The organism is Flavobacterium sp. B183 (assembly GCF_023539155.1).
Classification (GTDB): Bacteria; Bacteroidota; Bacteroidia; order Flavobacteriales; family Flavobacteriaceae; genus Flavobacterium; species Flavobacterium tructae.
The window spans coordinates 4612202-4842887 of the sequence record NZ_CP097434.1 but is presented as its reverse complement, the minus strand read 5'-3'; the positions used below and the strand labels follow the sequence as shown (position 1 = coordinate 4842887).

The 230686-nt window shown below is 36.0% G+C and carries 137 protein-coding genes, 2 tRNA genes, 3 rRNA genes and 1 other RNA gene (2 of these 143 cut by a window edge); 103 read left to right on the top strand and 40 right to left on the bottom strand.

Features of this window, described 5'->3' with window-relative positions:
* The 4 genes from M4I44_RS19710 to M4I44_RS19695 form a co-directional block, all read left to right on the top strand.
* Positions 1-894 carry the 3' end of a beta-N-acetylhexosaminidase gene (locus M4I44_RS19710; RefSeq protein ID WP_026110110.1) on the top strand. Its footprint begins 1173 nt before the window's first position, so 894 of the gene's 2067 nt are visible here — the last part of the coding sequence; its start codon lies beyond the left edge, outside the window; its stop codon occupies positions 892-894.
* A gap of 499 nt (positions 895-1393) precedes the next feature.
* Positions 1394-6370 (top strand): glycosyl hydrolase family 18 protein, encoded by a 4977-nt coding sequence (locus tag M4I44_RS19705; RefSeq protein ID WP_249965850.1) that lies wholly within the window; start codon positions 1394-1396, stop codon positions 6368-6370.
* Between the two features lie 407 nt (positions 6371-6777).
* Positions 6778-7578, top strand: a complete 801-nt coding sequence (locus M4I44_RS19700; RefSeq protein ID WP_249965849.1) for a TlpA disulfide reductase family protein — start codon at positions 6778-6780, stop codon at positions 7576-7578.
* 168 nt (positions 7579-7746) lie between these two features.
* Positions 7747-9366 (top strand): ABC-F family ATP-binding cassette domain-containing protein, encoded by a 1620-nt coding sequence (locus M4I44_RS19695; protein ID WP_249965848.1) that lies wholly within the window; start codon positions 7747-7749, stop codon positions 9364-9366.
* Positions 9367-9425: 59 nt separating this feature from the next.
* Here M4I44_RS19695 and M4I44_RS19690 read toward each other — a convergent pair whose 3' ends face one another.
* Positions 9426-9599, bottom strand: a complete 174-nt coding sequence (locus M4I44_RS19690; protein ID WP_017497625.1) for a hypothetical protein — start codon at positions 9597-9599, stop codon at positions 9426-9428.
* Between the two features lie 240 nt (positions 9600-9839).
* Here M4I44_RS19690 and M4I44_RS19685 point away from each other — a divergent pair, with 240 nt between their 5' ends.
* Positions 9840-12584, top strand: coding sequence for a fibronectin type III domain-containing protein (locus tag M4I44_RS19685; protein WP_249965847.1), 2745 nt, complete (start codon positions 9840-9842; stop codon positions 12582-12584).
* Between the two features lie 59 nt (positions 12585-12643).
* Here the strand turns inward: M4I44_RS19685 and M4I44_RS19680 are convergent, their stop codons facing one another.
* From M4I44_RS19680 to M4I44_RS19660, 5 genes are all read right to left on the bottom strand, one after another.
* Positions 12644-13216, bottom strand: coding sequence for a DinB family protein (locus M4I44_RS19680; protein WP_249965846.1), 573 nt, complete (start codon positions 13214-13216; stop codon positions 12644-12646).
* Positions 13217-13273: 57 nt separating this feature from the next.
* Entirely contained in the window at positions 13274-13783 is a 510-nt protein-coding gene (locus M4I44_RS19675; RefSeq protein ID WP_249965845.1) for a Crp/Fnr family transcriptional regulator, read from the bottom strand.
* Positions 13758-14408, bottom strand: coding sequence for a class I SAM-dependent methyltransferase (locus M4I44_RS19670; protein ID WP_249965844.1), 651 nt, complete (start codon positions 14406-14408; stop codon positions 13758-13760). The genes M4I44_RS19675 and M4I44_RS19670 overlap by 26 nt, the downstream gene beginning before the upstream one ends.
* A gap of 192 nt (positions 14409-14600) precedes the next feature.
* Positions 14601-15677, bottom strand: a complete 1077-nt coding sequence (locus M4I44_RS19665) for a DUF418 domain-containing protein (protein WP_249965843.1) — start codon at positions 15675-15677, stop codon at positions 14601-14603.
* Positions 15678-15749: 72 nt separating this feature from the next.
* Positions 15750-16352, bottom strand: a complete 603-nt coding sequence (locus M4I44_RS19660) for a Crp/Fnr family transcriptional regulator (RefSeq protein WP_249965842.1) — start codon at positions 16350-16352, stop codon at positions 15750-15752.
* Positions 16353-16660: 308 nt separating this feature from the next.
* Between M4I44_RS19660 and pyrR the strand changes: the two genes are divergently transcribed.
* The 7 genes from pyrR to M4I44_RS19625 all read left to right on the top strand — a co-directional run bounded on the left by pyrR (position 16661) and on the right by M4I44_RS19625 (position 21813).
* Positions 16661-17200 carry a bifunctional pyr operon transcriptional regulator/uracil phosphoribosyltransferase PyrR gene (gene pyrR, locus M4I44_RS19655; RefSeq protein ID WP_017497618.1) on the top strand — a complete coding sequence of 180 codons (540 nt, stop codon included), beginning with the start codon at positions 16661-16663 and terminating at the stop codon, positions 17198-17200.
* A gap of 18 nt (positions 17201-17218) precedes the next feature.
* A complete protein-coding gene (locus M4I44_RS19650) occupies positions 17219-17860 on the top strand; it encodes a hypothetical protein (protein ID WP_249965841.1) in 642 nt (213 codons plus the stop codon).
* 82 nt (positions 17861-17942) lie between these two features.
* Positions 17943-18872, top strand: coding sequence for an aspartate carbamoyltransferase catalytic subunit (locus M4I44_RS19645; protein WP_017497616.1), 930 nt, complete (start codon positions 17943-17945; stop codon positions 18870-18872).
* A 148-nt stretch (positions 18873-19020) separates the two neighbouring features.
* Complete coding sequence (locus tag M4I44_RS19640) at positions 19021-19353, top strand: hypothetical protein (protein WP_017497615.1); 333 nt, start codon at positions 19021-19023, stop codon at positions 19351-19353.
* Between the two features lie 96 nt (positions 19354-19449).
* The gene (locus tag M4I44_RS19635) at positions 19450-20355 is read left to right on the top strand and encodes a ribonuclease Z (protein WP_249965840.1); all 906 of its coding nucleotides are present in this window, start codon (positions 19450-19452) and stop codon (positions 20353-20355) included.
* Between the two features lie 129 nt (positions 20356-20484).
* Positions 20485-21129 (top strand): pyridoxamine 5'-phosphate oxidase, encoded by a 645-nt coding sequence (pdxH, locus tag M4I44_RS19630; protein ID WP_249965839.1) that lies wholly within the window; start codon positions 20485-20487, stop codon positions 21127-21129.
* A gap of 171 nt (positions 21130-21300) precedes the next feature.
* Positions 21301-21813, top strand: coding sequence for a CAP domain-containing protein (locus M4I44_RS19625; RefSeq protein ID WP_017497612.1), 513 nt, complete (start codon positions 21301-21303; stop codon positions 21811-21813).
* Between the two features lie 377 nt (positions 21814-22190).
* Here the strand turns inward: M4I44_RS19625 and M4I44_RS19620 are convergent, their stop codons facing one another.
* From M4I44_RS19620 to M4I44_RS19610, 3 genes are all read right to left on the bottom strand, one after another.
* The gene (locus M4I44_RS19620; RefSeq protein ID WP_249965838.1) at positions 22191-24131 is read right to left on the bottom strand and encodes an OmpA family protein; all 1941 of its coding nucleotides are present in this window, start codon (positions 24129-24131) and stop codon (positions 22191-22193) included.
* A gap of 11 nt (positions 24132-24142) precedes the next feature.
* Positions 24143-25060, bottom strand: coding sequence for a type IX secretion system membrane protein PorP/SprF (locus M4I44_RS19615; RefSeq protein WP_249967430.1), 918 nt, complete (start codon positions 25058-25060; stop codon positions 24143-24145).
* A gap of 154 nt (positions 25061-25214) precedes the next feature.
* Positions 25215-33383: a choice-of-anchor L domain-containing protein gene (locus tag M4I44_RS19610; RefSeq protein WP_249965837.1), complete on the bottom strand. Its 8169-nt coding sequence runs from the start codon at positions 33381-33383 to the stop codon at positions 25215-25217.
* Positions 33384-33884: 501 nt separating this feature from the next.
* On the opposite strand from M4I44_RS19610, the gene M4I44_RS19605 reads away from it, so the two are divergent.
* The 6 genes from M4I44_RS19605 (at position 33885) to M4I44_RS19580 (ending at position 39370) form a co-directional block, all read left to right on the top strand.
* A complete protein-coding gene (locus M4I44_RS19605; protein WP_017496680.1) occupies positions 33885-34370 on the top strand; it encodes a histidine phosphatase family protein in 486 nt (161 codons plus the stop codon).
* A 5-nt stretch (positions 34371-34375) separates the two neighbouring features.
* Positions 34376-36445, top strand: coding sequence for a polyphosphate kinase 1 (gene ppk1 / locus M4I44_RS19600; RefSeq protein ID WP_017496679.1), 2070 nt, complete (start codon positions 34376-34378; stop codon positions 36443-36445).
* Between the two features lie 49 nt (positions 36446-36494).
* Complete coding sequence (locus M4I44_RS19595) at positions 36495-37385, top strand: Ppx/GppA phosphatase family protein (protein ID WP_026110010.1); 891 nt, start codon at positions 36495-36497, stop codon at positions 37383-37385.
* 182 nt (positions 37386-37567) lie between these two features.
* Positions 37568-38149, top strand: coding sequence for a TMEM175 family protein (locus M4I44_RS19590; RefSeq protein WP_249965836.1), 582 nt, complete (start codon positions 37568-37570; stop codon positions 38147-38149).
* Positions 38150-38166: 17 nt separating this feature from the next.
* On the top strand, positions 38167-38727 hold the full coding sequence (locus tag M4I44_RS19585) for a Crp/Fnr family transcriptional regulator (protein ID WP_249965835.1): 561 nt from the start codon (positions 38167-38169) through the stop codon (positions 38725-38727).
* Positions 38728-38788: 61 nt separating this feature from the next.
* Positions 38789-39370 carry an NAD(P)H-dependent oxidoreductase gene (locus tag M4I44_RS19580; RefSeq protein ID WP_249965834.1) on the top strand — a complete coding sequence of 194 codons (582 nt, stop codon included), beginning with the start codon at positions 38789-38791 and terminating at the stop codon, positions 39368-39370.
* A gap of 4 nt (positions 39371-39374) precedes the next feature.
* Here the strand turns inward: M4I44_RS19580 and M4I44_RS19575 are convergent, their stop codons facing one another.
* Complete coding sequence (locus M4I44_RS19575) at positions 39375-39719, bottom strand: DNA polymerase III (RefSeq protein ID WP_081603534.1); 345 nt, start codon at positions 39717-39719, stop codon at positions 39375-39377.
* A gap of 287 nt (positions 39720-40006) precedes the next feature.
* Positions 40007-41092 carry a DNA polymerase III subunit gamma/tau gene (dnaX, locus tag M4I44_RS19570; protein ID WP_070908854.1) on the bottom strand — a complete coding sequence of 362 codons (1086 nt, stop codon included), beginning with the start codon at positions 41090-41092 and terminating at the stop codon, positions 40007-40009.
* Between the two features lie 257 nt (positions 41093-41349).
* Between dnaX and M4I44_RS19565 the strand changes: the two genes are divergently transcribed.
* Both M4I44_RS19565 and M4I44_RS19560 read left to right on the top strand, forming a co-directional pair.
* Positions 41350-41745 carry an NIPSNAP family protein gene (locus tag M4I44_RS19565; RefSeq protein ID WP_249965833.1) on the top strand — a complete coding sequence of 132 codons (396 nt, stop codon included), beginning with the start codon at positions 41350-41352 and terminating at the stop codon, positions 41743-41745.
* A gap of 100 nt (positions 41746-41845) precedes the next feature.
* Positions 41846-42295 carry a nuclear transport factor 2 family protein gene (locus M4I44_RS19560; protein WP_249965832.1) on the top strand — a complete coding sequence of 150 codons (450 nt, stop codon included), beginning with the start codon at positions 41846-41848 and terminating at the stop codon, positions 42293-42295.
* 119 nt (positions 42296-42414) lie between these two features.
* Here the strand turns inward: M4I44_RS19560 and M4I44_RS19555 are convergent, their stop codons facing one another.
* Complete coding sequence (locus tag M4I44_RS19555; protein WP_026110008.1) at positions 42415-42708, bottom strand: hypothetical protein; 294 nt, start codon at positions 42706-42708, stop codon at positions 42415-42417.
* 124 nt (positions 42709-42832) lie between these two features.
* Between M4I44_RS19555 and rnpB the strand changes: the two genes are divergently transcribed.
* The 4 genes from rnpB to M4I44_RS19535 all read left to right on the top strand — a co-directional run bounded on the left by rnpB (position 42833) and on the right by M4I44_RS19535 (position 46138).
* Positions 42833-43150, top strand: an RNA gene (gene rnpB, locus M4I44_RS19550) — RNase P RNA component class A.
* A 31-nt stretch (positions 43151-43181) separates the two neighbouring features.
* Positions 43182-44432 carry a cation:dicarboxylate symporter family transporter gene (locus M4I44_RS19545; RefSeq protein ID WP_249965831.1) on the top strand — a complete coding sequence of 417 codons (1251 nt, stop codon included), beginning with the start codon at positions 43182-43184 and terminating at the stop codon, positions 44430-44432.
* Between the two features lie 106 nt (positions 44433-44538).
* Positions 44539-45456, top strand: a complete 918-nt coding sequence (locus M4I44_RS19540; RefSeq protein ID WP_249965830.1) for a ketopantoate reductase family protein — start codon at positions 44539-44541, stop codon at positions 45454-45456.
* Between the two features lie 136 nt (positions 45457-45592).
* Complete coding sequence (locus M4I44_RS19535; RefSeq protein ID WP_249965829.1) at positions 45593-46138, top strand: DUF3575 domain-containing protein; 546 nt, start codon at positions 45593-45595, stop codon at positions 46136-46138.
* 30 nt (positions 46139-46168) lie between these two features.
* Here M4I44_RS19535 and M4I44_RS19530 read toward each other — a convergent pair whose 3' ends face one another.
* Together M4I44_RS19530 and M4I44_RS19525 are read right to left on the bottom strand one after the other, a co-directional pair.
* Positions 46169-46858 carry a response regulator transcription factor gene (locus M4I44_RS19530; RefSeq protein WP_089076999.1) on the bottom strand — a complete coding sequence of 230 codons (690 nt, stop codon included), beginning with the start codon at positions 46856-46858 and terminating at the stop codon, positions 46169-46171.
* Positions 46859-46868: 10 nt separating this feature from the next.
* The gene (locus tag M4I44_RS19525) at positions 46869-48227 is read right to left on the bottom strand and encodes a sensor histidine kinase KdpD (protein WP_249965828.1); all 1359 of its coding nucleotides are present in this window, start codon (positions 48225-48227) and stop codon (positions 46869-46871) included.
* 388 nt (positions 48228-48615) lie between these two features.
* On the opposite strand from M4I44_RS19525, the gene M4I44_RS19520 reads away from it, so the two are divergent.
* Complete coding sequence (locus M4I44_RS19520; RefSeq protein ID WP_017496662.1) at positions 48616-50730, top strand: TonB-dependent receptor domain-containing protein; 2115 nt, start codon at positions 48616-48618, stop codon at positions 50728-50730.
* Between the two features lie 90 nt (positions 50731-50820).
* Here the strand turns inward: M4I44_RS19520 and M4I44_RS19515 are convergent, their stop codons facing one another.
* Together M4I44_RS19515 and M4I44_RS19510 are read right to left on the bottom strand one after the other, a co-directional pair.
* Positions 50821-51426: an RsmD family RNA methyltransferase gene (locus M4I44_RS19515; protein WP_017496661.1), complete on the bottom strand. Its 606-nt coding sequence runs from the start codon at positions 51424-51426 to the stop codon at positions 50821-50823.
* Positions 51423-52244, bottom strand: coding sequence for a DUF3822 family protein (locus M4I44_RS19510; protein ID WP_017496660.1), 822 nt, complete (start codon positions 52242-52244; stop codon positions 51423-51425). Before M4I44_RS19510 ends, M4I44_RS19515 begins: the two co-directional genes overlap by 4 nt.
* Positions 52245-52489: 245 nt before the next feature.
* Here M4I44_RS19510 and M4I44_RS19505 point away from each other — a divergent pair, with 245 nt between their 5' ends.
* Together M4I44_RS19505 and ygiD are read left to right on the top strand one after the other, a co-directional pair.
* Positions 52490-53914 (top strand): ATP-dependent RecD-like DNA helicase, encoded by a 1425-nt coding sequence (locus M4I44_RS19505; protein WP_249965827.1) that lies wholly within the window; start codon positions 52490-52492, stop codon positions 53912-53914.
* An 82-nt stretch (positions 53915-53996) separates the two neighbouring features.
* On the top strand, positions 53997-54827 hold the full coding sequence (ygiD, locus tag M4I44_RS19500) for a 4,5-DOPA dioxygenase extradiol (protein WP_249965826.1): 831 nt from the start codon (positions 53997-53999) through the stop codon (positions 54825-54827).
* Between the two features lie 257 nt (positions 54828-55084).
* Here ygiD and M4I44_RS19495 read toward each other — a convergent pair whose 3' ends face one another.
* Entirely contained in the window at positions 55085-56422 is a 1338-nt protein-coding gene (locus M4I44_RS19495; protein ID WP_249965825.1) for a PQQ-binding-like beta-propeller repeat protein, read from the bottom strand.
* Between the two features lie 140 nt (positions 56423-56562).
* Here M4I44_RS19495 and kdsB point away from each other — a divergent pair, with 140 nt between their 5' ends.
* A complete protein-coding gene (kdsB, locus tag M4I44_RS19490) occupies positions 56563-57297 on the top strand; it encodes a 3-deoxy-manno-octulosonate cytidylyltransferase (RefSeq protein ID WP_249965824.1) in 735 nt (244 codons plus the stop codon).
* Positions 57298-57462: 165 nt separating this feature from the next.
* On the opposite strand, the gene M4I44_RS19485 is transcribed toward kdsB, so the two are convergent.
* From M4I44_RS19485 to M4I44_RS19450, 8 genes are all read right to left on the bottom strand, one after another.
* Complete coding sequence (locus tag M4I44_RS19485) at positions 57463-59874, bottom strand: thiamine pyrophosphate-dependent enzyme (RefSeq protein WP_017496655.1); 2412 nt, start codon at positions 59872-59874, stop codon at positions 57463-57465.
* A 188-nt stretch (positions 59875-60062) separates the two neighbouring features.
* A complete protein-coding gene (locus tag M4I44_RS19480; protein ID WP_249965823.1) occupies positions 60063-62813 on the bottom strand; it encodes an aminopeptidase in 2751 nt (916 codons plus the stop codon).
* Between the two features lie 300 nt (positions 62814-63113).
* Positions 63114-63842, bottom strand: coding sequence for a TIGR00730 family Rossman fold protein (locus tag M4I44_RS19475; protein WP_017496653.1), 729 nt, complete (start codon positions 63840-63842; stop codon positions 63114-63116).
* A gap of 739 nt (positions 63843-64581) precedes the next feature.
* Positions 64582-67413, bottom strand: coding sequence for an excinuclease ABC subunit UvrA (gene uvrA / locus M4I44_RS19470; protein WP_249965822.1), 2832 nt, complete (start codon positions 67411-67413; stop codon positions 64582-64584).
* A gap of 100 nt (positions 67414-67513) precedes the next feature.
* Positions 67514-68467: a Fic family protein gene (locus M4I44_RS19465; RefSeq protein WP_249965821.1), complete on the bottom strand. Its 954-nt coding sequence runs from the start codon at positions 68465-68467 to the stop codon at positions 67514-67516.
* A 63-nt stretch (positions 68468-68530) separates the two neighbouring features.
* The gene (locus tag M4I44_RS19460; protein WP_249965820.1) at positions 68531-70315 is read right to left on the bottom strand and encodes a chloride channel protein; all 1785 of its coding nucleotides are present in this window, start codon (positions 70313-70315) and stop codon (positions 68531-68533) included.
* A gap of 73 nt (positions 70316-70388) precedes the next feature.
* Positions 70389-72074: a gamma-glutamyltransferase gene (ggt, locus tag M4I44_RS19455; RefSeq protein WP_017496648.1), complete on the bottom strand. Its 1686-nt coding sequence runs from the start codon at positions 72072-72074 to the stop codon at positions 70389-70391.
* Between the two features lie 55 nt (positions 72075-72129).
* Complete coding sequence (locus tag M4I44_RS19450) at positions 72130-72717, bottom strand: ACP phosphodiesterase (protein WP_017496647.1); 588 nt, start codon at positions 72715-72717, stop codon at positions 72130-72132.
* Between the two features lie 198 nt (positions 72718-72915).
* Between M4I44_RS19450 and glmM the strand changes: the two genes are divergently transcribed.
* Positions 72916-74304, top strand: coding sequence for a phosphoglucosamine mutase (gene glmM, locus M4I44_RS19445; RefSeq protein WP_230001372.1), 1389 nt, complete (start codon positions 72916-72918; stop codon positions 74302-74304).
* 153 nt (positions 74305-74457) lie between these two features.
* Here the strand turns inward: glmM and M4I44_RS19440 are convergent, their stop codons facing one another.
* Complete coding sequence (locus M4I44_RS19440; RefSeq protein ID WP_017496645.1) at positions 74458-75330, bottom strand: lysophospholipid acyltransferase family protein; 873 nt, start codon at positions 75328-75330, stop codon at positions 74458-74460.
* Between the two features lie 113 nt (positions 75331-75443).
* Here M4I44_RS19440 and M4I44_RS19435 point away from each other — a divergent pair, with 113 nt between their 5' ends.
* Both M4I44_RS19435 and M4I44_RS19430 read left to right on the top strand, forming a co-directional pair.
* Positions 75444-76082: a rhomboid family intramembrane serine protease gene (locus tag M4I44_RS19435; protein ID WP_017496644.1), complete on the top strand. Its 639-nt coding sequence runs from the start codon at positions 75444-75446 to the stop codon at positions 76080-76082.
* 53 nt (positions 76083-76135) lie between these two features.
* Positions 76136-76828 carry an SIMPL domain-containing protein gene (locus M4I44_RS19430; protein ID WP_249965819.1) on the top strand — a complete coding sequence of 231 codons (693 nt, stop codon included), beginning with the start codon at positions 76136-76138 and terminating at the stop codon, positions 76826-76828.
* Between the two features lie 329 nt (positions 76829-77157).
* On the opposite strand, the gene M4I44_RS19425 is transcribed toward M4I44_RS19430, so the two are convergent.
* Positions 77158-77574 carry a thioesterase family protein gene (locus M4I44_RS19425; protein WP_249965818.1) on the bottom strand — a complete coding sequence of 139 codons (417 nt, stop codon included), beginning with the start codon at positions 77572-77574 and terminating at the stop codon, positions 77158-77160.
* Positions 77575-78003: 429 nt separating this feature from the next.
* Between M4I44_RS19425 and M4I44_RS19420 the strand changes: the two genes are divergently transcribed.
* A complete protein-coding gene (locus M4I44_RS19420) occupies positions 78004-82512 on the top strand; it encodes a zinc-dependent metalloprotease (protein ID WP_249965817.1) in 4509 nt (1502 codons plus the stop codon).
* 98 nt (positions 82513-82610) lie between these two features.
* On the opposite strand, the gene M4I44_RS19415 is transcribed toward M4I44_RS19420, so the two are convergent.
* Positions 82611-83279 carry a response regulator gene (locus tag M4I44_RS19415; protein WP_017496639.1) on the bottom strand — a complete coding sequence of 223 codons (669 nt, stop codon included), beginning with the start codon at positions 83277-83279 and terminating at the stop codon, positions 82611-82613.
* Between the two features lie 218 nt (positions 83280-83497).
* Here M4I44_RS19415 and M4I44_RS19410 point away from each other — a divergent pair, with 218 nt between their 5' ends.
* The 30 genes from M4I44_RS19410 (at position 83498) to rrf (ending at position 164811) form a co-directional block, all read left to right on the top strand.
* Positions 83498-83731, top strand: a complete 234-nt coding sequence (locus tag M4I44_RS19410) for a hypothetical protein (RefSeq protein ID WP_017496638.1) — start codon at positions 83498-83500, stop codon at positions 83729-83731.
* Between the two features lie 104 nt (positions 83732-83835).
* A complete protein-coding gene (locus tag M4I44_RS19405) occupies positions 83836-85860 on the top strand; it encodes a tetratricopeptide repeat-containing sensor histidine kinase (RefSeq protein WP_233431410.1) in 2025 nt (674 codons plus the stop codon).
* 405 nt (positions 85861-86265) lie between these two features.
* Positions 86266-86775, top strand: coding sequence for a UpxY family transcription antiterminator (locus tag M4I44_RS19400; RefSeq protein ID WP_070908830.1), 510 nt, complete (start codon positions 86266-86268; stop codon positions 86773-86775).
* 248 nt (positions 86776-87023) lie between these two features.
* Positions 87024-93908: a non-ribosomal peptide synthetase gene (locus tag M4I44_RS19395; RefSeq protein WP_249965816.1), complete on the top strand. Its 6885-nt coding sequence runs from the start codon at positions 87024-87026 to the stop codon at positions 93906-93908.
* 70 nt (positions 93909-93978) lie between these two features.
* Positions 93979-99702, top strand: coding sequence for a non-ribosomal peptide synthetase (locus tag M4I44_RS19390; protein ID WP_249965815.1), 5724 nt, complete (start codon positions 93979-93981; stop codon positions 99700-99702).
* A 54-nt stretch (positions 99703-99756) separates the two neighbouring features.
* Positions 99757-106269 carry a non-ribosomal peptide synthetase gene (locus M4I44_RS19385; RefSeq protein ID WP_249965814.1) on the top strand — a complete coding sequence of 2171 codons (6513 nt, stop codon included), beginning with the start codon at positions 99757-99759 and terminating at the stop codon, positions 106267-106269.
* A 37-nt stretch (positions 106270-106306) separates the two neighbouring features.
* Entirely contained in the window at positions 106307-107923 is a 1617-nt protein-coding gene (locus M4I44_RS19380; protein WP_017496631.1) for an MBL fold metallo-hydrolase, read from the top strand.
* Positions 107924-107986: 63 nt separating this feature from the next.
* Positions 107987-112723, top strand: a complete 4737-nt coding sequence (locus M4I44_RS19375; protein WP_249965813.1) for a non-ribosomal peptide synthetase — start codon at positions 107987-107989, stop codon at positions 112721-112723.
* Positions 112724-112741: 18 nt separating this feature from the next.
* Positions 112742-118993 carry a non-ribosomal peptide synthetase gene (locus tag M4I44_RS19370; protein WP_249965812.1) on the top strand — a complete coding sequence of 2084 codons (6252 nt, stop codon included), beginning with the start codon at positions 112742-112744 and terminating at the stop codon, positions 118991-118993.
* Positions 118994-119054: 61 nt separating this feature from the next.
* Positions 119055-122219: an amino acid adenylation domain-containing protein gene (locus tag M4I44_RS19365; RefSeq protein ID WP_249965811.1), complete on the top strand. Its 3165-nt coding sequence runs from the start codon at positions 119055-119057 to the stop codon at positions 122217-122219.
* Positions 122220-122245: 26 nt separating this feature from the next.
* Positions 122246-124957: a type I polyketide synthase gene (locus tag M4I44_RS19360; RefSeq protein ID WP_249965810.1), complete on the top strand. Its 2712-nt coding sequence runs from the start codon at positions 122246-122248 to the stop codon at positions 124955-124957.
* A gap of 75 nt (positions 124958-125032) precedes the next feature.
* The gene (locus M4I44_RS19355) at positions 125033-129544 is read left to right on the top strand and encodes a MupA/Atu3671 family FMN-dependent luciferase-like monooxygenase (RefSeq protein ID WP_249965809.1); all 4512 of its coding nucleotides are present in this window, start codon (positions 125033-125035) and stop codon (positions 129542-129544) included.
* Between the two features lie 55 nt (positions 129545-129599).
* Positions 129600-130802, top strand: a complete 1203-nt coding sequence (locus M4I44_RS19350) for a PLP-dependent aminotransferase family protein (protein WP_249965808.1) — start codon at positions 129600-129602, stop codon at positions 130800-130802.
* A gap of 127 nt (positions 130803-130929) precedes the next feature.
* On the top strand, positions 130930-132048 hold the full coding sequence (locus M4I44_RS19345; RefSeq protein ID WP_017496625.1) for a VOC family protein: 1119 nt from the start codon (positions 130930-130932) through the stop codon (positions 132046-132048).
* Positions 132049-132053: 5 nt separating this feature from the next.
* On the top strand, positions 132054-133430 hold the full coding sequence (locus M4I44_RS19340; RefSeq protein ID WP_249965807.1) for an FAD-binding oxidoreductase: 1377 nt from the start codon (positions 132054-132056) through the stop codon (positions 133428-133430).
* 66 nt (positions 133431-133496) lie between these two features.
* A complete protein-coding gene (locus M4I44_RS19335; RefSeq protein WP_249965806.1) occupies positions 133497-142433 on the top strand; it encodes a non-ribosomal peptide synthetase in 8937 nt (2978 codons plus the stop codon).
* Between the two features lie 27 nt (positions 142434-142460).
* Positions 142461-144089, top strand: a complete 1629-nt coding sequence (locus M4I44_RS19330; RefSeq protein ID WP_070908818.1) for an MBL fold metallo-hydrolase — start codon at positions 142461-142463, stop codon at positions 144087-144089.
* Between the two features lie 91 nt (positions 144090-144180).
* Positions 144181-144897, top strand: coding sequence for a thioesterase II family protein (locus tag M4I44_RS19325; protein WP_249965805.1), 717 nt, complete (start codon positions 144181-144183; stop codon positions 144895-144897).
* A 23-nt stretch (positions 144898-144920) separates the two neighbouring features.
* Positions 144921-145286: a hypothetical protein gene (locus M4I44_RS19320; RefSeq protein WP_249965804.1), complete on the top strand. Its 366-nt coding sequence runs from the start codon at positions 144921-144923 to the stop codon at positions 145284-145286.
* A gap of 181 nt (positions 145287-145467) precedes the next feature.
* Positions 145468-147954, top strand: a complete 2487-nt coding sequence (locus tag M4I44_RS19315) for an outer membrane beta-barrel family protein (protein WP_249965803.1) — start codon at positions 145468-145470, stop codon at positions 147952-147954.
* A gap of 145 nt (positions 147955-148099) precedes the next feature.
* Positions 148100-149734: a cyclic peptide export ABC transporter gene (locus tag M4I44_RS19310; RefSeq protein ID WP_249965802.1), complete on the top strand. Its 1635-nt coding sequence runs from the start codon at positions 148100-148102 to the stop codon at positions 149732-149734.
* 492 nt (positions 149735-150226) lie between these two features.
* On the top strand, positions 150227-154657 hold the full coding sequence (locus M4I44_RS19305; protein WP_249965801.1) for an amino acid adenylation domain-containing protein: 4431 nt from the start codon (positions 150227-150229) through the stop codon (positions 154655-154657).
* A 30-nt stretch (positions 154658-154687) separates the two neighbouring features.
* Positions 154688-155326 (top strand): 4'-phosphopantetheinyl transferase superfamily protein, encoded by a 639-nt coding sequence (locus M4I44_RS19300; protein WP_249965800.1) that lies wholly within the window; start codon positions 154688-154690, stop codon positions 155324-155326.
* 24 nt (positions 155327-155350) lie between these two features.
* Positions 155351-157288, top strand: coding sequence for an alpha/beta fold hydrolase (locus tag M4I44_RS19295; RefSeq protein WP_249965799.1), 1938 nt, complete (start codon positions 155351-155353; stop codon positions 157286-157288).
* A 313-nt stretch (positions 157289-157601) separates the two neighbouring features.
* A complete protein-coding gene (locus M4I44_RS19290; RefSeq protein WP_249965798.1) occupies positions 157602-158570 on the top strand; it encodes a YheT family hydrolase in 969 nt (322 codons plus the stop codon).
* Between the two features lie 1032 nt (positions 158571-159602).
* Positions 159603-161116, top strand: a 16S ribosomal RNA gene (locus M4I44_RS19285).
* A 125-nt stretch (positions 161117-161241) separates the two neighbouring features.
* A tRNA-Ile gene (locus M4I44_RS19280) sits at positions 161242-161315 on the top strand.
* A 142-nt stretch (positions 161316-161457) separates the two neighbouring features.
* A tRNA-Ala gene (locus M4I44_RS19275) sits at positions 161458-161531 on the top strand.
* A 153-nt stretch (positions 161532-161684) separates the two neighbouring features.
* A 23S ribosomal RNA gene (locus M4I44_RS19270) occupies positions 161685-164563 on the top strand.
* Between the two features lie 138 nt (positions 164564-164701).
* A 5S ribosomal RNA gene (gene rrf, locus M4I44_RS19265) occupies positions 164702-164811 on the top strand.
* The 16S, 23S and 5S rRNA genes sit together here with 2 tRNA genes alongside, the layout of an rRNA operon.
* Positions 164812-165323: 512 nt before the next feature.
* Here rrf and lpxA read toward each other — a convergent pair.
* The 4 genes from lpxA to M4I44_RS19245 all read right to left on the bottom strand — a co-directional run bounded on the left by lpxA (position 165324) and on the right by M4I44_RS19245 (position 168767).
* A complete protein-coding gene (lpxA, locus tag M4I44_RS19260) occupies positions 165324-166097 on the bottom strand; it encodes an acyl-ACP--UDP-N-acetylglucosamine O-acyltransferase (protein ID WP_249965797.1) in 774 nt (257 codons plus the stop codon).
* A gap of 64 nt (positions 166098-166161) precedes the next feature.
* Positions 166162-166725 (bottom strand): Crp/Fnr family transcriptional regulator, encoded by a 564-nt coding sequence (locus M4I44_RS19255; protein WP_249965796.1) that lies wholly within the window; start codon positions 166723-166725, stop codon positions 166162-166164.
* 219 nt (positions 166726-166944) lie between these two features.
* The gene (locus tag M4I44_RS19250) at positions 166945-168309 is read right to left on the bottom strand and encodes a DUF5458 family protein (RefSeq protein WP_017496374.1); all 1365 of its coding nucleotides are present in this window, start codon (positions 168307-168309) and stop codon (positions 166945-166947) included.
* Positions 168310-168311: 2 nt separating this feature from the next.
* A complete protein-coding gene (locus M4I44_RS19245; RefSeq protein ID WP_026109973.1) occupies positions 168312-168767 on the bottom strand; it encodes a hypothetical protein in 456 nt (151 codons plus the stop codon).
* 157 nt (positions 168768-168924) lie between these two features.
* Here M4I44_RS19245 and M4I44_RS19240 point away from each other — a divergent pair, with 157 nt between their 5' ends.
* The 29 genes from M4I44_RS19240 (at position 168925) to M4I44_RS19105 (ending at position 204455) form a co-directional block, all read left to right on the top strand.
* The gene (locus tag M4I44_RS19240; protein WP_017496372.1) at positions 168925-169344 is read left to right on the top strand and encodes a GPW/gp25 family protein; all 420 of its coding nucleotides are present in this window, start codon (positions 168925-168927) and stop codon (positions 169342-169344) included.
* Positions 169345-169352: 8 nt separating this feature from the next.
* Positions 169353-171110: a hypothetical protein gene (locus M4I44_RS19235; protein WP_249965795.1), complete on the top strand. Its 1758-nt coding sequence runs from the start codon at positions 169353-169355 to the stop codon at positions 171108-171110.
* 4 nt (positions 171111-171114) lie between these two features.
* Positions 171115-173547, top strand: coding sequence for an AAA family ATPase (locus M4I44_RS19230; RefSeq protein WP_017496370.1), 2433 nt, complete (start codon positions 171115-171117; stop codon positions 173545-173547).
* Between the two features lie 3 nt (positions 173548-173550).
* Positions 173551-174456, top strand: a complete 906-nt coding sequence (locus M4I44_RS19225; RefSeq protein WP_249965794.1) for a hypothetical protein — start codon at positions 173551-173553, stop codon at positions 174454-174456.
* A gap of 34 nt (positions 174457-174490) precedes the next feature.
* A complete protein-coding gene (locus M4I44_RS19220; RefSeq protein WP_249965793.1) occupies positions 174491-175375 on the top strand; it encodes a TssN family type VI secretion system protein in 885 nt (294 codons plus the stop codon).
* Positions 175376-175461: 86 nt separating this feature from the next.
* Positions 175462-176598, top strand: coding sequence for a hypothetical protein (locus M4I44_RS19215; protein ID WP_017496367.1), 1137 nt, complete (start codon positions 175462-175464; stop codon positions 176596-176598).
* 10 nt (positions 176599-176608) lie between these two features.
* Complete coding sequence (locus M4I44_RS19210; protein ID WP_017496366.1) at positions 176609-177112, top strand: hypothetical protein; 504 nt, start codon at positions 176609-176611, stop codon at positions 177110-177112.
* Entirely contained in the window at positions 177109-177579 is a 471-nt protein-coding gene (gene tssO / locus M4I44_RS19205) for a type VI secretion system TssO (RefSeq protein ID WP_017496365.1), read from the top strand. The genes M4I44_RS19210 and tssO overlap by 4 nt, the downstream gene beginning before the upstream one ends.
* Complete coding sequence (locus M4I44_RS19200; protein WP_017496364.1) at positions 177569-178507, top strand: PKD domain-containing protein; 939 nt, start codon at positions 177569-177571, stop codon at positions 178505-178507. The genes tssO and M4I44_RS19200 overlap by 11 nt, the downstream gene beginning before the upstream one ends.
* Before the next feature lie 3 nt (positions 178508-178510).
* Entirely contained in the window at positions 178511-180835 is a 2325-nt protein-coding gene (tssR, locus tag M4I44_RS19195) for a type VI secretion system protein TssR domain-containing protein (RefSeq protein ID WP_249965792.1), read from the top strand.
* A gap of 10 nt (positions 180836-180845) precedes the next feature.
* The gene (locus M4I44_RS19190; RefSeq protein WP_249965791.1) at positions 180846-181622 is read left to right on the top strand and encodes a DUF5457 domain-containing protein; all 777 of its coding nucleotides are present in this window, start codon (positions 180846-180848) and stop codon (positions 181620-181622) included.
* A 479-nt stretch (positions 181623-182101) separates the two neighbouring features.
* Positions 182102-182497, top strand: coding sequence for a type VI secretion system tube protein TssD (gene tssD / locus M4I44_RS19185; protein WP_017496361.1), 396 nt, complete (start codon positions 182102-182104; stop codon positions 182495-182497).
* A 177-nt stretch (positions 182498-182674) separates the two neighbouring features.
* On the top strand, positions 182675-184552 hold the full coding sequence (locus tag M4I44_RS19180) for a type VI secretion system Vgr family protein (protein WP_249965790.1): 1878 nt from the start codon (positions 182675-182677) through the stop codon (positions 184550-184552).
* Between the two features lie 82 nt (positions 184553-184634).
* Positions 184635-185411: a hypothetical protein gene (locus M4I44_RS19175; protein ID WP_249965789.1), complete on the top strand. Its 777-nt coding sequence runs from the start codon at positions 184635-184637 to the stop codon at positions 185409-185411.
* 290 nt (positions 185412-185701) lie between these two features.
* Positions 185702-187102 (top strand): DUF2931 family protein, encoded by a 1401-nt coding sequence (locus M4I44_RS19170; protein WP_249965788.1) that lies wholly within the window; start codon positions 185702-185704, stop codon positions 187100-187102.
* Positions 187103-187172: 70 nt separating this feature from the next.
* Positions 187173-189224: a phospholipase effector Tle1 domain-containing protein gene (locus M4I44_RS19165; RefSeq protein ID WP_249965787.1), complete on the top strand. Its 2052-nt coding sequence runs from the start codon at positions 187173-187175 to the stop codon at positions 189222-189224.
* A gap of 3 nt (positions 189225-189227) precedes the next feature.
* Positions 189228-189974, top strand: coding sequence for a hypothetical protein (locus tag M4I44_RS19160; protein ID WP_249965786.1), 747 nt, complete (start codon positions 189228-189230; stop codon positions 189972-189974).
* Complete coding sequence (locus M4I44_RS19155) at positions 189974-191605, top strand: PAAR-like protein (RefSeq protein WP_249965785.1); 1632 nt, start codon at positions 189974-189976, stop codon at positions 191603-191605. Before M4I44_RS19160 ends, M4I44_RS19155 begins: the two co-directional genes overlap by 1 nt.
* 2 nt (positions 191606-191607) lie before the next feature.
* Positions 191608-192309, top strand: coding sequence for a hypothetical protein (locus tag M4I44_RS19150; RefSeq protein ID WP_249965784.1), 702 nt, complete (start codon positions 191608-191610; stop codon positions 192307-192309).
* Positions 192310-192786: 477 nt separating this feature from the next.
* Positions 192787-193182, top strand: coding sequence for a type VI secretion system tube protein TssD (gene tssD, locus M4I44_RS19145; protein ID WP_017496350.1), 396 nt, complete (start codon positions 192787-192789; stop codon positions 193180-193182).
* A gap of 381 nt (positions 193183-193563) precedes the next feature.
* On the top strand, positions 193564-194427 hold the full coding sequence (locus M4I44_RS19140; protein WP_017496349.1) for a glucosaminidase domain-containing protein: 864 nt from the start codon (positions 193564-193566) through the stop codon (positions 194425-194427).
* Positions 194414-195070 (top strand): hypothetical protein, encoded by a 657-nt coding sequence (locus tag M4I44_RS19135; RefSeq protein ID WP_249965783.1) that lies wholly within the window; start codon positions 194414-194416, stop codon positions 195068-195070. Before M4I44_RS19140 ends, M4I44_RS19135 begins: the two co-directional genes overlap by 14 nt.
* Positions 195071-195164: 94 nt before the next feature.
* Positions 195165-196934 (top strand): type VI secretion system Vgr family protein, encoded by a 1770-nt coding sequence (locus M4I44_RS19130; protein ID WP_249965782.1) that lies wholly within the window; start codon positions 195165-195167, stop codon positions 196932-196934.
* A 9-nt stretch (positions 196935-196943) separates the two neighbouring features.
* Entirely contained in the window at positions 196944-198293 is a 1350-nt protein-coding gene (locus M4I44_RS19125; protein WP_249965781.1) for a hypothetical protein, read from the top strand.
* Between the two features lie 2 nt (positions 198294-198295).
* Positions 198296-202498, top strand: a complete 4203-nt coding sequence (locus M4I44_RS19120) for a DUF6531 domain-containing protein (protein WP_249965780.1) — start codon at positions 198296-198298, stop codon at positions 202496-202498.
* A 2-nt stretch (positions 202499-202500) separates the two neighbouring features.
* Positions 202501-202680, top strand: a complete 180-nt coding sequence (locus M4I44_RS19115) for a hypothetical protein (protein ID WP_249965779.1) — start codon at positions 202501-202503, stop codon at positions 202678-202680.
* Positions 202641-203051 (top strand): imm11 family protein, encoded by a 411-nt coding sequence (locus tag M4I44_RS22650; protein WP_371923048.1) that lies wholly within the window; start codon positions 202641-202643, stop codon positions 203049-203051. Before M4I44_RS19115 ends, M4I44_RS22650 begins: the two co-directional genes overlap by 40 nt.
* Before the next feature lie 256 nt (positions 203052-203307).
* Complete coding sequence (locus M4I44_RS19110; RefSeq protein ID WP_249965778.1) at positions 203308-203613, top strand: hypothetical protein; 306 nt, start codon at positions 203308-203310, stop codon at positions 203611-203613.
* Between the two features lie 263 nt (positions 203614-203876).
* Positions 203877-204455: an SMI1/KNR4 family protein gene (locus M4I44_RS19105; protein WP_017496344.1), complete on the top strand. Its 579-nt coding sequence runs from the start codon at positions 203877-203879 to the stop codon at positions 204453-204455.
* 197 nt (positions 204456-204652) lie between these two features.
* Here the strand turns inward: M4I44_RS19105 and M4I44_RS19100 are convergent, their stop codons facing one another.
* The 3 genes from M4I44_RS19100 to M4I44_RS19090 form a co-directional block, all read right to left on the bottom strand.
* A complete protein-coding gene (locus M4I44_RS19100) occupies positions 204653-204934 on the bottom strand; it encodes a SymE family type I addiction module toxin (RefSeq protein ID WP_249965777.1) in 282 nt (93 codons plus the stop codon).
* Positions 204935-205322: 388 nt separating this feature from the next.
* The gene (locus M4I44_RS19095) at positions 205323-206081 is read right to left on the bottom strand and encodes a hypothetical protein (RefSeq protein ID WP_017496343.1); all 759 of its coding nucleotides are present in this window, start codon (positions 206079-206081) and stop codon (positions 205323-205325) included.
* Between the two features lie 2 nt (positions 206082-206083).
* Positions 206084-206581: a MarR family winged helix-turn-helix transcriptional regulator gene (locus tag M4I44_RS19090; RefSeq protein ID WP_249965776.1), complete on the bottom strand. Its 498-nt coding sequence runs from the start codon at positions 206579-206581 to the stop codon at positions 206084-206086.
* 214 nt (positions 206582-206795) lie between these two features.
* Here M4I44_RS19090 and M4I44_RS19085 point away from each other — a divergent pair, with 214 nt between their 5' ends.
* Together M4I44_RS19085 and M4I44_RS19080 are read left to right on the top strand one after the other, a co-directional pair.
* Positions 206796-208343: an alkaline phosphatase family protein gene (locus tag M4I44_RS19085; protein ID WP_249965775.1), complete on the top strand. Its 1548-nt coding sequence runs from the start codon at positions 206796-206798 to the stop codon at positions 208341-208343.
* A gap of 166 nt (positions 208344-208509) precedes the next feature.
* Positions 208510-210906: a TonB-dependent receptor gene (locus M4I44_RS19080; protein ID WP_249965774.1), complete on the top strand. Its 2397-nt coding sequence runs from the start codon at positions 208510-208512 to the stop codon at positions 210904-210906.
* A 77-nt stretch (positions 210907-210983) separates the two neighbouring features.
* Here the strand turns inward: M4I44_RS19080 and M4I44_RS19075 are convergent, their stop codons facing one another.
* The gene (locus tag M4I44_RS19075; RefSeq protein ID WP_249965773.1) at positions 210984-213131 is read right to left on the bottom strand and encodes a TonB-dependent receptor; all 2148 of its coding nucleotides are present in this window, start codon (positions 213129-213131) and stop codon (positions 210984-210986) included.
* Between the two features lie 296 nt (positions 213132-213427).
* Between M4I44_RS19075 and M4I44_RS19070 the strand changes: the two genes are divergently transcribed.
* The 6 genes from M4I44_RS19070 (at position 213428) to M4I44_RS19045 (ending at position 219112) form a co-directional block, all read left to right on the top strand.
* The gene (locus tag M4I44_RS19070) at positions 213428-214309 is read left to right on the top strand and encodes a bestrophin family protein (protein ID WP_249965772.1); all 882 of its coding nucleotides are present in this window, start codon (positions 213428-213430) and stop codon (positions 214307-214309) included.
* Between the two features lie 36 nt (positions 214310-214345).
* A complete protein-coding gene (locus M4I44_RS19065; protein ID WP_035746451.1) occupies positions 214346-214801 on the top strand; it encodes an MgtC/SapB family protein in 456 nt (151 codons plus the stop codon).
* Positions 214802-214929: 128 nt separating this feature from the next.
* On the top strand, positions 214930-215790 hold the full coding sequence (locus M4I44_RS19060; protein WP_249965771.1) for an AraC family transcriptional regulator: 861 nt from the start codon (positions 214930-214932) through the stop codon (positions 215788-215790).
* Positions 215791-215860: 70 nt separating this feature from the next.
* Entirely contained in the window at positions 215861-216916 is a 1056-nt protein-coding gene (locus M4I44_RS19055) for a hypothetical protein (protein ID WP_249965770.1), read from the top strand.
* Positions 216917-217077: 161 nt separating this feature from the next.
* Positions 217078-218052: an ornithine cyclodeaminase family protein gene (locus tag M4I44_RS19050; protein WP_249965769.1), complete on the top strand. Its 975-nt coding sequence runs from the start codon at positions 217078-217080 to the stop codon at positions 218050-218052.
* A complete protein-coding gene (locus M4I44_RS19045) occupies positions 218045-219112 on the top strand; it encodes a proline racemase family protein (RefSeq protein WP_249965768.1) in 1068 nt (355 codons plus the stop codon). Before M4I44_RS19050 ends, M4I44_RS19045 begins: the two co-directional genes overlap by 8 nt.
* A 135-nt stretch (positions 219113-219247) precedes the next feature.
* Here the strand turns inward: M4I44_RS19045 and M4I44_RS19040 are convergent, their stop codons facing one another.
* The 4 genes from M4I44_RS19040 to M4I44_RS19025 all read right to left on the bottom strand — a co-directional run bounded on the left by M4I44_RS19040 (position 219248) and on the right by M4I44_RS19025 (position 224103).
* A complete protein-coding gene (locus M4I44_RS19040; RefSeq protein WP_249965767.1) occupies positions 219248-221659 on the bottom strand; it encodes a TonB-dependent receptor domain-containing protein in 2412 nt (803 codons plus the stop codon).
* A gap of 10 nt (positions 221660-221669) precedes the next feature.
* Entirely contained in the window at positions 221670-222098 is a 429-nt protein-coding gene (locus tag M4I44_RS19035; protein ID WP_249965766.1) for a PepSY-like domain-containing protein, read from the bottom strand.
* A gap of 69 nt (positions 222099-222167) precedes the next feature.
* The gene (locus tag M4I44_RS19030; RefSeq protein WP_249965765.1) at positions 222168-223433 is read right to left on the bottom strand and encodes a HAMP domain-containing sensor histidine kinase; all 1266 of its coding nucleotides are present in this window, start codon (positions 223431-223433) and stop codon (positions 222168-222170) included.
* The gene (locus tag M4I44_RS19025; protein ID WP_249965764.1) at positions 223426-224103 is read right to left on the bottom strand and encodes a response regulator transcription factor; all 678 of its coding nucleotides are present in this window, start codon (positions 224101-224103) and stop codon (positions 223426-223428) included. Before M4I44_RS19025 ends, M4I44_RS19030 begins: the two co-directional genes overlap by 8 nt.
* Before the next feature lie 791 nt (positions 224104-224894).
* Here M4I44_RS19025 and M4I44_RS19020 point away from each other — a divergent pair.
* From M4I44_RS19020 to M4I44_RS19005, 4 genes are all read left to right on the top strand, one after another.
* A complete protein-coding gene (locus tag M4I44_RS19020; protein ID WP_026109970.1) occupies positions 224895-225722 on the top strand; it encodes a phosphatase PAP2 family protein in 828 nt (275 codons plus the stop codon).
* Positions 225703-227229 carry a phosphoethanolamine--lipid A transferase EptA gene (gene eptA / locus M4I44_RS19015; RefSeq protein ID WP_249965763.1) on the top strand — a complete coding sequence of 509 codons (1527 nt, stop codon included), beginning with the start codon at positions 225703-225705 and terminating at the stop codon, positions 227227-227229. The genes M4I44_RS19020 and eptA overlap by 20 nt, the downstream gene beginning before the upstream one ends.
* A gap of 686 nt (positions 227230-227915) precedes the next feature.
* A complete protein-coding gene (locus M4I44_RS19010) occupies positions 227916-229637 on the top strand; it encodes an FAD-dependent oxidoreductase (RefSeq protein WP_249965762.1) in 1722 nt (573 codons plus the stop codon).
* A 1-nt stretch (position 229638) separates the two neighbouring features.
* Positions 229639-230686: the 5' portion of an alpha-keto acid decarboxylase family protein gene (locus M4I44_RS19005; protein ID WP_249965761.1), read on the top strand. It continues 716 nt past the right edge of the window; the window shows 1048 of its 1764 coding nt (coding positions 1-1048); it begins with the start codon at positions 229639-229641; its stop codon lies off the right edge, out of view.

Sequence of the window (230686 nt, the reverse complement as noted above, 5' to 3'; positions counted from 1 at the left end):
AAAGATGCCATTATTCATGCCTGGAGAGGTCCTAACGAAGGAGTAGTAGCAGGTCAGTCCTTGATTGAATCAGTAAAAAAAGGATATAAAACCGTAATGTCCAATGGGTATTATATTGATTTAATGTATCCGGTGGCAAGTCATTATTTGAATGACCCTATGCCAAAAGGAGCCAATTTATCCACTGAAGAAAAAGCAAGAGTATTGGGAGGTGAAGCAACAATGTGGACAGAACTCGTATCATCAACAACAATTGATTCCAGACTTTGGCCAAGAACAGCTGCAATTGCAGAACGACTTTGGTCAGCCGAAGATATAATCGATTTGGCCAGTATGCGTAAACGTCTCGATGTAGTTTCTTTCAGATTAGAAGAACTGGGATTAACACACATTCGCAATAAGGATGTGATTTTAAGAAATATCTCAAACAATCAGAATACAGATTTCGTTGAGGAATTTACAAATGTTTGCGAGCCTTTAAAAGGGTATAAACGAAACAAAGGAGGAACCGAATATCAAATGTACTCTCCGTTAACTCTTTTTGCTGATGCCTGTACACCGGATGCTAAAGATTCTTTGGCTTTTGACGATGCAGTAGCACAATATTTAGCAAGTAAGACTCCGGAGAATAAAGCAAAAGTAACTGCATTTTTCAACAAATGGATTGCTGTAAACAAAGGACTGGTAGAATTGAGTGCAAATGCACCTTTGATACAGCACTTTTTACCTCTGTCCAAAAAATTGAATGATGCATCACAAGAACTATTACTTGTTTTAGATAACAAATCAACTTTAAAAGGAGATGATCTGAAAAATTTAATCGAGCAATGTAACAGTAAAGACCACGCTGATGTTGAGTTGTCAGTGTATGAAAGTCTTAAAAAATTAATTTAAAGATTTGTTTGAGTTAGTATTTAGTATGTTTTTTTACCATGATTATTTAGTAATTCGTTATCTCTGCCATATAGGTTTTTGGCAGAGATAATTATGGTAGACTTCACTAAATCTTTAACTCCTGACCAAAGAATAAGCATACAATTATAACCATATAAAGAAGTATTAACATTTAAAAACCAAATAGTAAGTCGCATACCACAAACATGACAAAAAGTAAAGTATTTAGATTGATGAATCCCAAATTTATCTTCTGTGTTTAAACTAATTTTTTTAAAAATTAAATAAATATCAGTCACTACTATTCACTAATGATTATGGCTAGGATCAGTAATAGTAATATTTATTTTTAGAAGTAATGAATTAAAAATCCAGTGTGTCGTGATGTTATTTATTCGCGGTGTATTGAACCCCGGTTATCGTATTTATTTGCCGCATTTTGGCAGGTAAGGTATTGTAATTGGAATATTTATTATCTATTAACCAATATTTATTAACTATGAAACATTATTACAGATTACTCTTTATGTTACTGTTTCCCTTACTTGCGTCGGCCCAACCAGCCCACGGCAAAAAAGTAGTAGGGTATTATGCGCAATGGGCTATTTATGCCCGGGATTTCAACGTTCCCAAGATAGACGGGAGCAAGATAACCCATTTGAATTATTCTTTTTACGGGACAACTTTTGACCCTGCCCGTCCGGAGAATACAAAATTAAAATGTTTGGATACCTATGCTGATTATGAGCATACGGAAGGCGGAATTCCATGGGATGCTCCTGTAAAAGGGAATTTTTATGACTTGAAAAAGTTGAAAGAAAAGTATCCGCATTTAAAAATTTTAATCTCTGTTGGAGGATGGACTAAAGGTCAGGATCTTTCTCCAATTGCCGCAAGTCCGGTGGCAAGAGCTGCTTTAGCTGCAGATATGGCAAACTTCATTGTCACTTATCCGTTTATTGACGGATTTGATATTGACTGGGAGTATCCTCTTATGGGAGGAACAGACGGTACTGAAATCGTGAACGGAATCCCGGTTCCTCCACAAAAATACCACCCCGATGACAATAAAAACCTTGTACTTTTATTAAAAGCCATGCGTCAGGCAATGCCTAATAAACTAGTGACTATTGCAGCCGGAAACAATGTTCGAAATGTGCCTAAACAATACTTAGGACCAAACAACAGAGCACAGTATGGAATGACCGAAGATATTTCAACGTACTGTGATTACATTACTTACTTTGGATATGATTTTGGCGGAAACTGGTATGATAAAACATGTTACAATGCTCCTCTTTATGGAAGCGGAAACCCGAATGATCCATTATATGGTGCAACTCAGTCAGAATCACTTGATGAGTTAACGAACATCTATTTGAATGTAGTTGGTTTTCCTGCCAATAAATTAATCATGGGATTACCTTTTTACGGCAAGAAATTTGACAACGTTGCCAATAACGGAACCAATCCAAACTTTCCTGGGTTATTTGTTGCTGCACCAAGATATAATGTTGCAGGCTGTACAAATCCGCAAAACCCAACAGGAACCTGGGACGGACCGGCAGCTTGTGAGAAATCCGGAAGTATCGAAATTTGTGGCCTGGTTGGAAATCCGGTTACCAATTCACATGCTTTTTTAGATCCAAATACCATGTTAGTTACGCCAACGGCAGCTGCTGCAGGTTGGGTAAGGTATTTTGATAACACGACTAAAGTTCCTTATTTGTACAATAGTAGTTTGAAACAGTTTATCAGTTATGAAGATAAACAATCAATGGATTTAAAAGTACAGTACATCAAATCTAAAAATCTGGCCGGTGGTATGATTTGGGAATTATCTCAGGATACCAGAGGTTCTATCCCTAATTCACTTTTAACTCAGGTAGATACTTCGTTTAAAAGTATTGTCGAAGGTACCGTAAGTATTGGAGGTTCTGTAAAAAATGGAACAGCTTTGGTTACAAACGTTACTGTAGAAATTAGAAATGCAAGTAATGTAGTTTTAGAAAGCGTAGTGTCTCCGACAGGTAATTTTACATTTTATAATTTACCAAAGAATCAAAACTATACCCTTACGGCGATAAAGACTGCCTATACTTTTACACCGGTTAGCTTAACAAATGTTGCTGCTGATCAGACAGGAGTTGTGATTCAGGGGACACAGCCATTGTACACCGTAAGTGGAACTATTGTAGTTGGCACTAGCACTACACCAGTTTCAGGAGTTACAGTTACAGCAACTTCCGGTACGACCGTTTTAACTGCTGTTTCCGGTACTAATGGAACCTACAGTGTTACAGGTTTAACTGCTGGACTTAATTTTACAGTTTCAGCTGCTAAAACAGGCTTTCCTTATACACCAGCTGTGACAACTTACAATGCAATTGATAGCAATAAAACGTTAAATTTTGTTCAAGGGGCTCCGATTGTGTATTACACGGTTAGTGGTACAATTTTAAACGGAACTACACCGGCTGTGGGAGTTACGGTTACCGCAACATCAACAGGAGCGCCTGTTTCCACAACTTCTGGCGCAAATGGTACTTATTCGCTTAGTCTTCCTTCTGGTGTAGATTATACAATATCAGCCTCAGCTACAGGAAAAACTTATACGCCAGCTTCAACAGTTTATACCAATCTAATAGCCAACAAAACGTTGAATTTAACCGAGTATAACGTTGGAACCAATAAAATTAGCGGTACAGTTAAAAACGGTACAGTTCCGGTTGCAGGAGCTAAAGTAGAAATCGTTTTACCTTGGACTGACAATACACACGGATGGAAAAGCGTTTTGGCGACTACAGATGCACAAGGAAATTATAGCTTTGCCAATTCAGTTGTAGACGGATATACTACTGTTTCAAGTTTGAAATTGAATGCGTGGCAAAATAACGACGTTAATTATTTTCCAAATAATCTGACCAGTTTTGCTGTTCCGTCAACCCCTACGGTTTATAATTTCAATACCGCTGCTACTGCAAGAACATCCTCTTATGCAATGAGCGGAAAAGTGCTAAACGGAACTACTCCGGTATCAGGAGCTGTAGTTTCGGCAGTTTCAGGTACGACAGTTTTAACTGCTACAACAGATAGAAATGGAGCTTATTCTTTTGCAGGTTTAACTTCAGGATCAGATTATAAGGTATCTGTTGCTAAAACGAACTTAACATTTGCTCCGGTTTCAGCAGTTTCAACAACAGAGTCTGGGAACAAAACTCTTGACTTTACGCAAAATTTGGTAAGTGCTAATCTAATTAGTGGTACTGTTAAAAATGGTACAGCTCCGGTTGCAAATGCAAAAGTAGAACTTATTGTGCCTTGGACCGATAACACGCATCCATGGAAAAGCGTTTTGGCTACAACAGATGCTCAGGGGAACTTTAGCTATGACAACACAGTTACAGCGGGTTATGCGCAAGTTTTAAGTTTGAAATTAAATTCTTGGCAAAATGGTGAAGTAAGTTACTTCCCAAATAATCTGGCAAATTTTGCAATGCCAACGACACCAACAGTTTATAATTTCAATAGAAATGCAGTTACACCACCTCAGGTTACCATTACAGCGCCTTCTGCAGCAACGGTAGCTATTGCTCCGGGAACTGCGATACAGCTAAAAGCAACTGCAAGTGTAGATGCCAGCTTAACTATTTCGTCAGTGGTGTTCAACATCAACGGACAAAATATTACAGCAGCGCTTTCAGGAACGGAATACGTAGCAAACTGGACACCGGTTTTAGCAGATTTCAATAAAAATTATACATTAAAAGCAACCGTAACTGCATCAAGCGGTGCGACTGCAGAAAATACAAAAACGTTTGCTTTACAATGTTCAGGGACAAATTGTCCTAATTCATTGCCTGTAATTACTTGGATTTCACCATCGAACACTACAATAAATCAACCTTCTTTGCAGGTTGTGCCAATTTCGGTTACAGCTGTTGATAGTGACGGATCGGTTTCAGGTGTTACGATTACAATCAATGGAGGAACCTTCAACATGACGGCAGGTACTAATAATACCTATACGTATAATTTTACACCAGCTGCTTATCAGGATTATCCGATTGTAATTAAAGCAACCGATGATAAAGCTGCTGTAACTACCTTAAACAATGCCATTAAAATTGTTAAGGAAGATACTACTAGATGGCGTCCGCTTCCAGGAAAAATTGTTTTAGGATATGCACATTCCTGGGAAAATGCTGGAGCTCCATTTTTATATTTCTCTCAAATGGTGGGAAGCAAATTTAACGTAGTGGATTATGCTTTCGTAGAAACGGTTAACCGTGATGGTTATACTCCGGTATTAACTACAAATGATGCAAGATATTTGACCAATGGTGTTTTCGATAAGCAATTGTTGAAAAACGATATAAAATCTTTAAGAAATAGCGGGGTTCCTGTTATTGTATCTATCGGAGGTCAAAATGGTCATGTTGTTTTAGAGAACGTAACTCAAAAGAATATTTTTGTTAATGGTCTGAAAGCAATTATTGACGAGTACCAATTTGACGGAGTTGATATCGATTTTGAAGGCGGATCGATGAATTTTAACGCAGGAGGTTTAAGAGATATTTCTTATGCGGGTATTTCTGCTTATCCAAGATTGAAAAACGTAGTAGATGCTTTTAAAGAATTAAAAGCTTTCTATGGCCCTGGATTTTTATTAACTGCCGCTCCGGAAACACAATATGTGCAAGGAGGATATTCTACCTACAATGATACTTTTGGTTCCTTCCTGCCAGTTATTCACAACTTGCGTAATGAATTAGATTTGTTAGCTGTACAATTGTATAATACAGGAGGAGAGAACGGATTAGACGGTCAGTATTATGGTTCATCTAAGAGAGGAAACATGGTAACAGCTCTAACTGATATGCTGATAAAAGGGTACAACATTGGTACAACAGGAATGCGTTTTGATGGTTTACCGCCTTCAAAAATCCTTATAGCATTACCAGCTTGTCCAAGTGCAGCGGGAAGTGGTTTTATAACACCGGCAGAAGGAGTTAGTGCGATGCATTATTTAAGAACCGGAACCACTTTTTCAGGAAGAACATACACTATGCAGCCAGGCGGGCCATATCCTGCTTTAAGAGGTTTTATGACTTGGTCTGTTAACTGGGATTTTTCTTCTTGTGGTAATTCATCTGAATTGTCTAAAGCGTATGCAGCGTATTTTGCAGGACAAACTGCCGCAAGAGCGTTACCTGAAGGAATCGAAACGAAAAGTACGACTATCGCTTACTTTAAAAACGATGCTTTATTAGTAACAACTGACTCTGGAGATATTGCTCAGGTAGAAGTTTTCAATACCATTGGACAACCATTGGTAAGTCATAGAAATGTTCATCAAAACAAAGAAGTGGTGCTTCATAACTACAGCTTTACCACTAAGCAATTATTTTTAGTTGTGGTGACGGACAAAGCAGGAAATAAAAAATCATTCAAAGTAATGAACTTTTTGAACTAAAAGGGCACTATTGAAGAATGAAAAATACAGAAATAAAAAGTTGGAATGGTTAAAATTGAGTTTGGTTATTTATTTTTTAATCTAATTTTTATTTCGAATAAATGCTGCAAATTGAGGTGATTTGTTATTTGGTTTTCACCTGAAGGAAGCGCATTATAAACCCGACAATTGTATTGTCGGGTTTTTTTTTGTTTAAAATGATTTAATCTTTATGTTGAGGTAAAGGACACGGATAAAACGGATTTGCTATCGGAAAGACGCAGATAAAAACGGATTTTAAAAATCAGTGTAAATCCGCGTTTTCGTGAAACGAATCTGTCTCATCCGCGTCACAACCTTTTAAAAAAACTTTGCGAACCTTGCGAAAACCTTGCGTCATTGCGGTTAAAAAAAAACTTTCACTACTTTTGAGATCAAATACAATTATCTTAGATTCCATGCAGAAATTTGTCAGCTTTATTATAATTTTTCTCTTTTTCGCCATAAGTACCGCACAGAATAGATTCGGAGCTCCGGAAGTTGATCCTGTTCAAATTCAAAAAACGTACACAGACTGGTCCGTTTATCAGAGCAAAAAAATCATGCTTTCCATAGATTTTATTGCTCTGGATTCTTCAAAAGAAATTTCAAAAGAGACTTTTTTAGAGCAGTTGGCAAACGGAAATTTCATCCCAATTCGATTAGAATCAGAACCCGAAATGTATGTTTATAAATTATTCGAAATTCAGCCCGGGACTGATAGCAGTATAAAGGCAACGATGAACCAGATTGGTTTTGACGCTCTTAAGAATTACAAAATGGAAGGAACCGCTTTTCCTAAATTCTCATTTAAAGATCTGGATGGAAACTTGGTTAGCAATGAATCGATGAAAGGAAAGATAGTGGTGATCAAATGCTGGTACATTCATTGCACACCCTGTATCAGAGAATTTCCGCAAGTCAACAAATTAGCTGCGGAATACAAAGACCGAAAAGACATTCTGTTTATAAGCCTTGCAGAAGATGCTGCAGCGCAGTTAAAAACATTTCTGGCAAGAAAACCATTGTCATATTCCGTTATTCCCGATATGAAAGTATACATGAATGAAGCCTTGCAGTTAAATTCATTTCCAACGCATTTTATTTTAAACAAAGAGGGTATGATTGCTAAAGTGCTTCCTAATTTTGAGAGTTTAGAAGTCGCTTTGGCGAAAGAAAGCAGACAGTAAGATGTAAGCAGTAAAATGTGAAATGTAATCTGTAAAATATAAGCTGTAAACGGTGAACTGTAGGTTAGATAACATCTTACATTTTACAGATTACATTTCACTATTGTCCCCTTTGCAACTCTGAACCTTTTTTCATACTTTTGCACCAAATTAATTAAAAAGACATTCATGTTAACAGTCAATAATTTATCAGTTCAGTTTGGCAAACGAATTTTGTTCGACGAAGTAAATACTACTTTCACTCATGGGAATATTTATGGAGTTATTGGAGCCAATGGTGCTGGAAAATCTACTTTTCTAAAAATCTTAGCAGGAGATATTGATCCTACATCAGGACATATTCATTTAGAACCGGGAAAACGTATGTCGGTTTTGAACCAAAATCACAACATGTTCGATGAGCATACGGTTTTGGAAACTGTTTTGATGGGAAATAAAGTTTTGTATGCTGTTAAGAAAGAAATGGATGAACTTTATGCAGACTACAACGATAAAAACGCAGACAGAATTGGAGAACTTCAGGTTCAGTTTGAAGAAATGAACGGTTGGAATGCCGACTCTGATGCTGCGGCCATGTTGTCTAACTTAGGAATCACAGAGGCAGATCATTATACTCTAATGGGTGATTTGGAAGGAAAAATTAAAGTACGTGTGCTTTTGGCGCAGGCACTTTTTGGAAATCCGGATGTACTTATCATGGATGAGCCTACCAACGACTTGGACTTTGAAACCATTGCGTGGTTAGAGAATTTCCTTGCGAATTATGAAAATACTGTAATTGTAGTGTCTCACGACCGTCACTTTTTAGATGCGGTTTGTACACATATTTCTGATATTGATTTTGGAAAAATAAACCACTACTCAGGAAACTATACGTTCTGGTACGAGTCCAGCCAATTAGCGGCAAAACAACGTGCACAGCAGAACAAAAAAGCAGAAGAGAAGAAACAGGAACTTGAAGAATTTATTCGTCGTTTTAGTGCAAACGTTGCGAAATCGAAACAAGCTACTTCTCGTAAAAAAATGATTTCGAAATTGAATATTTCTGAAATTAAACCTTCAAGCCGTCGTTATCCTGCGATTATTTTTGATCAGGATCGTGAAGCCGGAGATCAGATTTTGAATGTTGAAGGTCTGGCAGCTTCTATCGATGGCGATCTTTTGTTTAAAGATGTTGATTTGAATATGGCAAAAGGCGATAAAATCGTTCTTTTTTCTAAAGATTCACGTGCTACAACAGCATTCTACCAAATTTTGAACAACGAACAAAAGGCAGATGCCGGAACCTTTGATTGGGGAATTACAACCAATCAGGCTTATTTACCGGCTGAGAATCATTCTTTCTTTGAAAATGATCTGACTTTGGTAGATTGGTTACGCCAGTACGCCAAAACAGAAGAAGAGCGTGATGAGGTTTTTATTAGAGGATTCTTAGGGAAAATGATTTTCTCCGGAGAAGAGGCGTTAAAAACAAGCCGCGTATTATCAGGAGGGGAAAAAGTACGTTGTATGCTGTCCAGAATGATGATGGAGAGAGCCAATATCTTAATGCTTGATGAGCCAACCAATCACTTAGATCTGGAGTCCATTACAGCTTTTAATAACTCATTGAAAAATTTTAAAGGTTCCGTAATTTTCACCACACATGACCACGAGTTTGCACAAACTGTTGGTAACAGAGTAGTGGAGTTAACACCAAACGGAGTCATAGACCGTTACATGACATTTGACGAATACCTGGACGATGAAAAAATTCAGGAATTAAGAAAAAAAATGTACAACCTGTAATTTTATAATTTATAATAAGAGAAATCCCGTTCGCTAGCTGAACGGGATTTTTTTTTGATTTATTTTTTGCCAAACAGTTTAGCGAAAATGAAGATAATTATCGCAATAATAAAAATAACGATAAAGATACCAAAGCCCATTCCGGCTTTAAAAATGTCTCCGATAACTTCGCAGCTCGTAAATAAAAATAATAGTACAAATACCATTAACAAACGTTTGATTTTATTTTGCATGACTTTGATGTTTTAAGAACTTGCTGTTCTGATTCGTATAACTTAAAATTAGGCCAAAAAACAAGAAAGATCTTATATGATTTAATTAAAAAGTTCTATGATTTAGATTAAAATCAACTAGGTGCAAAAGGTTAAACAACTTTACAATAAAGAGAAGTAAAGATAAGGGAAAGGTAATGTTCTCTTAAAAGCTATTACGTTTTCGAACAATACTTTTGTTCGATCTAAACAAAAAAACGTATGAAAAAACTTTACTTATTATTTATGCTTCTGGGGTTAAGTTATGCTTCAAAAGCGCAAAAATTATTTCCTTATCTGCAAAACGCGACACCAACATCTATTTATGTTAACTGGAAAACGGACAGTAATCCGGAATCTATTGTAGAGTACGGAACAACAGCATCGAGTCTAAATGTTACTGTTACCGGTAATACAAATGTTTTTACAGATTCAGGTTATCCGGGTAATTATTTCTACCATAGTGCAAAGCTGACGAACCTTTCGCCTAACACGAAATATTTCTACAGAATAAAAACCGGAGCAGATGTGTCTTCGGTTTATTCTTTTAAAACATTGCCCAATCCGGGACAAGCAGCAACAGCTAATGGACACATTCGGTTTTTGATTATGGGGGATAATCAACTGAAAGCTGTTCCGCGTTATGATTCTTTAGTGTCAGCGGCCAAAAGAAAAATAAGACAAAAATGGGGAAAAGACGCATCTCCGGATGATAATATCTCTATGACTTTTATGGTGGGGGATCAGGTTGATGTGGGAACTTTAGATCATTACGAAAATGTGCATTTTAAAAAGAACAGAGGGTTATCAGGTAATGTACCTATTCAGACCACAGTAGGAAACCATGAAACCTACGGAACGCTGGGAATGAACTCCTATTATGAACATTTTTATATAAGCGAGCTTTCGTATAAAGGCATTTCGTCAGGAACAGAGAATTATTATGCACAGCAGGCTGGTAATGTTTTGTTTATCAGTTTAAGTTCAGAACATACAGGGGCAGAACAGCTAAGCTGGTTGCAAAAAGTTCTTACCGCTGCAAATGCGGATAATACTGTAGAATGGATTTTCTCTTTAAGCCACAGACCTTATCAGGCAGAGCAATATGTAGGTGATATTTCGACTTGGGTTCGTAATACAGCCGTGCCGTTATTGGTAACTTCTCCAAAATATTCGATGCATATTGGGGCGCACCATCATTTGTATCATCGTGGACAATTGAAAAATACACCTACCTATAATATTATTTCGGGAGGTACGGCCTGGGATCAATATTGGGGATCTTCTACAGAGCAGGATTTTGATGATGTGCAGAAAACCATTTGTAACTGGATTTACCAAATTGTAGATATTGACGTGACAAACGGAAAAATGGACATTGAAAGTTATTCTATTGGAAGTGTTGATAAATGGAAGAACAACCAGTTAATGGATGAATTTCATCGATATAAAAACAAAGCGGCACCTGCCAAACCTTCGATTACGAATACTTTTACTGCGACAAATACATTGCCGTTAACCGTTTCCGGATCGACTTATACGACAACTACAGATGAGAAGTTGAATACCAGTCAGTTTTTGATTTCTCAAACACCAACATTCGATATTGTAAAGAAAGAAGTATATCGAGATTTTGAAAATTTATACGGAAAGTACGGCACTAAGAAAGATTCGACCGTAAACATCAATCTGGGTGTAGATATTACTAAAATGGATTTGGCTTCTAATTCACTTCCAAATGGCAAATACTATGTGAAGTTAAGATACAGAGACCGTAATCTTGAATGGTCACCATGGAGCGATGTTCAGACTTTTACGATTACAGGAAGTAACAATGTAAATACGGCAATAGTTACAGATGCTCTGACTTATTCGTTGAACACACCTATAAAAGTTGATTTTACTGATGCTCCGGCCAGTACTTCAACGTGGATTGGTTTATACAAAGAAGGGCAGACTCCGGGAGGTTCTTCGCCATCGCAAACCTGGAAATATACGGACGGAAGTGCCAGCGGATTTATTACTTTCTCTAGCGGACTGGCTACTAAAGGACGCTACTATGCTGCAATATTTTCAAATGGAGGATACACGGAAATTGCGCCGCGAAAATACTTTTATGTAGGGCCGGTTCCGACCTTAACGACTGATAAAACCGAGTATTCTGTTGGAACTCCTATCCTTATTAATTATACTAATGGTCCGCAACTGGCAAAAGACTGGATTGGTATTTACAGAATGGGGGTTAATCCCGGATCCGGAGTTACAGCAACAAGCTGGCAATACGTTACAACGGCTGCAGATGCTAAATCTTTCACAGGACTGCCAAAAGGCTATTATTATGCCGAGTATTATTTACAGGACGGATTTAATCCGATTGGAAACAAAGTATTTTTTAAAGTAGGAGCAGTTGTTACCGAATTATGGATCAATAAACCGGTTTATGATTTGGGCGAGCAGATTACCACTTCGTGGACAGACGCTCCGGGAATTGTAAAAGACTGGTTGGGAATTTATCATGATGGAGATAATCCGAATGAAAAACCTCTGGTGAGTTATACCTATTTCGAAGGACTTTCTGAAGGAACAAAAAATATTGCTGCTACAGAATTGCCAACAGAAAAAGGGAAATACTTTTTGGTAATGTTTACTAACGATTCTTATAATGAAGTTTCAAACAGAGTTTCTTTTGAAGTAATCGATCCACATCTGAACAACGATGAATTTAAAATCGATAATGGTTTGAGAGTGTATCCAAATCCAACAAAGAATGATACGGAAACCTTTATTCAATCTGAATATCCTATTGATGAAATAGAAATTTACAGCATGGAAGGGAAACTATTATATGCTACAAAAAATGTAAACAATAATAAGTTTTCTCTAATCAATCAGGATTTACCGAAAGGAGTTTATATTCTAAAAATACATTCCCGTAAATTGTTTACGGCTAAACTAATTGTGAAGTAGTTTTTTTTTTTTTTTTTGAAACCCCATTTGCATCCGTAAGTGGGGTTTCGTTTTTTAGGTCATGACAGTTCGTGTACTGGACCTGTCTTTTTTATTGACTCTTTTATGGTATCAATTTGATTCAGATGTCGCAGGATATGATGAATAAAAAATTGAAAAGTATCTCCCAGTTTTAGTCTTAGTAAATGGGATAAAGAAGTGGGGATTTTTATACGATTTAAACTCACCTTTTTGGATTGTTCCAGTAACGCTAATAATTCAAATTGTTGATTGATGAATTTGTCAATTACACTTTTGTCAAGCTCAGAGTTTAATGGATTTTTGTCTTTAAAGGTTTTCATTTTGTTCAGCTTTTCTTTCGGAAGCATACTTTTGGCAAAATAACCTCCTAAAAATCCGCTATTAAAATGGGTTTCAGAAGAGGTTTTCGAGTTCTTTATTTTGTTTTTTATCTCAGGTAGATAATAATCACCATACAAGTTCAAATGCTCCATGCATTCCAAAATGTTCCAGGAAGCAGGATTTTCTCTCCAGGTCAAAGTTTGTATAGTAGCATTCTTAAGTTTTTCAGCCTGATTGATACTATCTCTCGTTTGATTGATTAGTAACTGTATGAGTTTTTCTGATTGCATAGGTTTAATTTTTGAAGCAAAGTTTCAAAAAGTTTTTCCGGAAATGATTGATCGAAATCAAGACTTTTTTAATCTTGATAAAGTCTCTGGTGTCATTCTTAGATAGTTGGCAATATGTTTGTTTGGGACTTCCTGAAAAAGCTGCGGACTTCTCCTTAAAACTCTTTGGTATCTTTCTTTTGGAGAATTGGTTAAAATATCAATTTCACGTTCCATTTGCTGCACTACTAAGTTTTCTAAAATAGTAATCCATAGGTTTTTATTGGTTTCAATTTTTAAAAACTGATCTATTTGCTTTTTTGTTATAATCTTTACAACTGTTTTTTTAATCGCCTGAATACACAAATCAGAAGGCCTTCCGGTTAAGAAAGAATCCAGTGACACAATTAAATTTTGTTGGTAACCAAATCGAATGATTTGTTCTTCATCGTCATCATCCAGTACAAAAAGACGCAGACTGCCGCTTTCTACAAAGTAAATAGTATCGTCCATACTGCCTTTTACTTTAAGAAATTCATTTCTGCTTATGGTTATTGTTTTTTCAGAAAGTGCAATGATTTCTTTCATTTTTTTGAGCAATTAGTATCGTATGAATTTCAATATTTTCGGATTTTGGATATTTAACTTCAAACGATTTAATGATTTTGAAATTATGTATAGAAAGCTGTTTTTCTATGTTCTTTAAATTATGATAATAGAAATATGTTCGGTCGCCGGTACTTCCCGAAATGAAACCTGATTCAGTAGAATGCCCTTCAACAAAACTAAGATAAAAAATACCATTAGGACAGAGTATTTTATCAGTGCTGTTGATAAGTTTGGAACAATCTTCTTCGGACAAGTAGGGCAGACAAAAACCACAAATAATGGCATCAAATTGTTGATTTACTTTGTTGAGGTCTCGCGTATCCATTACTTCAAACTGGGCAGAAGGATTGTTCTTTTGTGCTAATTCAATCATTTTGGGAGCAATGTCAATCCCCCTAATTTTTAAATTGGGTTTCTTTGATAATAAATATTTTGTGATGTTTCCCGGACCACAGCCAATTTCAAAGATCTGAAGCTGTTCGTTTTTCAAAGCATCACAAAAAAAGTCGTAAGTTTCATTATACAGCTTTAAATCCATGAACTTATCTTGATAAATAGTTGCAATTTTATCCCAGGTTTCGAAAGTTTCTTTGTATTGATCCATAGCTTTAATCTTGTGTTTGGTCTGTAAGCAAGAAGTATAGGTAAGTGTTGTACTGCTAAATTATAATTTTAAATTTAGAGACGGAAATAGTTTTTTGATGTAGACTTTTAGTCCGGTCTCCAGCTTTAAGGTTTCTTTTGACAGTTTATGGCCGGCTCAAAATGATTGGGCAATGGTTCCGGTAAAATTTAGTTAGCGGGTTATTTTTCGCATAAGGGCTTCAAATGGGCCATTCTGAAAGTGTCTTGCCCAAAGTTTACTAAAGTAGTAACTGAGTGCAAAGTACGCAATTGAAAACAGTAAAATATAAATTGGTTCTGTTGCTTTCTGATCTGCTGAATATTGGACCAGATCATTACCTGTTAGTGCAGAAAATAAAATGATCCCAATAGTAAGATGTGAAATGTAATGCGTAAGCGTCATTTGACCTGTTGGTGCAAAATTTTGTACATATTGGTTATTTCCGTTTTTTTCTCCTATGTACATAAAGAAGGCAATCAGCATCAGAGCAAATCCGGAGGTGCTTAGCATAAAAGGAAGGTACGGAGGGAGATAATCGGCATTGATAAATAAATGTAAATTCTCTGAAAGTACAAATTGGCCGGACAATAATTGAAGTAATGCTATCGATACATACAATAAAAGGCCAATAATAAACATCTTCTTCTGAATCTTTTTACTGTTCCAGTTTAGTCTTCCGAGATACATTCCTAAAAGAAAATAAGCAATCCAGGGGAATACAGCATTCCAGCCGTTGTAAAAAGTATTTCTGACAAACCCGTTCAGAGTATAAAAATCTTTGTATTGAAAAGTGGCAATGTTCCAGCCCGTTTCATAGGGAACAATAAAAATTAAAAAGTGAAAACTAAAGATCGCCACAGCCGCCAAAAACAGAAAAAATCTTTTGTCTAAAAAGATTAAAAAAGCAATTATGAACATATAGCAACCGTAAAAGTGCAGAATATCGGCAGGCCAGATCAGGTTAAGCAAAAGTCCAATGACAAATAAAAAACCAGCCCGTTTGAGGATGGTATTTCTCAGCTTGTTTTTCTCGGCAGGAGTATATTCAACTCTGTTGGTCATAAGCGCAATACCCATTCCTGCCAGTATCACAAAAACAGAGCTTGAGTTGCCGCTAAAGAGAGACATAAATTGTGCAACAGTACTTTGGTCGTTATGGGAGCCAAAAACCATATTGAAATTAACGATAAACATTCCGAAGATGGCATATGCTCTTGCCAGGTCAAATCCTATAATTCTTTGTTTCATTTTTTTATATTTTATGAAACAAATGTCGAAATGAAAAATCGCGGGAAATTTGACTTAAGTCAAATAATACATTTAAATTTTGGACCGGATCCTGCTTAGAGTTTCCAAAGATATTCCAAGATAAGAAGCAATATGTGTAAGCTGGATGTTTTTAATAATATGCGAATGCTCTTTAATTAATTTAAGATAGCGGGTCGTAGCGTCCAGTGTGCGAAACTGAAACAAGCGATCCTCCAGCCAAATTGCATAATATTCGGTGAGCATCAAATCTAATTCTGTCAATTTTGGGAATTGCTTTTTTGCATTCTGAAATTCTTTAAAGTCAGTTTGTGAAACGGTGATGTCTGTGACGGCCTGAATGAATTCGTTGCTTGTCGTTTGCAGGCAATAACTATTAAAAGATACCGCGATATCCTCTTTAAAGTATAATTCTGTCGTGATTTCTTTTCCATCATCGAGGTAGTACTTTCTAACAATCCCTTCTTCTATAAAATAGCTTTTACTGCAAATTTCATCTTGCCGTAATAAAAACTCCCCTTTTTTTAAACTTCTGGTAGTGGAAATGTTATTTAAAGCGGCTAAGGTTTCCTGATCAAGGCTGTTTATAAAAGTATCTATTTTTGTGAGATAGGAATTCATTTTTTCGGTATGTATTCGGTTTTTAAAAGTAATCATAGCCAGGATGATTATTTTTCTCCTAATCTTATGTGTTTTGGTTGGTCAAATATAATAAAATAGCAAAAAGGATCTGATTAAGTTAAGAGATGTTGATGACGTTGTACGAAAGTTTTTTTTAACTTGTATGGTTTCATAAGCGACAAATTGAAATTTGCTGCTGTACTATTATTCATTTCTACTGGATTTAAAAAGAATGCTTTGTGCTATTACAACGTTAAAAATTTATTCAAATATTTGTATTTAGAAAGAGACTACAAATAAATTCTGATTTTGTATATTTGCCCAACCAAACATTATACTTAATTATGAGCCAAAAAGTATTACTTAATTCAAAAGAAGTTACTATCATACTCCATCGTTTGGCTTGTCAGTTAATCGAAAAACATCTTGATTTTTCAGATACTATTTTAATCGGAATTCAGCCAAGAGGTGTTTTTTTAGCTGAACGTTTGAAACAAATATTAGAAAGCGAGTACAAAACGCCCGAAATTTCTCTGGGTTATTTAGATATCACCTTTTTTAGAGACGATTTCCGCCGCACCGAAAAACCGCTTGAAGCGAATAAAACCCAAATCAATTTTATAGTCGAAAATAAAAAAGTCATTTTTATTGATGACGTTTTGTTTACCGGACGAAGCATTCGTTCCGCGTTAACTGCTATTCAGTCTTTTGGAAGACCTTCAGAAATTGAATTGTTAGTTTTAATTGACCGACGTTTTAGTCGCAATTTACCTATTCAGCCCGATTATCGTGGTCGCCAGGTAGATGCTATTAATGACGAAAAAGTTAAGGTGAGCTGGAAAGAAAATGAAGGTGAAGATGTGGTCTATTTGATAACAAATTAACGATTAAATAAAAAAAGGATGACAGAGAATGAAGCTTTTATTTATGAATCAATTTTTAACCAAGTTAGAATGGGATTTCTGTCTCTTGATGAGATTCAGGAAAATATTCTGGAAGAAATTGAAGACAACGAATTTGAGGATGAAATCTCTGAAGAGTGGGCTTTTGATAAAATAAGAGAAGAAAACCAAAAATTACTTTCAGAAAGTAAACAATGGAAAAGTCCAACAGATGCGGAAAGATTAATAAAAGCGTTTGATGAATTAGCCGATAGAAATATTATTGCACTTCATAATGCGGGGTATACCACATCGGATGGGGAATATGAAGTTGTTGAGGTAGAAAGAACGTTACGTGAAAACGAAGTAGAATCTGACGGATATTGTTTTTATCACGAACAAGATTTAGCAAGAGGAGTAGCTGTAAAAGATTCAAGTTTGTTTATCGCTTTTCAGAAAGTAGATAATGAGGATGATGCGACAACAATAGAAGTAGGTAAAATAGTTGCCGAAGTTTTAAGAGATAACGGCTTCACTCTGAATTGGAATGAATCTGCGAGAACAAAAATAGAAATTCCAGGTTTCAAATGGCAGCATCTTTTTGATGAAGATGCCAGAGATTTGCAGGATTACAGCGAAGTTGTAGAAAGAATGATTCAATAGAGGAGTTGTTCTTTGTAGCAGTATTAAAACTGAGCATGTCAGGAATTCATGAATTTGACAAATAAATATTAAAGAAATAAAAATGAAAGAATTAAGCGTAGATCATTTATTGGGAATTAAATATATCAATGAAAATGATATTAACCTGATTTTTGAAACGGCCGATCATTTTAAAGAAGTCATTAACAGACCTATTAAAAAAGTTCCTTCATTACGAGATATTACCATTGCCAATATTTTCTTCGAGAACAGTACAAGAACTAAACTTTCCTTCGAATTGGCACAAAAAAGATTATCGGCTGATGTGATTAGTTTTTCGGCAGCCCAGTCTTCGGTTAAAAAAGGGGAGACCCTGATTGATACTGTAAATAATATCCTTTCAATGAAAGTTGATATGGTTGTAATGCGCCACTCCAATCCCGGAGCGGCTTATTTTTTATCCAAAAATGTCAAAGCCAGTATCGTGAATGCCGGAGACGGAGCACACGAACACCCAACTCAGGCTTTATTAGACAGTTATTCGATTAGAGAAAAATTAGGCGATGTGGCCGGAAAAAAAGTGGTTATTGTAGGAGATATTCTGCATTCGAGAGTAGCTTTGTCTAACATATATGCTTTAAAGATGCAGGGAGCTGAGGTAAAAGTCTGCGGGCCAAAAACACTGATTCCGAGATATATTGAATCACTTGGTGTCACAGTTGAACCCAATTTGCGTAAAGCTTTAGAGTGGTGTGATGTTGCTAATATGCTTCGTGTTCAAAACGAACGTATGGATGTGAACTTTTTTCCATCGACACGTGAGTATGCACAGCAATACGGAGTAGATAAACCGTTACTGGATTCTCTTGGGAAAGAAATCGTAATCATGCACCCGGGACCAATTAACAGAGGAGTAGAGATTACTTCCGAAGTGGCTGACTCTGATCATTCTGTTATTTTGAATCAGGTCGAAAACGGAGTAGCGATCAGAATGGCGGTGATTTATTTGCTCGCGTCCAAGATTCAACAGTAATTGAGATAGTCTTCAGTCTCAGTCTTGACTGTAAAATTTCTCGGAGACTGAAAACTGAGAACTGAGACTGAGAACTGGGAATAAGAACTGAAAACTAAAAAAACTTCGTACCTTAGCTTTTCAAATCAGAAGTGTATATAGTAAAAAAATGAAAGTAGATCAAAAAGGACATACCGTTACAATTAAAGATACCCAGGGAGATTTTAATGCTTTTTTGGAAAGGGTAACGCAACAGTTTAAAACCTTTGAAAAACAAAATATTATAATCGATTTATCAGCAGATAGTGATGTGTCGGAAAAAGAGGTAAAACTTTTTTTACCCCTTGCCAAGCAGCAGAAGAAAGCCAAAAAATCATTTGTAATAGTAGTTTCAGATCTTGACTTTAATGCCATTTCAGATAAATTAGTCGTTGTTCCGTCACTTTTGGAAGCGCATGATATTATCGAAATGGAGGAAATCGAAAGAGACCTTGGATTTTAAAATAAGTTTAATTGTTTATTCGGTTAACGGTTTAATCGATTTAAATTAGTTTTAGCCGATTAAACGATTTATCAAATAAACGAATAAACAGTAAAATTGAAATTAACTATACTTGGCTGTTATGCCGCAACTCCCAGAACAATTACGAACCCTACTTCACAGGTTTTAGAAATAAGAAATCGTTTATTTTTAATTGATTGCGGTGAGGGAACACAGGTACAGCTTAGAAAGAATAAGATTAAATTCTCAAAAATAAATCACATCTTTATCTCGCACCTTCACGGAGATCACCTTTATGGATTAATTGGAACTATTTCTACTTTTTCTCTTTTAGGAAGAACAACCGATTTACATATTTACGGACCGAAAGGGATTAAAGAACTTATTCTGCTTCAATTAAAATTGACGGAATCCTGGACGACCTATAAATTGTTTTTCCATGAATTAGAGTCTAAAGAAAGCGAAGTTATTTTTGAAGACAATAAGGTGATTGTAAAAACGATTCCGTTGAAGCATCGCGTGTATACAAACGGATTTTTGTTTCAGGAAAAACCCGGTGATCGAAAATTGAATGTAGAAGCGGTTCAGCAGTACAATATTCATACAGCCTATTTTCAAAAAATAAAAGGTGGTGGTGACGTTACACTTGACGATGGAACCGTAATAAAGAACAAAGAATTATCCTTTGATCCTATTCCGTCAATGAGTTATGCGTTTTGTTCCGATACCGTGTATCATGAAGATGTACTTCCTATAATTAAGGATGTTGATGTTTTATACCACGAATCTACCTTTTTGGAATCAGAAGCCGCTTTGGCACTGAAAACGTTACATTCAACCGCAAAAGAAGCGGCAACAATTGCGCTTAAAGCAAATGCAAAGAAGTTAATTCTGGGGCATTATTCAACACGTTATGATGGTATCGAACGTTTTAAAGAAGAAGCCGAAACTATTTTTCCAAACACATTTTTGGGAGATGACGGGAGGAGTTTTGAGTTTTAAAATGTGAAATGTGAGTTGTACGGATGAGTTATAAATGATTAAAGCCGTAAATTGTTGATAATCTAGGAATATGTAATCAAAAAAATCTACAGTCTAGAATCAGCGATCTGCAATCTAAAATATAAAATCATGAACGATTTAAGCAATTATAGAAAATCTTACGAAAAGAGTGAATTATTGGAAACCAATATTCCCGAAGACCCAATCAATTTGTTCAACCGATGGTTTCATGAGGTAGAAGATTTTGGCGGAAACGGAGAAGTTAATGCCATGACAGTTTCGACAATTGGATTGGATGGTTTCCCGAAATCCAGAGTGGTTTTATTAAAGAAATTTTCAGAGGAAGGTTTTATTTTTTATACCAATTATGATTCGGAAAAAGGGAAGGCGATAGCCGCAAATCCGCATGTGTGTTTGTCTTTTTTCTGGCAGGAGATGGAACGCCAGGTAATCATAAAAGGAATCGCTGTAAAAACATCAGAGAACATATCAGATGGTTATTTTGATTCTCGTCCTGATGGAAGTAAATTGGGTGCGATGGTTTCGAAGCAAAGCGAAGTGATTTCGTCCCGAACTTTTTTGGAAGAAAATTTGAAAAAACTGGAAAAAGAGTTCGAAGGAAAACACATTCCAAGACCTGAAAATTGGGGTGGTTTTTTAGTAACTCCTTTAGAGGTAGAATTTTGGCAGGGGAGACCCAATAGATTGCATGACAGAATTCGTTACCAAAGCCAATCTGACTTTTCATGGAAGATTGAAAGATTATCCTCTTAGCTTGTAGGATTATTACATTTGATTGTAAAATTATTGCGTATTTTATCGATATTATTTGTAGTTTAACGATAAATTGAATAAGTTTGAGAAAGAAACAAGTCAATTTATTTTAATAAATATTTAAAGGATTTGCCCCAACATCTACTTTAAAAATTAAACTACTATGTCATTATGAAAAAGATGATGCGTAACATGAGGTTCGTTGCAATAGTTGCCCTACTTGTTGCAATGAGCTCCTGTTCAGCGGACAGCGCAGAGGGTAGCGAAAGCCCTGCTACAGCCGAGGCTGTCGTTGCTAACTACAATTACAATGATTCGGAAATCGAATCGATGAAACTTATCAATGATTATCGGGTAAGTATTGGTTTGAATACTTTGAAAGGAATCAATCACGTTTCCTTTAAGTGCGAAGAACACAACAAATACATGATCGCAAACAATGTGGTTGATCATAATGATTTTACTTCGCGTTCCAATAATATCATGAGTGTTTTAGGTGCTAAAAAAGTAGGCGAAAATGTTGCTTACAATTATAAAACTTCTGAGGCTGCTTTAAGAGCCTGGCTCGATAGCCCCGGACACAAGGCAAATATTGAAGGAGACTATACTCATTTTGGTTTGTCAGTTTCGATTGACCCTAAAAGCGGAAAGAAATACTATACTAACATCTTTGTGAAGATGTAGAGAAAATATTGAACTGGTTTAGTTTTTATTGATCGTTGTAATTCAGAGAATTGCAACGATTTTTTTTTGGCTATGTATGAAATTAGTCCTTAAGGTGTACTGATGTAAACGTGGGTTAGTTGTTCTCAAAGAGTCTAAACAAAGCATAAGATTAAACGCTATGAGTGACGAAAACTAGGGTTTGTGTAAAGCCTAATCCCAAATAAATAAAGAAGACGAATCATACAGGTTCGTTTCACGAAAACGGAATTTTAAAGGAGTTATTTACAAGTTTAAAAAAAAATCCAAATTCCAATCAGTGTTTAATCTGTTTTTGGAATTTGGAATTTTAGAGTTTAAAATATTACGTTTTTTTAGAATTATTTGAATTTGGTTTTTTACAAGGCTGTGATAATAAATTCGCTTCTTCTGTTCATTTGATGTTGTTCTTCTGTACACGGTACACCATCAGAACAGCCATTTACCAGTTGGGTTTCTCCATATCCTTTTCCGGTGAGCCTGTTTTTAGCGATTCCGTTTTTAACGAGCCATGCAATAGTCGATTTTGCTCTTCTGTCAGATAAGGCTTCGTTGTATTGATGTGTAGCACGACTGTCTGTGTGGGAACGAATATCAAGTTTCATTGTTGGATGGCTGTTTAAGACATCAAGTATTTTTTCTAAATCCAGAGCAGCTTCTGTACGGATATTTGATTTATCCAGATCAAAGTAAATCATTTTGATACCAAAACATTTTCCTAAATCATCGCCAATAGTGACTTTACAGGCAGATTTATCCAAAGCAATAGGAAGACTGGTTTTTCCGGTTAGTTTTCCAATGGTAATATTGATTTCTTTGGTTGTATATTCTTCTTTTTCGGCTCTTACATTATATGTTTTTCCACATTCAACAGGGAAACTGTAAAAACCGGTTGCATCTGAAATAGTCGTGTTTTTTATATTGCCCAGATTGTCATACAAGGTTAATTTTGTGTTTGGTAAGACAGCTAAGGTTTCAGAGTCTGTAATGATTCCGTTTAGCTCTTGTATGCATTGCAGTTTTCTTGTTTCGAGAAATTTGTAGATATCATCAGAACCTTGTCCGCCATCTTTATTAGAGCTAAAATAGCCTCTTCTGGATGCGGGATCAATAATGTAGGCAAAATCATCTTTAGGCGAGTTAACATCCGCTCCAAGATTCTGAATATTGCTTATGGTTCCGTTATCTTCAATTTGGCCTACAAAAACGTCCAGACCGCCTAGTCCGGGATGTCCGTCAGAAGCAAAATAAATTTCATTATCGCTGGTAACAAACGGAAATGTTTCTTTTCCTTGTGTATTTATGACTTTACCTAAGTTCATAGGTGTGCCATAACTGCCATTGCCATTGATGCTTACTTTGTAAATATCAGATTGTCCTACTGTTCCGGGCATATCTGAGGCGAAATACAGTGTTTTCTCATCTGGACTAAGTGCAGGATGTGCCGTACTGTAATTATCACTGTCAAAAGGAAGTTCGGTTATGTTGGTCCATTTTCCGTTTTCAAGAGTGGCTCTGTATATTTTGATTAAAGTAATTTTGTTGTCATCTTTTCCTTTTTTACCGTTTATATAATTGTTTCTGGTAAAGTAAACCGTTTGTCCGTCTTTCGTAAAAGCGGGAGAAGACTCATGAAACTTTGTATTAAGAGAGGTTTTGAATTTATTGACTTTCACTGTGCTGTTGGCAGGAGGGTCAATATCGGCAAAATACAAATTCGTAAAATATTCTCCGGTCCATTTGTGTTTGCGTTGTGAAAAGTTTCCGGTATCCCGGGCAGAGGCAAAGTATATTTTACCGTTGTAAACATAGGAACTGTAATCGGAGTATTTAGAGTTGATTCCGGCATCTTCAATTTTGTATCGGCCGGAATTGGCTTTGATTTTGTCCAGATAGTTAACATCCTCGGCATATAATTTTGCTCTGTCGTCGTTTTTAGATTTAGACAAAAAATCAGCCATAATTTTACCAGCCTTATCGGTTTGTCCGGTTGATTTCAGACATTGTGCATATCGATAGTAATACTCTGGCTCGACAACGGTGTTCATCGCAAACAATTCACCGTACCATTTTGCAGCAGCTTCAAAGTTAGAGTTGAAGTAGTATGAGTTTCCGAGCTTCTTAAACAAATCTTCCGATTTGTATCCTTTATCAGCTACACGTTCATAGGTTTTAATAGCGTCGATATACGCATAATTATCGTAGTTCTTATCGGCAGTATTAATTTTCGATTGTTGCGCATAACTGCCGGCTGAAAAAGAACAGATAATTGTTAAGCAAAGGAGTATATAATTTTTCATAATCGTTATTTTTAGAAGAAACGTGGCGTTGTCATTTTACCATTGTTTTTGAAGAATTCGTAACGCAGGAATATCTCATGTGATCCTGAATTATAGTTGTTTAAACGTGTGGTTTCGCGATCGTAACCATAACCAAGATAGAGGCCGTCAGTAATCTGGAATCCTACCATAGCACTAAGTGAAGCGCTCCATCGGTAGGCAACTCCAACCACAAGTTTATCCATGAACATAAAGTTGGCAGAAACATCTACCTGAAGCGGTGCTCCTTCGACCATTTTGGTCAGTAAAGCGGGTTTGAATTTGATGTATTGAAGTCGATCAAGATCAAACACATATCCGGCTATTAAATAATAATTGATTTTATCTTTGTAAATGGCGTAATCATTATCAGAGTACCGATTGGTTTCGATAAAATTAGGTACTGATAAACCAATGTATGCTTTATCAGAATGCCAATAGACTCCGGCTCCCACATTCGGTGAAAACTTATTGTTTAAATCCTGAAACTGTGGATCTCCCTGACTCTCCGGATTTAATTTGCTGACATCCAAATTGAACAGGTTGGCTGCTCCTTTGATACCAAACGAAAGTTTAAAATCGGCTGAGGTCTGAATAGTATAGGAAAGGTCAACAGAAAAGTTGTTTTCGTTAGTTGGGCCAATTTTATCATTTACTAAAGAGGCTCCGATTCCTAAATTACTATTATTTATAGGGCTATTGATTGAGAAAGCGCTGGTTTCCGGAGCCCCGTCGAGTCCAACCCATTGGGTGCGGTATAATCCAAAAACACTTAAAGCTCCTCGCGATCCTGCATAAGCCGGATTAATGTTTATGGTATTGTACATGTATTGCGTAAATTGTGCATCTTGCTGTGCATAGCTCGCAATTGTTACAAACATAATGACGAAGAAAAATAATTTTGTTCTCATAGTGGTATTTATTATTTTCATTAGTACTACTTTTTTTCAATTTAAATTGTAAAAAAGTCTATGCATTTGTATATTCAAAAATAAGGATTTTTTTATTAATTAATTGTAAATTGTTGCTTTATGTGCTTGCTATGCAATGAGATATGGTCTTTTTTTATTTTGATAAATAAAGATATCCGTCTTTTTTATTATTCTGTAATACATTATTTCCGTCCAGTGATTTGTAGTTAATAATGTAGAAATAAGTTCCCGTTGGTAGTCCGTCAGATTGTTTCACTGTGGTTCGGCCTCTTGAAATTCCGTCGAAGGCATTGGTTTGATTGTTGTAATTGTGTGTTTCAAATACTAATACCCCCCAACGGTTATAGATTTCTACATCATTCTCAGGATAACAAGTGGTATCGCCAATACTGTCTATAGTGAAGACATCGTTGATTCCGTCACCATTTGGAGAGAAAGCATTGTGAACTACTATACTTCCACAGGCAAGTACTTTACAATCATCATTTATTGCCATATTCAGTACAATACTTCTTGGACAGCTGGCATCAGGTATTTTGTATTCGAATGTATAATTACCTATTGCCAGACCTAAAGGATTAAAATTGTTTCCTTGTATGCTGTTGGTATTACTGTTATCTACCCAGATTCCGTTAGTAGGAGTATTTTCAGGTAACAATGATAATAAGTTAATAATGGTCGAATCATCGTTACAGGCTGTACTGCTAACAGTCATTGTTTCATTAGGAGTAGCTGTGATTGTAACGGTTGCAGTTGCAGTACAGGCTTGATTTCCTTTGTTTACAGAAGATGTTGCTGTAAGAGTGTATGTACCGGCCGGTAAATTGGTATTTCCAACAGTTTCATTTTTTTCATTTTTAATGATAACGGTCGAACCAGGGCTACTAGTTACCTGGATTGAACCAGTTCTTCCGTTCGAACAGTTCACATTTGTAGCAACTCCGGATACAGAAACTTTGTTTTCTACAGTAAAGGTTTGAGTCAGTAGTGTTTTATTACCGGCACAATCTGTTAAAGTATAAGTTCTCGTTAGGATGTAAGGACTTCCATCACAACCGCTTCCTCCATTATTGGCGTCACTTACAGTAATGTTTACCGTACTGCTGCAATTATCCACAGCATTGGTTATGTCGCTCGGATTTCCAACAGGGATATCAGCAATAGTTTGCAGATTTGCCACATTTACCGGTGCTGTTCCTGTAGGTGGAGTGGTATCTCTAACGGTTATGATTTGAGTGTAAGAAATTGTATTTCCACTACAATCACTGGTGGTCCATTTACGGGTTAAAGTGTAATTTGTACTACATTGATTTTCAGTATTACTTTTCGTTTCGCTGAAAACAATTGGTAAGTTACCACTACAATTATCGGAAGCTTCCATATTTGCCGGTTGAGGTACTGCATCACAAGAAACTGTAATATCGGCAGGTAGTGTTCCGGTAAAGGTTGGTTTTGTAGTATCCTGAATGGTAATCACCTGAGTGAAAGTATCTGAGGTATTTCCACAATCGTCTTTCACGGTCCAGGTATTGGTATACGTTCCGGCATTAGCGCAACCTTGAGAGGCTACAAAAGCACCGCTTACTTTTACAATATTCGAAACATTAGTGTCGCAAGCATCTGTAGCTGTGGGGAATAAAGCTTGTGCGGCAGTTAAAGCTGCAGTATCGCTACATTCTATTGTTTTGTTTAAAGAAGCAGCTGCAGTAGACCATGTTGGTTTTGAAGTATCCTGAATAGTAATCACCTGAGTGAAAGTATCAGAAGTATTTCCACAATCGTCTTTCACGGTCCAGGTATTGGTATACGTTCCGGCATTAGCGCAACCTTGAGAGGCTACAAAAGCACCGCTTACTTTTACAATATTCGAAACATTAGTATCACATGCGTCTGTAGCTGTTGGGAATAAAGCTTGTGCGGCAGTTAAAGCTGCTGTATCGCTACATTCTATTGTTTTATTTAAAGAAGCAGCTGCAGTAGACCATGTTGGTTTTGAAGTATCCTGAATAGTAATTACCTGAGTAAAAGTATCAGAAGTATTTCCACAATCGTCTTTCACGGTCCAGGTATTGGTATACGTTCCGGCATTAGCGCAACCTTGAGAGGCTACAAAAGCACCGCTTACTTTTACAATATTCGAAACATTAGTATCACATGCGTCTGTAGCTGTTGGGAATAAAGCTTGTGCGGCAGTTAAAGCTGCAGTATCGCTACATTCTATTGTTTTGTTTAAAGAGGCAGTTTGTGTAGACCATGTTGGTTTAGAAGTATCCTGAATAGTAATCACCTGAGTGAAGGTGTCAGAAGTATTTCCACAATCGTCTTTCACGGTCCAGGTATTGGTATACGTTCCGGCATTAGCGCAACCTTGGGAGGCTACAAAAGCACCGCTTACTTTTACAATATTCGAAACATTAGTATCACATGCATCTGTAGCTGTTGGGAATAAAGCTTGTGCGGCAGTTAAAGCTGCAGTATCGCTACATTCTATTGTTTTGTTTAAAGAGGCAGTTTGTGTAGACCATGTTGGTTTTGAAGTATCCTGAATAGTAATCACCTGAGTAAAAGTATCAGAAGTATTTCCACAATCGTCTTTCACCGTCCAGGTATTGGTATACGTTCCGGCATTAGCACAACCTTGAGAGGCCACAAAAGCACCGCTTACTTTTACGATGTTTGAAACATCCGTATCACAAGCGTCTGTAGCAGTTGGGAATAAAGCCTGTGCGGCAGTTAAAGCTGCAGTATCGCTACATTCTATTGTTTTGTTTAAAGAGGCAGCTGTAGTAGACCAGGTAGGAGCAGAAATATCTTGTACAATGATCACCTGACTAACAGGAAGAGAGATATTTCCACAGGCATCAACAGCAGTCCAGGTTCTGGTTTGCGTATAGGAACCCGCACATCCACCAGGTGTAATAACATCTTTGTAAGTTAAGGATGAAATTACTCCATTATTATCTGTTGCAGTGGCAGTAGCAAATACTGGTGTCGCAGGACAGTTAATAGTAGAAGTTTGTGGCAGTGGGTCAATTATTGGTTTAATAGAATCGCCGTCGATAATAGTAACTGATTTAGATATAGTACAAGAGTTTGCATCTGTAACCGTTACAGTATAAGTTCCGGCAGTAAGAGCACTTGCTGTAGCAGCTGTTCCACCAGATGGAGACCATAGATAAGTATATCCTGGAGTTCCACCGGAAACATTTACAGTAGCTGATCCCGTATTATCACCTCCACAACCTACATTCATTTGTGAAGTGGTAGCGGTTAGAACTGTTGGTTCAGTGATGGTAAAAGTTTTAGTGATGGAACAAAGATTTGCATCTTTTATGGTCACGGTGTATGTTCCGGCGGTTAAATTAGAAGCCGTTGCTGCAGACCCTCCAGATGGAGCCCAGGAGTAAGTATAGGCTCCGGTTCCTCCGGCAGGAGTTACCGTTGCAGAACCATTTGTTCCGGCATTACAAGACACATTCGTTTGTGAAGTTGTAGCAGTCAATGCAGCTGCAGGTTCGGTGATGGTTACAGTTTTAGTAATCGTACAAAGATTAGCGTCTTTAATCGTTACAGTGTAAGTTCCGGCTGCTAAATTAGAAGCTGTTGCTGCAGATCCTCCTGATGGTGACCAGGAATAGGTATAAGCTCCGGTTCCTCCTGTAGGTGTTACTGTTGCAGAACCTGTTGTATTTGATTTACAAAGTACGTTGGTTTGTGAGGTGGTTGCAGTTATAGCGGTTGTTTCTGTGATGGTAAAAGTTTTAGTAATCGCACAAAGATTAGCATCTTTGATTGTTACCGTATACGTTCCGGCAGCTAAATTAGAAGCTGTTGCTGAAGATCCTCCAGATGGTGCCCAAGAGTAAGTGTAGGCTCCGGTTCCTCCTGAAACTGTTACCGTTGCAGAACCTGTTGTTCCTGCATTACAAGCTACATTGGTTTGTGAGGTAGTAGCAGTTAGAGCTGCAGCTGGTTCGGTAATGGTTACGGTTTTAGTGATGGAACAAAGATTAGCATCTTTAATGGTCACAGTATAAGTTCCGGCAGCTAAGTTTGAAGCCGTTGCTGCAGATCCTCCAGATGGTGACCAGGAATACGTATAGGCTCCCGTTCCTCCTGTAGGTGTAACTGTTGCAGACCCCGTTGCATCTGATTTACAAAGTACGTTGGTTTGCGTAGTAGTAGCAGTTATAGTGCTTGGCTCTGTGATGGTAAAAGTTTTAGTAATCGTACAAAGATTAGCATCTTTTATGGTTACGGTGTATGTTCCGGCTGCTAAGTTAGAAGCTGTAGCGGCAGATCCTCCAGATGGTGCCCAGGAATAAGTGTAGGCTCCTGTTCCTCCCGAAACTGTTACCGTTGCAGATCCTGTTGCTCCTGAATTACAAGACGCATTGGTTTGTGAAGTAGTGGCAGTTAAAGCAGCTGCAGGTTCGGTAATGGTTACTGTTTTAGTAATTGTACACAGATTCGCATCTTTAATCGTCACGGTATACGTTCCGGCTGCTAAGTTAGAAGCGGTTGCGGCAGACCCCCCAGATGGTGCCCAGGAATACGTATAGGCTCCGGTTCCTCCTGTAGGGGTTACCGTTGCAGATCCCGTTGCATCTGATTTACAAAGTACATTAGTTTGCGAAGTAGTTGCAGTTAATACAGCTGCAGGTTCAGTGATGGTAAAAGTTTTAGTGATGGTACAAAGATTAGCATCTTTAATGGTCACGGTATACGTTCCGGCAGCTAAGTTAGAAGCGGTTGCGGCAGACCCTCCAGATGGTGCCCAGGAATACGTATAGGCTCCGGTTCCTCCTGAAACTGTTACAGTTGCAGATCCCGTTGTATCTGATTTACAAAGTACGTTGGTTTGCGAAGTGGTAGCAGTTAATGCAGCTGCAGGTTCTGTGATGGTAAAAGTTTTAGTGATGGTACAAAGATTAGCATCTTTTATGGTCACGGTATACGTTCCGGCAGTTAAGTTTGAAGCCGTTGCTGCTGATCCTCCAGATGGTGACCAGGAATACGTATAGGCTCCGGTTCCTCCGGTAGGGGTTACCGTAGCAGATCCTGTTGCATCTGATTTACAAAGGACGTTAGTTTGTGAAGTAGTTGCAGTTATTGTGCTTGGCTCTGTGATGGTAAAAGTTTTAGTAATAGTACACAGATTTGCATCTTTTATGGTTACGGTGTATGTTCCGGCAGCTAAGTTAGAAGCCGTTGCTGCAGATCCTCCAGATGGTGACCAGGAATAAGTGTATGTTCCGGTTCCTCCCGAAACTGTTACCGTTGCAGACCCTGTTGCTCCTGAATTACAAGACGCATTGGTTTGCGAAGTGATAGCAGTTAATGCAGCTGCAGGTTCAGTGATGGTAAACGTTTTAGTGATGGTACACAGATTAGCATCTTTTATGGTCACGGTATAAGTTCCCGCAGCTAAGTTAGAAGCGGTTGCGGCAGATCCCCCAGATGGTGCCCAGGAATACGTATAGGCTCCTGTTCCTCCTGTAGGTGTCACTGTTGCAGACCCCGTTGCATCTGATTTACAAAGTACGTTGGTTTGCGAAGTAGTAGCTGTTAAAGCAGCTGCAGGTTCAGTGATGATAAAAGTTTTAGTGATGGTACACAGATTAGCATCTTTAATGGTCACAGTATACGTTCCGGCAGCTAAGTTTGAAGCCGTAGCGGCTGATCCCCCAGATGGCGCCCATGAATAAGTATAAGCTCCTGTTCCTCCCGAAACTGTTACCGTTGCAGACCCCGTTGCATCTGATTTACAAAGCACGTTGGTTTGCGAAGTAGTAGCTGTTAGAGCGGCTACAGGCTCGGTGATGGTAAAAGTTTTAGTGATGGTACAAAGATTGGCGTCTTTAATGGTCACAGTATAAGTCCCTGCTGCTAAGTTTGAGGCCGTAGCGGCTGATCCCCCTGATGGTGCCCATGAATAAGTATAAGCTCCTGTTCCTCCCGAAACTGTTACTGTAGCAGATCCCGTTGTATCTGATTTACAAAGTACGTTAGTTTGCGAAGTAGTTGCAGTTAATGCAGCTGTAGGTTCTGTGATAGTAAAAGTTTTAGTAATCGTACAAAGATTAGCATCTTTAATCGTCACGGTATACGTTCCGGCAGCTAAGTTAGAAGCCGTTGCCGCAGATCCTCCCGATGGTGACCAGGAATACGTATAGGCCCCGGTTCCTCCTGCAGGTGTAACTGTCGCAGATCCCGTTGCATCTGATTTACAAAGTACATTAGTTTGCGAAGTAGTTGCTGTTAAAGCAGCTGTAGGTTCAGTGATGGTAAAAGTTTTAGTGATGGTACAAAGATTAGCATCTTTAATTGTTACGGTGTATGTTCCGGCAGCTAAGTTAGAAGCGGTTGCGGCAGACCCCCCAGATGGTGACCAAGAGTAGGTATAGGCTCCGGTTCCTCCAGTAGGCGTTACCGTTGCAGAACCAGTTGTGTCTGATTTACAAAGTACGTTGGTTTGCGAAGTAGTAGCCGTTATAGCCGTTGGTTCCGTGATCGTGAAAGTTTTAGTAATCGTGCAAAGATTGGCGTCTTTAATGGTTACCGTATAAGTTCCGGCAGCTAAATTAGAAGCCGTTGCTGAGGTTTGTACCGGAGATGTGTTCCAGGAGTAGGTATAAGGTGCAGTTCCTCCGGCAGGAGTTACCGTCGCAGAACCTGTTGTTCCTGCATTACAAGCCGCATTAGTTTGTGATGTGGTAGCGGTTAAGACAGCAGTCGGCTCCGTAATAATGATTTGTTTGGTACCAGTACATCCTTTGGAATCAGTAGCGGTTACAGTGTAAGTTCCGGCAGCTAAGTTAGAAGCCGTTGCTGAGGTTTGTACCGGAGTTGTATTCCAGGAGTAGGTATAAGGCGCAGTTCCTCCCGAAGCAGTTACCGTTGCAGAACCTGTTGCGCCTCCTTTACATTTTACGTCAACATGAGAAGCGGCAGTTTCTGTTATCACAATGTTAGTTTGGCTTACAACAACTGGTTTTGTATCGGAACAACCGGATTGTGTGTTTTGACCTTTAATGTAATAAGTTCCTACCGGCGCTGCAGTTGGGGTATTGTATGGAATAGTGGCGGCGGCATCTTGCCAATAGGTGTAAGTTAGCCCTGAAGTACTTCCTGCGGTAACGGCTGGTAAAGTAAGGTCGGCAGTTCCATTTACGCATACAGGCGCAGGATTAGTGATAACCAAAGTGTTTGTAGCAAAACTTTTTGCTTTTAAAAATACACCGGCATCCCATTGTTGATCTGAGGCATCGGCAATGGCCATTTTTATTTTGTAAGTTTTTCCCGCTGTAACAGCATAAGTAGCAGTAAGAACTACTGTTGAACCATCGTACTCCATAGTGGTGGAACCAGGGGGATTGTTTGAATAATAGGTAGCATTTTTTGCTGGAAAAGCAACGTTATTTACATTTGTTCCGGCAGAATGTATGTTATTTATGGTTACGGCATCACCGTTTGGTAATTGTGCAAGATTGATAGCGTTATTGGTATAAGTTCCGGTAATTCCAAAACCACTTAAAAAGAAACCGAATGCATCATTAAAATCGGTATTTACGTATTCCAGATATTCTTCTGAAGCAAAAACGAATTTGAATTCTACAAGATTACCATCCGGAATAAAATTAAATTCTAATATAGAGGCATCATGCATCGTTTCTCCCGAAATTGCAGTTAAATCCTGATCACTCGCTGCACTTACCATTGCATCCGATTTGTTGGTATAGGTATTCGGACCCATGGCAGAGCTAATTTTTCCTGTAGATAAAAGAAGTCCTTCGTCGATTGGAAAGGTTGAAGTACCCTTACTGAAGTAACCCAATTGACGATCTCCCGCAGTAGCAGACCAGGTGTGATCGACCCAGGTCCAGTTGTTGTTGTTATTTCTGTAATAACCGAAACGAACATTACTGATGGTCAAACAGCCGGAGGTTAATATATTACGAACAAGCTGATCCGCATTATAAGCATTATAACCTGTTGAGGGATTGGCGACATCAATAGAGCCCGCAACAGCTGCCAGTGCACTCACGGCCTCTGTAGAAGCTGCTGTTTTTGCTGTCTTTGAGGTTGCCTTGCTATAAGGAAGAGTATTTCCATATCTAACAGGAATTTCCTGAGCAACAACTGCCGAAGAGTACATGGCTAATCCTAAAATTAAAATTAAAAATGATTTTAAACTAATTTTGGAAAAGGTATCTTGTTGAACATTTTTGTGAAACGGGAAAAAATAGGTACCACATTTAATGAAATTTCCCACTTCTTGTAGAGTAGTTTTAGTTTTCATATTTTAGGATTTTGTTTTTTGAAATGCTTGTGATATTTTAACAAAACCAAAGTTATAAGGTGTAATTAATTTTGATTTTTTTTCTCCGTAACTAACCTAAAAACTCGTTGAAGTGTATTTTTTTTGTTAAATGAAGCGTTAAAAAACACTTTTTTTAGACATTTTTGACAAATGAAAAAGGGTCTGAAATTTATATTTTTCATTAAAAACCGAATTTTGCAAACAGTTTAAATATTTAATATTCAATTATTTAGCTTGTTTTTTAAGAATAGTAGCACTATCGACTAAGTGCTTGATTTTATAGATGAAGAACACTTTTTTCTAAAAAGAGAGAATCTTCTTTTTTTGATTTTGGAGATTTTAGACTTAGGTGTTCGCTGTTAAAATTTTGTTTAAATGTTAACAGAAATAAAAAAATGAAAAGGTTTAGAATTTCTTTTGTAAATTAGAAGTTCAATAAAAAAATCATCTTCACTTAAGAAGTTTGTAAACCTTTTGCTTATGAAAAACTTAATTTTAATACGCCATGCAAAATCAAGTTGGGAAGCTCCGTTAAAAGATTTCGACAGACCTTTAATGAAAAAAGGCATTTTAGACGCACACGATGTATCGTCTACAATTTTAGAGTTTCTTCCTAAAACCTATATAATGTGGAGTAGTACTGCTGCAAGGGCCCTGGAAACAGCGCTTATTTTTGCACAAAATATTTCATATCCTCTGGAAAGTATCATTTTTAAAGACGATCTTTATACTTTTGATGACAGACAACTCGAAAAAGTTATCAAATCATGTGATAATAGTTTTGAAAGCGTTATTCTTTTCGGACATAACGAGGCTATTACAAATTTTGTTAATAAATTTGGGGATGTTTTTATCGAAAATGTACCTACGTCAGGCTTTGTATCACTACAGTTTGATGCCGAAAGCTGGGACAGCATTCATAAAGGTAAAACTCATAAAACAATTTTCCCCAAAGATTTAAAATAGATAAAGTGTACGAACAGAAATATATCGATAGAGAAAAAAGTTGGTTAGCGTTTAATGCAAGAGTACTTCAGGAAGCCGGAGATAGTTCAGTTCCACTTTTAGACAGGTTGCGTTTTGTTGGAATTTTTTCAAACAATTTAGATGAATTTTTTAGAGTTCGTTATGCTGCAATTCGAAGATTAAGCCTTTCAGGGATTTCCGGTGAAAAATATTTAGGAGGAGTTTCAGCACACCAGTTAATTAAAGATATTACCGAAATTGTTATTCAGCAGCAATCTGAAAGTTTGCGTATTTTGGGAAATATCGAAGCAGAATTGGAAGCCGAAAATATCTTTATTATCAATGAAGATCAAATTACAAGAGATCAGGAGAGCTATCTGAAAGACTTTTTTGTTCAGAAGTTAAGCCCTGAATTGGTAACCATCATCTTAAATGATCTGGCAGAATTCCCTGTTCTTAAAGATACCTTGGGATATTTGGCAGTTCGTCTGGAAATGAATACCAATGACGAAGTTCGCTATGCTGTTATCGAAATTCCTAAAACGATAAACAGGTTTGTAGTGCTGCCGTCAGAAGACGATAAACAATATGTGATACTGATTGATGATGTGATCCGTTACAATCTGAAAAATATATTCAATATTTTTGATTACAAAAGTGTTTCGGCACATATGATCAAAATTACGCGTGATGCCCAGTTGGATATCGACAGCGATTTGAGTAAAAGTATGCTCGAAAAAATTGCATCATCTGTAAAAGACAGAAGAATAGGGGAGCCCGTTCGTTTTATTTATGATAATTTGATTGAAGAAGATACGTTGCGTTTCTTTTTGGATAAAATGAAAATCGTTGAAACCGATAGTATAATTCCGGGAGGACGTTATCACAACAGACGTGATTATATGAGCTTTCCTAATTTAGGCCGATACGATTTACTGTACAAACCAAACGAACCTTTACCAATTCCGGGCTTGAGTCTGGAAGGAAGTATTTTAGAAAAGATCAGTAAAAAAGATTATCTTCTGCATGCCCCGTACCAGTCATTTTCTTATCTGACAAAGTTTTTGCGTGAAGCTGCACTGGATCCAAAAGTTACCAGTATAAAAATCACTTTATACCGTTTGGCAAAAAACTCACAGATTATCAGTTCTTTGATTAATGCTGCGAAAAATGGTAAAAAAGTAACGGTTCAGATCGAACTTCAGGCGCGATTTGATGAGGCATCAAATATTTCCTATGCCGAGCAAATGCAAACAGAAGGAATTGATTTGATTTTTGGAATAAAAGGTCTAAAAGTACACAGTAAAATTTGTGTGATCGAAAGAGTAGAAGAAGGAAAAACACGTCGTTACGGATTTATTTCAACCGGAAACTTTAACGAATCGACGGCTAAAATTTACACCGATGTGACCTTGTTTACCTGCCATCAGCAAATTCTGAAAGACATTTCTAAAATATTCGAGTTCTTTGATATCAATTACCGGGTGCACCGATACAAACATTTAATAGTATCGCCACATTATACCCGAACAAAATTCATCAAATTAATCGATCGTGAAATTCTGCATGCGCTGGCCGGCAGAAAAACACATATTAAGTTAAAAATGAACAGTTTGTCTGATTTTAAAATGATCGATAAATTGTATGAGGCCAGTAATGCGGGAGTTAAAATTCAACTTCAGGTAAGAGGGATTTGTTCGCTAATTCCGGGAATTCCGGGAATGAGTGAAAATATTGAAGCAATAAGCATCGTTGATAACTATCTCGAACATTCAAGGGTTTATATTTTTGGAAATGCCGGATTGACCGAAGTATACATTTCATCAGCCGATTTTATGACTAGAAATCTTGACGGAAGAGTCGAAGTTACCTGCCCAATTTATGATCTTCAAATAAAGAAAGAACTAATAGATAATTTTAATATTGCGTGGAAAGGGAATGTCAAAGTGAGATATCATTCCTATAAACTGGATAATAAATACAAGCCTAGAAACCACCATGCCCCATTTAGAGCACAGTTCGAAACGTATAAGTACTATCAGAATAAAATAACAGTTCAGGAAGAAGTGGTGTAGCGTAAGCGATTAATTAAAAAACAATAAAAAAATAAAATCATAAGTGAGCATGATTAATATAAGGAAATTTGCAGCGATAGATATTGGATCGAATGCCATGAGGCTTCTGATATCGAATGTTGTAGAACAAGATGGAAAAGAACCCCAATTTAACAAAAGTTCGCTTGTTCGTGTACCAATTCGTTTGGGACAAGATGCCTTTACCGTAGGAGAAATTTCAGCAGAAAATATAGACCGAATGGTGGATGCCATGAAAGCATTCAACCTTTTGATGAAAGTACATAAAGTAGAACGTTATATGGCGTTTGCAACTTCGGCAATGCGCGAGGCCTATAATGCAAAGGAAGTTGTAGCACTAATCAAGAAAAAAGCCGATATAAAAATAGAAGTTATTGATGGTAAAAAAGAAGCCGCAATTATTGCTTCGACCGATTTACACCATCTCCTAAAAACAGACGAAACTTATCTTTTTGTGGATGTAGGTGGCGGAAGTACCGAGTTTACTTTGTTTTCTGACGGGAAAATGATCAATTCCAGATCTTTCAAAGCCGGAACCGTTCGTTTGTTAAATAATATGGTACATGATGTGGTTTGGGATGAAATCGAAAAATGGATCAAAACCAATACCGCTGATTATGAAGAAGTAACACTGATTGGTTCAGGAGGAAACATCAATAAATTGTTTAAAATGTCCGGGAAACAACAGGAAAAACCACTTTCGTACATTTATATCAATTCACAATATGCTTTTCTGAATTCCTTAAGTTATGAGCAAAGAATCGCCGAATTGGGATTAAACTCAGATCGTGCCGACGTAATTATTCACGCTACCAGAATTTATCTGAATGCTATGAAATGGAGTGGTGCGCGTCAGATTTACGTTCCTAAAATCGGACTTTCTGATGGAATTGTAAAAGCGATGTATTACGGTAAGATTTAATTTTTTTGCCACTGATTTTACGGATTAGAACGAATTGTTTTTTAATTAGGAATAGAAAAGTATTTTAAATCAGTAAAATTCAGGCAAATTTTTTTCAGAGTATTACATATTAAGTAAAACGTAATAAAGAAAATCTACTAAAGAATCTGTGGCAAAAAAATATTAACCAACAAACACAATAAATGAATAAAACCAGACTTGAGGCTTTTAGTGATGGTGTTTTGGCTATCATTATAACCATTATGATTTTAGAAATTAAAGTACCGGCAGGTTCTGAATTTGCCGATTTAAAACCGCTGATTCCTAAATTTCTAAGTTATGTTCTGAGTTTTATTTATGTGGGTATTTACTGGAACAATCACCATTATTTAATTCATAGCTTGGGTAAGGTTAATGGGAAAATTCTTTGGGCCAACTTGCATTTGCTTTTTTGGCTTTCCCTAATTCCTGTTGCAACCGGATGGATGGGCGAACATAACTTTGCCAAAGCTTCTATGGCTTTGTATGGAACTGTATTGCTTTTGTGCTCCATTGCTTACTTTATTTTGCAACGCATTATAATTCTTAATGAAGGAGCAAATTCGACATTGGCAAAGGCGATAGGACGTGATTTAAAAGGACATACTTCTTCGGTTTTGTATATTTTTGGAATCGTATTTTCGTTTTATAACGAATGGATTTCAGGTGCAGCTTATTTTATTGTCGCTTTACTATGGCTTATTCCGGACAAAAGGATAGAGAAAGTTTTTGCCTCTAAAAATTAATTTATTTTGAGTTTATAATGAAATCAGTTTTTCAATCCATTAAGAATTTACCGCAGGAAATATTAGATCAGTTGGATGATTTAATTACAGTCCGAAAACTTAAAAAAGGTGATTTTTTATTGAGAGAAGATCAGGTTTGCTGTGAAATTGTATTAATCAAAAAAGGAATTTTAAGATCCTTCTTTTTCAGTCATCAAGGCAATGAGATTACCAATTGTTTTGCTTTTGAAAACGAATTTATGGGATCCTTTTCGAGTTTTATTACACAAAAAGTCGCCGAAGAAAATATTCAGGCACTCACCGATACTGAAATTGAAGTTATCAGTAAAGATGGGATAGAGAAACTATATCAATCCAGTATTTATTGGCAGGAAGTAGGTCGTAAAATTGCAGAAATGGAGTATGTGGCGTTGCAAAAAAGAATGATTTCTTTTCAAAAATTATCAGGGACTCAGCGTTATGAAGAACTTTATCAAAATCATAAAAATTACATTCAACTGATTCCGCTTCAATATCTGGCCTCTTATCTGGGGGTTACTCCAAGACATCTAAGTCGAATTCGCAAAGCAATTTTATAGGACATTTGTCCGGTTCCCAAGAGAGGTTTCTACATTATTTTTGTTTCAAACAAATAGACAAATGGAGAAAAATATTCTTATCATCAACGGCCATCCAAACTCATCCAGTTTTAATTTTGCGATTGCAGAATCTTATCTTAAAGGGGCAATCGCTTCGAAAGCCACAGTGGATACAATTACAATTGCAGAGTTGGATTTCAATCCGAATTTGCAATTTGGCTATCAAAAACGTACCGAGCTGGAACCTGATCTTCTGGCATCCTGGGAGAAGATTAAGAAGGCAGACCATTTAGTTTGGATTCATCCGGTTTGGTGGGGCGGTTTGCCGGCAATTACGAAAGGATTTATTGATCGTTTGTTTTTACCGGGTATGGCGTTTCAATATCGGGAAAATTCAGTTTGGTGGGACAAATTATTAAAAGAAAAAACCGCGCATATTATAACCACTTTGGACCAACCCGGCTGGTATTACAGGTTATTCTATGGAAGACCAAGTGTCAATCAGCTTAAAAAAGCTACGCTCGAATTCTGTGGTATCAAGCCGGTAAAAGTAAGTTATATCGGAATTATAAAAACTGCCGATGAAGTGCAAAGAAAAAAATGGCTTCAAAAAGTATACAACTGGGGATTGCTTACTAAGTAGGAAGTTAAGACGGTAGATCTAATCCAAATGTGGAACGTAAAAGTTCGATGTTTGGATTGATTTCCAGGAAGCGATTGTATCGGTCCTGATCGTTAAGACTGCGTTTAATTTGGATAGTTTCATTAACATGAGCCTCAATGGTAATATCATGATTGTGCAAATGACCTTTTAAATGCCCTAAAAGCCCATACATCTGACCTTCAAAATCCAGTTTAGAGCCTTCGTTGGGTAATTCAAAAGTGATTACTGTTCCGTTTAATTTAGGGTCATTGATCAACAATAAAGACTGCATGATTTTATGACCTTTATCCCCCAAACGCTGAGCATATTTGTTCCATTGTAGCAACATTTCCGTCTCTGTAAATTCTTCCGTAGGCAGTACAGTAGTTGTTTTTACAACAGTTTTAGTGTTGGCTTCCAGTTCTTTTTTCTTGCGAATACTGGATAAAGAAAAGGCAGAAACCTTGGGTTCTGTACTTGTTTCAGGTTGAGGAGCTGCAGGAGCTTCTGTTTTTGGTGCTGAAGTTGTTCCTTCATTTTGTGAAGTTACAGTTTCAGGTGTTTGAACAGTTTCTGTTTTTGGAGTTTTAACTTCTACTATAGAATATCCTCCATTTTTATAATAAGTAGGGGGGATTATGAATTGCTCAACTTTTTTTTTTCTCCATCAAAATTGATAGAGGCCAATTGCATCAAACACAGTTCAACCAAAAGACGTTGGTTTTGACTTAGTTTGTATTTTAAATCGCAGTCGTTAGCAATGTCAATGCCTTTTAGTAGAAAATCCTGTGAACATTTTTGCGCCTGAACACCATACATTTGCTGCGCCTGTTCGCCTACTTCAAGTAAAGCGATTGTTGCAGGAGTTTTACTTACCAGTAAATCTCTGAAATGCGATGCCAGTCCGGCAATAAAATGATGTCCATCGAAACCTTTTGCAAGGATATCGTTGTACGCCAGTAAAAGATCCGGAATTTTATTTTCTAAAAGTAAATCGGTAATGCTAATGTACGTTTCATAGTCTAAAACGTTTAGGTTTTCGGTTACCGCCTGACGTGTTAAATTAGTTCCGCAATACGAAACCACACGGTCAAAAATTGATAAAGCATCACGCATTGCGCCATCGGCCTTTTGAGCAATAATGTGCAAGGCATCGTCTTCAAAATTGATTCCCTGACTTGCAGCAACGTCAGCTAAATGTTCTTTAGCATCTTTTACTGTAATTCTTTTGAAATCAAAAATCTGACAACGAGATAAAATCGTTGGAATAATTTTGTGTTTCTCTGTCGTGGCAAGAATGAAAATAGCATGTTTTGGCGGTTCTTCCAATGTTTTAAGAAAAGCATTAAAAGCGGCCGAAGACAACATGTGGACCTCGTCAATAATATACACTTTATATTGTCCGGTTTGCGGTGGGATTCGAACCTGATCAATCAGATTACGAATATCATCCACAGAGTTGTTCGAAGCAGCATCTAACTCAAAAACGTTAAAAGCAAAATCTTCATTTGGATCATCATATCCGGGCTGATTTATTTTTCGTGCCAGGATACGTGCACAGGTTGTTTTTCCAACACCACGCGGTCCGGTGAATAAAAGAGCAGAAGCAAGGTGATTACTGTCAATAGCATTCAACAAAGTGTTGGTAATGGCTTTCTGTCCCACTACATCTTTAAATGTTTGTGGACGATATTTACGCGCCGATACTACAAATTGTTCCATATTCTATTTTATTCGTTAGCAAATATAGGGTATAATTTAGTGATTTAAAAATTTAAAAATTCAAAGATTTTTAAGTGTTTGAGTTACTGTAGGTTTTGTTGGCGGTGTTTTTTCGCGTCAATTAGAGGAGGTGTTTTTGATCTTCAGATTGGATTGTTTATTTGTAAAGAAAAAGGACTAATTTTAGGAACGATAAAATACCGTAATAATCTGTTTTGATTTGAATCTGACTTTGGAAATTAATTGGAATTTAAAATATGAAACTACATTTTTTGATTGTAATAGCATTGATAACCTTTACTGCAAAAGGACAAAATAAAACTACGGACCCTATTTATCAGCTTCGTGTTTATGAAATTTTTGAGTCCAATAAAAATCAGTTCCATGAACGTTTTCGCGATCACGCCATGCGTATCATGAAGAAGTATAATTTTAAGATCACCTCTATCTGGGAATCCAAATCGGACAAAAAAACAGAGTTTGTTTATTTTCTGGAATGGCCGGACGAAACTACTATGAAAAAAGCCTGGGAAGGTTTTAAAAGTGATCAGGAATGGATCGCGATTAAAAAAGAATTTACAGCAAAATATGGTGATGTAGTGGGGAATATTGAAGACCGGATTTTGACAAAGACGGACTATTCCCCAAAATGATTGTCCTACTTTTTTTAAGTTGCTTTTGCTTAAAGATATTCGAAACGTGCGTCTCGTTGGTAAATTTAGCCGCAATCTCATTTTAACTCCTTAATTTTTTATGAAAAACTATTTATTGGTAATTGCATTTGCATTTTTTTCGTCTGCTCTTCAGGCACAAACCGCTCAGGATACACTTGATATTAAACGTGTTGCTTTAGCTTACATCGAGGCGCAACACAATCCAAATCCGAAATTGATGGAAAGTGCTTTGCATCCCAGATTGGTAAAACGATCTGTCTTTAGAAGTAAAGCCGCTCAGAAAGATTATATTTCAGAATACTTTGCAGAGAATATGGTTATCCTTGCGGAAACGTATAATGCGAAAGGAGATAAGTTTCCAAAAAATCCAAGAAAGGAAGTGAAATTACTGGATATCTCGGCACGTACAGCGTCTGTTAAATTGATTGCTGATGCCTGGATCGATTATATGCACGTTGTAAAAACCAATGGAGAATGGAAAATCATAAATGTGCTTTGGCAGTACAATGATGTGTCGCAGCATGAATGATAGAATCTTTTAAAAATAGTAGCCCAAAAAGAGATTTCCGTAAGAAACCGTGTAAAGAAACCAGAACGTCTTTGACCAGCTGCTCACGGAAATCCTTTGGCAGGAATAGCTCTCGAAAATTACCTTCCCTTAATACTTAAATCAGATAAAAACTTTACCGTTTCCTGATCGGAATCGGCAGAGAAACCTGCGACGTAAACCCCTTTTTTACCTGAGATTGATTTAATTCCGTATACAACTGCCTCATCGCCGGGGTCTGAATTCCCTTCGTATCGATACACATGAACAATTTCAAATTTTTCAGGATTCTTTTTTATCAGGTCTGAGTTTAAGTTAAAATCAAACGTAAATCCTTTTTCATTCAATTGATCTAAAGCTTTTGAAACAGTTGCGTAGTGATACATTCTAGTCATGATAATTGAATTTTAAAATTATGGATTTTAAAGATAACTAATTTAAAATTAAATTGTTATGAAAATGGAGCGAAAATCTAAAATTTAAAATCATTATTCTTAGTAGATAAAGTGTTACTTTTGCCCCGCAGACCGCCTTATCGTCGTTCCGATTCATCGGAAGGGAGGAAAGTCCGGACACCACAGAGAAGCATAGCGGGTAACACCCGTCGGCGTTAGCAATAGCGCAAGGACAAGTGCAACAGAAAGTATGTACAGGTAATGCTGTAGTGAAACCAGGTAAACTCTATGCGGTGAAATACCAAGTATATCAGCATTTAAGGGCTTCTCGTCCGTTGTTGAAGGGTAGGTAGCTTGAGTTCCGCAGTAATGCGGAATCTAGATAAATGATAAGGCCCTGATTTATCGGGGACAGAATCCGGCTTATAGGTCTGCATTTTTTATATATTTGTGAAACTCTCTAATCTACCTTCATGAATATAACTACTCCAAAACATTCGAATCAACCCAAAAAAAGTACTTTTAGGCTTATAGTTACGAATCTTACTTTTTGGGTTCTTATTGCCATTATTGCCGGAATTTTGCTCGGTCATTTTTCGCCCGCAAATGGTGTGAAAATGGAAATACTGGGGGCTAAATTTATTGCATTGATCAAACTCTTTATAGGTCCGATTATATTTTTGACAATCGTTCTGGGAATTTCCGGAATGGGAAATCTGAAAAAAGTGGGCCGAATTGGAATTAAAGCGCTTGGTTATTTTGAAGTGGTTTCGACTGTAGCTTTGGCTATTGGCGTGGCGGTAGCCTATTTTTTTAAACCCGGTAAAATCGACAAATCCAGTTTGACTTTAGGAGATGCCAGTCAATATACAACGCATGCTGCGGAGCATTTCTCATGGCTGCAGTTTTTCTTGTCCAATTTTACACTCCAAGTTTTACTGGCGGCTATTGTTTGTGGTATTGCATTGAATTTTTATAAAAAAAGAGAACAGACGATTTTGGTTTTAGAACGTTTTTCTAATGTGGTTTTCCTGGGATTAAAATATGTGATGTATCTCGCTCCTGTTGGTGCTTTTGGTGGTATGGCTTACACAATCGGGAAATTTGGTTTGCAAACACTTATTCCGCTTGGGAAATTGATGTTGTGTGTGTATTTGACCATGGCCCTTTTTGTTTTTCTGATTTTGGGAAGCATTCTGAGATATTATAAAATCAGGATTCTCTCTGTTTTGAAATATATTAAGGAAGAGCTTTTACTGGTACTCGGGACTTCCTCTTCTGAGGCAGCTTTACCGAGTATTATGGTAAAACTGGAACAAATGGGATGCAGTAAATCGGTTGTGGGATTGGTGATTCCTACGGGTTATTCTTTTAATTTGGATGGGACTTCAATTTATTTGTCGATGTCGGTGATATTTCTAGCGCAATTGTATGATGTGCATTTGAGTTTCTTTGAGATTTTAAGTGTTATCGGAATTTTGATGATTACCTCAAAAGGCGCTGCCGGAGTAACCGGAAGCGGATTTATTGTGCTGGCTTCGACTTTAACGGCTCTACATAAAATTCCGGTTGAAGGTTTGGCTTTTTTACTGGGAGTCGATAAGTTTATGAGCGAAGCGAGAGCGATTACCAATTTGATAGGGAATACAGTGGCAACGATTATCATTTCGAAAACAGAACGTGATTTTACAGAGTTGAATTTGAACCCTATTATAGAGGAATAGTATTGTGAGGAGTGAGATGTGAGATGTGAGATGTGCAACCTGAAACCTGAAACTTGGAATTTGGGATTTGAAGTTTGAAACTTAGAATTTGTTAAATTGAATTTTTATGAAAAGAATTGGAATTTTAGGACTTGGTGGAGTAGGTGGTTATTTCGGCGGACTTTTGGCGAAAGCTTATTATAAATCTGATGAAGTCGAAGTAATTTTTATTGCTCGTGGCGCCACACAAAAAGCTATTGCTGATAGCAGATTGAAAATTGTAACCGATGAATCAGAAATGATTGTGCATCCAAAACTGGTTTCAAATAATCCGGAGGAAATAGGTGAACTGGATTATTTAATTTGTGCTACCAAAACCTATGACATTGAGGAAAGTTTGCTTTCGCTTCAAAGTTGTATTGTGGCTAGAACGGTTATTCTTCCATTGTATAATGGAGTCGATGCTCCGGAACGCATTCAGAAAATATTTCCTCAGAACGATATTCTGCAAGGCTGTGTTTATATCATTTCGATGATTATTTTACCCGGAACCATCCGAAAAATGGGTTTTTATGAAAAGCTGTTTTTTGGTTCTAAGACAGTTTCTTCTTCAAAATTAGAAGAATTACAAGGAATTTTTCAGCAGGCCAGAATTGAAAGTTATTGGGTAGAAAACATTGAAGAAACAGTATGGGAGAAGTTTATTTTTATTTCGGCATTGGCCTCGGCGACTTCCTATCTTAATTTGCATATTGGCGAAATTATTGACAGCCCGGAGGCGATGGCAGTTTATGTAGAACTTGTACAGGAAATTGATGCAGTTGCTAAAGCGAAAGGATTGCAGCTGCCGGACGATATTGTAAACCAGACTATAGGTAAGTTAGAAAAATCACCGCGTGAAGCTACATCATCGATGCACAGAGATCTGCTGGCAGGTAAGAACACCGAAGCCCTTTCACTTACTAAGTTTGTGTTGAATGAAGGGGTTAAATATGACGTAAAAACGCCGCTATACGAAAAAATATCTAACGTATTACTGCCATAGACCTTGTTGTTTATAGTACTGGCTTAGTTGTTAATGAGTTAGAATTTGATTTAATTGTAGGAAAATATTTTCTTTTTATTGGTTTGATTCTATGGTTTTTATGCTACTTTTGGCAAAATTAATTTAAAAGCCAAAAATGAAGAAAAATTATTTGCTCTTATTGTTATCCGTTTTTATTGTCAATGTGATTCAGGCACAAGATGAAGTACCGTCAGTAGAAAAAAATCAATTCAAAATAAACATGCTATTTCCGGGATTCGTTTATGAGCACGGTTTTACGGCTAAAAACACGCTTTATTCAGAAATCAGCTTAGGAGTTGGTTATAGTTATAACAGTTTCTATAACGAGTCAAACGTCTATTTTTTCCCGTTAATCAGTGAGCAATTTCGCCATTATTACAATTTAGAAAAGAGAGCTAAAAAAGGAAAGAGTACAGCTCATAACTCGGCTAATTTTTTCGCTTTAAATGCTCAGTATAATTTTCAATCGATTTCTACTAACGAAAGATATAGAGAATGTGCATCGTCAACAACCATTGCGCTGCTTTGGGGATTGCAACGAACCTACAAACGAAAATTCAATCTGGAGTTTAATGTAGGACCCGGAATAAATATTGATCAATACAATACAGAGTTTGTTCCGGTAGCTAATTTTACATTAGGTTGGGTTATTGGAAAATAAGAACAAAAAAATAGAAAAACCTTGGCTTGGTCAAGGTTTTTCTATTTTAAATTCCAATCCAATATTTCGGGTGCTTTCAATGCTGATTTTCGGATCGGAATTAAAGTATTTTCTAAGTCTGCTAATGAAAACATCCATGCTTCGGCCTGAGAAATAATCATCCTTTTTCCAGACCGACATTAAAATTTGGTCCCTCTTTAATAACTGGTTGTGATTCAGATATAAATACTCAATAAGAGAAGCTTCCATTTCTGTAAGCTGCTGGACATGATTTTTGTTATTTAGGGTTAGTCTTTCGTTATCAAAAATATAAGAACCAATTTCGATTATATTGTTTCCATCCAGACTCCTTTTTTGTTCGATTCTTTTTAGAATATTCTGCAAACGCAGAATGAGTTCGTCTACTTCAAAAGGTTTTATAATATAATCGTCCGCACCTAATTTTAATCCGATGATTTTATCTTCTTTTAACTTTCGTGCAGTTAGAAAAATAAATGGAATCTCAGGGTTGATTGTAATTATTTTTTCGGCCAGTGAAAATCCGTCTAATTTTGGCATCATGACATCCAAAATACAAATATCAAAAGTCTGATTTGAAAAATAGTCTAAAGCTATTTCTCCATTTTCTGCCCAGATGACTTCGAATTGATGCAATTCTAAGTATTGTTTTAAAATTGCGGCAAAATCAAAATCGTCCTCGGCTAAAAGTAATTTTTTCAAAATAAGGGAATTAAACTTTTAATAAAATAGTAAACTGAGTTCCTTTTCCAAGATCACTCACTACGCTAACAGAGCCCTGATGCGCTTTTATAATTTGATCAACATAATACAATCCTAAACCTAAGCCTTTTGTATTGTGAAGATTTCCTTGTTCTACGCGATAGAATTTTTCAAAAAGAAGAGATTGTTTGCTCTTTTCAATTCCAATTCCGTCATCTTCAACACTAATCGAAAATTGATTTTGATTCAGTTTTGTTTTTAATGTAATGGAGTTCGAACCATATTTTACCGCATTTTCCAGAACATTCAGAAGAGCAGTAGTCAAATAGAATTTATCCAGAAGCAAGTTTGTTTTCTGTGTCTGAAAATTGGTTTTAATGTCGATTTTAGGATAGGTGATTTTAAAATCATTAACGATCGTCAATAGAAAATTTTCGGTTTCGATATTTTCTTTTTGCAATTCGATGCCGTTTTCTGCCAGCGAATTGGCCATAACCTGATCAATCAAATTCTGTAAACGATTGTTTTGACGTGAAATTGTATTGACGATCGCATTAAAGTTCTCGTCATTATCCCGAATGTCTTTTCGCTCTAATATTTTGGTCGAAATACCTAAAGTCGTCAAAGGAGTTTTAAGTTCGTGAGTAATATTATTGATGAAATCGGTTTTAACATCGTTGGCCTTCTTTTGTTTGATTAATGCTTTTATGGCAATAAAAAAAAGAGTTATTAGAGTTGCTATAGAAAGTAAAGATAAAATGAGAACGAAAGTCATTCGTTTTAAAATGATCATTTCCCAGTCAATTACAGAAACATACATCGAATCCTCAGTCAATAATTTGTAATTCTTATTTTCAAAAGTTCCGTTGGTTGTTCCAACATAATTCCGAACTAAAAAGGCATGGTTTAATGAGATCAGATTTCCATATAGTTTGTTTTGGATAAAAGGTTTTTCAGAGAAAATGGTGTCTGCTTTTGCGGGATTTTGGTACAGAACAAATTTATTAAGGACAATCGCAAAATTTATTTTTAACTCGGGTAAATCTCTTTTAAACTTGCTCTGAATTTTTTGTGTCAAAGCGTCGCTATATTCATTTTCTAAAATATACTTTTTGATCTCAAACTTGTTGTTTTTTCCCTCAATGTAATTTTCGGATAATTGCTGGAAAAGTGCTTCTTTTTTGGCGACTATTACCGAGTCTATGTCACTATAATCATTAGAGATCCCAGCAATTTTATTTTTAATTTCAGTGTGAAACTGCGCCACTTTATAATCGTAGGTTGTTTTTACCAAATAACATTGCACTGTTGATAAAACAATCAGAGCGATAACAGAAAAAGCTATTAGTAAATTGATTCTTTGTTTCATGAGTTGTTTTTATTGCCACACTGATACGACAGATTAAACTGGTTTACACGGGTTTGTTTTGTTTAAACGTATGTAATTTTAACACATAGAAATATAGTTTTGTTTGCCTAAAAAAAATACGTTTCGCTTATTTAAATACGCATCGTTTATGTGAAAGAAAGATATTTCTTTTTTGCCTCCTTTACGTATGTATCTATGTGTTTCATAATTTTTTAATGACTGCAATGTGATTTATTAAACGGGTATAAATCTCGGGGCCATTCTCTATTCAAAAATAATCCTTTTGTCAGACAATAATCACATTAACGCCGCATTAACCTTCAATTAACTTTCGCAATTCTTTTTTAGAAGCATTTTTGCAGGACTATAAACTAAAATCAAACCCAAAATGAACATTAACTTGCTGGTTAAACTTTTTTTAATTCTCTTTTTGTTCTTATTTTCTTTAGCGGGATATGCACAAAGCGAGACCCCAAAAGACAGTCTTTCGAATACGCTAAATGAAGTTGTGATTGCTCAGAATAAAAAGACTTTTATCAATACAAACGGAAATGTAAAAGTTGATGTTGCCAATTCTATTTATAACGTTATTCCTAATACAGTCGATTTGCTGGCAAAGTTACCAACTGTTCAAATCAGTTCAGATAGAGAAAGTATCTCTGTTGTGGGCAGAGGGAATCCTTTAATTTATATCGACAATCAAAAAGTAGGAATGAGTGATTTGAATGCTTTGGCTGTAGCCGATATTAAAACGATCGAAATTATTCAGAACCCATCTTCTAAATATGAGGCCGAAGGACGTGCTGTAATTTTGATTACAAGGAAATTTAGTAAAAAAGACCGTTTTAAAACGGAGATTTCTGAGGTTGCTTCTTTTAAAAAAAAGTACAATAATTATCTCGGATTTAATACCAGTTTTAAAAAGAACAAGCTGGAATGGAAGGCTAATTTTAATTACAATCAGCTACAACCTTGGGAAAATCACAGTATTGATTACCAAATTCCCGAAGCCGAAATTGTTTCTAAATATGATGTGGAGGCTTATTCTAAAAAAAGGCAGTTTGTTTTTGGTGGCAGTTTGTTTTATAAGATAAATGAAGATGATTATTTTTCGTTTAGTGTTAACAGTAAGCTTCAGAAAGATATTTTTCCTATTCATACCATAACTTATAATAAGAATAAAGAGATAGAAAATAACGTGTTAACCTACAGTGATAATGATACCCGAAAGAATTTTGTAAACTCTTTTTTGAATTATAATAAAAAAATAAAAGCTATTGATGCACAGGTTTTTACTGGCTTGCAGTGGTCTAATTTTGATCAGGCATTGTGGAGTAATGTTAAGAATAAGTACAACGAAACTCAATTTGAATGGGCACAGCTTCGTGATCAAAAATTTAAGGTGAATGTCTTTTCGGGTAGAATTGATGCTGAAAAGAAGTTTGAAAATGAGATGAAATTTGAAATTGGAGGATTGTATTCTTCTGCTGGTTCCAAATCAGATTTTGATTTGTTACATTATGAAAATGACGAAAGGGAGTTTAGTCATTATGATTTTAAAGAGCAAAATTTAGCAGGTTACAGTCAATTTTCGGGAAAAATTAAAGAAGTAGAATTCTCCGTTGGAGTAAGGGTTGAGAATACAAAGGTAGACGGGAAATTTAAAGCAGATTTGACACCTCTAATCCGTAAAAATTACACTAATTTTTTCCCTAAAGTACAGCTTTCATTTCCGATAGACAGCTTAAAGAGTGTTAGTGTTAATTATGCCAAAAGTATCTCGAGACCTAATTATTCTTCTTTAAGTCAGGGAACAACCTATATCAATCCGTACTTTTTATATGCCAGAAATATTAATTTAGATCCCACGATTGTCAATGAGATTTCGTCTACATTTCAATATCATGATAAATCGGTGAAGCTAACGTATTATCAAAATACAAACCCTGTTTATAATAGTTTTTTCTTTAATAAGGAACTCAATATCATGACTTTTAAAGATGTGAATTTTGAGAAAGAGTCCGCCTTGATTCTTGATTTTGAATTGCCTTTCACTTATAGATTCTGGACTACTACAAACTCTTTGGTTTTTGTTTCAGAGAAAATTGAAGACTCTTCGGCCGTATTCAGGTCTTCAAAACCTTATTTTTATTATTACTCCAATAACGAATTTAGACTTCCAAAAGATTATGTATTAGTGGTTGGTTTCAGGACAATTGCAAAGCAGTACAAAGGAGTTTTTGAAAGAAATGCAAGAACGGTCGTAGATGTGGCTGTTTCTAAAACGTTCTTTAAAAATTGGAGCTGTGCTCTAAGTTTTAATAATGTGTTTAAAAGTATAACAGAAGCGGAAGTTTTTACCATTAACAATATCAGTTCAAAATCAAGATATTTGATTGATGAACATGAGATTTCAGTTTCTGTAAAGTATTCTTTTGGAAAAGTAAAGGAATCCGAATTCAAAGGAAAAAGGATGGAGGAGAACTCAGATCGTATAAGATAAAACAGAGTTGTGAAATTGTCTTTCTGAGCGAAGTTTTAAACTTAAAATGTTCTGACTTCGCTCGATATGACAGTATTGGCAGAGCGAGGTTTACCCTTCGTCTTCTTCTGTTATTTTAGTCGATGAATCGTCTGGCAATTCTTCATCATCATCAGTGGAGTTCAATTCGAAGAAACTAAAGAAAGATCCTCCATAGCTTTTTTGAAAAGAAAAATTACTCAAATGATCCATTTTGGTGTATTTAGAATGTTCGATAATCATCATACCGTCTTCGTGAAGTAATTCTCTTTCGAAAACCGTTACTACAATTTTTTCGAATGCTGCCTGGTCAAATCCATAAGGCGGATCGGCAAAAACAATATCGTAGGATGTTTTACAGTTTTCCAGAAATTTGTAAACGTCACTTTTAGTTGCCGCGATGTCAAAATCGTATTCTGACGAAACCTGCTTGATGAATTTTACGCATCCAAAATCACCGTCTACTGAGGTAATTGGAGCACTTCCACGGGAGGCGAATTCAAAACTGATGTTACCGGTCCCTGAAAACAAGTCCAAAACCTTTAAACTGTCAAAACTAAAATGATTGTTCAAAACATTAAACAATGCTTCTTTACTCATGTCGGTTGTTGGTCTTACAGGAAGGTTTTTTGGCGGAAAAATGCGGCGTCCTTTGTATTTCCCTGAAATGATTCTCATGATTGGAATAAGATATAATGTTTTTGATTTTCGGCTGTGGTGAAGCTATTTCTTTGCTGTAAGGTGCTTACATCCAGAAAGGATATATGACGAATGTATTTATATGCAATGGCATAAAACGCATCGTTTTGGTCGATTGTACCTAATAATTCAAGCGGAAAACTTTCAGGATTCAAACTTAATTGTTCGGCAGTAAAAAGCAAATAATAAATAAAATCTTCAGGTGTTTGATATTCAAATGAATTGAATAATAATAGTTTTTGATTCTGGACTACAATCACTTCAAAATGACCGGGGTTGAAATTAACGACCATTTTTTTATCGTCATTGTTTCTTGAAGCGTCCAGAATTTTTTCGACTAAAATACTGTTGGCGTGTTTGTAATCAAAAGTGCCAAACTGATCGATGAAAAAATTGTTGATGTTAACATACGGTATATAAACCGCATTCATTTGGTATTTTGAAATCTGATCGTAAGCAAAAAAATCAGTTTCGAAAACTTTTGTATTGTATTGCAGGTAACTTCCAAGGTAGTTTTCATCAAACAAAGCCGTTGGAACAAAAGTGGAAAGATTGTTATTGTGAATCACTAAAACTTCGTCGTAAGTTTCCGTTAGTTCCGGGTGATTTCTAAAAGCATCTCCAAACAATTCTTCAACTTTAGTCGTTTTGTGAAACGTATCGAAATGAATTTCTTTTAAAGAAGTAATCGTATTATTTAAAGTGTCAAAACAACAAAATGACAATCCGGTCAGAGAAACCTGAATAGAAAGCTTTTTGTAATTTTTTGAAGTGATGTTAGTGTTTTGTAATGACATATTGATTTACAATTCGTTACCTGTTTTACAAGAAGGAATTTTAGGCGACCACAAACTTACAAATTAAAAAGGAACAATAATAATTGCAATTTCAAAAAACAATTTCACATTCATTTTAAAAGAAAGTTAAGAAAAGTTTTTTTGTGAAAAATAAATTTAGAGTTCTTTATGAATTCTGCTGGGGTTAAAATTTTAAATTGGCATTGCCATTTAAAAAGACGAACTTTGTATCTTAAATTTACCCTATGAATTCAGCATTGTTTTACGGCGTTTTGCAAAAAAAGTTTCCATTTGCACCAACTTATAAGCAGGATATTTTTTTTCAAAAAATCGCTATTTTTTTAACCGAACCGGCTAACGACACCATTTTTGTTTTGAAAGGATATGCAGGAACGGGAAAAACAACTGTGATTTCGACCATAGTGAACAATTTAGGGGATATTAATAAAAAGTTTGTCTTGCTAGCACCAACGGGACGTGCAGCAAAGGTAATCGCCAGTTATTCGAATACACCTGCATTTACGATTCATAAAAAAATATATTTTCCGAAAAAATCTTCCGGTGGAGGTGTAGCTTTTACCAAACAGTTAAATAAACATAAAAACACCATTTTTATCGTCGATGAGGCCTCGATGATTTCTGATAATAATTCCGATTCAAAATTGTATGATAATGCATCACTGCTGGATGATTTGATTACCTATGTCTATTCGGGAACCAATTGTAAAATGATTCTTTTAGGAGATACTGCGCAGCTTCCTCCTGTAAATATGGATATTAGCCCAGCTTTGGATACGCATACTTTAGGGATTCACTATGGTAAAGAAGTCGAACATATCGAGCTGGACGAGGTAATGCGTCAGGAAGAAAGTTCGGGAATTTTGTTCAATGCAACAGAACTAAGAGAATTGCTGAAGGAAAGTTTTATTACTGAGTTTAGATTTAATGTTAGAGGATTCAAAGATATTGTTCGATTGACGGACGGGTATGACATTCAGGATGCTATCAATATGGCTTACAGTAATTATAGTATTGAAGATACTGCTTTTATTGTTCGCTCGAATAAAAGAGCCAATCAGTATAATGAGCAAATCCGAACCAGAATTTTATTTAAAGAAAGTGAACTGTCGGCAGGAGATTTTTTGATGGTGGTTAAGAATAATTATTTCTGGCTGAAAGAAACAGATGAGGCAGGATTTATTGCGAATGGAGATATTATCGAAGTTCTGGAGCTTTTTGGAATCAAGGAATTGTACGGATTTAATTTTGCAAAGGTGAAAATCAGAATGGTCGATTATCCGGACCAAAAGCCTTTTGAAACCGTATTAATTTTAGATACCATAAAAAGTGAATCTCCATCCTTAACCTACGAAGAATCCAATCGTTTGTATGAGGAAGTAATGAAAGATTATGAAGGTGAAAGTACAAAATACAAGAAGTTTCAGAAAGTAAAAGAAAACGAATATTTTAACGGTTTGCAGGTGAAATTCTCCTACGCGATTACCTGTCATAAATCGCAGGGTGGGCAATGGAATACGGTTTTTATCGAGCAGCCGTATTTACCAAACGGAATTGACCGCGATTACATCAGATGGCTTTACACGGCTATGACACGTGCTAAAAATAAGTTATATTTGATAGGCTTTAAAGACGAGAGTTTCGAGGAATAAAATACGAATTTCACTAATTGTCACGAATTTTTTAGATTTAGTATTGGTAAGATCTGTGAAATTCGTGTTATTACCATTTATTATGACAACACTAAACGACTTACATTCGATTTCATCTTCGTTTTCGAATACTGATAAAATGCCGGTTTTGTTTTTGGGACACGGGAGTCCGATGAATGCAATTGAAGAAAATCAGTTTGTAACTGGTTTTCGAAATCTGGCAAAGACATTACCGCAGCCCAATGCTATTTTGTGTATTTCGGCTCACTGGTTTACCAACGGAACTAAAGTGACTTCGATGCAAATGCCCAGAACGATTCACGATTTTGGAGGATTTCCACAAGCTCTTTTTGAGGTGCAGTATCCTGCAAAAGGAAGCCCGGAATTAGCCCATGAGACTAAAAAAATATTAGAACCTGTGCTGGTAGATTTAGACGAGCACTGGGGACTGGATCATGGTGCCTGGAGCGTAATCAAACATCTGTATCCGGAAGCGAATGTTCCTGTGATTCAGTTGAGTATTGATTATACGAAGTCAGGACAATATCATTTTGAGTTGGCACAAAAGCTGCAATCGTTACGCCGCAAAGGAGTTCTAATTATTGGAAGCGGAAACATTGTTCATAATTTGCGATTGGTCGATTTCAGGAACTTTGATAAAGACAATTACGGTTACGATTGGGCAATTGAGGCGAGGGAAACCATCAACAGTTACTTATTAGACGATAATTTTCAGCCTTTGATTGACTTCGAAAAAATGAATAAAGCAACCCAATTGGCAATTCCTACTCCCGAGCATTATCTGCCATTACTATATACTTTAGGATTAAAAGAAAAGTCAGAAGAACTTAGTTTGTTTAATGATAAACTATTGGCAGGTTCTTTAAGCATGACGTCGGTAAAAATAATGTAATGTGATTTTGTGAATCTCTGCGGGTTATTACGCAGAGATGCACAAAGATATCACAGAGATTCACGGAGTTTTTTTACATGTTGTGTAATTTTTGTCACGCAGATTTTGCAGATTCAGCAGATTAAACTTAGTCGAATATATTCAGAATTCTGCGAAAAAATCTGCGTGAAACTCTTCAATATTATCTTCAGAAGCAGGAGAAAAAGAATCTCAGCGAATCTCCGTGGCATCTTTGTGAATCTCTGTGGTATCCTAATTTATGATTCTTTTTCTAAGTTATACGCATACAGATAACCGTCGGCACTTCCGAAGTAGACCGTATTGTTGCTGATAAAAGGCGAAGAAACAATCGATCCCAGTTTGTACAATTCATCCATTGCTTTTTTATTGTTTTCATATATAGAAAGGTCTGTGTAGTGCGCAGCGTGACCAGAATCTAATAAATCATTTTTTAAGACAGAAGCAGCAAATTGCTTACGGTTCTCAGTACTTATGGTTTTAGATTTTTTCCCGTTAGAAAGAAGGTCCAGACTAAAGAAATTGCCTGTAAAATCACCAAAATAAATTGTACTTCCGGCTATAGCGGGAGAATCATAGATGTAGCCATTCGTTTTAAATCGATATTTTTCGGCACCATTTCTGGCATCCAGAGCCAGTAGGGCATAGGTGTCTGATGTTCCTACATAAACCGTATTATTCTGAATAACTGCAGTACTTAAAACCCAGGAATTTTCGGCATCGTATTTCCAAACCAATTTTCCGGTTTCGGCTTCAAGAGCAAAGAAGAATGGTTCTCTGGCTCCAAAAAAGACTTTTCCATCAGCAACAGCTACTGAGGATTGGATTCCTTTAAAACCTGGTTTTGTTCCTGTTGCAAAGCGCCAGATCTCCTTACCGGTTTCTATGTTTAAGGCGTATAGAACAGCATCCCAGCCGCCAACGTAAATTTTATTCTGATCGATTACCGGAGTTCCGTGTACGGGGCCATTGGTTTTAAACTTCCATTTTAAACTTCCTGTTTTGGCATCCAGCGAATAAACATTTCCGTCACTACTGCCAAATAACACAACAGCTTGTTTTTCTTTTTTGTAAACTACAGGAGACGAAAGATAAAAACTCCATAAATCTTCCATGTATTGGGTTTCCGGCTTCAGTCCAAATATGCCTTTTTCTCCAAACCAATGTTCTCCACCGGTTTTAAATTTCCAGATTAATTTCCCGTTTTGAGTGTTTACCGCGTAATAGTTTCCGTCAAAACTTCCAAAGAAAACAGTATTTTCAAAGATACCGGGAGTACTGTGGATAGCTCCGTTAGTTTTGAATTTCCACTTTGTTTTGCCTGAGTTTTCTTCAATAGCGTAAAGAAAACCATCTTCGCTGCCAATATAAACAATACCGTTTTTTGCAACTGGAGAGGAGAAAATTTTACCATCGGTTTTAAATTTCCATTTCAGACTGGAAGCAGGCTGATACCCCTGTCCGTTGAAAATGCGATCTGTAAAGGCATTGTTTATAGTAGATTTTTTTTGGCAGAAAGCCGAGGGAATAAAAGTTAAGTTTAACAAAAGCAAGGGCAAAATCAGGTGTTTTTTCATAGCGGTTTTTTCTGATAAATATAATGTATTTTTTAAGGGGCTGCTTTTCAGATTTGTAAATTGCGACAAAGAATATTTTTTTTAAACTTATTAGTTTTGAATAGTTACATTTGTTTAGAAGTTTATAAAAGAAAAATAAAATGAAGATTATAGCTGTAATTCCGGCACGATATGCATCAACACGTTTTCCTGCTAAACTAATGCAGGATTTAGGAGGGAAAACCGTGATTTTAAGAACGTATGAGGCAACCGTCGCTACAAAATTATTTGATGATGTATTTGTGGTAACGGATTCCGATTTAATTTATAATGAAATTGTAAATCAGGGCGGAAAAGCTATTATGAGTATTAAAGAACATGAATCAGGAAGTGATCGAATTGCAGAAGCGGTTGCGGGTCTTGATGTTGATATTGTGGTAAATGTACAAGGAGATGAACCTTTTACTGAAGCCGGACCTTTAGAACAGGTTTTGTCTGTGTTTAAAGACGATAGAGAACGCAAAATAGATCTGGCTTCTTTAATGCGTGAGATTACCGATGAAACCGAAATTAACAATCCGAATAATGTAAAAGTGGTGGTCGATCAGTCGCAGTTTGCTTTGTATTTTTCGAGATCGGTAATTCCGTATCCAAGAGATAAAGATGTTGGGGTACGTTATTTTCAACACATCGGAATTTATGCTTTTAGAAAACGGGCTTTACTGGATTTTTACAGTCTGCCGATGAAATCTTTAGAAGCTTCCGAGAAATTAGAACAATTACGTTATTTAGAATTCGGGAAACGAATTAAAATGGTAGAAACCACTCATGTTGGAATCGGAATTGATACTGCCGAGGATTTAGAAAAAGCAAGAGCTATTTTAAAGGATATTTGATTGAAGCAGGTTAAGCAGGAAGCTTGTAAAATGTGAGATGTGGAACCTGAAACCTGAAACTTCAAACCTGAAACTTCAAACCTGAAACTTCAAACCTGAAACTAAAAAAAACTCCCCAAACGAAATATTTTCTTTTGGGGAGTTTTTGTATAATGAGCTAAATTCTTAGTATAAAGCTGGATATTTAGAAGGGTTAACTTCGTGCATCATGCTGTAGACTTTTTCAAAAATATCTTCTGCAGAAGGTTTTGAGAAATAGTCGCCATCAGTTCCGTACGCCGGTCTGTGCTCTTTTGCAGCAAGTGTTTGCGGTTTACTGTCTAAATGGTGGTAAGCATCCTGTTCTTCCATAATTTGCTGTAAAATAAACGCTGAAGCTCCACCAGGAACATCTTCGTCAATTACAAGCAAACGGTTTGTTTTGGCAATACTTTTTACAATATCCTTATTGATGTCAAAAGGAAGAAGAGACTGAATGTCGATAACTTCACAGTCAATACCTAGATCTAACAATTCAACAGCAGCCTGCTCTACCAATCTTAAAGTCGATCCGTAAGAAACAAGCGTAATATCTGAACCTTCTTTTAGCGTTTCAACTACACCAATCGGCGTTTTGAATTCACCAAAGTTTAAAGGTGTTTTTTCTTTTAAACGGTAACCGTTCAAACATTCAATTACTAAAGCCGGTTCATCACATTCTAAAAGGGTGTTGTAGAATCCTGCGGCCTGAGTCATGTTTCTTGGAACCAAAACGTGAATACCGCGAATGGCATTAATAATCATTCCCATTGGAGAACCTGAATGCCAGATACCTTCTAAACGGTGTCCACGGGTTCTGATGATTAACGGTGCTTTTTGCTTTCCTACCGTTCTGTATTGTAATGTTGCCAAATCATCGCTCATGATTTGGATAGCATATAGTAAGTAATCTAAATATTGAATTTCAGCAATCGGACGCAGACCTCTTAAAGCCATTCCAATTCCCTGACCAATGATGGTAGCTTCACGGATTCCGATATCGGCAACACGAAGTTCTCCGTATTTTTCCTGCATACCTTCCAATCCCTGATTTACGTCACCAATGTTTCCAACATCCTCACCAAAAATCAAAGTCTCCGGATATTTGGTAAACAAGGCATCAAAGTTATCACGTAAAATCATTCTTCCGTCCAGGTCTGCTTTCGCGTCTTCGGCGTATTTTGGAAGTACTTTTTCAACTGAAAATACATTTAAATCAGAATCAGAGTATAAGTTACTGCTGAATCTTGGTTGTGTAATTTCAATATAATTTGTAATCCAGTTGGATAATAAAACCTTACTGTTTGGCACTTCAATAAAACGCAATATCTTTCTTGCTATGGCAAGCATTTCCTTTTTTAAAGGTGATTTAATAGCGCTTAATTCTGAAATATATTTTTGTATTCTTTCTTTATGATTGATGCTGGCTTCAGCAATTTGTCCTAATAAAGCCAAAAGATTTTTCTGATCTTCAATAATTGGATTGATGAAAGAATTCCAGGCCTCTTTTTTAGCTTCAAGAACCTCTTTTTTCAAGTCAAAATCAATTTCAGCTAATTCTTCCGGAGATGCAATGTTGATGGCAATCATCCACAGACGCATTTGGCGAATACAGTCAAAATCTTTTTCCCAAGCCAGTCTCTCTGCGTTTTTATAACGTTCGTGTGAACCGGAAGTAGAATGTCCTTGAGGTTGTGTTAATTCGTTTACGTGAATTAAAACCGGAATGTGCTCTTCACGTGCAATAGCACCGGCTCTTTCGTAGGTTGAAACCAATTCAGCATAATCCCAGCCTTTAACTCTGAAAATTTCATAACCTTTGGAATCCTCATCACGTTGGTATCCTTTTAAGATCTCAGAAATATTTTCTTTTGTGGTCTGATGTCTGGCGTGAACCGAAATTCCGTATTCATCATCCCAAACACTCATTACCATTGGAACTTGCAGAACTCCCGCAGCGTTTATAGTTTCAAAGAACAAGCCTTCAGATGTACTGGCATTTCCAATAGTTCCCCAGGCAACTTCATTTCCGTCTACTGTAAATTTATCTTTAATAGTAATTCCGTCAACATTTCTGTAGATTTTGGAAGCCTGAGCCAATCCTAATAACCTTGGCATTTGCCCGGCTGTAGGAGATATATCTGCGCTTGAATTTTTTTGTTTTGTTAAATCTTTCCAGGAGCCGTCTTCGTTTAAACTATGTGTTACAAAGTGTCCTCCCATTTGTCTTCCGGCAGACATTGGATCAAAATCTAAATCGGTATGACCATATAAACCTGCGAAAAACTGTTTTGGAGTCAATTCGCCAATAGCCATCATAAAAGTCTGATCGCGGTAGTATCCGGAACGAAAATCTCCATTTTTGAAGGCTTTCGCCATGGCAAGTTGCGGAACTTCTTTACCGTCTCCAAATATTCCAAATTTGGCTTTCCCAGTCAATACCTCTTTACGTCCTAAAAGACTACATTCACGGCTCGTAACCGCAATTTTATAGTCGTTCATTACTTCAGTTTTGAAATCTTCGAAAGTAAGTGTAGTATTATTTTTTTCTTTAATCATAATCTCAAATGGGTAATGTTTCGGAGCAAAAATAATTAAAAAGTATCAATAATCATAATTCATTAAAGTAAATATAATTTAATTATCTGTAATTAAATTGCTAAAACAGGGTGTGTTTTTTAAGTGATATTTAGTTTTTTTGTTTTTTTAGTGCGAATAATTTATGTTTTTATAACTAATTCATTCGATTAAAGCCATTTTCTAGTAAAAAGATTAAGTAATGTTTTTGGTGAAAATGTGACGATAAATCGTATTTTTTCACTGTATTTATTTTGCGAAATCTCCCATCCGTTATTAGAATAAACCGGAAAGTACAATTCAAAATAATCCGGAACTAAATTTAACCGGATACCACTATCATATCTGAAATTTTCACTTTGATGCTTGCTTCTCATTAAACCTACATCTCCGTAAACCTCAATCCAGTTCCAAATAGCATAGCTCGCATTTAGGGTAGCCATCCATTGATTGGCATATCTTGGTGCTATTTTAGATTTAAAACCACCTTCGGCTATTATATATTGCTGACTGAAAATTCCGGTACTTTCTGATCTGCCGAAAAAATTGTAGTCAAACATATAATCAGACGGTCGGTCTAAACCAAAACTAAAATAATCAGAGTTTGTTCGATTGTATAAAAAACTTCCGGCGTACAATCTTAAATTTAGTTTGCGATTGTTTTCAAAAAGTCTTCTGTATTCAATTTCTGCAGCTACTTTTCCAAATTTTCCTGAGAACTGAACATCCGTCATAAAATTAAAATGATTTACCAGCTCCATTTTTGTATTAACGTAACGGGCATTAAAAACAGAATAATTTGGAGTGGAATTGTCTTTGATGTAAGTACTTGCTTCACGATTTACAATAACCTGTCTGAACATGATCAGTTGTTTTCGGTTATCTCTGAAATTTTCTTCACGTATTCTAAACTGTACCATCGGATTCAGCCTCAAATAGGTGGCGTCAGGAGCGTAGTGGTAATAATTTTGGCTTAGGGAATAGCGTACATTATATAAGGTACTGTTTCGATAGTATTGATTCCAGGAAAATGAGGAAGAACCGGAAAAAGTTTTCGCATTAATGGAATAAGCCGGTTCGATATCAAACGTAAAAGGTTTGTCTAAAATTGTTTTGTTGTGAAGACGCATACCGGGAGTCAGACCGTCGTAATAGTTATAATTTAGAGTCGGTATGTATAAAATTTGATTGTAATAAGGGTCTTCGAGATCTTTGGCAAAATTAAATTTGATAGGACGATTAGTAATAACCAAACTTTTTATGGACCTCCAATTGTTTCTTTGGTTGTATTCCGGAACCTCATTGTCATAGTTGATGACAATTTTGTCTGCATTTTTTCTTTCAAAAATATAGGTTGAATCGGCAGTTTTAGGTTCGACCCATTCTTTAAAAACAACTTCATTTTTATTAATTCCATATATAGGAATAGGAGCATAGATGCCGGTTCTGTTTTTAATTCGAAAAGCGACAGTGTCTTTCGTTCTAGAAACATGGGTGAACTTATAATCGATGATGTCACGTGATCCTATAATGGTGTTAAAAAACCAGTCAATCTTTTTTGGACTTTTTTTGGTTAGTATTTTTTCTAAATCGTATCGGTTTGTTTGTTCCGTTTTGTTTAAATCGTAGAATTCCTGCACACTTTCGGGAACAATATTGTGATTTAAATAATCATCTAAATAGCTAAAACTTAAACCTGCACGATATTTACTCGCGATTTGTTCGTTGAATTTGATTAAAGTATTTTTCGGATCACCCAAAGGCTGATCCAGATTTTTACGAGCCATTAACATATAGTAATAGCTGTATTGCTCGTTGAAAGTCAAATTAGTGATGTTAAAACCAGAAAAGAGTTTCATGTCAGAGAGCCTTCCAAGCATTTTTTGATCCAGATGATTTTCTTCGATGTACTTCATCATCGCATAAATCTGAATCCCGTCATAAACCCAGTTGTCTTTTCTGGGGTCCAGACGCAGACTGTTTTTAAGGTAGTTATTCAGATAGGTTTTCAGGAATGTGATTTCAAAAACAAATTCGTCTGAAAACGGACTGATAAACGAAGGCAGCTGGTTCAGTCCGTAGAATGGATTTCGATCGTAATCTACCTGAGAAACAGTGATTCTTTGGTGTGGATACTTTCCAATAAAAGAGTTCGCAAAAGTGACTACTTTATTGATGATAATCGCACTCTGAATTTCGGTTAGTCTTTTGTTTTTAAGATTTGTAAGTACCTCAAGCGATCCGTTATCGTAACTTGTGAAACCATTTTGTTTTTCGATAAACAGACTAAAATCAGTTCTGTTTTTTCCTGAGAACTGATACGTTTTAAAGGAAGAGTTAGTAGTATCTTCCGAAACCGGATTCAAATCAGTCGTTATAGCATACTGGTTGGGTATTTTTATTTCAAGTTCATAATCTGTACTTGCATTGGCAATATCGTCCAAATTGAAATTGTCGTATTTCATAAAACGGTGATTTTCAAAACGGGCAGGAGTTATGAACCAGTCTTTTAAATTCATTCCTCCATTTTGATCAAAACCATAACGAGTAAATTTGTCACTTGGAATTTTAGTAATATAAATTAAGTGCAAGTCAATTTTTTCACCCGGACGTAATTTTTTATTTAGTTTTACTACGATATAATCGGGATTTTTTTCAGTTCTTTCCCATTCAAGTGCGGAATTGTCTGAATCAGTAAGACTCAAAACAGTTGTGCTCCCTCTTTCAGAAGTTTTTGCTAAGTGGAAACCTCTGTAAAATTCATCAGAAAATCGTCTGGCTAATGGTGTGTTTTTATCAGAAAAAGCATTGTTCCAATCGTTAAGAACTATTGAAATCAAAGAATCATTTGAAGTGTTGTGATATGTGATATCCTGTTTGATATTCAGGGTTTTGAGTTCTATGTTAACAGCGACTTCCATCTTAGACTGATGTTGCGCATATTGTTTTATCGAGCTTAATAGAACAAAAAGATAGAATATAATTTTATAAAAAGATTTCAAGGATAGAGCAAATGATTAAAATTATAAATAAACTCACAAGTAAATAATGATTCTGGTTTTTTGTAAAAATAGTATAAAAAAAGCTGTTTAAAAAACAGCTTTTAATTTTTGTAGTATTTTATTTAACTGAATCATACACAGTACTATATTTGTCTCAGTTTTTAACGGCTAAGTGCGAAATTTAAATTTTCAAATTCGTTTAAAAGACAGATGTCTCTATTAGAAATTTGGGCTCAAATCGTACTTTTTGTAGAATTTATCCAATACATCAACTACTTCGTCTTCAGTATCTACAATTTTAAATAAGTTTAAATCTTCAGGGCTAACCGTGTGCATTTTTTCTACCAGTACAGTTTTAACCCATTCGATTAATCCTGACCAGAATTCAACTCCAACTAGTATAATTGGAAATTTTCCAATTTTTTTAGTTTGAATCAAAGTGATGGCTTCGAACATTTCATCAAGAGTTCCAAAACCTCCCGGCATTACCACAAAACCTTGAGAATATTTTACGAACATTACTTTTCTCACAAAGAAATAATCGAAATTAAGGTTTTTATCGTGGTCGATATAAGGATTGAAATGTTGCTCAAAAGGCAATTCGATGTTTAGTCCAACTGAAGTTCCACCTCCTAAGTGAGCTCCTTTGTTTCCAGCTTCCATGATTCCGGGACCACCTCCTGTGATAACTCCGTAACCTGCTTTACTGATTTTATACGCAATTTTCTCGGCTAATAAATAGTATTTGTCTTCTGGTTTTGTTCTTGCCGAACCGAAAATTGATACACATGGACCAATACGCCCCATACTTTCGTAACCGTTTACAAATTCAGCCATGATTTTAAAAATCGCCCAGCTGTCATTCGTTCTGATTTCATTCCACGTTTTTTGTTTTAAACGGTCCTGAATTACTTTATCCTCGTCATTATCAAAATCTTCTAATCTCATTTTAGGTATTTTATAATTTATATTTTTTTAAAATTGTTCTCTTTTTAGCATGGACAAAAGAGCGGTGCCTGTTTTTTACATATTTTCGATCGAGTGGTTGTTTTTCTATCAAAAAAAGAACTGTCAAAATTTGAGATTTTGACAAAAAGGCTAGCTAAATTAAGCCTTTTTTTGTGAATTGGGGCAAAAAATAAAATTTATTAATTTAAATATAGCATCTAAATAAAAGGGCTTGATAAGTTGTTGTTCATTATCAGTAAATTGAGAGAATTTTGTGGCTATTCTTTATCTTGTCTGGAAAGGTTTTGATTTACGGATAAATATATATCGTTCCGATGGAACTCTCTTCTGTGATGGTTTCTTTATTTCAACGGATTGAAATTCGTTGCTATAAATATGTCGTTCCTTTGGAACTTGGTCTGATGTGTGTTTTTTGTTTCAACGAATTAAAATCTGTTGCATAAATAGGTCGTTCCTTTGGAACTTGTTTTGATGTGATTTTTTATTTCAACGAATTTAAATTCGTTGAAATAAAAATATAACTCCTGCGGAATTTCTTTTTCCACGCAAGTAGAGCCATCGGCTCGATCCATTTTGTAGAGACGGATTTTAATCCGTCATATAAATCAAACGAAATAATAGATAGAACCGTAGGTTCGGTCAATAGTATTTTCTGCAATTATATCAATTGATAAAAGAAAAATCATTGCCAAAGTTACAAACCCTGACAATGATTTTATTATTCTAATTCCTTTTTCAAAAATTTAGCGGTATAACTTTTCTTGCTTTTCGCAACTTCTTCCGGAGTTCCCTTGGCAATTAATTGTCCGCCGCCTTTTCCACCTTCAGGGCCAATATCTATAATATAATCGGCAAGTTTAATCACGTCCATATTGTGTTCGATTACCAGGATTGTATTTCCTTTGTCTACCAATTTATTAATCACGTCCATCAAAACACGAATGTCTTCAAAATGCAATCCAGTCGTAGGTTCGTCCAGAATATAAAAGGTGTTCCCAGTATCTTTTTTGGATAACTCACCAGCCAGTTTGATACGTTGTGCTTCTCCACCGGATAATGTTGTGCTTTGTTGTCCGAGTGTAATATATCCTAATCCAACATCCTGAATAGTTTTTACTTTTCGATAGATTTTCGGAATGTTTTCGAAAAATGGAACTGCCTCATCAACGGTCATGTTTAAAACATCTGAAATTGATTTTCCTTTGTATCGAATTTCCAATGTTTCTCTGTTAAAACGCTTGCCCTGACAGGTTTCGCATTCTACGTAGACATCTGGTAAAAAGTTCATTTCGATAGTTCTAACCCCGGACCCTTCGCAGGTTTCGCAGCGTCCGCCTTTTACGTTAAAACTAAAACGCCCTGCTTTATAACCACGAATCATACTTTCGGAAGTCATAGTAAACAGATTTCTAATCTCTGTAAAAACTTCGGTATAGGTCGCCGGATTCGAACGCGGAGTTCTTCCAATCGGACTCTGGTCGATATCAATTACTTTATCGATATGTTCTAATCCCTCAATTTTTTTATACGGTTGCGGTTTTTTAACACCATTAAAATAGTAAGCGTTTAAAATAGGATAGAGTGTTTCGTTAATCAAAGTTGATTTTCCACTCCCTGAAACACCTGTCACGCAAATCAATTGTCCTAAAGGCAATTCGATAGAAACATTTTTCAGGTTGTTTCCGGTTGCTCCTGTAAGTTTTAGTGATTTACCGTTTCCTTTACGACGTTCCTTCGGAATCTCAAGTTTCATTTTACCGTTCAGGTATTGAGCGGTAATAGTATTAGATTTTAAGGTTTCTTTTGGAGTTCCAATGCTGATGATTTCACCACCATATTTACCAGCTTTTGGACCAATGTCAATTACATAATCGGCAGTTTCGATCATGTCTTTATCATGTTCAACCACAATAACCGAGTTCCCGATATCACGTAATTGTTCTAGTGATTTAATCAATTTTTCATTATCTCTCTGATGCAAACCAATACTTGGTTCATCCAGAATATACAAAACACCCACCAGTTGTGATCCAATTTGAGTTGCCAGACGGATACGCTGCGCTTCGCCTCCCGAAAGTGATTTTGAACTTCGGCTTAAAGCCAGATAATTCAAACCAACATTCATCAGGAAGTTTAAGCGATCCTTGATTTCTTTAACGACTTCTGAAGCAATCAGAAGTTGTTTGTCAGTCAGATGTGTATGTAAATTAAGGAACCAGGTTGTTAAATCAGAAATATCCATATCACACAAATCGGTGATGTTTTTTTCATTAATCTTAAAAAACAGAGCTTCCTTTTTCAGACGGGATCCTTCGCAAACGGGACAATTAACTTCGTCCATGAAATCTTTTGCCCAACGTTTGATAGTGGTAGAGGCACTTTCGTCATACTGATTTTTGATGAAATGAGAAATTCCTTCAAAATCTATTTTATAATCGCGGGTTACGCCAAGGTCTTTAGAATTTACGGTGAATTTCTCTTTTCCGCCATGTAGAATTGTATTCATGGCTTCTTCAGAAATTTTCTCAATAGGATCCGTTATTTTAAAACCATACTTTTCACCAATAACTTCTAATTGTTTAAATATCCAGGAAGATTTGTATTCGCCAAGCGGAGCAAAACCTCCCGCTTTAATTGATAATTTCGGATTTGGAATAATTTTTTTGACATTGATTTCGTGTACCGTTCCTAAACCGTTACAATGTGGACACGCTCCTTTCGGAGAGTTGAAGGAGAATAAATTAGGTTCAGGATTTTGATACGAAATACCCGTAGAAGGGCACATCAGGTTTCTACTGAAATAACGTACTTCATTAGTATCCTGATCCAAAATCATCAAGACGTTTTCTCCATGGTGCATCGCCGTATTGATACTTTCAGAAAGACGTTTCTGATTGTCTTCAGTATTTTCAATCAGCATTCTGTCGACTACAATTTCAATATCGTGCGTTTTGTAACGGTCTAGTTTCATTCCGGAAACTAAATCCTGAACTTCACCATTGACACGTACTTTTAGAAAACCTTGTTTGGTAATTTGCTGGAACAGCTCCGCATAATGACCTTTTCGGGCCTTAATTACAGGAGCTAATATATTGATGCGTTTTCCATTAAAATCCTGTATGATCAAATCTTTGATTTGCTCGTCAGAATAAGAAACCATTTTTTCTCCCGTATTGTAGCTGTACGCGTCGGCACCTCTGGCGTAAAGAAGTCTTAGGAAATCGTAGATTTCTGTAATAGTTCCAACAGTCGAGCGCGGACTTTTACTAGTTGTTTTTTGTTCAATAGCAATTACGGGTGAAAGTCCGTCGATTTTATCTACATCGGGACGCTCCAGGCCTCCAAGGAACTGTCTGGCATAAGCCGAAAAAGTTTCTACATAGCGACGCTGTCCTTCGGCATAAATAGTATCAAATGCCAAAGATGATTTTCCCGAGCCCGACAGACCGGTAATAACTACCAGTTTTTCACGCGGAATTGAAATGTCTATATTTTTTAGATTATGAACTCTTGCACCAAGAACTTCAATAGTATTGTCTTTTTCTAACATAAATTTGAGCAAAAGGCAAAGTTACCACTTTGATTTGTTCTTTTTATACTGGATTGTAAAAGTTTATGTTACAAATAGTAACAAAAAACGCTAACCAAAGTTAGCGTTTTCTTTTGCGTGTAAGCATATATTCTTCGATGGCTTCTTTGGTAGTGTACCAGTTTCGGCCTTCTTTATAAGCATCTATTTTACCTGTTCTGGCAAGTAAACTTACGTATTCCTGGCCGTATGGGGTTTCAGGTTCGCTTACAATATCAGATATTTTTTGATAATCATAATCGCTGCCCGGCATTGCATTTAGATAGATATTTAAAGTTCGTTCTAAAGCCTGACACATCAAAAGGGTTAATTTCTGATAATTGCCATTGTTTGCCTGATTAAGGGCCTCGTAATATTTCTTTCGGTCATTTTTTAGGATAATAGCCGGAGGGAAACCACAACGCATTAGTAATAAATTCATACTTAAGCGCACTGTACGGCCATTTCCATCAAAAAAAGGATGAATCCAGACCAACTTATGATGATAAATCGTAGCCAATTCAATATCGTTGAGATCTAATGGATTTGTATTTATAAAATCAATTAATTCATCGAGATAATTTGAAACTTTGTTGGCATTGGGCGGCATAAAATTTGCACCGGAAATTCGAACTCCGCCATTGCGCAAACGACCGGCAAAATCATCTTCGATAGAACGCAAAACCAATCCGTGAATCGACAAAATATCAATGCTTCGGAGTTTGTAGGTATCGTCTATAATTTTATACAGATAATCAATTGCCTTATCATGATTGTGGGTTTCAAAATGTTCCCGAAGCGATTTTCCTTTGATGGTGATACCTTCCTGAATGACCATTTGGGTTTCGCGAAGGCTCATCGTATTTCCTTCAATACTGTTTGAATTGTAGGTCCATTCTAAAGATAAACTTTCTCTGATTTTATGCAAAGCAATGTTGGGCAGTGGTCTGCTGTTTTGCAGATCGAGCCTTTTTTGATACAATCGATCAAAGGTAGATTGAAATTCAGTTCTATATGTTAAGTCGATATCCCACATTACCCAACAAAAGTACTTCTTAATATCGGATAATCCAAAATTTTAATCTATCCGATATTAAGACTACTCAATTGTCATAGAACGCAGTTTGGTTCTATAGGCTTCAAGTGCTATCGATTTGGAAATGAATCCATAATATTTTTCGTTGCGGATAACGGGAAGAAAGGCTGTTTTAGACTGTTCGAATTTACTCATCACAATTTCCATACTGTCAGAAGAAGAAATAGTGACTAGCGGTGTTTTCATTACATCTTTAATGGTAGTATATTTAACACGATAAGCATTAAATATAATTTCACGGATATCATTAAAATGAACAATACCAACTAGTTCCTTCTCATTGTTTACCACGGCGAAGACCACTTGGTTGGAGTGTGAGATAAGATCGACCAATTTGCCTAAATTTTCATCCGGATGCACTGTTAGGTAATCGCATTGGATGATCGTATCAATATCTAAAGTCGATAATATATTGGAATCCTTATTACTTGTAAAAGCGTGCCCTTTTTTAGCTAATCCCTTAACATCTAAGGAATATTTTTCAAAACGTTTTGAAATGGCGAAACTGATTGAAGATACAATCATTAGGGGAATCATTAAACTGTAACCACCCGTAATTTCGGCAATTAAGAAAATGGCGGTTAGCGGAGCATGAAACAACCCACTTAAGATTCCGGCCATTCCAACCATTGTAAAATTACTAATAGGAAGTTTTGACAGACCAATTAGACTAATAAACTTAGAGAAAAAGTATCCCAAATAGGATCCCAGAAATAGAGAGGGAGCAAAGTTACCACCATTTCCGCCGCTTCCAAGGGTAAGTGCCGAGGCAAAAACTTTGACCATCATGGTGCATCCTACAAACAATAGTAAAACCCACTGATTGTTTCTGAAATCTTCAAATAAAGTATTGTTTAATATTTTCCCCGGATCCGTTTCAGATAGCGTTTTGATACTCTCGTAACCTTCACCAAACAATGTTGGAAAAATAAAAATAAGTAAAGCCAATAACGAAGAGCCTATTAAGGCTTTTTTATAGGCTCCTATTTTTAGACTGGCAAAATAATGCTCAATTTTTTGAAAATTTCGGGCATAATAAACGGCCATGAAGCCAGTTAGTATTCCTAAAAGAACATAAAATGGAATATTATGATAATTAAAAGCTTCCTGTTTTTTGAAAGACAATAAAATGGTTTCGTCTAAGACGATAGCTGAAACTAAAGCGCCTGTTGCAGCCGAAATCATGATAGGAGTAAAGGCAGAAATGCTTACGTCTACCAGTAAAACTTCAATGGCAAAAAGAACTCCTGCAATAGGAGCATTAAAAGCCGCGGCAATTCCGGCAGCAACACCACAGCCAATGAGCAAAGTCCTATCCTTATAAGGGAGTCTGTAATTTTGGGCGAAATTCGATCCAAAAGCAGCTCCTGTAATCACAATAGGACTTTCCAAACCTGCAGAACCTCCCAGACCAACCGTTAACGAACTAGTAACGATTTGTGCATACATTTGTTTTCTGGGAATTATACTTGCTTTTTTTGCAACGGCATATAGTATTTGTGAAGTCCCTTTTTCGATGCTACCGTTCAAAACCCTTTTGATCACAAATACAGTAAGTACAATACCGATAATTGGCAGGATACTATTAATAAAGCTTAGTTTTAAAATTCCGTTGATATAAGTGGCAAATGAAAAAACACTATGGGCAAAAGTTTTTAAAACAATTACCGCCAAAGAGCAGGAAATACCAATTAAAACGCTTGACAGGAAAATAAATTGCTTCGGAGTCATTAACGATTGTCCTAAAGCGATAATGTTTTCTAGTTTTCTAAAATATTTTTTTAGCATGCCGTTTGTAAATGGTTAGGGAAATACAAATTTAGTCTATAATGTTATAAATAAATAAAAATAAGGAACTAAATTAAAAACCTACTGCCGTATCGTCTCCACGAAAATCAGCCCCGCCTTCAAGAGAATTGTCCGGAAGAACCAAAATACAATCCAGTTTACCAATTACGGGAGCATTTTTTTCATTGATCAGATATCCTTTTGCTTTTAGCTTGTCAATTGTAACGTTGCTAAAGGCACCAGGTTCAAATGTAATCAGATCCGGAAGCCACTGATGGTGAAAACGTGGAGCATTGACAGCTTCCTGCATGCTTAAATTATACTCATATACATTCAAAATTGCCTGTAATACCGATGTGATAATAGTCGATCCGCCCGGAGTACCTACCACCATAAACAGTTTGCCGTTTTTTTCGATAATTGTTGGAGTCATTGAGCTCAGCATTCTTTTTTGAGGTGCAATACTGTTGGCTTCATTTCCTACTAAACCAAACATATTAGGAGATCCCGGTTTTGCACTAAAATCGTCCATTTCATTGTTTAAAAAGAAACCTAATTCATCACAGTAGTATTTTGATCCAAAGGCATCATTTATAGTTGTGGTAGCGGCAACGGCATTTCCTTGTGCATCCACGATCGAATAATGAGTCGTTTCGGTACTTTCATTGTACGTTACTTTTCCTTCTTTAATTTCAGAGGATAAACTCGCTTTTTCAGCATTGAAACTCGACATTCTGTCTTTTAAATAGGTATCCGACAATAAAGCATTCATCGGAATTTTTACAAAATCCGGATCGCCTAAAAACTGACTTCTGTCCGCATAAGCTCTTCGTTCAGCTTCAACGATCACCTGAATAGATTCCGGAGTGTTGTGCCCCATTTTGGATAAATAAAAAGGACTAATCATTTTCATAATTTGAGCCAGACAAATTCCGCCGCTGCTTGGCGGCGCCATGGATGTTATTTTCAGTTCTTTATAATCAAACTGTAATGGTTTTCTCCATTTGGCTTCGTATTTTTCTAAATCTTTAAGAGTTATGATTCCTCCTTTTTTCTGGATATAATTTACTAAAGTTTTAGCAGTCTGACCTTTGTAAAATTCATCTTTTCCGTTCTTTTGAATACGCTTTAAAGTGCTGGCCAGAGCGGGATATTTGATTGTGTCATTTTCCTTAAATTTTCCTGCCATAAGCGTATTCGGGCCATTTACTTTTACAATAGCGTCATGATAAGCCTCCAATTGCTTTTGCTGTTTTAGGGTTACGATCACACCTTTTTCGGCAAGGGCAATAACAGGTTTTAAAATTTCAGACATCGGCAGAGATCCTAGTTTCTTATGAACCGCAAAAACTCCGGCAACAGTACCCGGAACACCAATCGCTAAAGCCGTTTCGGTGCTTTTTCCTTTAATGACATTTCCGTCTTTATCAAGGAACATGTCTTTTGTTGCAGCCAGCGGTGCTTTTTCGCGATAATCTAGTGATCCAACTTCGCCATTGGCTTTTCTGTAAACCATAAAACCGCCACCGCCAATATTTCCTGCATACGGAAAAGCAACAGCCAGTGCCAGTTCGGTACCCACCATTGCGTCAAAGGCATTACCGCCTTTTTTCATGATATCTGCCCCAACTTTAGAAGCTTCTGCACGTGCCGAAACCACCATCGCTTTCGAAACTACAAGTCCGGTTGGCTTTATTGGGTTTTGCTGCGCAGTACAGCTAATGTAGATTAGTGTAAATAAGAAAGTTATTTTTTTCATGTTGATGTAAAATTAAAAGGTATTATTTGGTGCTTTTGTTTGGTGAAAAGCAGTATTATAGAGAAAGTAATTTTTGATTGGCCTGGGTTTTCATATCCTCAAAGAAGAGCGTGAACTCCCGTTCAAATTCGGGATAGAATTCCTTTAGTTCAGCACTAGCAAATTGCATGTTGGATTGGTTTTTTGATCTCCTTCGGTCCATTTGGGTTAAAATCTGATGTATTCCTTCAACAGTCTGATAACTCAAAAGCCAGTTTTGTTTGATCATATACGGCATCATATCTTGTGTTTTTTCAGTCAGGATAGGATAGTTTTCATGCAGCGATCTGTAAAATTGGTTCACAAAACGATCTAGTTTTTCATCGGAATACTTTTCCCAGTTTTTGGCTAAAAAATGGTCGTAGACAATATCGACAATTACGCCTGCATAATGATGGTATTTCTCATGTAAACGTTTGGTACTTTGTCTGAAAATATCATGAGAATCAGTATAAGTGTCTATAAAACGATGTAAAAGAATTCCTTTTTGAACATCTTCCGGAAAATGTTCAAACTGTTTACCGCGAATTCCATCGGCCATAAAGTTGCCAATTTTAATCAAATCATTTTCACCTGAAAGATAGATATGAGCTAGGAAATTCATGTGTTTTTAAAGTTTGTGAGGTTCTTAGTTGTGAAGACACTGCGTAATTTTAGTAAAAGTATAAAAACTTTTTGACATCGTTTTAATGAATGACAGATAGCTTCATGTTTAAAATCGGAAAACTTAGAATCTTAGCACCTTAGAATCTTAGTAACTTTTCTATATTTGTGATAAAAAAAATAACCATAACTCACAAAAATGACTTTAATAAAATCTATTTCAGGAATACGAGGAACAATCGGTGGAAAAGTAGGAGATAACCTGACTCCTGTTGATGCTGTAAAATTTGCATCGGCATACGGTACTTTTTTGAAAAACAACACATCAAAAGAAAAATTAACGGTGGTGATTGGTCGTGACGCAAGAATTTCAGGACCAATGATTCACAATCTTGTAGTTAATACGCTAATAGGTTTAGGAATTAATGTAATTGATTTAGGACTTTCTACAACACCAACAGTAGAAGTAGCTGTTCCGTTAGAAAAAGCAGACGGAGGAATTATTTTAACGGCTTCTCACAATCCGAAACAATGGAACGCTTTGAAATTGTTGAACGCAAAAGGGGAGTTTTTAAGCGGAGAAGAAGGTGCAAAAATTCTTGAAATCGCAGAAGCAGAGGCTTTTGATTTCTCAGATGTTGACAGCTTGGGTGAGATTACAATAAACGATGCTTATATGGATATTCATATCGACGAGGTTTTGAATTTGCCTTTGGTTGATGTTGAAGCTGTAAAAGCGGCAAAATTCAAAGTAGTTGTTGATGGTGTAAATTCATCAGGAGGAATTATTATTCCAAAATTATTGGAACAAATGGGTGTGGAGGTCGTAAAATTATACTGCGAACCAAACGGACATTTTCCTCACAATCCGGAGCCATTAAAAGAACATTTAACGGATATTTCTGAATTAGTAGTGAAAGAGAAAGCGCATTTAGGAGTTGTTGTTGATCCGGACGTTGATCGTCTGGCTTTTATCTCTGAAGATGGGGAAATGTTTGGGGAAGAATATACTTTGGTAGCCTGCGCTGATTATGTGTTGAGTAAAACTCCCGGAAATACAGTTTCGAACATGTCATCATCCCGTGCTTTGCGCGATGTAACTGTTGCTCATGGTGGGAAATATGAAGCAAGTGCTGTAGGTGAAGTAAACGTGGTAGCGTTAATGAAGAAAAACAATGCTATTATTGGAGGTGAAGGTAACGGTGGAATTATTTATCCGGAATCGCATTACGGAAGAGATAGTTTGGTGGGAGTTGCTTTATTTTTAACCCATTTGGCAAATAAAAATATGTCAGTTTCGGCATTGCGTGCTTCTTACCCGGAATATTATATGAGTAAAAATAAAATTGAATTAACACCACAAATCGATGTTGATGCAATTTTAGAAGCCATGACCGAAAAATACAAAAACGAAGATATCAGTACAATTGATGGTGTGAAAATTGATTTTGCTACTGAATGGGTTCATTTAAGAAAATCAAACACAGAGCCGATCATCAGAATTTATACAGAAGCTCCTTCTCAGGAAAAAGCTGACGTATTGGCACTTCGAATTATTGATGAAATAAAAGCGATCGCAGGAATTTAATTTGCATCCTTACAAACAAAAAACACCTTTTTCATATTGAAAAAGGTGTTTTTTTATTTTAAAGACTCAAAAGTGAAAAGTGAAAAAGTATTTTAGGTTTGAACATCAAAAACTCACAATTCACATTTTACATCTCACATTTCATAAAAAAAATTACTCTATCCTGTGTTTCCATCTTTTGTGCGTCCATAAATAGAATTCAGGAGCTTCATAAATTTGTTTTTCTACTTCTCTTAAGTATTTCTCCGTAATGTCAAAATTTTTATAATCATTCGGATTATCGGCAATCGGTACAAAGGTAGCTTCGTAATATCCTCTGGCTACTTTTTTTACTTTTACAAAAATAACACTCAGATCGTATTTTTTGGCCAGCATTTCGGCACCTGTATGCACTGGAACTTCAATTCCCATAAATTTCATCGAATGGAAAATTCGGTCCAGTTTAGGCGATTGGTCGCTGGCTAAACCGTACATACTTAAAATTCCGTTACGCTGGTTTTGAGCCATTGTTGGAATCGCTTTTCTGGTTTCGACTAGTTCCGTATCGTATTTAGAACGTATTTTTCGAACCAATTTATCAAAGTAGGGGTTGGCCACTTTTTTATAGACTGCTATACCCTGAAAAGCAATTTTAGTGTTCATGGTTAAAAGCCATTCATAACTGGCGTAGTGCGCAGCTACCAGAATGGTACTTTTACCTTTTTTCGCATACTCGTTTACAATCTCAATATTCGTAGTTTTAAATCTTCTTTCCATTTCTTCAGGTGAAATGCTCATCGTTTTGATCATTTCCAGAAACATGTCGCACATGTGGCTATAGAATTTTTTTTCAATTTCTTTTCGCTCAGCATCATTTAAATGTGGTAAAGTAAGTTTTAAGTTTTCACGTACTACTTTTTTGCGATAGCCTACGATTCTGTAAATCAGAAAACAAACAAAATCAGAAAACCAGTAAAATATTCGGAACGGGAGAATAGAGATAAGCCATAGAAAAGGATAGGCTATTATATAAACGAGAAATTGCATGTATTGTTTTTTTTACAAATATAAAGCAAAAATGAATTACGAGCGATATTTTGAATTGATGCTAACATATGTTTAAGAATGATTATATTTACAATTCACATTAAAAGTTTTTTATGAATACCATTTTGATTGGAATTATAGTTGCCAATGTTTTGATTAGTTATCAGGGTTTCAACAATCTTGCTTTTTTTAGAAAATATGAGTTTCATGTAGGAAGTATTCGTTCGGGAGAACAAATAAGAATGCTTTCATCCGGTTTTTTACATGCCGATATGATGCATTTGCTTTTTAATATGCTTACACTTTGGTTTTTTGCTCCGGTGGTATTGCAATGGCTGGGTAATTTTTCTTTTCTGTTAATTTATTTCGGGAGTTTAATTTTCGGAAGCTTATTAACGATGCTGTTTCATAAAAACGATTATAGTTACCGTGCAGTAGGGGCGTCGGGTGCGGTGACAGGAGTTTTATACTCCGCCATATTGTTACAGCCGGATATGATGTTGGGAATCTTTTTTGTCATACCAATGCCGGCCTATTTATTTGGAATTTTGTATTTATTGTATTCGATATACGGAATGAAGGCTAAAAATGATAATATTGGACATACAGCACATTTTGGAGGTGCTATTGGCGGATATTTCATAACTTTGATCAAAGAGCCTTCTTTATTTGTAGATCATAGTTTAATGGTAATATTGTTGGCAATCCCTATTTTAATCCTTTTCGTAATGGCTAAATTGGGGAAATTGTAACAATGGCACAACTTTTGAAAGGTCACTAATCAAATAATTTAAATATAATAAAAATGAAGAAAGTAGTATTATTTTTAACCATCATGTTTATGTCTATGTCTTACGCACAAGAAGTCAAACAAATTCCTCAAATCAATGTAAGTGGTGAAGGAAAAGTAAAAATAGCACCAGATCAGGTTTGTATTTCAGCTACGGTGGAAACAAAAGGGAATAATGCTAAAGATGTCAAAAAACAAAACGACGAAAAAATTGACGCTGTTTTGAAATTTATTAAAAAAATGAATGTTCCTGTTGCTGATTACAAAACGAAACAAGTTTCGCTTAATCCGCAATACGATTACGAAAAAAAGAAAACAAGTTATAATGCTACTCAGACTGTAGAAATTGTATTGAAAGATTTATCTAAGTACGATGAAGTGATGGAAGGTTTGGTACAACAAGGAATTAATCGTATCGATAATGTTTCTTTTGAATCTTCTAAATTAGCACAGCACCAATCAGAAGCTCGTAAATTAGCGATTAAAGATGCTAAAGCAAAAGCGGAAGACTACGTTTCAGTTTTAGGACAAAAAGTAGGTAAAGCGATTACAATTTCAGACAATTCTCAAGTATACAATCCTAGACCGATGTATGCAGCTATGAAATCAATGGCTATGGATACTAACGGTGGTGCTGAAAATGAAACGCTTGCAGTTGGAGAAATTGAAATTACAGCAAACGTAAATGTAAGCTTCGTTTTAGACTAGATCTGATAAAAAAATAAATTTTAAATCCCAAATTCCAATTTAAAACTGGAGTTTGGGATTTTTTGTTTTAACTACTCTCAGGTATCATACCAAGATATTTTTCTATGCCGGGAGTTTTATAATTAAAAAAAGCTTTGCGGTAAAGGAAGCATTGCACATAACCTGTTTAATACCATCTATCGCTCTGAAAGAGCCTTAGCAATAGCATACTGCGAAGGACTATGAAAGGGATATTGATAATGATTGTTTTAGCCCTGAAAGGGCACAAGCCTAATCCCAAAGAAGAGAAATTGATTTATATTCTGTTTTCGGAAGAGATTTTTCTCTACTTATAGCTGTAATGAAGGTGCATCAACAAAATTTGTTTTCAATTCTTCAGGCAAATAAGGTCGGCCTCCGGTAGCGGGAATACAGGTTCCTGTAAATACAGCCGTAGCCATTGTTTTCCCGTTTTTAATAATCGATTGTTTGAAATGCAAACGCGGTAATCCCTGAGCATCAGTATAAACAGCACAAGTAACATCAAAATTGTCGTCTTTTTTTAGCGAGCGGATAAATTTGATGCTGTATTCGGATAAAACCATAAACACGCCATTTTGAGCCTGTTGCACAAAATCAAAACCTAAAACCTCACGAACAAAGTCATGACGGCATTCTTCCATATAAAAAGGGTAGTATAAACCGTCCATAATTCCTTGTATGTCTATGTGTGCATCCGCAGCAGTGTAATTTTTTGAATATTCCATAATGTAATTAAAGTTAGAACTGTTTGAACGTATTTTCTTATTTTATATTGTTGTGTTTGAATCATTTTATCAGATTAGAATCCCGGATTTATAAAAGTGAAAATGCAAAGTATTCAAAACCAATTTGTAAACTTCATTTAAGGGCTTTTTTTAGCGTTTTTTATGAAAAAAACTTCTCAATTTTTAGACTGAACTTTGAAAAATAGAAGATAAGTTGTGTTAAAAAATCGTGTCGCCCTGAAAAACAATAATATAATATCATTTCATACTAATATAGCATAAAGATAACATTTGGGTTAAAGTTAGATTTGAAACGTTAATTCATATAATAAGTGGAGTATCTTGATTTAAATCGTAATAAATTAAGATTTAAATTATGTGTGCTGTAAATAATTAACAAAATAACAAAACTAAACCAAAACAAGTATTATGAAAAAACAACTACTTTTATTAGTATTGTGTTGCCTCTGGAGTATGCAGGGAGTTAAAGCACAGGATCTAATCGAGCCTTCACACAGCTGTCGTACAAAAGAGGTCAATGAATTACAATTAAAGAACCACCCCGGTTCATTGAAAGAAAGTAAAGCGTTTAATTTTTTTAGTAAAGAATACGCTAAAAAGCTGAAAACCAATAAAAGTTCGATAAATACTACTTATACCATACCGGTTGTTTTTCACGTGTATGGTACATCGTTTAATGGTAAAACAGTTACTCTTGAAAAAATACAAACAGCTTTAAGACATCTTAATGAGGATTTTCAGGGTTTGAATGATGACTTCAATACCGTAGAGCCCTTTTTTCAGGCAAGAAGGGGAACCTTAAATATTGAGTTTAAACTCGCACAGATAGATCCAAATGGAAAATGTACCACCGGTGTAATTTTTGAAAGAAAAAAAGACGGATATGGTAACGGAAGTGGGTACGATAGCCAAATTCAGGCAGATGCCTGGGACAATTACAAATACATGAACGTTTACATTCAGAATGATTTGTATGCTGATGGAGCTACCAATAATTCAGGAGTTTGCTGGTACCCGGATTCGTGGATGTCCGATAATAAATTGGCAAGATGCGTTTATAACGGAGCTTATCTGGGAGAAAATACCAATAAAGAATTTGCCTCGGTACTGACTCACGAGTTTGGTCATTTCCTGAATTTGATCCATACTTTTGATGGTGGCTGCACAGGGACTGATGAAGTGGATGATACTCCAAAAGAAGACGGAAAACATTCTTTAGGCTGTGTACCGGGAACGAATTGCGACGGTGACAAAGTAAATATCGAGAATTATATGGGGTACAATGCTGCACAAGGATGCAGTAAGATGTTTACACAAGGACAGGTAGCGAGAATGCTTGCCGCTTTACAACACGCTGCAAGAAAAACTTTATGGTCAGCACAAAATTTGATCGATACCGGTGTTAATTCAACCGGAAGCAGTGTAACCACAAATGTTACAAGTTTTAAAGAAGATATTGCTAATAACGGAGCGGTTACAGGCAACGCTGTAATTACTTTAAATGGAACCGTCTTTTCGAAATCGTCGGGAGCTTTAACTTCCGGGGTAGATTTTAGTTCTAATTTGCCCGCTGGTTTAAGTGCTGCGATTGTTATAAACAGTAGCAATCAGGCTACCGTTACTATAAGCGGAACGGCAACGAATCATAACGCAAGTAATACTGCCAGCGGTGGAATTACATTGTTAGCCCCTGCATTAAATGGTGGAGTGAGTGGTATGCTTTGTGATGGTTTGAGTTGGAATTTTAAGTTTAGAGATCCTTACGGTATTTTCTACGTGGATATACCCGATATGATAGTTACGCCAACGTCTACCTGGAAATATTTTGCGCTTGAAAAAGGAGATGATGTAAAATATGGTGCGTGGCGATTTGCAGCCAATCATTTAAAAGTAGAAACTTACGGGAAAAGACTGGTAACCAATACAGGAACTAATAATATTACTCCTCTCGGCTTTAATGCCGCAATTAATGCGAGCAGTAATTTTACAGCGCCGGGAGCATATCCGAACCAATTAGATCTTAGAACCTCTTCTTATAAGGCATGGGATGGAAAAACGGATTATTTAGGTTTCGAATACACCATTGATGGAGAAAAATGTTACGGTTGGTTAAAAGCAGTTGTTGCTGCAGACGGTTCAGGATATAGTATTGTAGAATATGCTTATAATACACAACCGGGCGGAACCATTTATACCGGAATCACAGATAAAGTGGCGTTAAGTGTTTCGCCGGCTTCTCTTTCGGAGAGTGCTGTTAATAATGGAAGCATTTCTCAAATTTCTTCTATTAAATTAACGACGAACAATGGAACTTTTGTCAAAAATTCAGGAATACTAACTCCCGGAGTTGATTATACGATCACAGGTGTTCCGGCTGGTTTGACGGCTAAACTAAATGTAATAAGTACTACCGAAGTTCAATTGGCTTTTACAGGAAATGCTGCGGTGCATTTGAAAGAAAATAGTACTCAGGTAGCAGTAACCTTTTTAAATCCTGCTATTACAGGTGGGGTGGCAGTATTGTCAACTTCTGTTGCAGCTGTTAAAATTAATTTTAGAGATCCTTATGCGATTGTACATGTGAAAGATCTGAATTATACCGTGGATGCTGAAAATACGTGGAAATTCTTCAGAATTACAGCGGATGCCGATCAACAGGATTATGGAGTTTTTGTGGATAAGGGTGATCTTAAATTAGAAACCTATACAAAGTCTATTGTTTGTGAGGGCAATTCTTTAAACATGAGTTTGATTGGAGCCAATCAACTTATTGATGGCAACAGTAATTTTATTGAAGGGGGCAGTTATCCTGATCTGCACAATTTAAGAAATGCGGGTTATAAATCATGGGATGGTAAGACGGGCTATATTGGTTTTAAATTTACAATAGCTGATGAACCATGTTATGGTTGGTTTAAGGTGAAAGTAAATGCTAAGGGAACTGCCTACACATTATTAGAATATGCTTACAATACAGAACCTCTGGCAGGTATACTTACGGAGGATATTCCGGCAGATCTTTCTGTTCATTTAGCCACCACACCGGATGAAATCAATGAAAATGCTGTAACTAATGATGGAAGTTTTGAAACAAAAATCACAATTCAGTTAACAACAAACGGTGGGACTTTTACAAAAAGTTCAGGAAATTTAGTTCAGGGAACAGATTTTACCGTTACAGGATTGCCAGCAGGTTTGACTCCTGTAATTACTTTATTAAACAGTACAACAGCTGAGTTGAGTTATACGGGTAAAGCGACGGCCAATGAAGCTTCAAATACAGTCACGGCGACTGTTATTTTCCTGAATCCTGCAATTACCGGAGGAGCTGCGATTCTTGATACGGATTATTTTACAACTAAGTTTATTTTTAAGAACGCTTATAAAATTATTTATGTTGATCTTCCAACTCCTTTAACAGTATCTGTTACAGGTTCTAAATGGAATCCGTTTAATATTACGGCAGATGCAGATCATACCAGCTACGGGTTATTTATTGACGGCAATGACTTAAAGTTAGAAAATTATGATAAGGATTTGGTTTGCGAATCAGGAATTAACAATATCTCGTACTTAGGCTATAACGTTACAATTGGTGCAGCAAGCAATTGGAACGGGACTAGAGTTCCTACTTTAAGAAGCAGTTCTTATACGGTTTGGGACGGTAAAACAGGTTTTATAGGTTTTAAATATACGAAGAATGGAGTGCCTTATTATGGTTATTTTGAAACGGTTGTAAGTGCCGATGGCCAGAGTTATACGATCAGCAAATATGCCTATAATACAGCTCCTACGGCTTCAATTACTACGCCTCTCCAGTTGGGGGTGGTTAAGATGAGTAACAATCCGACAACAATCGCTGAAGATAAATTAACAAATAACGGAACTTTTACAACCACAGTAACGGTACAGCTGACAACAAATGGTGGAACTTTTACAAAAAGTTCAGGCAATTTAGTTCAGGGGACGGATTTTACTATAACAGGTTTACCATCGGGTTTAACTGCCAGTGTGAGTGTAGTAAATAACACTACGGTTCAGGTAAGTTATCAGGGCAAAGCCATTGCTAATGAGGCAGCCAATGCCACTACAGCTACAATTACCTTTTTAGATCCGGCTATTACCGGGGGAACTGCAGTTTTAGAAAATAAATCGTTCACTACTGATTTTACTTTTACAAATGCTTATGTGGTGGTTAAAGTAGATTTACCGACCCCGATAGTAGTTTCGGCTGCGAGTCCTTCGGGATCCTTCAGAATTACTGCCGAGGTAGATGGAAACGATACCGAATTTAAGCTGCAGTATGGCGAAGAGGGCGTGAAATTTTTGACCAATAACGGTTTAGTAAGTGAAACAGGAACAAGTTCAATTAGTTTTATTGGAACCAATCAGACAATTGGAGGAAGCAACAACTGGAATTCGTCAGGAGATGCAATGATTAGCAGTCCTGCTTATAATAACTGGAATGGAAAAACGGGATTCATTGGATTTACATTTCTTAAAAACGGCATTCCTTATTATGGTTATTTTGAAGCAGCCGTAAGTACAGACGGAAAAAGTTTTGCAGTAATACGATATGCATACAGCACAGAACCGCAAGCTTCTATTAAAACCCCGGACACCGTTCAAAATTTCACTTTCCCTACTTTGAGTACTGTAGATTTTGAAAGCAAAGCAGCTTTTAAAGCTTATCCAAATCCGTTTAATGATGTCATAAACATTAGTTCTGATTCATTTTCGGGGAAAAAAGTAGAGGTATTAATTTATAACAGTTTAGGACAGAAGATGTTTGTTAAATCATACGATGCCAATGATGACACTATAACTGTAGATGGCAGTAATCTTACCAACGGTTTCTACTTTTTGAAGGTGAAAGTAGATGGTGTGGCACAGCCAGATAAAAAGATAATAAAATAGTCGATTTTAAATAGAAATTGATTGAATGGAAGGCTGTCTGAAAGGACAGCCTCCTTTGTTTTGTGTCTTTAAATAAAATAAGGAGAATACCGACCTTGTTATAATAATCCCAGCGTTTTAGCCTTTTCAATTAGATCTTTGTCGCTCCCTTTTCCTTTTAATAACTGATCTTTTATGTTGGCTTTCCTTTTTTCTATAGCGCTCATTGAAAGAGGGATATATTCCGGAAGATTTACTGTTTTTACGCCTTCAGAGATTAGAATTAAAATTTGATTGTCGTGATTGTCCCAATTTATATTTTTCTTAAACAGTTCTCTTTGAGATTCAACAATGGTATCACTTCTGAATATTTCGCCCTTAATAATGTTTTTACAAATTACAGGGAACTGTTCAAAATTGATGTCACTTTTGGATATAAAACCCTCAGGCCGAATTCCTTTTATTATTTTGTCGACAGTCAAAGGTTCACTACGCATAGTAAGGAGTACTATTTTGCAATTCGGAAATTTTTCCTTGATTAAATAGGCCAGATCTATACCGTCATTAATATTTGATTGTTTGTAGGGCGGCAGATTAATATCAAGTAAAGCAAAATCTATATTAATATTTTGCTTGTGATGAAGAATGATTTTATTGTAAGCATCTTCACAATTATGACTTTTAATAAAATTTGGTAAATTTTGCTGAAACTCACCATCAGATAAGAGATTGATATAGCTGTCCACCGTCATTGGATGGTCGTCGACGATCAAAATATTAAGATTCATAATTTGTTTAATTCTATTGGAAACAAATGTAAGAAAAACTACGGTTTTTCCGTAATGGAATTTTGATTGTTTTACAACTAAGAAGATTAGTTGAATGAGTGATAATTAGTGTAAGTCCCATTTTTAACATGAATTAAATGAAATATTACGGATTTACCGTACATTTTAATCCGGAGTTTAGTGTTTTTTTGTTTTAATAATCAATTAAAGTTATTTTTATGAAAACGAAGTTATTTATTCCGGGATTGCTAATTGCTGTAGCATTGTTAACTTTTTCATGTACAAATGATGATTACGAAACGCCGAAAACTCAGAGTAGTCAATCAAAAAAATTGCATGAAAAACTGGATCCAAAAGCAAATAATATGGTAAATGGAACGACTAATTCGGATATTGACTTGTTAAATACTGAGGGTGATCCCGAAATTACAAGACCAACCAGAAAAGACTAAATGTTTTTGTGTTTATAAAAAAGACTATTTGATTTATTTTTAAATCTTATAGTCTTTTTATTTCAAAACCCTATATTTGAAATTGTAAAATAATACTTAAACTTTTGACGACACCTTTTAAAATAGTTTGCTTATTACTTGTGCTGACTTTTTTTTCCTGCAGGAAAAATGAATTCGCGAATGCTAATGATAAAATCACTATTTCATTTGATGGTAAGCATTTAAATGGTAAGGAGAAAGAAAAATATTTAGATTCCATATTTAATTTATTAAAGGATCAGAATAATGATTCTGTTACCAGAAATCTTCATTTTAAGCTGTCCACAGAATATTACTACAATAAAAACCCAAAGAAATCTTTAGCAGCCAGTTTAGAGGTTTTGAGATTGTCTAAAGAGGTTGACGACAAAGAAGGAATCGCAAAAGCATTTTATTATATTGGCGACAGCTATGGAAATGTAAAAAAGGACAGCGCTTATTTTTATTATTTGCAAGCCGAAAAAGTATATTCTACATTATCGGATTACGATAATACGGGACGGATGTTATTTAACAAAGCTTATGTTTTGTTTTATGACGGAAATTATATCGAATGCGAAGTCGAAATCTCTAAAGCTTTACAGTATTTAAAAGAATCTAAAGATCAACAATTACTCTATTGCTGTAATGCCTTAATGGGGAATTGCCTGGAAAAGCTGGTCAATTATGATAAAGCATTGTGGTACCATCGTATGGCTTTGAATAATCTGGAAAAGATAAAACTGAATCATATTGACAAAGATGAAATAACCAATTACAATGTTACCGCTACGATTAATATTTGTAATCTGTATGATTTAAAAGGAGAATATTTAAAGTCTATAGCAAAGCTGCAAGGTTTACTTTCAAGTGATTTAGAGAAAAATTGGCCTCGTTTGTATGCTAATGTTCTGAGTAATCTGGCCTATTCTAAAATGAAAATAGGGGAATACGACAATGTTTATGAAATGTTCTCTAAATCATTAGAGATTTTGAAAAATAAAGGAGATGAAGCAGATATTTTATATAAAAAGATCCGCATTGGAGAGTATTTTCTAACACAAAAAGATACTGCTAAAGCAATAGAAGTTTTAAAAGAAGCCAATTTGTTGGCTACGCGAATTAAGAACAGTAATGAAATTTTAACGTCATTAAAACTACTTTCTACTCTGGACAAGAAAAACAGCCTCTATTATGCAAATGAGTACATTAATTTGAGTGATAGCATCAATATTGTTCAAAAAAATGCACATAATAAATATGCAAGAATTGAGTATGAAACTTCCCGAATTGAAGACGAAAATAAGATTCTGACCAAGAAAAATTTCTATATTTTAATCCTCTCATTTGCGTCAATTTTTGTATTGCTGATTGTTGTTATTTTAAGATATTCCAAGTATAAAAATAAAGAATTTCAGTTCCTTAAAAAGCAAAAGTCTGCAAACGAGGAAATCTATTTATTGCTGATGGAACAGCATGAAAAAATAAACAATGCAAGAGATAATGAAAAATCTAAAATTGCAAAAGAACTTCATGACGGAATTATGAATAGAATTTATGGAGTCCGAATGAATCTGGGCTTTTTTAATTCTAAGGTAGAGAAGGAGATAATTGAAAAAAGAAAGGAATATATTTTTGAACTGCAAAATATAGAAAATGAGGTTAGAATGGTATCACATGATCTGAGCCACAGTTCTTTTTTAGATGGTAATGACTTCAATGTTTTATTGTTAAGTTTAGTCGAAGGTCAAAAGGGTATTAGTGATACTGAATTTAGCTATACAACCGACGAAAATTTTGAATGGTCGGCTATTCAAAACATTTATAAGATTAATTTATACCGCATTATTCAGGAAGCGATTTTAAATATCAACAAGTATGCGAATGCCACAAAATGTGAAATTAAAATTCAGTTTGAGGCTAATAGTATTCTAAGAATGTCAATTACTGACAATGGTCAGGGATTTGATACTTCAACTAAAAAAGAGGGCATTGGTTTAAGCAATATGAAAGAAAGAACCAGTTCGCTAAAAGGTAAATTTAGTATTGAATCACAAATTGGAGAAGGAACCAAAATTGAAGTCCAGTTTAATATTCGGGAGCTGACTTGACGCCGAAAAACGACTAATTTTTGACTTATATTGTGAAATATAAACCCGACAGGTTTTCAAAACTTGTCGGGTTTGTTTTTTTTAAAACAAAATACTTCTCCGTCCTCCGATTTTTTTTAAACCAAAATGTTTAAATCGACTTTTTTCTTAGTGGTTGGTTTTTAGAGTATTATAATCGTTTTCGCCTTCCGCACATAAACAACGAGTATTTGATTTATTATCAGTGTTTGATGCTTTTTAATATGAAAGCCCGTAGTTTTTATTTAAAAAGTCCGTAATTTTTATATATAGACTACTACTATTTTAGCCGTAAATAAAATGTGTTTTAATTTTTCAAATCCGCATTAAGAAGAGTATCCTCGTAACCGAGGACAGCGAAGCTATTAAAAAAATGGAGTGTTATTTATGAAGTCAATTCACAATGGTTGGTACGTTTTATATGTTAAATGTCATCATGAAAGAAAAGTATTTGATATGCTTGGATATTTGTCTATTAAAGCTTTTTTGCCAACCATTCAGGTACAGAGTGCACGTACGGACAGAAAAAAAAGTATTCAGAAATTGCTTTTTCCTTCTTATGTTTTTGTAAAGATAAATTCTTCATTAGATTTTTATAAAACGCTTTCCGTTAATGGGGCCTGCATGTACATCCGTTTTGGAATGGAGTATGCGAAAGTCAGTGATGAAGAAATGCGAAAAATTGAACTTTTGCTTTTAAATAATGACGTTACTGAGGTCGAAACGCATGTTGAAGAATTTAGTGTTGGAGATTTTAAAACGATCTCTTACGGTTCCTTAAAAGGATTAGAATGTGAAGTACTAAATACAAACAACACCAATAAAATTGTGGTTAGAATTGATTCGCTGCAGAAAAATATCACCGCTACAATTCCATCCTATTATTTGCAAAATTAACATTATGGAGCGTAAAAAGCCCGGTTTTCGATTATGATGGAGTTAAACTCTGAATAAGAACGAGCTTTTTCCTGCTGAAGAGTAATAGTTTAAATATCTATAGTATCCATATAATTAATAGAACTATAGCCGATAATGATTTAGATCTATTTTATTAAAAGACAGTTTTTTATAACTAAACAGAATTCTTATACTTTTTTCATCACATTTTGAAAAAGTAAATGTCCATCAAATTATTAGAGTTTTAAATGACAACCATCGAACAAAAAAGTATTTCGAACTATTGGGTAACAAAAGTTAAGAATAACCCCGTGATTAATAGTATTAAGGCGGAAAATGGGAATAGTAAGAAGATACAAGTTGATACCAACAATCTTTCGTTTTTTAAAAAACTTACCGGTGAGAATGCAATAGCAGAACTAACTGTTTTAATTGCGGTTTACACTGCTTTACTGCAACGTTATTTTGAAGTGGAGAGTTTCGTTTTCACGTCGAAACCTACTGATGCTGAAACTGCGTTATTGTTTAAAAGTATTTCCGCATCTGGTCAATCATTTAAAGATTATTTGGGAGAAGTTAAAAAGGAACTACAGGAAGTTTATAAACATTCGGATTACGACGATACGTTACAGGAAAAATATCCTTTTGCTGAATATGCGCTTTTTGGCTTTTTCTACAATTCAAAATCAGCTCACACAAAAAATAACTTTCCGTTTTCATTATCAGTAAACAAAAACGATACAGAATTGGAGCTATCTCTTTCCTACGATGTTTCGTTTGTGGAGGATCATGTGGCAGCTCATTTTTTAAGTATTTATGCAAACTGGCTGTTGCAACTTGAGCATTTTATGAATGATTCGGTTGATCAAATACCGGTTGTTACTCCGTTGGAAAAAGAAGAATTGTTAGACTCTTTTAATCCTTCTGTAAAAAAATATCCGACTAAAACGCTGGTTGAGTTATTTGAGGAACAGGTAGCAAAAACACCAACTCATACAGCTGTTATTTTTAAGGACAGGGAATTAACTTATAACGAACTGAATCAGCATGCGAATCAGTTGGCCCATTATCTCAGACAAGAGTATGATATTCAGCCTAATGATTTAGTTGGAATAAAGCTCGAACGAAACGAATTTATAGCAGTAGTTGTATTAGGGATTCTTAAATCCGGTGCAGCTTATGTGCCTGTCGATGTTAATTATCCTGAGGAGCGAATCAAATATATTGAAGAGGACAGTCAGTGTAAAGTGGTTATAGATGAAAATGAATTTCGAAATTTTCTCAATCAAAAAGACAATTATAAAACAGACAATCCTGAAAGACTAAATCAGTCTACGGACTTAGCGTATATTATTTATACTTCGGGAACTACCGGAAATCCGAAAGGGGTTATGATTACGCATCATAATGCAGTTGTTTTACTTTATTGGTCTCAGGAGGAGTTTAATGCTGCCGCTTTTGATGTGGCCTATGCGGCAACTTCTTATTGCTTTGATCTTTCGGTTTACGAATTGTTTTATCCTTTATCTATTGGAAAAAAAATAAGAATTCTGGACAATGCACTCGAAATTGGAGAAGCACTTCAGTACGATAAAAAGGTATTGATCAATACCGTGCCGTCGAGCATTCGTAATACTATAGAAAGCGGATACCGTTTAGAAAATGCCACGATAATAAATCTGGCAGGCGAACCTTTTCCGGTTGATATTGCTAAGAAATTATTACAGACTAATGCCGAGATACGAAATTTATACGGCCCATCGGAAGATACAACATACAGTACAGTTTATAGATTATCACCGCAAAAAGAGTACACTGCTTCAGTTTCGATAGGGAAGCCGCTGGCGAATACTCAGGTTTACCTACTGGATAAAAATTTAGAATTAGTTCCTGTTGGTGTAGCAGGAAAATTGTACATCTCGGGTGATGGATTGTCAAAAGGATATTTGAATCGTCCTGAACTAACTGCTGAAAAATTCATACCGAATCCGTTTAAAGAGAAATCTTTAATGTACGATACCGGAGACATGGCCAAATGGCTTCCGGATGGAACTATTGATTTTCTGGGAAGAAAAGATTTTCAGGTAAAATTAAGAGGATACCGCATCGAATTGGGAGAAATTGAAAACGCAGTGCTCTCTTTTTCAGAAAATATTACACAAGCCGTTGCTCTGGTATTACAAAAAAACGGAGTGCAAAGTTTGGTGGTCTATTTCACTAAAACTAAAGTGACAGATCACGAAATTTTAAAAAATTACCTTAAGGAAAAGCTTCCGGTTTTTATGATACCGCATTATTTGATTGGCGTGGACAAAATTCCGTTGACACCAAACGGAAAAATTGATCGTAAGGTTCTTGAAAATTTGCCATTGAATCAGGTATCCAATGCAAATTATGTAGCCCCGAAAAGTGAAACAGAAAAAGCACTGACTATTATTTGGCAGGAAATTTTAGGGATCGAAAAAGTAGGGATCGAAGACAACTTTTTCGATTTGGGAGGACACAGTTTAATGATCGGTCAGGTGATCAATCTTATTTACAAACAGTTGGAGGGATCTATTTCTTATAAAGAGTTTTTCTTAACTCCTACTATTGCACAGATAAGTCAAAAAATACAAAAAGGAGGTTATAAGGTAATTCCCAAAGCGAAAGCGCAGGAATATTACCCGTTAACCTCTTCACAACATAAAATTTGGGTGCTGAGCCAGCTCGAAGGTGGTAATAGTGCCTACAACATGCACGGAGCCTTAAAATTTAGAGGAGATTTAGAAGTTTCAAAACTCGAAAAAGCTTTCTGTCTTTTAATCGCTAAATATGAAATTTTAAGAACGTATTTTAAAGCGGGCTATGATGGCGAAATAAGTCAGTACATTTTAGAAGAAGGCGAATGGAATTTTGCTCTTACTCATGAAAATTATCTGAATAAGAGCACAGAAGAGATTTCTCAATATTTAAAGGAACAACAAGCGGCTATTTTTGATTTAACGAAAGCACCATTATTAAAAGCAGCACTATTAAAAACAGAAGAGAACGAACATATTCTGTCATTGGTGGTGCAGCATACCATAAGTGATGGCTGGTCGTTAGAACTGATGTTTGCTGAGATTGTAGCTGCTTACAATAATCTGATTCAGGAAAAACCGGTTGATTTTTCACCTGCGGAAATTCAGTTTAAAGATTATGCAGCATGGATGCAGATACAGGAAAACGAAGAAGCAGTTTTAGATTCAGAAAATTATTGGCTGTCTCTATTTAAAGAAGATATTCCTGTTTTGGAATTGCCAAGTTACAGAAGTCGTCCGGTCAGACAAACTTATAATGGTAATACACTTTCGTATCAATTTTCGGAGGCTTTTTTATCAAAATTAAAACATTTTTCCAAGACGAATAATGTGACCCCGTTCATGACGTTAATGGCCGGAATCAATGCTTTGTTGTACCGCTATACAAATCAGAATACGATCGTTCTGGGGACTCCGATAGCCGGAAGGGAGCACCCGGATCTGGAAAACCAGCTGGGATTATTTTTAAATACGTTAGCGATTAAAACCGAAATAAACGGAACGAATAGTTTTTCGACCTTACTAGAGCTGCAAAGAAAGATCTTAATCGAGGCATATGAACATCAGAATTATTCCTTCAGTACTTTAGTCAACAAACTTAATTTAAAAAGAGATGCTTCAAGATCGGCCTTGTTTGATGTGTTGGTCGTACTGCAAAATCAGGCACAATTAAACACCCTATCGACCCATGTTCCAATGCTGGGAGTTGAGATAGAGCCTTATGACGTGAAACGAAATACTGCTCAGTTTGATCTTAGTTTTATTTTTACGGAGCAGGAGGAAAGGTTGTTATTAAGTCTGGAATACAATACCGATTTATACGATGCCTTTTGGATTAAGGCAATCTTCAAACATCTCGAGAATTTGTTGACAACTGTATTCAATGATGCAAATGTTACGATTGATGCTATTGAATATTTAGAGGAAACAGAAAAGGAATTGTTACTGAAAACATTCAATGCTACTGAAATATACTTTCCGAAAGAAGCTACTATTGTTGATCTACTGGAGTCTCAGGCAGCTAAAACGCCAAATAATTGCGCCCTTATCTTTAATGATGTACAGTTGACTTATAAAGAACTCCACGAGCAATCCAATCAATTGGGCGATTATCTGAGAGAAAATTATGCGATCAGACCCAACGATTTAGTTGGTGTTCGTTTAAAAAGAGACGAGCGTTTGCTCCTAACCATTTTAGGAGTGCTTAAATCAGGAGCAGCTTATGTTCCGATGGATGTTAATTATCCTGAGGATCGCATAAAATATATTGTAGAAGATAGTAATTGCAAAGTTGTAATTGACGAAAACGAATGGAGTAAGTTTCAGGTAAAGAAACACCACTATAGTACCAAAAATCTTCCAAAAATAAGCGGAGCTGAAGATTTGGCTTATGTTATTTATACTTCGGGAACAACAGGTAAACCGAAAGGCGTTCTGATTACCAATAAAAATGTGACGGCACTCTTATATTGGGCTAAAAAAGAATTCAATACAGAACGTTTTGATTTGGTCTATGCCGTAACCTCACATTGTTTTGATCTTTCGGCCTATGAAATGTTTTTTACGTTATCTGTTGGTAAGACTATAAAACTCCTTAGCAATGCTGTGGAGATAAGTAAAGAATTAAAAACCGATAAAAAAGTTTTACTGAATACCGTTCCTTCCAGTATACGAAGTCTGATGGAGGAAGATTTTTCTTCATTAGAAAATGCCAGTATCATCAATTTAGCAGGTGAACCATTTCCGGTAGATATCGCCAGAGAATTGCTGCGCACTACAGCAGAAATCAGAAACCTGTACGGACCTTCTGAGGATACAACTTATAGCACATATTACCAGTTAGAAAAAGGCAAGACCTATAAAACAATCCCGGTTGGAAAACCTATTTCCAATACACAGGCTTATGTATTAGACAAAAATCTACAGCTTACGCCACTGGGTATTGTTGGAAAACTTTATTTAGCCGGCGAAGGAGTAGCTCTGGGATATTTGAATAAAGAAGAACTTACGGCGGCTAAATTTATCAAAAACCCATTTATAGAAGGAAGTATTTTATACGATACGGGCGATATGGTTAAATGGTTTCCGGATGGGAATATTGAATTCCTCGGCAGAAAAGACCATCAGGTAAAATTAAGAGGTTATCGAATAGAGCTGGACGAAATAGAAAATGGTCTCCTGCAATTTTCAGAAGATCTAAAACAAGTTGTGGTGGCGGTAAAACCGTTTAAAGGCGCTGATACTTTAGTGGCATACTACACAACTGTTAATGCTATTTCTAAAGATGATTTAAAAGCCTATCTGCAAAGCAAACTGCCTGCTTATATGGTACCGCAATACTATGTTGAGGTTCCTTTTATTCCTTTATCTCCAAATGGAAAAACAGACAAAGAAGCACTTCCGAATATCGATGAAACTAACGAGACGAATAGTGGTTATGTGGAGCCAAAAGGAAGGATTGAAAAAATAGTAGCACTTATCTGGAAAGATATTTTAGCAGTAGAGACCATCAGTGCGGCCGATGATTTTTTTAATCTGGGAGGGCACAGTCTCAAGCTGGGACAGTTGATTAATAAAATAAACGAACAGTTACAGGTTACCGTTCCTTTTGAAAAGCTGTTTGAATATTCCGTTTTAAGAGATCAGGCCGAACTCATAAAAAGATCGTTCTCTAATAATTTTGAACCTATTACAGCAGTTCCTGCGGCGGCTTCATACGAGATGTCGTATGCACAAAAAAGCCTTTGGATGGTAAGTCAGTTTAAAGGGAATGAAGTGGCCTATAATATTCCGGCCGTATATCATTTTCATGGAACGCTTGACATTATTGCGTTTAAAGAAGCTTTCTATCGGGTTATCAAAAAGCATGAAATCCTGAGAACTGTTTTTAAAGAAGATGACGAAAAAAGTATCAGACAGTTCATTACACCATCTGAAGAGTTTAAACTTTCGATTGGATGCGAAGATTTTAGCGACTTTAATGACAAAGAGCTGTTACTACAGCAGGAAATTAAGCAAATAAGCAATTTTGAATTTGATTTGTTCAAAGGGTCTTTATTCAAGGCAAAATTAATTCGCATCGATTCCCAACACCATGTTTTGTTATTTGTAATTCATCATATCATATCCGATGCCTGGTCATTGCAGCTTCTGATAGAAGAGATCAGTAGTAATTACAATTCAATATTGAAAAAAGAGGCGGTTCTGCCTTCTTCTAAATTAGACATTCAGTACAAAGAATACAGTCAGTGGCTGAAAACTCAGATTGAAACAAACGCCATAACCAATGCTTATTGGATGAAGGAGCTGCAGGGGCATTTAAAACCGCTCCATTATAAATATGAGTATCTGCTTCCGGATGATATTGAAAATCAAGATAATAAAATTGATTTTTTCCTGAATGCCGGGGTCAATTCAGCCATAAAGAAAATCGCTAAAAAGCTTAATGTCACTGAATTTTCATTCCACTTAGCCGCATTTTTCAGTTTTCTGCATCTACAAACTGAGCAATCAGATATTGTATTAGGAGTTCCGTTTGCCGGAAGAGCTCATGCCCATCTCGAAGATCAGCTGGGGTACTATGTTAACCTGCTGCCCATACGAGTTCAACTTCATCAGAATGAAAATTTCGAAACCATAATCAGAGGGGTTCAGCACAAATTGTCAAAAGCTTTTGAGCACCAAATGTACCCAATCGATTTAATTCTGAGAGATTTAGAATTTGAAAGAGGAGACAGAGGAACCAATTTTATCAATACCGGTTTTACCTGGAATGAGCTTACTCACGATGAATTTACAATCAATGAAAATCTTAAGGCAAAAGCGCAAAATGTAGCGACAGAACAGGTTAAATATGACTTGTGGGTAATTTCAAACGGTTCCAATTTCATCCTTGAATACAGAAAAGAGGTTTTTAGCAAAGATACCATAGACCTTTTTGCCGAACGTTATCTGGTATTTCTCGAAGAATTGTCAAAAGGCATAGAACATGAAATAGGAGCCTACAGTTTTAAAACCGAACGTGAAAAACAACTGGAAGCTTCCAGAATCAATATCGAAATCAATTTTTAGTGATCCTGCAAAATCAATACAACATTCAAATAAACCTTTTGTAATCCCTACAATATAATCAGACTACAGCATGAAAGATAAAAAAATCATACAAGATTATTGGTTGAACAAAATAAAGCAATACAGTAACGACAGCAGTTATTTACTGAGCAGATATGAGCAAGTTCCTTCCGGTCAGTATAGCCTTTTATTAAAAAAGAACAGTCTGGATAAGATTGCTAAATTATCAGGAGGGAATGCCATTGCGGCAGCGACTATTTATTTGTCTGTTTTCAATACACTATTAAAAAGATATACTAATAACGAAAGTATCTGGGTAGCTTCGTCCCCTTTCAATTTGGAAGGAGTACAGCCGGAAAAAGATACCTTGCTGTTTTATAATACCGCTATATCCAATGTTTCTTCACTAAGAGATGCAATAAACGCAACCAAACAGGAGATTGAAGATACTCTGCTTTATGATACTATTGATTTTGAATTAATTGAAAAAGAATTTCTAAATATTGAACTGACTTCTGAAGATTATCTTCAATATGCTTTTGTATATCAGAAATTAAATTACAGAAATAATTTATTGGCTCAGGCCAAACTTTGTTTGGAAATAGAAGATACCACTGCGGGTAAGGAATCAATTACCATACATTTTGATACTGCGAAATACGATGCACTTTTCATTCAAAATATGGTCGAGCATTTTACGTACATACTTGAAAATAGCAGTGAGCTGATTGATACTAAGGTTGATGATATTGAATTCATTACGGCCTCTGAAAAACAGCAGTTACTGGAGTTTTCAGGTGAATCTGAAAAGAAGATCGACGCAAGTGTTATCGGGATTTTTGAACAGCAGGTAAAAGCAACGCCTGAGAACATTGCTTTAGTTTATAAAGGAAAAAAACACACCTACACAGCCGTAAACCGAAAAGTGAATCATCTGGCGAGTTTATTGCAAAAAGAATATGGAATTACATCCGGGGATATTATCGGGATCATGACAGATTATTCGGATAATACCATTTTCTCTTTTGCTGCGGCATTAAAACTGGGGGCTACTTATTTGCCTCTGGATTACAATCTTACGACAGAAAGACTTGATTATATCTTGTCGGATACACAGCCCAAAGTGATCATCACTCAAATCGAGTATCTGAACGACCTGCTTCATTACGATATTCCGTTATTTAGTATAGACGTAATGCTTAATGAAGAAAATATTTCCGATGTAAACTGGGAAAACAATAGTAAAGGAGATATCGCTTACATCATGTACACTTCAGGATCAACCGGAGTGCCTAAAGGTGTTGTGGTAAAAGACAAAAGCATTGTACGCTTGGTGAAAGAAACCAATTATATCGAAATTGATCCTCAGGACCGTATTCTGGCCATCTCAAATTCTTCTTTCGACGGTTCTACTTTTGATATTTGGGGAGCATTATTAAACGGAGCGACTTTACACATTCCGGAGAAAGATTTAGTACTCAATTTTGAACTGTTGTTTCAGGCTATTACCGCAAATGAAATTTCGGTTGTTTTTATGACAACGGCTTTGTTCAACTCCATGATGGATACTGACATTGACAGTCTTAAAAACTTGAGAAAAATTCTTTTTGGCGGAGAAATGGTTTCCGTATCTCATGTGCGAAAGTTTGTCAATCATTTCGGAAGCGGAAGACTGGTACACGTTTATGGTCCAACCGAGAATACTACTTTTTCGACCTTTTACCCTGTTGAAGAAGTTTCAGAAGAAGCGCCAAGCATCCCAATAGGAAAACCAATTTCCTATACCCAATGTTACATTCTTAACGAGAGTATGAAATTACAGCCTGTTGGTATTGCAGGAGAGTTGTATGTTTCTGGCGAAGGCGTTGCAGCGGGTTACTTAAACCAAGAAGAACTTACCTCAAAAAGTTTTGTTGAAAATCCTTATCAGGAAAACGCTTTGTTGTATAAAACCGGAGACATCTGTAAATGGCTGCCTGACGGTACAATAGAAATTTTAGGAAGAAGAGACAGTCAGGTGAAAATTCGTGGTTTCAGAATTGAATTAGGTGAAATCGAACGAAAGATAACGAGTTTCAATAGTATTACCGAAGCTGTAATTCTTGTAAACAAAGACAGCCATGATGTGAAATTTTTAGCAGCGTTTTTTGTTGCCGATACTACTATTAATACTGAAGAGCTTCGTTCTTTCCTGACACAAAAACTGCCTAATTATATGGTTCCTGCGCATATTACTCAGGTGCCACAAATTCCATTAAACAGAAACGGCAAAGTTGATCAGAAAGAATTAAACAAACTGGCAAAATCAAATACGGAAACGACCAGAGAGCTTGTTTTACCAACAACCGAAATCCAAATAGCCCTGCACAACATCTGGAAAGAACTGTTTGATAAAGAAGATATCAGTATAACCGATGACTTTTTCGACATTGGCGGGCACAGTATTAAGGCAATGAATCTGGTGTCGACCATTCATAAAAACTTAAATATAAAAATAGATATCGGAAACGTTTTTGAAGACCGAAACATTAAAGCGCTCTCAGAAACGATATTGCAGGCTCAGGAAAATGTATTTCAGGAAATAGAAGCCCTGACAGAGCAGCCAAATTATGCAGTGTCATCATCGCAACAGCGTTTTTGGGCATTGAGTCAGTTTCAGGAAGCCAACAAAGCCTACACAATTCCAAGTATCTATACCTTAACGGGAGATCTGGATCAAACGGCCTTAGCTTTTGCTTTTCAAACCATAACCAAACGACATGAAAGTTTCAGAACCACTTTTAAAGAAGATGAAAATCAGGAATTAAGACAATTCATTCTGCCTGAAGCGGAAAGTAATTTTGAAATTGATTTCGTTGATTTTTACAATCGTTCAGAAAAGGAATTAGAAGAGACCATTAACAACCTCATTCAGGTAGTATTTAATTTATCGGAAGGACCGCTTTTAAAAGTAAGTGTATTGCAGGTAGAAGAATCTAAAGCGATACTGGTAGCAGTGATGCACCATATTATTAGCGATGGACTGTCTATGGAGGTCTTTATTGAAGAGCTGCTGCATTTGTACAAAGCCCGTAAAAATAAACTTGCTGTAGATTTTAAACCGCTCAGAATACAATACAAAGATTTTGCTGCCTGGCAGAATGAACAACTGGAGAATGAATCGTTACAGGTTCATAAAGCCTACTGGATGGAGAAATTCTCAGGAGAGCTTCCGGTGCTCAACCTTCAAAAAAGTAAAATTCGTCCTAAAATTAAATCCTATAACGGCGAAACAATTACCATAAATATTGATAGCAGAACATTAAAACATTTTAAAAATATACTGGATCAGGAAAACCTGACTTTGTTCATGGGGTTGCTAACCGTGGCAAATGTCCTGATTTATAAATATACCAATCAGGAAGATATTATACTGGGAACTACAATTAGCGGTAGAAATCATATTGATTTAGAGGGGCAAATTGGCTGTTTTATTAACGTATTGCCATTGCGCAGTCAGTTTTCACACAAAGATTCAATAATTGATTTATTCCGAAAGGTAAAAAAAGGAACTCAGGAAGCTTACGAACATCAGATTTATCCTTTTGAACAATTAATTGGTGATTTGAATGGGACACATGATATCAGCAGAAATCCTTTATTTGATGCTACAGTCGTTTTACAAAATGCCGATTTAAATCAAAAATTAGAAGTTCTCAATACTGAAGGCCTTGAAATAGCCCTGTATGAAAAAATAAAAGCAACGGTAAGTCGATTTGATATTTCATTCAATTTTGTAGAAACGGTAAAGGGACTGGAATTTAGCTTAGTCTACAATACGGACATTTTTGATACCATTTTTATTCGTCAAATTCAGAAACATTTTCACAACCTGCTGAATGCCGTAATTGCAAATCCGCATAATTCTATTGCTTCCCTGCCTTATTTATCAGTAGGCGAGATACAGCTCTTTACATCAGATTTTAGTGCCGGAACCTTTAATTCTCAGGTTTGTCTGGACATTGTCGAAGCCTTTCAGTATCAGGTTAGAAAAACGCCTGCACAAATAGCCGTTGTATATAAAAACCAACAATTGACTTACGAGGAATTAGATCGTAATGCAAACAAAATTGCACATTTGTTAATCACAGAGTATGGAGTGACTAGTGGAGAAAAAGTAGGAATCATTTTAGATAAATCAGAACTTTTGATCAGTACCATACTCGGGATTTTAAAAGCCGGCGGAGTATATGTTCCAATCGATGTGGAAAGTCCTAAGATCAGAAAAGAATTTATTGTCAATGATATTGGCGCAAAAGTCATCATTACCCAGATGGATTATATGTTTGATCTTGACTTTTTTGAAGGAAGTATTATCGCCATTGATGTTCAGTTAGACGCTTTAGAAAATCATTCTCCGGCTCCGCAAATAACGAACAGTCCTGATGCTCCGGCATACATCATGTACACTTCCGGCTCTACCGGAAATCCAAAAGGCGTTTTAGTACCGCATAAAGGGGTTACCAGACTGGTTAAAAACACCAATTACATCGATTTTGATAGGGTACACGCCATCTTGTCTACAGGTTCTGTTTCTTTTGATGCCTCGACGTTTGAGTTTTGGGGAGCATTGCTTAATGGTGGAAAATTGGTTTTATGCGACAAAGAAGATTTGTTAAACACAACCAAACTTGCTTCACTAATAAAAACAGAAAAAGTAGATACCATGTGGTTTACATCGGGGCTGCTAAACCAGTTTACCGATCAGGACGTATCCCTTTTTGAAGGATTAATCAATGTACTGGCCGGAGGTGAAAAATTATCAGCTAAACACATCCGTAAATTACTGGAAGCCTACCCGGAACTGAACCTTATTAACGGTTACGGACCTACTGAAAATACTACGTTTTCGGCAACCTATAAAATTACAGCACCGGTAGAAGAGGATATTCCGATTGGTAAACCGATCAACAATTCTAAGGCTTACATCTTAGATCAAAATTTAGAGCTGTGTCCGTTGGGAGTTGTTGGAGAAATATATCTGGCAGGTGACGGACTTTCATTAGGCTACTTAAATGCAGAAGAATTAAATGCCGAAAAGTTTCTGAATCCGAGGAGTTTGAATAGAGAACGCGTTTATAAAACCGGTGATTTAGGATTGTGGCTGCCGAATGGAAATATCAAATTTTTTGGAAGAAAAGACAGTCAGATCAAACTTCGCGGTTACCGAATTGAACTCAACGATATTGAAAAAACTTTAGATGCACACCCGGATATCAATGGGGCTGTGGTGGTATTGAAACAATTATCAGAGGCAGCAGACGAAAAATTTATTGTGGCTTATGTTAAGTCCAATCAGGTTATGAATCAAAAGGAGTTAAAGGCTTATCTGGCAGAAAGACTTCCTTTTTATATGATTCCAACTTATTTTATCGAAGTGGAAGATTTCATTTTGAATAAAAATGGAAAGATTGACAAAGACCTTCTTCCTGAAATTGATTTGTCGCAATTAGAAAGAGAATACATATCCTACCGAAATGAAACAGAGAAAACCCTCTCTGAGATTTGGACTGAAATATTGTTGATCGAAAAGATCAGTGTAACCGATGATTTTTTTGAAATAGGAGGACACAGTTTGAGAGCCGTAAAATTGGCCAATATGATTCAGGAAAGCTTTGGTGTTGAAGTGAGTATCGGACATGTATTTCAATTCAGAACTATCGAAACGATGGCCGAACAGCTCAGGTTTATTCAGAAACAAGAAGAGCTGACAGCAAACAAAAAAGACCTTCAGGAAATCGATATCGACTTATAATACGACTGCTTTACTTTAATAATTGAAACATCCTCTGAAAATTAAAATAAACCAATGAAAGACTTAATTGATAAACTACAGGGAGAAGGAATTTTACTTGAACTCATAGATAATAAACTGAAGGTTTTTGCCGAAAAATCTACTATTGCTCCCGGTTTAATTGAAGAAATAAAAAAGAACAGAGAAGAGTTGACTCTTTTTTTAGCGAACAGTCAAAAGCTGCAGGCATCAAAACCTGTATGGCCTGAAATACTAAAAACAGCCGATTTAGAGTATTATCCATTATCTTCTTCACAATACAGAATGTGGGTTTTAAGTCAAATGGAAGAATCCAGTAAAGCCTATAATGTTCCGGCTTTATACACTTTTGAAGGGAATCTGAATGTTAAAACATTGGAGCATGCTTTTCAGTTGATTATCGAACGCCATGAAATTCTAAGAACCAGGTTTGTCAATAAGGAGAATACCGTTGTACAAAAAATAATCCCTGCCGGAGCAATACAATTTAAGGTAGAAGAAATAGATCTAAGAAATCAAACAACGAGCGCAGAAGAACTAATCAACAAAGAAATGTCCTATTCTTTTGATTTAGAAAAAGAGCTGTTGCTAAAAAGTACCGTTTATCAAACAGAAGATCAAAAGTGGATATTCTTCTTTATGATTCACCACATCATCAGTGACGGCTGGTCGATGGGAATACTTATAAATGAGTTATTAGAAAACTACACAGCATTAGAAAAAGGCGTAAATGTTGCTAAAGAACCCTTAACGATACAATACAAAGAATACGCAGTTTGGCAGCAAAAATTATGGAGCGATGATTATTTTGCAGCGCACAAAGAATACTGGCTGTCGCAGATTTCAGGTGAAATCCCTAAAATCCAACTTCCTTTCAGTAAAACAAGGCCGGTTTTAAAAACCTATAACGGAGATACCGTTTACAGAACGATAAATAAAGAAATAAGCACGAAGTTCAGGAGAGTTTGTCTGGACAACGAGAGTACTTTATTCATGGGATTGCTGGCCACTTTAAAAATAGTACTTTACAAATATACCAACCAGACAGATTTAATTGTGGGTTCGCCAATAGCAGGGCGTGAGTTACAGGTACTTCACAATCAGTTGGGACTGTATTTAAATACCATCGCTTTAAGAGGAGTGATTAATGTGAAAGACAGTTTCGAATCTTTTCTTAAGAACATTAAAGAAAGCACTCTTAAAGCCTATAACTACCAATCGTATCCTTTTGACAAACTGATAGAAGAAGCACAGTTGGAGACCGATTTAAGCAGAAATCCATTGTTTGATATCTTCCTGATTTTACAAAACAACGAAAGTACGAACGTAAAAAACATCGGAGATCAATTAACTGTTCAGGCTTTAGAAACAGAAAACAAAACCAGTAAGTTTGATTTACTTTTCAATTTTGTTGAGGTAGATGAAAATTTAGAATTGAGTATTGTTTATAATACCGATTTGTATGACCCATTTTTTATAGAACAAATCACGGTACATTTTGAGCATTTATTGCATCTGGTGAGCAACACTCCATCAGAAACAATAGAGAACCTTTCTCTGGTAACTGAGATTGAAAAGAAAAAACTGGTTTTAGATTTCAATGCTACACAATTCGATAATCAGGTATGTGCCCCGTTGAATGTTTTATTCGAAGAACAAGTAGAGAAATTTGCCAATCACACAGCACTTCGTTTCAAAGAGAAAGAATTTACTTTTCAGGAACTGAACGAAAAAGTGAATCAGCTGGCTCATTATTTACGCGAAGAAAAAAACATCAAACAAGGTGATTTCGTAGTCGTAAAACTCCCAAGAAGCGAGCAGATGATTATCGCCCTTATGGCTATCATAAAAGCAGGAGGCGCTTATATTCCGGTAGAACCGCAATATCCCGAAGAAAGAATCAATTTTATTATAGCCGACAGTCAGTGCAAATTTTTAATTGATGAGGAAACTTTAGAAAATATCTCAGAACAATTGGCTTCTTTGCCTAAAAGCAATCCTGAAAATCACAATACAGTTAGCGATCTGGCTTATGTACTCTATACCTCCGGATCAACCGGAAATCCGAAAGGCTGTATGATTACTCATGAAGGAGTGACCAACAGAATTGACTGGATGTGGAACGAATACAACTATTCTTCGAAGGACGTTATTCTGCAAAAAACCACTTTTACTTTTGATGTTTCGGTATGGGAAATTTTCATGCCTTTATGCTGGGGAACCAAAATGGTACTTTGCGAACAGGAAGACATTTCAGAACCGCATCGCATTCTGAATTTGATCCAAAGCAATGACGTAACCAGTCTGCATTTTGTGCCAAGTATGCTCAACACTTTTATTGCTTCAGTGACTAACACAGAACAATTAGGAAATAAATTATCTAGTTTGCGTGCCGTAATAACCAGTGGCGAAGCTTTAACACCATTGACCGTTAAGGAATGGTACAATAAAGTATCGGCTGCACCCATTTACAATCTTTATGGCCCGACAGAAGCTTCTATAGACGTTACTTTCTTTAATACGAGTGTAGGCAATGAAATAATCCCGATTGGAAAACCAATCTGGAACACACAGATTTATATCTTAAGCGAGTCAGATGCCGTTCAGCCAATTGGTGTCGCAGGAGAAATTTGTATTGCCGGAAAAGGACTGGCCCTTGGTTACCTAAACAATCCGGAGTTGACTCATCAAAAGTTTGTACCGAATCCGTTTCAACCCGGAGCGAAAATGTACCGAACCGGAGATCTGGGCATGTGGCTGCCTGATGGGAATGTAGCATATTTAGGCAGAAAAGATTTTCAGGTAAAAATCAGAGGATTCAGGATAGAGCTGGAAGAAATAGAAGCAGCATTAAACCAACATCCACAAATACAAACGGCCGTGGTTTTAGACCATACCAATGAAAACAGCGGAGATAAATATCTGACAGGCTATATTGTAGCAAATGGCGAATTGGTGAAGGAAGAACTCAACTTATGGCTGGGAACTAAACTTCCTGTTTATATGATCCCGTCAAATTTTGTATCAGTAAATGAAATTCCTTTAACCAATAGCGGTAAAGCTGACCGAAATAAACTACGCCAAAGTAACGGACTAAGCCTAAAAACAACCATTGCCTATGTTCCTGCACAGAACGAGCTGGAGCAAAAACTGGTAGTAATTTGGGAAGGAATATTAAATCAGACCAAGATTGGAATACTCGAAGATTTTTTTACACTGGGCGGCCACAGTTTAAGTGCTACACATTTAGCGAATAGCATTAACAGAGAATTTAATGTGAAAATCAATCTGAGAGATATTTTCGAAAACAGAAACATTCAAAGTCTGGCCAAAAAAATAGCCGGGACAACTACGACTGTTTATCAGGAAATTAAAAGAGCACCGGAAAGCAGCAGTTACCTGCTTTCGTCAGGGCAAAGAAGATTATGGCTGTTGTCGCATCTGGACGATGCGAGTATAGCGCTCAACATGTACAAGACTTTTACGTTTACCGGTGTATTGGACATTTCGGTATTTGCAGCAGCTTTTTTGGCTATTCTGAAAAGACATGAAAGTCTGAGAACGGTTTTCAGACTGGATGAAAATGGTATCGTGAAGCAATATATTAAAGTCTTTAATGAAAATTTACTGAATTTAACGATTGAAGATTTTAGACCAAATCAATATTCTCAGGAGGTTATTGATGCCAAAATCAACCAGGAAATCGATAAACCTTTTAATCTGGAAGAAGATTCTTTGCTGCGATTGAAATTGTATCAGATCAAAGACGATCAGTGGATGTTCTCTTTTGTAATGCATCATATCATCAGTGACGGACTTTCTATGAATATTTTGACGAAAGAATTTGTTTCGAATTATCAAAATCTATCCCAGGGAAAAGCAATTACAGCTTCTGAATTAAAAATTCAGTACAAAGATTATGCGCAATGGCAAACGGAACAGTTTCAGTCGGAGGAATATAAAAATCAGCTGCAGCATTGGTTAAAAAAGTTTGAAGGAGAAGTTCTGGTATTAGACTTTCCAACCGATAAATCAAGAGCAGCAATCAATGCATATGACGGAGATTCAGTTGATTTTACAATTGAGAAAGAGACTTTTTCAAAATTTAAAAACTTCTGTGAGAGCCACTCGATTACCGTTTTTACCGGACTTTTATCACTGGTTAAAACGTTATTATACAAATATACCCACCAACAGGATATTACCATCGGTACGCCTATCGGTGGCAGAATACATACCGATTTGGAAGACCAGATCGGACTTTACATCAACACTGTTCCTTTGCGAACAGTATTCAATGAAAATCACGATTTTATAAGTTTACTGCATCAGGTAGAACAAAGTGTCATCGATGCACAGGAAAATCAAATGGTCGCTTTTGACGAACTCGTTCTTAATTTAGATCTTCAATTGAGCCGTAACCGCCATCCGTTGTTTGACGTTTGGTTTGTACTGAGAGACAATTCAATAGAAGCCGATAAACAAGCACTCGAAATAGATCATCTGCAAATCGAAGAATACGATGATGTAACTCTGAAAAAATGCCTGTTCGACTTAGTATTCAACTTCATAGAAAGCGAGGGACAGTTAGAAGGTAAAATTGAATATAAATCAGGATTGTACATTAGAGAAACCATTGTGAGGTTAATCTCTAACCTAAAAGTGCTGTTGCATCAGGTAGTAGTAAACGCAGATCAAAGTTTGTCGGGATTGTCATTCCTGAATATGGAGGAAGAAAATTTAATACTTCATGTCTTTAATGATACGACAAGAGATTATAGCACACAACCCAACACCTTAATTGGTCTGTTTCAAAAGCAGGTATTGGAAACACCGGAGCAGACTGCATTGGTTTTCGAAGATAAAAAAATAACATATCAGGAATTGGATGAGGTATCCAACAAACTGGGGAATTATTTAAAGAAAAAATACGGCATAAAGGCAAATGAATTTGTAGGCGTTAAATTAGATCGAAGCGAGTGGAATGTTATTTCATTGCTTGGGATTCTAAAAAGCGGAGGAGTTTATGTACCCATTGACATTGCTTATCCGGAAGAGCGAATCGATTATATTATTGAAAACAGCGATTGCAAGCTGGTTATCGATTCTGATGAAATTTATGATTTCAGATCGATGGAAAAGCTTTACAGCAGTGTTATGGAGGAATCGAATAGCAGTGCCGATGATTTGGCTTATCTGATTTATACTTCAGGTTCAACCGGTCTTCCTAAGGGAGTTTCGATAAAACAGGGCGCCATTTCGAATACAATTTTATCCCAGATGGAAATTTTTGGCAATGAAAATAAAGAAAAAGCCCTTCAGTTGGCCTCGTTTTCATTTGATGCTTCGATTTCAGAAATCTTTACAGTTTTGGCTTCGGGCGGAGAGTTACACATCATAACCGATGAGGTAAAAAAAGACACCGAAGAGCTGGAAAATTATATCGAAGAACACGCAATTCATTTCGCAACCATTTCTCCGTCCTATTTAAAATTACTGCAGCTGGACAAAATTAAAAGTTTAAAAAAGCTGGTAACTGCCGGAGAAGCAGCTCCTACCGAAGAAGTTAAAAAATATTTGACTTATGGTGGTACCTGTTTTAATGCTTACGGCCCTACAGAAACCAGTATTTGTGCTACGATTTATAAGGTGAATGAAAATCAGCTAAAGGAACTTTCTAATGTTCCTATCGGATTTCCAATCGCCAACACTAAAATTTACATTCTCGGAACCAACGAAAAATTGCTTCCTCTTGGAGCCATTGGGGAAATTTATGTAAGCGGAGCCGGTTTAGCCGAGGGGTATTTGAACAAGCCGGAATTAACCAATCAGAAGTTTATCGATAATCCATTTGCTGAAGGCGAAAAACTATACAAAACCGGTGATTTAGGAAAATGGCTCCCTAACGGTACAATTGAATATGCCGGACGAAATGACGATCAGGTAAAAGTGAGAGGATTTAGAATCGAACTGGGCGAAATAGAAACCGTTATCAAAGAACACGAAGCAATCGAAGATGCTGTAGTAGTGGTGAAAGAAGACAGTTTAGGAATTAAAGAAACCGTTGCCTTTTTTGTGCTAAAAGCCGATTCGGTTTCAGACAGTGATGATATTAAAGAATTTTTAGAAGACAAACTGCCGGAATATATGATTCCGTCTCACTTTATAAGCTTGAAAGAATTTCCGCTGACTCTAAATGGAAAAACAGACAAAAAGAAATTGTTGCAGAACAAGTCTTTAACCGAAAATGTTTCCCGAAACTACCTGGCGCCCCGGGACGAAACAGAAAGTAAACTTGCCGCATTGTGGGAAGAAGTGCTAGAAATCGATAAAGTGGGAGTACTGGACGACTTTTTTAAAATAGGAGGCCACAGTTTAAAAGCCACTTATTTAATCACGAGAATAAAAGCGGAATTTAACGCAAAACTCGATCTGATTTCGATTTTCAATAATGCCACTTTAGGAGAAATGGCAGCAGAAATAAAAAAGGCACAGCTCGTGAATGCGGAAGTCGTGATTACAGATGATTTTGAAAATATCTCCCTATAACCTAATCCCATTTTTTAAAACTATAAAATAAATCTAAATGGCTACTCCAAAAATATATCTGAAAAATAACGTACAAGTTGAACCGTTAATTTCAAACTGGTATGCATGGCATCACATTATCCCGCCAATTCTAACGGGGTTTAATGTGGTAAACCGATACATTCCGATCATGGAATCGTATATCAACGACCCAAGCATACATGAGACTGCCGTGAAAGATCCTGCTTTTAGAGGAGGTCCTTTTATCGATTTAGACAAAAAGCATGTTGATGAAGTAGCAGCTTTGTTGGAAAACACAAAGAAAATGGCAGCTCCGCTTTTTGAGTTTACAGATGCCGTAAAAGAACTGGACAAATTGCTTAAGAAAAAAGCAACCGGACATTTGATGCAGCCGCTGTACAAAGAAGTTCCATCGGCAATCAGAGGGTATGTCGAATTGTATTATGACAGGCATCACAGACCGGATTTCAGATTTTATGAGCCTCTTATTTATGCCAGTCCGTATTATGTAGAAGATTTTCAGACGGTGAAGCTGTCTTTAATTAATAAGGATGCCGACCGGCCTTTTATCTTCTCCACGCCAAGATTGTCTAATCTGGAAGCTGCACTGGAATTAAAATTACCTTTTAAATCGAAACAAATCGACGAGTTGTTCAAGATGAAACGCGAGCCTCAAACTTTCGAATACATCAAAGAACTTTTGAATATTGATCAAAACGATGAGGCACTTTTTAGAGATTTATTTACTACAGAAGAGCCAAAAAAGTATGAAAAATATACCGGAGACAGTATGCGCATCCGATACTTCGGACATGCTTGTATTCTGATCGAAACCAAAGAACACTCGATCGTGCTCGATCCGGTTTTAAGCTATACTTACGAATCTGATGTGTCACGATTTACCTATGATGATTTGCCGGACGAAATAGATTATGTACTGATCACTCACGGACACCACGATCATATATTGATGGAAACGATGCTGCAAATACGACACAAAGTCAAAAATATAGTTGTCGGTAAAAGCATAGGCGGTGCCATTCAGGACCCGTCATTGAATTTACTGTTAAGAAATCTGGGATTTGAGAATATTATAGAATTAGAAGAATTGCAAACCATTTCGGCTATCGATGGTATCAAAATTACCGGAATTCCATTTATCGGCGAACATCACGACATTCACATCAACAGTAAACTTTCGTATCACGTTGAATTAGACGGTTATTCTTTATTGGCAGTAGCAGATTCCTGCAATCAGTCGCCGGAATTGTACGAACATGTTCATGAGATTATTGGTGATGTAGACGTGCTGTTCATGGGAATGGAATGCGACGGAGCACCGGCTTCATGGGTGTATGGGCCAATTTTTACCACCAAACAGGAACGCGAAAAAGACTTCAGCCGAAGAGGAAGAGGCAGCAATTACGACGAAGGAATCAAAATGGTAAACTGCTTTAATGTTAAAGAAGTTTATGTGTATGCCATGGGAGAAGAACCATGGGTGCGACACATTTTGGATGTTGAATATACAGATGAATCCAACCCAATTGTGCAATCGAACATGTTAATCGAAGACTGCAGAAACAGAGGTATCGTAGCAGAAAGACTATTTGCCGAAAAAGAACTGTTTAAACAAGCGGTACTGCTGTACTAATTCCCTTTAACCCTCCCCAAAACAAAGACTACTATCCATTTATTTTCTTAAATAATTCATCTTATGGCATCAGATTTATATTTAAAATTAAAAGAACAAAACATTCACATTGACGTAAAAGACGAGAATCTTGACATTAAGGCTCCTGCAGGTGCATTGACTCCCGATATTATTGACGAGATTAAAAGAAACAAAGCCGATTTAATTCGTTTTATTAATCAATACAAATACGACAAAGCAGTTGCCATTCCGAAAGCCGCTATAAGCCCTGATGCAAAATATGCCCTGTCTTCCTCACAGTTACGACTTTGGATTTTAAGCCAGTCCGAAAAAGGAAATGTGGCGTATAATTCGGTTGGAGGATATATTTTTGAAGGAGTACTGGATCAAAATACGTTAAATGAATCTCTGAAGGAAATCGTATCAAGACATGAGAGTCTGAGAACTGTTTTTGAAGAAGACGGTAACGGAGGAGCAAATCAGATTGTTAAAGGAATAGAATCAATCGATTTTTCAATTGAACATGCGGATTTACAAAACGTTTCAAATGCCGATGAAGTTTTAAAAGAACAGGTTGCCAAAGAAGCTTTAATTCCTTTTCACTTATCAAAAGGACCGCTTTTTAAAACGAAGCTTTACCAGTTAGCACAGAACAAATGGGCTTTCATTTATACCATACATCACATTATTGTGGATGCTTTGTCAATGAATATTTTCATTGCCGAAATACTGGAACTCTACAATTCTAAAAAGCAAAACAGAGCTAATGCATTAAATGCGTTAAGAATACAGTATAAAGATTACGCCAGTTGGGAAAATGAACAGCTTACAGGCAAAAAATACGAAGAGTTAAAAAACTACTGGCTCGATCAGTTTCAGGGAGAGTTGCCGGTTCTTACGATGCCGGTGGATAAAAAAAGACCAATTCTGCAAACATTCAATGGCGGAACAGTAGAAAAAAGAATCGACGCCAAATTATCAGAAGACCTTGAAAAACTGATAAGAGAAAACGGTGCCACCATGTTTATGGGATTAACCGCCGTAATTAATACGTTATTATACAAATTCTCTACTCAGGAAGATATCATTATCGGAACCCCGGTTTCCGGAAGAGAAGACGAAGATCTGCAAAACCAGATAGGGTATTATGGTAACACGCTGGCCATTCGAATGCAGTTTAAAAAAGAAAATACTTTTTTAGAATTATTAGAATACACCAAGAAACAGGTAGTAGGTGCCTATGAGCATCAAATGTTTCCTTTTGCAACACTTGTGAAAGAGCTAAACTTAAAAAGAGACCCAAGCAGAAATCCGCTTTTTGACGTTCAGGTGATCTACGGAGAAAATGACAATTCTAAAAAAAGCGAAAGCTTGGAAGGCTTGCAAGTTTGGGAATATGAATTTGAAGAAAAACTAAAAACCAGCCGTTTTGATATGGTTTTCAGTTTCTACAAAGACGGAAACCATTTAGTGCAGAACATTCAGTACAATACGGATGTTTTTTCAGAAAAAATAGTACATCAGATTGCCGACCATGTTTCGGTTATCATGAACTCTATTGTAAAGAATCCAAAGGAACAAATTTATAAATTGGAACACATCGGGGAACAGCAAAAAGAAGCACTTCTGCAACTTTCTAAAGGTGATGTTCTGACGTATGACCAAAGCAAAACAATACTCGATTTATTTAAAGAGCAAGTACAGGAAAAACCCGAAGCTATAGCAGTGGCTTTCAAAAATAAAAAAATCACCTATAAAGCGCTGGACGAAGAATCGAACCGGTTAGCCAATTATTTGTTAGCCAATCACACCCTCAAAAAGAACGATTTTATAGGATTAATGATTGATAATTCTGAAAATGTATTGGTTTGCATTCTGGGAATTCTAAAAACAGGAAGTGCTTATGTGCCGATCGATCCGGAATATCCAAAACAAAGAATTCAGCATATTATTGAGGACAGTGGATTAAACGTTCTGCTCACGCAATCCGATTATCTTTTTGACCTTGACTTTTATACAGGAGAGTTTTTTGCCACAGACATTCAAATGGATTCGATTACGGCCGAAAGTACTGTATTTGGGGCACAAGTGAATCCTGCTGATGCGGCTTACGTAATTTATACCTCGGGTTCTACAGGTAATGCCAAAGGAGTCGTGATCAATCACGAAAATTTAATGTTTTCTACTATCGCAAGACTGGAGACTTATCCTGATGCAGCGGCATTTTTATTACTGTCTTCGATTTCATTTGACAGTTCTGTTGCCGGAATTTTCGGGACAATTACGGGAGGAGCTAAATTGGTTTTTGCCCCTAAAATCAGAGTTTCGGATGTCGATACGATAATAGATATTCTGGTAGAGGAAGAGGTTTCTCACTTGCTTACTGTTCCCTCTTACTATCAGCTGCTGCTTAACCAGTTAGCAGAGCGTCCAAATAAGTTAAAAACAGTAATCGTAGCAGGGGAAGAATGTACCAAACAACTGGTTGATCTGCACCAGAAGGTGACTACACTAAAAAACTGTAAACTTTTTAATGAATACGGACCTACAGAATGTACCGTTTGGGCCAGTTATTATGTGTATGAACCGGTTGTAGAATTTATTCCTTCTATCGGAAAACCAATAGCCAACAGCTCGGTTTATATTCTGAATGATAACAATGAATTATCCATTGACGGTCTGATTGGAGAAATTCATATTGCCGGTAAAGGGCTTTCAGGTGGCTACTGGAATAATCCGGAGCTTTCTAAAGAAAAGTTTGTCGATAATCCGTTCGAAACCGGAACAAAAATGTACAAGACAGGAGATTTGGCCAAGAGATTTTCAGATGGTAATATTGAGTTTTTAGGTAGAAAAGACAATCAAATCAAGATAAGAGGAAATCGCCTGGAATTAGGCGAAATCGAAAATGCGCTCTTGAATTTTAAAGGTATTGACGGAGCAGTTGTTACCTACAGTGAAGGTACTTTGGTAGGGCATATACTAACCGACATTGTAATAAATATTGACAATCTGAAAAAGCACCTGAAAGAACAATTACCAATATACGCAGTACCAACAAGCTATACACAGTCCAATGAATTTCCGTTATTGCCAAATGGTAAAGTAGACAAAAAGGCCTTAGTCGTTTTAGCCAATAAACATACCTTAAAGGGAGACTCGTATGTACCGCCTTCTAATGAAACAGAAGCTGCTTTGGTACATGTATTTCAGCAAATTCTGCAAAAAGAAAGCATAGGTACAGAAGATGATTTTTTTGCATTGGGAGGAGATTCGATAAAAGCCATACAAATTATCTCCAAATTGAAACAGCTTGGTTTTGTAGTAACAGTACAGGATGTTATGCAATTTACTGCCATACAGGAATTAGCACTTCATGTAAAACTGGCAAAGCAGGAGATCGATCAAAATGCAGTAGAAGGAACCATTCCGCTTACGCCAATTCAGAAATATTTCTTTGAGGTGACTTCACAGCATAAAAATCATTTTAACCAATCGATCTTATTAAAATCATCGAAGTCTTTGTCTGAAGAAGGATTGACAAAGATCTTTCAAAAGCTTACCGTACAGCATGATGTTTTAAGAGCGGTATTTAAAGAGGAAGGCAACGAATGGATTCAGGAAATCAAAAATGATGGATTTGAATTCCAACTGCACGTTCACTTCAATGTTACTGCTTCTGAATTTGAGACCATTTGCGATGCGTATCAATCTTCTTTCGATTTAGAAAAAGGCCCCTTGTTTAAAGCAGTGTTGTTCAAAAGAGAAGATACTGATTATTTGTTGCTGCTTTCTCATCACCTGGTGATTGACGGTGTTTCCTGGAGAATTATTTTAGAAGATTTAATGAGTTTATACGGGCAGTACGAAGCAGGAGCAGCATTAGAATTACCTCTAAAAACACATTCCTTAAAATACTGGCAGGAAAAACAACTGGAATATGCCAATTCAATGACCATGATGGAAGAAGAAGTGTATTGGTCTTCTATAAACGAAGCAACACAGTTCAGTACTTCCGAACTCCCAAAAGATTTTGATTATGAGGGCAATAATTTTTATAAAGATTTTGAGACAAAAGTATTTCAACTTGATCCAAGCGTTACCGAAAAATTATTGACAGAAGCACACAAAGCTTATAAAACCAATATAAACGATGTTTTAATAGCAGGTTTATCGCTTGCAATCGGCAAAAATTTTGATATCGATAAGGTAGCGATTCAACTCGAGGGGCACGGAAGAGAAGATATCAACTCAGAGATAGATATCACCAGAACGGTGGGGTGGTTTACCACGATATATCCCGTACTCATCACTCTTAAAAAGAAACAGGATAACATTGGTCAATTAATAGAAGTAAAAGAAACGCTGCATCGAATTCCAAACAAAGGTATTGGATTCGGGATTTTGAAATACTTAAAAGATTGCGAATTAAATGTAAAAGCAGATGTTTCCTTTAACTACCTGGGTGATTTTGATTTAGGACAATCAAACCAAGAAGATCAAATCTTTCAGTTTGCAGATATTCCAAAAGGAAGAGAAATCGCAGCGAATACCGAAAGAACGGGAACACTGGATGTATCAGGAATTTTAGTCAATGGCCAGTTGCAGATTATGCTTTCATTTAATACCAACTATTTCAGAAATGAAACCATAGAAAACTTAAAAGAAGCATATAAATACGAATTGGAATCTTTGATTTCCAGTCTTTCCGAAGAAAAAGAAACCCATTTAACCCCTGTTGATTTTACCTATAAAGGTTTGGACCTGAGCAGTCTGGAAGAATTAAACAAAATGCTGTAACCGTACTACTAAAAAGCTATGAAAATTAAAGATATATACCCGTTAACACCATTGCAGGAAGGAATTTATTTCCATTGGAAACTTTCTAAATCCATGTATTTTGAGCAGTCATTTTATAAAATACAAGCTGAATTGGATCTCAATTATCTTAAAGAAAGTTACGATCAGCTGATTGCAAGACATGATGTGCTCAGAACTTGTTTTCGGGATAATGTAGGGGAAGATCTTTTGCAGATTGTTCAAAACGAAGTGCCATCCAACTTTACTTTTCTGGACATTACAGGAAATACAAGCGAGACCATAGCCTCAGTAAAAGAGCAGGATATTGCAAAAAGCTTTGATCTGACTGTAGGTTCACAGATGCGTCTTACCGTTGTAAAAACGAGTGAAAACCAGTATGAATTAATTTGGAGCCATCATCACATTATCATGGACGGGTGGTGCATCGGTATTTTGATTGGTGAATTTTTTACGCTTTATGAAGGTTTACTTCAAGGGAAAAGAAACATTTTGCCTAAAGCAACTTCCTATTCAGACTATGTGAAATGGCTGATGAAAAATGACAAAGAAAAATCATTGCAATACTGGAACCATTATCTGGAAGATTTTCAGGGCTTAAGTACGTTACCTTTTCCAAAGCAGCATACAGAAACCTTTAGTCCGGGAGAAATTTTTTACACGATTAGTGGAAGTTTAAGAGAAAAACTGGCTGTTTTGTGTCAGGAGAATAGTAGTACCGAAAATGTCTTTTTTCAGACGATTTGGGGAATTTTACTAGCCAAATACAACAATACAAATGATGTGGTTTTTGGTGGAGTAGTATCGGGCAGACCTGCAGAAATTCATGATGTTGCCAATATTATCGGACTTTTTATCAATACCATTCCGGTAAGGATCTCCTTTGACGATAAGACTACCGTAAAGCAAATCTTATTGCAGACACAAGAGCAGGCCATACAAAGTTTGCCTTATCATTATCAGGCCATTAGTGACATACAGCGTAGCGTAAACAACGGTCAGTCGTTGTTTGATCATATCATTGTTTTTGAAAATTATGGGACTGCCGAAGTGATAGCCGAAAGTGAAAAAACAAATATAAAATTGTTAGAAGCGGCATCTTATGAGGGAGAAAACTATGATTTTTCACTGGCAATTGTACCAGGAAAAGACATCAGTATCCGTTTCACCTTTAACGCCAAAAAACATGATGTAAGGGATATTACAGCGCTTAAAAATCATTTTGAACAAGTCGTAAATACTATAGTAGAAAACTTTGATATTCCGGTTTCTGAAATAGAACTTTTGCAAGAATCAGAAAAAGAAGCCGTGTTGTCTTTGTCCGGTCATGACATGCTGAAAGAAGCTGCTGCAGAATACACTTTGGTGGAGTTGTTTGAAAATGTAGTGCAGGAGAATCGGGATCAGATTGCTTTAGTTTATGGAGAAGAGCAATACAGCTTTACCGGGTTAAATGGAATTGCAGATCAGTTTGCAGACTTTCTTATTTCAGAATATAAAGTACAGCCCGGAGATTTTATTGCCATGCAGCTGGATCGAAATGACTGGCTGGTTATGGCACTGTTGGGAATCTTAAAAGCCGGTGCTGTATACGTTCCGCTGCATATTAATTTACCACAGGACAGAGTAGATTACATATTGGAAGATAGTAACAGTTCGATTATTATTGATGAGGACTTTATCAATCGTTTCAAAGTACATCCTAAAGCAAATACGACGATCTCAAAGGTCAAAATTTCACCATCCGATTTAGCCTATCTTATTTATACTTCAGGGTCGACGGGAAAACCAAAAGGAGTGCTTGTCGAGCATAGAAATATTTGTGCTTTGTTGGTCAATACAAAAAACAGTTTTGTCATTTCTCAAAAGCCCGTACTGCCTTTGCTGGCCTCCAATTCGTTTGATATTTTTCTTTTTGAATTGTTTCATCCCCTGTTGGCAGGAGGAAAAGTAGTGATGGTATCCAATGATGAAATAAAAGACATGGAGGATCTTTCAAAGATTCTCAGACAAACCAATAGTTTTCATGCCGTACCAACGCTGATGCGAGCGGTTATTGATCATATAAAAACGAACAATACCCAGCAATCCTATCCCCATATAGAATCGATTTTTATAGGAGGAGATAAAGTACCTGTCGGGATTCTCGAAGAAATAAGAGAAGTATTTACCAATGCAGTCATAAACGTACTGTACGGTCCAACCGAAGGATCTATTTTTATTACCTCTGAAAGTTATTTGCCTAACGTTAAACAATTTCCAAATGCAGTAATAGGACAAAGTAACGCCTATAATGCAACTTATGTACTGGACGATCATTTAAAATTATGTCCGATTTACAGCATAGGAGAATTGTGTATTTCCGGAAATCAGGTAACAAGAGGTTATCTGAACCAAGAAGAAATAACAGCCGAAAAGTTTGTCGTAAACCCTTTTAAGTCCGATGAAAAGATGTACAGAACAGGTGATATGGTCAAAAGACTTCCAAACGGCAAAATAGAATTTGTCGGCCGTAAAGACAATCAGGTTAAAGTAAGAGGATACAGAATTGAATTAGAGGAAATAGAAAATGCTCTATTGTCAAATGAATACGTAGATTTTACCATTGCCAAAACCATTACAGTCTCAGGCGACGAGAAAGAAATTGTAGTCTATTTAAAGGCCACAAAACAAATGGATGCACAAGAGCTGGTACATTTTCTGAAAGGAATATTGCCATCTTTTATGATTCCAGATTACTATGTACAATTAGAGGAGATTCCGTTAACGGTAAATGGAAAAGTAGATGCTAAAAAACTACCGAATCCTTTGAATACCAATGCTGTAAGGAAAGCAGATTACGTTAAGCCTGTAACGGAGACCGAAATAAAACTAACCGAAATATGGCAGCGCATTCTGGACCGAAAAGCGGTTGGAATTCAGGACAACTTCTTCCATTTAGGCGGACATAGTTTAAAAATGATCAAGCTGTCCAATCAGATTTTTGTGAATTTCGGCATGCACCTCAACATAAAAGAAATATATATACATCCTACTATAGAAGAACAGGCTGCCTATATTGATCGTTCTTTAAACAGCTACACCCTAACAATTCCACAGGCAGCAATAGCACCAAGTTATCCTTTGTCCTCTTCTCAGTATCGAATGTATAATATATGTTCTATAGACGCTCAGGTAAATAAAGCTTACAATATTAGAATAATAGATATTAAAAATGAAGCCGTAAACCTGGAATTTTTTACCAGAGCAGTATACGATTTAATAGAGCGACATGAAATCTTAAGAACCGCTTTTGTTACCAATGAAAATGGTGAACCGGGACAAATCATCATCCCGATCGAAAAAACAGAACCTTTAAAAATTCAATATTTGGATTTGCGTAACAGCGAAACCTTAGAAAAGGATTTACAAAAAGCACTTATCGAAACAGCTAATGTCTCTTTTAATTTAGAAACGCCGCCTTTGATGAAAGCTGCATTGATAAGCGTTAAAGAAGATAAATGGATCATTAGTATTCTTTTTCATCATATCATTTTTGACGGATGGTCAACCGATGTTTTTGTGAAAGAACTGTACGCTTTATACGAAAAGCACAGCAAGAACACAGAGATTACTTTACCACCTCTAGCCATACAGTTCAAGGATTATGCGGCTTGGGAGCAAAGTATCGTTAAAAGTAATGCTATTGAAGCAGATAAAAAGTACTGGCTGAAACAATTTGAAGGCAGTTTGCCAATCGTAAGTGAATTGGGAGATCAAAAAAGACCCAACATCAAAACACATAACGGCGCAGTTCGCTCAAAAGTTTTAGAAGGCAGCATTTTGAAAGACCTGAACAGCTTATGTGAGAACGAAGAAGTTTCACGTTTCATGGTCTTTTTGGCCGTAACCAATATTTTAATCTATAAGAATACCGGCGATCAGGATATCATCACAGGAAGCCCAATTGTAAACCGCGACTATCCGGAACTGTTTGATCAGATTGGTTTTTATGCCAATACCATTCCGTTGCGAACCCATTTAAATGAAAATGCTTCTTTTACAGAAACTTTAAAACAAGTAAAAGAGAATGTAATCAATGCCAAGGAACATCAAAAATTTCCGCTTGACGAGTTAATTAAACTTTTAGACATCAAATACGATGCCGGCAGAAATCCATTGTTCGATATTATCGTTACCGCCAGAGAAGAAAACAATCCAACATCAGATTTAGAGTCTTATGATGCGATTATCGACGCTGTAGGTAATGGGATCACTGCCAAATTTGATTTGACGTTCGATTTTTTAGTGACCGATTCGACACTTACCCTGGCATTAGAATACAACACCGATATATTCTCTTCAGAAAAAATTACGGCATTGCTTAATCATTTAGAGCAGATACTATTGCAGGTTACCCAAAACGGAGCTCAAAAAATAAGTGCGATCGATTGTTTGACAGCAGCAGAGAAAAAACATTTACTGGAAGAATTGAGCGGTCATCAAACCGGGTATCCGAAAGATTCATCGATTATCGAATTGTTTGAAAAGCAGGTTGCCCTGACACCCGAAAAAACAGCTCTGGTATACAAAAAACAAAAGTACACCTATCACGAACTCAATAATGTCGCCAATCAGCTGGCCAATTATTTAGAAGAGAATTACAAAGTAACAGGTGAATTGGCGGCAATTTATCTGCCAAAAAATGAATGGCAGATCATAAGCATCTTAGCCTTGTTAAAATCGGGTTGTGCTTATGTACCTATTTCGGCCGATTATCCTCAGGAACGAATCAGTTACATCATTAAAGATGCGAATGCCGAATGTTTGATTGCAGTGGATCTAATCGAAGATTTTGTACAATCACAGGCCGATTATTCGTCTAAGTTTGAAAGTACTTATGCGAAAGCAAGTGATCTGGCTTATGTCATGTATACCTCAGGTTCTACCGGAGAACCAAAAGGCGTTTTAATAGAGCAGCAAAGTGTTGTCAGACTAGTAAAGAACAACAATTTCCTTAACCTCACCGGAGAAGAAGTATTACTGGCTACAGGAGCTTTTTCGTTTGATGCCAGTACTTTCGAGTATTGGGGAATGCTTTTAAACGGAGGCACTCTGGTCATTTGCGACGAAAATACACTATTGTCCGTAAGAGGAATGAACGAAGTGGTTGCAAACGAAAAAGTCACCATGATGTGGTTTACAGCAGGCTGGCTGCATCAGTTGGTAGACGAGAACCTAATCTTGTTCAAAAACTTAAAAACAATACTTTGCGGAGGAGATGTTTTGTCTCCACACCATATTACGAAACTGAAAAGTACTTATCCTGAATTAGTAGTTGTCAATGGTTATGGGCCTACCGAAAACACAACATTTTCCATAACCCATACCATTGACTTACCGATAAAAACATCCGTTTCCATTGGTGTTCCGATAAGCAACAGTACTGTTTATATTATGGATAAAAACCATCAGCTGGTACCTAAAGGAGCCATTGGTGAAATATGCGTAGGAGGTGACGGTCTGGCAAGAGGTTATCTGAACAATCCCGAACTGACTCATTCCAAATTCATCACAAACCCTTACAAAACAGAGGAAAGACTTTATAAAACAGGTGATTTAGGCAGGTGGACTTCTAATAATACAATAGAATTTATTGGAAGAAAAGACAATCAGGTAAAATTACGAGGTTACCGAATCGAGCTTGGGGAAATTGAAAATATATTATGTACGCACCAATTAATATTTTCATCATTGGTGGTCATAACAGAAGGTACGGCAGCGGAAAAGAAATTAATTGCCTATTTGGTTACCGATGAAGATCTCGAAAGTAATACTTTGAAAAACTGGCTCAGAACTCAATTGCCAAAATACATGATCCCCAATCATTTTGTCTTTTTACGAGAGTTTCCGTTAAACATCAATGGAAAAGTGGACAGAGCTAAACTTCCTGAAATTACCGAGCTGGAAACAGATCGTGCAGCCTATACGGAACCCGTGACACCTACTGAAAAAACACTGGCTAAAATATGGGAAGCTGTTTTAGAAATAGAAAAAATAGGACTCGCAGATAACTTCTTTGATCTGGGCGGACACAGTTTAAAAGCTGTAAAAATGTTCCACCTTATCAACAATCAGTTAGAGGTGAGACTTACCATATCTGATTTGTTCAACAATCCAACCATAGAGAGTCTGGCGAACGAAATTGACAATGTCATTTGGGCTAATAACGAAGAACTGGAAGATGTCGAAAGCGAAAACATCACCATTTGATGCAATAAAAAACAAAAACAATAAAACCTAAAGCCCCCTAAAATCGAACCGTATTTAATCTATGAAAATAAAAGAAATATATGCACTGAATCCTCTACAGGAAGGAATTTTTTTTCGCTGGCAAATATCAGAAAATGAATATTTTGAACAATCCTGTTACCACATCTATGGGAAAGTTGAGGTTGAGTTATTACAGAAAACATTTGATTTTTTGGTGTCAAGACACGATACATTAAGAACCTGTTTTAACAACACTACCGTAAATGATATTTTGCAAGTGGTATTGGACAGTGTTCCTTCCGGTTTTTATTATCGGGACGAGAGCGCCAATGAAAATTTTTCTTTGGAGAATTTTAAAAAATCAGACAGAGATAAAGGATTTAATCTTTATAAAGGCTCACAAATAAGATTAACTGTGATTAAGCTTCGGGAAAATGTATTTGAGTTTATCTGGAGTTACCATCACATTATTTTAGATGGCTGGAGTATCGAACTCTTAATAAAAGATTTTTTTTACGCCTACAAATGTTTATTGGCAGGTCAGGAGATTAAGCTATCTGCACCGCCAAGTTATTCAGCCTACAGCAAGTGGCTGATGGAACTGGATAAAAAAAGTATAGCGGCTTATTGGGAGGAATATCTTTTAGGATTTGAAACTAATACCGGAATACCATTTTTTAACCCCGACAATCAAAATCGTCAGGAAACGGAAGTTAAAGTACTTCATACGCTATCCGAAAAAAATAAAGGGACTGTTACAGCACTCTGCCGGGAATTAGGAATTACCGAAAATATCTTTTTTCAAACCATTTGGGGAATACTGCTTGCCAAATATAATGATACCGATGATGTTGTTTTTGGGAGTGTAGTGTCAGGCAGACCTTCAGAAGTAGATCGAATAGAGGAAATGTTGGGGCTCTTTATTAATACGATTCCCGTAAGGATAAAATTTAATTCAGAAGAAACGATAAAGAATATCCTGATTGATACCCAAAAAGAAGCCATAAGAAGTATTCCAAATCATTATATTCAATTGGCAGAAATACAATCCAATAGTAATCTCGGACAGCAGTTGTTTGATACTTTGGTGGTTTATGAAAATTATCCTTCACAGGAATATGCAGAAGATGAGTTGATTAATTCGGCTCAGGACACTTTAGAAGTAGTGGCGGTAGAAGCCTTTGAAAAAACAAATTATAATTTTTCACTGGCCATAGTTCCGGGGATTAATACTGTGTTAAGGTTTACCTATAATGCTCAAAAATACAGTTCGGAATTTATAGAAAACTTAAAAAAATGTTTTGAGTACCTATACCTTCAGGTTCTGGAAAATCCCGACAGTTTATTTTCTGAGATTGATTTAGTTGCGGGAGAAGAAAGAAACAAATTATTTTTTGATTTCAACAGAGAGACTTTTGATATTACGGCAAACCAGACGATCATTGGTTATTTTTCTAAACAAGTCTTAAAAAATCCAAATAAAACGGCTGTAAAGTATAAGGAAGAATCTCTTAGTTATCAGGAATTAGATGAAAAAAGTAATAAACTGGCACATTTTCTCATTCAGAATTATGATATAAAAGAGCACGATTTTGTTGCAGTCGCATTAGAAAGATCAGAAATGTTAATCGTAACGATTTTGGCCATTTTTAAATTGGGTGCCGTTTATGTTCCAATTGACATTCATTTTCCGGAAGAAAGAAAAAAAAATATAACAGAAAGCAGTCAATGTGTAGTAGTAGTCAATGAAGATACGATCAAAGAATTTGAAAACTCTACTCAGAATGACACTGCGATAAACAGAGAAATAGAACTTTCTCAAATTGCTTATGCGATCTATACCTCGGGGTCTACAGGAAAGCCCAAGGGAGTGATGGTAACACATCGCAATTTCAGTGTGCTTTTGACCAATTGCAGAAAAAAATTCGGAACAGACAGTAAGACACATTTTCCGGTTTTAGCTTCAAATTCTTTTGATATTTTTTTCTTCGAAGTTTTTTATCCTTTAACGATAGGGGGTACCATCACGATATTAAATTCTGAGACCATACACGATCTTGCACTTTTGAGCAAAGAAATTGAAAAGATCAATGGCTTCCACGCCGTACCGGTTTTAATGAGACAGTTATTGGATTATAGTATTGATTTTGACATGGCAGATCGTTTCTCACAGGTTACAAAAATATTTATGGGAGGAGAAGTTTCTTCAAACGAAACCTTGGAAGATTTGTCAAAGATATTTCCTAATGCTTCTCTTCATGTACTGTACGGACCTACTGAGGGAACTATTTTTATAACGGGACAGACTTATTTGCAGAAACAGAAAAGTTACAATCCGCAACTCATAGGCGTACCTAACAAAGGTTCGAAAATATACCTGCTGGATACCGCAAATAATCTGGTGCCAATAGGAGTTCCGGGAGAAATTTGTATTGCCGGGGAGCAAGTTGCAAACGGATACGTAAACGATGAAGGCATTGGAAGAGAGGTTTTTATGACTGATTTTTTTTCCAGAAAGAAACTCTATAAAACAGGCGATTTAGCCCGCTGGCATTTTAATGGAGTAATTGAATTCATTGGCCGAAAAGACAGTCAGATTAAATTAAACGGGTATCGTATCGAACTTGGTGAAATTGAAACGGCACTTCAGGAACAGGAAACCATCAAAAAGGCCATAGTTTTAGTGGACAACCAAAAAGTAGATCAGAAAAGAATCGTTGCTTTTTATACCGGAGCTGAAGAACTGGACGAGAAGTCATTAAAAAAACAGCTGCAGCAAAAATTGCCGTCGTATATGATTCCTTCAAAGATCGTTTGGGTGGAAACCTTTCCCGTTTTGATCAATGGAAAAACAAATGTGAAAGCCTTATTGACTTTAGGACAGCAAACCACCAAAAGCGAACAATATACGTTGCCTAAGACCGAGTTGGAAGCAAAAATACTAAACATCTGGAAAGCGATCCTTTGTAATGAGAATATTGGTATACAGGACAACTTTTTCGAAATAGGAGGTAATTCCATTTCCCTTATGAAAATGGTACGGCTCATCAATAAAGAATTGGATATAAATTTAAAAGTACTCAATGCATTTAAGTTTAGCAATATTGAGGCACTTACCCATCATATTACGCAAGATGTAGAGCTAGTAGACGAAAAGAATTCCAAATCGGTTGATATAGCCAATCAGACCCTGTCAATTTTAAAAAAGAAGCAGCAAACAAATTAAGAAGTATCTCAATAAAGTAAAATCAAATGGCAGCAAACGATAATACGGGTTTAGAAATTGCGATAATAGGAATGTCCTGTCACGTGCCGGGAGCAAATGACTGGAGAACGTTTTGGAACAATATTTCAAAAGGAGAAGAGTCCGTTTATACCTTATCAGAAGAAGAACTTCTTAAAAGAGGCTTTGTTAAAAATGAAACCAGCAAAAATAGCCACATTCCGGTCATAGCAGAAGTAGGGAATAAAGGAAGTTTTGATGCTGCCTTTTTCGGATTTACACCTTATGAGGCAGCACTTATGAGTCCGGTACATCGTATGTTTTTACAATCGGCCTGGGAAGCTCTGGAAGATGCCGGATGCCTGTCAGAATCTGCAATCAGTATTTATGCGGGTAGTGGAGGTGATTTGCCTTGGAAAGCACATGTTGCTCTAAATAGCGACGGCAGTAAATTAGATCCTCTTACACTTGATTTTATAACCAACAAAGATCATTTGCCCACTTTAACGTCGTATAAATTAAATCTGACAGGTCCTTCATTTTCAATCAATACGGCTTGTTCGACTTCACTTTCAGCGGTTCATCTGGCTTGTCGCGGGCTCTTATTTGGAGAAGCGAAAGTAGCTTTGGCCGGAGGTATTTCTTTAATGTTGGAGCCCAGATTCGGTTACGAATACAAAGAAGGATCTATTTATTCAAAAGACGGACATTGCAGAGCATTTGATGAAAAAGCAACAGGAACGATTGGCAGTGAAGGCGCTGGAATTGTAATACTTAAACGACTGGAAGAAGCCCTCAAAGACAAAGATCATATTTATGCCGTAATTAAAGGAAGTGCCGCCAATAATGACGGGAACAGAAAAGTAGGATATACAGCCCCAAGTATTGAAGGAGAAATGGAATGTATAAGACTAGCGCATAAAATGGCCGGAATATCACCTGATAGCGTGAGCTATGTAGAAGCACACGGAACAGGTACAACCTTAGGAGACCCGATTGAAGTAGAAGCACTTAACATGGCTTTTGAAAATAATAAAGAACACAACTGTTTACTGGGTTCAGTAAAAAACAATATTGGGCATACCGATACGGCAGCAGGAGTTGTAGGCTTAATAAAAACAGCACTTAGTTTAAAATACCGTCAGATACCGGGAACGATAAATTACAGTGACCCAAACCCGAAAATCAATTTTAACGAAGGCCCTTTTTATGTCCAAAAAGAGCTTCACAAATGGGAATCGGTCAATAATGAGCCTCGTAGAGCCGGAGTAAGTTCTTTTGGAATAGGAGGAACAAACGTGCATCTGGTTTTAGAAGAAGCCCCGGAAAAAGATAAAAGTGCGACAAAAGAAACATCCAATCTTTTCCTTTTTTCGGCCAAATCAAAGAGTTCACTTCAAAATTACCTTTTAAAATTTAAGGAGTTTCTAAAAAATGAAAGCGACATTGCTTTGGACGAAGTTGCTTATACCCTTCAGACCGGAAAAAGACATTTTGATTACAGAGCCGCAATAAGCTGTACGAACAAAGAAGAATTATTCTTGTATACCGATATTTTAAGCAATGAAGAAAATATAGGGAAGGTTGATGAAAAGAAAAAAACGATACTCTTATTTTTTCCTCATACCAACCATACAGATATCCAATTCTACAGTAATCTCTATGAAGAAAATGCAGGCTTTAGAAATAAAATAGACCAAAGTATTGCAACAGTGGAGCTAGGCAATTATGACCTGAAAAAATGGATGAATGAAATAGCGGTTAGTGGTAAATCAAAAGACAAGGTACTCGCCAAAGTGTTTACCGTACTATCCGGTTATACTTTAGCCAATTTGCTGAAAGAATATGGAATACGGATCAATTTTACTTCAGGTGTTGGAATAGGAGAATATACCGCAGCCTGTGTTTCCGGAATACTACAGTTAAACGAAGTACTCGGGATGATGCTGTACGATGAAAAGGAATTAAGCATACAACCCGCTCAGATTCCTTTTGTACAAACAGCCAAAGACATCACTATAAATGAAGGAATTTTAACTCCTCAAAAATATTGGGTGAATGGCAGAAGTCTGAAAATTAACGCGTCGAAATCCTTCAGTGATATTGTGCAAAACAATTCAGCTGTTCTTTTGGAAATGGGCGATAGCACAGGTCTGACACAGTTTTTAACTACCACTTTGGCTGAAAATTTTGAGGAAAATAGTCATGTCACTATTTCCTTATCGCAAACGGATAAAGCAATTCATGCAGATGATATCCTAAAAAATACTTTAAGAAAATTATGGCTCGCAGGAGAAAATATCGATTGGGAAGAAACGTATGATGACAATCACCCCGCAAAAACCACCCTGCCGGTTTATGAATTCGATAAAAGCGAATATCCGCATGTGGTCAATCTTATCCCCGAAAATTTTAATTTTTTGGCTAAAAAAGAGGAAAAAATCGAGGTTGGAGAGAAGGTGAATGTTTTGCAGAAAAAAAAGGAAACTACTTCAGAAATTATTCAGTCTGTGTTTGTTGAATTTCTTGGAGAGAAAAAATTTGATTTGGATAAAGACCTTTTCGAAATAGGCTGTGATTCCCTGAAAGGAATGTTAATCCTCAATAAAATTAAAAATGAATTGCAGGTCGAGTTGTCTCTGATGGATTTTATGGAGCATAGTTCCGTAAGAGAAGTAATCGAAACCGTTGAGGAAATTAAGAACAAAGCATACCAACAAGTAAAAACAATTACCATTTAGCCCCATTATTCTGAATCATAGAATCGTAAAATATTCTTAGGACAATTTACTCTACTTACTTAAATCGAATTGATTATGGATACACTACAGTTTTTGAATTATTTAACGGAAGAAAATATTACTATCCACTTATCTGAAGATAATCTTAAAATTTCTTATACAAGTGAAGAAATTTCAGAGGCCGTTATGGAGGAGATAAAAGTGCGAAAATCTGAAATCGTAGAATTTTTAAAACAGCAGCAGGAAACCGGGATTGAAGCCAGCATACCATTGGCACCCGCAGATCTGATGTACTATCCGCTCACACCTTCTCAGACAAGATCATGGATTGTGAGCCATAATTGGGGCGATAATTTTGCTTACAACATGTCAAAAAGCTTTCAGTTTGAAGGAGAATTAGACATTACAGCGCTTGAAAAAGCCAGCCAGAAATTGATTTCCAGACACGAAAGCCTTCGAACTGTTTTTGCTGAAAATGAAGGCGGTGAAATATGCCAGTGGATCAAAAGCCCTGAAGAACTAAATTTTAAGATCAGTCACATCGATTTTAGAGGAGAGGATATCTCCGAAGAAAGATTAAGCAAGTTCATTAAAGAGGAGAGGGCAATACCTTTTGACCTGCAGACCGGTCCTTTATTGAAATTTTACTTAATTCGTTTAGAGGCAGATAAATGGTTGTTTTATAGTATCATTCATCATATCATTTGCGACAGCAGATCATTCAATATTCTGATACGCGATTTATTCTTTTTCTATAAAGCCGAAGTACTGCAAATGGATGCTTTACTACCGGAACTCAGAATACAATATAAAGATGTGGCGGTATGGAAAAGCAAACGTTTTGAGGATATAAATTTAAGTAAAGAAAAAGAGTATTGGATCAATCAGCTGGGAGGAGAACTGCCTTTGCTGCAATTACCTGAAGATTATACCAGACCGGTGATTAGAAATTCTGAAGTGGGGATGCTAAGACGCACCATTAAAGCCGAATCGGTAAAAGAGTTTAAGACGTATTGCAGAAACGAAGGCGGAACCTTGTTTACAGGATTGATGACTTTGTTTAACTTATTGTTTTATAAGTTTAGTGAACAGAAAGATATTATTTTAGGATTTCCCGTGTATGGAAGAGATTTTTCTGAATTGGAAGATCAAATAGGTTTTTACGCAGATACAATTGCTTTGCGAACCCGTTTTGAAGCGCAGAATACCTTTAAGGAACTTTTTAATATTGTAAATACAAATGCTTTCAATGCCTATGAAAACAGAGAGTATCCATTTGAAGAAATCGTAAATCAGCTTCAGGTAGAAAGAAATCCGGGCAGAAATACCCTATTTGATGTATTTGTCGTATTGCAAAATTTTGACACTGATTCTCTAGAAGATGATTTTCTTCCGGGAGGATTAAAAGTGGTTGAATTTGCAGAATTGAAGGAAGGATATTCAGCTTATGATCTTACGTTTAATTTTGCAGAATCAAAAGATGGAAGCCTTTTTTACGAAATCGAATACAACTCAGCAATCTACCGTGAGGAAACAATAAAACGTCTGACCGATCATTTAGAATATTTAATGACGGAAACCATCGCAAACGATAAAATTGCTATAAGCGCTCTGGAGAGTATCGATTCCACTGAACGCAAAAGAATTTCAGACTGGAGCAGAAATCAATCTAATATTATTCTTTCTGATAAATCAATAGCTGATAGCCATAAAACGTTAGATTTTGGTCTTTATTATTTCGGAAATACCGGAACAGAAGAAAATCAGTATGAAATACTAATGATTGGAGCGGCTTATGCGGATCTTAACGGTTATAGTGCAGTCTGGACACCGGAACGACATTTTAATGAATTTGGCGGACCTTTTCCAAATCCAAGTGTCTTGGGAGCAGCCGTAGCAGCAAGAACCAAAAATATAGGCATAAGGTCAGGAAGCGTTGTAGCAGGACTTCATCATCCCATCAGAATAGCCGAAGAATGGTCGGTAGTTGATAATATTTCGGGAGGAAGAGCAGGCATCTGCTTTGCTTCAGGATGGAATGCTAATGATTTTGTTTTTTATCCTGAGAATTTTAAAGACCGAAAGGATATCTTACTTCAGACCATAGAAGATGTTCGCTCACTTTGGATCGGAAATTCGGTAAATTTTAAAGGAATTGATTCGATAGAGAAACCTTTTAAAATATTACCAAAGCCCGTTCAGAAAGAAGTTTCTGTTTGGATTGCCTGTACCGGAAATATAGAAACCTATAAAAGAGCAGGAGAAATAGGAGCAGGAATTTTGACAGGATTGTTAAATCTTAGTTTTGATGAACTGGAAGAAAAAATTGCGGTATACAGAAAGGCTTACAAAGAAAATAATCATAAAGAAGGCGGCGACAGAGTGGTACTTATGCTGCACACTTATCTGGATGAAACGGTAGAAAAAGCACAGGAAAAAGCAAGACCATCCATGAAGAAATACTTGCTAAAGTCTCTTGAAATGAATGGAAAAGAAGCTTTGGAACAGAGTAATGATCCGTCACTTCAAAAAATAACAGAAAAGTCAGTTGACGAAATGCTGGATTTTTCGGTTAGCAAATATTTTAAAGAAGGCAGCCTTATCGGAAATTTAGAAAGCAGTTTACCGATTTTAAATAAAGTGGTAAAAGCAGGAGTAAATGAGATTGCCTGTTTAATCGATTTTGGTATTGACAAAACAAGTGTGCTGGAAGGCTTACCCTATATCACAAAATTAAAAGATTCTTTTAACGCTGTACGAAAAGAGATTGGTGCAACTAAAAAGGAGGACAGCGGTAAGAGTATTGAGACTTCGGTACTAAAACTTTTTAAAGAACAATATCTTTTACATCCCCATAAGATTGCAGTTTCGGACGGTGCTGATTCGCTAACCTATGAAGCGCTTTACCAGAAATCAGAAAATCTGGCCCGATACTTACAATCAAAAGGAGCTAAAAAAGGAATGATCATCCCGTTGTGCATAAACCGTTCTGTTGATCAATTAGTGGGGATTCTGGGCATCCTGTTAACCGGAGCTGCTTTTTTACCCATTGATTCCGGTTTTCCAATTAATAGAATTGCGCAAATTATAGACGAAGTAAATCCTGAATTACTGGTAGCTCAAAAAGAAAACACGAGTCTTTTTTCTTCCGAAATAGTAAAAGTAGATATCCATGAAGTTCCCAATGTTAGGGACGGTATTTTCGAAGCGGTAGAAATAGATTCAAGTGATTTAGCTTACGTTATTTTTACTTCGGGCTCAACAGGAAAACCAAAAGGAGTAATGATCAGTCATCATGCGCTTGAGAATGTAATCGTTTCATTGTCTGAGCAATTAGAATTGGATCAAACCATAAAATTTGTGGCAGTTACTCCTTTGATATTTGATATTTCGCTTTTAGAAATCTTCCTGCCTTTAATCACTGGAGGACAGGTTGTAATGACAAACGAAAAGGAAGGAAAAGACATTTATCATCTCAATAATTTTCTAAAAGAGAATACCGTAACTCACATGCTTACGACGCCAACAAGATGGAAAATGCTTTTGGACACAGGCTGGAAAAATACAGAAAATCTGGTGGTTATGGCTGCCGGAGAAGATTTGGATCAACAACTGAAAAATAATTTGGTCGCACTTACCGGTACCGGTATCTGGAATCTTTATGGTCCAACTGAAACCGCGATCATTTCCAGTTTGCAATTTTTGGAACAAGACGATATCGTAAACATCGGAAAACCAATTGATAAAACTGGATTATATGTTTTGTCTGAAGAAAAAATGCTAATGCCTCAAGGCGCTGTCGGAGAGCTTTACATTGCAGGAAGCGGACTTGCTTTAGGCTATTTTAAGGATAAAGCACTTTCAGACGAGGCGTTTGTTTCCAATACTGTTGATCCCGAGATGGGCGATTTGTTATACAAAACGGGTGATTTAGTCAAATGGCTGCCGGACGGGACTTTGAAATATATGGGACGAAAAAAGAATCAGATAAAAATCAGAGGTTATCGTATTGATTTAAAAGAAATCGAAAATGTTCTGGAACAATACCAATCCGTAAAAAAAGCAATATTGTCCCTGAATGAAGATGAAAATGGTGAAAAAGAATTGACAGCCTATCTGCACAGCAATGAAAAAATAGATTATGTGTCACTAAGAACATTTCTGAAAAGCTATTTACCGGATTATATGATTCCCGAAAAATTTAAGACCGTAAAGGAAATCCCGGTAACGGTAAACGGAAAAGCAGATCTCAAAAAATTGCAGCTTCTTAAAAATAATCATACCATAAGCAATCAAAACACTTTTGTATTGGCGAGAAACGAGACGGAAAAACAGTTAACGGAGATTTGGAAGGACTTATTAAAACTGGAAGAAATAAGCGTAAACGATAATTTCTTTTTCCTGGGAGGAAGCAGTTTGAAACTCGCAAAAATGAAAAATGAAATCTATAAACGATTCGGTATACCGCCCGTTTCTTTAACCTTATTGCATCAGCTTACTATAGCCTCTTTCTCGGTTGAGGTAGAAAAATTACTCAGACAGACGGAGGAAGTTGACGAAGTGGAATACGAGAAATTCAATATTTAAGATACTCTTTTACTTTTCTAAAATTAAAACCAAATAACCCTTTAAAAATTCAGAAATGATTGAAAAAATAATTTCGCAACCGTCAATCGATGTTGTAAACCCATTATTATTTTCTATGGGCGAAGATGTAATGGGATTTCTAAACGAAGTTCAGTTGCAATATCCTGAGGCAATTTCATTTGCATCAGGCAGACCAGACGCTAAATATTTCAATATGGGGCAATTTTCTGAATGTCTGGACTATTTTGTACAGCATAATGTTCGTGAAAAAGGGATTGAAGAAAATATAGTTTTGGAAAATCTGGGACAGTACAACAGAACCAAAGGAATCATAAATACAGAAGTTGCAAAATATCTGTTTATTGATGAGTTTATAAAAGTAAATCCGGAAGATATCCTTATCACAGTAGGCGCACAAGAAGCCATCGCCATTGGAATAACAACGCTTTGCGATAGGGAAAATGATGTTATTCTGGTAGAAGATCCCGCTTACATTGGGATAACACATTTTGCTAAAATCAATGACTACAAAATTGAAAGTATTCCGGTTATTGCAAATGAATCTTCCATAAAAGCAATTGAGGATAAAATTTTGGAGCATCAGGAAAAGGGTAAAAAAGTAAAAGTAGTTTACGTAATTCCCGATTTTCAAAACCCTACCGGAAACAGCATGTCTTTGTCTAACCGCCATAAACTTCTGGCGTTAGCACGTTTGTATGATTTTGTGATATTTGAAGACAACGCCTATGGTGATTTTTATTACGAAAACGAAAAAATGCCTACTCTAAAATCGTTGGATGAAAATGATACTGTAATCTACTTGAGATCCCTTTCAAAAACGATATACCCTTCTTTACGTCTTTGTTTAATGGTCGTTACACAAAAAGTAAAAGTGCAGGATAAAATTTTTGCCCTAAGCGATTTAATGGCGAAAACAAAAGGATACGTCACTGTAAATACCCCATCAATAATGCAAGCCATGTTTGGCGGTTTATTACTAAAGAACAAATTTTCGCTCGAATCCTTAAATGCTGAGAAAAGGACGGGTATGAAAGAAAAAAGAGATCAGCTTTTAGAAAGTCTGAATCACTTTTTTAATAAGGAAACACAGTACTGGGCAGAAAATACCAGTTGGAATTTACCTGCAGGAGGTTTTTTCTTAATTCTTAAAGTGCCATTTAAAGTGACCAAAGAAGATGTTATAAGATGTGCAGAAGTCAATAAAGTAATTTTTACCCCTATGTCTTTTTTTACATGAACGAAGGAGGAGAAAATGAGTTGAGGCTGGCCTTTAGTAATGTCACCAAAGAAGAAATAATAAACGGAGTGCAAAGATTGTCTGAGTTTATAAAATCGAAAGTAAAAAACCAATAAAAACTATAAAAATGGAAAACAACAATGAAATAATCGTATCTGATTTTTTTAATATGGAGTACGATTTTGTCGAGTATTATGTGGGTATGGCTAAAATGGTAGTATTCTGGCACGTTAAAGCATTAGGTTTTGAAGTGATAGCTTACGCCGGACCGGAAACAGGTGTTTTAGATCGTTGTTCTTATTATATCGTAAAAAATGATATAAAACTGGTGATCACCTCAGCATCACAGCCTAGTTCGTATAAGATAGTTTCTTTCGTAGATCTTCACGGGAATGGTATCAAGAGACTGGCCATAAACGTTGATAATGTTAAGGACTTTTTCGAAAGAGCTATGAAAAACGGGGCAATACCGGTAGAACATCCGCATTTAACCTCAGATGAAAATGGTTTTGTAGAACAGGCATCTTTAAAAATGTTTGACGATAATGAAATTGTACTCATCAATTACGATAATTATAATGGAGACTTTCTTCCGGGATATAAAAATGTACAGAGCGAATGGAACTTTGAAGGAGAAGATACCGGTCTGCAAAAAATTGATCACGTAGCTTGTGCCTTAAGACTCAATGAAATCAATTTATGGGAAAAGTATTTTAACAACATCTTCCTTTCTAAAACTGTGGTTGAATTTGATGAGAGAAAAGTAAAAGGCGAAAAGAAAATCGGGATGTTATTGAAAGTACTTCAATCCGGTAATAAAAGCATTAATAACGTTTTGGTTGAACCGGAACATGGCGTAAAAAATCAGGTACAATTGTTTATCGATCAAAACTACGGAACCGGAATACAGCATATCGCTTTTGAATCGAACAACATTATTAAATCAGTAAAAGCATTGAGAGAGTCCGGTGTGAAATTTACCAGATACCCGGATTCTTACTATGAAAAATTAGCTTCGAAATATCCTGAACTGGATGTAGAGCCTTTAAAAAAGCACGGGATCTTGTGCGATGTTTTAGAGGGAGCCCTGCTCTTTCAAATCTTTACCACACCTATAGGAGACAGAGCTACATTTTTCTATGAAATAGTACAAAGAGTAAATGATTATCAAGGCTTTGGTTTAGATAATATCTACGCTCTGTTTGAAGCAATGGAAGAAGAACTGACACTTTCGAATAAAATTTAACAAGGATGACAGGCTGCAAGACCGATATTATAAATGCTATAATTGAAATAGTGGGGCATGACTATGTAGTAACAAATCCAGAGTTATTGTACAATTATTCCAGAGACTGCACCTCTGATGAAGAGAGTATACCCTCGGCAGTAATCTTACCTAAAGATGAAAAAGAGATTTCAAAAATTCTTAAAATCTGTAATGAAACTAAGACCAGTATCACCGTGAGAGGCGGTGGTACTGGAGTCAGCAGAGGAGCATTATCTCATACAAATGGTCTGATACTTTCGCTGGAACGGTTGAATAAAATCATCGAGATTAATAAAATCGACAGGATTGTTACAGCAGAGTCGGGAGTGATCACTCAGGATTTGCGTAATGCGGTTTTAAAAGAAGGTTTAAATTTTCCGCAAAACATCAGCAGTGCCAACGCTTGTTTTATAGGTGGAAATATAGCAGTATCGAGTGGCAGTCCAAAATCATTGAAATATGGTACAACTAAAGATTATGTCATCAATTTAGAGATCGTTTTACCTGATGGAAGTATTATATGGACAGGAAAAAATGTAACTAAAAATGCAACCGGTTATAATCTTACCCAATTGTTTACCGGAAGCGAAGGAACACTGGGCATCATCACTAAAGTAGTATTAAAACTAGTTCCTCCCGTGAAAGAACTGCTTCTCATGATTCCCTTTACTAAAATAGAGAAGCTGTTTGAAGGTGTACAGCAGTTTTTTGTAGAGGGATACGACGCTTCAAGTATTGAATTTATTGATCAGAAAGGAGTAGAGCTAGCCTCAAAATTTCTGGATAAAAAACAATGGGATTCTAAACGTATTGAAGGGATTTTATGGATCGAACTTGAAGGCACAGATTCAGAAAAACTACTGCAGCAGGCTATTGAAATCAGTGAATTTATCAGTGCTTATACACCAGAAGAAATTAGCATAGCAGATACCCAAAACGAAGTGAAAGCACTATGGGAAATGCGTTCTAAAATTGGAGAAGCGGTTATTCATCATGTGTTTTTCAGAGACATCGACATTGTTGTACCCCGCTCTAAAATTGATGAAATGTATAAATCAATCGCAGGGATAGCCCAAAAATATGATTTTGAATACACGGTTTTCGGACATGTTGGGAATGGAAATTTTCATGTCAATATTTTTCAGGACAAACAAAGCAGCAAAAAGCAGTGGGAAGACCATCTGGGAATTTGGGTGAAAGCCATTTTCCTAAAAGCATTAGAACTAGGCGGAACCATTTCAGGAGAACACGGAGTAGGTAAAATTAATCTTCCCTATTTAGAAGATGCCATGACCAACCATCAGATCCATATAATGAACGGCATCAGGGAGCTATTCGATAAAAACAGAATAATAAATTAGAATTTTTCACAGGACTATTTAACTAACATACACTATACCATTTAGTGTACACGAAAAAATATTATTATGGGTTACGATTTATTTACAAAGCTGAAAAAACTTAAAGTTACTGTCAAAGTAATAAACAATAATCTGGATGTTAAAGCTCCCAAAGGTGTTTTAAATGAAGAACTATTAAAGGAAATCAAATCAAAAAAGGAAGAATTAATTGATCTGGTGAATAAATATGCCAAAGATCAGGTTAATGACGGCCATGCTATTCCCGTCGCACCAAAAAGTGAACATTACCCGTTATCTTCTTCCCAGCTTCGATTGTGGGTTCTAAGTCAGATTGATAAAGCAAACTTCTCTTATAATATTCCCGGAATTCAGGTTATTGATGAAGCATTGGATACTAATGCTTTTATGTTGGCCATTCGTGATTTGATTCATCGTCATGAAGTTTTAAGAACTGTTTTTAAAACCGTGGAAGAGGAAGAAGTAAGACAGTTTATTATAGCTCCGGAAGATTTTGAATTTCCTTTTCAGCAAATAGAAGTAAATGGTGATGAAGAAAAATTAAACGAAATCCTGACCGGTATAAGTAATACTGTTTTCGATCTTGAAAAAGGTCCTTTATTCAAGGGAGCTCTGGTAAAAGTTAACAATGACCGATTCGTTTTTGGATATAACATGCATCATATTATCAGTGATGGCTGGTCTATTGGGATCATGATTAATGAATTGCTTAAAAACTACGATGCCAGACGAAAAGGAGAAACAGTACAGAGTCATCCTTTGCAGATACATTATAAAGATTATGCTGTATGGCAGCAAAAGCAATTAGCAGACGAAGTGTTCAATAAAGAGAGAAAGTATTGGCTGACTCATCTTGAAGGTGATTTACCGATACTATCGCATTTTGGAGATTTCCCCCGTCCGGCTATCATGAGTTACAATGGAAATGTAACAAGACAGGATATACCTGCTGCTTTGTATCAAAAGTTTAAATCCTTTTGCAGAGAAAATTCAGGTACTTTGTTTACAGGCTGTCTCAGTCTTATCAATGTACTATTGCACAAATACACCGAACAGGAAGATTTTATTGTCGGGAGTCCGGTTTCAGGCAGAACACATAAAGACATGGCCGACCAGATTGGATTTTATGTAAACACCCTGGCACTTCGAACACAATTCGGAACCACTAATTCTTTTGAAGAGGTTTTTCAGAAAAATAAAAAGGTAACCTTAAATGCAATTGAAAATCAGAATTACCCTTTTGATGAATTAGTGAATCATCTCAACTTAAAAAGAGACCTCAGTCGTAGTGCTTTATTTGATGTTATGATTGATATTCAGAACGAAAATCAAGGCAACGATCAAAAATCAGGTACATCCTATAACGAATTATTAAACGGAGGGGTTAGTAAATATGATTTAACCTTTACGTTCATAGAAAAGTCTGATTCACTAACGGTTGAATTGGAATACAATACCGATATTTTTACCGGAGAAACAGCAGTCGGATTCTTAAAAGATTTAGAAAATATAGTAGAAGCAGTAGTTCAAAATCCGGTAGAGAAAATTGGCTCTCTTCCTTTGAATATAAGCAAAAGAACAGCTCATTCTAAATTAGAATCTCCTGAAGAAATTGTGACAAACGAAGAGATAACGTATACGCTGCCTTCAACTCCGCTTGAAAAAGCATTGGCCGGGTTATGGGAAGAAGTTTTAGGAATTTCGAACATCAGTATGGAAGATAACTTTTTTGATTTGGGAGGGCATAGTTTAAAAGCTTCCAGGTTAATTAGTAAAATTCATAAAGAGTTTCGTGTAAAACTACAGCTAAAAGATTTGTTCATTCACACTAGTTTAGCTTCTCAATACGACTTAATAACCAAAGAACAGGAGGTTGATTATAGTGAAATTCCTGTACTGGAGAAACAAAATGGTTACCCACTTTCAATAATGCAGCGTCGTTTGTGGATCCTGAGTCAGCATGAAGCAGCCAATATCGCCTACAATATGTCCGGGGCTTATGTATTTGAAGGCGAGCTGGATTTCGATGCGTTAGAGAATGCATTTGTACAGTTGATAGAACGTCATGAAATTTTAAGAACCAGCTTTAAAGAAAATGATCAAAAAGAAGTGTTACAGTACGTTACACCACCTGAAGACATTCTTTTTACAATAAAAAATACAGACCTGAGCCATACCAACGAAACAGTTCTCGAAAAACATTTGTTCGAAGATTTGTCTGCTCCTTTTGATTTGTCTTCAGGAACTTTGTTAAAAGCCAGTATCTACAAACAATCACAAGACCGTTGGGTATTTAGTACCGTAATCCACCATATTATTAGTGATGCCTGGTCTATAGAAATCATTGTAAAGGAGTTGTTGCAGCTTTACAACAGTCTGGTAACCGGTATTCCGTCAGCATTAACTCAGCTTCCTATTCAGTACAAAGACTATTCGTCATGGCAGCTTACAGAGCTAAGCGGTTTTAGATTGGAGTTGCATAAAAACTATTGGCTGAATCAGTTTAAAGGCGATTTGCCTACTTTAGATTTATCAGCAGGAAAGCAGCGTCCTCTTATAAAAACATACAATGGAGGGTTGTATACTAAGTTGATTCCCAGTTCTTTAAGTGACAAATTCGATGAGCTTCTTAAAACTCAGGAAACTACTTTGTTCATGGGATTACTTAGTGTAGTCAATGTACTGTTTTATCACTATACACAGCAGGAAGACATTGTGATCGGAAGCCCTGTTGCTGGAAGAGACCACGCTGATTTAGAAAATCAGATTGGTTTTTATGTAAATACATTGGCACTTAGAACTCAATTTTCGAAAAGGGACAGTTTCAATACGATCTTGTCTCATGTGAAAAAAGTGGTTTTGGGAGCACATGAACATCAGTTATATCCCTTCGACGATCTGGTTTCTTCTTTGGATATTCCAAGAGATATGAGTCGTAATCCTTTGTTTGATGTACAGGTTATTGTTCAAAACCAACAAGTATCAAACTCCAAAGGAATGGAGAATTTATCGGTTAACGAATATCAGGGAAAACTACCGGATTCAAGTGTGTTTGATTTGGTTTTTAATTTTGCTGATTCTGAAAATGGTTTAGCGACCAGTATCATTTACAATAGTGATGTTTTTGACTCAGAAAGGATAGAACAATTTGGAAATCACCTGGAGCAGCTATTAGTAGCTTTAGTACAAAATGCAGAACTGCCGGTACAGGAATTGAAATGGTTACTAAAAGAAGAAGAACAGTTTTTACTTGATTTTAATTCAGAAACATTGGACTACGATACATCTAAGAACGTCTTAGATAGGATCAGAGAGCAGGTCGAAAAAAATCCGGAAGCCATAGCGGTATCTTTTGAAGGAAATCAATTGAGTTATTCCGAATTGGAAAAACGTTCCAATCAACTGGCTCATTATTTATTGGAAGAGTATCAGATACAACCTAATGATTTTGTTGGAATGATGCTTGATCGTTCCGAATCGATCTTCATTGGTATTTTAGGAATATTAAAGACAGGAGCAGCTTATGTTCCTATAGATCCCGATTACCCGGTTTCCCGAAAAGAATATATTCTGAAAGATACCAACGTAAAGGCCCTGCTCACACAATCCGATTATATGTTTGATCTATCGTATTATGAGGGCGGAATATTCGCCATGGATGTACAGCTGGACAGTCTGGCAAATCCAACAACTGCTCCTGAAATAACAGTTTTACCGGATCATTTGGTTTATATCATTTATACTTCGGGATCTACAGGAAATCCAAAGGGAGTTATGGTAACCCATGGCAACCTCCAGCATTCTTTGGCACCACGAGGCAATACCTATTCGCCAATAAAATGCTTTTTGTTATTGTCTTCAGTTGCTTTTGACAGTTCAGTAGCAGGAATATTCAGTACATTAACTACCGGAGGAACATTGTGTATCACCAGTAGCTCAGATATTGCTAATGTTAATTTCATCGCAGCTCTTATTGTTTCTCAAAAAGTAAGTCATTTATTAACAGTGCCTTCGTACTATAAACTACTTTTGAATGCTTTATCAGATAAAGAATCTTCTATTGAACAAGTTACGGTAGCCGGAGAAACTTGTCCGATAAGTTTAATCGAAGACCATTTTAAAAGCAAAATAGGTCAATCAGGCTGTGATTTGTTTAATGAGTATGGTCCAACAGAATGTTCGGTTTGGAGCAGCGTTCACCAATACGAAGAAGGAAAGCCGGTGACAGCAACTATAGGAAAACCTATTGCCAACACCCGTATTTACATCTTAAACGAAAAAGAAGATTTAGTTCCGCTTGGTGTGATTGGTGAATTGCATATTGGAGGTAACGGCGTAACCAAAGGATATTTAAACAATCCCGATTTAACGGCCCAAAAGTTTGTAAAAGATCCTTTTAGTGAAGCAGGTTTAATGTATAAAACAGGTGATTTAGGCAGATGGAATGCAGCCGGGGAAATCGAATTTTTAGGCAGAAAAGACAATCAGGTAAAAGTGAGAGGATATCGTATCGAACTGGGCGAAATACAATATGCTGTTGAACAGTACAGCTTTGTAGAAGCTGCGGTTGTTTTAGTGAAAGAAAATAAAACGGGTGATAACGAATTGTATGCTTATTTGTTAGAAAAGGAAGCCATAAATACTTCAGATTTAAAAAACCATTTAAAAGATTTGCTGCCTTCTTATGCCGTACCCGCTCACTTTATTACTCTGGATACATTTCCGTTAACACCAAACGGAAAAATAGATACCAAGGCACTATTAGAAATTGGAGGCTCAGAAACAGGAAGAGGAGCAGCATATGCAGCTCCGCAAACAGCAGAAGAAATAGCCTTAGTAAACATATGGGAAACCGTTCTGGACAAGAAAAAAATTGGTATAAACGATCGATTTTTTGATTTAGGAGGAGACTCTATCAAAGTGTTGAAAATTGTGAATGGTATTTATAACGAAATGCAGTTGGAAATTACGATTTCAGATATCTATACCAATGATTGTATCTCGCAATTATCAGATTTTATAAGCAACAACAGAGCCTCACTGGACGTTAAAAAAACGGCTGTTACAGGAACCGGAAATCAGGGATTACAAGCTATTGATTTCATAAAGAACAGCGTTTTAGCATCTTTAAATGGAATTGATGCTGATGCCGTTGAAGACGTTTACCCAATGAGCGACATTCAAAAAGGAATGATCTATGAGTCATTGAAATATGAAGGAGCGAGTATATATCACGATCAGATGATCAATCACCGCGAATTTAAAGATTTTGATGTTTCGGTTTTCAGAAAAGCCATGGAATTAATGACTGAAAAGCATGAAATTCTAAGAACAGGATTTAATTTACAGGATTACGATCAGGAAGTTCAAATCCTATACAAACAAGTTGAAATACCTGTTGTCTATGAAGATTTGTCTCAGTTGCAGTCCTTAAAAGAACAGGAGAAAGTTATAGCGGCCTTTCTGCAGTCAGAATTGCTCCATCCGTTTGATGTGACTCAGGCACCATTATTTCGTATGGCTGCTTTTAATCTGGGCAATGATACAATTGTTTTTGTTTCGCAATGTCACCATGCCATTATAGACGGCTGGAGTGATTCATTATTACTCACGGAAATCAATAATGTATACCTTAAATTACTTGAAATTCCTTCGTTTAAACCTGCTAAATTACAATCGAGTCATAAGGATTATATGCTGCATCAGTTGCAGGACAAGCGAAAGGAAGAGACTGCAGCATTTTGGACTAATGAATTAAACGATTACAACAGACTGGATCTGTTTACCGAAAAAGAAGCAGACGATTTTAAATTGTTCAGCTTTGAAAAAGAAGAGTTAGCAAAAATTGAAAGTCTAAAAAAGGCTTACGGTATCAGATTAAAAGAACTGGCTTTAAGTGCCTTTGTGTATACTTTAAAATTATACTCGTACAGCAATGACATTACAATTGGTCTGGTTGTAAATACAAGACCTGCCTTACCGGATGCTGATGGAATGTTAGGCTGTTTTCTAAATACAATACCTTTCAGACTTGAAGTGAATCGGGATTTAAGCGGTGAAGATTTACTGTTGTTAGTAAAGCAAAAACTGATCGAAGTAAGTAATTTTTCGGATATGAGTTTGGCCAGTATCGCTTCTGTTACCAATGAGATTAAAGGAATGAACAATCCTTTCTTTGATATCATTTTCAATTATGTTGATTTTTATTCTTACGATGCATTAGAAGAACAATCTAAGGAAAAAGAAGCCTCATATCTCGAGAATCGGGAATTAACGTTAAATGGAAAAGGAGTTACCAATACGTATTTCGATTTTACCGTTAACAATACCAATAACGCAGCATTGTTTGACTTTGCACAAACCAGAGCGCTCGTTAACAAAATTGAATTGTCTGAAATAGAGTCCGTTTACAAAAAAGTTTTCAGGCACATTGTAGAGCATCCGGAATCTTCATTAAAAGAACTGGATCATTTATCCGATGAGGAAAAGGAAATTTATGAGAATAAAAAGCAGAATGATTTCGTAAACGAAAACGAAGATCAGACCGTATTGGATTTATTTAAGAGACAGGTTCTTCTAAACCCTGACTATCCGGCGCTGCACCACAATGGTATAAATATCAGTTATGCCGAATTAGATCAGAAATCGAATCAGTTAGGAAACTATCTTAAAAAACAAGGTATAGGGAAGGAAGATTTTGTGGCAATACTACTGGATCGTTCTATCGAAATGCTGGTTTCAATTTTTGGAATTATAAAAGCTGGAGCAGCCTATGTTCCTTTAGACGAGGGGTATCCACAGCAAAGAATTGATTTTATTCTAAAAGATACAGCCGCAAAAGCTATAATTTCTAAGCCGTCTCTTTTAGAAAATTTTTCAGTAGAATCCTTTCCAAAAACGATATTAATTGACACAGACTGGGATACCATCGCTCAGGAAAGTGTAGCAGAAACAGATCATAATCTTACTTCAAATACTTTAATATACAGTATATACACCTCTGGAACAACAGGAAATCCAAAAGGAGTTTTTATTGAACACAAAGGAGTAGTAAATCTGGCAAACTCGTTAATAAAAAGATATAAAATACAGAAAGAAGAGAAAATTTTAGCTTTTTCTAATTATGTATTTGATGCTTCAGTAGAACAAATTTTTATCGCACTAAGCAGTGGAGCAACTTTAGTGTTATGTGATAAAGAGGATTTACTGGATAATGAAAAATTTGCGGACCTTTTGATGGAAAAAGAGATCACACATATAGATGTAACACCAACTTACCTCGAAAATGTGATCCCAAATAAATACCATCTGAACAGAGTTGTGGTTGGAGGTGAAGAGTGCTCAATAAGTCTAGCCAGGAAATGGGCAGCTCACACTGACTTCTACAACTCTTATGGTCCTACCGAAACTACTGTATCTTCGACGATATATGCCTACGACAAAGAAAATGATAAAGATCTAAATCGTCTGCCAATCGGAAAACCAATTGATAATACGACTATTTATATTTTAGACAATGCTTTGCAAATTGCCAAAACCGGAGTCGTTGGTGAAATGTATATTGGAGGTATCGGAGTTTCCAGAGGATACATCAATCAGGAAGCACTTACCAAAGAGCGTTTTGTGACCAATCCTTTTGGCAAAGAAGAAACTTTATATCGAACGGGCGATTTGTGCTGCAGGCTATCGGATGGGAACATTCAGTTTTTTGGCAGAGCCGATGATCAGGTAAAAATCAGAGGTTACAGAATTGAATTGGGTGAAATCGAAAATGCATTTCTTCAACAAAAAATAACAACTTCTGTTGCGGTACTGGCCAAAGCAAACAAGTTAGGAGAAAAAGAAATTGTAGCTTATCTGGTGCCTGATGAACATTATGACGTAAAAAACATCCGAACCAGGTTAAAAAGCATTTTACCTTATTTCATGATTCCTTCTTATTTTGTTCCGGTAGAAGAAATTCCATTCACAAAAAGTAGAAAAGTAGACCGAAATAAATTATTAGCCATAGAAATACATAAAACAGATAGCCTCAGAGCGCTTGTTCCGCCGGAAAATGAAACCGAAAATACGATCCTTCAAATATGGCAGGACATTCTGGAAAAAAGAGACATCAGTGTCATAGACAATTTTTTTGAAATTGGCGGATATAGTCTGAAGGCGATTAAGCTAAAGGCAATGTTACGAAGAAAATTAGGCTTAGACATTTCGATAAAAGATCTTTATAATGCGCCAACGATCAGAGAATTGGCTCAGGGTAAAAAAACATCCAATGCTGCGGTGATCCATTTACATGCGGGAGACCCTCAAAATACAATTTACTTCATACCGCCAATTCTGGGTAATTCTATAATGTATCATCCTTTGGCGAAAGTATTAGGGAATGAGTTTAATTCGATTGGTTTGCAGTACAAAGGATTAGAGCCTGAGGAAGAGCTTACTCAGTCTATTGAACAAATGGCCGGTTATTTCAGCGCAGAAATTAAAAAACGTCAGAGCAATCAGCCGTTTGTGGTTTTGGGATATTCAATGGGCGCTTCAATTGCCTTTGAAGTAGTTAAAGAACTCGAAAAACAATATGATGCCATTGAATTGGTTTTGGTGGACAGACCAACGTCTCTAAATGAAAGCAACGATATGGAGCATATTGACCAACAGGCCAATTGGCTGCTTGACGAATATCAGAAGGGTATTGATTTAAGCAAAGACCAAAAAGCAAATGTTTTGTCTTTTATGAAAAACAATCTACAGCTGGACAATCAATATACACTTCAAGGTAAAATCTCCAGCACTATATATGTTCTTGAATCTTCTGAGAATGAATTAAAAAGTAATATGAAGGACTGGCAGGATTATACCAATGGAACGTTAGTGCACCATTATCTGCCAGGAACACACTGGGAGGCCTTCAATGGGAATAATTTTGACAAGTACGTTGAAATTTTTAAAAGTATCATTCAAAAAACAAGTATAGAAACCAACTAAAACTGTAAAACTAAATAATCAAACAGAATGGAAAACACAGAAAAGTATTATTTTAAACCAAATGTAATTATTGGACCATTAGTAGATAAATGGTATGCATGGACACACTTAATTTCTCCTGCCACAGCAGCAATGAACATTGTCGAAAGGCATTTAAAAATAATGAACTCCTATATTCAGGCTCCCGCAATTCATGAGGCTGCCGTAAAAAATCCTAAAATGTTAGGAGGACCTTTTATGGATTATGAAACCCGAAGAGTAGAGGAAGTCAAAGAACTAAAAGCTGAAATTCTTGAAAAGCAGGCAAACGCAATACAATTATCAGACGCTATAAAAGAATTGGATCAGTTGCTAAAAACCAAAGCAAAAGGAGCGTCTTTAGAACCTTTGTACAAAGAAGTTCCGGAAATATTAAAAGGATATGTAGAATTGGTTTACGATTTAAACAACCATCCGTCGTATCGTTTCTTTGAATCCTTATTATACAACAGCCCATTCTATTCCAAACATTCTCAATCTATTTCTTTATGGGAAACACTAAATGATGAGCGTCCATTTTGTTTGAGTACCCCACAATTAGAAGATCCTAAGGTATTACAGTTGGATATTCCGTTTGATCATAAAGGAATTGATACGTTAAGCAGAATGAAGAGAAATCCGGGATCTATTGAGGCCGTTGCCGAAGAATTGGGTGTTCGCGAAGATCAAATGGAACTGTTTAAAACTTTCTTCACCAAAAAAGAACATCCCGCTTATCAAAAATACACAGGAGACAAAGCCAGAATGCGCTATTTGGGGCATGCCTGTATTTTAATTGAAACCAAAGACGTGAGTATCCTTGTAGATCCTTTAATCAGTTATTACGGCTATGAATCTACAGTAGAACATTTTTCAGATATTGACCTGCCGGATGTTATTGATTATGTATTGATTACACACAATCATCAGGACCATATTGTGTTAGAAACTTTATTGCCGTTAAGACATAAAATCAAAAATCTAATAGTTCCCGTAACCACCAGTGGAGCACTTCAGGATCCAAGTATCAAATTAGCGTTTCAAAGTATCGGATTTAAAAATGTCATCGAAATTGATGAACTGGAAGAAATAAAATTTGAAAATTGTACCATTACCGGACTTCCGTTTACAGGAGAACACAGTGATCTTAATATCAGAGCAAAATCATGTTTCCATGTTGCGATCAATGAGCTAAGCTTCTTGTTTGTTGCCGATTCCAGAGTAATGGAACCTAGATTGTACGAACATATTCATAGAGTTAAAGGCGATGTAGATGTCTTGTTTTTAGGAATGGAATGTGCCGGAGCACCGTTAAGTTGGCTATACGGCTGTTTAATGACAGAGGCGATTAACAGAGAAGACGATCAGTCCAGACGACTGGCGGGCTGCGACAGCGAAAGAGGTTTGTCGTTAGTTGATATTTTTAATCCCAAAGAAGCCTATGTCTACGCAATGGGAATGGAGCCTTGGTTAGAATTCATCAGCAGTATCAAATACACAGAAGAATCTCTTGCTATTATTGAATCAAACCGATTGATAAACCACTGTGCAGATAAAGGAATCATCGCTGAAAGATTATTTGGAGAGAAAGAATTGTTATACGATTATGAATTAAAAAATGAATTAGTGACAAGTTAATTTCAAATTGAAGTATAACAGCATAACCCATGTGAGACCTTCTTTTGATTTTTTTAAAGAAGGCTCTCACTAACCAAATTATAAAAAGCAGATGAATAAAAAGCAACTATTCTTATTACACTTCGCCGGTGGCAGTATATACTCCTTCGAGTTTCTGAGATCATTATGCACCGATTTTGAAATGATACCGCTGGAACTTCCCGGAAGAGGAAAAAGAATCAAAGAAAAACTATTGACTTCCTATCCGGACGCTATTAAGGACCTGTTCTCACAGATCACCGATAAGCTTAACGGGAGCCCGTTTATCGTTTACGGGCACAGTTTAGGTTCGTCTCTGGGGTTGGGAGTGACCGATTTATTAGAGAAAAACAACACTCCGCCTCAATGTCTGATCGTAAGCGGTAATGCCGGACCCGGAATTGCAACCGAAAACAACAGATCTGATCTCGAGCGTGACGATTTCATCAGCATGCTTACCGAATTGGGAGGGATACCGGATGAGTTATTAAAAAGTAAAGAACTGCTCGATTTTGTATTACCCATACTTAAGGCCGATTTTAAAATAGTTGAAGAAGATTTTTTCATTGAAAATACCATTGTAAAAGCTCCGATTGTGGCCATAATGGGGAATTCAGAGAAATATGTAGATCGGATAAACAATTGGAAAAAACACACGTTTTCCGGTTTTAACTCCTATGTACTAAAAGGAAACCATTTTTTTATACTCGATCATGGTGATAAATTGAAAGAAATTTTTGATATTAGTTTTAAGGAATGTACAAGTCTTAATTATAATAATGTACAATAGCCTTGCTAAAAAACAAACCAATTATGAAAACAACCAAAACTCTTATTACCGCTGTTATGATATTATTAATTTCAATTGGCAGTATGGCACAAAACAAGAAAAAAGAACAGGCCGAAAATCAATTGACGATTACCGGAATTACCGGACAATCTATCAAAGAATCGGCTGATGTAAATAATGTTGGAAAGCTAATTGCAGCAATCAGCGATCAAATCGTAAAAGAAAAGCTGGCACCGGCTAATACAACCAGTTTATCTTATATGCTCAACAGTAAAGAGTTTATAATAAACGGAGAGAAGCAGGAGCCGGAAGTGCAATTGAGATATAAAAATAAATATATCGGAAACCATACGAAATGGAATATTTGTAAAAACTTCAAGACAAAATAAAATTTATCATTAGCTGAGTTTTCTTCTTTAGTATACATTCTGCTTTTACAATTCAGAGTGATTATTCTATTCTTGAAAAATTGCGATCCTTTAAATTTCTTAAATTTTATCAATTCAAAAGAGCTTGAGTTTACATATTGTATCCCTCACAGGCAATCTTATTAAATACATTAAAAAAATAATGAAGTATAATTATATGCATTTAAAATATATCGCTTTACTATGCATGTTTGTTTCTCTGGGTAATTCAGTATACGGACAAAGTTCAAAAGCAGCAGGTAACGAAATATACAAACAAGTGTCAGCAGCATCCATTTCAGGAACCATTATTGATGCTGAAAATAAAGAGCCTGTTATTTTTGCAACCATTCTTTTGTTGAACGAGGAGCAGGAAACATTAGTCAAAAGCGAATTGTCTGAAACCAAAGGAGAATTTAATTTTAAAAACCTGAAAAACGGAAACTATAAAATTAAAATTACCCATGACGACTATAAAACGTTTAGTACAGGAATTATAAGCATTAAAACAGACAATCAAAAAGAAGTACTGCCTATAGAATTGTTCAAAATAACAAAAAAGGAGAGCTTAAAAGAAGTCGTAATACTTAAAAAGAAAAAATTTGTTGAGACTAAAATCGATCGTACCATTTTAAATGTTGACGCTTTAGAATCTAACTCAGGAATTACCGCTTTAGAATTATTAAAGAAAGCTCCGGGAACCAGTATAAGCGATCAGGGAGTGGTAAGTCTGAATGGAAAAGCAAATGCGACCATTTTTATCGATGACCGTCCAACCTATCTGTCAGGCGCCCAACTTGAAAGTTATTTAAGCGGATTAGCTTCAGATAATATTGATAAAATTGAAATTATGACCAATCCGCCTGCGAAATATGAAGCAGCAGGAAATGGCGGAGTGATAAACATCAAACTAAAAAAGAGCAAAAAAGAAGGAGAAAACGGAAGTGTTATTTTGGGGCTAAGACAGCATAAATTTACAGAATACAATGCCACGTTTGCTTTGAACAAAAAAAAGGAGAATTACAACATCTTTCTGAATGGAAATGCGGGTTACAAAAAACGCTTTCAGGATCTTTATATCAGCAGAAACTATACCGATACAGGCAGTTACAGCAAACAGGAAAACAATAATGTAGGAGATGCTATAGCAACGAACCTAAGGTTTGGAGCAGACTATAATCTGTCAAAAAACACGGTGATCGGAGTCTCTGCAGATGCTTCAATCTGGAATGGAAATGATCTTGATAATAGTTTGAATTACCTTTATAACAGAAAACAAACTACAGATTCCATTGTAAAAACATTAGGCAGCTCAGATGCTAAATCTGTAAACAGCGGTATAAATCTGAACATTAATCACAAGCTTAACGAAAAAAGCGATGTGAGTACCAATTTAGATTACTTACTATACGATTCTTTTCCCTATCAGGAATTTAAAAATTCGATCATTTTTTCGGATGCAAATAAAAATTATTCCGATATGCTGGTAGGAGGAGCAGCTTCTAAGGTTTATATTTATTCAGGAAAAGCAGATTATTCCAATCAGCTGACCAAAAAAACAAACCTGCAGACCGGATTCAAATACAGTAATATCAAGACCAACAATAAGAGTGAGTATTTCGATATCGTAAATGATATTTCGACGCCAAATTTAAATCAGAATAATAAATTTCTATACAACGAGAAAATAACAGCTTTATACGTAAGCTCCAACACAACTTTAGACCGACTTTCGGTACAGTTAGGACTCCGCTATGAAAGTGTAAAAATTGTCGGAGATCAGTTAGGAAACGAAATAAAACCGAGAACAAAAAATACAACCAAGTACGACAATTTATTTCCAACCTTATACCTTTCCTATAAGCTCGATTCTTTGGCTAATAACACAGTAGGAATCAATTACGGAAAAAGAATCGACAGACCATTTTATCAGGATCTTAACCCTATGGTTATTCAGGTTGATAAATTGACATTTTACAAAGGAAATCCCTATCTGCAACCTTCAATTACAAATTCCGTTGAAGCTTCTTACGCACACAAAAGCTTATTGAATTTTACTCTTGCCTACAGTAAAATTGACAATCAGATCATGGAAACTATAGAAATTATAAACAATGTCTATTACAGTATGCCCGGAAACATAGGAAATACTCAGGTAACCAATCTTAGTCTTAGTTCTACATTTAATATCGCTCCATGGCTAACCTTTACCGGAAATGCACAAGTATCGTATACCGATACCAAAAGTGATTTCTTTGGAGGTAAACTCCATACGTACGGTTATAATTTTAGAATCGATCCCGTGTTGCAAGTAAAACTGAAAAAAGATTACAGCATCGAACTTTTTGGGCGCTATGTTGGGAAAGCTTATGTAGCACAATTTGCGCTGGATCCTTACTGGTTTCTTGATGTGACAATCAGCAAAAAACTTTCAAACAGAAGTTCACTTAAAGTAATAGGGATGGATATTTTCAGAACCTATATCACCAAAGGACAAATTAATAATCTGGTCAATGCAAATGCTGACTTCAGGACATTATCGAATACAAGACAGGTCAGACTATCGTTTACCTATAATTTTGGAGATAAGATGACTACTCAGGAGAGAGAAAATAACAGTATCGATACCGAAAAGAACAGAATCAAGTAAATCATAATCGTCTGTTTTTTCTAGTTGCTGATATTGACTTAGCATCTAAAAACAGAATTTAATTTTCAATTTAATTTCAGAATCCGAATTTAAAAAGGGATACAATCTCTTTAAGACTTTATCAACCACAACAAAAACTTTTAAGATGTTTAAAATATCACTAAAAAATTCAATTCTTCTGGCAGCCTATGCTTTGCCAAATACAATTCTTAGTTTCGGAATAGTGTACATTATAAACAATACTTTGTCAGGCAACAAGTCGTTTATGACGGATTATACCGGAATGGTTTTTTTTGCAATTGTTGTATATACCTATTTGCTGAACATCATTTTTCAGAAAGGACTTAATGAGTTTTCCTTTAAAATGTTATACGACAACGAAAAAACAATATTCTCAAAAATACTTCAAACCTCACTGATAAAATTAGAGAACTTAGGTTCCCAGCGTTTTTTTACCATTGTTGAAGATTTGCGGGTATTTGGGCTTTTACCTTATACCGTTACCCATACCGTAAATTCGGTTTTAATGTTAGTGCTTTGTTTGATCTATATGTTTACCATCTCGGTAAGTTCTGCTCTTATTGTGGTAGTATTAATTATAGCCGTTGCCGCTTCCTATTTTGTAGTAATCAACTCTATGTCTAAAAAAGTAACCAGTCTCAGAGAATACAATGACGATTATTATAAGTACGTGGACGATGTTATGAAAGGATTTAAAAAACTAAAACTGAGTTTTTTCAGAGCTGAAAATCTAATGAATAGATTTTTAATTCCGAATAGGGATCAGGCCGGTGAATTAGACTTTAAAATCAGTTATATCTTTTTGTCTATTAATCTGATTAGTCAATATGGTTTATATGCCATTATCGCAACTATTTTGTTTGTATTACCGTCATGGGGATTATTGAGTCAGTCTGATGTGATAGCATATGTAGTAATTGTTTTATTCATCTCAGGACCTATAAATAACCTGATCAATCTGCAGCAGACCTATACACGTTTTATCGTGGCTAATAAAAGAATCAAGGATTTCTTAAAAGACTTTGAAGTAGATGAAGATGTAAAAAAACAATTGCCAATAGACAACACTTCTTTTGAAAGTATCGAATTCAAAGACATACATTTTTCATACAATAGCGATTCCAACGACAGTGCTTTTGCATTAGGACCAATAAACTTAGAAGTTAAGGAAGGAGAGACCATTTTTATTGTTGGCGGAAACGGTTCAGGAAAAAGTACCTTCATCAATACCTTCACCGGATTGTACACACCTTCTAAAGGAGAGATTCTTTTAAATGGAAAAGAAACAGAGTCCGGTCAGGAAAATCAAAATTTAATTGCAGCCGTGTTCACAGACGATCATATATTTTCTCATAATTATGAAGAATATACCGTTGAAAACAATCCGGAATACAAACAGTTATTAGAAATGATGAAGCTGGACAAAGTCATCTTAGATGATAAAGAAAGTTCTGCCAGAAGAAAATTTTCTAAAGGACAAAGTAAAAGAATGTCCTTGATTTTTGCCCTAATGGAGAAAAAACCAATCCTTGTTTTAGACGAATGGGCCGCCGATCAGGATCCTTATTTCAGAAAATTTTTCTACGAAGAACTTATCCCAAAGTTAAAAGCAGAAGGCAAAACAATCATTGCTGTAACACATGATGATGCTTATTTCCATCTGGCAGACCGAATTATAAAATTTAATTACGGTAAAATTGATGCTGAGGTAAAAGTAGATAAATCAAAAGAATACAGTAAAGAGCTTTTCTGGGCATAATAAGGTGTACAAAGATAGCGCACGGATTAAACAGATTCGCTAAAGCGAAAACGCGGATTGACTCGGATTTTTTATTTGTTTGATAATGTGTAACATGGTATAATACAGTGTAAAATAGAGCTCCGGAGGAGCAAGATTGGTATAGCTCCGCAGGAGCAAGATATATATAGCAAAATTATCCATTACCATAAACAAGCTCCGCAGGAGCGATATATCTATAGCATCCAGATGAGCAAGGTAGGTGTAGCTCCGGAGGAGCAAAATATCTGTAGCATCCGCAGGAGCGAAATATTTGTCGCGTTATATTTCATTCAGAAACATTGATTTATAAAATTCTGAATAAAAATGTACAATGTATTTCCTTACACCAACCCTACGTTAAATAATTCCTCTTTTTTTAAGTTCCGGATTGGAAAATTCAATTTGTTTAATTCCTAAAAATTAAACGAAACAAGATATCATTTAGTTCTAATTGCGTAAAAATATTTTAAAATGAAACTCACCCTTCCTCAGCAAGATGTTTATTTCGAGCAGTTATTATATCCCAATGAACCCATCTATAACATTGGGGCTAAGATTAAAATTAAAGGCCAAATAAACCATGATGCATTTCAAAAAGCATACATTGCCTTAATTGATCAGCATGATTCGTATAGAAGTATACTTACCAGCAAGCACGAAAATGTTCGGATTAAAATTGTAGAAGATCATAATTCAGCTCTGGGATTTGTTGATTTTTCTCCCTCTGCAGAACCTTTCGAGGCAGCAAATGTGTACATGCAGGAAGAGTTTGCAAAGCCGTTTGATTTATTTGGAGAGCATCTTTTGCATGTTTTTACCCTCGTTAAAGTTCAGGAAAATTTCCATTATTTATTTTCCGTTTACCATCATATTATAACTGATGGCTGGGGTACGTCGTTAATGTTTCAGAGATTGGTGCAAAATTACAATGAGATTCTCGAACATGGGAAAATTCAAACCGTATATCCGTTTAGCTACAAAGACTTTGCAGTTGATGATGCCGCTTATCAGCAATCAGAATCGTACCATCAGGACAAAATCTACTGGACCAAAAAGTTTGAATCCTTACCTCAGAATCTGTTTGATAAATTAGAAGATAACATTCAGATCAATGAAAGTGATCGCAAGGAGCTAATTATCAAAAGAGAGGTATACAATCAGTTAAATTCGTTAGCAGTACGTTATAAATGTTCGACTTTTAATGTCATTCTGGCTATTTTGTACGCCTATTTTGGCAGAAAACATCAGAACAATGATTTTGCCATCGGACTACCGGTTTTAAACAGAAGCAAAGCCAGTTACAAAAAAACAGTTGGTCTTTTTATGGGCGTTTCTCCTTTAAGAATTTCGATCGATTTTAACGCCACTTTCGAGAATTTAATTGCAGAAATAAAAACGACCCTAAGACATGATTATCGCCATCAGCGATTTCCGTTAGGAAAGTTAATTCAGGAGCTTCAGGTTTTTAATGAAAAAGAGAGACTGTTCAATATTACACTTTCTTATGAAAAACAAAATTATTCTAATGATTTTCTTCATACCCACACACAGGTAATTCCGCTCACACATAAATCCGAGCGGGTAGCTTTAGCCATTTACATCAGAGAATTTGATGAAGATGAGGATGTGAAAATTGATTTCGACTACAACTTAAATTATTTTACAGAGACACAAATTACACAGGTCGTTCATCACTTCGAAAACTTAGTTCACGCCATTTTAGATACTCCTGATCAGGTTCTAAAAGAATTAAACTATCTGGGAGAAGACGAAAAACGTCATATTCTCGAAACATTCAACACCACAAAAGTTGACTATCAGAAAGAGAACACCATTTTGGATGTATTTCAGGATCAGGTGATAAAGTTTAGCACAAAAGAAGCCCTAAAAGACAATTACAAAAGTTATACCTATGCCGAACTGGATCAATTATCTGGTCAAATAGCCGAATACTTAATAATCAATTATGGACAAGAGGACAAATCACCAATAGCAGTTTTATTAGGACGTTCGGCAAATATTGTCATTGTATTACTGGGAATACTCAAAGCAGGCAGAGCTTATATTCCGTTAGATCCGTCGTTCCCCGGGGACCGATTGAATTACATTATAGAAAACAGCCAGATTAAACTGCTTATCAATGAAAAAGGCTATGTGTTGCATACAGACGATGAGGTACAGGTACTATCTTTAGAGACAATCTTAGAAAAGGCCGCGGGATTAGAAGGAAAACCATTCCTGAAAGTTTCCCCTCATGACACCGCTTACATCCTTTACACGTCAGGTTCAACAGGCAATCCGAAAGGTGTTGAAATAGGACATCAATCTCTGTTGAATTTCCTCAGCAGTATGCAGCAGGAGCCCGGTGTGAGGCCGAGCGATGTGTTTTTTTCGGTTACAACTTACTCTTTTGATATTTCAATTTTAGAATTCTTTGTACCACTGTTGTCGGGAGCTGCTTTATATATTGCCAATCAGGAAATTTTAGGGGATCCGGAGGTTATTATCCAAAAAATAGAAGAAATCCAACCCACAATAATCCAGGCAACGCCAAGTTTTTACCAAATGCTCTTCAATGCCGATTGGAACGGAGACAAACGCTTAAAAGTACTTTGTGGAGGTGATTTGTTAAGTGAAGCATTAGCCGAAAAGTTAATCAGTCATAGTTTAGAAGTCTGGAACATGTACGGTCCGACAGAAACCACTATTTGGTCGAGTTTAAAAAAACTGGAACATGCGAAAGAGGCGTCAAATATTGGAAAACCAATACACAACACGCAAATTTACATACTGGATTCATTCTTAAGTCCAAAACCAATCGGAACTCCCGGAGCTATTTATATTGCCGGTGATGGACTGGCAAAAGGATATTATAAAAATACCACACTGACTCAGGAAAAATTTATAAAAAATCCGTTTCAGGCGAATGGTTTATTATACGAAACCGGAGATGTGGGCCGATGGAATGATAAAGGAGAAATCGAATTTTTAGGACGAAACGATAATCAGGTTAAAATTAGAGGATATCGAATTGAACTGGGAGATATCGAATCGCATTTGAATCAGATTTCCGGAATAAAAGAATCGGTTGTAATTGCAAAAAAAGGGAATCAGCAGGAAGCTTTTTTAGTAGCTTATGTAGTAAAAATGGAAGAAATGACAGATACAGGAGAAATTGTAGCCACATTAAAAAGGAATCTTCCGTACTATATGATTCCAGGCACAATTGTTCTTCTAAAGGAGTTTCCGCTAACACCGAATCAAAAAATTGACCGTAAGAGCTTAGCGCAAAGAGCCATCGAACATCATACAATAAACGATGATTTTAAAGCACCTGAATCTGATCTGGAAAAAAAGTTAGCCGGATACTGGAAAGAAATTTTAAACAGTAAAAAAGAAATCAGTACCAATGACAATTTCTTTGCTCTTGGCGGACATTCTCTAAACGCAGTTAAACTTGCGGGATCAATAGCAAAAAATCTTGGGTACGATGTTAACCTGAAAACGGTTTTCGATTATCCCACGATCAGATTAATGGCAGATTATTTAGTGACTTTAAAAACCAATGACAAACAGGGCATACCATTTACAACTTTAAAAACTGATTTTGCAATAACACCTTCACAGCAAGAATTATGGGTAGCTTGTCAGGATCGGCAAAAATCGATTGCTTATAACATGGTAGCCGTTTTTGAAATTAATGGGACCGTATTTCCGGATAAAATCAACAATGCAATGTCTCAGTTAATTTTTGAAAATGAAATTCTCCGCACCAATTTTGTGGAAAGCAAAGGAGCCGTTTTTCAAAAAATAGGGAAACAAGAGGATATCGATTTTAAGATCACGCAGCTGCAGATTGATAACGAACAAAAAGAGCAGACTATTCAGCGATACATAGAAACACCGTTTGATTTAGAACAGGATGTATTGGTAAGAATGTTGCTCGTACAAACGGGCGAGACAACATCATCATTGGTTTTTTGCACCCATCATATTATTATGGATGGAGTTTCATTAGAGTTTTTTACCAAAGAATTTATTCAAAAATACAATCATCCTGATTCCGTAATTAAAAACTCAGGTATTCAGTTTAAAGACTATACGGCATGGTTAGCTTCTGAAAATGACGACAAAACCACTTTCGATTTTTGGCAAAAATATTTGGATGGGTACAGTATCAAAGAAACGATCAATAGAGATTTTAATCTAAACGGTCCATTGCAAAATGGAGCGTATTATGATGATGAGTTTACCATTGAGGACACTAAAGCGTTAAAAAAATTCGCTCAAGAACAAAAGAGTACACTTTATAATACGATTATTTCGCTTTTAAATGTGCTCATTCATAAAATTAACGACCACAAGGACATTGTAATTGGAACCGTTAATGCGGGAAGAAACAATGCTGATATCGCAACAATGATAGGAATGTTTGTAAAAACACTGCCGCTTCGTGTTCGGTTAAATGAAGATATAAGTTTTTTAGAGCTCTTAAAACAAGTTCAGGAAGACGTTCTCTTACTAAATACGCATCAGGATTTTCCATCACAACTCAAAAAAGAAACACTGTTTGATGTTTTAATAAGCTATCAGAATCCCGATTTTTCTTTTCAGGAAACGATTAAAATGGATCATGCCGAATTAAAATACGTGACTTCCGATACCAACTACAGCAGATTTCCTTTATTGTTTAATTTTTTTGAAAGCGGCAATACTCTAAAAGTCAGCGTTTCATACGATAAGAATAAATATGAAGAAATCAGCATACAATTTCTTCTGGCCACTTTTAAAAATTTGTGGTCTCAGATAATAGAGAACCCTTCAGTTAAAGTATCAGAAATTGAATATCCTTTAGTGAATACAGCGAAACTTCAGGAAACCGATTTTGACTTTAATTTTTAAGCGCTTTTAACGATTAAAAACCAAATACTTTTGATACATATTTATTACTCCTATCTGTCTGAAGAAAAACATCAGAGTTTGCTGCAGAATGATTTGCCGAAATTTTCAGCCGATTATCAGGATAAAATTAAGCGTTATCGAAGATGGCAAGATGCACAATTATCGCTTTTAGGACGGATACTCTTGTTTAAAGGAATCGAGGAAACGTATAAGCAGAAGCCTGATGCGAAAGAGATCATGCAAACCCTTTATAACAAACCATATTTTGAAGATAATCCGGTTCTTTTTAATATCTCACATTCAGGAGATATTGTAGTTTGCGCCTTAAGCGATCAGCATGAAGTTGGGATCGATGTGGAGATTATAACCGATATTGAAACAGCTGATTTTAAATCGCAAATGACAGAAATAGAATGGAATAAGATCGTCCTGTCTGACAATAAAAAAGAAGCTTTTTTTGAGTATTGGACACAGAAAGAAGCCGTTCTAAAAGCCCAGGGACATGGTTTGATCGTTCCGTTGAAATCATTTGAAGTTTTAGATAATACAACCGAAATCAACGGAGAAAAATATTATTTAAGCGAAGTAAAAATTGATAAAAACTACAAATGCCACATCTCTTTAAAAACAGATGGCACAAAAATTTACCTGAAAAGAATCATACTATAAACCTAACAATTTAATTCAACCAAAATGAAAAAAATAATAAGCCTGTTTTTATTACTATTGATTGTACCAAACTTTGCATTTGCTCAAACAAAAGCTTTTACGTTAGAGAAAGTAAAAACCTTTTTTCCCGAAGATCAAAATCTCTCCAAAGAAAATATAGAATGGGCATTTTTAACTGTTCCTGAAAACTGGGATAAACCAACAGGAAAAACGGTTAAAATTGCAGTGGCTGTTTTAAAAAGCATCTCAAAAAGTAAAGACTCAAACCCGGTAGTATACATCGATGGAGGACCAGGATCAGGTGGTATTGAAGGAATATGGGCTTGGTTAGACCATCCGTTAAGGAAAAACAGCGACATTGTCTTGTTTGATGTGAGAGGAACTGGACGCTCTCTGCCAAAATTCTGTCCGGACCTGGGGAAAAAATTCTTAGAAATACTAGCAAAAAATCAAAACAGTACACAGGACGAACAGCAAAAAACGATTGCATCATTAGAATGTAAACAAGATTTACTCAACAGAAATATCGATATAAGCGCTTATAACAGCAGCTCCATCGTAAAAGATTTAAATGCCTTAAAAAATGCTCTGAAATATGACAAATGGAATGTTTACGGGGTTTCGTACGGTACTTATACCGCACAGGTTTATGCAAATGATTTTCCTGAGGACATTAAATCATTAACACTGGATTCTTCCATTTCAGATATTTCTCAATATTACAATCGCAATACAGAGAATTATATGAGCAGCCTTAAAAAGGTTTTTAGTGCCTGTGAGGAAGACCCAAATTGTAATCAACAATATCCTAATCTTCAAGCTGCTTACTATGAAACCATCGAAAAACTGGAAAAAAGACCTATCACCGTTAAGGTCGATCAAAGAATAATTTCGAGTGGGACGTTTACTTATAATGCAGAAGATTTTAAAATTGCAATTCAACAGTCACTTTATCAAAAAAGACTGATAGAAGTAATCCCATTATTAATTACCGAATTTAATAAAGGAAACAAAAGTACTTTAAGCTCATTAGTAGCAGCTTTTTCAGGAGCTTTAGGGTTAGATTATGGACAATATTATTGTGTGAGCTGTAATGAAGCTGTGCCAAACAACTCGATTTCAGAATTTAATAAAAATGCACGTAATTATAAAGAACTAAAAGGAGGACTATCCTTTTACAAATCAGACTTCGTAGTATGTGATAAATGGAATTTAGGAGTAAATAAACAGCCTACCTTGGTTAATTTCTCCAACCTGTCCAAATTAACCATCCCCGTATTAGTATTTGCAGGAGCATTTGATCCGATAACACCTGCCTTAAATGGTAAAATTACAGTTGACAGGTTTAAAAAAGCATTTTTGGTAAACGCCCCAATTTCTGGTCATACCCCGGGTTTTTCATTAGTGGGAGTTCAAATCGCCGAAGAATTTATAAAAAATCCGCTTCAAAGACCTAATACCAGAGAATTTGATACCGATAATAAAGTTCATTTTGTGACCAATATAAAAATCAGTGCAGGAATTTCGAATTTTGCCAATAGTCTAAACGAGTTTAATTTACTCTTTTTTGCGCCTTTTTTCACCGCTTTGATTATCGCCTTACTTTCCATTTTTATTTTTGCATATGTACTAATTAGAAAAAGAGAAGAGAAAACGGCCGATAAAATTTTAAAATCCCTAATTATAATCACCTCTTTATTAGGTTTGTTTACTCTTATTGGATTTGTTTTAGCGATAAACCACACAGCCGAAAATAATTTCTATATACTAGCGTTCGGAATACCAGATCAGTTTAATTACCTATTTATAATACAATGGATCTTTATAGTGTTTACCCTGATTTCGATACTTTATTTTATTCTTAAACTTAAGTTTATTTCGAATACGGGAGTTATGGCGACAATTTTGTTTTCGTTGCTGCTAGTAGGCATCTACTTCCAGTATTGGGGATTCCTGCTTTAATAAAAGAGCTTAAAGTTTCACGCAGATTGAGTAGATAATAGAGTAAAAAAAACTGCTCAATCTGCAAAATCTGCGTGAAAATAAACAGAAGAGGTTGTCAGATACAATTTGACAACCTCATTTTTTAATAATACAGTTAAAAAGATTTTTTATAATTTCGTTTGCTCGACAATTGTATTCTTGGAGTATAGACGCCGATCGAAGGCAGTGATACAATCAATTATTATTTTTAAAAACAAAATAAAAGAGAGAGGATTAAGTTTGATATAGATTGATTTCTTAGATTTGTATAGCACCATAAAACTATTTGATCATGCCATTAATTGAACAATCAGAATATAATCTGCCTTCTATTATGCATCGCAACAGGCATATTTCTACCATTTATGCTGCTTTGTTTAAAAAGTATGAAGTTCCCGAATATACAAGAGAAAAGCATGAATTAAGTGACGGAGATTTTATAAACATCGATTTCCTTATAAACGACCCTAAAAAAGCAGTCATTTTATGTCATGGTTTAGAAGGTGATTCGCGCAGAACTTATAATAATAGTTGTGCTGCTTATTTTCGAGAGAAAGGGTTTTCTGTTTTTGCATGGAACAATCGCACGTGCGGAGGCGAGATGAATCGTCTTCCACGACTTTATCATCATGGTGCCATAGATGATCTTGACGAAGTGGTTCGGTTTGTTTTTCAAAAAGAATTTGAAGACGTCTATTTGATAGGATATTCAATGGGAGGAGTGCAGCTTCTGAATTATTTAGGCTGGACTAAAATTGATGAACGCATAAAAGCAGCAGTTTCAATTTCGGTACCTACACATATTGCGACAAGTGCCGCTGTACTCAAACAAGGTTTTAACAGAGTTTACTTAAAGAACTTTACAATTGATATCAAAAGAAAGCTGAAATACAAGGCAGCTCAGTTTCCTGATTTTATAAACCGCGATCAGATAGATAAAATTTCGTCGTTTGATGAAGTTGATCAGTACTTTACAGCACCGTTGCATGGTTTTGCAAGTCGTGATGATTATTATCAGCGTGTTTCTCCTGAATTCTCCCTTCAGAATATTACCACCCCCGTTTTAATTATTAATTCATTAGACGATCCTTTTCTGGGAGAAAGATGTTATCCCAGAGCCATAGCACAGGACAGCGCTTATGTGTATCTGGAAACACCAAGATATGGCGGGCATTGTGCTTTTCCATTACGTGACTCAGAGTATTCTTATGCAGAGAAAAGAGCTTACGAGTTTTTTGAGTCGTGCAGAGCGTTTACATAGTATTTTTATGAATCTTAATTGAGTTTCGATAATTCATTTAGTGTATCACTTAAGAAAGATCAAGTATATAGTAGTAGATTCGTTTACGATTCAGATAATATACAACCCGACAGGTTTTTAAAACCTGTCGGGTTTGTTTTTTTACTACCTATATATAAGGAGTGCTTCTGTCCAGCTGAGCGAAAATGCAAGAAAAGCAGTTTCTGTCCGGCTGAGCGAAGTCGAAGCTTGGTATTTGAGATTCTATACTATATACGAGAGTAGTTTTCTGTCCAGCTGAGCGAAGTCGAAGCTTTATCCCGCTATCCGCTGCAATCTTTTGCTTTTTAAAGGAAAAATCAAAAGGATTTCCACTACTATCGGGGCTAGGGTATGGGTTTTCAAAGGAAATAAGACAAGAAAAACAAAAACTTCGCGCCTTTGCGACTTTGCGAGATTAGTAAAAAACCAGTAAAAACGGGGCTTTGTATCTAAGAGTTTCATTTGAACGAAGAAAAACCTTTCAAACCTGAAAAAAGTTTAATTTGTAAAAGAGGTGTTATCAGAGTGTTAGGGGAAAGTTTCGAAAAAGATTAAAAATAAGTTTAAAAAAAGCTTGTAAAAGCGAATAAAGTGACTACTTTTGCACCCGCAACAGCGATAAACGTTCACTGAAATACTGACAAGCGAAGGAATTAAAACGAAAAGAAATTTTCAAAAAAAGATTCCAAAAAGCTTGCGAGTAAAGAAAGAAAGTTTTAAGTTTGCACCCCGCAAAACAAGGGGAGTTCATTGAAAGATTGGTAAGGAGAGAAGTTAAAAACGAAAAGAAATTTTCTAAAAAAAACTTCAAAAAACTCTTGCCGATTAGAAATAAGTTTTCTACTTTTGCACCCGCTTTGAGAAACAAGCGAGATTAATAAAAAAGAATACGTTCGTAGACATATTGAATTGACAGCTGTCCCGATTAATCGGGACAAAAGAATAAGAGTAATAGAATCGTAAGATTCGAAAAGAACCGATAGATATCATCGCAATATAATATAAAAATATACGATGAAGAGTTTGATCCTGGCTCAGGATGAACGCTAGCGGCAGGCTTAACACATGCAAGTCGAGGGGTATATGTCTTCGGATATAGAGACCGGCGCACGGGTGCGTAACGCGTATGCAATCTACCTTTTACAGAGGGATAGCCCAGAGAAATTTGGATTAATACCTCATAGTATAGTGACTCGGCATCGAGATACTATTAAAGTCACAACGGTAAAAGATGAGCATGCGTCCCATTAGCTAGTTGGTAAGGTAACGGCTTACCAAGGCTACGATGGGTAGGGGTCCTGAGAGGGAGATCCCCCACACTGGTACTGAGACACGGACCAGACTCCTACGGGAGGCAGCAGTGAGGAATATTGGACAATGGGCGCAAGCCTGATCCAGCCATGCCGCGTGCAGGATGACGGTCCTATGGATTGTAAACTGCTTTTGTACGAGAAGAAACACTCCTACGTGTAGGAGCTTGACGGTATCGTAAGAATAAGGATCGGCTAACTCCGTGCCAGCAGCCGCGGTAATACGGAGGATCCAAGCGTTATCCGGAATCATTGGGTTTAAAGGGTCCGTAGGCGGTTTAGTAAGTCAGTGGTGAAAGCCCATCGCTCAACGGTGGAACGGCCATTGATACTGCTAAACTTGAATTATTAGGAAGTAACTAGAATATGTAGTGTAGCGGTGAAATGCTTAGAGATTACATGGAATACCAATTGCGAAGGCAGGTTACTACTAATGGATTGACGCTGATGGACGAAAGCGTGGGTAGCGAACAGGATTAGATACCCTGGTAGTCCACGCCGTAAACGATGGATACTAGCTGTTGGAAGCAATTTCAGTGGCTAAGCGAAAGTGATAAGTATCCCACCTGGGGAGTACGTTCGCAAGAATGAAACTCAAAGGAATTGACGGGGGCCCGCACAAGCGGTGGAGCATGTGGTTTAATTCGATGATACGCGAGGAACCTTACCAAGGCTTAAATGTAGTTTGACCGATTTGGAAACAGATCTTTCGCAAGACAAATTACAAGGTGCTGCATGGTTGTCGTCAGCTCGTGCCGTGAGGTGTCAGGTTAAGTCCTATAACGAGCGCAACCCCTGTTGTTAGTTGCCAGCGAGTCATGTCGGGAACTCTAACAAGACTGCCAGTGCAAACTGTGAGGAAGGTGGGGATGACGTCAAATCATCACGGCCCTTACGCCTTGGGCTACACACGTGCTACAATGGCCGGTACAGAGAGCAGCCACTGGGCGACCAGGAGCGAATCTATAAAACCGGTCACAGTTCGGATCGGAGTCTGCAACTCGACTCCGTGAAGCTGGAATCGCTAGTAATCGGATATCAGCCATGATCCGGTGAATACGTTCCCGGGCCTTGTACACACCGCCCGTCAAGCCATGGAAGCTGGGGGTGCCTGAAGTCGGTGACCGCAAGGAGCTGCCTAGGGTAAAACTGGTAACTAGGGCTAAGTCGTAACAAGGTAGCCGTACCGGAAGGTGCGGCTGGAACACCTCCTTTCTAGAGCCTTACTGTTAGCCTAGTGCACGTTAAGGAAAAAAGATGATTATTTATGGGTCTCTGAATTGGAGATTGTATTACTCTTGCTGTTAATTTAAAAAAATGAAAGAATTAAGTAAAAACAGAGTCTCGTAGCTCAGCTGGTTAGAGTACTACACTGATAATGTAGGGGTCGGCAGTTCGAGTCTGCCCGGGACTACTTTTTAAAAAGAATTGATAATTAATAATTAACAATTGATAATTAAAAAGGACTGAAAGCTTAATTTAAAAGGAAATTTTAGAGGTTGAGTAACCGTTTTAAGTACTGTTAACTGAAAACTGTTAACTGACAACTAAAAAATGGGGGATTAGCTCAGCTGGCTAGAGCGCCTGCCTTGCACGCAGGAGGTCAACGGTTCGACTCCGTTATTCTCCACGAAATAATTGACAATTATCAATTGATAATTATTAATTATAAAAGTTCATTGACATATTGAGATAAGAAAATAATAAGAAAGTAGAAAGCGTTTTTTATTAGCAATAATAAAAGACAAAAAAAACGGTCTTGTTTTAAGAAACAAGATTGGTACAATAAGCAAAATAAGGGCGTATGGGGGATGCCTAGGCTCTCAGAGGCGAAGAAGGACGTGATAAGCTGCGAAAAGCTACGGGGACGAGCACACATCGATTGATCCGTAGATATCCGAATGGGGCAACCCACTATGTTGAAGACATAGTACACCGATAGGTGGGCAAACCCGCTGAACTGAAACATCTAAGTAGGCGGAGGAGAAGAAAACAAAAGTGATTCCGTAAGTAGTGGCGAGCGAACGCGGATTAGCCCAAACCAATGATGTTACGGCATTGTTGGGGTTGTAGGACCACGACATTTTATGTACAAGGAACCGGAATCGACTGGAAAGTCGAGCCATAGAGAGTGATAGCCTCGTATGGGTAACAAGTATAATAGATAGTGGTATCCTGAGTAGGGCGGGGCACGTGAAACCCTGTCTGAATTTGGCGGGACCATCCGCTAAGGCTAAATACTCCTGAGAGACCGATAGTGAACCAGTACCGTGAGGGAAAGGTGAAAAGAACCGTGAATAACGGAGTGAAATAGATCCTGAAACCATACGCTTACAAGCGGTCGGAGCCCTTTTGTGGGGTGACGGCGTGCCTTTTGCATAATGAGCCTACGAGTTAACGTTGCTGGCAAGGTTAAGTGATTAAGTCACGGATCCGTAGCGAAAGCGAGTCTGAATAGGGCGCTTTAGTCAGTAGTGTTAGACGCGAAACCGTGTGATCTACCCATGGGCAGGATGAAGCGCTGGTAACACAGTGTGGAGGTCCGAACCGGTTGACGTTGAAAAGTCTTCGGATGACCTGTGGGTAGGGGTGAAAGGCCAATCAAACTCGGAAATAGCTCGTACTCCCCGAAATGCATTTAGGTGCAGCGTTATTTTAGTTATATAGAGGTAGAGCTACTGATTGGATGCGGGGGCTTCACCGCCTACCAATTCCTGACAAACTCCGAATGCTATATAATGATTGATAACAGTGAGGGCTTGGGTGCTAAGGTCCAAGTCCGAGAGGGAAAGAACCCAGACCATCAGCTAAGGTCCCCAAATATATGCTAAGTTGAAAGAACGAGGTTTGTCTGCCCAGACAGCTAGGATGTTGGCTTGGAAGCAGCCATTCATTTAAAGAGTGCGTAACAGCTCACTAGTCGAGCGGACGAGCATGGATAATAATCGGGCATAAGCATATTACCGAAGCTATGGATTTTGTAGTAATACAAAGTGGTAGGGGAGCATTCTAACAGGGTTGAAGGTGTATCGTAAGGTATGCTGGACTGGTTAGAAAAGAAAATGTAGGCATAAGTAACGATAATGCGGGCGAGAAACCCGCACACCGAAAAACTAAGGTTTCCACAGCTATGCTAATCAGCTGTGGGTTAGTCTGGTCCTAAGGCGAACCCGAAAGGGACAGTCGATGGCCAACGGGTTAATATTCCCGTACTACTAATTACTGTGATGGGGTGACGGAGTGATGAAAGCGCCGCGAACTGACGGAATAGTTCGTTGAAGTACCTAGCTATATTCTCTATAGGCAAATCCGTAGAGAATGGTGAAATACGATAGTACTCGGAGTCTTCGGACAAAGAGATAGTGCGCCTAAGGGCTTCCAAGAAAAACCTCTAAACTTCAGGTAATTAGTACCAGTACCGTAAACCGACACAGGTAGTTGAGGAGAGAATCCTAAGGTGCTCGAGAGATTCATGGCTAAGGAATTAGGCAAAATAGACCTGTAACTTCGGGAGAAAGGTCGCCAGCGCAAGCTGGCCGCAGTGAAGAGGTCCAGGCGACTGTTTATCAAAAACACAGGGCTCTGCAAAATCGTAAGATGAAGTATAGGGCCTGACACCTGCCCGGTGCTGGAAGGTTAAGAGGAGATGTTATCTTCGGAGAAGCATTGAATTGAAGCCCCAGTAAACGGCGGCCGTAACTATAACGGTCCTAAGGTAGCGAAATTCCTTGTCGGGTAAGTTCCGACCTGCACGAATGGTGTAACGATCTGGACACTGTCTCAGCCATGAGCTCGGTGAAATTGTAGTAACGGTGAAGATGCCGTTTACCCGCAGTGGGACGAAAAGACCCTGTGCACCTTTACTATAGCTTAGTATTGACCTTGGATAAATGATGTGTAGGATAGGTTGGAGACTGTGAAGTGGCGTCGCCAGGCGTTGTGGAGTCATTGTTGAAATACAACCCTTTGTTTATCTGAGGCCTAACTCTTCGATGAAGAGGACAGTGCTTGGTGGGTAGTTTGACTGGGGTGGTCGCCTCCAAAAGAGTAACGGAGGCTTCTAAAGGTTCCCTCAGTACGCTTGGTAACCGTGCGTAGAGTGCAATGGCATAAGGGAGCTTGACTGAGAGACATACAGGTCGATCAGGTACGAAAGTAGAGCATAGTGATCCGGTGGTTCCGCATGGAAGGGCCATCGCTCAAAGGATAAAAGGTACGCCGGGGATAACAGGCTGATCTCCCCCAAGAGCTCATATCGACGGGGGGGTTTGGCACCTCGATGTCGGCTCGTCACATCCTGGGGCTGGAGAAGGTCCCAAGGGTTGGGCTGTTCGCCCATTAAAGTGGCACGCGAGCTGGGTTCAGAACGTCGTGAGACAGTTCGGTCTCTATCTACTGTGGGCGTTAGAAATTTGAGTGGATCTGATTCTAGTACGAGAGGACCGAATTGGACAAACCTCTAGTGTATCTGTTGTCCCGCCAGGGGCACCGCAGAGTAGCTACGTTTGGAAGGGATAAGCGCTGAAAGCATATAAGCGCGAAACCCACCACAAGATGAGATTTCTTTTAAGGATCGTGGAAGATGACCACGTTGATAGGCTATAGATGTAAAGGCAGTAATGTCATAGTCGAGTAGTACTAATAATCCGTAAGCTTATGTACACCCTTTTCCCTCCGAGCAATCGGAGGGAGAGAACTTTCTTAAGAAAAAAACTTATTTGTTTCTTTATCTCAGTATGTTAAAATATTGTTTTAATTATCAATTGTCAATTAAAAAGTTGCCCAAGCAACTAACAGCCTTAAGGTGGTTATTGCGGCGGGGCTCACCTCTTCCCATCCCGAACAGAGAAGTTAAGCCCGCCTGCGCAGATGGTACTGCAGTTATGTGGGAGAGTATGTCGTCGCCTTTCTTTTGAAAACCCTATCCAAATCGGATAGGGTTTTTTTGTTTTATACTATTTTTAAATTCTTACGCGCTTTGTGTAAATCTTTGCGATTAAAAAATAGCACGCGGATGATACGGATTCGCCAGGCGAAAACGCGGATTAGAACGGATTTTTTTATTGGCTGTAGATGGCTTTTGCCCTTTCAGGGCGATGTTTGCTGTTTATTTTGCTTTATAAATAGTGCTTCGCACCATGCTCTTTGCATTTCGGGCTTTCAGCCCTTTTTCCTTGTGTGCTTTGCGTAAACCTTTGCGGACTTTGCGGTTAAAAACTTTAGTCCTTTTTTCTTTGAATATTCTTTTTATCATAGACTGCGTTAGGGATGGAAGCGATATCCTTTTGCGATGACCGTTCATTTAAAAATTCCCTGAAACTTCTATCGCAAAAGATTTAGCGGACAGCCCGACCCAAAGGGGAACGCCATAATAATTGTTGTCTTTAATAGATTGATGTCTAAATAAGAGATATTGGTATGATTAAATGCTATTTCCTTTTACAATTCCACGGGATGAATTTTTTATAAAATCTAATATTTTATCACGTTCATAAGTTTGCTTCATGTGCTTTTCTATAAAGTCTAATGCATGAGAGGTATTTTTTTTTTGCTGAAAGATAATACGATATATTTCTTGTAGCTCTTGCATTTTTTCAATCTTAAAACCTCTTCTTCTTAAACCAATGGTATTCAACCCTGCAAAACTTAAAGGTTCACGTGCAACGAGTATGTACGGTGGTATATCTTTGACAATACGACTCATACCGCTAATCATAGTATGTTCCCCAATAATCGAAAATTGATGAATTGCTGTTAATCCGCTGATATTTGCGTAATCACCGACCTTTACTTCTCCTGCCATTCCAACGTTAAAACCTATAATGCAGTTGTTCCCGATGAAACAATCATGTCCGATGTGAGTGTTGGACATGATTAGATTATGATTCCCAATTACTGTTTTTTGTTTTGATTGAGTTCCTTTGTTTATAGTAACAAATTCTCGGATAATATTGTTGTCTCCTATTTCCAGCGTACTATATTCGTTTTTGTATTTTAAATCTTGTGGGGTTCCTGATAATACTGCATTGGAATGTATTTGGCAATTCCTGCCAATTCTCGCGCCGTCAAGTAGGTTTACATTATTGCCGATCCAGGTGTTATCACCAATAATTACATCATTTTCAATAGTAGTGTAATTGCCAATATGAACGTTTGTTCCAATAATTGCATTTTTGCCTATAGTTATATTTTTCAATTTGATTGTCTTTATATGAAAAGCAAATGTTGGAAAAATATAATGATTTTTTCTTGATGTAAAATCAATTAATTGAAGATCTGATTCTGCTCAATGTCTCCTGACTTACACCGATAAGCGAGGCAATATGTTTTAGTTTTGATTTTGCAATAATAGGAGGAAATGAATTTAATAAGTAAAAATATTTATCCTGAGCATTCATGGATTTATAAAAATGATGAAACTCGTTTAATTTTGAAAGATAAATTCTAAGCAGCTTAATATAGAATTTAGAAAATAATGGATATTCTAATAGAATTTGCTCATCTGTATGAGATAATGAATAAAGTATGGTGTCCTCACATGCCTGAAAAAGCTCAAATGAGGGTTTCTGTTCAAAGAAACTACTCAATGAAGTGATGAATTGATGATCGGTATAAATCCATTTAGTTACCTCTTCTCCGTCATTATAAAAAAATCTTCGTACTGAACCGGATTTTATAAAGTAAATTTTTGGGCAAATTTGTCCTTCATTTATAATAATTTTATTTTTCTTGTAGGATTCTTCTTTAAATAAATTTTTCACTGCCTTTTCGGTCTCTTGATCCAGTGCCTGAAAATTGTTTATAAATGCAAGAAGCTCTTCCATTGCTCTTATTTAGTTGGTTTATTTATTGAAAATTAACTCTAATTCAGGTTTAATTAATAACGAATATAGTCTATTTCTTAGAAGAACTGTTATTGTAAATGTTGAAGTGCGCATTATACGAATTCTGTTTCGTTTAGATGCCTTTTTTATTTGGATGTCTAGTAAAAAAAAGAACCCCAAAAGAGTATTTTTTGGGGTAGATTTTAGGGTAGAAATGAATTAAACCTGTTTGTAATCACTATGCCAAACAGCTTCTTCAGGACCATCTCCTTTGTGTCCGTCTAACTGAATTACGAAACTTTTAGCCGGGAAGTATGGTGTGATGTGGATATCAAGTAAGATTCTGTCTTTTTGAGTTTTATCTTGCTCAATTTTCATTACTGTAAACTTTTCAATAAGATTAGTAGGTCCTTTGATTCCGTCAAGGAACTTAATGATTTGGCTTCTTAAATCGGCTTCAGTTCTGGTAGTCCAGTTCTCGAAAGCTCTTCTGTTTAAGAAATCGAAAAGTACTTTGGTAATATGGTCGAATACACGTACTACAGAGTAGGTTTGTAAACCTAAGTTGTCTCCGTTGAACAATGTTTTAGCCGAGAAAGCCATAATTTTACTGTACTCATTAACCATTGGTACCAATCCCATTTTTTCAATTTCTGAGATTTCGCTTTTCTTCAGGTCAAAACGCACACTTTCTACCTCGTTTAAGCCTCCGAATTTTTTACCGGCAACTACCTGAGACATCAATGTTTTGTATATTTTACCAGCTAAAGAAGTCGATGGTGGTACATAAAGATTGTCCTCTTCTCCAACTTCGTTATTTTTACTTCTTCCTAACAAATAGTTACAAGTCATAATAGTGTTTGATTTGTACACATCACCACCAGTATGATTCGCATTGAAGAAGATATCAATAACATCATCCGGAGTTTCAAGATCCTGGAAGTCAGTAAGTAATACTGTTTTATTCTCGTGAGCTATTTTAGACCATTTTTCTAAAACAGCGTTAGAGCCTAAATATCCTGGAACTGAAAGTATAGAGTAGTTTTTTCTCAAATCAAGACGGTCAAAATTTTGCTTTAATTCATTCGAAACATAATCAATAAACAAAGTATTGTCTAAATCTTTTAATTGAGTTATATCAGCGTTTACGATCGTTACGTTCTTGATTTTATCGCTTTCGGCATTTTTATAGAATAAAGCGACACTACGATACGAAGTTTCTAATTCTCTTGTAGTGTTTAAGGCGTATTTCAGGTTTTTATTTAATGTTGCATCTGCTGATGTTGCTTTTGCATTGGCTACTTCGATCATTGATTCAACAGAATCATTTCCTTTTAGTAAATCCAGCCACAAATCAAGTCTGTTATTAAGAGTTGTTCTTTCGCTTTCCCATTGAGCATCGTTTAGAAAGATATTTTTTCTGGCTTTTCTGGTTGGGTTTAAGTTTGATAATCCGTCGATTACGTTTTCTAAGAAAGCAAAACCTCCATATTCGTTTAACAGGTTTATTTTGCTTGGGGAGTCTTGTACTAATTGTTCGCTTGAAGAACCTTGAACTTTTTGTTCTTTAGTTTGAGTTGCCATATTTACTGTTTGTTGTTGTTAATTTCGTTCTTAGCGTTTTGAAGTAATTCGATTACTGCCTCTTTAACTGCCGGATCCTGGATCGCTTTTATTAAAGCTCTGTTGCTCGAAAGCTGGCGAACAATTTTATACGCTTGTTCCTTTTCAGTGTTTAATTTATTAAGAAAAGGACTGTTTTCTTTTATTGATTTTGCTCCAAAATCTCCTAAGTTTTGGAAGACCATCGATTCGTTTAAATCGGAACCTTGTTCCGTTGTAAATTCAAAGTCTACGCTAGGTTTGTACTTCTCAAAAACCGCTTCTACAGTCTGCAAATCATAGACAGCTTCGGGTCCAACCGGCTGCTCATTTGTAAGTTTTTGAATTAGTAATGTTCTGTTCGAAGGAATTTCCAAAATTGATTCACTGGCGTCAACTTTTACTTCATTGCCACCAATACCATAATTGAACATGCTCATAATTTTATAAGATTTTTAGTTGATTTTGTAAAACTAGTAAAAAATACTTTAAAATAATATTGATTTGTAAGTATTTTATTTGGAGTTTTGTAGCAATGTGTTAAAATTAAAAATTAAAGCTTTAGTTTTATAAAAAACAACTTAATTTCGACAAAAGATGAAATACCTGAAATACCCTGTTAATTTTAAGTCTTTGGTGAGAGGTTCACAGGATAATTTTTGTAAGATAGAGGAATCGATTGCTTATAACATTATGATGATTATTACCACTTCCTTTGGAGAGATTCCGGAGATCCCAAATTATGGATCTGTCATCTGGGACCTGGAGTTTAATCAGCATATAAAGAAAAGAGATTGGGAGGATTTGGTTAGAAAATCCCTGTTAAAGTCGATTACTGAATTTGAGAGGAGACTAACCTTAAGTGAAGTCACTATTTCGTTAGATGAAATTGATAATACCGAGCTGGGATCTAGCATAAGAAGAAAAGCAAACATAGTCGTAAAAGGTGACATTATCGAAAGTCTGATGCCATTTAGCTTTCACACAAAATTGAATATAAGCCCAATTTCTCAATAGTACAAAATATGAAAGACGTTAAGTTTATTGAAATAAAAAACAGAATACAAAAAAAGTGTTTAGAGATCTGGGGAATTGAAAATATTAACATGGCCGACCCTTTGGTCATGATGTTATTAGACGTTTTTGTTCATGAACTTTATTATTTGTATCACGAAGGAATCGAATCTGATAATAAAATTATTGAACGCATTGCTCAGGAAATTGTGCCAAGTCAATGGAATTTACCTATGCCGGCTCACGCTTTAGCAAGTACAGCAGCAACAAATGGTATTGTGGTACTCAACAGTGATGCCGAATTTATTATAAAATCAACTTTTGCAACCAATGTTGATTATGATATTCATTTTACTCCCTTTACCAACGAAAACATTATAGAGGGTGAGGTCGGTTTTCAGCTCTATGATTCCTTATTGATCGATTCTTTTAAAAATGTGAATCGTTTGCCGGTGCATTGTAAAATTTCTGATCACAGGATGTGGATTGGACTGGATATTTCAAAAGAAAATCTGGAGAAATTAAATTCTTTGAAATTTACATTTATTACAGAGAATTCCTCGTTAGATGCTTTTTTACAGTTTGTTACGGTAAGAGATACTCACGGAAATGCTATTGATTTTGAAAATGAAAGTTTTGCGGAAGTTCAGGACAACAAGCATTACGTTGAAGCGATAAAATCCTACTATAAAAATTTTATTTACAAGTTAAAACTCAATCCCGAGAAGTTGGTTTACGAGTCTTTACTAGACAAATTCAACATTGAAAAAGAAGCATTAAAATCTGCTAAAAAGAATACCGAACTTATTTGGTTAGAGTTCGTATTTCCTGAAATCTTTACCAAACAGGAGCTTGATAAAATTCAGATAAAGATCAACACATTTCCGATCGTCAACCGAAAACTGAACAACAGAGTTCATAATGCTCAGGTAGAAGGACGTCTGTTTCCGATGAAGGCGGAGAGAAACACACACTTTTTGGATGTGATGAAAGTTTTTAACGAAAAAAACATCGAATTCATCAATGGTATCAAGCAGCCTAACGCTATCACTTCAAATACCTATACCGTTTTTTATGGCGGATTAGAGAATTACGATTCCAGAACGGCAAAGTTTTTCCTTAAAAAATTAGCGAGAGCTTTACGTGAAGACATCAGTTCATTTTCGAACATCAATGCCGATTATATTGATGCGACAATGACTAAAATCAATGAAGAAATCAATTCAATTGAAAGTAAAATTACCAGCAGTTACAGTCAGGTGAACGAAGAGGAAGTTTATGCTCTGATTCATGAAACCGATAAATCTAAAATTTTGTACTGTTCGTATTGGACTTCGAACGGTCAGGTGGCTAATAACTTAAAAAAAGGTACTGTTTTAAAACAAACGGTCTTATCTGAATTAGTTCAGGATTCTACTGTTTTTGAGACGACTTCCCTTGGCGGAATTTATAGAAATAACAAAGTCGAGAAATTAATCAATCTTCGATATGGTTTTTTATCCAAAGAGCGACTGGTAACGAAACAAGACATAAAATCTGCGGTTCATTATCATTTAAGAAACATTACAAAAGAGGTACTGATTACAGATGGAGTGGGCATTAGCAATGAGAGAAAAAAAGGAGTATTCAGAACGATTGATGTAAAAGTTATTTTGCAGGATAAGTACGCTTTACAGATAGAAAACAAGCAAAAAATAGGATTGTTTTTAAAGGAAACCTTAGAGAAACAATCTGTGATGAACATCCCATTTCAAATTACCATAAACTAAAGTTATGAATGAATTAGATTACAGCCCCAGCTTACTATCTGCCATTAAATCTGCTAAATCGTTGGCCATTCAGGATGGACATAGCACTTATGGTGTTCCGCATTTAGCCTATGCATTGTTATATGAGCCAACGGGATTGACAGAGGTTTTAAAAACATTATCAAAAGACATAGATTACATAAGAGAATGGTTTGACGTAAGAAAGGAAGTATACACTTCGACTCAAAGCAATGATAATATTATTATTGCCGATGCAGAGATTGAAAATGTCTTTACCGAATCGAATTTCAATAAAATCAGATTAGGATCAGATTCTATCGATGCTTTTTGTGTTTTTATTGCCATTATTAAACCCGGATTGGTGTACAGTGATAAACAGATCGACGGTTTAAATTTAAGCGATAAAGAACTTTTAAAACATTTTGGGCTTCGTAATACTCAAAAAAGTTTTAGTCTCGTCGATAATGATGATAAAGAAGAAACCGTTGATATTAATTATTGTGATACGCTCTACAGAAAAAATATAATCGAAGAGGGAAGTGCCATTATTGGACGAAATAAGGAAGTTAGACTGATACTTGAAAACATTGAACGATACGAAAATCACGGAATTTTACTGATTGGAGAGTCGGGTATTGGAAAAACAAGTATCATCAAAAATCTGATTTCCAGTTTACATGAAACAGACCCTAATTTTTTTGAAGAAACGCTGGTACTTTCTTTAAACGTAGCTAAACTTGTTGCCAATTGCAATGGTGAAAACGAGGTTTCGAAGAAATTGATTGAAATTTTCGAAAAATTATCCAAGAACGGAAAGAGCATACTTTTTATTGATGACATACAGGTGTTGTTAAATTCATCAAGCTCAAAATCAAATGCGGTAATCAATATCATCAATACGCAGTTAACTCAAGGGACGATTAACATTATTGCTTCTATTGATTCAGATTCGTATCGAAAATCGATTGAAGGAACGACTATTGACGGAAAATTTGAAAATATTTTTATCGAAGAACTGGACCACGCTTTATTAGTGGAATGTCTGGGGATTTATAAAAATAAATTAGAAAAACATTATAAAATAGGGATTGACGATGAAATTATAGAAGAAGCTATTCATCTGTCTAAAAGATTTTATAAAGAAAAGAAACTACCTTACGGAGCCATTGATTTATTAGACCGAACCGCTTCGTCGGTAATTGTTTCAAATGCCAATTCATTAGTTGAAATTGTAAAAATAAAAGAGCAGATAAATGAAGCTGACCCATCCGACGAATCAAGGATGAGTTTGCTGAAAAAAGAAATATTCAACAGAATTAGTTGTGTGGTAACCAGTAAAATTAGTGCTGCTGAAAACTCAAAAAAACAAAAAGATGAAGTAATCACTTTTGAGGAGATCGAAAAATTAGCAGCTGATATTGAAGCCATAGCAAAAGAAAAAATCATCGTGGTTAAAAAGTCTGAGATTTTGGCGGTCGTTTCTAATGCAACCGGAATTCCATTAGGAAAAATAAGTGCAGGAGAAAAGGAGAAATTGCTAACGATTGAAGACAAATTACAAGAGAGAGTAAAAGGGCAGGCACATGCTATTAAAACACTTTCAGAAGCCATAATCGAATCCCGAAGTGGCTTGAGTAACCCGAAACAGCCTATTGGTTCGTTCTTCTTTTTGGGACCAACCGGGACGGGAAAGACAGAATTAACGAAAACACTTGCCGAGCTGCTGTTTGATGACGAAAATGCCATGATACGTTTTGATATGTCCGAGTTTAAAGAAGAACATTCGGCTGCATTGTTGTATGGTGCGCCTCCGGGATATGTGGGCTATGAAGAAGGAGGGATGCTGGTGAATAAAATCAGACAAAAACCTTATTCGGTGGTACTTTTTGATGAGATCGAAAAAGCGCACAGTTCGGTTTACGACGTGTTTTTACAGATTATGGACGAAGGAAAAGTGCATGATAAATTGGGGCGTGAAGGTGATTTTTCGAATGCGATTATCATTTTTACCTCAAATATTGGAAGCCAGTGGATTCAGGAGCAGATAGAAAGCGGTCATTTACCCACTTCCAATCAGTTGATTGATATTATGAGTCAGCATTTCAGACCTGAGTTTTTAGGACGTTTGACCGAAGTAGTTCCATTTGCGCCGATCAATATAGAAATCGCCAAAGCTATTTTTAAACTGCATCTTAGCCGTCTGCAGGAACAGTTAAGAACGATCAAAAATATTTCGTTTGATTTATCTGATTCGGCTTTAGAATATCTGACCAATAAAGGATTTTCTAAAAAATATGGTGCCAGACCTATTGCGGGAACCGTACGAACTTATCTAAAGAAAACCATTTCAAAACTAATTATATCCGAAGCTATTTTGGAGAACGAAAGTATTGTTCTGGATATAAAAGGAGATGAATTTATCTGGGAAAAGAAATAAGATATGGAACAGGATATCGCAGTTTTAAAACAACAGCTTAACTTTAATTTGAGAGGAGAAATTCTTTTTTATGAATTGCAAAATATTCTTGAAAAGGAAACCGAAGTCTTTGTCAGACACAAAGGCCTTTCAAAAAGACACAATTCAAGAGATGCTATTGATCTTTCGTCGATGCTGTATCAGGAAGATTCGAGATTTACCAAAGAGGCGCTGGTGCTGCATTTGGCCAAAAACAGCATCTACCATAATTTACCCGAATTACTTTTTCACCCTTTATCGGTTAGTAATTCTACGATGTCAAATAAGGAAATTGTAGAAGCAGTAAGAGAAAACAAAAAAGCTGAAAATAATGCTTTAGACTTTTTTATGCCTTTTGACAATGAGCTTTTTGCAGCAAATTCAAATTTTGCGATCAGAAGTCTTCACTTGTTTAATGATAAGATTGATTTGTTTCTGAAAATAGTAGATGAATTAGTCGCCATTGATTTTGACTTGTCTCATACACAAAAAAAGAATCTCTTTATTTATCTGTGTGAAGCAGATAAACTAAAAGAGAATCTTCCGGAACTGGAGAAAGTACTGGAAACTTTATTGGGTAATGTAGTCAAGTTAAAATACAAGAAGCATGTTTTCACCAATTCTCCTTTTTTGGAATTAAGTGAAGGAACATTAGGATTCAATCTGGGACTTTGCGGAGCGGTAGAAAGCGAGATAGACGATGTAGAAGTTGCACTATATTTTGAAGGAAATATAGATTATAAGATACTAGAACGTAAGATGAACCTAACGCGTAAAGTATTAGAGTATTTTATCATTAGTAACAGAAAAATTGATATCGTCTTTTTTAATAATTATCAGTTAGGCATCAAACTAAACGAGAACTATTTGGGCATAAATACCATTTTATAATTTTTAAACCATAATAATGAGATAACATTCAGATATGAATACAATACTACCCTTTTTCTTAAAATACCTATTAGCTCCGTTTTTGATTTTAATCATAACGCTGATTATGAGCCAGTTTTCGAATGTGAAAATCAAAACAAAAGCGGCCATAATATTTACTTTATGTTTTTCGATTATAGCAGCTTTACCCTGTTTGTTTGCTTTTTTTAACAATGAATTTATCTGGTTTGGCTTATTATTTTCGGTTATCTACTACATCATACTTGGAATCGCATTGGTGTATTTCATGAATACAGCTTTATTTCAAAAAGTGGGGATACAGAATAATGTTCTGGCCAAAGTGTTTATGTTTTTAATAATAGCAATTCTCTCCTCCTGGATTTATTATCTCGCTTTCAACTATATCGCCATATCGAGTTATGCTCACATCAGTATGCTTAATATTTTGTGGCTGTTTGTACCTATCTTTTTTCAGGAATCAAAGAACAAATACCTGCAAATTCCTGAGCCTTTCTACGAATATTGGAGAGTGGGAAAAGAACGCAAGGATTTCGAATATTGGGATAATATCGATAAGTTCCGCCTCATGCAGGTGTCCATACACATCAGAAAAAAAGCCAATTCTGAATTCTTTTCAAAATTTGATGTAAAAATTGCTCAGGACGTCAATCTGGGGAGTTGGTTTGATAAGTTTATAGAAGACCAGAATTACAGATTCCCTAATGATGCTATCGAATCCAGCGCAGAAAACGAAGATACGGGTTGGACTTTTTATACGGCAAAATACTTCAGCTTTCCTTTGTTTATCAAGAATTTGAGTCCTTACAGAACCATTTCTGAAAGTAAATTGAAAAATAAACAAACCATTTTTGCTAAAAGAGTTGCTTTAAACAGACATGAAAACGGTCTGGATGAATAATTAAATACCACATCTTTTTCTTTAAAGCCATTTGGGCAAAAAAGGGAAAAGAGATTAACAAATACCACAAAACAAACTTCAGGATTATGAAATCAAACATTCATTTACCAATCAACTGGACAGACGGTGTAAAACTTACGAAAGACCATTTTATCAATAATTATTTCAATTACGTAACAATTGTAAGTGATTATAATAAAGTTCAGTTAAACAATTTTAATTATGGCTGTATCCAGCCGGCGGGAAATAAATCGATAGACATTGAGATAAAAATTGAGGGAGGACAGCTTGTTGCCTACCTAAAAAAATGCGAAGTAATTGCTAAAAACGGTCATATCATTTCTTTTAATCAGGATATTTATGGCACCAAACTTCCGGAAGTAAGTATTAATGCCAATGACTTAGATCGAAATTCTTTTGAGCATTATTATGTTATTGTTTCTGTTAATCCTTATGATTTAATTCCTGTAGGTATTCCTGATCCCGAAATCATTCCATTGCACCATCCGCATGCCCTTCCGGAAATCAAATTACACATCATCAATAAAAAAGAGGTAAATGATAATTTTTTATCGGGTTATTTTTTAATTGTCAAAAAAATAATATTCCAAAACGGAACTTTTATTGAAGACAACAAGTACATCGCTCCTGTTGTTAAGACTAAAAACAATGAAATCCTGAATCAGTTTATAGCGAAAGTAAACACTGAATTGTATCAACTGAATGATTTCTCAATTAAAATTCATAAAAAAAATGTGCAAAACTCTTCTAATAACAGATTGGTTTCGAACACCTTTAGTTTATGTGCCAAAATAATCGGGTATTATTCAGAAAACTGTTTTTATCTTAAAAATGTTGCTCCGGAGGAATCTCCGGTTTATATGTTTGACCGAATAATTGTTTTAGCAAATCATCTTATTTCGACATTGACTTTAATGGATGACAAAGAAAAAGAGGTGTTGCTGCAGTACTATTATGAATGGATTGATGTAAAACCTTCAGAGTTATTGAGTGTATTGTTTGAAGCAAAAAGTGCCGTATACGACCACAACGATATCGCCCAAACACTTGAAAAACTGAATCAGTTTTTAGGAATTTTGAAGCGCTTATGGCAAAAATTAAGTGAACTGGAGTATATCGGAATCAGAAAAGAGAACATTGTAATTAGTGAGGAAACGAAAGTGGCAGCACCAAAAAGCAATACATGGTCAATATTAGATTAAACATAGCGCTATGAAACCACTTAATTCTCCTAAAATAGCGACTCAAAAACGCAGGTTTTTAATCCTTTTTTTTACAACGTCTGCCTTTATTTTCGGCTGTCTTTTTATTACGCTGATAACGGCAAATAAAGGTGCTGCCGAGTTAGAGCAAAAACACAAATACTACAATGATATTGCAGTAAAACAGGGCGAAATGAACTTGCTTCTGGGTGAAATTCTGATCGAAATCAATGACTTAAGATTTAAGGACCGAACTTTAAATGAACGTAAAAATCTCCAGTCCCTGATCAACGAAAAAAGATTTGCAATCAATAACGAGATTCAAAAATCAAAAACAAATCTGACCAATTCTTTTGGTTTGTATGAGGAACTTTTGGTTGAATTGCAGCGCATACAAACTAAGATTGATGTTTTAAAAGAAGCAGCAACAAGCTACGAAATCAAAAGTAATCAGCTTAAAAATTGTATTGAAAAACATAAACTCGAAAATAAAAAAAATAGCACCAAATCATGAAGAAGGCAATAATTTTTGACGAAACCTATTGGAAGAAAGCAAAGTTCAATTTATTATTTATCATTAGCGCCTGTGTCATATTTATTGGTCTTACCAAGTTTTTACTGAAGACACCGGATTTTAATAATACGGATATGTTGAACAGAATTAATGATTATGAAAAAATGCAGAAGATTAAGGTAGACTATGCCAATAAATCGAAATTAATTTTCAAAACCATTGATACGATAAAATACGACATTAATCAGGTACAGCGTATCGACGAAGTAAAAAGAAATATTTCAGAGTACAAACAGCTTTATAAAGACAACGAATTTCATTCGTCCTATAATTTTTGCTTAATCGGCGGGAACTTATTAAATGTTTTTTTAGAGATAAACCTGGAAGAAAGTACGGTAAAAAAGAACGATACTCTGGTACAGACAAGTCTTAACGAATGTAAAGCAGATTTTAAAAATGAACATTAAAAATAGAACAGTAGTTATCCTCTTGTCTTGTATTGCGGTAATTTTAGTGATAGTAGCACTGCTATTCCCTTATAATAAACGATTAAGTAATCTTGATTTTTCGATTGTTGACGACAATAGTAATCACCAGTATGAATTAAACGAGGAATTATCTTTTAAAATAAATGACAGCACTTTAATATCAGATAAAAAAGCCGTTTGGTATTTTGGAAACGGTGATTCAATTGTTAGTAAAGGAAGTGTAAACTATACTTATGACAAAGCCGGAAAGTATCTAGTTACCTTAAAAATTGACGACAAGTTTGATTTTTCAAAGCAAATTAATATCGTAAACGGCAGAAGATTGACGGCAAGAGATTCTATCACCAAGATATTTTGTCCGGAGTTTGGTTATGTAGGCGAGGAAATTGTGTTTACCGGATATTCTCCGAGTTCTAATAATTGGTATTGGGAATTTGGCGAAACGGGAACCATAGATTCTTATGAAAAACAAGCCATTTATATTTTTACCCAGCCGGGAATTTATACGGTAAAGCTCGAAACAGACAAAACGAAGTATCCGATAACAAAAGTAATTGAAGTGCTTCAATTGTATGAACCTTTCAAAGAACCGGAGGCTGTAGATTCGTCAGGTATTGTATTAAACGATATTAAAAAAAGACTGCAGACCATTGCTAATTTGGGAGCAAGAGATACCAAAACGTACAGAGAGCAGGTTAATTATCTGAAAAATAAATACATCTGTAACGATTTGTCTGATGTCGTGGTAGTAGTCAACGAAGAAAAATACAACGATTTTTTAAGTTACTGTCAGGGACTTCATTATCTGGAAGGCAATGAAACTATAATTGAGGATGTGAAATTAGATAATATTAAGTGCTTTAAGCAGATCAATATTACCCAAAAAACTAAAAATAAAACAAAGTAATAGATGAAAAGCAGCATTTTACTTCGATACACGTCTTTAATTTGTTTATTGATTGCAAATACTATTTTTTCGCAGGTTAAGAACAGTACAAACGTTCTTAAAAAAACAGGTGAAACAGTTAATACTTACGATAACCAGGAGCAAAAAGAAAATAAAAAACCAGAACTGAAAATGGTTTTTTCAGATCGAAATGAGAACAAAATTTACGAGGAACCTTATAGCGCTAAAGTAAAAAATAAGGCCGCTATTTTGACCCCAATGTATGTTATTGATGAAGATAAGAATTACTACGAAGTGGTCGTTGCGGATAAAAAACTGATTGGGAAACCTAAAGGGACATTCTCTGCTTTAAGAAGTAAAGACAACCATTTTTCAAAAGCTAAAGAAGTACAGTACCTGGGATGGATTAAAAAAGACAATGTACTGGAATATGGAAGAGCCATCCAAAATCAGGTTAACTTAAAATATGTAAAGTATTTTGTGGCTTGTAATACGCTGGATAATTTAGTAAACAGTAACAACAACGTCAAAAAAAGTACTCTTTTGTTAAAGGGAGATCCTAACTTAGAAACCGTAACAAAAAAGGGGATAAAACTAAATGACTTCGTTTACGTCTACAACATAAACAAAACGGCAAATTCAGCTTTTGTGTCCAATTCTGATGATTTGATGCCAAAAGACACCGCTAATTTTAAGTTTGGTTGGGTTCCTTTGCAATATCTGAATCCCATAACAGACAATGTGGTGGTGAAACTGAATCCTGCCGATACGTTGAAGTTTTCTTCGGGTAAAATCAACTTTCATGCAAATGAATTGTACAGGAACACCTTTTTCGTAAATGAAAACCAATCCAGTGATGCTGTCGGATTCGATAATACCACTAAAATTTTATTACCTGTAAATGTCTGGAACCATGACAAAAATAAAATTACAAATTTAAAAGGAGATGATATTACCATAAAGACAATCGAACAGATTGATTTGCAAAGTAAGACCATTAACTTTTTTTACGTTTTTGAGAACAACGGCAGTACCAAACAATACCTGAAAAAGACACTTTCGGCATTGCAAAATCTAAAACTAACAACAAGCAGTGATTTGTACGCCAATTATAATTTTACGTATTCGTTTATAGCAAAAGGCAAGTCCAAAAGTTATTATTTGCTCAGAGCATCCTCATTTTCGAAGTGGTTTGATTTAATTGAAAAAAGTATCAAAACACCGGAAGAAATTACAAATGAAAATATTTTACCCAATAACAACATAAATATTACGCAGTTTCTGAGTGCGGGACCCAATTACGAAAACAATTTTTTTATACTCGCAGGATTAGACGGATCTATAAATACCGTTTTACAGGACAATATGAGCGCATTGGCGAAGAATAATGCCAAGTTATTGTACATCCTTTTTAGAAATGAAAACAGTTCGGATAATCAGGATTTTATTTCGCAAAGTAAGGCCTATTTAAGTGATGCCAGTAATGCCAACAAAAAATACATTCAGAACTATTATGTAGATCCAAAACTGGTTCCTAAAAATGATGAATTTGTTTACAATGGCGAAGCGGATAATGAGTACATCTACAACGCTCCTTTAAAAAGTAACTTTAATGGCGGAATTGTATTTCCTAAGTTAAACGGGGAGCTTACTCCTGAAACGATAAACAAGGCCATTGATACCGTGATCAGTAAAACGATCAAGACAAACAATGCATTGCTAAAATCACTGACTCAGTATAAAAATGAATTTAGTTTTTTAAGAAGTCAGCCGAGTATAACCGTAAAAAATATTATCGAAAATTCTCCTTTAAAAGACAGTGTAAGTACTGATGTACCTAAAAAGTATAAGAACGAAACCTTTGCGATAAATGCAAAAGATTCGTTGGATAATGATTTAGAAAGTAAAGTACACATTTTACTGACCGAAAATGAAATTAAGCAGCTTATTGAAAATTATCGGGAGTTAGTAAGCAAAGAATACACGAATGAGAATATTGATAAGGTAGAGATTCTGAATTTTAAAGACAGGTGCTATACATTTGCCTCAATTATCAGAAGGACAGAACCATTGAGAAACAGAAATTCTTTAGCAGATCTGTTTTATTTTAAGACTAGAGTATTTGTAAACAGTTCTGATCTGCATACTATAAGAATTAAAGATATCAGAAAGTTTAAGAGAAAACCGGCCGAATTCAGGGCTCTCTTTATAGGTTTAAATGCTAAAGTTGAAGCCTTAGAGAAAATGGTCAGAAATAGTGCTTTTGAGGTTTTTGATGAGGAGTCTCAGCTCAAACACTATTATATATCGAAAAATATGCTACTATAAAATAACGATTATGGAACTTATCAATACAATAGAAATGACGAAACCTTTGCATGAAATAATTTTAGAGTTATTTTATTTTGAAAGCAAAGGGAAACCGTGCGAGTTTACAAAAAAAGAAATTTTGTGGAGGCTTAAAAATCCCAGTATTACAGAATATCAGATAGAAGAAGTACTCAATTGGATGGTACATCATAAAAAATTAAATGAGAATTTAGGTTTGTACAGCCTCGATCGTTTTGAACTAATTGATTTAGAAGAAAAATTTAAAACGGAGAGGCTACACAAAGAAAAAAAACAAGAGCCTATTTTTTTTACCAATTACAGTACGATAAACAATATACACAATGCCGCAAAGCCCAAAGCGCTTGAAATATTTATTCAGTACATACTGCCTACGTTTTTGCTTTCTTATATTGTGTTTATTTTTTTCTTAGTAAACAAGTTAAATGACAGTTTTGCCGTAAACAATAATAAAATTGAAGACGTTAGCGAATTGATACTAAAAGAACCTAAAACAGGAGTGATTAGAAAAAAAAGAGCGCTGTCTGATAAAGAAGTGAAAAGACTGTTTTCTAATCAGCATCAGAATATTTTGTATTTGAACAAGACCATAGATTCATTACAAAAGCAGGTGAACAAAATTAATGAAATTCATACCACAGCAACTTTAGACTTAAAAAACCAGGTCAATTCTTTACAGCCACAGGTCAATTCAATAGTCCTGCACATAACCGTTGTGCTGTTGGGATTTATTCTGTTATTTTTTATGAAAAATGTTACAGATTAAAGTGAATTAGTAAAAAAAAAACAGATAAAAGAGGTATTCTAAAAATTATGCAGAATATCTCTTTTTGTGTTTACGGGGGTTAGGTGAAGAAGTAAAAGGAATGTTGAAAAAATATTTTTTGACTATTAGATTGTTTTTTGCAGTTGCTATTTGTTTTTTTAAAACAGATGAATTTTCTGTCAGCCCTTATGAATGCTGGATTCTTACATTTGTAAAATAAAAAGGTCTCTTTTTTTTCTTAATTCTTATGAAAAAGATTACGAATTTACTTGTTTTTTAAAAATGTATTTGTATATTCGTACAAATATTGATTGCGAATCACCCTCATCTTCCTACAAGAAGCAATTAAAAAAAGTACGTTAGTACAAAAAGAGGTATTCTAAAATCATGTAGAATACCTCTTTTTTTTTGTTCATACTAGTCACACAAAAAGAAAGAGGATTCTGAAAAACTTTATTTAACAACTTAAATTTTTTATTATGGCATTTAAATCAATTTTAGAATTCGAAGGAAACGAGTACCAAGTATTATTTTCAAAAGTTGATATGTTGAGACATACTGACGGTAAAGGAGCTGTTTCTTCTGAAATTAAAGGAGGAAGATTAAACTTGAGAGTAAAATCTACAGACAACACTACAGTTATCGAACAAGCGGTAAACAGCCAGCACAAACCAGTAAGCGGAAAAGTGAAATTTTTCAAAGCTGACTCTGAGCAGGTAATGAAAGAACTTACTTTTGAAAACGCTTTTATTGTGTTCTTTAGTGAGCAGTTAGACGCTTTGGCTGAAACTCCAATGACTACTGAGATTACATTCTCTGCAGAGAAAATTACATTAGGTAATGCTACACTAGATAACAACTGGGCTAAAATTTAATTTTTCTCATAAAACAAGAAGCAGTTGAGTACTGCTTCTTGTTTTTTTATTTTCAGAATATGACATCTTTTAGCTTAAAATTGAATTCGGTGCGAAGAACTTTTAAATAAAGGGCTTTGACTATACTCTGTTTAAGTTAAAAATTTTAAAGAATTAAACTTAAAACTAGACAGATTTATGGTCATTCCTAAAATAATCTTTGGTATAGACGGCAAAGAAATTTCTCATTTTACTAAAATCGATTTAAAGCAAACCATTAATGCTCACCATGAGTTTTCAATAAGTATTCCACATTCTGTTATAGAACGACCTCGAGCCTATACGATGGAAAGCGCCCAGGAATGTCTTGGAAAAGTGCTGCACATCAGGTTAAGTGGTAACAATAACTTTCTGGGAATTATAACAAACGTTCGCTATCAACAAGAATTGGGACATGTAGGCAGTCAAATTGTTATTTCAGGATATTCTAAAACTATTTTGTTAGACTACGGTCAAAAGTTGCATTCCTGGGAAAATCTCAATTTGAAAGATATGGTGCACGATCTCATACAAACTGCTGCAGGAGAACAGCTGCAATATGAAATCGAACCCGAATTTACTTCTAAAATAGAATATCAAACGCAATATCTGGAATCGGATTTTAAGTATATCCAGAGATTAGCCAAACAATATAACGAATGGTTATTTTATGACGGAGAAAAACTTTTTTTTGGAAAACCACAACAAGAAAGCTCTCCCATAAAATTAATTTACAATAAAGACCTGTTTAATTTAAGTATATCGGTAGAAGCAAAACCCCATCAGTACAGCGGTTATACTTATAATGAAAATATCGATCAGCTTTATCAGGCACAAACAGATGACAGCATCGTAGAGGGATTACCGAAATTAGGAAAAGATGCCTTCGAAGCTTCCAAAAAATTATACAGTACAGCTTCTTACGAGTTCGGACAATTTAGTACCGGAGATGATGTATATTTTGAGAGTATTCTCAAAAAGAAACAGGAGAGTATAGCTGCAGAAGGAAACTACATTTCGGCAACAAGCTCAAATCCAAAACTAAGAATCGGCTCTATAATTAATATCGAATCTCAGCAAATATTAGATAAATCAGAGGTTCTTCAAAAAGGATTGAGCACAAATAAGACGCAATTTGAATCGAATGAAATAGGTACTTATATTATTACCGAAATTACACATAAAGCTACTGAAATTGGAGAGTACGAAAATAGTTTCAGAGCACTTCCGGCTAAAATAAAAAAACTTCCCGAACCTCAGGTAGGCATGCCAATTGCACAGGAACAAAGAGCCGTGGTTGTGGCCAATGATGATCCTAGTGGTAATGGAAGAGTTCGTGTAGAATTATTATGGCAAAAGAAACAGCAGTCCCGTACACCCTGGCTGTATGTATTAACTCCTAATGCCGGAACCAGCGATATTGTAAATAAAAATCGCGGATGGGTTACGATACCGGAGGTAGGCGATCACGTAATGGTTAGTTTTCGTTACAATGACCCTAACAGACCGTATGTAATCGGCAGTATTTTTAACGGAAAAACAGGCGAAGGCGGTAAGCTGGACAATCATATTAAAAGTTTCTTTACCCGCTGTGGAAGCACCATCACTTTTGATGATAAGCAGAAAAGTATTCTGATAAAAGACCCGTCAGACAACAGTGTTTATTTGGATGGTGAAGGTAATATTACTGTAAATGCACCTAAAAACATGACCATCAATGTTGGTGATAATCTGGATATTACGGTTGGTAAAAATATGACTGTAGGGGTAGGTGGTAATAAGAAAACCACTATCGACGGTAACAACAGCTTAAAAGTTGGAAAAAGCAGTACAGTCGATATTACAGAACTCTACAAACTTATTACAAATATGTACGAGCAAAAAGTATCAGGTGATAAAACCGTAAAGATCAATGGTAATTTGAGTAAAACTACAGCCACAACAACTCACAAAGCCATAGGAGGAGATATTTTGATAAAAAGTTCGGGAATCTCAAAAGTACTGGGTGCCATTGATGCCAAAGTAAATAAAGGATAGCGCAGGCACATTGGTAATAATTTATCCTAATTGCAACAAAACGGTACAGGCAAAGAAAACGTAATCGTAATATCAAATCAGAATGAAGCAACTCTTATTTTTTATTTTTCTATTGGCAAATGTATCCTCTTTTGGACAAGCAGAAGAGGTACAAAAAGCAGAAATAGAAGGCGGTACATTATCAAAAAAGTATATTGACGGGAAACTGGAAAGTTTTATTGTAGAAATGTACGCGGTCAATTATGGAAACATCTTCAGTTTTACTAAAGAAAAAGATACCATTACAGTGAGTAATGGAGAAAAATCAGCTGCTGTTATTAAGATATATTTTAAGGATCAGCTGCAAATAAGCGAACTATTTTATAACAAGAAAATAGTAGGTTATTTTGAAGCTATAAATTTGAATATCGATCAGTTACCCAAAAGCAACAGCATCTATAGTTTTCTTGTAAATAATAAAATAAAGAGTTCTATAAGCCGCTTTGATTTCAACGATCTCGATGAAAATTTTGACCAAAATCTGATAAAGCTTTTTACTAGTTTAAATCATATTGCAAATGCTGAAAATTTAGATTCCGCTTTTAATTCAATAGCAACTTTTTTTTCCAAAGAAGATGCTCTTTACAGAATCTATTTAAGAAGTTATGCTGAAAAATTTGCCCCTCCGATAATTACCTATTTAAAAACGAATGAATCCGGAAAGATTGAATCCGGAATTGTCTGGACAGGAAAAGAGACCGGAAATGGAAAGTATGAAATTTATAGTAAAGAGAAAATAATACAATCAGGAATTCAAAACCTATCCAATTTTAAAAAAACTTTTAGGGAGTATTTTAATAAAAATGGAATTGAAAACTAGATAAAACATTCTTACCATAACGATAATAGAATAAAGAGTTGACAACTATGTAAAGCATACGGAAACAGGTTTAGTTAAAGAAAAAATATGAGATGTATCTTACTTTTGATATATTTACAAGTAGTTCGTTAAGATCGTACCAGTATGCATAAAACTTAAAAAGCATGAAGAAAATAGCCCTTTATTTACTATTATTTCTTATAACAAATACGTTAACAAGCTCTTGCCAGGAGAAAAAGCAAACCGATAAAAAGGTTAATAGCTCCGCAATAAAAGCCCCCCTTACTAATATGGAAACAAATTTTAAATGGCAGGAAGGTTTAAGCTGTCCTTCAGGATACCCTATACAAGTCTATAGAGGCTGGCTTGAAGGCCCGTTAGTATCAAATGGTGTAAACGAAGAGCCCAACAGTACAACCAGTATATACGGTTTTGGTACAACCACAGGAATAGGAGATTGGGGAGAAAATTCCTCAGGAATGAGTCAGGGCGAAAAACCAATTCCGCAAAGACTTAACTGTACGTGGTATTCGTATGTTGAAGATGTGATGTATCATATCGATACAGAGTTGGACTATCCTAAAATGGTAAAACTATTTAATGAAGGCTTTCAGAGCAACGTCCAAAAAAAGGGAAAAGTAATGACAACTTACAAGTACATTACAGTAGGTTTTGCCCCTGGAGGTGTAGTAGTAGTCTGGTTGAAAGGCGGACAGAAAGATGTAGAAATTGGACGCTATCAAGGAAAAAAGACAGAGATAAGTGCTAAAGAAATAGCTTCTTTGGACAGTCATGAACGACTGTTGTTTGATCCTGCTGACAGAGAGCGAACTTTAAAAAATCCGAAAATTATAGCGCCTGATGTTCAGGAAGCAAATAAAAACAAACCCATACCTTACGGACTTTGGGACAGCTACCGCATAAAATATAACTGGCGCCCTACTGCCGTATTCGTGAGGGAAGGAAAGGTACAGGACGAATTGTCATTTGCCTTATTTAATGGAGAGCGCGAAACGCTGTTAGAAAAAGAATTTGCCAAAAATGAGTATCAGGAAAGAGCAATCCCAAGAAGTTTAGGAATTCGTTGGTGGGATAAAAACGGACAGGGTTATAGTGGTTCATTTATTTTTGATGAGAAAGAAATTTTTGATGCCTTCAAAGAGTTGCGTAAAAAGAATCCTGAAGCAAATATTGATTTAGAAGTTAAAATAAACCCGGGTAGTGATTATTTGGGAGCCACCCTAAAAAACGGTACAGCTGTTATACCATTGAAAAAAAGTAAAACAAACGTTTTTGAATCAAGCATAGTGACAAGAGAATACAAATACAATTGGCATCCCATTTTTACGTTTCCCGAGGGAGAAAAGATGCCGGATAAAATTTATTTTTTGAGTCACACTTTGGGGCAGTCTCTTGCTGAAAAAAAAGAGATGAATCTACCGCTTCAGGAAAATGCGGCACCTTCCAAAATAAGTTTTGATTACAGCAAAGCGGATGGAGAAACCAGTTATTTAGAGTTGATATTTAAAGATGACGAAGTTCGTGAAACGTTTAGAGATATTGAAAAACTAAAGCCCGGAGCACCCATAGAAATGCAGGTAAAAATTGGTAAATCCTATAATTCCTGTACTATTACACTTAAAGGAAACGGAAAAGAATTACCAGTAAAATTCACTACTTATCAGAATTAGTCTTGTACAAAAAAAACACCAGTTTTCGAATCGTATTTACTAAAAGAATATACAAAACAGAATCATTGTTATGGGAAAAACATTTGTATACAATACAGGAGCAGCGGCCGATGATATAAAAAAAGAAGACCTACGAGTGACTTTTGGAATTTTTATAGACGGCACACTCAATAATAAGACGAATACCGATATGCGTAACAAGCATAGCCGGGGTAAAGATGCAGAGGGAAATATTGATTATTCAAAAGATAATGCGACGCTGGAAAGTGAAGACGAAAAAAAATATAAAAAAATAAAGAATAAAGGACGGATAGAAGAACTCCTCTCCAAGAAAAATAAAACGCCTGCTGAGGAAGCGGAGTTTAAAGCTATTGATGAAAGAGACAAATATCTCGTTGCCTCCTATAGAGTCCCTTTAAATGAGTTTGGTCTGGATCGTATGGGAACAGACAACAGCTATAGTAACGATTACACCAATGTGGCACGTATGTGGCAATGTTGTGAACAAAAAAAATACGCCATTTATGTACCGGGTATGGGAACAGATCACCTCATGCGCGACAGTACAGACGGTTTTGCCTTTGGTTCGGGACAAACAGGTATACGTGCCAGAGTGCGTAACGCTTGTGAGCAAATTGCAGATAAAGTAGCACAGAAGATGGCAGAGAGTGATGATGCGACAAAACTTGCTCAAATCACACTTGATGTATTTGGATTCAGCCGAGGTGCTGCTACGTCCAGAAATCTGGTCTACGAGGTAAACCATGATAGTGGTTACGCAAATGCAGTGAAAAAACAAATCCCTTGTGGAGTAGAATATATTGAAAGACCCTATTCGGAATCCGGTAGTGTACGCATACAAAAAATGCGAAATGCCTTTGTAGATGTCGATAATTACGAGATAGACAACAGTTATTTAATAAGAGATCAGCTCCCTAAGATGGGGCATTTAGGATACAGTTTGCTAAAAAAAACCAGCCTTGATTTTGATGATTTGAAAAATGTAGAGATTGTTGTCCGGTTTGTGGGGATTTATGATACCGTTTCGTCTTATTTTGAGGAGAATGGTGTTCGGGATCATTATGACGATTATGGAAATGTGAAAGACGAAGGAGGCAAACTCATAAAAGAAGCCTGGTCAACACATTTTAATGATGATATTGCCGAGCTGCATCTGAATAATTTATACTGTCAAAAAGTAGTACACTTTACAGCAAAAGACGAACATCGTCAAAATTTTGCTCTTACCCGAATCAATCAAATTCCCGGCAGATACATCGAAAAAAATTTTCCGGGAGTACATTGCGATATAGGTGGAGCTTACATGACAGAGAAAGAAGTTGTCGATGAAATCGGAACTCAGATGAAAGACAGACATTATGTTTCTGTTTTTCCAAATGGTTTTTTTGATGATAAAATGGGGTTAGAAGCACTAAGAAGAGACCTGATCAGACAGTATTGGTATAAAGAAGATCAAATTGAAACGAAAATTCAATGGAGTTTTCCGCCTTATAGTAAACTTACAGGCACCCGTGGAAAAAAAATAGAAGGCACCGAAGATCAGTATGAAGGAGTCAAAAAAGAGTATAGTTATATTCCGCTGCACTTTATGGAAACGTATGCCAGAAGTACTGAAATGAAGGAGTATTTTGTAGAAGAAACAGCTGTGAAATTTCCATTAGATGATTTTCTAACAGATGTAGAAAGCTATTTAACACCTTATGCCTTGGATGAAACCAACGAGGTGAAAGAATGGGATTTCATCAGTGACGAAGTAATCGAACAAAAAAGACTGGAAAGGATAGAAAAGGAGAGACGAGATGCTGAAATGTTGGATATAGAGCAAAAACTCAAAACTCATAATTATGAATTCGAAGAGCTCAAGATAGCAGTCGACAATTTACGGGTAGAGCAATATAAACCTAAATTAGACTTTGAGAAGCTTAAAATGCCGCAAAAAGAACCTGAAATGAAAGTAATTGATATAGAAGGTGTTACTGTTGTTGGTTACAGTTCGCAAACCATGTTGAGAAAGTTAAGGAATGAATACCTGCATTGGTCCTCAACAAGAGATTGGTTCGGGATGCAGCCCAATGAAGGCAGAAAAAGAAAAATACATTAAAGGATGACCTATTTAGATTACGATGTTGTATTCCCTCAGCTTGATAAAATAAATGAGTTTGTATTTGAAACGGTAACAACAGATTTCTCGAATCCAAAAAAGATAAAAAAAATAAATTACACCCGAAAGATTGCTATCACAAGATACAAAGACAATGGAAATGATAAGTTGTTTCAGTTATTTCTTTCCGAGATCGAAATCACAAGTAATTTATCTACAGAGAATATTATTTTTCTCAAAAGAATAGGAGCTGCTTTTGACGAAGTTGAAGTAGAAGTAAATAACTATGGCAAAATAATCAAAATAGTAAACTTTGAGGAACTGGGAAAGCGATGGGAAATTGTTCGTGCCAAATTGGCCATAGATAATGTTGGTTTTGTTGTAGAATCATACCTGCAGGATATTAGCAGTTCGGTAGAAGACGAGCAAAAAATGATAACATTCTTCTCCGATTATAAAATGTTTGGTTTGTATTTTTTTAGTTTATATAGAACCCCATCTCCTATTGAGCGGCAAAAAAAAATAATAGATTGTGGGAGCGCTGTAATGTTGGAACAGATTCATCCAAAAGATGAAAAATTGGACACCTACTTCATAAAAGGAAAACCGTTTGAAGAGAATTCAGAGACAGATAACATAAAATATGATGGTACTGTAGAGTACAGAGAACATCAGATAGAATTGGCAACATTAGAAATAGAAAAAGAAAGATTGAGCATTTTGTATAACATTAATAAAACATCACTCTAATGGCAAAACCAGATAATACTCAAAAACGAAAAGAACGCGAGGAAAAAGAGGAAGCCGAGGATGGCTTAAAATTTGTTATCGACGGAGCCAAACTAAAATGTGACTTATGTACCGTTCCGGAGGGCGACTTAAAAGTAAATTTTGACACCCCTACTATACAAGACAAAAAAGTAGCAACGATTGTCGAGAAAGACAAAAAAAGTGTAATCTTTAAAGGCAACTGCAAAAAAAGCCCGCAGAGTTCAAGTCCATGCGCTTCAGTAATGCAGCTTGCCGACTGGAAAGATGTGGGAACAGTGTATTTTCAGGAAAAATTTCCATTACTTCTTAAAAGTACAATTAAATGCAATTATGGAGGAGTCGATATTAAAATTACAGACTCTGCGCAACGCAATGCACCAGAAAAGATTGATACTACAGCTGCGCCTGTGCCACCGGTCAAAGAGCAAAAAACTTATAAATGTACGCACTGTGAGGAAGAGTTTACCAGTGAGTTGATCAGAAAAACGATAGATGTCAAAAAGTTATCTGCAAAACAAACAGAGATAATTGATTCTATTTTACCATATTTGAATAAATACAGAAAAGATTTTGGCTTAGATACATGTCTGAGGAAAGCTCATTTTATTTCTCAAATTGGTGTTGAAAGTGCAAACTTTACAACTTTTTCTGAATACGAAAATTATTCTAATCCGCCAGGCGTTTTTAGCTCAAGTCTAATAGAAATAAATGAGACTATAGTTAATTCATTGAAGGATAATCTTAGTTCTATATTTAAAATAGTTGATGCGAAAGGAGTAGCCCTTACTAAAACAAATGATGAATTAAAGATACTTCTTCTTAAAGACAAACCATCAATTGTTGATAAAGAACTTTATGCAGCTTTTAAAGGAGAAAAAGATTCAAAAGATAAGAAAAAATATAACGACAAATTAATTAGAGAAGTATTAAAAGCTGACAAAACAATTGATTATAAAATTTATCTAAAAGCACATTCGCACTTTGGAGTCCCTTTGATGTCGAGAGCGTATGCTCCTTATACAGGAGATAAAAGAGGATTAGGGAATGGAGACGAATTAACTAGAGATGGATGGAAATTTAAAGGACGAGGTTTAAAACAATTGACAGGAAGGGGGAATTATGCAAATTTTACAAACTATAGAAATAAAAATACTTTCACTGGGGATACTTCAGGGCAGATAGATTTTACAGCTGAAAAAGAGGGGGTTCAATTAAAAGGTAATTATTTAAAAATATCAGATGATGCAATGTATGCAACACAATCGGCATTATATTTTTGGAATGATGGGACAAAGAAAAATAAAAAATTTGCAAAGGAACATGCTGATAATGATGATATCGAACTTGTTATAAAATGTGTAAATGAGTACGATGGTAAAGTTGGAAAAAATAATAGAAGAGCCAATTTAGTAAGAGCAAGAAAAGAAGGTGCTTTTGATATTAATAGGCACTATAAGCTTATGTTAGAAAATGGTGATGATGGACAAAAAGCAGAAGCAAAGAAATATTTAGAGAAACAAAAAAAGGGCGGTGATAAAGAGGCTGCAAAAATTCTCGAGGAAGAGGAAAAAAAGAATCCTGCAAAAAAAGAAGAAGTAAAATCAAAATAGAAATGGGAAACAAATTTATAACAGTAGTACTTGTTTTTTTTTCAATTTCACTACATAGTCAGAGCCTTAGAATCTTAAAAGATTCTGTATATGTAGATTCTGGCTTTTTGATAATTGAAGAGTTAAAAATCAATTCGAATAATGAAAAGATAAATAATAAAGTATATGCAATTACGCAGAATACTTATGAAATATTTGACAAATCTTTTGTTGGTAGGCCTGAGGATAGAATCAGAATGAAAAAAGATACGCTCTCTAAACGTATTTTGAACAATACTTTACGAGAGTCAAATTCGGGATTTGAACATTATGAAATTTACTATGATAAAAATAAGATCGTTAGTTTTTCGATCGGAATTCAATCTTATGGATCACCGTGGGAAGCAATTCAGTATTATTGTTTTGATCTGAATAATGGTAAACGAGTTGGAGTAGATTTATTTGTAGATAAACCTGGACTGTTAAAAAAAATTAGAAAAAAATTAAAAGATCAGGACATTAATTTACCATTAAAACCAAGTGATTTATTAAATTTTAGAATAATCATAGATAAAAGTAAAAGCGTTCCGGACTTTTATTTTTCAATTTTTGATACTAAAAATTATAGGAATAGTGGATATGAAGAGTTTAGTGTTCATTTCGAATGGAGAGAAATTGAGAGCTATATCGTGCCGGTATTCAAAAAGAGATTATTGACTAAATAAAAAAAGAAAAGAAGGAATAGTTTTTTATAGTGGTATTGTTTTTTGTAACTGTTTTGATTTTTACGAATCCAAAGAACGGGATAAATTCATCAAAAAAGTACTGAAAAAATAAGAAAGAGTCTGGTAAGATTTTTTTATACGACTATTTTGGTCGTAGAAGAAAAAGATGAATTTTCTGTCAGCCCCCGTAAATACTGGATTCTTACATTTTCGATTAGCTTAAAGCAATATTTTTTCTTTATTTCTATGAAAAAGATTACGAATTAACTTGTTTTTCAAAATTGTATTTGTATATTCGTACAAATATTGATTGCGAATCACCCTCATCTTCCTACAAGAAGCAATTATAAAAAGTACGTTAGTACAAAAAGAGGTATTCTAAAATCATGTAGAATACCTCTTTTTTTTGTTCATACTAGTCATACAAAAGGAAAGAGGATTCTAAAAAACAATTTTTAACAACTTAAATTTTTTATTATGGCATTTAAAGCAGTTTTAGAATTCGAAGGAAACGAGTACCAAGTATTATTTTCAAAAGTTGATATGTTAAGACATACTGACGGTAAAGGAGCTGTTTCTTCTGAAATTAAAGGAGGAAGATTAAACTTAAGAGTTAAATCTACAGACAACACTACAGTTATCGAACAAGCGGTAAACAGTCAACACAAACCAGTAAGCGGAAAAGTAAAATTTTTCAAAGCTGACTCTGAGCAAGTAATGAAAGAACTTTCTTTTGAAAATGCTTTTATTGTATTCTTTAGTGAGCAGTTAGACGCTTTGGCTGAAACTCCAATGACTACTGAGATTACATTCTCTGCAGAGAAAATTACATTAGGTAATGCTACATTAGATAACAACTGGGCTAAAATCTAATTTTAGCTAGTTGGTGAAACAAGAAGCGATACGATATCGCTTCTTGTTTTCTTAAAAATAAAAAGATCCGAATTTTTTAGGCCTTAGTTTTAGTGGTTCAGCTGAAGGAAAATCTTAGTAAAAGATTTTCGTTCGTACTGTTTTTAGTTCCATTATCTGAAAGTTGAAATAATTTTTTCTTTTTATGTAGTAGATAAGTGTATTTCTAAAATATACTTTTTCTAAGGGATTTTATATTAAAGCAATTTTAATAGGGATGCCTTCTTAATAAAATAACCCCCAAACCCCAATGATACCGCAAAAAGTAACCTACGAAATAAATCCCCAAAAGAGATATTGTTTTATGACTATTGAGGTATCTCAATCTAAATAAACAATCTCATGGCTAAATCTTCATCTTCAGGAAAACATAAGAACGCCAGTTCATTAGGTGTCAAAGGACCTCAGTATAATAGACAAACAGGTCAGTGGGAAAATACGGACAAAGTGGGCGCAATGATGCAAAGAAGAAGTCCGCAAGGTAATCGTGTAGCCGAAGATGTTAAAGCTAAAGCTATAAGTGCACCACCTAAAAAAGAAAAACCGGTTCACCATCAGTTTTTGACCACAATTGCAGTCGAAATATATGATTTTGCAAAAGCAAAAGGTGCATCCTCCCAAGGAGCATTATTGGTATTGGCACAGGCAAGTTTAGAAAGTGGATATGGAGCATCTGCAATAAAACATGGGGACTATAATTTATTTGGAGTTATGGGAAAACCCTTTAAAAGAAGTACCAGTCACGGTACCGTTAAAGATTACTCCAATTTGGGTGGTTATCAGGCCGCTTTGACGGATTATTTTAACAAAATTGACAAAAACTGGAGCCATTTTTCCAGTATAATAAAAAATGACACCATAACCGCAGATGACATTGATAAGGCTTTTAATACCGGAACATATTATCCTACAGCCAAAGAAAGACATGGAGGAAAGTACGCCTATAATGCTGATATGGACAGCAGTGGTGCTAATCATTATGGCGAGCATCTGCTCAAACAAATTGGCGGAGTAAAGAAGCGTTTCAAAAATAGTTTAGACTTTCAAATAGAGGCTAATAAAGAAAGGTTAAAGGAAATAAATACAATCCTGACAGGCAATTCACTTTTGTTTACTGATCCCGTAAAAAGTACACTGGAAGAAGAAAAAAGACAGTTGGTGATTCAGAACGAAAAATTTAACACCGTTTCAAATGAAATTAACTAGCGAACTTAAATTACTTATAATCTTAACTTTTTTTGTTTTTCTTGGATGTAATTCGAAGAATAAAGAAAATGTTATTTCGATAAATGAAATTAAGAAGGAACAGGTAAAATTTGAAATTGACAGTTTAGAAGTTAAAGACCGAAAGGGACTTTTATATACCATTAAATATTATAAAGATAGTATTTATGTGAACCAGGGGAGACATAACATTATTAGAATCGCATATCCAAATCGATTCGATAATGTATTTCCTATAAATGGTCTTATTACCAATGATAAATCGACAAACGTTTACATCACAAACAATCATATTCTTTTATTGCCCCTGAGTGAGGTAAATAATAGAATAAATCTGATTGCAATTGATTTAATTAATAAAAAAGAAATTAATTATCAGTTCAAACAAAGATCTGATATCCTTACAACCGGGATTAATTCTTTTTATTTTAATGAAAAAAGCAACATAATTATAAGCGCAAACAGCTTAAATTATGAAGGAAAAACAACCGTTCATTATTACAAAATTGGTAAAAATTTAATTATGCATCAAGGCACTAAAGAGTTGAATTTAACCCCCGAAATGCTAGAGAACAATGAGACATTGTTGAAGTTTTTAAATACCGATAATAATAACATTCCTTAAATATAATAATCGATACAAGATTTATAAAAATTAAATAACACCACACTGATCCGATAGACATAAATAGTTAGTACTAACTAAAAAGATTAAAATAATGATACCACAAACCATAATTTTTGGAATAGATTCCAAGAGAATAAGCCATTTTACCAGTATAGAATTGGTACAAGTGATAAACGATCATCATCGATTTGAAATTCGTGTTCCCCATGCCGTTGTCGAAAGTCCTTTGGCTTACACTCTTGAAAATGCTCAGGCCTGGCTGGGTAAAGTGGTACACATCATGCTTGAAGACAAAAACAACTTTCTGGGAGTAGTGACTAATATCGATTTTGATCAGGAAATGGGACATTCGGGTAACCATATTGTCGTATCGGGTTATTCTAAAACCATATTGTTAGAGTCAGGTGAGAAGCTATTTTCATGGGAAGAATTAGCCCTAAAAGATATTGTCAAAGAAGCCATAAAAAATGGAGCAGGAGAGCAGTTGCAAAACGAGGTAAACCCTGAATATACCAGTAAAATGGACTATCAGAATCAATACCTTGAAACCGATTTTCAGTTTATTCAGCGATTGGCAAAACAATACAATGAATGGTTGTATTATGATGGAGAGAAGTTAATCTTCGGTAAACCTAAAAGTTTCGACAAGCCGATTTCTCTGACCTACAATAGTGATATCTCAAAACTAAAAATATCCGTACAGGCAGTACCGAATAAATTCAGTGCTTTTACCTACAATGAAAGCGCTGACAAACGCTATACCGCAAAATCGAAAGATACGGTAGGCGGTTTGCCAAAATTAGGCAATGAAGCTTTTGCCACTTCAAAAGAGGTATTTGCAACACCGGCATTTACACACGGGATAGTGAGTACAGGCGATGATTTGGTTTTAGAATCTTTTTTAAAAAAGAAACAGGAAAGCGCTGCTGCCGATACCAATTACGTTTCGGCAACTACTAAAAATACCAAATTAAAAATAGGAAGCATAGTCAACATAAAATCTAGTGTTTTAGAAAACGAAAGTATGATAACACAAGAAGTAGGCTCCTATATTATTACCGAAATTAGCCACTATGCGACCCATTTAGGAGAATACGAAAATAACTTCAGAGCGATACCTTCAAAAGTATTGAGTCTTCCGGAACCTGATGTAGCTTATCCAATAGCACAAACACAGCAAGCTCTGGTAGAAAGCAATACAGATCCTAAAAACAAAGGAAGAATTAGAGTGCAAATGCTTTGGCAGCAAGGTACTTCTATGAAAACGGCCTGGCTTCGTGTTCTAACTCCGGATGCAGGAAGCAGCGGAAAAGTAGCAAGTAACAGAGGAATGGTATTTATTCCGGATGTAGGGGATCATGTTATGGTTCATTTCCGTTATGGAGATCCAAACAGACCTTTCATTTTGGGAAGTGTATTTCATGGAAAAAGTGGTGGAGGCGGTGGCCAGGATAACAACAAAAGGAGTTTTGCGACCAGAGGTGGTACTTCTTTAGTTTTAGATGAAGGAGATAATAGTTTTACCGCAACAGACCCAAGTGGTAATATGGTAAAACTTAACGGTGACGGGACCATGACCATTTATGCTCCAAACAAAATAGACGTTTTGTCTAAAGAAATTAACATTCTTGCTGATGAAAAGGTAAATATAAATGGTATAAATGAGGTCAATGTCGACAGTAAAAAAATAGTTGCTGTTGGTACGGATGAGGTGAGTGTGAAAAGTGACACTCAAATCGGTAATGAAGCGCCAAGTATCAATATAAAAGGTAAAAATACCATTTTGGCAGAAGGAAAGGTTGTTGACATAGACGGTAAAACAATGACCAATGTTAAAGGTGGAGTGGTGAACTTAAATTAGAATTTAAAAATGCATAATACGCACAATCCTATCGCTGTAAGAGTCGAGAACATTCAGAAAATCTGGAACAAAACCCGAAAAGAAAAGCCAAAAGCTAAAGTATTCAGTATGGTTTGTTTTAAGGATGATTTTCCTTTATTGGATGCTTTCATTCACTTAGAATCTTCCGCTTATGGTAAATCCGAAGATTCGTTTGTTGCTTTTGTTGTTGATTTTGATGATAAAAAAGATTTTTACAGCACGATCATAGAGCAATGGATTGTAACTTTTGAAGAAGATCTGAAAAAAAATCCCAATTGGAATTGGAAAGATTTTGCCACTTTTAAAGAAGTACTTCCGGAAATTAATCAGCTTAGTATTGAAAGTCTGAAGGAATTCTACATCAAAATGCTTATTAGTTTTAAAGAATTTGAAGCAAAAACAGGAAATCTTTTGATCGTAAGTTTATTAATCAAAAAAGTTAGCAATGCCGATTTGTTGACCGAAAGTCTCAATGAACTGGCCGTTTTATTGCCGGAAAATATAGGTTTTCTGTTTTTGGATTATCAGGAAAGACAGCAGTATCGCGATGTAGTTTTTGCAGCAAAGGAAAACGGAACCATCATAGAAATTCCAAATCAGGAAATAAACAAAGCTTACAAAGAAATAGCTACACAAGGAAATCCAAATGATCCACAGGTACGCTACCGAAAATGTTTGTTTGAAATTGGTGAGGCAGCAAAAAATAAAAAGCAGGAGAAAGTAAAAAAACTGGGGAATGAACTTATCGACATTAGTAAAAGCACCGGAGAAACCAGCTTTTGGGCTTCGTCTTATTTGATCTATGCCAGCTTTTTATTCCAATTTAAAGACGAGAAGGAGCTTATTCATGAGCTATTGGATAAAGGAATAAAAATTACGACTCCGTTTTATAAAGAGAAGGATGATGTCGCGGGAATTTTAATGCAGCTATTAGTTTACAAAGGTTCGCATCATAGTATTATTGGAAATACAGATACAGCGATTGATTATTTTTTAAAACAAGTAGCAATTGCTAAGGAAATAAATCAGGAAATGCAGGTGATCAACGGTTATAATTATGCATTGCTGCTGGCTGCCAAGAAAAAAGGCAGTCGATATACCGAAATTTTAAATGATGCTTTTGAGTACGGATACGCACTAACCGACGAAACCCTTAAAATTGTCAACTTTACTTTTATTGCTGACAGTTATTTAGAGAGTGATCCTAAAATTGGGTATTCAGAAAAAGAAGCTGTTTTTAAACGAATGGTACTCATTTTTGGAGAAAACTGGAACGACAATCCAAAGCAAATAGCCAAACAGATACAAGAGGAATATCAATTAAGCAACACCTATTAATTATGTTACTAACCGATAATCATTTGACCATTGTGGTGGGGATAGACATCCATTTTACTACCCTGCCTCCATTTAACCCGTTTCATCCTTATATAGGTATTGTGATGGATCCTTTTGATTACGTTCCGTTTTTAGGTGCCACTGTGCATGTAAATGGTTTTAAACGTGGAAACTCGGACACTAGCGGTATCATAATACCTCTAATGCACATTCCTCTTTTTACACCACCCTGGCTTATGACACCTATCATTGGCCATGAAAGTATGAATTTTTTCGCCTCGAAAACCGTTTTTTCAGACGGTACGAGGATGAGTCCCAAAGGACATATGCTAATGACCTGTAATGATATCGGCATCCCCCTATCGATGTCTTTAGGGAAAACCAAAATAGGCAAGAAAATGCTACCGTTTGCCCCAACCCTTTTTGCCCCAACCTCATTTTCATTGCCTATCCCAACGGGGAAACCCGTAATGGTTGGTGGACCCTATCCTCCCGATTGGGGAGGAGTCCTTACAGGCTTATTAGCTAGTATTGGTTTTAGTACCTTGATGAAAAAAGTTAGAGGACTTGCTAAAAAAATTCATCTGAAGGGATCTAAAGCTACAAAAGGGCTTAGAGATTCGCTCAGAAAATGTGCACTTGATCCTGTAAATCTTATAAGTGGTGCTGTGATTTATGAAGGGAGCGATTTTAGTATTGCCGGTCCAATTCCTTTAAATTGGGAACGAAGCTGGTATTCAGACTCCCCATATGTGGGCTGGCTTGGTCATGGAACACATTGTGTATACGACAGAGCAGTAGAATTGTACCCTGAAGACGATGCCTTAGGGCTTCGTATGGACGACGGACGACTTGTTGCTTTTCCTATCCTGATGCCTGAAGAAGAGTTTTACTTACGCGAAGAAAAAACAACTCTTAAAAAAGTAAAGAATGGCTATCAGGCTTACAGCCATGATAGTAAATTTTGCTATGAATTCACCCAGTTCGACGGAAAAAAATATCAGCTTACTAAAATTATTAACTCTGATGGACTTTGTATTGTTTTTGAGTTTACAGGTAACCGTTTGAAAAAAATCATTGATGTTGCAGGAAGAGTGATCAAAGTAAGTACTAAAGACAGTTTCATTCAAAAACTGGAACTTGTTGGACCGGAACAGGATGAGCTTTTAGTAGCTTACGAGTACGATCCCGAAGGTAACATAAGTGCTATTTTTGATGCACTTCAAAAGCCAACAAGCATTGAATATGAAAATCATTTAATGATTAAAAAAACCGACCGGAACGGACAAATTTTTTATTGGGAATACGATAATCAAGACCGTTGTATCCACACCTGGGGTGATGGTGGTTGGCAGGAAGGCTGGATAAAATACTACCCTGAGGAAGGTTACAACCTGTTAACTGATGCCAACATGGCCGTAACTACTTATTATTATGAGCCAAGTCAATTGGTGACACAAGTAAAAGACCCAATGGGGAACAGCACCTTTTACGACTACACCGAATTTATGGAACTCTATCGCGAGATTGATCCCGAAGGACGTATTTTGGGTTTTAATTACGATGATTTGGGGAATAAAATCGGTACCGTTTATCCCGATGGGACAGAAGAAATCATGATTTATGATGAGGAAAATCGCCCGTCGATAGCCGTAGATCCCGAAGGCAATAAAACTGTTTATTTGTACAAAGAAGATAGAGAGGATCAGCTCAAAACGATTATTGCCCCTGATAAAAGCACTACCCATTTTACTTATCACAATAGCGGATTACTGGCCAGTGTTGCCAAAAACAACAACAAACTCGAACTGATTTATGACAATCAATACAATCTGATAGAGTGGCGCGAGAATAACAAGAAGTTAAAATCGTGGGAGTACGACCATCGTGGCCGCGTAGAAGCCATTTATACCCCAATGCAGATGGCTGATTATTTTAGTTACGATGCATTAGATCGGGTAAGACAAATTGTTGAAAAAGACAGTAATGTCATACAGTTCACGTACAACAATTATGACGAGATAATAGCTTTAAAAGACAATAAAAACAACATTAAGTTCAGTTATACCCCAATGGGAAGTCTTGCTACGCGGGAACAAAATGGAGTAAAAGTACGTTTTGATTACGACAGAATGGAGCAATTGCGGAGTATCAAAAATGAAGAAAATGAAGTGTACTATTTTGCCCGAAACAAAGCCGGGGACATTATAAAAGAAACCGCTTTTGACGGTATGGTCAAAAAATACCAGCGTAATCTCGCAGGTGAAGTTACCAGAATAGATCATGGTAACGGAAAATTTACCGAATACGAACAAGATACTCTAGGGCGCATTACCAGAGTCGACTATCATGACGGTACCTGGGAAACCTACAGCTACAACAAAAACGGACTTTTAACCGAGGCCGTAAATCAAAATGTAAGTATCCTTCTGGAGCGGGATGAAATGGGGCGTGTCGTAAAAGAAACTCAACAACAGCATCTTGATAAAATAGAAAATGCGATTACGCTTACTTCTACATATAATAAACTGGGGCAACGCACCCATATAAACACTAGTTTAGAAGCAGAGATTAGTACCCATTATGATTCAAAAGGACAGCTAGAACGTATAGAAGCCCAAAGCAACGAACTCAAAGAACAGCATCAAAAATGGGAAACTACCCTGAAACGCGACGAACTGGGAAGAGAAATAGAACGCTTCACTACAGGTGGACTCCATATTAAAACCAGTTACAACAACAACGGGAAACAAAAAGAACAAGAAGTTTTTGCCAATGGTAAACGCACCGGATCACGCTATTACAACTGGGATACCAACCAGCAATTGCGCAGTGTGGTGAACCAAATGACCTCCAATATCACCTACTTTGATTATGATGATTTTGGTAATTTGGCAAAGGCAGATTATAATGGTAAAGAACAGGTTTACAAAACCCCGGATGCAGTAGGGAATCTTTATAAAACTCCCGATCGCAGCGATCGCAAGTACGGTAAAGGCGGTAAACTATTACAGGACGAAAAGTACCATTACAAATACGACGAACTGGGCAACTTGGTACATAAAAGTTCCAGAAAAATCAATGAAGAGTTAAAATTCGAAGTGTCAGCCAACTGGATTGATCAATTGGCGGGCAATAAAACCGAAGAAACCAGATTACAGCAAGAACACGAGCAGTGGCAGGAGGGAGATACTACCTACAGTTGGCTAGCCAATGGAAGACTAGAAAGCGTAACCAATCCTGATGGAAAGAAAGTACATTTTGAGTACGATGCCTTAGGCAGACGCACCGTAAAAATTGCAAACCAAAAAATAAATCGTTATGTTTGGGATGGAAACGTTCTTATTCACGAATGGAAGTACGATCTAAGCGAAAGACCTAAGCTCATTGTTGAAGGCGATGATTTAGTATATGATAAACCGGAACCGATTGAGAATTTAATTACCTGGGTGTATCAGGAAAGTTCATTTGTACCAAGTGCCAAGATTATAGGAGAAGAAAAGTTTTCTATCATTAATGATTATCTAGGTAAACCTTTACAAGCTTATAACAAGAAAGGAGATGTAGTTTGGGAAACGGATTATGATATTTATGGTTGTCTGAAAGATTTAAAAGGCGATAGAAGCTTTATTCCTTTTAGACAATTAGGACAGTATGAGGATGATGAAACCGGATTGTATTATAATAGGTTTAGATATTATGATTCTGTGACTGGAGTTTATATCTCTCAGGATCCAATAGGGCTCGCTGGTAACAATCCTAATTTTTATGGGTATGTTTTTGATAGTAATTCCCAAATTGATATATTAGGGTTATCTTGTACAAAAGAATTAAGAAAAAACATAAATAAAGCCCAAAGAGAACTGAGAAAAAAAGGCTATATGAGGAGAGGCTGGCGTAAAGAGAAAGGTTCAGCTGCCCATCATATGGTAGCTGGTGATGATGTTAGAGCTGATCCTGCAAGAAGAATATTAGAAAAGCATCAAATAGATATTAATAGTGCCGAAAATGGGATCTATTTAAAACATATCGACCCAAATAGTATTCAACCTGGAGCATATCATAGGGTAATACATACCGATAAGTATTATGAGAATATAAATCAAAGAATTATTGATGCTGATGCATTAGGAGGAAAACAAGGTGTTTTAGATGAATTAAACAGCATTTCGGATGATCTCTTATTTAACAAAAAAATATGGTAAAAATGGATATATATAGAATTTCACAGAACTATGATGAGTTTAAATTTTTTGTTTACAACGAAAACAATAATAGTTCACAACAAGCAATAGATTTTAGAGGAGAGTTATTAAGTAGTAATTATGAGAAGTTAGATTTTAAAATATTTATCGATCCAAAAAAAAACAAGATAACAGAAGGTTAGATTTTGATGCGAGTTGTTATTATACAGGGATATTATTAATAAATGAGAAAAACAGAAATCTATTAGCAAATAAATTATCCGAAAAAATAGAAATTCTTGACGTAGAGACAGATTTATCTGAAAAGTTCTATTTTGTTAATTTATTAACAAAGATTGATTGCATAAATAAGGATAATAAATCTAATAGTGATATTATGTTAATGGTTAGAGAAAATAATATATCGTTTAAAAAAAACAATATTTCAGATAATATTATTTTTAGGGACGATAAACTAAGTTCTTCTTATTTCTGTACAAATGAATTTGTTAATTTTATTGCGGAGAATGATATTAAAGGACTTAGATTTGAAAAAGTAGGAATAGCTGAGTAATTAATTTTGACTGTTAATCTATAATATTTAAGATTCACCAGCCAGCAGATATCTTTCTTTAGGATAGTGGAAACTTAAGAAAGTACAGAAAAAAGCAAAACTGCCTCAATACAGAGGCAGTTTCTTGTTTGTAGGTGTAATGAATTTAAATTTTAGACCCAAAAAAACAGGCCAAATTTGCCTAGAGTAGATCTACTTAGAAACGGAAACTAATGCAAAACCAACTATAATTCTGTGTAATTAAAAAGATTAAAAGATGAAAAACGAAACAATATTGGAGCATTGGTCAAATGAAGAATTGATAGGGATAAATTCTTTGCAAAAAAACAATGGTGAAATTATAATTTTAAATAGCTGCAAAGTGATTAGTACAGATTATGTTTCATATTATTCATCACCTCTTTGTCTAACAACTATTGAAAGTTTGGAAAAGTTTAATTCTGATATTTGGACAACTTTTGAAGTTTTTTCAAATAGATTGGAGATCAATAATGAATACCTCGCTCCGCAAAGTATATCTCACAAGCGCTGTGCAAACGTCTCTGACTTTGCGCCAACTTGAAACGTCTAGTTTAAAATACATAAACCGTGAAGTCTAAGACTTTAAAACTAAATTTATTATATACAATTTCTGAAAAAGAAAGAATCAAAATAATATTAAGAAATAAAATAAAAAGCCGGGAGACTTTTACGAACTTTATTAATTCAATAAGTGTAAAAAAAGCGCAAAGTCAGAGACATTTGCGCAGCTTTTCAACTGAACACTCGGGAAAGCTGGTAGTGCGGCGGTACTAAGGTGTAATTAATTAATAAATTAAAAATAATATGGAAGAAATTTTTGAAGCACTAGGAGGCTTAAGAAATATAAAGAATATTTCTAATGCTGTATTAGACAATGAAGATATAGCAAGTATAGAAAAATCGATAGACTCGCACTTACCGGATGATTATAAATCTTATCTTAAGGATTATGGATTAAAAGGGTTTAATGAATCTGTGTTTTTCAAACCATTGAACACTGAAGCGATTTATATCCATGATGAAATATTGGGGATTCCAAATTTTGTGTTTAAAGGTTCTTATGTGGACTCTTTTTTCGGAAAAGTTGAAAACTCACCAAAAGATATCTTTAAAAATCTAAATATGTATCAGGATAGAATTCCTAAAAAATGTTTACCAATAGGGGGTGATGGATTAGGGAATTTGATATTAATAAGATTAACAGAGAATAATTATTCTAATATTTTATTTTGGGATCATGAAAATGAATGGGACGAAGAAGATTACGAAGAAGAATCGGAAGGAAGGAGCTTTGAAGAGAATATAAAATATCAAAATACCTATCTCATAGGAGATAACTTTACTAATTTTTTAGAAAGATTAGAGGTAAAACCTGAAATGTAAGATTTAAAAGGGTTTAAGAAAATACCTGGACTATATAGAAAAGTTTAAAAAAAATGGACAGTTTACAATAATATTTTCTGTAAGTTGGATATGGAAAATATTTACTATTTATGGGAATTATCTTAATATTTAATTGCTAGATCATAAAAAAAACTAAACCCCGCACATTTCAGCGGGGTTTGTTGTGAATATTAGAATCAATTTTTAATTTCTTTCGCTGGCCTGATAATCAGCATGTTTTTCATTACGGTAATGGTCAAATTTTTGCCGATAGTGAATCCCGCATTTTGTAGCCAATTACCGGAAAGGCGAATTTGTGGGAGTTCTTTAGGCCGGGGCCTGAAAATAGAGGGACAACGCGATGCTCTGTAAAAAGAATACGTTTTAACGTGACGAACAGTCAATATCTTAGGTGTTCGTTTTAGGGCAGAGATGGCATTTTTTGCCTCTGCGTGGTTTGTTTTTTCTGTGTAAGTCATTGCAGAAAGTTTTTTAATGGCTAAAAAAAATACGGTTTCAGCCTTTCCCGTTGACTTACACCTTTTCGGAGGCAGTGGGCGCATTAACGCACCACACGGGGGTACTGAAACCGCGTATAGTGACATGTACGGGCATAAAAAAGCCCGCAATGTTCATAGCGAGTAAACTCGCCTCCTAAAAAATGTAAGTCGGGGCAAAAGTACTAAAAGTATTTTTGTGTTTGATAGCGAAGAAAAAAATGTTAGAATCTTTTTTGGGCTGAGGTCAGCATCAGATTAGAAGATTATACCGTTTTAAGTGTTTAAAGCAAAAGCCACAGATTAACGAATTAAAAAGATTAGTAAATCTGCGTAAAAAATATTTAGCCCATAAGAGATACAGTTTTATTTAAAATACCACATAGTTTACTTTGTCAATACCAGTATTTCCTGTTTTTGAATCATAAGCATACACGGTTATTTGGTAGTTTCCCGGTTGTGAAATCAACAAATCGCCTTCCAGTAAATTGGTTGAAACTAACTTTAGATTAACTTCATGAAGCAGTTTTCCATCTTTATGAATTATTGCTTTTGTTTCTATTTTATCTGAATCCCAAATACCGCCCTTTTCAATGATACAGCCGCACATCATGACAATATTTGCCTGTATTTGAAAAGGTTTGTCGCTTATTGATTTTAAAGCAATGTACTGATGGGTTCTGGGTTTTAAAATATCAATAATAAATCCGGGAATTTCTAAAATGATTCCGTCACCCAGTATGTCTTTGCCCGGAATTAACCAAATTTCAGTACTTACTAAAGTCTGTGCCTGTTTGTTGTTATAAGGAGAATGTACTTCAATGCTCACAAAGGTTGGTTCCTCAATATCTATAGAAGCCGTAAATTTTGCTGTTGCATCGTCTGTAATGACCGTATTTCTTTCTTTAGGAAACTTCATGATCAAATCTGTGTTTCCCGTACTTCCGCTTGTTTTTCCTTCCGCCAGTATACTGTTATTGGTTTTATTTCTTACGATTACATAAGCACCGCCCAAAGAACTGCCAATAAATTTGGCATCCTTTGCTTTAGCTCTGACAATAATTTTAGTTTCTTTGGCATATCCTGAAAAGCAGAATATCGATAATAGAATGATGATTAGATGTTTCATTTTTAGGTTTTTAAAATTGCTTTTGAATATTCTTGTTTAAATCTGTAGTAAAATGTGGTTTTATCCAGAGCTTCATCGATCTCGTCCAGATATTTAAGAATACCTAAATCGTGATCCAATACACTTAATATAGTAGCCTCACAGCTGTTCCATATCAATTCAAATTGCGGCAGAGAATGAATTGATTTTTCGGAGAGAGAAACCATTTGTTTTCTTTTGTCCTGCTGATCTTTTTCTACAATTAAATAACCTTTTGAACTCATATTTTTTACAGTCATAACGAGAGTGGGATGCGCGTATCCCAGACTATCGGCTATTTCAGCAATGGACAGTTTTCCTTTATCCCGTAGAAGCATAAAAATCAGATACCAATGTGGTTCAATTTCGATGTTGTTTTCTTTGTAGAATTTCTTGACACTATAAGATATTTTATCACTGATTCTTTTCATCCTGGAATCCAATGCTTTGTATCCTAAATCTTTTAAAAAATCTGAATTCATGTGTTTTATTATTTAGAACTAAAGTAATAAAAAATATTCATAACTATATAGTTGACTATATAATTTAATTAAAAGAAACCCAAGTGATACTAAAATTGGGTATTTGGTAAGAACGTTTGCTTATAGATTTCAATCGAAATTCACAAAATGCGTAAAACTACTCAAGTATTATTTGTTTCATTTTCTTACATTTAGAACTGAAAAAAACAGAAAAATGGAAAATCAAAATCAATTTGATGGGTTAGGAACTTTTGAGCATATCGTAGTTTTAATGCTGGAAAACCGTTCGTTCGACAATCTTTTAGGATATCTCTATGAAAAAGAGGAAGTGCCGACAAATAAGTCTTTTGACGGACTTTATAATCCGGAAATTGATTATGCCAATCCGATACCCCAAAGAGTGACTAATACTTTAGGGAATAAAAGTATTTCACCTTCACGGGCTGCAAATTACCAGACACCTTATCCGGATCCGGGTGAAGAATATCCACACGTGAATACGCAGCTTTTTAACAACATTGAGCCTTCGTCAAATGTCGGTTTATCTGATTATTTAATGACAAAACCTTACAATCTGCCTAATCCTGTGCCTCCTAAGGCTGGTATGAATGGTTTTGTCAACGATTACGAAAGTAATCTGAGGGCAACCTACCGTATTGACAGCCCCACATATGAGCAGTATGAGGTAATCATGCAGTGTTTTCAGCCCGATCAGATTCCGGCAATGGCAACTTTGGCTAAGGAATTTGCGGTTTTTGATCATTGGTATTGTTCAGTACCGAGTCAGACTTACTGCAATAGGGCTTTTTGGCATGCTGCCAGTTCAGGAGGTAAAGTGATTAATCCTCTTGGTGAGGATGGGAGCGGACTTCCAGGAATTGACGCTGACTTGCATGATATGGATTCGTGGATTAAAGAGGTTTGGTCGCTTCCCACTATTTTTGAACGCATGAATGAAAAGGATGTTTCATGGAAAGTCTATTCACCTATTGCACCGTTAAGCCTGACCAATATTGTGAATGGCTTTGGAGAAGGAAAATACAATACGCACGGACATCTTGACTTTTTTGTAGATTTAGAATTTGGAACCCTGCCACAATATTCCTTTGTAGAACCGAAGTTTCTTCACAAACACAACGATCAACATCCATCGGCAGTGAATCATGCCTTAACTGTTGGCACCGTAAAATTAGGGGATGAATTGATACGAGAGGTATATACTGCTATCAAGAATAGTCCTAAAAGAGATAAAATACTTTTTATCATTACTCATGACGAACATGGTGGTTGTTATGACCATGTAAGTCCTCCGGAGACAGTGCCGCCTGTTGCCGGTATGAAAGGTGAGTGCGATTTTACTTTTGATCGTTTGGGTGTGCGTGTTCCTATGATAATGGTGTCTTCGTATATTCAGCCCAATACCATAATCAACGAACAGTTTGAACATACTTCATTTATAAAAACGGTCTGCCAGAAGTGGGGACTGGATCCGTTAACCGATAGGGATAAAGATGCTAAAATCCGGCCTTTTACAGAAGTTTTTTCGAGTCAGAAGAGAACGGAGTGGCCTGATATCCCCTGGGAAATGAAATTGGAGGACCTGCTTCCTGAGCCTGATACCAGCAGTGATCCATTAAACGGATTGCAAAAAGCGATGTTAATCAGTTTATTGCATATTGAAAAGGAGAGAGGACTTGGTAACACTCAAAAAGAAGATATAAAAACCATCGGAGATATGATGGAGTTCATCAAAAGATTCTAATTTAATTTTATTAGAAAAAATGAATATTGCTTTTTTTCTAATAAAAGAATGAAAAATAGTACTTAAAAGTATCAAAACAGGGTTGTTATCTAGAATAAATCAAAATAATTTGGTTTGATTTGATACAAATAATACATTTGCGTTATTAAAAATAATTCTAAATAACATGAAAGTAAAAGTACTATTGCCACTTTTGGGCTGTTTGATGATGCTGCTTACGGCTTCTGCATCATTTGCACAGACGGGTACAATAAAAGGAACGGTTTCATTGTCTAATGATGAGGCAGCAGATAATATCTCTGTAACACTGAAAGGAACAAAGATTGGAACTACCACTGACGCTCAGGGAAATTATGAGATCAAGAACATCAGACCCGGAAATTATATTCTGAAGGTTTCGGTAATTGGGTTTTCATCTAAAGAAAAAAATGTTGAAGTTTCAGCAGGAAGTAATCTTGTCGAAAATTTCACACTGCTAACTACATCTGAAGCACTTACAGAAGTATTTGTAAAAGGGAATGCTAATAAATATACCAAATCTGAAAGCCAGTATGTGTCGAGAATGACGATTAAAAACCTTGAAAATGCACAGGTTTATAATGTGGTTACAAAAGAGTTAATCAAAGATCAGTTGGTAACCAATCAGGATGAGGCATTAAAAAATGTACCGGGTTTATATCAATTATGGGCAGCCACCAATCGTGCCGGTGACGGAGCTTCATGGTATTCTTTACGTGGATTTACTACTCAGAGTTTAGTTAGAAATGGTCTTGCCGGAAAAGTAAACAGTAACACTGATGCGGTAAATTTAGAAAGAATCGAAGTGATAAAAGGGCCATCAGCAACACTTTTTGGAAATGTGGTTTCTTCTTACGGTGGATTAATCAACCGTGTAACTAAAAAACCTTATGATAATTTTGGTGGAGAAATTTCATATCAAAACGGAAGTTATGGTTTTAACCGTTTAACGGCCGATATCAATACTCCAATTAATGATGACCATACCGCATTGTTCAGATTGAATGCTGCTTTTGGAAATGCGAATACTTTTCAGGATTTCGGTTACTCAAAGAGTTTCTTCGTAGCACCGTCTTTTGCTTATAAAGTAAACGATAAACTTACCATCTCTATCGATGCCGAAATTGGAAATCAGGACAACTCTGGTATGCCTTTAATTTATCTTCCTTTTGGAGTTTCTATTGCTGACTTAGGAGTTAATAATGCTAAGAATTTGGATGTTAACTTCAAAAGATCATTTTTAGGAGATGAATTTATGACCAACACCAAAACATTAAACGTTTTTGCGCAGGCTCTTTATCAAATTTCAGAAGAATGGACTTCTCAAACCGTGTTCAGCAGCAGTTCTAATAAAGCAAGTGGTTTACAAACATGGTTTTACCTTTTGAAAGATCAGGAATTTTCAAGAAATGCCTGGGATGCAAATGGAAAAGATAACGCAATCGAATTCCAACAAAACTTTAATGGTGATTTCAAAATTGGATCCATGAGAAACCGTTTCTTAGTTGGTGGTGATATCTATTACGGTTCAAATAAATTAGTGTACCAAAGTTTACCGGGTTATGCGCCGTTTGATACCATAAAGTATACAGGAGCGGTGACTAATTATTATGACTTTAACCCAACAAATGTAAAGGATGCACTTACCGGAAAAGGGAATGCTCCTTATACTACTAACAGTTCTATAGCGACATATAGTGTTTACGTAGCAGATGCAATCAACATTACAGAAAGATTAATTCTTTCGGCAGCGGTACGTTTTGATCATTTTCAAAATAAAGGATCATTTGATCCTGCTTCGAATACAAAAGCGGACAATTTTTCTCAAAATGCCTTCTCACCAAAATTTGGTGCCGTGTATCAAATCGTAAAAGATCAGGTATCTGTTTTTGGAAATTACCAAAATAGTTTTACCAATAAAGGATTCTTAAATGCTAATGTTGGCGGAAAGCTTGAAATGAAACAGTTTGATCCTGAAAAAGCAAATCAGCTTGAAGTTGGTGTGAAAGTGAATGCATTCCAGAATAAAGTAAGCGCAACTTTTAGTTATTATGATATCAAAGTTGACAATATTGTAATCGCAGATCCGAATCTTCCAAATGCGAGCATACAAAACGGAACACAATATAGTAAAGGTTTTGAAGTAGAGCTTACAGCTAACCCAATTCCGGGATTGAACCTTCTTGTGGGGTACTCTAATAATAACTCTAAATTAAATGATTTAAGACCTGTAACTGCAGGACCTGAAAATCTAATCAATTACTGGTTCAGCTATAACCTTCAAAAAACAAAACTGAAAGGTTTAGGTTTAGGATTTGGAGGGAATTACGGAGACGCTACCTACATTTACAATAACGGACCTGGTCAAACTTTTGAGCTTCCGTCATATGCTGTGGTTAATACTGCTTTGTACTACGATCAGCCGAAATACAGAGTGTCTTTAAAAGTAAATAACTTAACAGATCAATTGTATTTTAATGGTTATACGACAATAAATGTTCAGGCTCCACGTACTGTTATGGGAAGTTTAACTTATAAATTCTAGTTTTTTTTAGAATACTGAATACAAAAAGGCTCGAACGTAATGTTCGAGCCTTTTTTTGTTGATGACTTGTGATGTAATTAGAATGCTTGTGTAAAACTTATGGTCAATCGCGTACCATTTTCTTTCACATAATTCATATTGTTCGATTGCCATTGTGAGATAACTGTATAGTAGTCTTTGTTAAATAAATTCTCAACACCTAAACGAATTGTACTTTTTTTCATAAAAGTATAACCGGACGAAAGATTAAAAGCGGTGAATGATTTTATTGGTCCTGTTCCATAAGTATAAGTTCCATTAACAGGCTCAAACCTGTCTCTTCCCGGTGTATTGATCATTTGAAGAAAAATCGACCAGTCTTCGATAGGCCTAAATACAGTATAAGCTGTTATTTTTGGTGGATTGATGCGGTCACCTCCTAAATACACTTTTTTGTCGGCAAGTTCACGTTTCCCTTCTGTAAGAGAATAAGTAGCTCCGATATCTATTTTGGAATGAAGACGGTATTTTGCTGATAACTCAAAACCATAGATCTTTTCAGGTGAACGGGAAATCTGTGGATTACCGTCGATATAAACATAAGAAGCACCTAATTTGGAAGTACTGTAATAAACAGCTGCTTCATAAGATAATCGATCTACAGCTCCGGAGAATCCAAATTCATAATTATTGGCAGTAACTGCTTTTATTGAAGTGTTGTTAACGGTATTTTCTTTTGCAGCACGTAATACTAAGCCTAAATCGGCTACACTGAAACTTTGAGAAAAACTTACAAAAGGTTTAAACAAATTCCATTTTGTATATCGCAGTCCGGCATTGAACATTAGCGCATTAAAATGTAATGCCCCGCCGTTTACTGCGACACCTCCACCTACATAAGTTCCGTTTACATAATTACGAATACCAATGGTGGTATAGTTAGGAACGTCAATGTTTACATTTTCAAGTCTCAAACCGGTTTTAAATACCAAGTTTGGTCCAAACATGTTTTTAATTTGAAAGTATGGAGCGAGGTTGGTCATATTCATTTCCGGAATTACCAATCTGCCATCAGTAAGATGAGTATCGGTAATATCCGAAAGAATATCCAGTCCGTAAGTGACATTACCAGATATAAGAGAATTGATTTCGTAGGGACTGTTTAAATTCAAACGAAAACCAAACTTTTTACTTTGTGTAGCAGGTTGTCCTTTGTTTTCAAAAAAGTCACTATAGTTAATAAGTGTAAGATAATCTTGAAAGTAAAGAGTAGCATTAATATCTGTATTTCCAATAATATTTTCCCCAATATAACTTAAAGCCGCATTGTGGTTATAAGGAGTTCCTTCCGGTTCTCCGGGACGTGACCCTTTGATTCCGGTAGTAGGCTGGTCAAAACTTCCATACACTCCGGCTTTAGCGATATAATCGGTATGCTGCGTACTTTTGAAATAATTGTACATTAATTCCAGACGATTGTTAGCGTTAAGATCATATCCGATTTTAGCAAAAGCATTCCAGTTTCTAAGATCGTTCATTCCATATTCCGGTGAAAGAACACGTCCTTTTGCATCGCGATAAAGTCCTGTTTCTTCATAACGGCCACTAATTACATAATCGAACTTCTTAATTTTTCCGTTGAACTGCTGTGACACAAAGAAACCGGCAGTTTCTTTAGGTTTAATCAATGAGAAAGCTGTTCCAGCCTCTGTTGATCCGCTTATTGCTTTATCGGTAGTTGGTTTTTTTGTAATATAATTGATCAAACCACCATCAGCACCGTTACCGTAAATTGCGGTAGCACCCTTAATTACTTCAACACGATCCAGCACTGTAGGATCCAGAGAACGCATGTCTTTTGCTCCATCCCTTAAAGGTGTCGATTGCGGAATACCATCAATCATTACTAATACGCGGCGGCCACGTAAAGTCTGACCTAAATTCTGAGTTCTATTTGTGGTAAAACCTAAACCCGGAACTGTCGTACCCAGAATATCACTTAAATTGGAGCTTATGCTCAGTTGCTGTTGTAATTGTTTCTTTGAAAGTATCGTTACTGAAGAAGGAACTTCGTTTAAACTTTCGACTTGTCTTGTAGCAGAGATAACAATTTCTTTTAATTCATTGTCAGATTTTGATTGATCAGGTAAAATACTGTCCTGACTTTTGGGATTTGTTTTAGAAGCTTGTTGTGCGGAAAGTGAACTTATAGTAAAGAACACCATCAGCAAAGAATAAATTCGCATATTTGGTTTATTTAGATTTAATTAAAATAATTGCAAATATAAAGAATCTATTAGAAGAAAAGCAGCACGATTTTAGCTGCTTTTCTATTTTATTATTTAGTTTCGTTGGAGTTAGTTATTTAATTCGGCTGATTTAAGTTTTGTTATTCCTTCGTGAAGAATTTGATCTTTCAAAGTTTAATTATAAGCAGTCCAAATGACCAGGTAACAGCTATAAATAACTTTTACCTCAATTTAAATTTTTATATTTGAATTGTCTGATACAGAATCAATTGTTGAATTTTTAATCATTACTTATGTTATTAAATAGGAGAATATCACTTTTGTACTTTGTTAATGAGATTAGATCGCAGATTGTACTGATCGTACTATTTGCGATATTAATTGGATTGCTCGACATGCATCCCTTATTTCAACAGGTATCTCTGCCGTTAAGTATTCCGGCATTAGTGGGTACTGCGGTTTCTCTTCTTCTTGCTTTTCGGACAGCGCAATCGTACGAAAGATGGTGGGAAGCCCGAACCGTTTGGGGAGCGATAGTAAATGATTCCAGGACTTTAATCCGGCAGATAATCCAATTTACATCAAAAGAAAATAAAGAGATTGCCGATGCTTTTACAGAAAGACAGATCATCTGGCTTTATGCATTGGGAGAGTCATTGCGCAAACAGCCGTTTTCACCAAGGGTGCAGACTTATCTTGATACTTTTCAGATCAAAGCCTCTAATATCCCTAATGCTTTGTTGGATAAACACTCCCTTAATATTGCAGAATTGGCATCACAAGGACTAATTTCAGAGTTTAAACAGGTGCAGTTAAATGAAACATTAGCCAGGCTTTGTGACAGTATGGGTAAATGTGAACGTTTAAAAAATACCGTTTTTCCAAAATCATACAGCGTATTAGTTCATACCCTGATCTATGTATTTGCAGCTATACTCCCTTTTGGACTCGAAGACTCACAGCTGGTGGTAGAGATTCTTATAACGATATTGATTCCTGTTCTGTTTATTTCAATAGAAAAAACAGCTATTATAATGCAGGATCCTTTTGAAAATACACCTGTTGACACACCAATGACTTCGCTTGCAAAAACAATAGAGATCAATCTGCTCGAAATGACAGGGGCAGAAAATATACCAGTAAAAGAAAAAAACGAGCTTTATTACGAGATGTAATAAAATTACAATGTGGCATTAAAAAAGTATTTTATTATGGATATTGAATTTGAACTTTTACTTTCTGCCAAATTACTGTTGGCGCTTTTATTGGGAGGAATTATTGGTATTGAGAGAGAAAGAGAACAGCAGAATGCGGGTGTGCGAACTTTTGCCTGTATTTGTGTAGCTTCTTGTCTTTTTGTTTCTATTGCTGCTCATCTCACCGAGGATAAATCGGCTATTGCCAGAATGCTTGCTGCTATTGCAACAGGACTTGGTTTTATAGGGGCAGGGCTTATTTTTAGAGATGAAAAAAATCTACCTAAGGGATTAACCACTGCATCGGGTTTATGGACGACTTCGGCTGTAGGTATGGCCATCGCGCTCAATATGTTTGTTATCGCCATCTGCTCGACAGCCATTATCCTTTTTATATTTACAATTAATCAATTCTCATGGTACAGAAAGTTTGTGGAGAAATTATTTAAAGATAAAAATCTGAAAAAGTAATCTAAAAAAGTAGGTAGGTATTGAGTGTGAAATTATTCAGAATCATAAAAAAGAGATTTCTTTCAACAATGTAAATTTGTATTTTTAATTCATCTATAATACAGTAAGAAATTAAAAAAGAAAAAGCATTGGTCACAAAAATTAAAACGTATCATTTTCTTCCCTATAAGTACGGTTCGGAATTGCTGTTGGATATTGGACGTATCGAAACATTGGAAAATTTTGTATTAGACAATACGTTACATCAGCTTAGTTTTTACGAAATTCTTTTCATCGAAGAGGGAGCGGGCGCTATTACATTGAACGAGAATAAGATGGTAATAAGCCCGGGGACTATTATTTTCACAAGTCCGGGACAAGTGCGCTGTTGGGAGATTGAGCAGACGGTAAAAGGGTATACACTTTTCTTCGAAAAGGATTTTCTTTATCTTTTTTTCTCGGATGAACTATTTCTGTATCGATTTCAGTATTTTCATCAATATTCTCGTCCAACCGAGATGCAGCTATCGGAGACATCTTTCGCAAAATGTCTGGAACTTTTGTATGGAATTGAATTGGAGTTTGATGAGCTTCAGAATGACAGCAGTCATTTGATCAGGTCGCTTTTGTATCAATTGCTTGTAATTCTCAATCGATATTATGCCGATGTTCACAAGGTTCAGAGAGATACCTATGTTCATTTAGACTTTTACAGATTTCGATCTTTGCTGGAAAAGAAATTCACAGCAGATCATAGTGTTGAAGCTTATTCAAAAGCCCTTACTATCAGCTCGGGACTTCTTAATAAAATTTGCAAACAATTTAGCGGATTATCAGCGCAGCAAATGATTCATCACAAGCTGATTTCGGAAATAAAGAAACAACTTTGTCAAAACAAATCCGCAAAAGAGATTTCATACGAGTTTGGTTTTTCAGATCCATCTAACTTTAATCGCTTCTTTAAAAAAATAACCGGGACTACACCTCAACAATATAGAAAGAAGCAATAATTGACCATTTTAAAGATAAAATGACCATTTTGGCAGGATGAGAATATTCTAATTTTACAAAAAAAAGGATATGATAAAATTCACACTTAAATTTCTATTGTTGGTAATGAGCGTATCGTCCCTACAGGCAGAACAGCTATACGTTAATCCTAAGACTGGTCATGACACAAATTCAGGACTAAAAACGCACCCATTAAAAACACTTGCAGAGGCGGCAAAGCGTATAAACTTAAACAAAGAACAGGGAGCAACAACAATTTTCCTTTCAGAAGGGGTACACCTGTTAACGGAGACCGTTATCTTCACAAATGATAAGTATACTTTAAAAAATCGTCTGGTCATTCGTGCAGAGATTATGCCTGATGATGCGGATTGGACCCCTCAAAAAATGCCGGTGGTAGTTACGGCAGTACCGCTTTTACCGGGAGTGGGAGGAGAAGAGGCCAAAGGGATACAGCCTGAGGTTAGCCATGTAACCATTGAAGGTCTGCGATTTACAGGCAGTCCCGATTACTCTTATATAGATGGTAATAACCTGCGTCGTTCCTATCCGATATGGCGTAATGGGAAAAGACTGGACGATTTGCTAGTAACACAGTGCCTGTTTGCCGGCGATGTTGACGTATTGCCGCTACATGTGGGAGTTATAGCCAATGGTTATGGACTGGTTATTGATCATTGTGTTTTTTTCAACTGCAAAAATCCGGTTGTTTTTTGGCAAACCGATGGAGGAACCGGAAGTCCAAATGTTATGCGTTATTCACTCGTATATGGCAGTTATTTTAGTGGTGTTTGGACGACACAAAGTACCAATGGAGACCATTTCGACTTTCATCATAATATAATAGCAAACAGCAGTACCGTATGGATACGAGAAAAAGGAAGCACACGCCAGTACAAAGCTTCGGACTGCCTTTTTACAAATTACACCAATCTGGCAGGGTACGGAAGTGGTCCGTTAAGTGGTAACGATGCAACATCGACAGATTTTCTAAAAATGGAAAACGTACAAACTACGGGAACTGTAAAAATTGAAAAAGATCAGAGCAAACGCAATTACCTGCAATTGGCCGAAGGTTCAGCAGGTTCAAATCTAAAAGCGGGGCTTTTCAAAAAGAATCAGTAAGTTTTGAAATTTCACGCTGAAACTTTTTTTATAGATTAGGATCGTGTGACTCGTTAATCTGTACTATGTTAACCCTAAATTGGCGTATGTTATCTGATTACGCATGAAATAGTATTAAGATAGAATAATCTTCTATTTTTAATAAAATTTCAACAAAACACATGCAACCAATATCGCTTATTTCAGATCATTTTATTGAAGAAAAATGTAATTTTAAAGAACTTATAGAAAGACTTCGGGCTGGGTTTTCGAGCTCGGATATCAGCGTGCCTATGCGCCATCATCATGATTATCCTAATCCGGAAGAAGGCAAAGATTCTACACTGCTGCTAATGCCCGCATTCCAATCGGGTAAGGATTTAGGAGTAAAAATAGTGACGGTAAGTCCCAATAATGGTAAATATGACCTGCCTTCCATTCAGGGCACTTATATTTATCTCGACGGGCATAAAGGAAATATAAAGGCAATTCTTGATGCAAAATCACTAACAGGCAAACGTACTGCGGCAACCTCTGCTTTGGCAAGCAGCTATCTTTCGAGAAAAGACTCCTCGTCTATGTTGATGATTGGTACAGGAGCATTGGCCATCAATTTAATTCAGGCGCATGCCAGTGTGAGACCTATAAAAGAAGTTTATGTTTGGGGAAGAACTATAGAAAAGGCACAATTGGTTTGCCATGCACTCAAAAATTTTCCATTTACTTGCAAACCCGTTTCAACTATAGAAGAAGTTATTTCTCAGGTTGATATCATTTCGTCAGCGACTTTATCACCCGTTCCGCTTGTTTTTGGAAGATGGCTGAAAGCAGGACAGCATTTAGATCTTGTTGGAGCATACAAAAAAGACATGCGTGAGGCCGATGACGAAGCGGTTCTAAAATCGAGCCTGTTTTTGGATACTTATCAGGGCGGACTAAAGGAAAGCGGCGATATTTTAATTCCGCTAACAACTGGCATTATCACAGAAGAAACTATCAAAGCCGATTTGTTTGAATTATGCAGTACTGCAAAAACGGGCAGAACCTCTGAGACTGAAATCACTTATTTTAAATCGGTTGGACATGCTTTAGAAGACCTTGTCGCAGCCGGATATTTTTATGAAGCGTATAATTTAAAAGCACAAAAGAATGTCTAGTACTTACCAAAATATTTGTAATAATACTGATTATAAAGCAGACGCTTCCGTATTGCAGATCCAAACAATTGATATGCATACCGGCGGTGAGCCTTTGCGTGTAATTGTTTCCGGTTTTCCGAAATTGAAAGGAAATACTGTTTTAGAATACAGGAGAGATATAAAAGAAAATTACGATTATTTAAGAACGGCATTGATGTTTGAACCTCGCGGTCATGCCGATATGTACGGTTGTATTTTACTTCCGCCAAATGATGATGAAGCCGATTTTGGTATTCTTTTTATGCATAACGAAGGATACAGCAGTATGTGTGGTCATGCCATTATTGCGATAAGTACTTTGGCAGCAAAAATGAAATGGATCACGGTAAAAGAAGGTGAGAATGAATTGAAAATTGATGCTCCCTGCGGTCGGATTTTTTCGTTTGTCACGGTAGTAAACGGAGAAGTAACAGGGGTACGGTTTCATTGTGTGCCAAGTTTTGCCGTAGGTTTAGATCGTGTTGTAAATGTTGAAGGAATTGGTGATGTCGTTTATGATTTGGCCTATGGAGGTGCTTTTTATGCTTATGTTGATTTGAGAAAAAATACACATTTGAATTTTGGATTAACGGAAGAAAATTACCGAACCATTATTCAAACCGGGGTCGATATCAAACATGCCGTAATGAAGCAGGATGCCGAAATTCAGCATCCGTTTGAGGAGGATTTGAGTTTTTTATATGGAACTATTTTTATAGATGAACCGTTGAATGCTTCTAACCACAGCCGAAATGTTTGTGTTTTTGCCGATGGAGAAGTCGATCGCTCTCCAACAGGTTCCGGTGTTTCCGGAAGAATTGCGATTGAAAAAGCCAGAAGTGCTATCAACTTGGGTGAAGTTATTACGATAGAAAGTATAACGGGAAGTACTTTTAAAGGGTCACTTGTCAGAGAAGAAAAATTCGGCCCCTTCAAAGCTGTAATTCCGCAAGTGGAAGGAACGGCTTTTGTAACAGGAGTAAATACGTTTTTAATAGATCCGAAAGATCCTATGAAGAATGGTTTTATACTAAGATAATGATCCATTTTAAAAAATATCCAGAATCACAATTAGTATAAGATCAGGCGTTTTTAAGGAAAAAAAAGCTCTCCATAAGCTTCCAAATCAGGAAGTTTATGGAGAGATAAAAGTATTCAAAACGTGATTTAGAAATTAAAATTTGTAGCTGTATCCAAATCGCACCACTTGTGTTTCATAAAAATCTTTGCTTCTATAATTAAAGCCCTCACCTTGAATATCTTTTCGTATGCTTAGCGTGTTGAAAATATCGGTGGCATTTACAAAGATTTCACCTTTTCCTTTTTGTACCGTTTTCTTTAGTCCGAGATCAACAGAAAATCTGGAGTCAATTTTTCCTTGTGGAATAATATCAGGAGCCAGATAAACAGCAGAAATTTGACCTTTTAGTGTTTTGTTTAACTGAAGGCTGTTGTTCCATTTTAAATTTCCGGAAACCATTTGCTGACGTTTTCCATAGTATGTACTTGGCACCGGATATAGATTTGTTACGGTAAAAGCATCGATGGTATTTTGATATAGATTTCCGTTCAGGTTGAAAGAATACCAAGGTGTTATTTCTTTTGAATAAACAGCTTCGATTCCAACTGATGAACTTTTATCTGCGTTTTGAAATACATTATATATCAGTGAACTTCCGGGTACAGTAGTGGCAATACGGGCAATAGTTCCATTAATGATTCTGTAATAAACAGAGGAAGTGAAATAACCTTTTTCTATCGTTTTTTTATACCCTATTTCAAAGGCACTTGTAAATTGCGGACGTAATGCGGGATTTCCAACTTTGATAATTTCGGCATCATCATATTTTGGAAAAATACGGATGTCAACCTCTGCCGGTCGGTCTACCCGACGGTTGTAAAAAGCAGTAATTTTATTTTTGTCATCAATTTTGTATCCAAAACGTACATTAGGAAACGGTTCTGTATAATTGTATCCGTCACTTTTGTAAGTGGGATGATTGGGATTAACATCGTACTGCAGTTTTACATATTCAAGTCTTAAACCAAGTTCTGCTTCAATTTTGTCCGTTTCGAAAATATAATTGGAGTAAAGAGCAGGAATGATTTCTTTATAATTGGCCCATCCTCCTGCATTGGCGTCAATAGGAGAGTTCACGCCCGGGAAGAATTGCATGTTGGTAGGGATTTCTCTATTTCTGAATTTGAAACCTGTTTCAAATCGTCCATATTTTAAGGGCCTTATGTAATCAACATTAATATCCACTACTTTTTCATCCGAAAGCAGTTTAAAAGCATCCTGTCCAACCGAAGTTGGCAATGTATTGGTAAAGAAGTATTTTTCATCTTCCCTGTGATAGGTATAGTTGATACCTGCATTTAATTTATGCCCGGGCTGTTTGAATTTATGTTCGTAAGAAGCGCTGGCCATTACCGTTGTTTTGAGCTCATCTTCTAAAAACGACCACAGGCGCAACCTTTGAGAATAATCTTGATTGAAGAAAGGCTCATCACCGTTGTCGATAATTTTTTCACTTCCAAAAAGTGCCGAAAAAGAAAAACTGTTATGTTCATTGTAGTTCCAGTCTATTCCGGATTTTAAAGTGGTAAAATGAGTATTGCGGTTTCGTACCGTTTGCTGGTTGATGATGGTACCGTCATCATAAGTACGGGTTACAAATTCATTTTTATTGAGTGTTTCCGTATACAGATAATCGGCCTGTAAATACGTATTTATTTTTTCTTTTCTGTAATTCAGAGACAGTGAAGGATTGATTTTAGGGGTCATTTGATATTGAGGACGAATGCTTGGCAAATTAGCTTTGCGTTCCCATAAAGCGCCATATCCTGAGCTGATTCCTATTTTACCGTTTAGTCCTTCCTGTTTGTTTTTTTTGTAAATAATATTGATGATACCCGCATTTCCATTGGCGTCAAACTTGGCCGAGGGATTGTTTATAATTTCAATTTTTTCAATGGCAGATGCCGGAATATTATCCAGACCCGATTGATTTCCAAAACCAGTCAGGGCAGTTTGTTTTCCGTCAATCAAAACCATTACTTTATCATTGCCTCGAAGCTGTACCTTCCCTTCATGGAGCGTAACACCCGGAAGATTTTGCATAGATTGTAAAACCGAGCCTCCGCTTTGGGCGATGTTATCCGATACGGAGAAAACTTTTTTATCCATTTTGGCACTTACTTCAGATGATTTAGAAGTCACAACAACTTCAGATAAAGTATTGATGTCCTCCTCAAGTTCGATGGTGTTGAGGTCCAGGAAATCGGATAGCGTCCCTACAAAGATTTTTTGTGATTTGGTTTTGTAGCCCACAGCCGTAATTTCCAAAGTATAATTGCCTGTAGCTACATTGGTCAGGTTAAAGCGTCCTTCTTCATTCGTTAGAGTGCCGAAAAGCATTTTTTGATCTTTGGCCGTCTTTAAAACGACATTTATGTAGGGTAGAGGAGATTTTGTTGTTTTGTCTTTAATTAAGCCCGAAAGTGTTGCGGAGCTGTTCTGCGCCGTTGCATGGAATGTTTTAAATACAAGTAAGGCGAATACTAAAAATATCTTTAATTTCATTGGAATGGTTTTAATCTGCTATGCTTTTAATGTAAGTTCCTTGTTTGTCAAAAATCAGGTCGATAGCGTTAACCTGTGCTTCAAAAGTTATCGTGCCATGAGCATCAGTGATGACAGCTGCTTCTTTGATCTGTTTGTTTTTATAATTTTGTTGAATGTAAGCCAACGCTTTAGCCGGAAGTTTTTTCACGCTGATTTCTTCTTCGGTTTCCAAAATAGTACCGTTGGAATCTAAGAGTACCGCGTGTTCCGTTTTGAATACTGTAAAAGAAGCTTCGTAATTGTTCTTTTCTTTTTCCCACTTCACATTGTTCTGATTGGGGTAAGATTTTAGAAAGGTTGATTTTACGATAGCGGGAATGTCTTTTTCATTTACTTTTTGCGCTATGGCATAAGAAGAAAAAAGCAGGACCAAACATGCCAGAATTGAATTTTTCATGAGTACTGTTCTTTTAATTAAAAATTACAGTACAAATATTAGATACGAATCTGTAGGAAGTTTGAATTTTTAAAATTTGACCGTAAAACTGTGCATATTAGTAGAAAAAGCATAGTTTATTTCCCAGTGATTCAGCTCAGTGATTTTTTTGATGATCGCGAGACCAAGGCCGTTACCCGTAGAGGAAGGGTTGTTTTTATAAAATCTATTAAAGAGTTTTTCAATGGCAAGGGAGGTGGCTGGTCCGGTGTTTGAAAAAATCAATTCTTTCTCTGTAATTTTGATAATGATTTTCCCGTTTTGCTCGTTGTGGCGAATCGCATTTAAGAATAAATTATTAATAAGCACTTCCGTAAGAGCCGGATTTCCTGTAATGGTTACTGTAGAAACAAATTCAGTGTAGATTGTGATGTTTTTGGTATTCCCTTGTTCGGTAAAAAAGTCCAAATGTTTTGTAATATAATCATTAAGGACCATCGTACTTTTTTCAAGAAAACTTTCATTGTCAATTTTCGACAGCAGCAATAGATTTTTATTCAATCTGTTAAGTCTTGCAACATCAAGATTTAGTGAAGAAACCAGATGGGATTGTTCTTTGTCCAGATTCAATTGTGTCAGCGTATCTATTTTGGTTTGAAAGAGGGCCAGTGGAGTTTGAAGTTCATGGGCTGCATTTTCGACAAATTCTCTCTGATTTTTATAAATAGCGGTGTTTTTTTCAATCAGTCTTTCAAGACTTTTATTCAAACGGTCAAATTCATTTATATCGGTAGGCAAAAAGTGAGGAGGTTTGTTTTTGTCTATTTCAAAATTCTCAATCTGATGCAATGTATTATAAAAAGGACTCCATATTTTGGCCGCTGTGGCTTTTGAAATCAAGATGATTCCGATTAACAGCATAATGATGATAAAAAGAAAGATAAGAGCAATGCTAAATACCATTCCTTCCATTTCCAAAAGATTTATTTTTTCGGTGTAGGTGAATTTCTTACCATTTATAGTTACCGGTGCATAAAGCACACGAAAGGGCTCTTTTTCTTTTGCAATAGAATCATACAGCATTTTTCCAACAATAGAATCTTCTTTAACACCCATGTCCGGAACAATCATTACTTCATGGTTGTACTTGTTCCATAAGTCAATATCTTTTTGTGTAAAATCCTTATGACTTTCTTTGATAAAAGCACCTTTGTGAAAATGCAGTACTTCATCAGTCTCATAAATGTAAAGCTGCTGGCTGATAAAGTAGAATAATGGTGCTGCTATTACTAAAATGATAATAGCATAAGCAAGAAAAGTGCTGGTTGTTTTTTGAAGTAATTTTTTGCTATTCATTTTCCCATTTGTATCCCAGTCCGTAAACTGTTTTGATATAATCCCCGCTTCCTGCCTGACTGAGTTTTTTCTTTAAATTTTTAATATGCGCGTAAATGAAATCATGATTGTCCAGCATATCAGCCATATCTCCGGAAAGATGCTCGGCAATGGCGGCTTTTGACAATACTTTATTGTCATTCCCAATTAAAAACAACAGTAAATCAATTTCCTTTTTGGTAAGATCCAGTTTAGTATCATTAACCATTACCGATTTTGAAAGTATGTCGATTACAATTTCATTAAAAATGATAGTGTTATTTCCTTTGAAATTTTTGCGTCGTATGAGAGCCTGCATGCGCACCAATAGTTCAGAAAGGTGAAATGGTTTGGTTAGAAAATCATCTGCGCCAAGATTAAACCCTTCAATCCGCGTTTCGAGTGTTTCTTTAGCCGAGATAACGATAACACCGTCCGTTTTATTTTTTCTTTTGAGTTCTCTTAAAATATCAAAGCCATCTCCGTCAGGAAGCATAAGATCCAAAAGGATACAGTCATAGTCGTAAGAATCAATTTTACTAAGTGCCAGACTGTAGCTTTCGGCTGTTTCACACTGAATGCCGTTTGTTTTAAAATAATCCCTGATGCTTTGAGCAATTTGCTGCTCATCTTCTATGATTAAAATTTTCATGCTGCAAGTATAACCTGGAATTTTGTAGAAAAATTGAATCTTTTATTTTTATTTTTTGATGTAACCGAATCAATTCAATTTTTAACGACCTTTTCGTTTTTTGATATTCCATCTAAAAGTAGTGATTTTAAAAGAGAACGAAAAATGTTAAAGAGTTTCGGTGTAGCGTTTGAATTAAGATATAAAAATGTCGTTATTTGTATCATTATGGTCGATATTTAAGATGGTTTTGTAAGATTTTTGGTTTGTCATTGAAAGATATTATTTGATTTTAACAAAATGAAAGAAAATTATTACGTTAATAAAATGTTAGGAAATATGATTATTTTAAATAAAGTATTTATTTTGCCCAAAATTCTAAATTTCTTCTAAATTGAACCATTACTTTACTTGTCATTAAAGGTTATTATATGAGAATCGAAAAAAAAAATAACAAGGTTTCAGAAGACGGATTATGTAAATTATCCGTTTTTTCGAATGTTTCTGTTTTTTTTTCGTTTTTCTTTCAAACTGCTTTTTATTATTGGTACTCAAAGATTGCTAGTTTCATTTCAATTTACTTTTTTAAGATTTTATTTCCCTTACGTAAAGGGGTATCATTTGTGTTATTTTACTTAGTATATCTTTTACTTTTCTCCAAAAGATGGATAGGCACTTAAACGGTTATGGATTTTTTAATCTCCTCTTCATTTTAATTACAAAACTTTGCGGAGGAAATGAGCGATGACTGTTAAGTCGCTTTCCTCTTAAAAAAATAAGTTGCCTTTAAATTTACCATAACAAACAACACAATGAATACTAGTATTATTAAAAATTATTCAAAACTTAAGTTCTCCTTATATTTTTTGCCCTTATTCTGTTTAGCTGCTCTCGTAATGTTTCTTTATTATGAGAATGCTTTAAGTGTTTATAATTATGCGCAAATTCAAAAAAGCACCTTTCTTTATATTAATTCCCATTTAGGGCTTTATCCTAATTTACAATACAATCTTACTCAACTTGGAGATGCTTCGATTTTTTTATCCTTTTTAGCCCTTTTTATACTCTATGCACCCAAACTATGGGAAGCTTTGCTGTCGGGTTTATTATTTTCGCTCTTATTTTCCTGTCCGTTAAAAGCAATATTTGGTGTTCCAAGACCTGCCGTAATTTTTAATAATGAAATTACATGTATTATGGGAAGAAAATTATGTGGCTTCAATAGTTTGCCTTCAGGACATTCGATTGTAGTTTTTACTGTATTGACCATTATCTTATTTGCCTTTATGCCGCAGCGATTGAAATTTAAAGTTCTGTGGTCCGTATCAATCATTACAATAGGATTTATTTTAGCATTTACAAGAGTAGCTGTAGGGGCACATTATCCCCTTGATGTAATTACAGGAAGTATTCTGGGGTATATTTCAGGAATCTCAGGTATTTTTATCAGCAGAAAATATAAAATAGGGGCCTGGATCAACAATGATAAATACTATCCAATTTTTATTGCATTGTTTATTATTTGTTGTATTTGCTTGGTCGGCAAAATTATTAAAGAAAATTTGATCATATATTATCTTTCGTTTATTAGCTTAGCAGTCTCACTTTATAAGATTACTTATGTTTACGTTAAAAAATAATTTAAGAATAACTCATTTTGTTCTATTGATGAGTTTTTTGATTTTTTTGTTCTTCCACCTGCCATTTTACACCTTTGTTTTTAACAATGTCGATTATAAAAGTCTGAATGGTATTGTTTTGATTGTGAGTTTGGTAATTCTAATGCTGGTTCTTAATGCATTTGTTTTATACCTTCTGTTTTCGCTCTCTCGTCATGTTGGGAAAGTTTTGCTGATCTTGTTTTTTATTGTTAGTTCAATTGCAGTCTACTTTGTGAATACGTATAGTGTCATCATTGACGAAAGTATGATTGGCAATATTTTGAATACCAACTACGAAGAATCCAGCAGTTTTTTTTCTTTTAAAGTAATTTTGTACGTAATTTTTCTTGGAATTATTCCGAGTATTTACATTGCAAAGGTCAAAATAACTAAGGTACCATTGAAGGAGTTTTCCATCACTTCTTCACTAACTTTAGTATTTATTGCCGTTTTGGTATTTGTTAATGCCAGCAATTGGCTTTGGATTGACAAAAATTCGAAACGACTTGGAGGTCTTGCAATGCCATGGTCCTATTCGGTTAATACCCCGCTATTTTACATTCATAAGTTCAAGAAAAATGAAAAGGAAATTTTGTTGCCCAATGCTGTTATAAAAGATAATGAGAAATCAGTTGTAGTTTTGGTTATCGGCGAATCGGCCAGAAGGCAAAATTTTTCTCTTTACGGTTATAAGAAAAACACCAATCCGTTACTTTCCAAAACAGAAAATGTATTTCATTTTAATGCCAATTCTTGTGCTACATATACTACTGCAGGTGTAAAATGTATTTTGGAACATAAGAACAGTGATGATCTGTATGAAATTTTGCCTAATTATTTATATCGAAATAATGTGGAAGTCATTTGGAGAACGACCAATTGGGGAGAACCGCCAGTTCATATAAAAAACTATCAAAACAAGGAAGCATTAAAAGCCGACTGTAAAGGTGTGGAATGCGAGTATGATGAGGTTTTACTAAGAGGATTAAAAGAGCAGATTCAGGCCAGTAAAAAGAATAAAATACTAATTGTACTCCATACCAGTACAAGTCACGGACCTACATACAGTAAAAAATATCCGCCGCAATTTGAGACTTTTAAACCAGTTTGCAATAGTGTTGAGTTGGGTAAATGTTCTCAAAATGAACTTCTTAATGCTTATGATAATACAATTGTGTATACCGATTATATACTTCATAGTGTAATTGAGGATTTAAAAGAACTAAAAGACTACAAAAGCACCATGATTTTTGTTTCAGATCACGGAGAATCTTTAGGAGAAAAAAATCTTTACATGCACGGTGTGCCTATTAGTATTGCCCCTAAAGAACAATATGAGATTCCGTTTATTGTGTGGGTATCTGATCATTCAAAAGAGCTTAAGCCTAATGAAACATTGACTCAAAACCATGTTTTTCACAGTGTTCTAAAATTTCTTAATGTCGAAAGTCCGGTTTATGATGAGAAAATGAATATTTTTAAATAAGAAGTATTTGTGGCTTTGTCGCTGCTGTGGTAACTTGTTATCTCAGTCATTCCTAATTGAGTTGGACAGCTGTGACAGAAGCTGATATTGACTATAAAAAGAACTTTTGAATACTTAGTTTAACCCGTTGGGTGTAATTATTTTTAAACATTGGAGAAACATAGACTTTCTTCCTGTAAAAAAATTGATGTCTCTATGCGTTAAAATTTTTTTACACGCAGATCTTGCAGATTTTCTAATCTTTTTAATCTGTTTTTTTTTTAAACACATAAACCTAGGCTGTCTTATTAAAAATAGGACGTTTTACATTTCACGTCTTACTTTTTTCGGAGAATCTATGTCTCTATGCGTTAAATATTTTTTTACACGCAGATCTTGCAGATCTTGCAGATTTTCTAATCTTTTTAATCTGTGGCTATTCTTTAAACACATAAACATAGACTCTCTTATTAAAAATAGGACGTTTTACATTTTATTTCTTACTTTTTTCGGAGAATCTATGTTTCTATTTATTACATGATTTTTGTATTAATTACCCAACAGCCTTATTTTAATTTTTTTGATCAGAGGGATAAAAAATCTGCTTTCTACTAATTAAAACAGGTAGAATTACGCTTAAAAATCACAGTTTTAGTGAGTTTATTTGTTGTTACCAATAACATATCAAACAAATAAACTCCCTAATTATGGAAAACTACTTACACGGCTTACTCGACGAAGAGAATGACCCAATTATTCAGCAATATTTAAAATACATCGACGAAGGAATTCCCCGTACGGATAAACCAAAAGACGTATTGATCATTGGTGCCGGAATGGCCGGAATGGTAGCAGCGGCTATGTTGAAGGAGGCAGGCCATAAGGTTACAATAGTGGAATCTAATACCCGTGTTGGCGGCCGAATTAAGACTTTCCGAAATTCTGATGATAAAAAATATTTTGAAGATGACACTGTTTATGGCGAAGCCGGGGCAATGCGCATCCCGACCATACATCAGATGGTACTCAAATACATCGATAAACTTGGACTCAAAACAGAGCCTTTTTATTATTTGTCGGTTGATAAAGCTCAGGCAATTGCATATCAGGCGGATCCTGCTAAACCAAAACCGGAAGTTACAAGAAACTCTCTTTTTTACGTCAACCGCAAACGTGTGGTTCAAAATGAATATATCCCCAAGGATGCGAGTAAAATTGTCGATGTAAACGCCTTGCTCGACTTTCATGTAGGCAGTAGCGAAAACATGCGTGCAGACCAGTTAATGGCCAATCTTATTAATCCGCTTAAAGCTTTTATTGCAGAAGATCCGGAGAAAAACTGGCCCGTTTTGATCGAGCGTTACGGAGAGTATTCGATGCGTCGTTTCCTGAAAGAGCATTCCATGTATTCAGAGAATGCTATTGAAATGATTGGTGTGCTCCAAAATCTGGAATCCAGAATGGCTTACGATTTCATCCAGAGTTTTATTGAACAAAATATTATTAAGGATTCTACGCGATTTATGGAAATTGTAGGCGGATGCGACAAGCTGCCTAATGCCTTTTTTAAAGCCCATAAACTAGAAGAAAATACCTATTTTGATTGTAGGATGACTAAAATGATGCTTGTCAACGACAAGGTAAAAATAGAAGTAGACATAGAGGTACAGCGTGATCCTCAGTTTTATGAGGATGCAGGATTCAAAGCATTAAAAACACCTGTTAGCGATATGGAATTTGATGAAGTAATTGTCAGCATACCATTTTCGGCACTAAGACACGTTTATGTAACACCACAATTCAAGCAGCAAAAACGAAAAGCAATCCGGGAACTGCATTATGATTCTGCTACTAAAATTCTGCTTGAATTTCGTGAAAAATGGTGGCAGGAAGCTCCGTATAATATCGTGGGCGGTGGTACCATTACCGATTTTTCTAACCGTTTTACGTATTATCCGAGTAATGATTTGGGAAGTAACGGACATGGTGTCGTTTTGGCTTCCTATTGCTGGTCAGACGAAGCAAGCCGCTGGGATTCGATGGATGATGATGACCGATATTTCTATGCGCTTAAAAATCTGGCCATCATGCACAGCGATGATGTGAAAGAACAACAGCGTATTATCGATCTTGCTGTAATCAGTTCAAGTATCAAAGACCGCAAAGGGAAACCCGGAAAATTAGTGGGTGCTGCAACACAAAGCTGGATGCGTGATCCTTATGCTTTTGGCGAAGCGGCAATCTTCAACCCGGGTCAGTTACAGTTATTACAGCGCCATATTATTTCTACAGAATGGAAAGGAAAAGCGCATTTTGCAGGAGAGCATACTTCTCTAAAACATGCCTGGATTGAAGGCGCTATAGAATCGGGAATTCGTACCGCACTGGAAGTCAACGAGAATATAGGTAATCTTAATAACCCGATTTAAGATGGCAGAGCAAAAAATATCAGTAGCAAAGTACCTGCAGATACGCCTGGAAGAATTAGGGCTTACCCACTTATTTGGTATTGCAGGCAATTATACCGCTCCGTTTTTAAATACAATCCTTGAAGACAAAAAGGCAAAAATTAAAATTGTTAATGATACAAACGAAATAAATGCTGGACATTGTACGGATGCTTATGCCCGACAAAATGGTTTTGCAGCAGTAGCGGTAACCTACGGCGTGGGAGCATTTACGTTGTTGAATTCGGTTGCAGGTTCTTATGTAGAACATTGTCCTGTTTTGGTTATCAATGGTGCTCCAACCAATAAAGATCAACAGCGAAGCCTTGTTCAGGGAATGCTGGCTTCACACATGACTGGTGATATGTACAGCAATATCAATGTGTTTCGTAATGTTACTGTCGCAGCCGAACAGATTACGGGTTCATCTGACGCTCCTTATAAGATTGATGCAGTACTAAATGCCTGTCTTTTGTACGGAAGACCCGTTTACCTTGAGGTTTTTGAAGATGCATGGCGAATGGAATGCAATGCACCTGTTACTCCATTGGTAGAAAAAGGAACATCAAAATGCCAGACAAGTGCCCGTAAGGCAGCTCAAAGGGTTGCTGCAATGGCCCGTGGAAAAGAGATTATTTTCTGGGGCGGAATTGAAATCCAGCGCTACGGCATTCAAAAGGAATTTTTGGATCTGATTGAAACTACCGATACGGAATTTGTAACTTCCATACTCGGAAAATCGATCGTTTCTGAAAACCATCGTAAATTTAGGGGAGTCTTTAATGGCAAAGCATCACCAAAAGATGTTAAGGAACAATTTGAAAAGGCTCAGGTGAAAATTGGTCTCGGTGTATGGACCACGGGTAAAAATCTGGGTGGTTTTGATGTCTGGAAAGAAGACACGGTACTCGCGAATCACAGCGGTGTAAGAATAGGTGCTTCTTATGTGGCCAATGTATCGCTAAAGGATTTTATTATTTTCCTGAAAGAAGAACTCACTAAAGTTACCTTTAGTGCCTATGAAATGTATG

Bases quoted from the DNA above. Each gene is read 5' to 3' on its own strand.
- M4I44_RS19705 (WP_249965850.1), top strand. From the start codon at position 1,394: ATGAAACATTATTACAGATTACTCTTTATGTTACTGTTTCCCTTACTT.
- M4I44_RS19695 (WP_249965848.1), top strand. From the start codon at position 7,747: ATGTTAACAGTCAATAATTTATCAGTTCAGTTTGGCAAACGAATTTTG.
- M4I44_RS19690 (WP_017497625.1), bottom strand. From the start codon at position 9,599: ATGCAAAATAAAATCAAACGTTTGTTAATGGTATTTGTACTATTATTT.
- M4I44_RS19685 (WP_249965847.1), top strand. From the start codon at position 9,840: ATGAAAAAACTTTACTTATTATTTATGCTTCTGGGGTTAAGTTATGCT.
- M4I44_RS19680 (WP_249965846.1), bottom strand. From the start codon at position 13,216: ATGCAATCAGAAAAACTCATACAGTTACTAATCAATCAAACGAGAGAT.
- M4I44_RS19675 (WP_249965845.1), bottom strand. From the start codon at position 13,783: ATGAAAGAAATCATTGCACTTTCTGAAAAAACAATAACCATAAGCAGA.
- M4I44_RS19670 (WP_249965844.1), bottom strand. From the start codon at position 14,408: ATGGATCAATACAAAGAAACTTTCGAAACCTGGGATAAAATTGCAACT.
- M4I44_RS19665 (WP_249965843.1), bottom strand. From the start codon at position 15,677: ATGAAACAAAGAATTATAGGATTTGACCTGGCAAGAGCATATGCCATC.
- M4I44_RS19660 (WP_249965842.1), bottom strand. From the start codon at position 16,352: ATGATTACTTTTAAAAACCGAATACATACCGAAAAAATGAATTCCTAT.
- pyrR (WP_017497618.1), top strand. From the start codon at position 16,661: ATGAGCCAAAAAGTATTACTTAATTCAAAAGAAGTTACTATCATACTC.
- M4I44_RS19650 (WP_249965841.1), top strand. From the start codon at position 17,219: ATGACAGAGAATGAAGCTTTTATTTATGAATCAATTTTTAACCAAGTT.
- M4I44_RS19645 (WP_017497616.1), top strand. From the start codon at position 17,943: ATGAAAGAATTAAGCGTAGATCATTTATTGGGAATTAAATATATCAAT.
- M4I44_RS19640 (WP_017497615.1), top strand. From the start codon at position 19,021: ATGAAAGTAGATCAAAAAGGACATACCGTTACAATTAAAGATACCCAG.
- pdxH (WP_249965839.1), top strand. From the start codon at position 20,485: ATGAACGATTTAAGCAATTATAGAAAATCTTACGAAAAGAGTGAATTA.
- M4I44_RS19625 (WP_017497612.1), top strand. From the start codon at position 21,301: ATGAAAAAGATGATGCGTAACATGAGGTTCGTTGCAATAGTTGCCCTA.
- M4I44_RS19620 (WP_249965838.1), bottom strand. From the start codon at position 24,131: ATGAAAAATTATATACTCCTTTGCTTAACAATTATCTGTTCTTTTTCA.
- M4I44_RS19615 (WP_249967430.1), bottom strand. From the start codon at position 25,060: ATGAGAACAAAATTATTTTTCTTCGTCATTATGTTTGTAACAATTGCG.
- M4I44_RS19610 (WP_249965837.1), bottom strand. From the start codon at position 33,383: ATGAAAACTAAAACTACTCTACAAGAAGTGGGAAATTTCATTAAATGT.
- M4I44_RS19605 (WP_017496680.1), top strand. From the start codon at position 33,885: ATGAAAAACTTAATTTTAATACGCCATGCAAAATCAAGTTGGGAAGCT.
- M4I44_RS19595 (WP_026110010.1), top strand. From the start codon at position 36,495: ATGATTAATATAAGGAAATTTGCAGCGATAGATATTGGATCGAATGCC.
- M4I44_RS19590 (WP_249965836.1), top strand. From the start codon at position 37,568: ATGAATAAAACCAGACTTGAGGCTTTTAGTGATGGTGTTTTGGCTATC.
- M4I44_RS19585 (WP_249965835.1), top strand. From the start codon at position 38,167: ATGAAATCAGTTTTTCAATCCATTAAGAATTTACCGCAGGAAATATTA.
- M4I44_RS19580 (WP_249965834.1), top strand. From the start codon at position 38,789: ATGGAGAAAAATATTCTTATCATCAACGGCCATCCAAACTCATCCAGT.
- M4I44_RS19575 (WP_081603534.1), bottom strand. From the start codon at position 39,719: ATGTTGCTACAATGGAACAAATATGCTCAGCGTTTGGGGGATAAAGGT.
- dnaX (WP_070908854.1), bottom strand. From the start codon at position 41,092: ATGGAACAATTTGTAGTATCGGCGCGTAAATATCGTCCACAAACATTT.
- M4I44_RS19565 (WP_249965833.1), top strand. From the start codon at position 41,350: ATGAAACTACATTTTTTGATTGTAATAGCATTGATAACCTTTACTGCA.
- M4I44_RS19560 (WP_249965832.1), top strand. From the start codon at position 41,846: ATGAAAAACTATTTATTGGTAATTGCATTTGCATTTTTTTCGTCTGCT.
- M4I44_RS19555 (WP_026110008.1), bottom strand. From the start codon at position 42,708: ATGACTAGAATGTATCACTACGCAACTGTTTCAAAAGCTTTAGATCAA.
- M4I44_RS19545 (WP_249965831.1), top strand. From the start codon at position 43,182: ATGAATATAACTACTCCAAAACATTCGAATCAACCCAAAAAAAGTACT.
- M4I44_RS19540 (WP_249965830.1), top strand. From the start codon at position 44,539: ATGAAAAGAATTGGAATTTTAGGACTTGGTGGAGTAGGTGGTTATTTC.
- M4I44_RS19535 (WP_249965829.1), top strand. From the start codon at position 45,593: ATGAAGAAAAATTATTTGCTCTTATTGTTATCCGTTTTTATTGTCAAT.
- M4I44_RS19525 (WP_249965828.1), bottom strand. From the start codon at position 48,227: ATGAAACAAAGAATCAATTTACTAATAGCTTTTTCTGTTATCGCTCTG.
- M4I44_RS19520 (WP_017496662.1), top strand. From the start codon at position 48,616: ATGAACATTAACTTGCTGGTTAAACTTTTTTTAATTCTCTTTTTGTTC.
- M4I44_RS19515 (WP_017496661.1), bottom strand. From the start codon at position 51,426: ATGAGAATCATTTCAGGGAAATACAAAGGACGCCGCATTTTTCCGCCA.
- M4I44_RS19510 (WP_017496660.1), bottom strand. From the start codon at position 52,244: ATGTCATTACAAAACACTAACATCACTTCAAAAAATTACAAAAAGCTT.
- M4I44_RS19505 (WP_249965827.1), top strand. From the start codon at position 52,490: ATGAATTCAGCATTGTTTTACGGCGTTTTGCAAAAAAAGTTTCCATTT.
- ygiD (WP_249965826.1), top strand. From the start codon at position 53,997: ATGACAACACTAAACGACTTACATTCGATTTCATCTTCGTTTTCGAAT.
- M4I44_RS19495 (WP_249965825.1), bottom strand. From the start codon at position 56,422: ATGAAAAAACACCTGATTTTGCCCTTGCTTTTGTTAAACTTAACTTTT.
- kdsB (WP_249965824.1), top strand. From the start codon at position 56,563: ATGAAGATTATAGCTGTAATTCCGGCACGATATGCATCAACACGTTTT.
- M4I44_RS19485 (WP_017496655.1), bottom strand. From the start codon at position 59,874: ATGATTAAAGAAAAAAATAATACTACACTTACTTTCGAAGATTTCAAA.
- M4I44_RS19480 (WP_249965823.1), bottom strand. From the start codon at position 62,813: ATGGAAGTCGCTGTTAACATAGAACTCAAAACCCTGAATATCAAACAG.
- M4I44_RS19475 (WP_017496653.1), bottom strand. From the start codon at position 63,842: ATGAGATTAGAAGATTTTGATAATGACGAGGATAAAGTAATTCAGGAC.
- uvrA (WP_249965822.1), bottom strand. From the start codon at position 67,413: ATGTTAGAAAAAGACAATACTATTGAAGTTCTTGGTGCAAGAGTTCAT.
- M4I44_RS19465 (WP_249965821.1), bottom strand. From the start codon at position 68,467: ATGTGGGATATCGACTTAACATATAGAACTGAATTTCAATCTACCTTT.
- M4I44_RS19460 (WP_249965820.1), bottom strand. From the start codon at position 70,315: ATGCTAAAAAAATATTTTAGAAAACTAGAAAACATTATCGCTTTAGGA.
- ggt (WP_017496648.1), bottom strand. From the start codon at position 72,074: ATGAAAAAAATAACTTTCTTATTTACACTAATCTACATTAGCTGTACT.
- M4I44_RS19450 (WP_017496647.1), bottom strand. From the start codon at position 72,717: ATGAATTTCCTAGCTCATATCTATCTTTCAGGTGAAAATGATTTGATT.
- glmM (WP_230001372.1), top strand. From the start codon at position 72,916: ATGACTTTAATAAAATCTATTTCAGGAATACGAGGAACAATCGGTGGA.
- M4I44_RS19440 (WP_017496645.1), bottom strand. From the start codon at position 75,330: ATGCAATTTCTCGTTTATATAATAGCCTATCCTTTTCTATGGCTTATC.
- M4I44_RS19435 (WP_017496644.1), top strand. From the start codon at position 75,444: ATGAATACCATTTTGATTGGAATTATAGTTGCCAATGTTTTGATTAGT.
- M4I44_RS19430 (WP_249965819.1), top strand. From the start codon at position 76,136: ATGAAGAAAGTAGTATTATTTTTAACCATCATGTTTATGTCTATGTCT.
- M4I44_RS19425 (WP_249965818.1), bottom strand. From the start codon at position 77,574: ATGGAATATTCAAAAAATTACACTGCTGCGGATGCACACATAGACATA.
- M4I44_RS19420 (WP_249965817.1), top strand. From the start codon at position 78,004: ATGAAAAAACAACTACTTTTATTAGTATTGTGTTGCCTCTGGAGTATG.
- M4I44_RS19415 (WP_017496639.1), bottom strand. From the start codon at position 83,279: ATGAATCTTAATATTTTGATCGTCGACGACCATCCAATGACGGTGGAC.
- M4I44_RS19410 (WP_017496638.1), top strand. From the start codon at position 83,498: ATGAAAACGAAGTTATTTATTCCGGGATTGCTAATTGCTGTAGCATTG.
- M4I44_RS19400 (WP_070908830.1), top strand. From the start codon at position 86,266: ATGAAGTCAATTCACAATGGTTGGTACGTTTTATATGTTAAATGTCAT.
- M4I44_RS19395 (WP_249965816.1), top strand. From the start codon at position 87,024: ATGACAACCATCGAACAAAAAAGTATTTCGAACTATTGGGTAACAAAA.
- M4I44_RS19390 (WP_249965815.1), top strand. From the start codon at position 93,979: ATGAAAGATAAAAAAATCATACAAGATTATTGGTTGAACAAAATAAAG.
- M4I44_RS19385 (WP_249965814.1), top strand. From the start codon at position 99,757: ATGAAAGACTTAATTGATAAACTACAGGGAGAAGGAATTTTACTTGAA.
- M4I44_RS19380 (WP_017496631.1), top strand. From the start codon at position 106,307: ATGGCTACTCCAAAAATATATCTGAAAAATAACGTACAAGTTGAACCG.
- M4I44_RS19375 (WP_249965813.1), top strand. From the start codon at position 107,987: ATGGCATCAGATTTATATTTAAAATTAAAAGAACAAAACATTCACATT.
- M4I44_RS19370 (WP_249965812.1), top strand. From the start codon at position 112,742: ATGAAAATTAAAGATATATACCCGTTAACACCATTGCAGGAAGGAATT.
- M4I44_RS19365 (WP_249965811.1), top strand. From the start codon at position 119,055: ATGAAAATAAAAGAAATATATGCACTGAATCCTCTACAGGAAGGAATT.
- M4I44_RS19360 (WP_249965810.1), top strand. From the start codon at position 122,246: ATGGCAGCAAACGATAATACGGGTTTAGAAATTGCGATAATAGGAATG.
- M4I44_RS19355 (WP_249965809.1), top strand. From the start codon at position 125,033: ATGGATACACTACAGTTTTTGAATTATTTAACGGAAGAAAATATTACT.
- M4I44_RS19350 (WP_249965808.1), top strand. From the start codon at position 129,600: ATGATTGAAAAAATAATTTCGCAACCGTCAATCGATGTTGTAAACCCA.
- M4I44_RS19345 (WP_017496625.1), top strand. From the start codon at position 130,930: ATGGAAAACAACAATGAAATAATCGTATCTGATTTTTTTAATATGGAG.
- M4I44_RS19340 (WP_249965807.1), top strand. From the start codon at position 132,054: ATGACAGGCTGCAAGACCGATATTATAAATGCTATAATTGAAATAGTG.
- M4I44_RS19335 (WP_249965806.1), top strand. From the start codon at position 133,497: ATGGGTTACGATTTATTTACAAAGCTGAAAAAACTTAAAGTTACTGTC.
- M4I44_RS19330 (WP_070908818.1), top strand. From the start codon at position 142,461: ATGGAAAACACAGAAAAGTATTATTTTAAACCAAATGTAATTATTGGA.
- M4I44_RS19325 (WP_249965805.1), top strand. From the start codon at position 144,181: ATGAATAAAAAGCAACTATTCTTATTACACTTCGCCGGTGGCAGTATA.
- M4I44_RS19320 (WP_249965804.1), top strand. From the start codon at position 144,921: ATGAAAACAACCAAAACTCTTATTACCGCTGTTATGATATTATTAATT.
- M4I44_RS19315 (WP_249965803.1), top strand. From the start codon at position 145,468: ATGAAGTATAATTATATGCATTTAAAATATATCGCTTTACTATGCATG.
- M4I44_RS19310 (WP_249965802.1), top strand. From the start codon at position 148,100: ATGTTTAAAATATCACTAAAAAATTCAATTCTTCTGGCAGCCTATGCT.
- M4I44_RS19305 (WP_249965801.1), top strand. From the start codon at position 150,227: ATGAAACTCACCCTTCCTCAGCAAGATGTTTATTTCGAGCAGTTATTA.
- M4I44_RS19295 (WP_249965799.1), top strand. From the start codon at position 155,351: ATGAAAAAAATAATAAGCCTGTTTTTATTACTATTGATTGTACCAAAC.
- M4I44_RS19290 (WP_249965798.1), top strand. From the start codon at position 157,602: ATGCCATTAATTGAACAATCAGAATATAATCTGCCTTCTATTATGCAT.
- M4I44_RS19255 (WP_249965796.1), bottom strand. From the start codon at position 166,725: ATGGAAGAGCTTCTTGCATTTATAAACAATTTTCAGGCACTGGATCAA.
- M4I44_RS19250 (WP_017496374.1), bottom strand. From the start codon at position 168,309: ATGGCAACTCAAACTAAAGAACAAAAAGTTCAAGGTTCTTCAAGCGAA.
- M4I44_RS19245 (WP_026109973.1), bottom strand. From the start codon at position 168,767: ATGAGCATGTTCAATTATGGTATTGGTGGCAATGAAGTAAAAGTTGAC.
- M4I44_RS19240 (WP_017496372.1), top strand. From the start codon at position 168,925: ATGAAATACCTGAAATACCCTGTTAATTTTAAGTCTTTGGTGAGAGGT.
- M4I44_RS19235 (WP_249965795.1), top strand. From the start codon at position 169,353: ATGAAAGACGTTAAGTTTATTGAAATAAAAAACAGAATACAAAAAAAG.
- M4I44_RS19230 (WP_017496370.1), top strand. From the start codon at position 171,115: ATGAATGAATTAGATTACAGCCCCAGCTTACTATCTGCCATTAAATCT.
- M4I44_RS19225 (WP_249965794.1), top strand. From the start codon at position 173,551: ATGGAACAGGATATCGCAGTTTTAAAACAACAGCTTAACTTTAATTTG.
- M4I44_RS19220 (WP_249965793.1), top strand. From the start codon at position 174,491: ATGAATACAATACTACCCTTTTTCTTAAAATACCTATTAGCTCCGTTT.
- M4I44_RS19215 (WP_017496367.1), top strand. From the start codon at position 175,462: ATGAAATCAAACATTCATTTACCAATCAACTGGACAGACGGTGTAAAA.
- M4I44_RS19210 (WP_017496366.1), top strand. From the start codon at position 176,609: ATGAAACCACTTAATTCTCCTAAAATAGCGACTCAAAAACGCAGGTTT.
- tssO (WP_017496365.1), top strand. From the start codon at position 177,109: ATGAAGAAGGCAATAATTTTTGACGAAACCTATTGGAAGAAAGCAAAG.
- M4I44_RS19200 (WP_017496364.1), top strand. From the start codon at position 177,569: ATGAACATTAAAAATAGAACAGTAGTTATCCTCTTGTCTTGTATTGCG.
- tssR (WP_249965792.1), top strand. From the start codon at position 178,511: ATGAAAAGCAGCATTTTACTTCGATACACGTCTTTAATTTGTTTATTG.
- M4I44_RS19190 (WP_249965791.1), top strand. From the start codon at position 180,846: ATGGAACTTATCAATACAATAGAAATGACGAAACCTTTGCATGAAATA.
- tssD (WP_017496361.1), top strand. From the start codon at position 182,102: ATGGCATTTAAATCAATTTTAGAATTCGAAGGAAACGAGTACCAAGTA.
- M4I44_RS19180 (WP_249965790.1), top strand. From the start codon at position 182,675: ATGGTCATTCCTAAAATAATCTTTGGTATAGACGGCAAAGAAATTTCT.
- M4I44_RS19175 (WP_249965789.1), top strand. From the start codon at position 184,635: ATGAAGCAACTCTTATTTTTTATTTTTCTATTGGCAAATGTATCCTCT.
- M4I44_RS19170 (WP_249965788.1), top strand. From the start codon at position 185,702: ATGGAAACAAATTTTAAATGGCAGGAAGGTTTAAGCTGTCCTTCAGGA.
- M4I44_RS19165 (WP_249965787.1), top strand. From the start codon at position 187,173: ATGGGAAAAACATTTGTATACAATACAGGAGCAGCGGCCGATGATATA.
- M4I44_RS19160 (WP_249965786.1), top strand. From the start codon at position 189,228: ATGACCTATTTAGATTACGATGTTGTATTCCCTCAGCTTGATAAAATA.
- M4I44_RS19155 (WP_249965785.1), top strand. From the start codon at position 189,974: ATGGCAAAACCAGATAATACTCAAAAACGAAAAGAACGCGAGGAAAAA.
- M4I44_RS19150 (WP_249965784.1), top strand. From the start codon at position 191,608: ATGGGAAACAAATTTATAACAGTAGTACTTGTTTTTTTTTCAATTTCA.
- tssD (WP_017496350.1), top strand. From the start codon at position 192,787: ATGGCATTTAAAGCAGTTTTAGAATTCGAAGGAAACGAGTACCAAGTA.
- M4I44_RS19140 (WP_017496349.1), top strand. From the start codon at position 193,564: ATGGCTAAATCTTCATCTTCAGGAAAACATAAGAACGCCAGTTCATTA.
- M4I44_RS19135 (WP_249965783.1), top strand. From the start codon at position 194,414: ATGAAATTAACTAGCGAACTTAAATTACTTATAATCTTAACTTTTTTT.
- M4I44_RS19130 (WP_249965782.1), top strand. From the start codon at position 195,165: ATGATACCACAAACCATAATTTTTGGAATAGATTCCAAGAGAATAAGC.
- M4I44_RS19125 (WP_249965781.1), top strand. From the start codon at position 196,944: ATGCATAATACGCACAATCCTATCGCTGTAAGAGTCGAGAACATTCAG.
- M4I44_RS19120 (WP_249965780.1), top strand. From the start codon at position 198,296: ATGTTACTAACCGATAATCATTTGACCATTGTGGTGGGGATAGACATC.
- M4I44_RS19115 (WP_249965779.1), top strand. From the start codon at position 202,501: ATGGATATATATAGAATTTCACAGAACTATGATGAGTTTAAATTTTTT.
- M4I44_RS19110 (WP_249965778.1), top strand. From the start codon at position 203,308: ATGAAAAACGAAACAATATTGGAGCATTGGTCAAATGAAGAATTGATA.
- M4I44_RS19105 (WP_017496344.1), top strand. From the start codon at position 203,877: ATGGAAGAAATTTTTGAAGCACTAGGAGGCTTAAGAAATATAAAGAAT.
- M4I44_RS19100 (WP_249965777.1), bottom strand. From the start codon at position 204,934: ATGACTTACACAGAAAAAACAAACCACGCAGAGGCAAAAAATGCCATC.
- M4I44_RS19095 (WP_017496343.1), bottom strand. From the start codon at position 206,081: ATGAAACATCTAATCATCATTCTATTATCGATATTCTGCTTTTCAGGA.
- M4I44_RS19090 (WP_249965776.1), bottom strand. From the start codon at position 206,581: ATGAATTCAGATTTTTTAAAAGATTTAGGATACAAAGCATTGGATTCC.
- M4I44_RS19085 (WP_249965775.1), top strand. From the start codon at position 206,796: ATGGAAAATCAAAATCAATTTGATGGGTTAGGAACTTTTGAGCATATC.
- M4I44_RS19080 (WP_249965774.1), top strand. From the start codon at position 208,510: ATGAAAGTAAAAGTACTATTGCCACTTTTGGGCTGTTTGATGATGCTG.
- M4I44_RS19075 (WP_249965773.1), bottom strand. From the start codon at position 213,131: ATGCGAATTTATTCTTTGCTGATGGTGTTCTTTACTATAAGTTCACTT.
- M4I44_RS19070 (WP_249965772.1), top strand. From the start codon at position 213,428: ATGTTATTAAATAGGAGAATATCACTTTTGTACTTTGTTAATGAGATT.
- M4I44_RS19065 (WP_035746451.1), top strand. From the start codon at position 214,346: ATGGATATTGAATTTGAACTTTTACTTTCTGCCAAATTACTGTTGGCG.
- M4I44_RS19055 (WP_249965770.1), top strand. From the start codon at position 215,861: ATGATAAAATTCACACTTAAATTTCTATTGTTGGTAATGAGCGTATCG.
- M4I44_RS19050 (WP_249965769.1), top strand. From the start codon at position 217,078: ATGCAACCAATATCGCTTATTTCAGATCATTTTATTGAAGAAAAATGT.
- M4I44_RS19045 (WP_249965768.1), top strand. From the start codon at position 218,045: ATGTCTAGTACTTACCAAAATATTTGTAATAATACTGATTATAAAGCA.
- M4I44_RS19040 (WP_249965767.1), bottom strand. From the start codon at position 221,659: ATGAAATTAAAGATATTTTTAGTATTCGCCTTACTTGTATTTAAAACA.
- M4I44_RS19035 (WP_249965766.1), bottom strand. From the start codon at position 222,098: ATGAAAAATTCAATTCTGGCATGTTTGGTCCTGCTTTTTTCTTCTTAT.
- M4I44_RS19030 (WP_249965765.1), bottom strand. From the start codon at position 223,433: ATGAATAGCAAAAAATTACTTCAAAAAACAACCAGCACTTTTCTTGCT.
- M4I44_RS19025 (WP_249965764.1), bottom strand. From the start codon at position 224,103: ATGAAAATTTTAATCATAGAAGATGAGCAGCAAATTGCTCAAAGCATC.
- M4I44_RS19020 (WP_026109970.1), top strand. From the start codon at position 224,895: ATGAATACTAGTATTATTAAAAATTATTCAAAACTTAAGTTCTCCTTA.
- eptA (WP_249965763.1), top strand. From the start codon at position 225,703: ATGTTTACGTTAAAAAATAATTTAAGAATAACTCATTTTGTTCTATTG.
- M4I44_RS19010 (WP_249965762.1), top strand. From the start codon at position 227,916: ATGGAAAACTACTTACACGGCTTACTCGACGAAGAGAATGACCCAATT.